This is a genomic window from Faecalibacterium sp. i25-0019-C1, from assembly GCF_042854225.1.
In the GTDB taxonomy this organism is placed as follows: Bacteria; Bacillota; Clostridia; order Oscillospirales; family Ruminococcaceae; genus Faecalibacterium; species Faecalibacterium taiwanense.
The window spans coordinates 282710-511383 of sequence record NZ_AP031428.1 but is presented as its reverse complement, the minus strand read 5'-3'; the positions used below and the strand labels follow the sequence as shown (position 1 = coordinate 511383).

The 228674-nt window shown below is 58.2% G+C and carries 201 protein-coding genes, 3 tRNA genes, 6 rRNA genes, 3 pseudogenes and 1 riboswitch (2 of these 214 running past the window's edge); of the genes and pseudogenes, 75 read left to right on the top strand and 138 right to left on the bottom strand.

Translation table 11 applies throughout. The features are described 5' to 3' along the window. The 12 genes from ilvA to ACGHUK_RS02380 all read right to left on the bottom strand — a co-directional run. Positions 1 to 1032, bottom strand: partial view of a threonine ammonia-lyase gene (gene ilvA, locus ACGHUK_RS02435; RefSeq protein ID WP_154260834.1) — the 5' portion only. 174 nt of this gene lie to the left of the window's left edge; only the first 1032 of its 1206 coding nucleotides appear in the window; its start codon is at positions 1030 to 1032; the stop codon falls past the left edge of the window. 200 nt (positions 1033 to 1232) lie between these two features. Next, the gene (locus tag ACGHUK_RS02430) at positions 1233 to 2282 is read right to left on the bottom strand and encodes a TPM domain-containing protein (RefSeq protein WP_390574839.1); all 1050 of its coding nucleotides are present in this window, start codon (positions 2280 to 2282) and stop codon (positions 1233 to 1235) included. Beyond that, positions 2279 to 3037 carry a LemA gene (locus ACGHUK_RS02425; protein WP_371290036.1) on the bottom strand — a complete coding sequence of 253 codons (759 nt, stop codon included), beginning with the start codon at positions 3035 to 3037 and terminating at the stop codon, positions 2279 to 2281. Before ACGHUK_RS02425 ends, ACGHUK_RS02430 begins: the two co-directional genes overlap by 4 nt. A gap of 1 nt (position 3038) precedes the next feature. Next, the gene (locus ACGHUK_RS02420; protein ID WP_154255897.1) at positions 3039 to 4196 is read right to left on the bottom strand and encodes a toxic anion resistance protein; all 1158 of its coding nucleotides are present in this window, start codon (positions 4194 to 4196) and stop codon (positions 3039 to 3041) included. 40 nt (positions 4197 to 4236) lie between these two features. Continuing rightward, positions 4237 to 4863 carry a 5-bromo-4-chloroindolyl phosphate hydrolysis family protein gene (locus ACGHUK_RS02415; protein ID WP_005941432.1) on the bottom strand — a complete coding sequence of 209 codons (627 nt, stop codon included), beginning with the start codon at positions 4861 to 4863 and terminating at the stop codon, positions 4237 to 4239. A 99-nt stretch (positions 4864 to 4962) separates the two neighbouring features. Beyond that, a complete protein-coding gene (locus ACGHUK_RS02410; RefSeq protein ID WP_390574836.1) occupies positions 4963 to 5451 on the bottom strand; it encodes a DNA-deoxyinosine glycosylase in 489 nt (162 codons plus the stop codon). Then, complete coding sequence (locus ACGHUK_RS02405) at positions 5448 to 6338, bottom strand: HAD hydrolase family protein (protein ID WP_165853705.1); 891 nt, start codon at positions 6336 to 6338, stop codon at positions 5448 to 5450. The genes ACGHUK_RS02410 and ACGHUK_RS02405 overlap by 4 nt, the downstream gene beginning before the upstream one ends. Positions 6339 to 6496: 158 nt before the next feature. Continuing rightward, positions 6497 to 7384: a putative manganese transporter gene (locus ACGHUK_RS02400; RefSeq protein WP_390574834.1), complete on the bottom strand. Its 888-nt coding sequence runs from the start codon at positions 7382 to 7384 to the stop codon at positions 6497 to 6499. Positions 7385 to 7904: 520 nt separating this feature from the next. Further along, positions 7905 to 8675: a ThiF family adenylyltransferase gene (locus tag ACGHUK_RS02395; protein WP_223388181.1), complete on the bottom strand. Its 771-nt coding sequence runs from the start codon at positions 8673 to 8675 to the stop codon at positions 7905 to 7907. Positions 8676 to 8688: 13 nt separating this feature from the next. After that, positions 8689 to 9792, bottom strand: a complete 1104-nt coding sequence (mnmA, locus tag ACGHUK_RS02390) for a tRNA 2-thiouridine(34) synthase MnmA (RefSeq protein ID WP_154260822.1) — start codon at positions 9790 to 9792, stop codon at positions 8689 to 8691. A gap of 68 nt (positions 9793 to 9860) precedes the next feature. Next, positions 9861 to 11294: a CCA tRNA nucleotidyltransferase gene (locus tag ACGHUK_RS02385; protein ID WP_390574829.1), complete on the bottom strand. Its 1434-nt coding sequence runs from the start codon at positions 11292 to 11294 to the stop codon at positions 9861 to 9863. Beyond that, complete coding sequence (locus ACGHUK_RS02380) at positions 11291 to 12229, bottom strand: ribonuclease Z (protein WP_097780953.1); 939 nt, start codon at positions 12227 to 12229, stop codon at positions 11291 to 11293. Before ACGHUK_RS02380 ends, ACGHUK_RS02385 begins: the two co-directional genes overlap by 4 nt. Before the next feature lie 121 nt (positions 12230 to 12350). On the opposite strand from ACGHUK_RS02380, the gene ACGHUK_RS02375 reads away from it, so the two are divergent. Then, a complete protein-coding gene (locus ACGHUK_RS02375; protein ID WP_154255902.1) occupies positions 12351 to 12524 on the top strand; it encodes a hypothetical protein in 174 nt (57 codons plus the stop codon). A gap of 45 nt (positions 12525 to 12569) precedes the next feature. On the opposite strand, the gene ACGHUK_RS02370 is transcribed toward ACGHUK_RS02375, so the two are convergent. The 4 genes from ACGHUK_RS02370 to rlmB all read right to left on the bottom strand — a co-directional run bounded on the left by ACGHUK_RS02370 (position 12570) and on the right by rlmB (position 18145). Continuing rightward, complete coding sequence (locus tag ACGHUK_RS02370) at positions 12570 to 13511, bottom strand: Ig domain-containing protein (RefSeq protein ID WP_390574826.1); 942 nt, start codon at positions 13509 to 13511, stop codon at positions 12570 to 12572. A 227-nt stretch (positions 13512 to 13738) separates the two neighbouring features. Beyond that, complete coding sequence (gene rbr, locus ACGHUK_RS02365; protein ID WP_005941401.1) at positions 13739 to 14278, bottom strand: rubrerythrin; 540 nt, start codon at positions 14276 to 14278, stop codon at positions 13739 to 13741. A 165-nt stretch (positions 14279 to 14443) separates the two neighbouring features. Then, positions 14444 to 17164: a cell envelope biogenesis protein OmpA gene (locus ACGHUK_RS02360; protein WP_390574824.1), complete on the bottom strand. Its 2721-nt coding sequence runs from the start codon at positions 17162 to 17164 to the stop codon at positions 14444 to 14446. 48 nt (positions 17165 to 17212) lie between these two features. Further along, positions 17213 to 18145, bottom strand: coding sequence for a 23S rRNA (guanosine(2251)-2'-O)-methyltransferase RlmB (gene rlmB, locus ACGHUK_RS02355; protein WP_120081351.1), 933 nt, complete (start codon positions 18143 to 18145; stop codon positions 17213 to 17215). 723 nt (positions 18146 to 18868) lie between these two features. Between rlmB and fba the strand changes: the two genes are divergently transcribed. Then, complete coding sequence (gene fba, locus ACGHUK_RS02350) at positions 18869 to 19732, top strand: class II fructose-1,6-bisphosphate aldolase (RefSeq protein WP_005941384.1); 864 nt, start codon at positions 18869 to 18871, stop codon at positions 19730 to 19732. 92 nt (positions 19733 to 19824) lie between these two features. Here the strand turns inward: fba and ACGHUK_RS02345 are convergent, their stop codons facing one another. From ACGHUK_RS02345 to ACGHUK_RS02265, 17 genes are all read right to left on the bottom strand, one after another. Further along, positions 19825 to 20493: a hypothetical protein gene (locus ACGHUK_RS02345; protein ID WP_291019458.1), complete on the bottom strand. Its 669-nt coding sequence runs from the start codon at positions 20491 to 20493 to the stop codon at positions 19825 to 19827. Beyond that, complete coding sequence (locus ACGHUK_RS02340; protein WP_120081349.1) at positions 20486 to 20818, bottom strand: PadR family transcriptional regulator; 333 nt, start codon at positions 20816 to 20818, stop codon at positions 20486 to 20488. The genes ACGHUK_RS02345 and ACGHUK_RS02340 overlap by 8 nt, the downstream gene beginning before the upstream one ends. 166 nt (positions 20819 to 20984) lie before the next feature. Continuing rightward, positions 20985 to 21101 (bottom strand): 5S ribosomal RNA (gene rrf / locus ACGHUK_RS02335). A gap of 128 nt (positions 21102 to 21229) precedes the next feature. After that, a 23S ribosomal RNA gene (locus tag ACGHUK_RS02330) occupies positions 21230 to 24064 on the bottom strand. Positions 24065 to 24331: 267 nt separating this feature from the next. Continuing rightward, positions 24332 to 25842: ribosomal RNA gene (locus tag ACGHUK_RS02325) — 16S ribosomal RNA — on the bottom strand. Together the 16S, 23S and 5S rRNA genes form the textbook arrangement of a ribosomal RNA operon. Before the next feature lie 543 nt (positions 25843 to 26385). Beyond that, a complete protein-coding gene (locus ACGHUK_RS02320; RefSeq protein ID WP_390574820.1) occupies positions 26386 to 27276 on the bottom strand; it encodes a CPBP family intramembrane glutamic endopeptidase in 891 nt (296 codons plus the stop codon). Beyond that, entirely contained in the window at positions 27273 to 27584 is a 312-nt protein-coding gene (locus ACGHUK_RS02315; protein ID WP_005944222.1) for a heavy metal-binding domain-containing protein, read from the bottom strand. The genes ACGHUK_RS02320 and ACGHUK_RS02315 overlap by 4 nt, the downstream gene beginning before the upstream one ends. Next, the gene (locus ACGHUK_RS02310) at positions 27565 to 28218 is read right to left on the bottom strand and encodes a MerR family transcriptional regulator (protein WP_390574818.1); all 654 of its coding nucleotides are present in this window, start codon (positions 28216 to 28218) and stop codon (positions 27565 to 27567) included. The genes ACGHUK_RS02315 and ACGHUK_RS02310 overlap by 20 nt, the downstream gene beginning before the upstream one ends. A gap of 216 nt (positions 28219 to 28434) precedes the next feature. Beyond that, the gene (locus tag ACGHUK_RS02305) at positions 28435 to 29622 is read right to left on the bottom strand and encodes a DEAD/DEAH box helicase (protein ID WP_005944218.1); all 1188 of its coding nucleotides are present in this window, start codon (positions 29620 to 29622) and stop codon (positions 28435 to 28437) included. 256 nt (positions 29623 to 29878) lie between these two features. Then, positions 29879 to 30184, bottom strand: coding sequence for an HU family DNA-binding protein (locus ACGHUK_RS02300; protein ID WP_005944215.1), 306 nt, complete (start codon positions 30182 to 30184; stop codon positions 29879 to 29881). A gap of 219 nt (positions 30185 to 30403) precedes the next feature. Beyond that, complete coding sequence (gene carB / locus ACGHUK_RS02295; protein WP_390574815.1) at positions 30404 to 33655, bottom strand: carbamoyl-phosphate synthase large subunit; 3252 nt, start codon at positions 33653 to 33655, stop codon at positions 30404 to 30406. A 1-nt stretch (position 33656) separates the two neighbouring features. Beyond that, on the bottom strand, positions 33657 to 34766 hold the full coding sequence (locus ACGHUK_RS02290) for a carbamoyl phosphate synthase small subunit (RefSeq protein WP_097781370.1): 1110 nt from the start codon (positions 34764 to 34766) through the stop codon (positions 33657 to 33659). Between the two features lie 21 nt (positions 34767 to 34787). Next, a complete protein-coding gene (pyrE, locus tag ACGHUK_RS02285; RefSeq protein WP_005944207.1) occupies positions 34788 to 35381 on the bottom strand; it encodes an orotate phosphoribosyltransferase in 594 nt (197 codons plus the stop codon). Positions 35382 to 35514: 133 nt separating this feature from the next. Then, entirely contained in the window at positions 35515 to 36441 is a 927-nt protein-coding gene (locus ACGHUK_RS02280; RefSeq protein ID WP_005944201.1) for a dihydroorotate dehydrogenase, read from the bottom strand. Further along, entirely contained in the window at positions 36441 to 37214 is a 774-nt protein-coding gene (locus ACGHUK_RS02275) for a dihydroorotate dehydrogenase electron transfer subunit (RefSeq protein WP_005944199.1), read from the bottom strand. Before ACGHUK_RS02275 ends, ACGHUK_RS02280 begins: the two co-directional genes overlap by 1 nt. Next, entirely contained in the window at positions 37195 to 38061 is an 867-nt protein-coding gene (pyrF, locus tag ACGHUK_RS02270; RefSeq protein WP_005944198.1) for an orotidine-5'-phosphate decarboxylase, read from the bottom strand. Before pyrF ends, ACGHUK_RS02275 begins: the two co-directional genes overlap by 20 nt. A 57-nt stretch (positions 38062 to 38118) precedes the next feature. Continuing rightward, entirely contained in the window at positions 38119 to 39309 is a 1191-nt protein-coding gene (locus ACGHUK_RS02265; protein WP_390574812.1) for a dihydroorotase family protein, read from the bottom strand. Positions 39310 to 39803: 494 nt separating this feature from the next. Between ACGHUK_RS02265 and epsC the strand changes: the two genes are divergently transcribed. Further along, positions 39804 to 40475, top strand: a complete 672-nt coding sequence (gene epsC, locus ACGHUK_RS02260) for a serine O-acetyltransferase EpsC (protein WP_005944190.1) — start codon at positions 39804 to 39806, stop codon at positions 40473 to 40475. Between the two features lie 307 nt (positions 40476 to 40782). Here the strand turns inward: epsC and ACGHUK_RS02255 are convergent, their stop codons facing one another. The 7 genes from ACGHUK_RS02255 to ACGHUK_RS02225 form a co-directional block, all read right to left on the bottom strand. Continuing rightward, entirely contained in the window at positions 40783 to 41217 is a 435-nt protein-coding gene (locus tag ACGHUK_RS02255) for a DUF3842 family protein (RefSeq protein ID WP_044954000.1), read from the bottom strand. An 8-nt stretch (positions 41218 to 41225) separates the two neighbouring features. Beyond that, entirely contained in the window at positions 41226 to 42614 is a 1389-nt protein-coding gene (locus ACGHUK_RS02250) for a Sapep family Mn(2+)-dependent dipeptidase (RefSeq protein WP_097781368.1), read from the bottom strand. A 128-nt stretch (positions 42615 to 42742) separates the two neighbouring features. Then, positions 42743 to 43228, bottom strand: a complete 486-nt coding sequence (locus tag ACGHUK_RS02245; RefSeq protein WP_005944184.1) for a small multi-drug export protein — start codon at positions 43226 to 43228, stop codon at positions 42743 to 42745. Between the two features lie 51 nt (positions 43229 to 43279). Beyond that, positions 43280 to 44032 (bottom strand): exodeoxyribonuclease III, encoded by a 753-nt coding sequence (locus ACGHUK_RS02240; RefSeq protein WP_097781367.1) that lies wholly within the window; start codon positions 44030 to 44032, stop codon positions 43280 to 43282. Between the two features lie 19 nt (positions 44033 to 44051). Then, positions 44052 to 45428, bottom strand: coding sequence for an MATE family efflux transporter (locus ACGHUK_RS02235; protein ID WP_223388192.1), 1377 nt, complete (start codon positions 45426 to 45428; stop codon positions 44052 to 44054). A 1257-nt stretch (positions 45429 to 46685) separates the two neighbouring features. Then, positions 46686 to 47960 carry a bifunctional folylpolyglutamate synthase/dihydrofolate synthase gene (locus ACGHUK_RS02230; RefSeq protein WP_390574809.1) on the bottom strand — a complete coding sequence of 425 codons (1275 nt, stop codon included), beginning with the start codon at positions 47958 to 47960 and terminating at the stop codon, positions 46686 to 46688. A gap of 14 nt (positions 47961 to 47974) precedes the next feature. Further along, positions 47975 to 48487: a folate family ECF transporter S component gene (locus ACGHUK_RS02225; protein ID WP_097781364.1), complete on the bottom strand. Its 513-nt coding sequence runs from the start codon at positions 48485 to 48487 to the stop codon at positions 47975 to 47977. Positions 48488 to 48642: 155 nt separating this feature from the next. Next, positions 48643 to 48738, bottom strand: a riboswitch (THF riboswitch). Positions 48739 to 48940: 202 nt separating this feature from the next. Between ACGHUK_RS02225 and ACGHUK_RS02220 the strand changes: the two genes are divergently transcribed. Next, entirely contained in the window at positions 48941 to 50632 is a 1692-nt protein-coding gene (locus ACGHUK_RS02220; RefSeq protein ID WP_390574806.1) for a M3 family oligoendopeptidase, read from the top strand. Positions 50633 to 50782: 150 nt separating this feature from the next. Beyond that, positions 50783 to 51457 carry a hypothetical protein gene (locus ACGHUK_RS02215; RefSeq protein ID WP_294648655.1) on the top strand — a complete coding sequence of 225 codons (675 nt, stop codon included), beginning with the start codon at positions 50783 to 50785 and terminating at the stop codon, positions 51455 to 51457. Between the two features lie 90 nt (positions 51458 to 51547). On the opposite strand, the gene uxaC is transcribed toward ACGHUK_RS02215, so the two are convergent. After that, positions 51548 to 52981, bottom strand: a complete 1434-nt coding sequence (gene uxaC / locus ACGHUK_RS02210; RefSeq protein WP_120080617.1) for a glucuronate isomerase — start codon at positions 52979 to 52981, stop codon at positions 51548 to 51550. A gap of 326 nt (positions 52982 to 53307) precedes the next feature. Between uxaC and ACGHUK_RS02205 the strand changes: the two genes are divergently transcribed. The 4 genes from ACGHUK_RS02205 (at position 53308) to ACGHUK_RS02190 (ending at position 57648) form a co-directional block, all read left to right on the top strand. After that, positions 53308 to 54822 carry a tagaturonate reductase gene (locus ACGHUK_RS02205; protein ID WP_390574802.1) on the top strand — a complete coding sequence of 505 codons (1515 nt, stop codon included), beginning with the start codon at positions 53308 to 53310 and terminating at the stop codon, positions 54820 to 54822. Between the two features lie 208 nt (positions 54823 to 55030). Continuing rightward, complete coding sequence (locus tag ACGHUK_RS02200) at positions 55031 to 56521, top strand: UxaA family hydrolase (protein ID WP_005944146.1); 1491 nt, start codon at positions 55031 to 55033, stop codon at positions 56519 to 56521. Between the two features lie 77 nt (positions 56522 to 56598). Beyond that, entirely contained in the window at positions 56599 to 56763 is a 165-nt protein-coding gene (locus tag ACGHUK_RS02195; protein ID WP_005944144.1) for a hypothetical protein, read from the top strand. A 3-nt stretch (positions 56764 to 56766) separates the two neighbouring features. Continuing rightward, positions 56767 to 57648 carry an aldose 1-epimerase gene (locus tag ACGHUK_RS02190; protein WP_005944142.1) on the top strand — a complete coding sequence of 294 codons (882 nt, stop codon included), beginning with the start codon at positions 56767 to 56769 and terminating at the stop codon, positions 57646 to 57648. A 58-nt stretch (positions 57649 to 57706) separates the two neighbouring features. On the opposite strand, the gene ACGHUK_RS02185 is transcribed toward ACGHUK_RS02190, so the two are convergent. The 6 genes and pseudogenes from ACGHUK_RS02185 to ACGHUK_RS02160 all read right to left on the bottom strand — a co-directional run. Continuing rightward, entirely contained in the window at positions 57707 to 58222 is a 516-nt protein-coding gene (locus tag ACGHUK_RS02185; RefSeq protein ID WP_371290052.1) for a hypothetical protein, read from the bottom strand. A gap of 160 nt (positions 58223 to 58382) precedes the next feature. Beyond that, positions 58383 to 60152, bottom strand: coding sequence for a recombinase family protein (locus ACGHUK_RS02180; RefSeq protein ID WP_349935845.1), 1770 nt, complete (start codon positions 60150 to 60152; stop codon positions 58383 to 58385). Positions 60153 to 60217: 65 nt separating this feature from the next. After that, entirely contained in the window at positions 60218 to 60454 is a 237-nt protein-coding gene (locus ACGHUK_RS02175; RefSeq protein ID WP_347562788.1) for an SHOCT domain-containing protein, read from the bottom strand. A gap of 363 nt (positions 60455 to 60817) precedes the next feature. Then, a complete protein-coding gene (locus ACGHUK_RS02170; RefSeq protein WP_003431293.1) occupies positions 60818 to 61060 on the bottom strand; it encodes a helix-turn-helix domain-containing protein in 243 nt (80 codons plus the stop codon). Further along, positions 61044 to 61112, bottom strand: a pseudogene (locus ACGHUK_RS02165) (sigma-70 family RNA polymerase sigma factor); the annotation flags it as partial. The gene ACGHUK_RS02170 and the pseudogene ACGHUK_RS02165, both read right to left, overlap by 17 nt. A gap of 547 nt (positions 61113 to 61659) precedes the next feature. Beyond that, positions 61660 to 62118, bottom strand: a pseudogene (locus ACGHUK_RS02160) (CHC2 zinc finger domain-containing protein); the annotation flags it as partial. 233 nt (positions 62119 to 62351) lie between these two features. Between ACGHUK_RS02160 and ACGHUK_RS02155 the strand changes: the two are divergent. Further along, positions 62352 to 63191, top strand: coding sequence for a helix-turn-helix transcriptional regulator (locus ACGHUK_RS02155; RefSeq protein WP_015534243.1), 840 nt, complete (start codon positions 62352 to 62354; stop codon positions 63189 to 63191). A gap of 106 nt (positions 63192 to 63297) precedes the next feature. After that, positions 63298 to 63534: a sigma factor gene (locus ACGHUK_RS02150; RefSeq protein WP_390574796.1), complete on the top strand. Its 237-nt coding sequence runs from the start codon at positions 63298 to 63300 to the stop codon at positions 63532 to 63534. Here the strand turns inward: ACGHUK_RS02150 and ACGHUK_RS02145 are convergent. Continuing rightward, entirely contained in the window at positions 63525 to 63947 is a 423-nt protein-coding gene (locus ACGHUK_RS02145; protein WP_097774344.1) for a BlaI/MecI/CopY family transcriptional regulator, read from the bottom strand. The genes ACGHUK_RS02150 and ACGHUK_RS02145 overlap by 10 nt on opposite strands. 331 nt (positions 63948 to 64278) lie before the next feature. Between ACGHUK_RS02145 and serC the strand changes: the two genes are divergently transcribed. The 4 genes from serC (at position 64279) to ACGHUK_RS02125 (ending at position 69664) form a co-directional block, all read left to right on the top strand. Beyond that, entirely contained in the window at positions 64279 to 65361 is a 1083-nt protein-coding gene (gene serC, locus ACGHUK_RS02140; RefSeq protein ID WP_390574794.1) for a 3-phosphoserine/phosphohydroxythreonine transaminase, read from the top strand. A gap of 165 nt (positions 65362 to 65526) precedes the next feature. Continuing rightward, entirely contained in the window at positions 65527 to 66687 is a 1161-nt protein-coding gene (locus ACGHUK_RS02135; RefSeq protein ID WP_390574791.1) for a phosphoglycerate dehydrogenase, read from the top strand. 448 nt (positions 66688 to 67135) lie between these two features. Then, positions 67136 to 67417 (top strand): DUF6110 family protein, encoded by a 282-nt coding sequence (locus ACGHUK_RS02130; RefSeq protein ID WP_005944105.1) that lies wholly within the window; start codon positions 67136 to 67138, stop codon positions 67415 to 67417. Between the two features lie 144 nt (positions 67418 to 67561). Continuing rightward, positions 67562 to 69664, top strand: a complete 2103-nt coding sequence (locus ACGHUK_RS02125; protein WP_390574790.1) for a heavy metal translocating P-type ATPase — start codon at positions 67562 to 67564, stop codon at positions 69662 to 69664. Positions 69665 to 69722: 58 nt separating this feature from the next. Here ACGHUK_RS02125 and ACGHUK_RS02120 read toward each other — a convergent pair whose 3' ends face one another. The 11 genes from ACGHUK_RS02120 to rsmD all read right to left on the bottom strand — a co-directional run bounded on the left by ACGHUK_RS02120 (position 69723) and on the right by rsmD (position 83414). Continuing rightward, positions 69723 to 71201 carry a UDP-N-acetylmuramoyl-L-alanyl-D-glutamate--2,6-diaminopimelate ligase gene (locus ACGHUK_RS02120; protein WP_390574787.1) on the bottom strand — a complete coding sequence of 493 codons (1479 nt, stop codon included), beginning with the start codon at positions 71199 to 71201 and terminating at the stop codon, positions 69723 to 69725. A 27-nt stretch (positions 71202 to 71228) separates the two neighbouring features. Continuing rightward, entirely contained in the window at positions 71229 to 72770 is a 1542-nt protein-coding gene (locus tag ACGHUK_RS02115) for an FtsQ-type POTRA domain-containing protein (RefSeq protein ID WP_390574784.1), read from the bottom strand. A gap of 33 nt (positions 72771 to 72803) precedes the next feature. Then, complete coding sequence (gene murG, locus ACGHUK_RS02110) at positions 72804 to 73928, bottom strand: undecaprenyldiphospho-muramoylpentapeptide beta-N-acetylglucosaminyltransferase (protein ID WP_097774340.1); 1125 nt, start codon at positions 73926 to 73928, stop codon at positions 72804 to 72806. Positions 73929 to 74008: 80 nt separating this feature from the next. After that, positions 74009 to 75337, bottom strand: coding sequence for an FtsW/RodA/SpoVE family cell cycle protein (locus ACGHUK_RS02105; RefSeq protein ID WP_390574781.1), 1329 nt, complete (start codon positions 75335 to 75337; stop codon positions 74009 to 74011). A 32-nt stretch (positions 75338 to 75369) separates the two neighbouring features. Beyond that, entirely contained in the window at positions 75370 to 76380 is a 1011-nt protein-coding gene (locus tag ACGHUK_RS02100; RefSeq protein ID WP_390574778.1) for a glycosyl transferase family 4, read from the bottom strand. 29 nt (positions 76381 to 76409) lie between these two features. Continuing rightward, on the bottom strand, positions 76410 to 77792 hold the full coding sequence (gene murF, locus ACGHUK_RS02095; RefSeq protein WP_390574776.1) for a UDP-N-acetylmuramoyl-tripeptide--D-alanyl-D-alanine ligase: 1383 nt from the start codon (positions 77790 to 77792) through the stop codon (positions 76410 to 76412). A 194-nt stretch (positions 77793 to 77986) separates the two neighbouring features. Further along, positions 77987 to 80470: a penicillin-binding transpeptidase domain-containing protein gene (locus tag ACGHUK_RS02090; RefSeq protein ID WP_390574774.1), complete on the bottom strand. Its 2484-nt coding sequence runs from the start codon at positions 80468 to 80470 to the stop codon at positions 77987 to 77989. A gap of 127 nt (positions 80471 to 80597) precedes the next feature. Next, entirely contained in the window at positions 80598 to 81077 is a 480-nt protein-coding gene (locus ACGHUK_RS02085) for a hypothetical protein (RefSeq protein WP_005944079.1), read from the bottom strand. Between the two features lie 36 nt (positions 81078 to 81113). Beyond that, positions 81114 to 82079, bottom strand: a complete 966-nt coding sequence (rsmH, locus tag ACGHUK_RS02080) for a 16S rRNA (cytosine(1402)-N(4))-methyltransferase RsmH (protein WP_390574771.1) — start codon at positions 82077 to 82079, stop codon at positions 81114 to 81116. A gap of 298 nt (positions 82080 to 82377) precedes the next feature. Continuing rightward, positions 82378 to 82839 carry an ATPase gene (locus ACGHUK_RS02075; protein WP_249237383.1) on the bottom strand — a complete coding sequence of 154 codons (462 nt, stop codon included), beginning with the start codon at positions 82837 to 82839 and terminating at the stop codon, positions 82378 to 82380. Further along, positions 82836 to 83414 carry a 16S rRNA (guanine(966)-N(2))-methyltransferase RsmD gene (gene rsmD / locus ACGHUK_RS02070; protein WP_249237384.1) on the bottom strand — a complete coding sequence of 193 codons (579 nt, stop codon included), beginning with the start codon at positions 83412 to 83414 and terminating at the stop codon, positions 82836 to 82838. Before rsmD ends, ACGHUK_RS02075 begins: the two co-directional genes overlap by 4 nt. 190 nt (positions 83415 to 83604) lie before the next feature. Here rsmD and ACGHUK_RS02065 point away from each other — a divergent pair, with 190 nt between their 5' ends. The 5 genes from ACGHUK_RS02065 to ACGHUK_RS02045 all read left to right on the top strand — a co-directional run bounded on the left by ACGHUK_RS02065 (position 83605) and on the right by ACGHUK_RS02045 (position 89023). Continuing rightward, positions 83605 to 84225: a flavodoxin family protein gene (locus ACGHUK_RS02065; RefSeq protein ID WP_390574768.1), complete on the top strand. Its 621-nt coding sequence runs from the start codon at positions 83605 to 83607 to the stop codon at positions 84223 to 84225. A gap of 197 nt (positions 84226 to 84422) precedes the next feature. After that, a complete protein-coding gene (locus ACGHUK_RS02060) occupies positions 84423 to 86810 on the top strand; it encodes a glycoside hydrolase family 2 TIM barrel-domain containing protein (protein WP_390574766.1) in 2388 nt (795 codons plus the stop codon). A gap of 126 nt (positions 86811 to 86936) precedes the next feature. After that, entirely contained in the window at positions 86937 to 87332 is a 396-nt protein-coding gene (locus ACGHUK_RS02055) for a hypothetical protein (RefSeq protein WP_005944061.1), read from the top strand. 6 nt (positions 87333 to 87338) lie between these two features. Continuing rightward, a complete protein-coding gene (locus ACGHUK_RS02050; RefSeq protein ID WP_097774335.1) occupies positions 87339 to 88178 on the top strand; it encodes a DUF5685 family protein in 840 nt (279 codons plus the stop codon). A 98-nt stretch (positions 88179 to 88276) separates the two neighbouring features. Further along, entirely contained in the window at positions 88277 to 89023 is a 747-nt protein-coding gene (locus ACGHUK_RS02045; RefSeq protein WP_154255515.1) for a J domain-containing protein, read from the top strand. Positions 89024 to 89095: 72 nt separating this feature from the next. Here ACGHUK_RS02045 and ACGHUK_RS02040 read toward each other — a convergent pair whose 3' ends face one another. The 3 genes from ACGHUK_RS02040 to ACGHUK_RS02030 all read right to left on the bottom strand — a co-directional run bounded on the left by ACGHUK_RS02040 (position 89096) and on the right by ACGHUK_RS02030 (position 91745). Further along, complete coding sequence (locus tag ACGHUK_RS02040) at positions 89096 to 90025, bottom strand: hypothetical protein (protein WP_120120856.1); 930 nt, start codon at positions 90023 to 90025, stop codon at positions 89096 to 89098. 210 nt (positions 90026 to 90235) lie between these two features. Then, positions 90236 to 90910 (bottom strand): GntR family transcriptional regulator, encoded by a 675-nt coding sequence (locus ACGHUK_RS02035; RefSeq protein ID WP_337679883.1) that lies wholly within the window; start codon positions 90908 to 90910, stop codon positions 90236 to 90238. Positions 90911 to 91109: 199 nt separating this feature from the next. Continuing rightward, a complete protein-coding gene (locus tag ACGHUK_RS02030) occupies positions 91110 to 91745 on the bottom strand; it encodes a phosphatase PAP2 family protein (protein WP_005944050.1) in 636 nt (211 codons plus the stop codon). Between the two features lie 147 nt (positions 91746 to 91892). Here ACGHUK_RS02030 and ACGHUK_RS02025 point away from each other — a divergent pair, with 147 nt between their 5' ends. From ACGHUK_RS02025 to mscL, 7 genes are all read left to right on the top strand, one after another. Beyond that, the gene (locus ACGHUK_RS02025; RefSeq protein WP_223388218.1) at positions 91893 to 92804 is read left to right on the top strand and encodes an HAD-IIB family hydrolase; all 912 of its coding nucleotides are present in this window, start codon (positions 91893 to 91895) and stop codon (positions 92802 to 92804) included. A 212-nt stretch (positions 92805 to 93016) separates the two neighbouring features. Next, positions 93017 to 93979: a bifunctional 4-hydroxy-2-oxoglutarate aldolase/2-dehydro-3-deoxy-phosphogluconate aldolase gene (gene eda, locus ACGHUK_RS02020; RefSeq protein ID WP_154260708.1), complete on the top strand. Its 963-nt coding sequence runs from the start codon at positions 93017 to 93019 to the stop codon at positions 93977 to 93979. A 93-nt stretch (positions 93980 to 94072) separates the two neighbouring features. Continuing rightward, complete coding sequence (locus ACGHUK_RS02015; RefSeq protein ID WP_154260710.1) at positions 94073 to 95098, top strand: sugar kinase; 1026 nt, start codon at positions 94073 to 94075, stop codon at positions 95096 to 95098. A 19-nt stretch (positions 95099 to 95117) separates the two neighbouring features. Further along, positions 95118 to 95966, top strand: coding sequence for a 5-dehydro-4-deoxy-D-glucuronate isomerase (gene kduI / locus ACGHUK_RS02010; RefSeq protein WP_005944042.1), 849 nt, complete (start codon positions 95118 to 95120; stop codon positions 95964 to 95966). Positions 95967 to 96047: 81 nt separating this feature from the next. Next, a complete protein-coding gene (locus tag ACGHUK_RS02005) occupies positions 96048 to 96848 on the top strand; it encodes a gluconate 5-dehydrogenase (RefSeq protein ID WP_097774328.1) in 801 nt (266 codons plus the stop codon). Positions 96849 to 97151: 303 nt separating this feature from the next. Next, a complete protein-coding gene (locus ACGHUK_RS02000; protein ID WP_291017241.1) occupies positions 97152 to 97628 on the top strand; it encodes a cytochrome C in 477 nt (158 codons plus the stop codon). 172 nt (positions 97629 to 97800) lie between these two features. Then, positions 97801 to 98253 (top strand): large conductance mechanosensitive channel protein MscL, encoded by a 453-nt coding sequence (mscL, locus tag ACGHUK_RS01995; protein WP_207698935.1) that lies wholly within the window; start codon positions 97801 to 97803, stop codon positions 98251 to 98253. 230 nt (positions 98254 to 98483) lie between these two features. Here mscL and ACGHUK_RS01990 read toward each other — a convergent pair whose 3' ends face one another. Together ACGHUK_RS01990 and ACGHUK_RS01985 are read right to left on the bottom strand one after the other, a co-directional pair. Then, entirely contained in the window at positions 98484 to 100031 is a 1548-nt protein-coding gene (locus ACGHUK_RS01990) for an alkaline phosphatase (RefSeq protein WP_390574761.1), read from the bottom strand. 78 nt (positions 100032 to 100109) lie between these two features. Continuing rightward, positions 100110 to 100247 (bottom strand): hypothetical protein, encoded by a 138-nt coding sequence (locus tag ACGHUK_RS01985; RefSeq protein WP_154255525.1) that lies wholly within the window; start codon positions 100245 to 100247, stop codon positions 100110 to 100112. A gap of 95 nt (positions 100248 to 100342) precedes the next feature. Between ACGHUK_RS01985 and ACGHUK_RS01980 the strand changes: the two genes are divergently transcribed. The 10 genes from ACGHUK_RS01980 (at position 100343) to ACGHUK_RS01935 (ending at position 113626) form a co-directional block, all read left to right on the top strand. Then, positions 100343 to 101155 (top strand): Cof-type HAD-IIB family hydrolase, encoded by an 813-nt coding sequence (locus tag ACGHUK_RS01980; protein ID WP_097781347.1) that lies wholly within the window; start codon positions 100343 to 100345, stop codon positions 101153 to 101155. Between the two features lie 154 nt (positions 101156 to 101309). Next, positions 101310 to 102299, top strand: coding sequence for a 3'-5' exonuclease (locus ACGHUK_RS01975; protein ID WP_005944022.1), 990 nt, complete (start codon positions 101310 to 101312; stop codon positions 102297 to 102299). A 156-nt stretch (positions 102300 to 102455) separates the two neighbouring features. Continuing rightward, complete coding sequence (locus ACGHUK_RS01970; protein WP_223388225.1) at positions 102456 to 103046, top strand: TVP38/TMEM64 family protein; 591 nt, start codon at positions 102456 to 102458, stop codon at positions 103044 to 103046. A 417-nt stretch (positions 103047 to 103463) separates the two neighbouring features. Then, on the top strand, positions 103464 to 103949 hold the full coding sequence (locus tag ACGHUK_RS01965) for a MarR family winged helix-turn-helix transcriptional regulator (RefSeq protein ID WP_242961831.1): 486 nt from the start codon (positions 103464 to 103466) through the stop codon (positions 103947 to 103949). Between the two features lie 299 nt (positions 103950 to 104248). Continuing rightward, positions 104249 to 106000, top strand: a complete 1752-nt coding sequence (locus tag ACGHUK_RS01960) for an ABC transporter ATP-binding protein (protein ID WP_332375892.1) — start codon at positions 104249 to 104251, stop codon at positions 105998 to 106000. After that, complete coding sequence (locus ACGHUK_RS01955) at positions 106000 to 107919, top strand: ABC transporter ATP-binding protein (RefSeq protein ID WP_298637456.1); 1920 nt, start codon at positions 106000 to 106002, stop codon at positions 107917 to 107919. Before ACGHUK_RS01960 ends, ACGHUK_RS01955 begins: the two co-directional genes overlap by 1 nt. Positions 107920 to 108385: 466 nt before the next feature. After that, positions 108386 to 109486, top strand: a complete 1101-nt coding sequence (locus ACGHUK_RS01950; protein WP_223388230.1) for a leucine-rich repeat protein — start codon at positions 108386 to 108388, stop codon at positions 109484 to 109486. A 172-nt stretch (positions 109487 to 109658) separates the two neighbouring features. Further along, positions 109659 to 111110, top strand: coding sequence for a VWA-like domain-containing protein (locus tag ACGHUK_RS01945; RefSeq protein WP_390574757.1), 1452 nt, complete (start codon positions 109659 to 109661; stop codon positions 111108 to 111110). Positions 111111 to 111121: 11 nt separating this feature from the next. Then, positions 111122 to 112660, top strand: a complete 1539-nt coding sequence (locus ACGHUK_RS01940) for an ATP-binding protein (RefSeq protein WP_390574754.1) — start codon at positions 111122 to 111124, stop codon at positions 112658 to 112660. 3 nt (positions 112661 to 112663) lie between these two features. Continuing rightward, the gene (locus ACGHUK_RS01935) at positions 112664 to 113626 is read left to right on the top strand and encodes an AEC family transporter (RefSeq protein ID WP_291014228.1); all 963 of its coding nucleotides are present in this window, start codon (positions 112664 to 112666) and stop codon (positions 113624 to 113626) included. A 108-nt stretch (positions 113627 to 113734) separates the two neighbouring features. Here the strand turns inward: ACGHUK_RS01935 and ACGHUK_RS01930 are convergent, their stop codons facing one another. After that, positions 113735 to 114709, bottom strand: a complete 975-nt coding sequence (locus tag ACGHUK_RS01930; protein WP_005943990.1) for a glycerophosphodiester phosphodiesterase family protein — start codon at positions 114707 to 114709, stop codon at positions 113735 to 113737. A 41-nt stretch (positions 114710 to 114750) separates the two neighbouring features. Beyond that, entirely contained in the window at positions 114751 to 116190 is a 1440-nt protein-coding gene (locus ACGHUK_RS01925) for a 6-phospho-beta-glucosidase (RefSeq protein ID WP_120020722.1), read from the bottom strand. Between the two features lie 288 nt (positions 116191 to 116478). On the opposite strand from ACGHUK_RS01925, the gene ACGHUK_RS01920 reads away from it, so the two are divergent. Continuing rightward, entirely contained in the window at positions 116479 to 117348 is an 870-nt protein-coding gene (locus ACGHUK_RS01920) for a phosphoribosylaminoimidazolesuccinocarboxamide synthase (RefSeq protein WP_044953963.1), read from the top strand. Positions 117349 to 117408: 60 nt separating this feature from the next. Here ACGHUK_RS01920 and ACGHUK_RS01915 read toward each other — a convergent pair whose 3' ends face one another. From ACGHUK_RS01915 to ACGHUK_RS01900, 4 genes are read right to left on the bottom strand one after another with little or no spacing between them, the layout of a single operon-like run. Further along, positions 117409 to 118257, bottom strand: a complete 849-nt coding sequence (locus ACGHUK_RS01915) for a hypothetical protein (protein ID WP_390574751.1) — start codon at positions 118255 to 118257, stop codon at positions 117409 to 117411. After that, positions 118238 to 118927, bottom strand: a complete 690-nt coding sequence (locus ACGHUK_RS01910) for a hypothetical protein (RefSeq protein WP_332375888.1) — start codon at positions 118925 to 118927, stop codon at positions 118238 to 118240. Before ACGHUK_RS01910 ends, ACGHUK_RS01915 begins: the two co-directional genes overlap by 20 nt. Before the next feature lie 11 nt (positions 118928 to 118938). Continuing rightward, positions 118939 to 119505: a hypothetical protein gene (locus tag ACGHUK_RS01905; protein WP_097781335.1), complete on the bottom strand. Its 567-nt coding sequence runs from the start codon at positions 119503 to 119505 to the stop codon at positions 118939 to 118941. Next, the gene (locus ACGHUK_RS01900) at positions 119492 to 120031 is read right to left on the bottom strand and encodes an RNA polymerase sigma factor (RefSeq protein WP_390574747.1); all 540 of its coding nucleotides are present in this window, start codon (positions 120029 to 120031) and stop codon (positions 119492 to 119494) included. The genes ACGHUK_RS01905 and ACGHUK_RS01900 overlap by 14 nt, the downstream gene beginning before the upstream one ends. Before the next feature lie 161 nt (positions 120032 to 120192). On the opposite strand from ACGHUK_RS01900, the gene ACGHUK_RS01895 reads away from it, so the two are divergent. Further along, a complete protein-coding gene (locus ACGHUK_RS01895; RefSeq protein ID WP_337679868.1) occupies positions 120193 to 121155 on the top strand; it encodes a biotin--[acetyl-CoA-carboxylase] ligase in 963 nt (320 codons plus the stop codon). A gap of 54 nt (positions 121156 to 121209) precedes the next feature. Here the strand turns inward: ACGHUK_RS01895 and ACGHUK_RS01890 are convergent, their stop codons facing one another. The 4 genes from ACGHUK_RS01890 to ACGHUK_RS01875 all read right to left on the bottom strand — a co-directional run bounded on the left by ACGHUK_RS01890 (position 121210) and on the right by ACGHUK_RS01875 (position 125799). Further along, positions 121210 to 122421 carry a hypothetical protein gene (locus ACGHUK_RS01890; protein ID WP_390574744.1) on the bottom strand — a complete coding sequence of 404 codons (1212 nt, stop codon included), beginning with the start codon at positions 122419 to 122421 and terminating at the stop codon, positions 121210 to 121212. 6 nt (positions 122422 to 122427) lie between these two features. After that, positions 122428 to 122670 (bottom strand): acyl carrier protein, encoded by a 243-nt coding sequence (locus ACGHUK_RS01885; protein ID WP_044953961.1) that lies wholly within the window; start codon positions 122668 to 122670, stop codon positions 122428 to 122430. Between the two features lie 187 nt (positions 122671 to 122857). After that, entirely contained in the window at positions 122858 to 124330 is a 1473-nt protein-coding gene (locus tag ACGHUK_RS01880; protein WP_371292236.1) for a class I adenylate-forming enzyme family protein, read from the bottom strand. 20 nt (positions 124331 to 124350) lie between these two features. After that, entirely contained in the window at positions 124351 to 125799 is a 1449-nt protein-coding gene (locus tag ACGHUK_RS01875) for a class I adenylate-forming enzyme family protein (protein ID WP_390574742.1), read from the bottom strand. 400 nt (positions 125800 to 126199) lie between these two features. Here ACGHUK_RS01875 and ACGHUK_RS01870 point away from each other — a divergent pair, with 400 nt between their 5' ends. The 9 genes from ACGHUK_RS01870 to ACGHUK_RS01830 all read left to right on the top strand — a co-directional run bounded on the left by ACGHUK_RS01870 (position 126200) and on the right by ACGHUK_RS01830 (position 137834). Further along, complete coding sequence (locus ACGHUK_RS01870) at positions 126200 to 127315, top strand: acyltransferase family protein (RefSeq protein ID WP_390574740.1); 1116 nt, start codon at positions 126200 to 126202, stop codon at positions 127313 to 127315. 57 nt (positions 127316 to 127372) lie between these two features. Further along, positions 127373 to 128164 (top strand): hypothetical protein, encoded by a 792-nt coding sequence (locus ACGHUK_RS01865; RefSeq protein WP_223388243.1) that lies wholly within the window; start codon positions 127373 to 127375, stop codon positions 128162 to 128164. 26 nt (positions 128165 to 128190) lie between these two features. Then, positions 128191 to 129786, top strand: coding sequence for a glycosyltransferase family 4 protein (locus tag ACGHUK_RS01860; RefSeq protein WP_154255531.1), 1596 nt, complete (start codon positions 128191 to 128193; stop codon positions 129784 to 129786). A 160-nt stretch (positions 129787 to 129946) separates the two neighbouring features. Beyond that, complete coding sequence (locus ACGHUK_RS01855; protein ID WP_390574737.1) at positions 129947 to 130990, top strand: YbhN family protein; 1044 nt, start codon at positions 129947 to 129949, stop codon at positions 130988 to 130990. A gap of 5 nt (positions 130991 to 130995) precedes the next feature. Further along, positions 130996 to 131454: a hypothetical protein gene (locus ACGHUK_RS01850; RefSeq protein WP_207698953.1), complete on the top strand. Its 459-nt coding sequence runs from the start codon at positions 130996 to 130998 to the stop codon at positions 131452 to 131454. Positions 131455 to 132301: 847 nt separating this feature from the next. Then, positions 132302 to 134554 (top strand): formate C-acetyltransferase, encoded by a 2253-nt coding sequence (gene pflB / locus ACGHUK_RS01845; protein WP_005943931.1) that lies wholly within the window; start codon positions 132302 to 132304, stop codon positions 134552 to 134554. Next, the gene (gene pflA / locus ACGHUK_RS01840) at positions 134541 to 135296 is read left to right on the top strand and encodes a pyruvate formate-lyase-activating protein (protein ID WP_005943928.1); all 756 of its coding nucleotides are present in this window, start codon (positions 134541 to 134543) and stop codon (positions 135294 to 135296) included. Before pflB ends, pflA begins: the two co-directional genes overlap by 14 nt. Before the next feature lie 119 nt (positions 135297 to 135415). Then, a complete protein-coding gene (gene cysS, locus ACGHUK_RS01835) occupies positions 135416 to 136813 on the top strand; it encodes a cysteine--tRNA ligase (RefSeq protein ID WP_390574734.1) in 1398 nt (465 codons plus the stop codon). Positions 136814 to 136913: 100 nt separating this feature from the next. Continuing rightward, positions 136914 to 137834: an ROK family protein gene (locus ACGHUK_RS01830; protein ID WP_390574732.1), complete on the top strand. Its 921-nt coding sequence runs from the start codon at positions 136914 to 136916 to the stop codon at positions 137832 to 137834. 135 nt (positions 137835 to 137969) lie between these two features. Here ACGHUK_RS01830 and ACGHUK_RS01825 read toward each other — a convergent pair whose 3' ends face one another. The 5 genes from ACGHUK_RS01825 to ACGHUK_RS01805 all read right to left on the bottom strand — a co-directional run bounded on the left by ACGHUK_RS01825 (position 137970) and on the right by ACGHUK_RS01805 (position 145143). Next, positions 137970 to 139274, bottom strand: coding sequence for an HlyC/CorC family transporter (locus tag ACGHUK_RS01825; protein ID WP_291017590.1), 1305 nt, complete (start codon positions 139272 to 139274; stop codon positions 137970 to 137972). 258 nt (positions 139275 to 139532) lie between these two features. Continuing rightward, entirely contained in the window at positions 139533 to 142145 is a 2613-nt protein-coding gene (gene clpB / locus ACGHUK_RS01820) for an ATP-dependent chaperone ClpB (RefSeq protein ID WP_390574730.1), read from the bottom strand. Positions 142146 to 142467: 322 nt separating this feature from the next. Next, positions 142468 to 143370 carry a DegV family protein gene (locus ACGHUK_RS01815; RefSeq protein ID WP_005943906.1) on the bottom strand — a complete coding sequence of 301 codons (903 nt, stop codon included), beginning with the start codon at positions 143368 to 143370 and terminating at the stop codon, positions 142468 to 142470. Positions 143371 to 143415: 45 nt separating this feature from the next. Continuing rightward, positions 143416 to 144708, bottom strand: coding sequence for an adenylosuccinate synthase (locus ACGHUK_RS01810; protein ID WP_044953951.1), 1293 nt, complete (start codon positions 144706 to 144708; stop codon positions 143416 to 143418). A gap of 210 nt (positions 144709 to 144918) precedes the next feature. Then, the gene (locus ACGHUK_RS01805) at positions 144919 to 145143 is read right to left on the bottom strand and encodes a DUF896 domain-containing protein (RefSeq protein WP_120080532.1); all 225 of its coding nucleotides are present in this window, start codon (positions 145141 to 145143) and stop codon (positions 144919 to 144921) included. A gap of 131 nt (positions 145144 to 145274) precedes the next feature. On the opposite strand from ACGHUK_RS01805, the gene ACGHUK_RS01800 reads away from it, so the two are divergent. Then, positions 145275 to 145904, top strand: a complete 630-nt coding sequence (locus ACGHUK_RS01800) for an epoxyqueuosine reductase QueH (protein WP_005943897.1) — start codon at positions 145275 to 145277, stop codon at positions 145902 to 145904. Between the two features lie 158 nt (positions 145905 to 146062). Here the strand turns inward: ACGHUK_RS01800 and ACGHUK_RS01795 are convergent, their stop codons facing one another. From ACGHUK_RS01795 to rsxC, 7 genes are all read right to left on the bottom strand, one after another. Continuing rightward, entirely contained in the window at positions 146063 to 147202 is a 1140-nt protein-coding gene (locus ACGHUK_RS01795) for an MFS transporter (RefSeq protein WP_390574728.1), read from the bottom strand. A gap of 513 nt (positions 147203 to 147715) precedes the next feature. Next, positions 147716 to 148615: an RnfABCDGE type electron transport complex subunit B gene (locus ACGHUK_RS01790; RefSeq protein WP_337679853.1), complete on the bottom strand. Its 900-nt coding sequence runs from the start codon at positions 148613 to 148615 to the stop codon at positions 147716 to 147718. A 15-nt stretch (positions 148616 to 148630) separates the two neighbouring features. Further along, positions 148631 to 149263 carry an electron transport complex protein RnfA gene (locus ACGHUK_RS01785; protein ID WP_005943888.1) on the bottom strand — a complete coding sequence of 211 codons (633 nt, stop codon included), beginning with the start codon at positions 149261 to 149263 and terminating at the stop codon, positions 148631 to 148633. A gap of 1 nt (position 149264) precedes the next feature. Continuing rightward, positions 149265 to 149930, bottom strand: coding sequence for an electron transport complex subunit RsxE (gene rsxE, locus ACGHUK_RS01780; RefSeq protein ID WP_005943886.1), 666 nt, complete (start codon positions 149928 to 149930; stop codon positions 149265 to 149267). Positions 149931 to 149946: 16 nt separating this feature from the next. Then, on the bottom strand, positions 149947 to 150495 hold the full coding sequence (locus tag ACGHUK_RS01775) for an FMN-binding protein (RefSeq protein ID WP_097777392.1): 549 nt from the start codon (positions 150493 to 150495) through the stop codon (positions 149947 to 149949). Further along, on the bottom strand, positions 150492 to 151451 hold the full coding sequence (locus tag ACGHUK_RS01770; protein WP_390574726.1) for an RnfABCDGE type electron transport complex subunit D: 960 nt from the start codon (positions 151449 to 151451) through the stop codon (positions 150492 to 150494). The genes ACGHUK_RS01775 and ACGHUK_RS01770 overlap by 4 nt, the downstream gene beginning before the upstream one ends. Beyond that, positions 151451 to 152767 carry an electron transport complex subunit RsxC gene (gene rsxC / locus ACGHUK_RS01765; RefSeq protein WP_242959231.1) on the bottom strand — a complete coding sequence of 439 codons (1317 nt, stop codon included), beginning with the start codon at positions 152765 to 152767 and terminating at the stop codon, positions 151451 to 151453. The genes ACGHUK_RS01770 and rsxC overlap by 1 nt, the downstream gene beginning before the upstream one ends. 312 nt (positions 152768 to 153079) lie before the next feature. On the opposite strand from rsxC, the gene ACGHUK_RS01760 reads away from it, so the two are divergent. Continuing rightward, entirely contained in the window at positions 153080 to 153205 is a 126-nt protein-coding gene (locus ACGHUK_RS01760; protein ID WP_005943878.1) for a hypothetical protein, read from the top strand. 133 nt (positions 153206 to 153338) lie between these two features. Here the strand turns inward: ACGHUK_RS01760 and ACGHUK_RS01755 are convergent, their stop codons facing one another. From ACGHUK_RS01755 to ACGHUK_RS01705, 11 genes are all read right to left on the bottom strand, one after another. Next, on the bottom strand, positions 153339 to 153875 hold the full coding sequence (locus ACGHUK_RS01755) for a DUF5662 family protein (RefSeq protein ID WP_120080524.1): 537 nt from the start codon (positions 153873 to 153875) through the stop codon (positions 153339 to 153341). A 177-nt stretch (positions 153876 to 154052) separates the two neighbouring features. Further along, the gene (locus tag ACGHUK_RS01750; protein ID WP_390574724.1) at positions 154053 to 155930 is read right to left on the bottom strand and encodes a glycosyltransferase; all 1878 of its coding nucleotides are present in this window, start codon (positions 155928 to 155930) and stop codon (positions 154053 to 154055) included. A gap of 1 nt (position 155931) precedes the next feature. Next, positions 155932 to 156675 carry an ABC transporter ATP-binding protein gene (locus ACGHUK_RS01745; RefSeq protein WP_005943870.1) on the bottom strand — a complete coding sequence of 248 codons (744 nt, stop codon included), beginning with the start codon at positions 156673 to 156675 and terminating at the stop codon, positions 155932 to 155934. A gap of 12 nt (positions 156676 to 156687) precedes the next feature. Next, positions 156688 to 157497 carry an ABC transporter permease gene (locus ACGHUK_RS01740; protein ID WP_223388262.1) on the bottom strand — a complete coding sequence of 270 codons (810 nt, stop codon included), beginning with the start codon at positions 157495 to 157497 and terminating at the stop codon, positions 156688 to 156690. A 6-nt stretch (positions 157498 to 157503) separates the two neighbouring features. Next, the gene (rfbC, locus tag ACGHUK_RS01735) at positions 157504 to 158070 is read right to left on the bottom strand and encodes a dTDP-4-dehydrorhamnose 3,5-epimerase (RefSeq protein ID WP_044953950.1); all 567 of its coding nucleotides are present in this window, start codon (positions 158068 to 158070) and stop codon (positions 157504 to 157506) included. A gap of 71 nt (positions 158071 to 158141) precedes the next feature. Next, positions 158142 to 159482 carry a D-alanyl-D-alanine carboxypeptidase family protein gene (locus tag ACGHUK_RS01730; protein ID WP_390574720.1) on the bottom strand — a complete coding sequence of 447 codons (1341 nt, stop codon included), beginning with the start codon at positions 159480 to 159482 and terminating at the stop codon, positions 158142 to 158144. A gap of 97 nt (positions 159483 to 159579) precedes the next feature. Further along, positions 159580 to 160170 (bottom strand): dipicolinate synthase subunit B, encoded by a 591-nt coding sequence (locus tag ACGHUK_RS01725; RefSeq protein WP_390574718.1) that lies wholly within the window; start codon positions 160168 to 160170, stop codon positions 159580 to 159582. Then, the gene (locus tag ACGHUK_RS01720; protein ID WP_390574715.1) at positions 160167 to 160961 is read right to left on the bottom strand and encodes an NAD(P)-dependent oxidoreductase; all 795 of its coding nucleotides are present in this window, start codon (positions 160959 to 160961) and stop codon (positions 160167 to 160169) included. Before ACGHUK_RS01720 ends, ACGHUK_RS01725 begins: the two co-directional genes overlap by 4 nt. Positions 160962 to 161099: 138 nt before the next feature. Continuing rightward, positions 161100 to 161693, bottom strand: a complete 594-nt coding sequence (locus tag ACGHUK_RS01715; protein WP_005943857.1) for an ECF transporter S component — start codon at positions 161691 to 161693, stop codon at positions 161100 to 161102. Positions 161694 to 161835: 142 nt separating this feature from the next. Further along, entirely contained in the window at positions 161836 to 162816 is a 981-nt protein-coding gene (locus ACGHUK_RS01710; RefSeq protein WP_390574713.1) for a Gfo/Idh/MocA family protein, read from the bottom strand. Positions 162817 to 162844: 28 nt separating this feature from the next. Beyond that, on the bottom strand, positions 162845 to 163741 hold the full coding sequence (locus tag ACGHUK_RS01705; protein WP_390574711.1) for a type III pantothenate kinase: 897 nt from the start codon (positions 163739 to 163741) through the stop codon (positions 162845 to 162847). 228 nt (positions 163742 to 163969) lie between these two features. Between ACGHUK_RS01705 and coaBC the strand changes: the two genes are divergently transcribed. Further along, a complete protein-coding gene (gene coaBC / locus ACGHUK_RS01700; protein ID WP_097774290.1) occupies positions 163970 to 165166 on the top strand; it encodes a bifunctional phosphopantothenoylcysteine decarboxylase/phosphopantothenate--cysteine ligase CoaBC in 1197 nt (398 codons plus the stop codon). A 36-nt stretch (positions 165167 to 165202) separates the two neighbouring features. Here the strand turns inward: coaBC and ACGHUK_RS01695 are convergent, their stop codons facing one another. Next, positions 165203 to 166051 carry a DegV family protein gene (locus tag ACGHUK_RS01695; protein WP_097781311.1) on the bottom strand — a complete coding sequence of 283 codons (849 nt, stop codon included), beginning with the start codon at positions 166049 to 166051 and terminating at the stop codon, positions 165203 to 165205. A 329-nt stretch (positions 166052 to 166380) separates the two neighbouring features. Between ACGHUK_RS01695 and murC the strand changes: the two genes are divergently transcribed. Beyond that, positions 166381 to 167763 (top strand): UDP-N-acetylmuramate--L-alanine ligase, encoded by a 1383-nt coding sequence (gene murC / locus ACGHUK_RS01690; protein ID WP_390574709.1) that lies wholly within the window; start codon positions 166381 to 166383, stop codon positions 167761 to 167763. Positions 167764 to 167825: 62 nt separating this feature from the next. Here murC and ACGHUK_RS01685 read toward each other — a convergent pair whose 3' ends face one another. From ACGHUK_RS01685 to ACGHUK_RS01645, 9 genes are all read right to left on the bottom strand, one after another. Further along, on the bottom strand, positions 167826 to 168299 hold the full coding sequence (locus ACGHUK_RS01685) for an LURP-one-related/scramblase family protein (protein WP_005943839.1): 474 nt from the start codon (positions 168297 to 168299) through the stop codon (positions 167826 to 167828). 147 nt (positions 168300 to 168446) lie between these two features. Next, the gene (locus ACGHUK_RS01680) at positions 168447 to 169418 is read right to left on the bottom strand and encodes a histidine kinase dimerization/phospho-acceptor domain-containing protein (RefSeq protein ID WP_207698963.1); all 972 of its coding nucleotides are present in this window, start codon (positions 169416 to 169418) and stop codon (positions 168447 to 168449) included. Then, positions 169400 to 170080, bottom strand: a complete 681-nt coding sequence (locus tag ACGHUK_RS01675) for a response regulator transcription factor (RefSeq protein WP_337679841.1) — start codon at positions 170078 to 170080, stop codon at positions 169400 to 169402. Before ACGHUK_RS01675 ends, ACGHUK_RS01680 begins: the two co-directional genes overlap by 19 nt. A 4-nt stretch (positions 170081 to 170084) precedes the next feature. After that, positions 170085 to 170948, bottom strand: a complete 864-nt coding sequence (locus ACGHUK_RS01670) for a TraX family protein (RefSeq protein WP_154260788.1) — start codon at positions 170946 to 170948, stop codon at positions 170085 to 170087. 140 nt (positions 170949 to 171088) lie between these two features. Then, positions 171089 to 171205, bottom strand: a 5S ribosomal RNA gene (rrf, locus tag ACGHUK_RS01665). Between the two features lie 127 nt (positions 171206 to 171332). Then, positions 171333 to 174167, bottom strand: a 23S ribosomal RNA gene (locus ACGHUK_RS01660). Positions 174168 to 174372: 205 nt separating this feature from the next. Beyond that, a tRNA-Ile gene (locus ACGHUK_RS01655) sits at positions 174373 to 174449 on the bottom strand. Between the two features lie 3 nt (positions 174450 to 174452). After that, positions 174453 to 174528, bottom strand: a tRNA-Ala gene (locus tag ACGHUK_RS01650). Positions 174529 to 174648: 120 nt separating this feature from the next. Beyond that, a 16S ribosomal RNA gene (locus ACGHUK_RS01645) occupies positions 174649 to 176159 on the bottom strand. 577 nt (positions 176160 to 176736) lie between these two features. On the opposite strand from ACGHUK_RS01645, the gene aroD reads away from it, so the two are divergent. Both aroD and ACGHUK_RS01635 read left to right on the top strand, forming a co-directional pair. Continuing rightward, the gene (aroD, locus tag ACGHUK_RS01640) at positions 176737 to 177492 is read left to right on the top strand and encodes a type I 3-dehydroquinate dehydratase (protein ID WP_390574706.1); all 756 of its coding nucleotides are present in this window, start codon (positions 176737 to 176739) and stop codon (positions 177490 to 177492) included. Between the two features lie 18 nt (positions 177493 to 177510). After that, positions 177511 to 177795 (top strand): hypothetical protein, encoded by a 285-nt coding sequence (locus ACGHUK_RS01635; RefSeq protein ID WP_005937604.1) that lies wholly within the window; start codon positions 177511 to 177513, stop codon positions 177793 to 177795. A gap of 68 nt (positions 177796 to 177863) precedes the next feature. Here the strand turns inward: ACGHUK_RS01635 and ACGHUK_RS01630 are convergent, their stop codons facing one another. The 8 genes from ACGHUK_RS01630 to ACGHUK_RS01595 form a co-directional block, all read right to left on the bottom strand. Then, the gene (locus ACGHUK_RS01630; protein ID WP_097776995.1) at positions 177864 to 179075 is read right to left on the bottom strand and encodes an NADP-dependent isocitrate dehydrogenase; all 1212 of its coding nucleotides are present in this window, start codon (positions 179073 to 179075) and stop codon (positions 177864 to 177866) included. A gap of 84 nt (positions 179076 to 179159) precedes the next feature. Further along, positions 179160 to 180347 carry a pyridoxal phosphate-dependent aminotransferase gene (locus tag ACGHUK_RS01625; protein ID WP_390574704.1) on the bottom strand — a complete coding sequence of 396 codons (1188 nt, stop codon included), beginning with the start codon at positions 180345 to 180347 and terminating at the stop codon, positions 179160 to 179162. Positions 180348 to 180366: 19 nt separating this feature from the next. Beyond that, entirely contained in the window at positions 180367 to 181548 is a 1182-nt protein-coding gene (locus ACGHUK_RS01620; protein ID WP_005937613.1) for a cation diffusion facilitator family transporter, read from the bottom strand. Between the two features lie 183 nt (positions 181549 to 181731). Next, positions 181732 to 183372, bottom strand: coding sequence for a phosphoenolpyruvate--protein phosphotransferase (gene ptsP / locus ACGHUK_RS01615; protein ID WP_120081487.1), 1641 nt, complete (start codon positions 183370 to 183372; stop codon positions 181732 to 181734). Between the two features lie 106 nt (positions 183373 to 183478). Further along, positions 183479 to 183742, bottom strand: a complete 264-nt coding sequence (locus ACGHUK_RS01610; protein WP_005937619.1) for an HPr family phosphocarrier protein — start codon at positions 183740 to 183742, stop codon at positions 183479 to 183481. Between the two features lie 293 nt (positions 183743 to 184035). After that, on the bottom strand, positions 184036 to 184758 hold the full coding sequence (locus ACGHUK_RS01605) for a DUF4830 domain-containing protein (protein WP_005937622.1): 723 nt from the start codon (positions 184756 to 184758) through the stop codon (positions 184036 to 184038). A gap of 364 nt (positions 184759 to 185122) precedes the next feature. Beyond that, the gene (locus ACGHUK_RS01600) at positions 185123 to 185980 is read right to left on the bottom strand and encodes a Cof-type HAD-IIB family hydrolase (RefSeq protein WP_390507388.1); all 858 of its coding nucleotides are present in this window, start codon (positions 185978 to 185980) and stop codon (positions 185123 to 185125) included. A gap of 14 nt (positions 185981 to 185994) precedes the next feature. Further along, positions 185995 to 187197, bottom strand: a complete 1203-nt coding sequence (locus tag ACGHUK_RS01595) for a GH25 family lysozyme (RefSeq protein WP_390507386.1) — start codon at positions 187195 to 187197, stop codon at positions 185995 to 185997. Positions 187198 to 187539: 342 nt separating this feature from the next. Here ACGHUK_RS01595 and ACGHUK_RS01590 point away from each other — a divergent pair, with 342 nt between their 5' ends. Further along, positions 187540 to 188598, top strand: coding sequence for a PTS transporter subunit IIC (locus tag ACGHUK_RS01590; RefSeq protein ID WP_005937634.1), 1059 nt, complete (start codon positions 187540 to 187542; stop codon positions 188596 to 188598). A gap of 173 nt (positions 188599 to 188771) precedes the next feature. Here ACGHUK_RS01590 and ACGHUK_RS01585 read toward each other — a convergent pair whose 3' ends face one another. Then, entirely contained in the window at positions 188772 to 189281 is a 510-nt protein-coding gene (locus ACGHUK_RS01585; RefSeq protein WP_044953245.1) for an 8-oxo-dGTP diphosphatase, read from the bottom strand. A gap of 162 nt (positions 189282 to 189443) precedes the next feature. Continuing rightward, positions 189444 to 190037: an RICIN domain-containing protein gene (locus ACGHUK_RS01580; RefSeq protein WP_097774277.1), complete on the bottom strand. Its 594-nt coding sequence runs from the start codon at positions 190035 to 190037 to the stop codon at positions 189444 to 189446. Between the two features lie 224 nt (positions 190038 to 190261). Between ACGHUK_RS01580 and ACGHUK_RS01575 the strand changes: the two genes are divergently transcribed. The 6 genes from ACGHUK_RS01575 to ACGHUK_RS01550 all read left to right on the top strand — a co-directional run bounded on the left by ACGHUK_RS01575 (position 190262) and on the right by ACGHUK_RS01550 (position 194399). After that, entirely contained in the window at positions 190262 to 190783 is a 522-nt protein-coding gene (locus ACGHUK_RS01575) for a nitroreductase (RefSeq protein WP_097774276.1), read from the top strand. An 8-nt stretch (positions 190784 to 190791) separates the two neighbouring features. Further along, on the top strand, positions 190792 to 191286 hold the full coding sequence (locus ACGHUK_RS01570; protein WP_097774275.1) for a GNAT family N-acetyltransferase: 495 nt from the start codon (positions 190792 to 190794) through the stop codon (positions 191284 to 191286). A 102-nt stretch (positions 191287 to 191388) separates the two neighbouring features. Then, positions 191389 to 191688 (top strand): YerC/YecD family TrpR-related protein, encoded by a 300-nt coding sequence (locus ACGHUK_RS01565; protein WP_005937644.1) that lies wholly within the window; start codon positions 191389 to 191391, stop codon positions 191686 to 191688. A 161-nt stretch (positions 191689 to 191849) separates the two neighbouring features. Next, positions 191850 to 192401, top strand: coding sequence for a DJ-1 family glyoxalase III (locus ACGHUK_RS01560; RefSeq protein ID WP_390574699.1), 552 nt, complete (start codon positions 191850 to 191852; stop codon positions 192399 to 192401). 14 nt (positions 192402 to 192415) lie between these two features. Then, positions 192416 to 193300 carry a fumarylacetoacetate hydrolase family protein gene (locus ACGHUK_RS01555; RefSeq protein WP_097774273.1) on the top strand — a complete coding sequence of 295 codons (885 nt, stop codon included), beginning with the start codon at positions 192416 to 192418 and terminating at the stop codon, positions 193298 to 193300. Between the two features lie 148 nt (positions 193301 to 193448). Beyond that, complete coding sequence (locus ACGHUK_RS01550; protein ID WP_390574696.1) at positions 193449 to 194399, top strand: ROK family glucokinase; 951 nt, start codon at positions 193449 to 193451, stop codon at positions 194397 to 194399. A gap of 80 nt (positions 194400 to 194479) precedes the next feature. Here the strand turns inward: ACGHUK_RS01550 and ACGHUK_RS01545 are convergent, their stop codons facing one another. The 4 genes from ACGHUK_RS01545 to ACGHUK_RS01530 form a co-directional block, all read right to left on the bottom strand. Next, complete coding sequence (locus ACGHUK_RS01545; protein ID WP_118527763.1) at positions 194480 to 196270, bottom strand: ABC transporter ATP-binding protein; 1791 nt, start codon at positions 196268 to 196270, stop codon at positions 194480 to 194482. A 151-nt stretch (positions 196271 to 196421) separates the two neighbouring features. Beyond that, complete coding sequence (locus tag ACGHUK_RS01540) at positions 196422 to 197141, bottom strand: YggS family pyridoxal phosphate-dependent enzyme (RefSeq protein ID WP_097776979.1); 720 nt, start codon at positions 197139 to 197141, stop codon at positions 196422 to 196424. A gap of 5 nt (positions 197142 to 197146) precedes the next feature. Next, positions 197147 to 197707, bottom strand: a complete 561-nt coding sequence (locus ACGHUK_RS01535) for a TIGR01440 family protein (protein WP_097774267.1) — start codon at positions 197705 to 197707, stop codon at positions 197147 to 197149. Between the two features lie 28 nt (positions 197708 to 197735). Beyond that, complete coding sequence (locus ACGHUK_RS01530) at positions 197736 to 199049, bottom strand: SMP-30/gluconolactonase/LRE family protein (RefSeq protein WP_330031760.1); 1314 nt, start codon at positions 199047 to 199049, stop codon at positions 197736 to 197738. Positions 199050 to 199293: 244 nt separating this feature from the next. Between ACGHUK_RS01530 and ACGHUK_RS01525 the strand changes: the two genes are divergently transcribed. The 9 genes from ACGHUK_RS01525 to ACGHUK_RS01485 all read left to right on the top strand — a co-directional run bounded on the left by ACGHUK_RS01525 (position 199294) and on the right by ACGHUK_RS01485 (position 206317). Continuing rightward, a complete protein-coding gene (locus tag ACGHUK_RS01525) occupies positions 199294 to 199521 on the top strand; it encodes a DUF1653 domain-containing protein (protein ID WP_154260621.1) in 228 nt (75 codons plus the stop codon). Between the two features lie 34 nt (positions 199522 to 199555). Beyond that, positions 199556 to 200071: a molybdopterin-guanine dinucleotide biosynthesis protein B gene (locus ACGHUK_RS01520; RefSeq protein WP_223388288.1), complete on the top strand. Its 516-nt coding sequence runs from the start codon at positions 199556 to 199558 to the stop codon at positions 200069 to 200071. A gap of 12 nt (positions 200072 to 200083) precedes the next feature. Further along, positions 200084 to 201103: a molybdopterin-binding protein gene (locus tag ACGHUK_RS01515; RefSeq protein WP_390574693.1), complete on the top strand. Its 1020-nt coding sequence runs from the start codon at positions 200084 to 200086 to the stop codon at positions 201101 to 201103. A gap of 71 nt (positions 201104 to 201174) precedes the next feature. After that, complete coding sequence (gene moaC, locus ACGHUK_RS01510) at positions 201175 to 201672, top strand: cyclic pyranopterin monophosphate synthase MoaC (RefSeq protein WP_097774263.1); 498 nt, start codon at positions 201175 to 201177, stop codon at positions 201670 to 201672. Further along, positions 201665 to 202633 (top strand): GTP 3',8-cyclase MoaA, encoded by a 969-nt coding sequence (moaA, locus tag ACGHUK_RS01505; protein ID WP_291015636.1) that lies wholly within the window; start codon positions 201665 to 201667, stop codon positions 202631 to 202633. The genes moaC and moaA overlap by 8 nt, the downstream gene beginning before the upstream one ends. Positions 202634 to 202642: 9 nt before the next feature. Further along, positions 202643 to 203575 (top strand): molybdopterin-binding protein, encoded by a 933-nt coding sequence (locus ACGHUK_RS01500; protein ID WP_390574691.1) that lies wholly within the window; start codon positions 202643 to 202645, stop codon positions 203573 to 203575. 79 nt (positions 203576 to 203654) lie between these two features. Then, positions 203655 to 204542, top strand: a complete 888-nt coding sequence (modA, locus tag ACGHUK_RS01495) for a molybdate ABC transporter substrate-binding protein (RefSeq protein ID WP_390574690.1) — start codon at positions 203655 to 203657, stop codon at positions 204540 to 204542. Between the two features lie 60 nt (positions 204543 to 204602). Beyond that, positions 204603 to 205274, top strand: a complete 672-nt coding sequence (gene modB, locus ACGHUK_RS01490; RefSeq protein WP_207698828.1) for a molybdate ABC transporter permease subunit — start codon at positions 204603 to 204605, stop codon at positions 205272 to 205274. Beyond that, entirely contained in the window at positions 205271 to 206317 is a 1047-nt protein-coding gene (locus tag ACGHUK_RS01485; protein ID WP_390574688.1) for a sulfate/molybdate ABC transporter ATP-binding protein, read from the top strand. The genes modB and ACGHUK_RS01485 overlap by 4 nt, the downstream gene beginning before the upstream one ends. Before the next feature lie 132 nt (positions 206318 to 206449). Here the strand turns inward: ACGHUK_RS01485 and ACGHUK_RS01480 are convergent. Beyond that, positions 206450 to 206620 (bottom strand): annotated as a pseudogene (locus ACGHUK_RS01480) (UDP-N-acetylglucosamine 2-epimerase); the annotation flags it as partial. 270 nt (positions 206621 to 206890) lie between these two features. Between ACGHUK_RS01480 and ACGHUK_RS01475 the strand changes: the two are divergent. Both ACGHUK_RS01475 and ACGHUK_RS01470 read left to right on the top strand, forming a co-directional pair. Continuing rightward, positions 206891 to 207577 carry a response regulator transcription factor gene (locus tag ACGHUK_RS01475; protein ID WP_044953253.1) on the top strand — a complete coding sequence of 229 codons (687 nt, stop codon included), beginning with the start codon at positions 206891 to 206893 and terminating at the stop codon, positions 207575 to 207577. A gap of 18 nt (positions 207578 to 207595) precedes the next feature. After that, on the top strand, positions 207596 to 209122 hold the full coding sequence (locus ACGHUK_RS01470; RefSeq protein WP_097774257.1) for a cell wall metabolism sensor histidine kinase WalK: 1527 nt from the start codon (positions 207596 to 207598) through the stop codon (positions 209120 to 209122). A 104-nt stretch (positions 209123 to 209226) separates the two neighbouring features. Here ACGHUK_RS01470 and ACGHUK_RS01465 read toward each other — a convergent pair whose 3' ends face one another. The 4 genes from ACGHUK_RS01465 to gltX form a co-directional block, all read right to left on the bottom strand. Beyond that, a complete protein-coding gene (locus tag ACGHUK_RS01465; RefSeq protein WP_005937708.1) occupies positions 209227 to 209388 on the bottom strand; it encodes a hypothetical protein in 162 nt (53 codons plus the stop codon). 48 nt (positions 209389 to 209436) lie between these two features. Beyond that, positions 209437 to 210384, bottom strand: a complete 948-nt coding sequence (locus tag ACGHUK_RS01460) for a pectinesterase family protein (protein ID WP_390574686.1) — start codon at positions 210382 to 210384, stop codon at positions 209437 to 209439. A gap of 81 nt (positions 210385 to 210465) precedes the next feature. Continuing rightward, positions 210466 to 212754, bottom strand: coding sequence for a SpoIIE family protein phosphatase (locus ACGHUK_RS01455; RefSeq protein WP_390574684.1), 2289 nt, complete (start codon positions 212752 to 212754; stop codon positions 210466 to 210468). A gap of 185 nt (positions 212755 to 212939) precedes the next feature. Continuing rightward, complete coding sequence (gene gltX / locus ACGHUK_RS01450; RefSeq protein ID WP_097774254.1) at positions 212940 to 214409, bottom strand: glutamate--tRNA ligase; 1470 nt, start codon at positions 214407 to 214409, stop codon at positions 212940 to 212942. Positions 214410 to 214593: 184 nt separating this feature from the next. Here gltX and ACGHUK_RS01445 point away from each other — a divergent pair, with 184 nt between their 5' ends. Next, a complete protein-coding gene (locus tag ACGHUK_RS01445; protein ID WP_207698823.1) occupies positions 214594 to 215001 on the top strand; it encodes a hypothetical protein in 408 nt (135 codons plus the stop codon). Positions 215002 to 215083: 82 nt separating this feature from the next. Here the strand turns inward: ACGHUK_RS01445 and ACGHUK_RS01440 are convergent, their stop codons facing one another. The 12 genes from ACGHUK_RS01440 to ruvC form a co-directional block, all read right to left on the bottom strand. Beyond that, a complete protein-coding gene (locus ACGHUK_RS01440; RefSeq protein ID WP_390574683.1) occupies positions 215084 to 217393 on the bottom strand; it encodes an AAA family ATPase in 2310 nt (769 codons plus the stop codon). A 24-nt stretch (positions 217394 to 217417) separates the two neighbouring features. Beyond that, positions 217418 to 218113: a hypothetical protein gene (locus ACGHUK_RS01435; RefSeq protein WP_097774251.1), complete on the bottom strand. Its 696-nt coding sequence runs from the start codon at positions 218111 to 218113 to the stop codon at positions 217418 to 217420. A 74-nt stretch (positions 218114 to 218187) separates the two neighbouring features. After that, entirely contained in the window at positions 218188 to 219420 is a 1233-nt protein-coding gene (locus ACGHUK_RS01430) for a DUF5711 family protein (protein ID WP_390574682.1), read from the bottom strand. Positions 219421 to 219432: 12 nt separating this feature from the next. Continuing rightward, positions 219433 to 220182, bottom strand: coding sequence for a tRNA pseudouridine(38-40) synthase TruA (gene truA / locus ACGHUK_RS01425; RefSeq protein ID WP_390574680.1), 750 nt, complete (start codon positions 220180 to 220182; stop codon positions 219433 to 219435). A gap of 103 nt (positions 220183 to 220285) precedes the next feature. Then, the gene (locus ACGHUK_RS01420; RefSeq protein WP_390574678.1) at positions 220286 to 221101 is read right to left on the bottom strand and encodes an energy-coupling factor transporter transmembrane component T family protein; all 816 of its coding nucleotides are present in this window, start codon (positions 221099 to 221101) and stop codon (positions 220286 to 220288) included. Next, the gene (locus ACGHUK_RS01415) at positions 221095 to 222015 is read right to left on the bottom strand and encodes an energy-coupling factor transporter ATPase (RefSeq protein ID WP_005943466.1); all 921 of its coding nucleotides are present in this window, start codon (positions 222013 to 222015) and stop codon (positions 221095 to 221097) included. Before ACGHUK_RS01415 ends, ACGHUK_RS01420 begins: the two co-directional genes overlap by 7 nt. A 15-nt stretch (positions 222016 to 222030) precedes the next feature. Further along, positions 222031 to 222870 carry an energy-coupling factor transporter ATPase gene (locus ACGHUK_RS01410; RefSeq protein WP_337678663.1) on the bottom strand — a complete coding sequence of 280 codons (840 nt, stop codon included), beginning with the start codon at positions 222868 to 222870 and terminating at the stop codon, positions 222031 to 222033. A gap of 199 nt (positions 222871 to 223069) precedes the next feature. Then, the gene (locus tag ACGHUK_RS01405) at positions 223070 to 223945 is read right to left on the bottom strand and encodes a class I SAM-dependent methyltransferase (RefSeq protein ID WP_097774246.1); all 876 of its coding nucleotides are present in this window, start codon (positions 223943 to 223945) and stop codon (positions 223070 to 223072) included. Positions 223946 to 223974: 29 nt separating this feature from the next. Beyond that, entirely contained in the window at positions 223975 to 225330 is a 1356-nt protein-coding gene (gene glmM, locus ACGHUK_RS01400; RefSeq protein ID WP_390574676.1) for a phosphoglucosamine mutase, read from the bottom strand. Positions 225331 to 225487: 157 nt separating this feature from the next. Then, positions 225488 to 226543, bottom strand: a complete 1056-nt coding sequence (gene ruvB, locus ACGHUK_RS01395) for a Holliday junction branch migration DNA helicase RuvB (RefSeq protein WP_390574674.1) — start codon at positions 226541 to 226543, stop codon at positions 225488 to 225490. 3 nt (positions 226544 to 226546) lie between these two features. Then, positions 226547 to 227158 (bottom strand): Holliday junction branch migration protein RuvA, encoded by a 612-nt coding sequence (ruvA, locus tag ACGHUK_RS01390; protein WP_097781213.1) that lies wholly within the window; start codon positions 227156 to 227158, stop codon positions 226547 to 226549. A 107-nt stretch (positions 227159 to 227265) separates the two neighbouring features. After that, the gene (ruvC, locus tag ACGHUK_RS01385; RefSeq protein WP_005943476.1) at positions 227266 to 227778 is read right to left on the bottom strand and encodes a crossover junction endodeoxyribonuclease RuvC; all 513 of its coding nucleotides are present in this window, start codon (positions 227776 to 227778) and stop codon (positions 227266 to 227268) included. 232 nt (positions 227779 to 228010) lie between these two features. Here ruvC and ACGHUK_RS01380 point away from each other — a divergent pair. Beyond that, positions 228011 to 228086 (top strand) — tRNA-Val (locus ACGHUK_RS01380). Positions 228087 to 228525: 439 nt separating this feature from the next. Further along, a protein-coding gene (locus tag ACGHUK_RS01375) for a ClbS/DfsB family four-helix bundle protein (RefSeq protein WP_110104029.1) crosses the window boundary here: on the top strand, positions 228526 to 228674 show its 5' end (the start). The gene runs 370 nt beyond the window's last position; 149 of the gene's 519 nt are visible here — the first part of the coding sequence; its start codon is at positions 228526 to 228528; the stop codon falls past the right edge of the window.

Below are 228674 nucleotides of genomic sequence, written 5' to 3'. Positions count from 1 at the left end.
CACGATCTCGGCCACCTTCTTGAGCTGGCCGGGCCTGTCCTCCAGCGCAATGGTCATGTTCGCCTTGCGGCCGCTCATGACCAGACCACGGGTGATCACGCGGTTGAGGATGTTCACATCGATGTTGCCGCCGGAGACGACGCAGGCCACCTTTTTGCCCTCGACCGGCAGCTTGTGGAACAGCACTGCAGCCACCGGCACGGCTCCGGCACCCTCGGCAACCAGCTTCTGGTTCTCCATCAGCGAGAGGATGGCGGCAGCGGTCTCATCTTCGCTCACGGTCACGATGTCGTCCACATACTGCTCACAGATCTGGTAGGTCAGCTCACCGGGAGTCTTGACCTGAATGCCGTCTGCAAAGGTAGAAACGGCTTTCAGGGTCTGGTACTTATGCTCGTGCAGGCTGCGGTACATGCTGGGTGCACCCTCGGCCTGTACGCCATAGACCTTCACCTCCGGGCGCAGACTCTTGATGGCAAAGGCCACGCCGGAGATCAGGCCGCCGCCGCCCACCGGCACAACGACCGCATCCACATCCGGTAGCTGATCCAGAATTTCCAGACCAATGGTTCCCTGCCCCGCGATGACCTGCTCATCGTCATAGGGGTGGATAAAGGTCATGCCGGTCTCTTCCTGCAGCTCCACAGCCTTGTCGTGGGCATCATCGTAGGTGCCGGGCACCAGACACACCTCTGCGCCCAGATTCTTGGTATTCTCCACCTTCATGATGGGGGCACCGTCCGGCATACAGACGATGCTCTTGATGCCGCGACGGGTAGCAGCCAGCGCCACGCCCTGTGCGTGGTTGCCGGCAGAGCAGGCGATCACGCCCTTGGCGCTCTCCTCCTCGGAAAGCTGGCTGATCTTATAGTAAGCACCGCGCACCTTAAAGCTGCCGGTGGCCTGCAGGTTTTCGGTTTTCAGGTACAGCTGGCAGTCCTTGGAGAGCTTGGGTGCCTCGATGAGGTCGGTCTTGCGGGCAACATCCTTGAGCACAAAGGCTGCATGGTAGATCTTATCCAGAGTCAGCATGGTTTTCTCCCTCTATTTTTATCGTTCCCTGCTCTGCGGCTTTTCCACCCTCAGAGCCTTTATTTCTGGCTTATTATGCATGTTTCTCAGTATAGGTTAACAAAGTTGATTTGTCAAATGAATTTCCTTCACACCTGAAACCGAAAAAGAGAACTGCCGCAGGCATACCGCCCACAGCAGTTCTCCGTGTTTTTGTGTTTTTAACGGCCGCGGCCACCGCCGCCGCCGTGGCTGCCGCCGCCGCCCATTCCACCGAAGGAGCCGCCGCCGAAGCTGCCGCCGCCGAACGAGCCGCCCCCAAAGGAGCCGCCTCCGCGGGAGCCACCGAAGGACCCGCCGCCAAAGCCGCCGCCCATGGGAGGACGGGGCGGACGCCGGTTGTTGTTCCGGGGCGGGCGGGGCCGGTCATTGCGGGGGCCGGGGCCATAGCCCGGGCCGTATCCGGGACCAAAGCCGGGGCCCGGAGGAGGCGGCGGGCCGGGACGATAATGCCGACGGGCCGAGCCTGCCATGTAGCCCCATGCGAAGGGGCCCCAGTTCCAGCCCACTGCATGGCCGATGGGTGCAATGAACACCCGGAACACGAACAGTACGATGATCAGCATCACCATCAGGGACATGAACAGGATCACGATACCCAGAACGATATCCCCAAAGGTGGTGGGGCCGTCGTCCGGCTCCGCGTAGCCGCCATCGTCATAGCTGCCATTGTTCAGATTTACCCCATAAACACTTGCAATGGTGTCGGCCACATTGTTGGCACAGGTGATTACTGCATCGCTGTAATCGCGGTTAACAAAATCACCTTCCATGGTCTGGGCGAGGGCGCTGGCCTGACTTTCCAGCGTGGTGTTGCGGAAGCCGTCGCCGTAGGTCACGTAGTAATCGCCGTCCTCGTAGATGGGCGATTCCATCACCAGCAGGATCAGCACACCGTTGTTCTCGGAAGCCGAGCCAATGCCCCAGGCGTTGAGGGCCTGTGTTGCATAATCCTCAGTGGAATAATTGCCCGTATAATCTACAGTCAGTACGCCGATCTGTGCTCCGTTGCAGCTGGACTGCAGCTGGTTGTTCAGATCAACGATGGTCTGGGTAGTGCTGTCGCTCAGGATGTTGGCATCATCCACCACACATTCGTCTTTGGGCAGGTCCGGCAGGCTGGCGGCGGCAAGGGCCGCCGGGCACAGGGCCGCTGCGCCCACCACAAGGGCCAGCACCAGAGCGCTCACACGTTTTGCAAAATTTTTCATGCGAAGGGTTCAACCTCCTTTACACCGGCAATGGCTCCCAGCACGCTGGCCGGGAAGCCGCCGGTCTCTTTTTGGTAGTCGTAAACGGCATCGTTGTATTTCAGGGTGCCGATGATGGTAGCCGCACTGTTGAACTGGCCGTACTGGCCCTGCACCGCGCCCATCTTCATGGGGTCTGCGGCCTGCTCCTGCAGCTTTGCGTAGAGCTGGTCGATCCGCGACCCCAGCACCTCGTTGGCCTGATACAGCGCATGCATCGTGCTGCCCTGATAATAGGGCAGCGAGGTGAGTGCCTGACTTTTGCCGCCGTTCTGCACGGCTTCCAGACAGGCGGTAAAATCGCTCAGCGCGCTCTGTGCGGCCTGTACCTCGGCACTGTCCGCTCCCAGCGTGCTGCCGGCGGTGGTGATGATGTTTGCCGCCGTGTTCATGCGGGTGGTCAGCTCCTCGTTGAGGTTATAGCCGTTGTCTGCCGCCACACCCACCGTGTACCATTTGCGGACTTCGTTGTACCGGCTGTGCAGCTTGGCGCTGCCAAAGCCCAAAAAGGCCGCCAGCATCACCACCACGCTCAGCGCCAGTGCAGCTGCGCGGGTGGAAAGGGCTGCGGGCAGCTTTGCTTCCAGCCCTGCCAGCTTCTGCTGCAGAGGTGTCAGCGGCACGGCCTGCTCCGGCTGCTTTTGTTCGCGGTAGCTGCCCGCGTCAAAACCGCCGGAAGTGCTGTTCTGTTTTTGCGAAAAATCTGCGTTTGCCATCTCAGCTCCGGATCTCCATCATTTTTGCTTTCAGTTCGTCCTCGATGCGGTTCAGCTCCTGCTCGGCGGCAGCGCGCTTTGCGCGGCCCTCGCTCTGGATCTTGTTCAGCTCGTCCAGCGTCTCGATCAGGCTCTTGTTGGTCTGCTGCAGGGTCTCGATGTCCACCACACCGCGCTGAGATTCCTTTGCGGTCTCGATGGTACCCATCTTCAGGGCCTCGGCGTTCTTCTTGAGCAGGTCGTTGGTCATGTCGGTCACGGCACGCTCGGCCTGCATGGCCTGCTGGCTGTGGGCCAGACCCAATGCCAGCACCATCTGGTTCTTCCACAGCGGGATGGTGTTGACGATGGTGGACTGGATCTTTTCTGCCATCATGGTATTGTTGTTCTGCAAAAGGCGGATCTGCGGCCCCATCTGCAGGCTGATGTTGCGGGTCAGCTCCAGATCATAGAGCTTCTTCTCAAAGCGTTCGCACTGGTCGGCCAGATCGCGGGCAGCCTGTGCATCCTCCGGCAGGCCGGAAACCTTGGCCTTATCCATGGCCTGCTGCAGCTCGTTTGCGCGCACATCGGCCAGCTTCTTTTTGCCGGCAAGGATATACATGCTCAGCTCCTTGAAGTAGGCCATGTTCAGATCATACATCTTATCCAGCATGGCGATGTCCTTGAGCAGCTGCACCTGATGGCCCTCCAGCATGGACTGGATCTTTTCCACGTTGGTCTCGGCCTTGTTGTACTTCATCTTCATGGCATCCAGCTGGTCGCCCTTCTTCTTGAAGAAGCCGAGGATGCCCTTTTTTTCCTCCTCACCGGCATCAAAGCTCTTCAGCTCACCGATCAGGCTGGTGATCATATCGCCCACTTCGCCCAGATCCTTGGTGGCCACCTTGGAAAGGGCGGCCTCGGAGAAATCGCCGATCTTCTTCTGACAGGCGGAGCCGTACTGCAGCACCTGCTGGCTGTTGGTAATGTCGATCTTTTCGGCAAACTGATCCACCATGGCCTGTTCTTCCGGGGTCAGGTTCACCTGCGGCTGCTCCGGTGCGGCAGCTTCCTGCTGGGCGGGTGCTGCCTTTTCCTCTTCTGCCGGGGTGGGGTCCAGCGTCAGGGTGGGTACTGCGGGTGCATCGAGGTCAAAGTTGAATGTATTATCAGCCATAAGAGATTCCTTCCTTTCCAAATACCATTTACCTTTTTTCTTAGCTCAGGCCCTGCCCTTTGAGCATGTTCTGCAGCACCGTGATATCTGCAGAAAGGTCCATGCTCTCGGCGGCGTACAGGGCATCCAGCTGGTTTTCAAACGCCGTGGCAATGGAAGCAGCATTGTGCTCCACCTCGGTACGGATGGCTGCGGCATTCTCGCCGCGCACGCCCTGCTTTGCCAGCTTTGCATACTGCTGCAGAACGTTCACCGCATCCGGCAGGTAATAGTTTGCGAACCTGCGCACCTGCTTTGCCTTTTCCGGGTTTGCTTCCACCGCTTCCACAATGGAGCGGCCCGCCTTTTCCATGCGGGTCATGGCGGCAGAGAGCTGCGGGTCCGGCAGCTGCTCGTTGAGGGTGTGCAGGGTATCCAGTTTCTGCTGAATGTCGGTCAGCATCGCGTCCACATCCTCCACACCGGTGTGGAAAGGCACTTCGTGCTCCACCACCCGGGGCGGGCAGACCTTCTGTGCCGCACCAAAGGCCACAAATGCACCGCCCAGCGCCGCCAGCAGCGCCCACAGCTTATACACCGGCAGTACCGCGCACAATACCAAAAAGACCAGTGCCATTGCATAAAATGGCAGAACGCTGGGCTTTCTGGTGCGGATGATCTTGCTCATGTTTCTTCTCCTTGTCCGGGGCATTGCCCCTTATGTTACCCATAATACCGCACCCCGCGAAAAACGCAAGTCTTTCACGGATAATTTACAACCTGGCCATCATTTGTTGATCCACGGCAAGAGAGCCGCGCCCCAGATTTCGCGCAGCTTTTCCGGGCGGCAGGCAGCGTTTGCCGGGCTGGTGCTGGGCAGCTTTACCGCTGCAATGCCGGACACCGGCTGCAGATACTTTGTATAGATCCGGTATGCGGTGGCTCCGTTGCAGAATACTGCTTCGATGGGTGCCTTTTCCAGCAGAGCGGCAATATCATTCGGCACTGCATCCTTGATGGAAGCATCCGCTGCGCCGGTGATGGTGCAGCGTTCCAGCGTGTCCCAGAGGGCCAGCCCATGGCGCAGGATGATCTGCTTTTTGGCTTCAATGTCCTCACGGGCAGGCACCGGCTCACCGGTCAGCGCGGCCATCATGGGCCAGAAGCGGTTCTGCGGGTGGCCGTAGTAAAAGGCCATCTCCCGGCTTTTGGGGCTGGGCCATGTGCCAAGGATCAGCGCCCGGCTGTGTTCGTTATACACCGGTTCAAAGCTCATTGTCCGCCTGCACTTTCAATTTTATCCCAAGGCGAGCCAAGGTCGCGGCCGGACGGCTCTGCTCTGGGGCCGTCGAACCACAGCTCATCGATCAGGTCGGCAAGGCCGTCCTCCCGCACATCGCCAATGATGCGGTCGGCGGCAGCCTTTGCGTCCGGCGTGCCGTTTGCCATGCAGCAGCCAAGGCCCGCTGCCTTCAGCATGGCCACATCGTTGGCAGAATCGCCTGCCGCCACGGCATCGGCCAGTGTCAGGCCCATCTTTTCGCACAGGTCGGCAAGGCCCACGCCCTTGTCCATTCCACCGCGCACGATGTCGTAGTAGCACAGGCCGTCGGCATTCTGCGCGCCCACCTGCATCCAGTGCAGGCCCAGATGGCCGTACTTTGCCGCAAAATCTGCCACGTGCTCCGGCGGCACTGCCGCAAAGGCCGCGTGGGGCATATCGATCAGGTGGCGGTCCTGATCTTCGCCATCCACGCAGTCCAGCCCGATGCTGTTCATCTGCTGATAGCCCCTGTGCAGATATTCATACTCGCAGTAGGCGTAGCAGGCATCCCTGAAATTGAACTGCAGCGGATAGTTATAATCCTCGCAGAAATCCACCAGTGCGTACATTTCCTCAGCGGTGAGCGGGTGCTCGGCCACGATGCGGCCCTCGCGGTCCACCACACAGGCACCGTTGCAGGTGATGGCATAATCGAACCGGATGCCGCCCAGCTGGCCTTTGAGGTTGACGCACGGATACGCACGTCCGGTGCTGAGCACAAATCTGCCGCCTGCGGCCTGCAGCTTTTTGATGGCTTTTACCACCTTCTGACGCGGCTTGCCCTCGCCAAAGGGCACCAGTGTGTTGTCGTAATCGCTTGCCAGAATCTTATATTGCATTCTATTCTCCCCTATGGAACTGAGTTTTGTACCAGTATACCATACTTTTTTAAAATTGGGGTGCATTTGGGCATAAAAATAAGGCTACTGCACAGAATTCCATGCAATAGCCTTATTTTGTTTCACGATGCCGTTTTCTTTGCAGCTTCTTCTCGGGATCACGCAAACACGGCCACGACCACCTGCATTGCCACGCCGAGGAATGCGCCTGCACCCCATGTCAGGCCGGTGATGAACAAGTTCTGCTTCCACGAAGGATTGGTGCGCCACAGCACCGCAAGGCCCACGCCTGCACCGGTGCAAAGGCCCGCTACCAGACTGGAAAAGCGCAGAGCACCCTCCACATACAGCTGGGTCAGCAGCACGCTGGCGGCGCAGTTGGGGATCAGGCCCACCAGTGCGGCCACTACCGGCTGGAAGAAGCCCATGCTGCCCAGAAGGTCTGCAAACACATCTTCGCCCACGCCTTCCACGATCAGGCCGAACACCAGACTGAACGCCAAAATGAACACAAAAATCTCCAGCGTGTGGCGCAGGGCCGCTTTCCAGATGGGGGCGGGCTTGCCCTCTTCGTCGTTGTGCTCCTCGTGACAGTCCACCTCGTCGGCATGGCCGGTGTAGCCGCCGCGCAGCGATTTGGGCAGCACGCCGCGCAGCACAAAATCCAGCACAAAGCCCACCACAATGGCGTATACCACCTTGATGACCATGAGCACAGCCAGCTTATTCCAGTAGGCCGGCATGGATACCAGCAGCGGGATGGCTTCGTCGCTGGTGGCAAGGTAGACGGCCATCAGGGTGCCCAGCGTGATGACGCGGGAGGAGTAGAAGTTGGACGCAATGGCCGAGAAGCCGCACTGCGGCACACAGCCCAGCACCGCGCCCGGAATCGCGCCCCAGCGCCCGCCGCCTGCCAGCAGTGCTTCAATGCGCTCACCGTGGCGGGTCTCGATATACTCGATCAGAAGATAAGCCAGAAACAGGAAGGGCAGCATCTTGGCGGTATCCACCAGAGATTCGCCCAGAACATCCAGAAACAGTTCCATATACGCTCCTAAAAACGACCGTTCGTCGCTTCATTTTAGTAAATTGCAAATTGGTTGCATTTTTGAACAGGGATGATTATACACGATATTCTCTCCAATTGCAATACCAAATTGCAAATTGATTGCAAATTTATATTATGGAACGCTGCAGCGCGTAAAAAGCGCGATCTTAAATGGTCTCCGCTGATGCTCTGACCATTTTCAGCGGAATTATTATTTTATTTCGCAATTCTGGAAAATCTGCGGATTTTCCAGAATTGCCTTTTCACGGGAGGAGTCATAACCGAAAGCGGAAGCTGCCGCGCTGGTTTTCTGCGGAAACATTCACGCGGCGGAATTAACGTTCTGCCCGCAAGCACAAGCCTTTCCTCCACGACCCCCGCCCATGAAAATGGGGTCCAGAAACACCCGCAGGCGTTTCTGGACCCCAAAATCAAAAATATAATTTCCTTAGCTTATGCGCAAAGCAACGCGGAGCGCATTCAAAATCGTCCCACACAGCAGGAGTCTGCCTTTTGTTTTACCCCTTCATTGGCACAAAGCCCACAAGGTCTTTTACCACCTCGCCGCCGATGATCAGGCCGGCCACCGAGGGCACAAAGGCATTGGAGCCCGGCACCGAACGGCGCTGGGTGCACTTGCGCTGGGTGCCCGGAGGGCAGATGCAGTGATACTTGCAGCTGATGTCGTCATCCTCGATGGGGGTCATGGCAGGCTCCTTGGAGTAGACCACCTTCAGGTGCTTGATTTTGCGCTTGCGGCACTCGGTGCGCATCACCTTGGCCAGCGGGCAGACCGAGGTCTTGTAGATATCGGTCACTTCAAAGCGGGTCGGGTCCATCTTGTTGCCTGCGCCCATGGAGCAGATGATGGGGGTGCCTGCCTCCTTGCACTTCATCACCAGCGCCAGCTTTCCGGTAACGGTGTCAATGGCATCCACCACATAGTCGTACTGGGTAAAGTCGAACTGGTCCTGTGTTTCCGGGCCAAAGAAGCACCGGTGGGTGGTCACCCTGATGTCCGGGTCAATGTCGTGGATGCGCTGCGCAGCCACATCTACCTTATATTGCCCTACCGTGCTGCGGGTGGCGATGATCTGGCGGTTGAGGTTGGTCAGGCAGACCTTATCATCATCGATCAGATCCAGTGCCCCCACGCCGCTGCGCGCCAGCGCTTCCACCGTGTAGCCGCCCACGCCGCCGATGCCGAACACCGCCACGCGGGAATTGTGCAGTTTTTCCATAGCTTCCGCGCCCAGCAGCAACTGCGTGCGGGAATACTGATTTTGCATTTTGTTCTCCTTGTTACTTTTCCACTCTCGTAATGGTGCCGCCGCCCAGCACGGTGTCGCCCTGATACAGCACCACGGCCTGACCGGGCGTAGGGGCGCGCTGGGGCTGGTCAAATTCCAGCCGGAAGCCGCACTCCGCCGGGTAGACGGTGGCGGCCTGCTCCACCTGGTGGTACCGGGTGCGGGCTGTGACCCGCAGCGGCCCGGTCAGCTCCGGAATGGCGATCCAGTTCACCTCGTCCGCATACACGATGCGGTCGAACAGCATCTCCTCCGGCCCTACCGTGACGGTGTTTGCCTGCATGTCCTTGCCGCAGACGTACACAGGTGCCCCCATGGCAAGGCCCAGCCCCTTGCGCTGGCCGATGGTGTACCGCACCGCGCCGTTGTGGGTGCCCACCACCCTGCCGCTCTCGTCCAGAAAATCACCTGCCGGGTAGTGTTTGCCGGTGAAGTCCTCCATAAAGCGGGCATAGTCGCCATCCGGCACGAAGCAGATGTCCTGACTGTCGTGCTTGCGGGCATTGACAAATTTGTGCTGCTCCGCGATCTCGCGCACCTCAGTCTTGTGCAGGCCGCCCAGCGGCAGACGGATATGCGCCAGCTGCTCCTGAGTGAGGTTGTAGAGCACGTAGCTCTGGTCCTTGCCCTCGTCCAGCCCCTTTTTGAGCAGGAAACGGCCGGTGGCCTCGTCCTGCTCCACCCGGGCATAGTGGCCCGTGACCACATACTCCATGCCGTGTGCCCGGGCCCAGTCCAGCAGATGGCGGAACTTCATATATTTATTGCAGTCGATGCAGGGGTTCGGCGTGCCGCCCGCCTCATACACGCGGACGAATTTTTCAATGATCTGTTCCCGGAAGTCAGCCGTGAAATCCAGCACCTCGTACGGGATATCCATGGCAAACGCCACCTCTGCCGCGTCCTCGATGTCCTTTTCCGAGCAGCAGGTGTGAAAGCCGGACTGTCCCAGCGTTTCGTTGCGGGTGAGCCGCATGGTGATGCCGGTGCAGTCATAGCCTGCCTGCTGCATGAGCCATGCCGCCACCGAACTGTCCACGCCGCCGCTCATGGCAATGAGGGCACGCGGCTTTGAATCAGGGGTCTGTGTGGTCATAAGTTCTCCTTTGGTGCATTCAACACACTAAAACAGTAGTATAATAGTAACTCTGAAAAAAGAGCTTGTCAAGACGCAGCGAGCTGCTGCACTGCGGCCAGCAGGGCTTGCCGCTCGTTGGGATATTCTTCCCGGATCACACCGTCCAGCAGCGCTTCCAGCACTTTGCGGATGCCCGGCCCCGCCGGGACGCCTGCCGCCATCAGGTCGCGGCCATTCACAGCCAGCTGGCTGACGCGGCAGCATACGCCGTCCGCGTCCAATTGTTCGGCCAATTCGGAAAGTGCAGCAAAATCAGCCGCCCGTTCCGGCTGCAGGGCTGTGCCCAGTGCAGCAATGCGCTGCACGGTACACAAGTTATATTTGCCCAGTAGTCGGCGGGCGTAGATAGTAAAGTCGGGTGTGACGGTAGTTTCTCTGAGGACCGTCCGCTGGGGTGGGACCCTGTTGCCGAAGGCAATAGGGCTGGCGATGGAATGGCCTGCAACAGCAACGACCGCCGCCAGTGGCGGAAACAGGAAGTTGCTGTTGGGACAGCGGCCAGCAGGATGCGAGTGCTGCTCAAAGCACGAAGCATCCGCTGGGTGCCGCAACCCGTACTCGTGTCCGAAGAGAAAGCTACCGTCACGCCTTCTGGCTTCCCGCACCAGCACCGCCGTTTCCTCAATACAGGCATTGGAGCAGCGCAGGCGCCTGAGGGTGCGGCGGGTGCCGTCCTCGCCAAGGCTCAGCAGCAGCGCCGCCAGACGGACGGGCAGAGCCTGCTCCCCCGCCGGGCAGGCATCCACCACCGGCTTTGCCGCCGCCAGTGCCTCCGATGAAAGCTCCGGCAGAATAACAAGCAGTATTTTTTTGTCAAGATATGCCGCAGGGGCGGGTGCGGCCAGCAGTTTAGCAAGCTCTTCCTCGATGCGCTCCACCGATACGCAGTCCAGATGGGCACACAGCTCCTGTGCCGCCTGCGCCGTGGGCGGGTCGATGGCAAAGCCAAACCGGGCTGCGAAGCGGTACAGCCGCAGGATGCGCAGCGCGTCCTCGGTGAACCGCTGGCGGGGCACACCCACCGCCCGTACGATGCCGCTTTGCAGGTCGGCCTGCCCGCCAAAGGGGTCCACAAGGCCCTCTTTTTCATTGTAGGCCATGGCGTTGATGGTAAGATCCCGCCGGGCCAGATCCTCCCGCACATCCGGCACAAAGTGCACCTCGTCCGGGTGGCGGCCATCTGTGTAGGTGCCTTCTGTACGGAAGGTGGTGATCTCGTAAAGGGCACCGCTCTGCTTCACCGTTATCGTGCCGTGCTGCAGGCCGGTGGGGATGCACCGCTGCGCGCCGAACAGCTCCATCACCTGCTGCGGCAGAGCACTGGTGCACAGGTCCCAGTCGTGCGGTGTAAGGCCCAGCAGACTGTCCCGCACGCAGCCGCCCACCACGTAGGCTGCATAGCCCGCCCTGTGCAGGGTGTCCAGCAGCTCTGCCGCACCCTCGTCCATCCGGATGGTCATGGCTGTGCCTCCTCGTACTGCAGGGTGATGCTTTTGCCGTCAAAGCCGCACTCCGCCGCCGGGAAGATGCTCTGTGCCTGCGCGGCATATTCCTCCGGGTCGGTGATCATGGGGGAATAATGGGTCAGCCAAAGGCGCTTTGCCCTCGCCTGCGCGGCAAGGGATGCGCTCTGCCCAAAGGTGCTGTGCCCCCACTGACGGGCCTGGTCTTCCTGCTCCGGAAGGGCATAGGTGGCATCGCATATCAGCAGGTCTGCGTCATGCGCCGCCTGCAAATAATACGGGCAGGGGGCCGTATCGCCGGAAAATACCACGCTCAACCCCTTGCGTGGGGCGCCCAGCACCTGCGCAGGCTGCACCGTTCTGCCCTCCACGGCAACGCTCTGCCCTTTCTGCAGCAGCTTCCATTGCTGCACCGGCACCCCCAGCGCCCGGGCCTGCTCCGGCGAGAATTTGCCTGCACGGGGCAGCTCCAGCCGGTAGCCAAGGCTTTTTACCCGGTGCTTTGTGGCAAACGGCACCAGCCGCGCACCGGCAGGCCATCCCTCGCTCAGCGCATCCAGCGCCAGCGGCTGGCCCGGCATAAGCACCTGCGGCTTCACCGGATAGGGCAGCGGGCCGGTCAGTGCCCGCACCGCCGCCCAGATATCCGGCAGGCCCTCCGGACCCAGCAGCGCAAGCGGCCTTGTGCGGCCCTGCGCCCCCAGAGTCTGCAAAAGGCCCGGCAGACCAAAGATGTGGTCGCCATGGTAGTGGGTCAGGCAGATGGCATCTGCCCGCATCAGGTTCACGCCTGCCCGGTGTGCCGCTGCCTGCGTACCCTCGCCGCAGTCCCACAGCAGGCCGTGACCGCCGCAGGCAGCAAACGCCGCCGAGAGTGCCCGGTCCGGCAGTGGCATGGTAGCCGCAGTGCCCAGCAGTGTAATGGTCAGCATAAAATCGTTCTCCCTGCACAATGTATCTCTTAAGGTTTTATTGTACCACAGCCGGGCCGGTTGCACAATCGGTGCCTGCGGCGCATAGGATGGCCCAGCACAGCAAAAAGGGGGCAGCTGGATGAGACGCAAAAAAGGGGATCCTTTTTCCGGCAGGCCGCACAGCGGCCTTGGATGGGTGCTGCTGCTCGCCGCACTGGCCCTGTTTCTGCTGGCCGGTGCGCCCGGCTGCATGGCCCAGCGGATGGCGTGGTCTGCCCGGGGAACGATGATCTTTCTGCCCAGCGGGTTTTGAAAAAATGGGAGCATCCTGCTGCACAGAACACTCCCATTTTTCTTTTTATTTTCCATCCGAATAGGGCAGCTGGCCGGTCAGGGTCAGCGTTTCGGCAAGCTCGTCCTCCGAGCGGAACCGCCACGCCGCCGCTCCCACGGCCACATAGCAGGCATCGGCACGACCCTCCGGTGTAACGGCAAGGATCATCGTTTCACCGTCGCCCACCGCCGTTACCATGCCATCCGCACTCACAGTTGCCACGCCCGGATTGCTGCTGATCCATGTCATCGTTCCGTTTTTGGCGCCTGCAGCCTGCGCGGTCAGCTTCTGACTGGCTCCCACTGCCTGCAGCAACATGGCATTTTTGCTCATCTGCACCCGTCCGATCTCCGATGTGACCGTTACCGTGCAGCGCAGCACCTGCCCGGCTGTGGTCAGTGCGCTGATGACGGCCTTGCCGGACCCCTGCGCCTTTACGGTACCGTTTGTGCTTACCGATGCCACCGCCGGGTTGCTGCTGACCCACTGCCGCACATAGGTAAACCCGCCTTTGTTCTGTTCCAGCTTCAGCTGTTTCGTCGGGGCAGGCTCCTGCTCTGTAATGGTAAGCGTCAGATCGCTGGTGTTCAGCACCAGGCGGCTGGCTGTGCTTTTGCGCACCGTGATGGTACAGGTGGTCTTTTCGCCGCGCTCATTGCGGGCCGTGACGGCCGCAGTGCCCTCGGCATGGCCGGTCACCTTGCCAGTGCCGTCCACCGATGCCACTGCCGGATCACTGGAAGTCCAGATCAGAAAGAAGTAGTCGTTGGGTGCCTGCACATTCAGGTAGGCCACCGGGGCCGGGTCTCCTTCGGTGATATCCAGCGTCAGTTCGGCAGTGTCCAATGTCATGCCGCTGTCCGGCAGCGGCTGCTCCTGCGCAGCATAGGCCGACAAGGCCCCGGCTGCAAACAGTTCTGCGCACAGCACCACTGCACAAACACACGCTTTGAACCCCTGCTTCATGGGCTTTGCCCTCCCCGCCTGCTTTGCTGCAAGATCCTTTAAATATTCCTGTCTCCGTATTATTTTACACGCAGTGCAAAACCGGGTCAAGTTTTTTGCCCATTCTGCCGGGCAGCTGAGCCTTATTTTGTGGAGAATAATAAAATCCGCTTTTCAATTTTGTACAAAACGCCGCCGCACCCGGCAAACCGGATGCGGCGGCGCTGTTCTGCTTTTGAATTTTCCGCTTAGTAGTTGATCTTTTTCAGCTCAAAGTAGCTCTGCGGATGTGCGCACACCGGGCACTTGAGCGGTGCGGACTTGCCGATATATGTGTAGCCGCAGTTCCGGCACTGCCATACCTGCTGCTCCTCGCGGGCAAAGACCTTGTTGTTTTTCAGGTTTTCGGCCAGCGCACGGTAGCGCTCCTCGTGCTCCTTCTCGATCTGTGCCACCATGGTGAACAGTGCTGCGATCTGAGGGAAGCCCTCTTCTTTGGCCTCCTTGGCCATGCGGGGGTACATCTCGGTCCACTCGTCGTGCTCACCGCCTGCTGCCATGTCCAGACAAGTCAGGGTATCGGGGATCGCGCCGCCGCACAGCAGCTTGAACCAGATCTTTGCGTGCTCCTTCTCATTGCCGGCGGTCTCCTCAAAGATCGCGGCCAGCTGCTCGTAGCCTTCTTTTTTTGCCATGCTGGCAAAGAAGGTGTACTTGTTGCGTGCCTGGCTCTCGCCTGCAAACGCTTCCATCAGATTTTTCTCGGTTTTGGTACCCTTCAGTTCCATGATGCTCTCCTTTCAAAAACGGATCTTCTGTCAGGATCGACCGATCCTGGCTCTATCATTCAGCCCGGCGGTAATTTTTTCGCCTGCGGCTCAGGTTCTGAACAGAGTATACCATATTTTTTGATGGAAATCAAGAATAATTCCTATTTATTATGAGAACATTTCTCAGTTATGCTGTTTCAGTGCACACACAGCAATGCTCAGGGCGCTCCACGCTGCCTGATACATCAGCACCGTTGCCACCGAAAGCTCCCAGATGCTGCCCGCACTGGTGAGCAGCGCTGCAATGATAATGGAGAACAGCACCGAGACCATCTGTACCGTGGTGGCGCTGCTCTCGGCGTTCTGGGCCTGATCCGCAGCCTGCAGGCCGCCGGTCAGGCTGGCAAACGCCTTGAGATGGATCATGCAGCAGGTGTCCTCCGGGTCTTCCGGTGCGGCCTTGATGGCGTTGCACTGCTCCTGATCCAGCACGGTGATCATGCCTTCCGGCAGGCGGTATGCTTCGGTAATGTGGTGTGCAGTCAGACTGGGGTCCTGGCATGTGACCAGCAGGCGGATGTTCTCCTTTTGCAGCACGGCAAGGCCGCGGGCCACATTGCGCCCGCCCACATATTTCAGCACGAACATAGCGTGCAGATTGCCGGACACAGCCAGATACAAAATTTGCAGCTCGCCGTTCTTCGAGTGCTGCATCTCGTATTCCTCGTCCGGCAGCGGCACGCCCTCCTGCTCCAGATAGCGGCGGGTACCAATGAGGATGCGGTTGTTATCGCACCAGGCGGAAAAGCCCAGCCCATGGTGCTGCTCCAGATCCTTGACCGGGAACAGGATGTCTGTGCGTTCCTCAACGATCTGGCGGAACAGCCCCTTCAGGGTGCCGTGGCTCTCGTTCAACACGCTGGCCGCGTACAGGATGGCGCGGTCGATGCGGCCGCCCTTGAAGATGCGGATATCCTCCAGCTGTGCGCTGTCGGCGGTGAACAGGTCGTCTGCATCGATCTGCAGCGTATCAATGCCGCCCAGCTGCTCAATGGCCTGCCAACCGGGCACGACTGCGCCCACAGCCGCAGCCGCACGCTGCAGCCGTAGCGAGGCAACGCCCGCGATCAGAGTAGAAGAAAGCGGTGCGCCCATGCACAGCACAGCGGCCATGGCAGCCGCCGCTTTGTTCCAGCCGGCACCTGCCAGCAGGAACAGCACACCGCTGAGCAGGGCAACGCCCAGCAGGATGTACGAAACTTTGCGTGCACGGCGCTCGCTTGCGCGTTCACTCAAGCTCTGCTCCACAAAGCCGTCAGCTTCCTTCATCGGGCGGCTCAGCAGCACCCAGGGGTCCTTCTGTTCCAGATCCCGTGCAAGGGCACGCAGCAGGTCTTTGTCCTTGGCGCGGTAGGCGCCCTCGAACTCCACACCATTGGTCACCAGCTCATAGCCGCCCTTGACAGCAGCCAGCATCACCCGGCTGCCCAGCAGCGCAAGGAACAGCCCCAGCGCGGCCATGCCGCTGAGCAGCGAGATGCCGGTGGTGCCGCGGTAAACATTTGCGTTCAGCATGGCTGTAACCGCCTGCACCAGCGCTGCTACTGCGGCCAGCGCCGGCATCGTCTCGGAAGAAGACCGTCCGCGCAGGCCGTTCAGGCCGTCGCGCAGCACCGGGAAGCCCACGCACAGGCTTGCTGCCAGCAGCAGCAGGTTTGCACCATAGAATGCCGCCGGGGCAGCATCCGGGTCCAGCGCCGCCATGGCGGGCAGCAGCCCATCCGACACCAAACCAAAATGCAGCAGCACCACAGCCAGAATGCCGCCCAGCACGCAGCGCAGCGTCAGCTCTGCACTCATACGGTGCAGCTTATCCACCGTAGCCTCCGGCTCGGGCAGCTCCGTTTCGGCATGTTCCTCCGGAGACACCGCGTCCTCCGCCTCAGCTTTCAGTTCCGGCTGTGGCGCAGCGGGTGCCTTCTCCGGTGCCTGCTGCGGCTCTTCACCGTCCAGCGGCAGCAGCGGCAGGCTCATAGTGTCCTCTTTTGCGGCAGGCTCCTCTGCCGGGGCCAAAGGTGCCTGCGGTGCGTCCTCGCTCTGCGCCTTGCCAAAGAAATCGGCCACCGGCTGCTCCGTTTTTTCCGGCTGCGGCACAGGTTCCGGCTGCAGCTCCGGTGCCGTCTCCTTTACCGCTGCAAACACAGCCGCGGGCAGCGGTGCACCGGACGGTTTCTTTTTGCTTTCAGCCGGTTCAGTTTCTGCTGCCGGGGCTGCTTCGGCCCTCGGTGCAGGCTTTTCCGGCTTCTGGTCGCTCAGGCCGTTGATCATCGCCTTGAGCTGTGCCATCTCCTGCTGCTCCTGCTCTTCCTGCGGCAGCAGCACCTCCGGCGCATTCTTGGGGTGCCGGAGAGGCTTTGCCGTGCTGTGCTGCTCTGCGGGTCTTGCCGCCGGGACAGCGCTCTGCCGGGGTGTTTCCGGCTTCACTGCCGCCGGGGGTTCCGCCGTTTGCGGTGCAGATTTTTCCTCCGGCTTTTTGGCGGGTGCTTCCGGCTGTGCATCCTCTGCTTCCTTCTCCAGAAAAGGCCACGGGGCCAGTTCCTGTTCCGGGTCTGCCTCCGGCTTCAGCATCAGTTCCAGATCCGCTTCCGGTTCCGGCTGCGCATCCTCACCCAGCCGCACCTCACCGGTGGGCATTTCCTGCGGCTGCTCTGCTGCAGCTTCGTCAGTCTCCTGCTTTTCCTTACCACGGCCAAACAGGCCAAACCGTTTCTGCGGCTTTTCCTCCGGCTGGTTTTCGTCTCTCCGGGTCATCTCCTCCGGGATATCCACCGCCGTGGTGCTGAAAAAGGAGCGGAACTTTTCATCCGGGGTCATTTCCCGGCCATTATTTTTATCTTTCGGCATTCTTGTCCCTCCTGTAATTCAAATTGAGGTTCCGGCCCGAATGCCGGATCATGCCTGCTGTGCTGCGCGCTGGGACTGGATCTCGTACAGAATAATGCCCGCAGCCACCGACACGTTGTAGCTGTCCACACCGGTGCCCGGTGCTGCCATATCCAGCCGCACCACACCGTCGCACAGCTTTTTCACCAGCTGCGAAACACCGCTGCCCTCGCTGCCCAGCACCAGTGCAATGGGGCCGGTCAGGTTGTTCCTGCGCAGAGACACGCCGTCCATATCGGCGCAGTAGACGAACACACCCTGCTCCTTCAGGCGGCGGATGGTCTCGCCGATGTTGGCCACACGAGCCACCGGCAGGCGTTCTGCGGCACCTGCGCTGGACTTGATGACGGTAGGCGTGACCGATGCGCCGCCGCGCTTTGGGATCACGATGCCATGCGCACCGCACAGCAGAGCACTGCGCATCACGGCACCCAGATTGTGCGGGTCTTCAATGCCATCGCTCAGCACCAGAAAAGGTGCCTCGCCCTTGTCCTTGGCTGCTGCCATCAGGTCGTCTACCGTCACGTATTCGATCTCGCTGGCAAATGCCGCCACACCCTGATGGCTCTCGGTGCCGGTCATCAGGCGCAGCTTGTTAGGGTGCACCCGCTTCACCGTGGCACCCGCTTCCTTTGCCAATGCGGTATAGTAAGCCGCCACGGCCGGAGCCATGCCCTCAGCAATGAGCACGGTGTCCACGCCGGAACCGCTTTTCAGCAGTTCGGTCACCGGATTTTTGCCATAAACAAGGCTCTCGTTCTTCTGCAGCGGCTCTTCCGGGCTGCGGCGCGGACGGCGCGGCTGGTTCTTTTCTTCCATGATGATTTTCTCCTTCCGTTGTATCACCGGAAGGTGCTGTGCACACCCTCCAAAAGGCGCGCCGCACTCTGGGCCGCGCACCGGTATGATCTGAAGATGATAACTCATCTTGAAGTATAGCATAAGCCGACCTTGTTTGCCAGCAAATTACCGTTTTTTATCCGCGTCCTGCAAAAGTTTTTCTGTTCGTGGTGCCGGAGACCGTTTCCTCTTTTTTGCAGAAATGTTCTGCCGCCCTGCATCAGCTTTACCCGGCTGCTGGGTAGATATCCCTCTGTTTTGCCGGAGAAAAAAGTTTTCCACAAAAACGCGGTATACAATCCGTAGAAGAGCGATTATTTTTCCACATGTTGAAAACCCTGTGGAGAAAGTTCAAAAGTCCAGCTTTAAAGCCTGTTTTGCCTGTGGAATTCCACACTTTCCACAAGGTTTTCCACTTTTTGGTTCGACCTTTTTTGATTTCCTGCGTACAATTTGTAGAATACAAGTCGGAAATATGACAATTTTTTGAACTGCATCCTGTCCGCTTTTGCCAAATTGCCCAATATCATTTTGACGAATGTGGATCTGTGTTGAAAATCCGTCCTTCATCAAGCTTTCTGTCTTTCGGCCGCTCGTTGCGCATTATATGGAAATTTGTTGCATTCTATCGAATATACGCGCTTCTGGCAGTAACCCCCTGCACCCTGCCAGAAACAGAATCCCCGCATTGTTACAGGAAAAACACCGGTTTGGATTGATTTTGGCCGCTGTTTGGGGTATACTAATTCTGTAGGTTCGTTAAACCGTGCACAAAGCGGATATGAAACGAGCAAGACCCCAATGATTTTGTGGAGGTAATGAATAATGTTGGTAAATGCAACCGAAATGCTGATCAAAGCACGTGATGGCCACTACGGTGTGCCTCAGTTCAACATCAACAATCTGGAGTGGACCAAGTCCGTTCTGACCGCCTGCGAGGAAATGAAGAGCCCTGTGATTCTTGGTGTTTCCGAGGGTGCCGGCAAGTACATGACCGGTTTCAAGACCGTCGCTGCCATGGTCAGCGCAATGGTCGATTCCATGGGCATCACCGTTCCTGTTGCCCTGCATCTGGATCACGGCACCTATGAGGGCTGCAAGGCCTGCATCGAGGCCGGCTTCTCTTCCATCATGTTCGATGGCAGCCACTACTCCATCGAGGAGAATGTGGAAAAGACCAAGGAGCTGGTTGCTCTGGCACACGCTAAGGGCCTGAGCATCGAGGCCGAGGTCGGTTCCATCGGCGGTGTCGAGGACGGCGTTGTGGGTGCCGGCGAGATCGCAGACCCCGAAGAGTGCGCAAAGATCACTGCTCTGGGCATTGACTTCCTGGCTGCCGGCATCGGCAACATCCATGGTGTCTACCCGGCAAACTGGAAGGGTCTGGACTTCGAGGCTCTGGACCGCATCCACAAGGCCACCAATAACATTCCTCTGGTCCTGCACGGCGGCACCGGCATCCCCGACGAGATGATCGCAAAGGCAATCAGCCTGGGCGTTTCCAAGATCAACATCAACACCGAGTGCCAGCTGGTGTTTGCTGAGGCCACCCGCAAGTACATCGAAGAGGGCAAGGATCAGCAGGGCAAGGGCTTCGACCCCCGCAAGCTGCTGGCTCCCGGCGCAAAGGCCATCGAGGCCAAGTGCAAGGAGAAGATTGAGCTGTTCGGCTGCGCAGGCAAGGGCTAAGCAGAAGCTCGTATCGTAACCGGTACACCACCCAATAAAGTATGCGCCCCCGCTGCACCGTTATGCACAGTGCAGCGGGGGCGCTTTTTACTTTATATGCGAGCACTCAGACGCGGGTCTTTTCCATATCTCCAAAAATGTATTGCATACAGTCCTGCACCCAGAAGCAGGCAAAAAATCGAATAGCTAAGGATCGGAAGCCGCAGCAGTACGATCTTACCCGCGATCTGGGTAAAGAACCAGCCCGTTCCATACAGAGTCACGATATAAAGCACCAGCCATGTAGCATATTTCAGCCAATGCTCTCGTGGCGGAAAGCCTACCTGCTCCATCATCCGGCGGAACAGTGCGCAAAAAACCGTCACTGCAACAACAAGCTGCATCAGATAGCCTACAGAAAGTTCAAAAACCCAATCACCAATTACCGGGTAAAGCAGCAGCCCTTCCACGCCCCACTCAAAGAAGAAATACAGCGGTGCAACAAACCAGAAGTAATCCGCAGCTCTCAGTGTTTTCAAACATGGCTTGACCTCCTCTACAAAGGTTTTTGCATCCGAAATCGAATCGAACAGTTCCTGATTTTCTGCATTGGCTTGGATGGAAATATCAAGCAGATCGCTGCACACAAGTTCAATGCCGCAGAAATCCCAGCTGACCCGGCGAAGATACCGGATCACATCTTTCAGCTGCTCCTGGCTTTTTTCGTTCAGCAGCTTTGTACGCATCCGATTTGCCTTTCGCAACGCAAAATACTTATTCATATGGCTCCTCCTTAAAAATTTTCTCCACCAGCTGGCAGAGCTGATACCAATCCTGCCGAAACTCAAGAAGTGCCTTTCGACCTTCTTCAGTTACAATATAATATTTCCGGCTCGGCCCCTTAGGGGAAGGTCTGCGTTCTACTGTAACCTTTCCTTGCTGCTCCAGCCGCAGCAGCAGCGGATAAAGCGTGCTTTCACTCAAGTCAGAAAACCCGACCTGTTTTAGATGCATCACGATCTCATAGCCATAGGTCGGCTCTCTGCTAATGAATTTCAGAACACAGAATTCCAAAACGCCCTTGAGCAATTGTGTGTTGTTTTCCACTGGATACCTCCTTTTGCCTATTATGTAATACATAGTAGCTTATCTATATTGTATTGCATAGTAGTATTTTTGTCAAGTCCTGTCCTGTTATCATTTCGACCAAAATCCGCTCCATATTTTTGTGCAACAAAAAAGCCCTGAGATTTCTCTCAGAGCTTTCTGTTCAAGTCGGCGACTACCTATTTTCACGCGCCGTTTCCAGCGAACTATCTTCGGCACAAGTGAGCTTAACTTCTGTGTTCGGAATGGGAACAGGTGGAACCTCACCGTCATCGACACCGACCGATCTGACTGAACCAGTATAACATGTTTGTCGTACTTTGTCCAGTATTTCTTAGAAGGACGTGCCTTCAAAACTGAATAATCACTGCTTACATTTTTTCGTTGACTCTTAAGAGTCTCAAGCGAATTGTGGTCAAGCCCTCGACCTATTAGTACACGCTTGCTGAATGGATCGCTCCACTTACACATCGTGCCTATCAACCTTGTAGTCTTCAAGGGGTCTTACTTGTTTAAAACAATGGGATATCTTATCTTTGGGTCGGCTTCACGCTTAGATGCTTTCAGCGTTTATCCGATCCGTACATAGTTGCCCAGCTATGCTCTTGGCAGAACAACTGGTGCGCCAGAGGTACGTCCGCTCCGGTCCTCTCGTACTAGGAACAGCTCCCATCAAATATCCTGCGCCCACGACAGATAGGGACCGAACTGTCTCACGACGTTCTGAACCCAGCTCGCGTACCGCTTTAATTGGCGAACAGCCAAACCCTTGGGACCGAATACAGCCCCAGGATGCGATGAGCCGACATCGAGGTGCCAAACCTCCCCGTCGATGTGGACTCTTGGGGGAGATCAGCCTGTTATCCCCAGGGTAACTTTTATCCGTTGAGCGATGGCATTTCCACTCACATACCACCGGATCACTAACTCCAACTTTCGTTACTGCTCGACCCGTCAGTCTCGCAGTTAGGCTCGCTTCTGCGTTTGCACTCTTTTGCTTGATTTCCGTTCAAGCTGAGCGAACCTTTGAACGCCTCCGTTACTCTTTAGGAGGCGACCGCCCCAGTCAAACTGCCCACCTAACAATGTCCCCCGCCTTGATTCAAAGGCGCAGGTTAGAATTCCAATATCGCAAGGATGGTATCCCAACGGCCACTCCACAAGCGCCAAAGCACCTGCTTCCCAGTGTCCCATCTATCCTGTGCATGCAACATCGAAACCCAATATTAGGCTACAGTAAAGCTCCATGGGGTCTTTCCGTCTTGTCGCGGGTAACCGGCATCTTCACCGGTACTACAATTTCGCCGGGCGGGCTGTTGAGACAGTGCCCAAATCATTACGCCTTTCATGCGGGTCAGAACTTACCTGACAAGGAATTTCGCTACCTTAGGACCGTTATAGTTACGGCCGCCGTTCACTGGGGCTTCGATTCAATGCTTGCACATCTCCTCTTAACCTTCCAGCACCGGGCAGGCGTCAGCTCGTATACGTCATCTTTCGATTTAGCACAAACCTGTGTTTTTGGTAAACAGTTGCTTGGGCCGATTCTCTGCGGCTGCATTGCTGCAGCACCCCTTCTCCCGAAGTTACGGGGTCAATTTGCCGAGTTCCTTAACAACCCTTCTCCCGTTGGCCTTAGAATCTTCTTCCTACCTACCTGTGTCGGTTTGCGGTACGGGCACCGCAGAAATTCACACAGCTTTTCTCGCCATCTTCCATCTCAGACTTCGGTACTAACTTCCCTCGATCGCTACCGGAACCAACACCCGGCTCCGAGACTTCATATGTGTCCCTGTGTTTAACTCTTTTGGTGGTGACGGAATCTCTACCGTCTGTGCATCGGCTACGCCGTTAGGCCTCACCTTAGCTCCCGACTAACCTGGAGCGGACGAACCTTCCTCCAGAAACCTGAGGCTTTCGGCCATGCAGATTCTCACTGCATTCGCGCTACTCATTCCGGCATTCTCACTTCTATACACTCCACAGCCGCTTGCGCTACTGTTTCACCGCGTATACAACGCTCCCCTACCCAGCATGTAAACATGCTGCCTAAGCTTCGGTGTCAGGTTTAGCCCCGTTAAATTCTCCGCGCAAAGACGCTCGACCAGTGAGCTATTACGCACTCTTTGAATGAGTGGCTGCTTCTGAGCCAACATCCTGGTTGTCTACGTATCTTCACATCGTTTTCCACTTAACCTGACTTTGGGACCTTAGCTGTAGATCTGGGCTGTTTCCCTTTTGACAATGACATTTATCTGACACTGTCTGACTCCCAAGCATCAATACTCTGGCATTCTGAGTTTGATAAGCTTCGCTAACCTCTCGGCCGCTAGGCTATTCAGTGCTTTACCTCCAGGTATCTAACTTGAGGCTAGTCCTAAAACTATTTCGGGGAGAACCAGCTATCTCCGGGTTCGATTGGAATTTCTCCGCTACCCACAGTTCATCCGCCGCCTTTTCAACGGAGGTCGGTTCGGTCCTCCATGGAATTTTACTTCCACTTCAACCTGACCATGGGTAGGTCACCCGGTTTCGGGCCCATTATATGCAACTTAACGCCCTTTTCAAACTCGCTTTCGCTTCGGCTCCAGACCTTAAGTCCTTAACCTTGCTGCATACAATCGCTCGCCGGACCGTTCTACAAAAAGTACCCTATCACGCTTTGACGCGCTCTAGGTGCTTGTAGGCACAGGGTTTCAGGTTCTTTTTCACTCCCCTCCCGGGGTGCTTTTCACCTTTCCTTCACAGTACTATACGCTATCGGTCACTGGGTAGTATTTAGGGTTGGAGGGTGGTCCCCCCGTATTCCGACCAGGTTTCACGTGTCTGGCCGTACTCTGGAATTCGCTCGGCTCTTGTCGTTTTCACCTACGTGGTTCTCACACTCTCTGACCGGCCTTCCCATGCCGTTCGGTTAACAACTTAAGTCCTAAATGCGCTCCGTACCCCGAAAGTATTTCTACTCTCGGTTTGCCCTCTTCCGCGTTCGCTCGCCACTACTTACGGAATCTCGTTTGATGTCTCTTCCTCGCCCTACTTAGATGTTTCAGTTCAGGCGGTTCCCTCGATATACCTATTTTAAAGTTCAGTATAACGTACCTGAGTATGAACCCAGGTGAGTTTCCTCATTCAGAAATCTCCGGATCAATGCTTATTTGCAGCTCCCCGAAGCTTATCGCAGCTTATCACGTCTTTCATCGGCTCCCAGTGCCAAGGCATTCGCCCTGCGCCCTTGTTCGCTTGACCTTTCAAACGTTCTCTTGGAACATTTGGTATCCTCTTGATTCTCTCTTGCCAACGAAGATTATTGTTACCCTTCCTTTTGAAATTGTAATATTTCTTAAAAAAGAACTTACTATAATCTTTGTTTCGCAGTTATTATTCAGTTTTCAAGGTACGTCTTTGAGTTCCCTTTTCAGGGCCCTCAAAATCGAACAATATCTACTCTGCTTGTTTGTTGCCTGTCCAAGGACTGTCCATCTTTTGATGTCCTGTCCTTGCCTGACTCCTTAGAAAGGAGGTGATCCAGCCGCAGGTTCTCCTACGGCTACCTTGTTACGACTTCACCCCAATCACCAGTTTTACCTTCGGCGGCGTCCTCCTTGCGGTTAGACTACCGACTTCGGGTCCCCCCGGCTCTCATGGTGTGACGGGCGGTGTGTACAAGGCCCGGGAACGTATTCACCGTGGCATGCTGATCCACGATTACTAGCAATTCCGACTTCGTGCAGGCGAGTTGCAGCCTGCAGTCCGAACTGGGACGTTGTTTCTGAGTTTTGCTCCACCTCGCGGTCTTGCTTCTCTTTGTTTAACGCCATTGTAGTACGTGTGTAGCCCAAGTCATAAAGGGCATGATGATTTGACGTCATCCCCACCTTCCTCCGTTTTGTCAACGGCAGTCTGGCCAGAGTCCTCTTGCGTAGTAACTGACCATAAGGGTTGCGCTCGTTGCGGGACTTAACCCAACATCTCACGACACGAGCTGACGACAACCATGCACCACCTGTCTCCTTGCTCCGAAGAGATTACATATTTCTATGTCTGTCAAGGGATGTCAAGACTTGGTAAGGTTCTTCGCGTTGCGTCGAATTAAACCACATACTCCACTGCTTGTGCGGGCCCCCGTCAATTCCTTTGAGTTTCAACCTTGCGGTCGTACTCCCCAGGTGGATTACTTATTGTGTTAACTGCGGCACTGAAGGGGTCAATCCTCCAACACCTAGTAATCATCGTTTACGGTGTGGACTACCAGGGTATCTAATCCTGTTTGCTACCCACACTTTCGAGCCTCAGCGTCAGTTGGTGCCCAGTAGGCCGCCTTCGCCACTGGTGTTCCTCCCGATATCTACGCATTCCACCGCTACACCGGGAATTCCGCCTACCTCTGCACTACTCAAGAAAAACAGTTTTGAAAGCAGTTTATGGGTTGAGCCCATAGATTTCACTTCCAACTTGTCTTCCCGCCTGCGCTCCCTTTACACCCAGTAATTCCGGACAACGCTTGTGACCTACGTTTTACCGCGGCTGCTGGCACGTAGTTAGCCGTCACTTCCTTGTTGGGTACCGTCATTATCTTCCCCAACAACAGGAGTTTACAATCCGAAGACCTTCTTCCTCCACGCGGCGTCGCTGCATCAGGGTTTCCCCCATTGTGCAATATTCCCCACTGCTGCCTCCCGTAGGAGTCTGGGCCGTGTCTCAGTCCCAATGTGGCCGTTCAACCTCTCAGTCCGGCTACCGATCGTCGCCTTGGTGGGCCGTTACCTCACCAACTAGCTAATCGGACGCGAGGCCATCTCAAAGCGGATTACTCCTTTTCCCTCTGTGCCATGCGGCACCGTGGGCTTATGCGGTATTAGCAGTCGTTTCCAACTGTTGTCCCCCTCTTTGAGGCAGATTCCTCACGCGTTACTCACCCGTTCGCCACTCGCTCGAGAAAGCAAGCTCTCTCTCGCTCGTTCGACTTGCATGTGTTAGGCGCGCCGCCAGCGTTCGTCCTGAGCCAGGATCAAACTCTTTATAAATGATATTTATCACTTAAAAGTGTTAAATCTTGTTCGCTCAGCACGCAATCGCTTGCGTCCTGTGTGAATTACTTTTGGAATTGTTTTTAGTGTTTTTCCAAACACTTAAAAGGTTCCTTACAAGTTTTTCGATATTGTTCAATTTTCAAGGTCCTGTGCGCCTCAGCCTTGCGGCTGACGACCTGTTTATTTTACCACCGAGGTGGTTTTTTGTCAAGCCTTATTTTTTAGAAGCTTTTGAACTTTCTGAACTTGGACATCTAAGAAGTTTCTCAGAACAAACTGGAACTTTTCAGCGTCTATTGGTTCTTTTCAAGGGCTTCCTGCTGAGGCTTCGGAAGTCATTCTTTTGCCTCAGCGCTTGGCGCTCAAGTATAATACCACACCCCCCGCCTCCTTGTCAACACTTTTTGACAGATTTTTTCCATTCTTTTTTGCGTGCACCCCAAAACAGCAGCAGGCCGCAGGAAAAACTGCGCCGCAGCTGCATTGCAGCTGCGGCGGCAAAAGCGGAAGAGTCCTCTCCCGGAAGTATTCAGGTTTTCAGGATCTTCGCAGGGTCAGCCAGACTGCAGCAGCCAGCATGGGCAGCATTCCGATCAGGCCAATGGGTGCCGGACCCAATACATTGTAATAGCTGTCTGCCGGGTTCGTCAAAACCACAAACAGCGCTGCCACCGCATTGAACGCGCCGTGCGCAATGGACGGCACCCAGATGCACCCAGTCTTTTCATAGAGCCAGTCCAACAGGGTATTGAGCGCAAAGCAGACTATGCACCACACGAAAAGGCCCAGCACTGGCGCGCCCAAGTAGTTGGTGCCGTATTCGTAGCCTACCAGCAGCATCAGCGGCCAGTGCCAGACACCCCAGATCACGCCGCCCAGCAGGCGGCCGTTGAGCAGGCCGAGCTGCTTCTTCAGGTGAGGCATCATATACCCGCGCCATCCGGCTTCCTCGCCCAAAGCTGCGAACATATTGATGACCGGAGCCAGCGTGACCGCAAACAGACCTGTTTCCAGCATGTAGCTGAGGTTGGATACGCCCAGCTCCCTGCGCAGGGTCTGAGCGTCCATCTCGCCGCCGTAGGCCGCTGTCAGCCAGCTGCCGGAGAGGTCCAATCGATGCGGGAACACCGCAAAATAGAGCACTGCGGCCAGCACCGTAAATACCGCCGGGCCGAACCACGCCGCCAGCCAGTAGCGGCGCTTGCCCTGCACCTTCCAGCCGATGCCGGTGGGCTGGCGCAGAAAGACCTTTTGTACCAGCAGCACCGCCAGCAGCGGGCAGAGCATGGTGGCGACCAGCGCCAACTGATACAGCACGGCATTCTGCTTTTGCAGCAGCACCATGCAGCCGCCGACCTGACACAGCCATGCCAGACCAAATGCTAACAGGAAATAAAGGCCGAAGCCCTGCTTTTCTTTTGTGGTCATACGAACTTCACCGCCGTTCCATAAGCAATGACCTCTGCCGCGCCCTGCATGACGCTGGCGGAAGCGTAGCGCATCCCTACAACTGCATCCGCTCCAAGGGCCTCTGCATCCTTGACCATGCGTCCTGTGGCGATCTGCCGGGCTTCGGTGAGCATATCCGCGTAGTCGGTCACTTCACCGCCCACCAGCGTGCGGAACCCCGCCATCAGATCGTGGCCCAGATTGCGGCTCTGCACCGTGCTGCCGCGCACCACGCCCAGCGCTTCCAGCTTTTTGCCGGGCACTTCGTTAATAGTTACGATAAGCATCTTCTTCTCCCTTTCCGATCTCTTCAATGCGTTCCAGCAACACCTTCAGCGTGCCCACGATGCACCCCACCGGGATGCCGAACAATACGATGAGCAGCGGCAGCGGCGGCGCTTCCTGCGGGTCGCTGTAAAAGGCCCACGCCATCGTTGCGATCACAAAAGCCATCAGCGCCACAAAAAGGGCAGCGCCGATGCAGGCACCGCGGATGCGCTCGCCTTTTCGGTCTGTGCGTTCAATGTTCACAAAGGTCACTCCCTGTTTCTCCCGTGCAGCAAGGCGCGCAAGCGTCTGCTCCACATCCAGTTCTTCAAGGTTTCCGGAAGCCTTTTCCAATACGGTACAGAAGCCGATGGCTTCGTCCAGATCCTTGCGGCGGGTGCTCAGACGTTCCAGCTGCTGGGCCATTCCCTCGGCCAGCGTCTTCTGCCCTTCCAGCATTTCCCGGATCTCGGCCAGCGGCACATCCAGCTTGCGCAGCAGCTTGATGCGGCGCAGGCGTTCCACGTCCGCCTGCGAGTAGCTGCGGTAGCCGTTGCCCGGCTCGCGGCTGGGGGTAATGAGCCCCTCCTCCTCGTAAAAGCGGATGTTCTTTTTGGTCACGCCCACAGCGGCTTCCACTTCGTTGATCTTCATGGTTCCGGTGCCTCCTTACGTGCCTATGTTACACCTTCCAGAAAGGGGAAGGTCAATAGATTTTAATAGAAAAGTGAGACTCCCCCAGTCTGCTTCGCAGACAGCCCCCTCGGAGATGGGGCCTTTGGCAAAACATAAAACTTTGCCGCACTGCCAAAGGCTCCCTCCTTGAGGGAGCTGGCGAGCGAATGCGAGACTGAAGGAGTTCTTATTTTATCAGAAGTAGCACTTGATCTGGAACCGGTCGGCGCTGTCCTGCTTTTTCTCCACCACAATGTGCTCATGGTTGAAGTCGAAGTGCACCGGGGTGCACAGGTCGGTATTGCGGGTCAAGCGCAGCAGTTCCTGCACCCGCTTTTTCTCCTCCGGCACATAGAACAGGTAGCTCACGCCCTCCTTTTTGGCACGGCCGGTGCGGCCGATGCGGTGGGTGTAATGTTCGTTCTCACTGGGCACATCGTAGTTGATCACGGCATCCACATCCGAAACATCGATGCCGCGGGCGGCAACGTCGGTGGCTACCAGAATGGCCAGCTTGCCGTCCCGGAAGTTCTGCATGATCTGGTTGCGCTCCTTCTGGGAGAGGTCGCCGTGGAGGCAGTCTACCGAGAAGCCCAGCCGTGCCAGCTGGTTGGCCAGAGTGGCAGTGTTGAACTTGGTATCGCAGAACACCATCACCCGCTTGTAATTCTCACCAATGATGATCTGTGCAAGGTCGGAAAGCTTGTTGCGGCCAGAGGTCTCCAGCATATACTGGGTGATCTTGGGCTGGCTTTCTTCCTTGGGCTGGACGGTGATCTCCTCGGCGTTGTGCTGGTACAGCCAGCCGATGTCCATTACCTCGCGGCTGATGGTGGCCGAGAACATGGAGAGGGACTTGCGGGCCTTCATCATTTCAATGATATGCCGCACATCCTTATAGAAGCCCATGTTCAGCATTTCGTCGGCCTCGTCCAGCACGATCTGGGTCACATGAGAGATATCAATGGAATGGTGCTTGTAGTGGTCCATCAGACGGCCCGGCGTTGCCACCACGATCTGGCAGCCCTCGGCAAGGCGCTTTGCCTGCTTTTCCATGTTGGCACCGCCGTACACGCAGGCCACCTGCACTTCGGGCATAAAATAGGTCAGCTCTTCCAGCTCCTGCGCGATCTGCTGGGCCAGCTCCCGGGTGGGGGCCATGATCACGGCCTGCGGGTACTTGTTTTCCGGTAAGATATGCTCCGCCACCGGGATGCCGAAGGCACAGGTCTTGCCGGTGCCGGTGGGGGCTTTTGCGATCACGTCATAGCCCGCCATCATGACGGGGATAGTCTTTTCCTGAATTTCGGTCATTTCGGCAAAGCCCATGCGCTCCACGGCCTTGTGGATGGCGTCGCTGCACTGCAACTCACTGTAAAGCATCTGATTCTCCGTTCCTTTGTCATTTTATATTCTGAACCCAGTATAGCATGAAATGCCGCACTTGTCAGCAGGTTCTTAACGAACTCCTTCCGTCATCGCTAATGCGATGCCACCTTCCTTCCAGAGGGAGACTTTTCCGCACGGCGAGGCTCCCTCTCCGAGGGAGCTGTTGAGCAAATGCGAAACTGAGGGAGTTCTAAACAAAAAGAGCTGCGCCCCGAGTGGAGGGCACAGCTCTTTGCATTTGATTTGAGGATCAGACAGCTTCCTCAGTCTTGGCAGCCTTGCCTGCTTCCAGCTTCTGCTTGAAGCGGCCGCTGGCCTTGAAGCCGGGGATGGAGGTGGACTCCAGACGGCTGGAAACCTTGGTCTTGGGGTTGGTGTAGGCCTTGGGCTTGCGGGGACGCATCTCAAAACGGCCAAAGCCTGCGATGGTCACCTTCTCGTCTGCGCGCAGGCAGTCGGCGATCTGGTCAAACATTGCATCCATCGTGGTCTCGACCTGTGCTTCGGTGAAGCCGGTCTTGCGTGCCACAGTCTCGATCATCTGGGAACGGGTCATGTATCTATATCCTCCTGGAGTGTCCAAAAGTAACGTCTTTTGGCAAATTTTGCGTTGTTGAGTATAACATAATTCACACACTGTTTGCGACAGATTGCGCACAAAACGTCATTTATTGCGCACGAACTTATGTAATCTCTATCCGTCCTTCACAAATACAGCGCCCGCTGTTTTGGCGGGCGCTGCAAAAAAGCATTTTACGGGTAATTCGTGAGGTAATTATTTGCGGTGATACAGGGTGGCAATATCCACCAGCGGGATATTTTCCAGACTGTGATCACTGCGCAGGCAGTTCACCAGAGCGTTGGCGGTATCCACTGCGGTGATGCAGGGGATGCTCAGCTCCACAGCCTTGCGGCGCAGGCGCACGGAGTCGCGCTTGGGGTCACGGCCCTTAGCGCTGGTAGAGAACACATAATCCACCAGACCGCTCTGCAGCAGGTCCACGATGTTGGGCGACTCGCCGGACATATTGCGCACCTCGTTGCAGGGCACCATGTGCTTGTTGAGCCATGCGCAGGTGCCGGAGGTACCGTACAGCTTGTAGCCCATGCTCTTGAGCTTCCATGCGATATCCACGAACTCCGGCTTGTCGCTGTCCTTCACGGTGAAGATGCAGCAGCTTGCAGGGCCGGGGGTCTTGAAGGTGTAGCCCGCGCCGATAAGGCCCTTGAGCAGGGCATCGTGGTAGTTGGGGGCAATGCCCAGCACTTCGCCGGTGGACTTCATCTCGGGGCCGAACTGGGTATCCACACCGTGCAGCTTTTCAAAGCTGAACACAGGCACCTTGACGGCCACATAAGGTGCGTTGGGGTGCAGGCCGGTGCCGTAGCCCATATCTGCCAGCTTTTCGCCCAGACAACAGCGCACTGCCAGATCCACCATGGGCACGCCGGTGACCTTGGAGATATACGGCACGGTACGGGAGGAACGGGGGTTCACCTCAATGACGTACACCTTGCCGTTGGAAACTGCGTACTGCACGTTCACCAGACCGTTGACATGCAGCTCGCGGGCAAAGCGGCCGGTGTAATCCACCATGGTGTCGATCTCGGCCTGAGTCAGGTGCTGTGCCGGGTAGACACAGATGGAGTCGCCGGAGTGCACACCGGTGCGCTCCACCTGCTCCATGATGCCGGGGATCAGGAAGTTTTCGCCGTCGCAGATGGCATCCACTTCGCACTCGGTGCCCAGAATATACTTATCCAGCAGCACAGGGTGATCCATGTCCACATGCTCGGTGATAACGCCCATGTACTCGATCACGTCCGCCTTGGTGTAGGCCACGATCATGTTCTGACCGCCCAGCACGTAGGAGGGACGCATCAGCACCGGCAGGCCGATCTCGTCGGCGGCAGCCAGAGCCTCGTCCAGATTAAAGACAGTGCGGCCCGGTGCGCGGGGGATTCTGCAGCGCTCCAGCAGCTCGTCGAAGCGCTCACGGTCCTCTGCTTCATCGATGGCATCTGCCGGGGTGCCCAGAATGGGCAGGCCGATCTCGTCCATGTGCTTTGCCAGCTTGATGGCGGTCTGGCCGCCGAACTGCACCACACAGGCATCCGGCTTCTCGGTGGCAATGATGTTGTCCACGCTCTCCGGGTTCAGCGGGTCAAAGTACAGACGGTCGCCGGTATCAAAGTCGGTGGAGACGGTCTCGGGGTTGTTGTTGACCAGAATGGCTTCGCAGCCGTGCTTCTTCAGGGTCCACACACAGTGCACCGAGCAGTAGTCGAACTCGATGCCCTGACCGATGCGGATAGGGCCGGAGCCAAAGACCAGCACCTTCTTTTTCCTGGGCTCGCCCTTGGCGGATGCTTCGGCTTCCTTCTCGGCAATGAACTCAGCAGCTTCGTTGTCGCCGTCGTAGGTGGAGTAGAAATAGGGGGTGTTGGCCGAGAACTCGGCAGCACAGGTATCCACCATCTTGAAGCCGGCGCGGTAGTTCTCCACAGGCAGGGTGTCCACCTGTGCCAGACGCTTGATGGTCTTATCCTGGAAGCCGTACTTCTTGGCAGTCTTGTACTGCTCTTCGGTCAGCACGCCGTTGCACTTAGCAAGACCCTTTTCCAGATCTGCCAGATGCTGCATCTTGTCCAAAAACCACCAGTCGATCTTGGTGATCTTGTAAATAGTCTCGTGGTCGATGCCGCGCTTGAGGGCCTCGTACACGCAGAACACGCGCTCCGCGTCCTGAACATGCATGTGGGCCACGATCTCGTCATCGGTCAGCTCCTCAAAGGGCTTGTGGGTCAGGGTATCCATGCCCAGCTCGATGGAGGAGACTGCCTTCATCATGGCAGCCTCGAAGCTGTTGCCAATGCTCATCACCTCGCCGGTGGCCATCATCTGGGTGCCCAGAGATTTGTCGGCGTAGACGAACTTATCAAAGGGCCACTTCGGGTACTTGACCACGATGTAGTCCAGCGCAGGCTCAAAGCAGGCGCAGGTCTTGCCAGTGACGTCGTTGGTGATCTCGTCCAGCGTGTAGCCAATGGCGATCTTGGTAGCCACCTTGGCAATGGGATAACCGGTGGCCTTGGAAGCCAGTGCGGAAGAGCGGGACACACGGGGGTTGACCTCGATGACCGCATAATCAAAACTGTCCGGTTTCAGGGCGAACTGGCAGTTGCAGCCGCCCTCGATGCCCAGTTCGGTGATGATGTCCAGCGCAGCGGTGCGCAGCATCTGGTACTCGTGGTCGGTCAGGGTCTGGGAGGGTGCCACGACCACCGAGTCACCGGTGTGGATGCCCACGGGGTCGAGGTTTTCCATGTTACACACGGTGATCACATTGCCCTTGTGGTCGCGCATGACCTCGTACTCGATCTCTTTCCAGCCGGCAATGCACTTTTCCACAAGGATCTGATGGATGGGGGAAAGGCGCAGGCCGTTGGTGCCGATCTCGATGAGCTTTGCCTTGTTCTCGCAGATGCCGCCGCCGGTGCCGCCCATGGTAAAGGCCGGACGCACGATGACCGGGTAGCCAATGCGGTCTGCACAGGCCAGAGCGTCCTGCAGCGTTTCCACCACCTCAGAGGGGATGATGGGCTGGTGCAGCTTTTCCATGGTCTCCTTGAACAGCTCGCGGTCCTCGGCCCGGTCGATGGTCTCGGGCTTGCAGGCCAGCAGACGGATGCCGGTGCGGTCCAGATAGCCGGAGCGGGCCAGCTCCATGGACAGATTCAGGCCCATCTGACCGCCGAGGTTCGGCAGCACGGAGTCCGGCTTTTCGATGTCCAGAATGCGCTCCACGACTTCCAGCGTCATGGGCTCGATGTAAACATGGTCGGCCACATCCGGGTCGGTCATGATGGTTGCGGGGTTGGAGTTCAGCAGAACGGTCTCGATGCCCTCTGCCTTCAGGGCGCGGCAGGCCTGCGTGCCGGAGTAGTCGAACTCCGCAGCCTGACCAATGATGATGGGGCCGGAGCCAATGACCAGCACCTTCTTGATTCTAGGGTCCTTCGGCATTTCAGCGTGCCTCCTTTTTTGCTGCTTTGACGTTGTTCAGGAAGCGGTCGAACAGAAACTCGGTATCCTTGGGGCCGCCGTTTGCTTCCGGGTGGAACTGCACGGTAAAGCAGTTCCACTTCTTGTACTTGATGCCCTCACAGGTGCCGTCGTTGGCGTTCACCTGTGCCACCTCGCCCATCTCGGCGGGCAGCTCGTCGCCCACCACAGCGTAGCCGTGGTTCTGGCTGGTGATGAAGGTGCGGCCGGACTCAAAGTCGGTCACGGGCTGGTTGGCACCGCGGTGGCCGTATTTGAGCTTCATGGTCTTGGCACCGGCTGCCAGAGCACTCAGCTGGTGGCCCAGACAGATGCCGAAGGTGGGGATGTTCAGCTCAAAGATGTGCTTGAGGTTCTCGATGACCTCCACGGGTTCCGCCGGGTCGCCGGGACCATTGGACAGCATGATGCCGTCCGGAGCAAGGGCCTTGATTTCCTCTGCCGTTGCAAAGGCGGGCATGACCGTCACCTTGCAGCCGCGCTTGACAAGGCAGCGCACGATGTTGCGCTTGCAGCCGTAGTGCATCAGCACGATATGGGTCTCGCCCTGCGGGTTGAACACCTCGGGGGCAGCGCAGGTCACGTTCTTCACCGCATCGGTGACGGCGTAGGCGCGGATCTGGGCCAGCAGAGCCTCGGTCTCGGCCTTGTTGGCCGGGTCGGCGGGGTCGAAGGTGGTCAGGATGGCACCGTTCATCACACCGCTCTCGCGGATGATGCGGGTCAGGTGGCGGGTGTCGATGCCCTCAATGCCGATGGTGTTGTTCTTTTTCAAAAAGCTGTCCAGCGTTTCCTCGCAGCGCCAGTTGGAGGGGGTGGTGCAGGCCTCGCGCACGATGTAGCCCTTTGCCCAGATGCGGTCGGACTCCATGTCGTCCTTATTCATGCCGTAGTTGCCGATAAGGGGGTAGGTCTGGGTGATGATCTGGCCATAGTAGCTGGGGTCGGTCAGGGTCTCCTGAAAGCCCACCATGCCGGTGGCAAAGACCACCTCGCCCACGGTGACGCCCTCGGCACCCACCGACTGGCCGGCAAAGACCATGCCATTTGCCAAAAGAAGATATGCGTTCATAGTTTTCCTCGTTTCAACACATTACAGGGTCTGCTTTGCTTCCTGCTTCATCTTGCGGCTGCCCAGATGCACCAGCGGCAGCTTGCCTTCCTTGCAGATGGGGCACTCTTCCGGTGCGTAGTTGGGCAGATCCAGCTTGAGGGCGCTTGCCACGATGGGAATGGGAGACGGAGCCTCGGGCTTGGTGCGGTCCACCACGCAGGTGATGCCCACGCAGATGCCGCCGTTCTCCTCAATGACCCGCTTGGTCTCCAGAGAGGAGATGCCGGTGGTGACCACGTCCTCAGCGATGAGGCACTTCTCACCCGGGTGGATGGCGAAGCGCTTCAGGGTCATCACATTGTCCACGCGCTCGGTAAAGATGGCGCGCTTGCCGGTCTGGCGGGCCAGCTCGTAGGCGTACACGATGCCGCCCATGGCCGGGCCGACGATCACATCCACGTCCATTTCCTTGACCTTATCTGCCACGGTCTTCATCACCTCGGCGCAGCGGTCGGGGTACTGCTGCAGGTAGGCCATCTGGCAGTATGCGCTGGAATGGCGGCCGGAGGACAGCAGGAAGTGGCCTTCCAGGAACGCGTCACAGCTCTTCAGGATCTCAAGTGCTTCACTCATTGTACTTCTCCCTCTCTTTTATAAAAATGTCTTTTGAACGGTATTGTACCACGCTTTTGCGTGATTTGCAAATTTATGCAGTGGCTTTGTTTTTATGCGTATAAATCAGCATTTTGCTGGTATATCAATTGGATTATTCAGCATTCCGGGCACATCCGCGGATCTCGTCCAGCGTTTTCACGCCGTTCTTGTCCATCCATGCGGCCATCTCGTCGGCAATGGTCTCCATGGCGCGGGGGTTGGCAAAGTTTGCGGCACCCACCTGCACCGCCGCAGCACCGGCCATAATGAACTCCAGTGCGTCACGGCCCGTGGCGATGCCGCCCAGACCCACCACCGGGATGTTCACAGCGCCCACGGCCTGCCACACCATGCGCAGGGCAATGGGCCGCACCGCCGGGCCGGACAGGCCCGCAAAGATGTTGTTGAACACCGGGCGGCGCTTTTCCAGATCGATGGCGCAGGCCTGGAAGGTGTTGGTCAGGCTGATGGCATCCGCACCGGCGGCTTCCACGGCCTTGCACATCTCAGGGATGTTCTCGGCCTGCGGGCTCAGCTTGACCATCAGGGGCTTTTTGCAGGCAGCGCGCACCATGCGCACCACCTCACCGGCAGCTTCGGCTTTCACGCCGTAGGCCATGCCGCCCACCTTGACGTTTGGGCAGGAGATGTTCAGCTCCACGATGTCCACTGCGCTGTCGCTCAGCATCGCGGCACCTTCCACATACTCTTCCTCACTGTGGCCGCCAAGATTAGCGATGGCCACCGTGCCGTACTTCTGCTTCAGTTCCAGCATCTCGGGCAGCTCCACGTCAATGAAGTGCTGCACGCCGGGGTTCTGCAGGCCGATGCTATTGATGAGGCCGGAGGGGGTCTCCCACAGGCGCTCGCCCTTGTTGCCGTACTGGCCGTGCAGGGTCAGGCCCTTGCCGGAGATGCCGCCGATCTTGGCAAAGTCTGCCAGCTCTTCGTACTCCACACCGTAGCCCACAGTGCCGGATGCGCCGATGACCGGGCTGTTCATCACAAAGCCCAGCAGGTTGGTTTTCAGGTCAGCCATCAGAAGAACACCTCCGTTGCATCAAATACCGGGCCGTTCTTGCACACGCTCTTGCCCTCGCCGCCCCTGGTCTCGCAGGTGCAGCCAAGGCAGGCACCAATGCCGCAGGCCATCTTCTTTTCCATGCTCACAAAGCAGGGGGTGCCCTTCTCGGCACACAGGCGGGCAGCGTTCTTCATCATGACCGTGGGGCCGCACACCAGCACCACATCGTAGTCGGCGGGGTCGTACAGCTGGGTGACAAAGCCGTGGAAGCCCACTGCGCCGGTGTCGGTGGACACCTTGACAAGGTTTGCGATCTCGCGGTACTCCTCCATGCAGTAGGGGGCATCCCGGAAGCCGAAGAACACATCCGGCTTCACACCTGCCGCTGCCAGTTCACGGGTGAGCTGGAACATGGGCGCGGTGCCGATGCCGCCGCCCACCACAGCGATCTTTTTGTACTTGCTCAGGATGTCCGGCACATCAAAGCCGTTGCCCATAGGGCCGGTGAGCTGGAAGGTATCCTTCATTTTGAGTTGCGCGATCTTTTCAGTGCCCTCGCCCACCACCTGATACAGAAACTCGATGGTGCTGCTGTCCGGGTTCCAGCGGTGCACGCTGATGGGCCGGGACAGGAAGGGGGCTTCGTCTGCGCCCCATGCACGCAGGGTAAAGAACTGGCCTGCGTGGGGTGCGTGATCGCGGTCCGGCCAGACCACCGTCAGCAGGCGGATGTCCGGGGCAATGACCTCATTGCGCAGAACAGTGGCTTCACAGCAGGCTGCACGCATGAGCAATGGCCTCCTTCATATTCACACATTCGTTGTAAGCGGCTTCGTCAAAGGCAGTGCCCGGCTGCTTCTTATAGGCCAGCAGGATGCCGCGGCTGGAGTTGACCACGCCGCCGTTGCCCTTGGTAAGGTACTGGGCAATGTCCTCGGCCTTGCCGCCTTGTGCGCCGTAGCCGGGGATCAGGAAGAAGCTGTCCTGATACTTTGCACGGATCTCGGTGGCCTCCTCGATGTGGGTGCCGCCGATAACCAGACCGATGGAGGAGTAGCCGTGCTCGCCCATGTAGTCCTTGCCCAGAGCGTTCAGCTTGTCGCCCACCAGATCGTAGACGTGGCGGCCGTCGGCCAGCTTCTCATACTCAAAGTCCTTGGCACCGCCGTTGGAGGTGCGGCAGAGCACGAACATGCCCTTGCCCTGCTTTTCGGCGTAGGGTAGGTAGGGGCTGATGGAGTCCAGACCCATATAGGGTGCCAGCGTGACGAAATCACTCTCGAAATCGCCGGTAAAGTGACCCATGGCGTACATCTCGGCGGTCTTGGCAATGTCGCCGCGCTTGATGTCGGCGATCACCGGCACACCGGCCTCGCGCACAGCCTTCAGGGTGTCGGCGTAGGCCTTCATGCCCTCAAGGCCCAGAGACTCGTAGTAAGCGATCTGCACCTTGTAGCAGCCTGCCACGGCCTTGGTGGCGTCGATGAGCTTCCTGTTGAAGCGCACGATGTTTTCGCCGCGGGACAGGGTGCTGTCCACGAAATCCTCGGGTAGGTAGCTGAAATCGGTATCCAGACCTACGCACACCGGGCCGCGGGCTTCCACAGCTTCGTACAGTTTGTCCATGTTGGTCATTGTGGGTTCCTCCTGTTTGCTCTCTTATTGATTCTTATCTTATATAGTATTGTTTTTTCAATCCTCTGCCTGATAGGTCAGCTTGCCACCCTTGATGGTGGCGCAGACCTTGCCAAACAGCTGGGCACCATCGAACGGGGTGTTGTGAGATTTGGAGTGCAGCTTGTCCTTGTCCACGGTGTAGGGGGTATCCAGATCTACCAGCACCATGTCGGCATCGTAGCCCGGCTCCAGCTGGCCCTTGGCAAGGCCCAGAATTTCTGCCGGGCGGGTGCTCATCAGGTGCACCAGCACTTCCAGCGGCAGGCCTTCCTGCTTGCAGAGCTTGGTGTAGCAGACACCGAAAGCGGTCTCACTGCCCACCATACCGGCCATGCCCTTGAGCTTGTCCTCTTCGGAGTGGGGCGCGTGGTCGGTTGCAATGGCATCCACGATGCCGGTGCGGATGCCGTCCACCAGCGCCTGCACATCGTCGGCGGTGCGGATGGGCGGGTTCACACGGTAATCGCAGGTATCATTGGTGAACCACAGGTGATGCGGGGTCACCTCGCAGGTGACGGGTGCCCCCCGCAGCTTTGCCATCTGGATGGCATCCAGCGCACCGCGGGTGGACACGTGGCACATGTGCAGCTTGGTCTGGTAGTATTCGCTCAGCCAGCAGTTGCGCACCGTCTCGATGTCCTCAGCCAGACGGTAGTCCCACGGGCTGATCTCCATATCCTCGGCATGGCTCATCACGGTGATATCCTTCTGGGTGCAGATGGCGAAAGCCTTTGCCATGGTGGCATTGTCCTGCACGCCGTGGCCGTCCTCGGTGATGAACTTCACACCGGCAGGCAGGGTCTTGAGGTGGTCGATGCTCACACCGTCAAAGTTCTCGGTGATGGAGACGGTCTGGTTCACATCGCACAGGCCTACTTCGGCAGCCTTCTGCTCCACCATGAACGCCTGTGCCGCAGAAGAGCACACCGGCTTTGTGTTGGGCATCAGGTTCACGAAGGTGTAACCGCCGGCGGCTGCGGCGCGGCTGCCGGTCTCGATGTCCTCCTTGTACTCAAAGCCCGGGGTGCGCCAGTGGCAGTGCAGGTCCACAAAGGCGGGCAGCACGGTCAGCCCGCCGGCATCAATGACCGTTTCGTTCTCCCCGGCCAGTGCCTCCAGCTCCTGACCTACAGCAGCGATCCTGCCGTCCTTTACAAAAATCTCAAGCGGTCTTCCTTCGGTGTTCACAGCATTTACAAGCAGCATCGCAGTTCCCTCCTGATTTGCGTTTGTCTGGTTCGGCTTTCCGGCTTACGGGCAAAAAAAACTTTTCCCCGCAAAGGGAAAAGCTCATTCCACAAAAAAAGGAAACAACGAACCCACGGCAAAACCGGATGCGAACTGCTTGTTCAGTTTGGTGCACATCGCGCTTTTCTGCATGGTGCTGTCTCCTTTTATAAGTCTGGAATCTTTTCATAATATTTTAGCATAGAAGCGCGAAATGTGTCAATGCTTCCGCATATATTTTGTTGCAAAAAGGTTTGCCGCTTCCCTCCCGGAATTTTAGCTACTCTACCCAAAAGCAGTTTTTCCCCGCCAGATTCAGGGTTAGTCATGTCAATTCCTAGCATATTGCTGTACATTCCCGTCCGGGTGTGCTATTATAATATGGTCAAAAGAGTCAGAGGCTGTTTTCATGGCAGAGGCGTGATTTTTATTCAGAGCAGCTTCATCGGAATCAGGAAAGAGAGGGTTTTCCCATGGGTTTGTTGGAGGACGCGCGGAACATCCAGCGCAAGGACCCCGCTGCACGCAACGTGCTGGAGGTCATTTTGCTGTATCCGGGCTTTCACATTCTGGTGTATCACCGCATTGCGCACTGGCTATACCAGCACAAGCGGTTCTTTCTGGCCCGGTGGGTCAGCCAGCATGGCCGCCGCCGCACCGGCATCGAGATCCACCCCGGTGCCACCATCGGCAGATGCCTGTTCATTGATCACGGCATGGGCATCGTGTTCGGCGAGACCTGCGAGATCGGGGACAACTGCACCATCTACCACGGTGTCACTCTGGGCGGCACCGGCAAGGACACCGGCAAGCGCCACCCCACTCTGGGCAACAACGTGCTGATCGGTGCAGGCACCAAGGTCCTTGGCCCGGTGTATATCGGGGACAACTCCCGCATCGGCGCAGGCAGCGTGGTGCTGCGCAATCTGCCTGCCAACTGCACCGCTGTGGGCGTGCCCGCCGAGGTGGTGCGCATCAACAACAAGGCCGTGAACCCGGCGGACGATCTGGACCAGCAGGATCTGCCGGATATCGTAGCCCAGCGCCTGACCGATCTGGACCGCCGTCTCGGCGCGCTGGAAAACGCTGCGCAGGGCGACACCCCGCCCACGGCAGCACAGATCGCCGCACGACAGAAGTCGTAACGATTCAGAATGCCCTCCGCTCTCGCTCTGGGCATTATTCAAGGAATTTATATTTTTTAGATGCAAGTCGGAAAATCCTGCGGGATTTTCCGACTTGCCTTTTCACTGGAGCGGGCACAATGAAGAAGTGGCCTGTTTCCCGGCTGTGCGGCTGTTTCCGCAGGAAACAAGCACAGACAGATCAAGTTTCCCTCTTGGACCCTTTCCGTGAAAATGCAACAGCGGACAGCCCGCAGGCTGTCCGCTGTTGCTCTATTATAAGATATTTTTCCGCTGAAGGTGCCCAGAGCGCAAGCGGAGGGCATTTTCAATAAACCCTTTTTCCGCAGCCTTCCCCGGCGCAGAGAGCTTTCACCTTCTGCACCGCAGCGGCCACCAGATCGCTGATGGGCTGCTCCGGCACACCCACGATATAGTTTTCGCAGTGGTTCACCGGGATGAGCACCCGCGTCGCATGGCTCTGGCACACGGCTGTGGCCATGGCGGGCGTGATCTCGCCCAGCAGTGCATCCGCAACGACGATGCCGATGGGCCCCACGATGATATCCGCGCTGCGGCAGTTCACCACCACGGCGTTCTCGCCGGTGGCGGCACGCGGGGCACCGGCCTTGCGCATGGCGTTTGCCGCCAGACTGTTGGTGCCCACCGCAGTGAGCCGGGCCTCCGGACACTGCGTGCTCAGGGCTGCCACCAGCTGTTTGCCAAGGCCCCCGCCCTGCCCGTCGATGACGAGCACATTCATCGGCTGCATCAGAAGTCGATCTCCTCAAGGCGCAGCAGCGCGATGATATAGATCTTCACGGCTTCCAGCAGCTTGTCAATGGGTGCAGCTTCGTTTGCACCGTGCATCGGGCCGCCGAACTCCGGCAGCGGCAGGTCCACATGCTCGGGGCCGAAGCTGACAGCATAGGGGAAGTGGCGGGCATAGGTGCCGCCGCCCATGGTGAAGGGCTTAGCGTTCTCGCCGGTCACTTCGTTGTAGGTGTTGATGCAGGCCAGAATGGCGGGGCTGTCGGCTTCAATATAGAAGGGCTCGGCAGCGGTCACATCGCGCAGCTCAGCGCCATCGCCCAGTGCGGCACGGATCTGCTCGGTCATCTTTTTGCCGTTGGTGCAGGTGGGGAAGCGGCTGTCCATGGTCTGGAAAATGCGGCCATCTTCCATGTAGATGCGGCCGCCGATCACGGTCAGCGGGCCAAAGGGGCCGTCGGCGCAGTTGATGCCCAGACCCTCACCGGCGGTGGAAGCGTGCAGCTTGCGCACGGCCTCCAGATAGGCGCGCTCGGTCTCATTGCACAGGTCATTGTCCAGCAGGTAGTTCACCACCAGACCAATGGCGTTCACGGTGCCCTGCGGCATGGCTGCGTGGCCGGACTTGCCCCAGCCGCGGATGCGCACGCCGTCGCCTTCCGGCTCCAGCGTGATGTTGGGGGCATTCTTCAGCTTAGAGATGTCGGTCCTGACCAGCGCGCTTGCACGGTCGGGCACGGCGTTGTTTGCCACGCCGCCCTCGATCTCCACGATGACGCCGTTGCACACCGGGCTGACGATCTTGGCACCGAACAGGCCCTTCTCGCCGTTGCACACCGGGAACTCGGCATCCGGGGTAAAGCAGAAAGCGGGAGCCGGGTAGTTTTTGAGGTAGTAGTCCACATCCTGCATGTGGGTCTCCTCGTTGGTGCCTGCCAGTGCGCGGATGGGGTAGCGCAGCTCATAGCCCTGCTCCTTGAGGAACTTCAGGGCATACAGGGTAGCCACCATGGGGCCTTTGTCGTCGGCAACGCCGCGGCCCAGCAGCCAGCCGTCCTGAATGCGCATGGTGAAGGGGTCGGCCGTCCAGCCGTTGCCCACGGGCACCACGTCCACATGGCAGATGGTCGCCAGATACTTTTCAGGGTCCTTGCCGGCCAGCTCTGCATAGCCGATGTAGTTTTCGCAGTTGCGGGTGGCAAAGCCCATGCCCGCAGCCAGCTCCAGCGTCTTGTCCAGCGCTGCACGGGGGCCTGCGCCGAAGGGTGCACCCTCTTCCGGGGTGCCCTCTACGCTGTTGACTGCCACCAGAGCGGCAATATCCTTCAGCAGCTGTTCCTTGTTTTGCGCAATATATGCGTCGATTTTCTGATTCAGTGCCTGATCCATGATCTTATCGTTCCTTTCCGTCCGGCAGCTTTTCGCCGCCGGTTCCAAAACACATTTTTATTTTAGCATACTCGGCGGCAAAATGCCATTGTCAATTGTTGTTCTTTGCCAGAACACAGTCTTTTTTCTCAGCCCACCGAGAACAGGGTGCTCAGCGCACCCAGCAGGCCCGCGCTGGCCAGACCCATGATGATGCCCGCCAGCAGCACGCCGCCCATGCAGGCCTTGACCACGTCCTTGAACTTCATATCCAGGATCGAACCCGCCAGCGTGCCGGTCCACGCGCCGGTGCCCGGCAGCGGGATACCCACGAACAGCAGCAGCGCCACCACAAGGCCGCGGCCCGCCTTGGCTTCCAGTGCGCGGCCGCCTTTCTCGCCTTTGACGATGCAGAACTTGCAGATGGGCCCGATAAGGGGCTTGTGGTAGCCCCAGATCAGGAATTTGCGTGCAAACAGATAGATGAACGGCACCGGGATCATGTTGCCCACCACGCACACCAGATAGGTGGGCAGGATGGGCAGGCCCATGCCAAGCCCGATGGGGATGGCTCCGCGCAGTTCAATGAGCGGCACCATGGAAACAAAAAATACCAGCAGATAGCTTTTGAGCATAGAGTCTCCTTTTTCCTGCTCTTTCCGGGAGAGCAGGCATTTTTTTACAGGTTACAGGTCAATGTCCAGCTCCACCGGGCAGTGGTCTGAGCCGAAGATCTCGTTGTGGATCTCCGCCGCGCGGATCTTATCGGCAATGCGGCGGGACACGATGAAGTAATCGATGCGCCAGCCCGCATTCTTCTCGCGGGCGTGGAAGCGGTAGCTCCACCAGCTGTACTTCACCTCGTCCGGGTGCAGCACGCGGAAGCTGTCGGCAAAGCCTGCGTCCAGCAGTTCGGTCATTTTACCGCGCTCCTGATCGGTAAAGCCTGCGCTCATGTGGTTGGTCTTGTCGTTCTTGATGTCGATCTCTCTATGGGCAACATTCAGATCGCCGCACAGGATCACCGGCTTTTTTGCGTCCAGTGCCAGCAGGTAGGCACGGAAGGCATCCTCCCACTCCATGCGGTAGTCCAGACGCTTCAGCCCATCCTGACTGTTGGGGGTATAGCAGTTCACCAGCCAGAACCCCGGGTATTCCAGCGTGAGCACACGGCCCTCGTGGTCGTGCTGCTCAATGCCAATGCCGGCGGTCACGGTCAGCGGCTGCTCACGGCACCAGCAGGCCGTGCCGGAGTAGCCCTTCTTCTCGGCAGAATAGGTATACTCGGTGTAGCCATCCGGCGCAAAATCCGCCTGACCGGGCTGCATCTTGGTCTCCTGCACCGAAAAGATATCGGCATCCAGAGCCGCAAAGCTCTCGGCAAAGCCATGGGTCAGGCAGGCGCGCAGGCCGTTGACGTTCCAGCTGATCAGTTTCATAAGTATACTCCTCTTTATGTTATGCCTGATATTTGGTTTTCCATACACCGCTGCGGAAGCGGAGCACAAAGCATGTCACGCGGCAAACCCAGTCAATGATCATTGCGATCCACACGCCCACAGCGCCCCAGCCCATGCGCACGCACAGCAGGTAGCTGAAGCCCAGCCGCCACACCGCCATGCTCAGGATGGACACGATCATGGTGAACTTCACATCGTTGGCTGCACGCAGGGCGTTGGGCAGCACGAAGGACAGGGTCCACAGCAGGATGGCAAAGCCTGCATGGATACGTACCAGCAGCTCAGAAAGCACCATCGTCTCACCGGACAGCGCGTAGATGCCGATGAGCTTGTGCAAAAACAGCAGGATGGCACCGTTGGAAAGACTCATTGCGATGTAAGACCACACCGTCAGCTTGCGGGTATAATAAACAGCCTGCTCGTCGTCCCGCGCACCGATGCAGCGGCCCACCACCGTGATCATGGCAAGGCTGAGGGCCTTGCCGGGGATCACGCCCATGCCGTCCAGATTGTTTGCCACGGCGTTTGCTGCGATCTGCACTGTGCCGAAGGTGGAGATCATGCTCACCACCAGAATGCGTCCAGCCTCGAACAGGCTGTTCTCAAAGGCGGACGGGATGCCGATGCCCAGAATGCGCTTTGTCATCTTTGCATCCAGCCGGGTGGTCTTGGGCACCGTGATGGCATTGCCCTTCTGGTAGCACTTGCGCAGGATAAGGGCCGCTGCCACCACACGAGACAGCACGCTGGGCCATGCAACGCCGTCTACACCCATTTTAAATCCGAAGATGCACACTGCGTTGCCCACAATGTTGATCACGTTCATCAAAAAGCTGATCTGCATGGAGATCTTGGAGTTGCCCATGCTGCGGAACAGTGCCGCACCGCCGTTATACAGTGCCAGAAACGGATAACTGATGGCGATGATACGCAGGTACAGCACGCTGGCATCCAGCACATCGGCATCGATGGCACCGTAGAACAGCCGGATCATCGGCCTTGCAAAAACAAAACAGAATGCCCCCACCAGCAAACCGAATACGCCGCTGAGCAAAAGCAGCTGGCCAGAGCTTGCATCGGCCTCCTTCTGCTCCCGCGCACCCAAAAACTGGCTTACCACCACTGCGCCGCCAGTGGCCAGCGCCGCAAACAGCACGATGATGAGGTTGTTGATCATGTCCACAAGGCTGACACCGGAAATGGCCGCTTCGCCGCAGCGGGACACCATCATGGTATCGGCCATACCCACGGTCACTTCCAGCAGCTGCTCCACCAGCAGCGGGCCGGTCAGCAGCAGCAGTTCCTTTTGTGTGAACAGCGGCTTCCGCCCTCCGAAGAGCGGCTTTTTTGTTCCGCTCACCGCCTGATTTTCCATTGATATGCTCCTTTCCCCGTGCCGGGCCATCCCGCTCGGACACATACGCCCACCCTTCGCAGGGCAGACTTCCCATTGAATGTATTCATCTTAGCACACGGGCCGGTTCTTGTAAAGAACTGTCGCATTCTGCGTCTTTTTTGCCGCCGTTCCGGGCCGCACCGGCTCATTTTTATGCTTGTTCGTCAGTTTGCCGGGAACTTTTCGTTGAATTTGTGCGTTTCTCCAAAAATGCGATTTTTCGCACGTTTATCGGTGAAAAATCGAAAAAAGGGCTTGTAATTCTTCCAAAAAAGTGGTATGTTGTATCCAACAAAGGCACTACGTTGGATACATGGACTTCTACGAGCGGTTCTTCGCTCAGCACAAAACCTTTGTTCTTAAAATTGCTATTTTCTTCATTTACCTTCTTATCATTTACCCTGCCTGCCCCGCAAGGGGCAAGAAAAGCGATGACTCAACCTGCACGAGTCACCGCTTTTTCTTTTTGTCTGTGCTATCGCAGGCCTAACCATTTAAATGCCCTCCGTTTCACTCTGGGCATTTTCAGCGGAAAAATATTTTTATATTTGCAAATCAGGAATGACTGCGGTCATTCCTGATTTGCTTTTTCACGGGAAGGGGCCGTGGCGAGTAGCTGCATCTGCTGGCGCTCGCTCCCCTGCGGGGAGCTGTCGCACAGCGACTGAGGGGCCTTGAAATCGGCGCAACACAAAAAATCCTTTAGCGGAGCGACTTGGATTTTTTGTATGGAGCCCAACAACTTTGGGGTTACTAGGGGCGTGCAGCCCCTAGTTTGCAACGGCGACGACCGCGGCCAGCGGCCGAAACAGGGAGGAGCTGTTGGGGCAGCGGCCTGCAGGATGCGAGTGCCATCCAAGGCACGAAGCAGACGCAGGGAGCCGCAACCCGCCGCCTCCCGCGCCTCGAAAGTAGCGGAGACCTTGCCGCGCTGAACACGCGGCATTTGCTGCGCAAACCGGTCTGCGGCTTAAAAGCCCCACTGGGGCTTTCATGCCCTGCGGGCACTGCCGTCCTTTCTGGTTCTCTTTTGGCACGCAAAAGAGAACATACCCGGCGGAGAAGAATTTTATAAAAGCCCTTAAGCCTGTCCCACGCGACCGCTCTCTGCACAAGAAGCAACTTTTTCCGTGAAAAAAGCAAATCAGGAAAATCCGCAGATTTTCCTGATTTGCAAATATTAAAAATATTTTTCCGCTGATGATGGCGCAGCGCACGCGGAGCCATTTTAAATCTTCAGCCCTTCACAAGTTCCGCAAACGCCTTCCGCACATCGCCAGAGAAATACAGCGTGCCCAGTGCGCACACCGGGCCTTCGCCGCCCAGCTCCACCGCCCGGGCCACGCCCGCTTCAATGGAAGCTGCCGCTTCCGCCCTGCAGCCATAGGCCCGGATGTGTTCTGCCAGGGTTTCGGCAGGCATGGCGCGCGGCGTGTGCGCCGCCACCGTGACGAACCGCACCGCCAGCGGTGCCAGCAGGCTGAGCATCTGGTCCACATCCTTGTCTGCCATGATGCTGACCAGAAAAACGAACTTCTGCCCGGGGAAGCGGTCTCTCAGGCTCTGCACCGTGGCACGCATTCCGTGGGCGTTGTGGCTGCCGTCCAGCAGAAACGCCGGTTCGCGCCGCAACAGTTCAAAGCGGCCCGGCCAGCTGACCGTTTCAAGACCAGTACGGATGGCGCTTTCCGGAATGTTCCAGCCATGGGCACGCATCACCCGCAGAGCCGTGATAGCCAGCGCCGCATTTCGCGGCTGGTAGCTGCCGATCAGGGGCAGGTGCACATCCGTCAGGCCGTCAAAGTCGAACTCCACCGCGTCAAGGCTGCCGCCCTCGTATTTCAGCCTGCTGAAATCCACCTCAGTCAGCTCGGCATGCTTTTCAGCACAGACGCGGCGGATAACAATATCTGCCTCTGGCACGCCGCCGTAGCTCACCACCGGGCAGCCTTCCTTGATGATCCCCGCCTTGGCGGCGGCAATGTCCGCAAGAGTGGGGCCAAGCTCCTTCACATGATCCATGCCCAGTGCCGTGATGACTGCGCACTCCGGGGCATCAATGACGTTGGTGGAATCCAGCGTGCCGCCAAGGCCCACCTCCAGCACCACGATCTCACATTTCTGCTGGGCAAAATAGAGCATCCCAAGCGCCGTGATGATTTCAAACTCGGTGGGCACATCTTCCATGGCATCGGCGGCGGGCTTTACCTGCTCCACCAGTTTCACCAGCTCTTCGTCCGGGATCTGCACGCCGTTGATCTGGATGCGCTCGTTGAAGCGGTTGATGAAGGGCGAGGTGTACAGGCCCACCCGATAGCCCGCGGCCTGCAGGCAGGACGCCATCATGGCGGCGGTGCTGCCCTTGCCGTTGGTGCCTGCAACATGCACGAATCTGAGCTGTTTGTGCGGGTCGCCCAGTGCGGCCAGCAGGGTGCGGGTGCGCGTCAGGCCGGGCTTGTGGCCGGCCCACTGGACCGCATGGATGTATTCCATTGCCTGTTCGTAATTCATTGTAATGCCTCTTTTTACTTTTTCACCATCTTCATCAGGGTACGGTTCTCCAGCAGGATGCGCAGCAGCACAGTGTTCACCGCAGCCAGGATCAGTGCATTGGGGATGCGCACTGCCAGCGTGGCCCACGGGTAGCCGTAGAAGATGCGCAGTGCCAGCGAGGTGATGACCATGGAACCCACAAAGTGTCCCAGCAGCACGCTGATCTGCAGCCGCAGGCCGGTGCGCAGCCCGGGCAGCTTCTGCCATGCAAGCCCCGCCACCAGACCAATGGCACCCGCGCCCAGCGTGATGAGCGGGTTGATGGCGTAGCCTGCCAGCACGCCGCCGATCATATCGGCCACAGCGCCCACGGCAAAGCCGGCACCGGGGCCGAACAGCAGCGCTGCCAGCAGCACCGGCAGGCTGCCCAGATTGAACCGCACAAAGCCGGTGGAGATGCTCAGCACCCGGCTGAACACGATGCTCATTGCCACCAGCAAGGCCAGCATGGTGAGCGTGCGGACGGAATTTTTCGAGTTGTTCATATCAACTGTCCTCCTTGCAAAAGGAATACCGGGTGGGCGGTCTGCACAAACAAAAACGCCCTCCCTGTGACAAACCGCACAAAGGAGGGCGTGAATCCAACAACTTTCACTTCCGGGCGGGACGCAAGCCGTCTCGCCTGCACCCAAGTCCATGCAGCAGCGGGATGCAGACCATGCACCGCGGGTACACCTTCGTCCACAGCACAACTCCCCGTTGATGCGGCACTTAACGCACATGGTCTTACTCTGTTGATGGTTTTATTATAGTCCTTTTGCCGCAGCCATGCAACCGCCTGCACAGACAACTTTGCCAAACCACCTCGTCAAATTTTAGCAGTTGTGCATAGCATCTGCCGGGTTTTGGCCTGTGTCCCCTTTTCATTTGCCGCATAACGTGGTAAGATGGGTTTAACCTTAAATATGGAGTCTTCTCCCGGAAAGGAATGTTTCCCGATGAAATTCAACGAAATGACTTATACCCGCCCGGACATCGATGCCCTGCTGGCCCGGTGCAGGGAGCTGGCCGCAAAGGCCGCTGCCGCACCGGACGGCGATGCCCTTGTCCGGCTATACTATGAGCAGAGCGAAGCCTTTGCAGAGTACAACACCGCTGCGAACCTTGCCAACATCCACTACACCTGCGACACCCGCGATGAATACTGGAAGGCTGAGCAGGACTTCTTTGATGCTAACGGCCCCGCCGTGACCAACGCCAGCGTGGAGATCAGCCGCGCTTTTCTTGCGAACCCGCATGTGGATGTTCTGACCGCGAAGTTCGGCACCACCTGTGTGGCCGGTATGAAGAATGCCGTTCTGGGCATGGATGACCGCACCGTGGAGCTGCAGCAGCAGTTCAATGCTCTGGTGAGCCGCTACCAGCAGATCTACGGCGGCGCACTGGTGGAGCTGGACGGCAAACAGCTCACCATCCCGCAGCTGGGCCCTTACAAGGAGGATCTGGACCCTGCCGTGCGCCGCGCCGCCTACGAGGCCGAGGCCGGTTATTTTGACGCCCACCGTGCCGAGCTGGACGAGCTGTACGGCGAGATCGTGAAGAACCTGAATGCACAGGCCCGGGTGATGGGCTATCACGATTACAGTGAGCTTTCCTATGTGCGCATGAACCGCATCGGCTACGGCCCGGAGGAGATCCGGAAATTCCGCGATCAGGTGGCAAACGATGTGGTGCCCCAGCTGCAAAAGGTGATGGCCCTGCGTGCAAAGCGCACCGGCATCGCCCGCCCCACCTTCACCGATCTGCCCATCATGTTCAAGGACGGCAATCCCAAGCCCATTCCCGGCTACAAAGCCCGTATGGATGCCGCCCGCACCATGTACCATGAGCTTAGCCCGGAAACCGCCGAGTTCATCGACTTTATGCAGGACAACGAGCTGTTCGATGTGGAGAGCCGCCCCGGCAAGATGTCCGGCGGCTATATGACCAGCCTGCCCAGCTACAAGGCCCCCTTCATTTTTGCCAACTGGAACAACACCTCCGGCGATGTGGACGTGCTGACCCACGAGTGCGGCCACGCCTTTGAGGGCTATGTGGCCGAGCGTGATCCCGAAGTGCCCGCCGATCTGGAATGCCCCGGCATGGAGAGCGCCGAGATTCACTCCATGGCCATGGAGTTCCTGACCGCACCGTGGCATCATCTGCTCTTCGGCCGGGATACCGACAAATACGCCCTGCTCCACGCTGAGGACAGTTTTGTGTTCCTTGCTTACGGATGCGAAGTGGACGAGTTCCAGCACATCATGTACCAGAACCCGGACCTGACCCCCGATGAACGCAATGCCGAGTGGCTCAAGCTGGAAAAGAAGTACCGCCCGTGGATCGATTTTGCCGGTCTTCCCTTCTATGGCCGCGGTGCAGGCTGGCAGCGTCAGCTGCACATTTATGAGTGCCCCTTCTACTATATCGACTACTGCCTGTCTACCATGGCCGCACTGCAGTTCTTCCTGCTGAGCCTGACCGACCACAAGGACGCATGGCAGCGCTATCTGCGCCTTGTGCGCCGTGCAGGCATGGCCAGCTACACCGAGCTGCTGGAGACCGCAGGGCTGAAAGTCCCCTTTGAGGAAGGCAGCATCAAGGGCATCGCCCAGCAGATGACCGACTGGCTGGAGACCCATCAGGTATAAGAAGCCGTTTTCATCCGCACCGCACCCCGTCTGAATGGTCGTTCTGATGCATCTGAGGGGCGATTCATGCCGTTTTGCTGTCAGGAGCTGTAAAATCTGGTATGCTCTGGACAGAGAAAAAGCGTTTCTGTGAAGCGAAAGGAGATCCTTATGAAACTGACCGGACTGTTCAAGCGCGGTGCCGCCTGCCTGTGCACCGCCGCCATCCTGATGGGCGGCGTCTCCGCCTTTGCCCTGAGCCCTGCTCTTCCGGACGAGCCTGCCCCGGCAGAGCTCTCTGTGACCAATGCGGTGTCGGAGGCGCAGCTGCGCTCTGCCCTGTCCAAGCTCACTGTCACCTATGACAGCGAGGCCGAGGGCTGGCAGATCGATTCTCCCTACGAGGAGGCCAGCATGGAAAAGGCCTCCTGCGGTCTGTACCCCTACCTGTTCGTTACCAACGATGATCCCACCGTGTATCTTAGTCTGGGCATGACCTACTTCGGCAATAAAAAGCTGGACATGAAATCTGTTCGGGTAGAGACCGAGGATAACTACTACGACTTCACCTGTGATGAAGAGTTCATCGGCGGCTACGACAACGACCTCAAGGCATGGTTCGACTATGAGCTGTTCGACATGGACGACAGCACCAGCTGGCTGAACGAGTGGCTTGCCGCCAAGAGCGTCACTGCCACCTTTACCGGCAAGGACGGCTCCACCAAGACCTACACCCTGACCAAGGACAACCTGCAGGCCATCCGCGACATCCTGAACGCCTACGACACCCTGCTTGGTTCCGACGTTTCCACTGCACGTGTCGTGCTGCGCAGCCTTGTAAAGTAAACATTATCTGCTTACAGCAAAAGCCCCCGGAACGTTTCACACCGTTCCGGGGGCTTTGTGTTATGCCTTATTCAGGTTCAGGCACTTCTCTTACAGGTTGAAGTAGCGCTTTGCGTTGTCGAAGCAGATGCCCTTGACGATCTTCTCCAGAGCCTTCTCGTCGTTGGGATACTCGCCATCCTCGACCCACTGGCCGATGATGTTGCACAGGATGCGGCGGAAGTAGTCGTGACGGGTGTAGCTCAGGAAGCTGCGGCTGTCGGTCAGCATGCCAACGAAGTTGCCCAGCAGGCCCAGGCTTGCCAGACGGGTCATCTGCTCTTCCATGCCGATCTTGTGGTCATTGAACCACCATGCGGAGCCGTGCTGGATCTTGCCCGGCACCTCGCTGTTCTGGAAGCAGCCCAGAATGGTGCCGATCTGTGCGTCGTCGGCGGGGTTCAGGCTGTAGATGATGGTCTTGGGGCACTCGTCGGTGTCGTTCAGGGCGCTCAGCAGGCTTGCGATCTCGCCGCCGCAGGTAGCGGTGTTGATCATATCATAGCCGGTGTCGGGTCCCAGCAGAGCGTTCATCTTGCGGTTCACGCCGCGCAGGCAGTTGTAGTGGATCTGCATGGCGATGCCCAGACGGTGATACTGCTTGCCCAGATGGATCAGGATGTAGGTCTGGTACTTCTCAGCCTCTTCCACGGTGCAGGTCTCGCCGGCCATCACCTTCTGGTAAATGGCGTTGACCTCTTCCTTGGTGGCCTCACGGTAGGGAATGTAATCCAGACCGTGGTCAGAAGCGCGGCAGCCCATCTCGGCAAAGAACTCGATGCGCTTGGTCAGAGCGTCGGTGACGCAGTCGATGCAGGCCAGCTTTTCCTTGCCCACAACAGCGGCCAGCTTGCCCATGTACTCGGCAAAGCCGGGCTTGTTGATGTTGATTGCCTTATCGGGGCGGAAGGAAGGAGCCACGGTGAACTTGATGGTGGGATCTTCCTTGATCTTCTTGTGCCAGTACAGATCATCGATGGGGTCATCGGTGGTGCCGATGAAGGCCACGTTGGACTGCTCGATCAGGCCGCGGACAGTCAGCTTGGGATCGTGCTGCAGCTTGTCGTTGCACAGGTTCCAGACTTCCTCAGCGGTATCGCCGTTCAGCACGCCGTCGTAGCCAAAGAACACATGCAGCTCGAGGTTGGTCCAGTGGTACATCGGGTTGCCGATGGCCATGGGCAGAGCCTCTGCAAACTTCTGGAAGCGCTCGCGGTCGGGCTTATCACCGGTGATGTACTCCTCGGGCACACCGTTGGAACGCATCACGCGCCACTTGTAGTGGTCGCCAAAGTAGCTGCCGTCCGGGTTGCGGCCGCCCAGCCATACCTGAGCGATGTTCTCAAAGCGGCGGTTCTCGTAGATCTCACGGGGAGGAATGTGGCAGTGGTAGTCGCAGATAGGCATATCCGCAGCGTAGTCGTGGTACAGATGCTGAGCAGTGGGAGACTGGAGCATGAATTCCTTATCCATAAATGCTTTCATGGGTCGATAACTCCTTTTCTCTGATGGTTTTTGTTAAAAATCCGTCAAACCTTGTGTACAACGGGACGCCCGCCTGCACGGGCAGGTTTGTCTTACCTTTAGTATAACGGAAAAAGCGCATGTATACAACTGAAAAAGTGACAAATTTTCTAGCACACAATTGTGCTTTTCGCTGGAAATGCCCCAAATCGTCACCTTAAGGCTAAAAATATTGCACAAAGCTCTTGACTTATTTGTATACAACAGCATAAAATAGGGTAAGGAGCAGAGGGCAGACAAAGAGGCTCTTTGATAAGCAAAGCAAGTTTATAAAGGAGATCAACAAGATGGAAACTTTGAACTACAAGGTTCTGGAAGGCACCGGCTATAACGGCTACATCCTGAAGGATGCACCCGTCAAGGTCATGCAGTTTGGCGAGGGCAACTTCCTGCGTGCTTTCGTGGATTACTTCTATGACATCGCAAACGAGAAGGCCGGCTACAACGGCAAGGTCAAGCTGGTGCAGCCCATCAGCAACTTCCCCCAGATGGCAGACTGGATCAACGAGCAGGAGGGCCTGTACACCCTGTACCTGCGCGGCAGCGAGAAGGGCCAGAAGGTCGATGCAAAGCGCGTGATCTCCTGCGTGTCCGACTGTGTGTGCCCCTACATCGACGGCAAGTGGGACGAAGTGCTGGAGCTGGCACGTTCTGCCGATCTGGAGACCATCGTTTCCAACACCACTGAGGCCGGCATCGCCTACACGCAGGGCGACAGCCAGTTCGATCAGGTTCCTCCCAACAGCTTCCCCGCAAAGCTGACCCGCGTGCTGTTCGAGCGCTACAAGGCATTCAACGGTGCTGCTGACAAGGGTCTGGCCATCCTGTCCTGCGAGCTGATCGACAACAACGGCAAGGAGCTGCAGAAGTGCTGCAACAACTACGCCAAGGACTGGAATCTGGAGCCTGCCTTCATCGACTGGATGAACAACGCAAACACCTTCTGCTCCACTCTGGTGGACCGCATCGTTCCGGGCCGCATCCGCGATCCCAAGGAACTGGCTGCCATGGAAGAGGCCAACGGCTACCACGACACCGTTCTGGATGTGGGCGAAGTGTTCGGCGTGTGGGTCATCGAAGGCCCCGCTGAGCTGGAGGACAAGCTGCCGTTCAAGAAGGCCGGCGTGAACGTCATGGTCGTGCCCGATGTTACCCCCTACAAGAAGCGCAAGGTCCGCATCCTGAACGGTGCACACACCGGCTTCGTTCTGGGCGCATATCTGGCCGGCTTCGACATTGTGCGTGACTGCATGCACAACGACACCATCCGCGGCTTCATGAACAAGATGCTGCACGAGGAGATCATCCCCACCCTGCCGCTGGACAAGAAGGATCTGGAAGAGTTTGCTTCCGCTGTTGAGGACCGCTTCAACAACCCCTTCGTCAACCACGAGCTGATGAGCATTTCCCTGAACTCCACCTCCAAGTGGAAGGCCCGCAACATGCCTTCCTTCCTGGCTTACATCGAGGAGCAGAAGCAGCTGCCCAAGTGTCTGACCATGTCTCTGGCAGCCTACATTGCCTTCTATTCGAGCGACATTCAGGAGCGCACCGCCGACGGCCTGATCTGCAAGCGTCCTGCCGGCAACACCTACAAGATCCAGGATGACGCATGGGCACTGGACTTCTACTATGCACACAAGGACGACACCGCTGCTCAGCTGGTGAACGCTGTGCTGACCAACACCCAGATGTGGGATCAGGATCTGACCAAGATCGAGGGTCTGGAGGCCGCTGTTCTGGCAGACCTCGAGAAGATCCGCACCGAGGGTGCTGAGGCTGCTTACAAGAGCTGCCTGTAAGCCTGATCGTTTAAAAGAAACATTGCTTTGAGGTGTGAACCCTCTCAGTCCGCTTCGCGTCCAGCTCCCCCGAGGGGGGAGCTTTTGCGGAAACGTGGAAACGTAAAGTTTTCATCGCAAAGACCTCGCCCTTCGGGAGAGGTGGCATCGCATGGCGATGACGGAGAGGGTTCATTCCCTTTTGTGCGATACGATAAGGAGAACTACTATGCCGCAGGCAATTCATATCAGCCCCATCGACAACGTGGTCGTTGCCCTGCACCCCATTGCCAAGGGCACGCTGGTGGAAGTGGACGGTCTTTCTGTGACTGCTCTGGAGGACATTCCGCAGGGCCACAAGATGGCCGTGAAGCCCATCAAGAACGGTGAGAACGTGATCAAGTACGGCTTTCCCATCGGCCACGCCACCGCAGATGCCGCTCCCGGCAGCTGGATGCACACCCACAACGTGCACACCAACCTGTCCGGTGAGGTAGAGTACAGCTACAACCCCGCCCCGGATCTGGCTCCCCTGCCCAAGGTCGAGCCGGAGACCTTTATGGGCTTCCGCCGCAAGGACGGCCGTGCCGCCATCCGCAATGAGATCTGGATCATCCCCACCGTGGGCTGCGTCAACGACATCGCCAAGAAGATCGTTGCCGACAATCAGGATCTGGTCACCGGCTCCATCGAGGGCCTGTACACCTTCACCCATCCCTTCGGCTGCAGCCAGACCGGCCACGACCATGCACAGACCCGCAAGCTGCTGGCTGCGCTGGTGCGCCACCCCAATGCTGCCGCCGTTCTGGTGCTGCATCTGGGCTGCGAGAACCTGCAGCACGATCAGTTCGTGGAAGAGCTGGGCGAGTACGACCACGACCGTGTGAAGTTCCTCACCTGTCAGGAGGTGGACGACGAGTTCACCGCTGCCCGCGATATCCTCAAGGAGCTGGCTGCCTATGCCGGGCAGTTCAAGCGTGAGCCTATCCCCGTGTCCGATCTGGTGGTGGGCATGAAGTGCGGCGGCTCGGACGGCCTGTCCGGCATCACCGCCAATCCCACCATCGGCCGCTTCTCCGACATGATGGGCCAGCGCGGCGGTTCCACCGTGCTGACCGAGGTGCCCGAGATGTTCGGTGCTGAGGGCTTCCTGATGGATCGCTGCATCAACCATGACGTCTTTGTCAAGGCTGAGCACATGATCAACGGCTTCAAGGATTACTTTATCAGCCACAACGAGGTGGTCTACGATAACCCCTCTCCGGGCAACAAGCAGGGCGGCATCACCACGCTGGAAGACAAGAGCTGCGGCTGCGTCCAGAAGGGCGGCACTGCCCCCATCATGGACGTGATCGGCTACGGTGATCCCGTTGTCACCAAGGGCCTGAACATGCTGTACGGCCCCGGCAACGATCTGGTTTCTGCCACGGCCATGACCGCCGCAGGCGCACACCTGATCCTGTTCTCCACCGGCCGCGGCACTCCGTTCTCGGCCCCGGCTCCCACCCTGAAGATCTCCACCAACACCCCGCTGGCCCAGAAGAAATCCGGCTGGATCGACTTCAACACCGGCGTGATCGCCGATGGCGAAAAGACCATCGACGAGGCTGCAAAGGATCTGCTGGATCTGGTCATCCGCGTTGCAAGCGGTGAGCAGACCAAGGCCGAGAAGCACGGCTTCCGCGAGATCTCCATCTTCAAGGACGGCGTCGTTCTGTAATCGTTTCGAGGCTGCTGTATGGCACTTTGGCTGTACGGCAGCCTCTTTGTGCATGAAAACGGAAGGGAAGTGTTTTTATGGCTATGACCACTCGCATGATGATCTATGCGTTTCTGCTTTACGGCGGCATTTTTGCCGCTATCGTGGCCGTTATTGCAAGGGTCATAAAATATCTCATTCGCTATGGCATTGATTATTATTTTGAAAAACTGGCACAGAACCAGAAACATAAGGAGGACTGAACTATGAATCAGATCACCACCCGTTATGTCACCGAAAACGGTGCCTGCTATGAGCAGTACGTTATCACCGATGCTGAGGCAAAGACCGAGCTGGTCATCACCCCGGAGCGCGGCGGCATGATCACCGGCTTCTCCCTGAACGGCGAGGAGTACATCTGGACCCGCCACCCCAATTTTTCCGAGTGCAACCGCCCCCGCTTCGGCGTGCCGGTGCTGTTCCCCAACTGCGGCCTGCCGGATAACGGCGTGCACATCTTTGACGGCAAGGCATACCCCATGGAGAACCACGGCTTTGCCGACCTGTGCGCATGGGATGTGGAGAGCGTCGGCCCGGACGGCGTGACCCTGATTTTGGAGTCCACCCCGCTGACCAAGTTCCTCTATCCCTTCGATTTCACCGTGCTGATGAACTATAACCTTGAGGGCAACACTGCCGCCATCAACATGACCGTGATCAACGAGGGCGACACCAACATGCCCTTCAGCTTCGGCTTCCACCCCTACTTCAAGGCTTCCAAGCTGGAGAATGTGGACTTCGATATCAAGTGCGCCACCTGTTCCGAGAGCGCCAAGGGCGAGCAGCCCGCTGCCCCGGAAAAGATCACCCTCACCCGCAAGGAAGGTGCGGACAACAGCGTGCGCCTGCTGACCGGCGTGCAGTTCCCCATGACCCTCACCGACAGCGGCAGCGGCCACAAGGTGACTGTGGATGCCGACGACAGCTTCGACCACGCCGTGCTGTGGCAGCAGGATGCCGAGAGCTTTGTGTGCATGGAGCCGTGGAACGGCTGGGCCAACAGCGTCAATGAGGAAGGCAAGCACGAAGTGCTGGAGCCGGACGAGGCCATGACCGCTGATTGGAGCATCACCATCGAGAAGGTCTAAGCTTCATATCGTATAACAAAAAGGACACACCGTTGTGGTGTGTCCTTTTTGTTATAATTCAGTTCTTTGCCGGAATCATAAAGCTCTTATTTTCCGCCGGGTCCCAGTAGAGCAGTTCCACCCTGCCGCCCTGTGCCAGCAGTTTTTCCTTTGGCTCCTGCTTTTGCCAGCAGCGTTCCAGCAGCTTTTCCATGTCGGCATCGGCAGACACCTTCTCCGGGCAGAGGGTACTGCCCTGCCATCTGCCGTCGGCATACAGGCTCAGCGCACCGGCATTGCCCGCCAGAATCGCGGCAACGTCCTTCTTCATGCGGTCGTAGTCATACTCCACGGCCTTGTACTGCCCATGCCACAGGCCGAAGAACACCGAGAACTCGCCGCCCAGTTCAATGAGCAAATTCTCATCATTGTGCGGGTTCTTGACCACAAAAGCCACATCCCCGTTTTCCATGTAGTCGAAGTCCGGCTCCTCATTCGTGTGCACGGTCACATGCTGGCTGCTCAGCGCCGCAAGCAGGTCCTCCTGCACGGCACTGGTATCCGGGATCTCATCATAATTGATATTTGCGTTCATGGGATGCTCCTTTTCTCTGTACTATTTGTGTTGTTATTTTTCACCAGACCGCACAGGTCTTCTTATTTTCCTTCATATTGCCGGATCATTTTTATACGCTGTGTAACAGAATCCATAAAACGGTTCACCCTACTTCACATTAGATCAATGCTTTTTGAATCTAACCATCGAACACACGACCTCGATATGTGTCGTCGCTAGAATCGAAACACATGGATTCAGCCTCGTTAGAAGCATGGGAACACAAAACAGCAGGGGAGTGGTTCTCCTTGCTATTCTTGCGAAGCGGCTTGAAATTCTTGCCGTCCACACTGTTTTTGAACCCGGTCTTGTAAACAAAGACAATCATGTAGGGGTCTTTGTTCCCATTACTATCATAACCGCCCACGATTACTTTTTCAACTATACTTTCAAAAATATGTCGGTCAAAGGTGTCCAGAACCTCGTTCTGTTCAAGGGTCTGCCGGAACGTGGCAACACGCTTGCGCATTGTAGATTCGGTTTCGGCTGCATCTTGCAGGCTTTCACACTCTTTCTGCAACTGCTCAATCTGGCTGGACAGGTCCAAATACCTTCGGTCGTAGGTCTCCTTGTCGATGGTATCTTCAAGACGCATATCAACCAGCTTGTTTTTCTTGACTTCCAGAGCGTGAATATCTCTTTCGGCTTTCGCAAGACGCTTGCCCGCGTTGCTTTCAGAAAGAGTTTCTTCTGTTCGTTTCATAAACTCGTCCAGAACATCCTTGTTATTCTGGCACAAGAGGCGATAAGATTCTACAAAAGCCCGCTCAATCGTTCTTTCGTCAACGCCCTTGCTCTCCGGGCAGAACTTTTTTCCTTTTTTGGTGGAAACAACACATTGCCAGATAGCTTTATTATACTGTGAACTGCTATGCCAACTCCTCCTTGTCAGGGTGCCACCACAGAAACCACATTCTATCATGCAGCTAAAAGCGTATTTCCGACTGAACTTTTCACGTTTGCCGTCCACGTTAAGGCTGCGGGGCTTTGCACGCCGCCGCAAAATTTCCTGTGCGGCTTCAAAGACTTCTTCCGAAATAATGGGCTCGTGGTGCTCACGAATATAAAATTGATCTTCCTCGCCGAAGTTGTACAGACGCCGTTTTGAAATAGGGTCAACGGTAAATGTCTTTCCTAACAAAATGTCGCCTTTGTATTTTTCGTTTTTGATAATGCCGATTACGGTACTGTCTGCCCATTTGGGACTGCCGCGTTTGGTTTTATAGCCTAAGTTTTCAAGTTCTTTGGCAATAACCGAACCACCGGCACCCTCCGTGTATCGCTGAAAAATGTAACGGACAACAGCCGCTTCTTCTTCGTTGATGGTGATGGTTTTGTCCGCTGGATTGTAGTCATAACCTAAACAGCCCTGAAACCCGACCAGCTCACCGCGCTGCATCTTCATCTTCAAGCCCTTTTTGACATTTGCAGAAATATTTTCGACTTCTTGCTGTGCAACAGAGCTTAAAATTACAAGGAGCAGTTCACCGTCCATAGTAAGGGTGTTGATGTTTTCTTCCTCAAAAAACACAGCCACGCCTTTATCTTTGAGCATCCGAACATATTTCAGAGTGTCAAGCGTATTTCGGGCAAAACGCGAAATGGATTTGGTAATCACCATATCCACGTCACCGTTCATACAGTCGTTGATTAAACGCTGGAAATCCTCGCGCTTTTTTACCTGCGTACCCGTGATAGCTTCATCAGCATAGATGCCGGCCAAAGACCATTCCGGCTTACTTTTTATAAGTTCGGTATAGTATTTGACCTGCGATTTGTAGCTGTTCAGCTGATCTTCGGTATCGGTGCTGACACGACAATAGGCGGCTACGCGCAGCCTTTTTTCAAAGTTCGTACGCGCTCGTGGAGAGAGCGTGTTGCGCGCTTTAATGACTTCAACGTCTTTCATGCTTGACCTCCTTGTTAAATGTGTTCCTTTCATTGCGTTAATCATAATGCCAATGCGACACAAAATCAAGAGGATAGTTCGGAAACCACACGATAATCTTTCATTAAGCGCTGTTTGATAAGGGAATACTCTCTATCGGTTATGAGCTTTCTTTCCAACAGCTGCTTCAAAAAAGCAAGCTGAATGCTATAACGTATCAAATTTTGTTCTTTCAAAAATATCCCCCTTTCACAAAATAAAAAATGAGCCAACGGATGGCTGCTGGCAGCAGCCCACGGGAATCTCGCCCCTGCATTCCTCATGCAACCCTACTCATTGCCTGCGACGCTCTGAACGCTCGGACTTTGACGGTAAGGGAGTATCAGCCTGTCAGTATGTCATGGCCCGCAAGCAGCTGCGCTTACATTGCGGCGGGGTGGAGATCGCTCCGCTTTTCAGAGAAAAGCATCGTGGCGCACCCGCCGTCCAGCTCGATACAGACAGCAACGTATCCGTTTGCCCTATGATGCACCGCCGTTATCTTGCGGGCTTTCTTTATCAAGGAACAATAAGGCTTTGTCAGCCTGTAAAAGCATACCGTTTCCGATATGCTTTTACGGAACGACAAACAGCCCATAACGGGAAGCGTGGAAAGGGGTACACGCTCCCCGCATGGGCTTAAAGAGTTAGCCTACATGAAACGCAAGAGTGCGGGTAATAAGGCGCACTTGCAGCCTGTTACGCATTTCTTCGTCCACATAGGAGTAAGTATTGCCCGCGTCGTCTTTCAGCGTTCGGGTACAAAGTTTCGCTATGTAACCCTCGTAATGCTTCAAGATCGCGCACATGGCGTTTGTGTCGCCGTTTGCCGCTGCGGAAATGACAGGGAACGGCAACAGATTTTCAGATTTCCTAACGGTGTTCATCATCTGCTTTTCCCTCCAAATACTGTTTGATCTTCGCAAGCGCGGATTTCCTATACGCGGCGAGAGATACCTGCACCAACTCCCAAAAAAAGTAGTGCTGCCGGGATTGCCCATATCGCATACAGCATACCGTTACTCATTTGTTCCACCGACAGGAGCGAGATAGCCAGTCCATGATAGATAGGAAGAAGTCCAACCAATCGGAACAACGGATTTGCTTCTGTGATCGGCAGCAAAACCGGGAACAGAAAAATTGCCATCGCTGCAACCAAAGCTACAATCTGATTTTTACTGATTGCAGATAGGAACAGCGTAATTCCAGTAACGCTAAGCGTACAGGTAAACGCCAACAGGATTTGATACTTGAGCAGCGTCCAACAAGTGATATTAAAAGGTATAAACGCTTCCACATAGTCACTGGGGGCAAATAGAATACTGCAATCCAACCCTTCTGTTCCATAAAAAACAAAAGCAAAAAGCAGGTTAAATGCTGCAACTAGTGTGGTAGTGAAAACGGCGGTGATGATACCTGCAATCACCTTTGCAGTAGCGCATTTGGTTTTGCCGTATTTGCTTGTCAGTATGATATTATCAACACCTTCATACTCGATCATATGACAGGCTTCCACAAAGCGGTCATCCAGTTCATCCTCCGGCGATTGCGGGGCATATTCGACCTTCCAGCGTTCCAGCAGATGCAGATAATCGCAGAGCACCCGCTGGCAGTGTATCTCATCGTTGCGGAAAGCCCGCGCCAGCGGATAGGGCTTTTTCAAAGCCATCGCTGCCGGGGGCTTGTCCGGGTCGATGCCAAAGTCATAGGCCAGCTTCTTTGCGGCCTCGTAGCTGCTCAGGCCGAACAGCCGCGCCACAAAATCGATCACATCCCCGGTAGCCCCGCAGCCAAAGCAATAGAAATAATCCCTGTTCAGCTTCATGCTGGGATGCCGGTCATCGTGGAAGGGGCAGCAGATCATATCGCCCCGGTTGACCTTACAGCCGTAGTATTCGGCGGCCTGCTTCACGGTGACAGCGGATTTTACAGTTTCAAATAAATTCATAGGCTTTGTCCTCCATTATTTATTGACGGTATCTGCCCGTCTGCCTGAATATACGGGGAAAAAGCCTATAAACCGAAAAATCCGCTAAAAGTGCAAGAAATGAAAAAACGCCGCCCTGAAATCTTGCAAAAATGCAAGACCTCAGAGCGGCGAAGCCAGCGGAAAGCATTTGCCCGCGCTGGTTTTATCAGGTATAATGGATAAAGAGAGTTTTCAGAAGAGAGGTGCGTCACATGGAGGGAGCCTATCTGCCCGGCAATATCCGGCAGCGGATGCAGGAGCTTATGAAGGAACATAAAATTACCCAGGCACAGCTGGCGACCCGCATCGGCAGCACCGAGAGCGCCATCAGCCGGTTTGTCAGCGGTAAGACTGATAAGATCAGCACAGAACATTTGCTCCGCATTGCGAAAGTGTTTGAAGTCTCCACAGATTTCCTGCTGGGGGAAGTCAACACGCCCGACCGGACAAATTTTGATATTGAAGAACTGGGCCTGTCGGTGCAGGCGGCGCGGAATCTGTACACCGGAAAAGCCAATGCAGAGATCGTCAACCGCCTTTTGGAAAGCCCTCGCTTTGCAGAAGTCACCTATATGATTGAGCAATATTTTGACGATACGCTGGCCGCCGGTTTCGCCGGACAGAACCAGATGCTTACTACTCTCAGCGCCATGCTGCGCCGAAACAATAAAACAGACGCTGCGGTGCAGGCGGCCAGAACTGTCAACCGGCAGAAAGTTCCCGTATATCAGGCAGACCTGACGATGATACAGAACACATTTATGGCGGCGCTGCGGGAAGTGAAGAAAGAGATCGGCAACGATTTCACAGCAGCGCAGTCCTTGACCAAGGGCATCACTCAGCAGATGTTTACCGAACTCACCAAAGGGGCGGATGTTCATACTCCGACCATCACGCCCGAAATGATTTCCGCCGCCGTCACCCAGAGCGCAGCGGGGATGGACGGTGTGCAAAAGGAAGCATTAGACAAGTTCGGTCAGGCGCTGACGGAATTTCTCCAATCCACCTTAGACCACGCGCAGGAGAAGCAAAATGCCGACCCGGAGCAATGAGCAGCTGTGCAGACTGGCACAGAAAGGGGATACGGCTGCCCGTGACATTCTGCTGGAAAAGAATCTGGGATTCATCCGAAAAATTGCGCTGGAGCAATACCGAAACATGGGGCTGGATGAAAATGATATTGGAATTGATTTGGATGATTTGATGCAGGAGGGAAGTATCGGCCTGCTGAACGCGATCCCTTTGTTTGATGCCGGACGGGGCATGAAATTTCTGACCTATGCAGCACCGGCGCTCCGCAACGCCATGACGGACTGCATGCCCAGCATCGGGCAGCCGCCGCAATTTTTGGCACGCAGTTTGCAATCCATCTTCCGCTCTCCTTTTTACCCATAAGGGTCATACAGATCATATTCTTCCGCTTCCAGATGCTTTTCCTCCAGCACCTTCATGGCCTGTTCCAGCTCGCTCTGGCCGCAGCCGCTCTCGCTCACCAGCGCGTGCACCGCCGCCGCAAGGTCGCCGCCAAAGAGGGTATCCAGCCGTTCCCGCATACTCCACACATTATAGGCGCGCTGGGTGATGGCCGGAGTGTAGGTGTTGCGGTTGCCATCCTTGCCGCTTTTCACCCAACCCTTTTCTTCCAGCCGGTAAAGAAAGTTGAGCACGGTCGCCGGTGCCCAGCCCTTTGCGCGCAGCTTTGCGTCGATGTCCCGCCGGGTGACGGGCGCACGGCAGGCCCACACCGCCAGCATCACCTGCTCCTCTGCCGCCGAAAGCGGCTTTACACTGTCCGGGATGCCATACATCCTGCTGTTCTCCCTCCTTTCCGCATCTTTTTTGCTTTTACGTTTGTCTTTGTTTTATTATTATACCAATTTCTGCGCCAAAGCGCAAGAGCCGGAAACGCCGATGAAATCAGGCTTTTTCAGCTATATTTTACATCTGTCTTTGTTTTTGTTTTTCTATCAAGGACATTTGTGTGCTTTGTGCCCGCACAGGGGCTTTTGCGCCGTATCTTTGTGCAAAGATGCTCTTGTTTTCATCCCTGCAAAACCGGTATACTACGGCTACAGCAATCAACAGAACGCACCGCAGAAAACCGCGGTGCTGTGCGATACAGGAAAGGGAGAGTTCATTATGGCACGAGTTTACAACTTCAGCGCAGGCCCCAGCATGCTGCCCGAGAAGGTGCTCAGGCAGGCACAGGCAGAGCTGCTCGAGTATGGCGACAGCGGTCAGAGCGTGATGGAGATGAGCCACCGCAGCAAGTGGTTCGATGCCATCATCAAGGACACCGAGGCCACCCTGCGCCGGGTAATGGACATTCCCGACAACTACAAGGTCGGTTTCTTTCAGGGCGGTGCCACCCAGCAATTTGCCATGGTCCCGCTGAATTTCATGACCACCGGCAAAGCAGATTACCTTGTCACCGGCAACTTCTCGAACCTTGCCGCCAAGGAAGCCGCCAAGTTCGGCGAGGTGAACATCGTTGCTTCCAGCAAGGACAAGAACTTCACCTACATCCCGGACGTGAACGCCATCAACTATGATAAGGATGCCAGCTATATCCACATCTGCCAGAACAACACCATCTTCGGCACCCAGTTCGTGGAGGTGCCGCAGGTGGAGGGTGTGCCTCTGGTAGCCGACATGAGCTCCATGATCCTCTCCAAGCCCGTGGATGTGACCAAGTACGGCTGCATCTACTTCGGCGTGCAGAAGAATGTAGCTCCCGCCGGCATGGCAATTGCCATCGTCCGCGACGACCTGCTGGGCCATGCTGCCGACAATGTGCCCACCATGATGAACTACACCACCCTGCTGGGCAAGGACAGCATGTATAACACGCCCCCCTGCTGGTGCATCTATATGACCGGTCTGGTGCTCAAGTATCTGGAAAACGACATCGGCGGTCTTGCCAACATGCAGAAGATCAACGAAGCCAAGGCCAAAGTGCTGTACGACTATCTGGACGGTCAGGGCTTCTTCACGAATCCTGTGGAGCACCGCTACCGCAGCACCATGAATGTCACCTTCACCAGCCCCAATGCAGATCTGGACAAGAAGTTCTGCGCCGAAGCTGCAGAAGCAGGCTTCGTGAACCTGAAGGGCCATCGTCTGGTAGGCGGTATGCGCGCTTCCATTTACAACGCAATGCCCGCCGAGGGTGTGGACAAGCTGGTGGACTTCATGGAGAAGTTCCGCAAGGAGAACGCATAAAACCCTCTCAGCCTCACTTCGTTCGGCAGCTCCCCCGAGGGGGGAGCTTTTTATCAGAGGGACAACTTGATCGAACCCGCTTTCTAAGCTCGCCCTTCGGGAGAGCTGGCACGGCGCAAGCCGTGACTGAGAGGGTTCCTGTATAATAGAAGGGAAATCTGGACTATGTACACCATCAAAACTTTGAACGCCATCAGCCCGGTGGGTCTGGCAAAGCTGAACAACAAGCAGTTTGACGTGGCTGTGGACACCGATACCCCGGACGGCATCCTCGTTCGCAGCGCCGACATGCTGAATACCGCCTTCAACGACAATCTTCTGGCCATCGCCCGCGCCGGTGCCGGCGTGAACAACATCCCGCTGGACCGCTGCAGTGAGCAGGGCATCGTGGTGTTCAACACCCCCGGTGCCAACGCCAACGCTGTGGCCGAGCTGGTGATCGGTATGCTGATTGCCGGCAGCCGCAATGTGGCTGTTGCTGCCCAGTGGTGTCAGGGCCTGACCGGCGACCCCGCCATGGCAAAGACCGTGGAAAAGGGTAAGAAGCAGTTCGTGGGCAACGAGATCAAGGGCAAGACGCTGGGTGTCATCGGTCTGGGTGCCATCGGCTCCCGCGTGGCCAACTGCGCCATTGAGCTGGGCATGGAGGTCTACGGCTACGACCCCTACATCTCCATTGACGCCGCATGGAACCTGAGCAGTCAGGTACACCACTGCGTGAACCTGAACGACATGCTGCCCCTGTGCGACTACATCACCATCCATGTGCCCTACCTGCCCACCACCAAGGACACCATCAACGTCCAGACCCTTGCCCTGTGCAAGGACGGCGTGAAGATCCTGAACTACGCCCGCGGCGAACTGGTCAACACCGAAGCCCTGCTGGAAGCCATGGAGACCGGCAAGGTGTCCGGCTACATGACCGACTTCCCGTCTGAGGCCATTCTGGGCAAGCCCGGCATCGTGTGCACCCCCCATCTGGGCGCTTCCACCCCGGAAGCCGAGGACAACTGCGCCGTGATGGCTGCAAAGGAGCTGAGCGACTACCTGAAGAACGGCAACATCATCCACTCGGTGAACATGCCGGAGGTCAACCAGCCCAGAGCCGGCGGCAAGCGCATCTGCATCATCCACAAAAACGAGCCCGGCATGATCAGCCAGATTACCGCCCTGACCACCGAAGCCGGCCTGAACATCGAGAACATGGTGAACAAGAGCAAAAAGAACATGGCCTACACCATGCTGGATGCTACCGGTGCTGTGGACAAGAAGCTGGCCGAAAAGCTGGCTGCCATCCCCGCCGTGATCCGGGTGCGCATCCTGTAAAGCAAAACGGTTTAAAATGCCCGCCGCGTCGCTCTTGGCATCTTCAGCGGAAAACGATTTTTATTTTAGCAACCCGGAAAAATCTGCGGATTTTTCCGGGTTGCTTTTTCACAGAGAAGGGCCGTGGCGGCAACCTGCATTTCCAAACCAGGATTTTTTACAAACTGGAAATTCTTTCTCGTCCCATCTGCCGGTTAGTTTCCATTTACAAACTGTAGTTTGTCTTAAAAAACGCGTTAGAGATAGCTTTTTCTAACTACACATCGTAAAAAGTTTACATGTATTAACATTCAAGAAAAAGCTTGAAAATGGTAAATTCTGTGCTACAATAGGCTCGACAGAAGGGAAATGTCCACCCTGTTCTCCGGCTTTTGGGCCGGTATATTCATCTTACAGGTCCTGCGGTGCAGGGCCTCTGACAGGAAATAGAAAAGGTAGGGAAGTTACTATGGATATCAAGAAGATCGCACTGTTCGCCGCCGGTACTCTGTTCGGCTCTGCCGGTTTCAAGCTGCTGTCCAGCAAGGATGCCAAGAAGGTCTACACCCAGACCACTGCTGCCGTGCTGCGCATGAAGGACTCCACCATGGAGACCGTCAGCAAGGTCCAGGAGCAGGCCGGTGACATTCTGGCCGATGCAAAGGCCATCAACGAGGCTCGTGCTGTTGAAGCCGAGGCTGCTGTGATCGAGGATGCCGCCGAGGAGACCACCGAAGAGACCGCTGAGTAATTTTCGGTTCGTAAAGCATTGAAAGCCCCAACGTGGCTTTCGAGCCGCCTTCGGGCGGCTCTTTTTTGTGAGAGTGGGGCCGCAGGCGTGCAGGGTATAGCAGCCTGACGCTGCGGCAAAAAGATAGAGAAGGATATTTGATATATGAAATGTACCATTCTGCATGAAGGCAAAGGCCGGATGCGCGTGCATGTGGAAAAAGTCCGCATGACTTTGCACCGTGCCGATGTGCTGGAAGCTTATCTGAACCACCATGATGCCATCGTCCATGCCGCCGTTTACGAGCGCACCGGCGATGTGGTCATTACCTATACCGGCAAGCGCACCGCCGCCATTGCCATTCTGGCAGGCTATAAGTTCGATGTGGCCGAGTATGACGCTCTGGTCACCTCCGCCGACAGCCGCAGGCTGAACCGGGAATATCAGGATAAAATGTTCGATTTGGTGGCAGGCCGCTGCCTGCGCAAGCTGTTCCTGCCCGCACCCCTTGACGCTGCCTACACGGCATTCCGCTCCATCCGCTTCCTCTGGAAGGGTGTGCGCTGCGTGCTGAGCCGCAGGCTGGAAGTGGAGGTGCTGGACGCTTTGTCCATCGGCGTCTCGCTGCTGCGCGGCGACTTTGGCACCGCCGGTTCTGTCATGTTCCTGCTGAATCTGGGCTCTCTGCTGGAAGAGTGGACCCGCAAGAAGAGTCTGGACGATCTGGCCCGCAGCATGGCCCTGAACGTGGACAAGGTGTGGGTGCGCAGCCAAGGCACCGAAGTGCTGGTGCCTCTGACCAAAGTACGCTCCGGCGATGAGGTGGTCGTGCGCAGCGGCAACATGATCCCGCTGGACGGCACCGTTCTGGAAGGCGAAGCCATGGTGAATCAGGCTGCTTTGACCGGCGAGTCCATGCCGGTGCGCAAGACAGAGGGGTCCACCCTCTATGCCGGCACCGTTGTGGAGGAGGGCGAGTGCGTCTTTATCGCCAAGGCCGAGGGCGGTTCCAACCGCTACGACAAGATCGTGGCCATGATCGAGGAATCCGAAAAGCTCAAGTCCAGCACCGAGAACCGTGCGCTGGTGCTGGCCGACAAGCTGGTGCCATGGTGTTTGGGCGCAACGGTGGTCACCTATCTGCTCACCCGCAACGCCACCCGCGCCATCTCCTGCCTGATGGTGGATTTCTCCTGCGCGCTCAAGCTCTCCATGCCGCTGGCCGTGCTTTCCGCCATGCGCGAGTGCGGCAGCTACCACATCACCGTCAAGGGCGGCAAGTATCTGGAAGCGCTGTCTCAGGCCGACACTATCGTGTTCGACAAGACCGGCACCCTCACCCGTGCCACCCCGCAGGTAGTGGAGGTCGTACCCTTCTCCGGCTGTAACGAGCGCGAAGTTCTGCAGCTGGCCGCATGTCTGGAAGAGCACTTCCCCCATTCCATGGCCAACGCCGTGGTGCGTGCCGCCAAGGAGCGCGGCATTTCCCATGAGGAGATGCACTCCGAGGTGGAATACATCGTAGCCCATGGCATTGCAAGCCGCGTGGGCGGTGAGCGCGTGGTCATTGGTAGCCACCACTTCGTCTTTGAGGATGAAAAGTGCACCATCCCCACAGCCGAGCAGGCAAAGTTTGATGCCCTCAAGCCCGCGTATTCGCACCTGTACATGGCAGCCAGCGGGCAGCTGGTGGGCGTCATCTGCATCTCCGACCCGCTGCGCCCGGAAGCCGCCGCTGTGCTGAACGGACTGCGTGCGCTGGGCATCCGGAACACCGTCATGATGACCGGCGACAGCGAGCGCACCGCTGCCGCCATTGCAAAGCAGGTGGGCGTGGACCGCTTCTTTGCCGAGGTGCTGCCCGAGGACAAGGCAAACTTCGTCCAGCAGGCCAAGGCCGAGGGCCACACCGTGGTGATGATCGGCGACGGCATCAACGACTCCCCCGCCCTGTCTGCTGCCGATATCGGCATTGCCATCAACTCCGGCGCTGCCATCGCCCGCGAGATCGCCGATGTGACCATCAAAGCCGACAGTCTGGAGGAGCTGGTGGCCCTCAAGGCCATCGCCAACTCTCTGCAAAAGCGCGTGCACGCAAACTACCGCTTCGTGCTCACCTTCAACTCGGCCCTCATCGCGCTGGGTGCTCTGGGCATCCTGCAGCCGGCCTCCTCTGCCATGCTGCATAATCTCTCCACCATCGGCATCAGCCTGAAGAGCATGACCAATCTCCTGCCGGAGAACAAGGCTCCGCAGCTGAAAGCATAATTACCGCAAAAAATAACGCCGTGTCCGAACATTCGACACGGCGTTATTTTTTTATCTGTTATTCCAGCCCGATCTGCTGTGCATACTCTTCCAACAGCTCCCGCTCCAGGAACGGGGTCTTGACACCCTCGCGGTCACGGTAGGTTTCGTGGCCCTTGCCGATGACGGCGATCAGGTCGCCCTCCTGCGCGTGATCCACGGCGTAGTGCAGGGCATCCAGACGGTCCGGGATCTCCACAAACTTTGCGTCCGGGTTGCCCTTGTTCATGCCCACGCGGATATCAGCAAGGATGTCCTCCACCTTTTCAAAGCGGTTGTTGTCCTCAGTGAGGATGGAGAAATCGGCCATTTTGGCGCAGATCTCGCCCATGCCATAGCGGCGCAGCTTGGAGCGGTTACCGCCGCAGCCGAACACCACCACCAGACGGTGGGGCTTGTAGGCCCGCAGAGTGGTGAGCAGGCTTTCGGTGGACACCTCGTTGTGAGCGTAGTCCAGCAGGATGGTGAACTTCTTGCTGATGGGCACCAGCTCCACGCGACCCTTGACCACGCACTTGCCAAGGCCGTCGTGGATCGCCTGATCCGGCAGGCCCAGCACCTTGCCCACGCTCAGCGCGGCCAGCGCGTTGTACACGCTGAACTCGCCGGGCATGTTCACCTTCACATCCATCTCGTCCTTGCCGGTCACATGGAACTTCACGCCCAGAAAATCGTGGGTGCGCAGCAGTTCAAAGCCGGTCTCGCGGTAGTCCGCCTGCTCAGCGCGGCCATAGGTGACAAGGCGGCAGGTGTGGCCTTCCAGCAGGGCTTCGGTGTTCTCATCGTCAATGTTCACCACGCCCACGTCGCAGCGCTTGAACAGCTGGCCCTTCCAGCTGCGGTACTCCTCAAAGGTCTTGTGCTCGCCGGGGCCGATGTGATCCGGCGAAAGGTTGGTGAACACGCCCACATTGTAGTGCACACCGGCCACGCGGTCCATCATCAGGCCCTGGCTGGAAACTTCCATCAGCGCGGTGTCGCAGCCTGCATCCAGAAATTCCCGGAAGGTCTTTTGCAGCTCGTAGCTTTCCGGGGTGGTGTTGGCAGTTTCCTTGTGGCGGCCCATATAATAAATGCCGTTGGTGCCGATCATGCCCACCTTGCGGCCTGCAGCTTCCAGCACGCTCTTGATCATGTGGGTGGTAGTGGTCTTGCCCTTGGTGCCGGTCACACCGATCATGGTCATCTGGCGGGACGGGTTGCCGAAGAGGTTCGCGCTCATCAGAGCCATGGCATAGCGGCTGCTTTCCACCTTGACCACGGTCACGCCCGGCATGGCAGAAAGGTCGATGTCGTGCTGGATGACCAGTGCGCTGACACCCTTTGCCGCACAGTCGGCGGCAAACTCATGGCTGTCACGCTGGGTGCCCACGATGCACACGAACAAAAGGCCCGGTGCCGCCTTGCGGCTGTCGTAGATGATATCTGAGATCTCGGTGTCCAGACTGCCCTGCGCAAGGGTAAAGGGCACGCCTTCCAATAACTGTTCCAGTTTCATACTGCACACGCTCCTCAAAACATTTTGTCACATGGGGTTTTCTTCGTTATTTGCGGTCATGCGGGCAGTGTCGGTCAGCGGTGTTTCTTCCGCAGCTGCCGCCGTATCGTCCGCAGGCTGGGCCGCAGCGGCATCCTCTGCACCGTCTGCCGCAGTATCCTCGGCAGCAGAGGTATCAGGCTCTTCCGGCACGGTCTTTTCCGGCACAACATAACCGGAGGGCAGGGTCGGCTGGCCCTGTGCAAAGTAAATTTTACGGGTGCTGCCCGCGCTGACATGGCTGAAATCCAGTCTGCCGGTGTCGGTAGGGGCACAGCCCTTGCCGTCGGCATTGGTCAGCACATAGCGTGCGCGGTCCAGCTTATAATCCAGATCGTTCCGTGTACCCAGAAGCACACTGACACGATCCTGATACAAAAATGCCATCTGGTCGGTGTCCGCAAATTCCATGCGGGTCACATCGTCCAGCATCCCATACTCTTCCAGCTTTGCCTGCAGCTCATTCAGCGCATCCAGACGGTCGTCCGTCTGCACCGCTGCCGAAGCTGCTGCCGAACCGGATGCATCCGATGCCGCTGGGTCTGCCTGCGTTGCAAAGGTCAGCTGGTCGCCGGGTGTCACCGACACCGGCTCGCCGCCGTATAGGGTCTTGAGTTCTTCCGGCTGGGCAGACTCGCAGGCCAGGATCTTGAACTGATCCGAGAGGGTCAGCCAGCCGCTCTTCGTCTGCATGGCATAGGTAGGCACCGCCTCGGTCACCTGCACCACCACCGTGTTGGGGTAATCCCGAACCACCCTGATGGATTCCAGCAGCGGGAACTGCTTTTCCAGTTCCGCTTCCTTGGCGGCGGGGTCAAAGCTGAAAATGTTCTCTTCGGTCTGCACACCCAGTGCCTGCAGGATCTGGCTGCTGGAATAGCCGCCCACCTCCTGCACTACGGTGCCGTCCGCCGTCTGCACTTGAATGGTGCCGATCTTAAACAGCATGGTCATGGTCAGGTAAACACCGGCGGCGATCACGGCCAGCAGGGTCACAAAGGCCATCAGCCGCCGCAGCATCCGCCGCCGCTTCAGTGCAGCGCGGGTCAGGCGGCGCTTCTTGCGTTTTTCCCGCTGTACCGGGTCGCGTGGCTGCTGTTGTGCCGGGCGCAGACGCTGGTTTTTGTAGCGCTGCTGCGCTGCCTGAGCCGCTGTCTTGCGCGGCTTCTGCCCCTGTGAACGGCGCTGCTGCGGCTTGCGGGCCGTGCCGGATGCACGCTGTTCCGGCTGGGCCGTGCGGCTTCGCTGCGCGGTACGGTTCCGGTTCTGGCCGCTGGTGCGCCGGGTTCCGCTCTGTTCGGTGCGGCGCGGCTGCGAAGGGAACTCGATGCTGTTATCGGTACGGGTGCGGCGCACCGTACCATTGGCGGTGCGGTCCGGCGCAAAGCTCAGCGGTTCCCCGTTGAAGCCATAGCGCCCGTCCGCACTGCCGGAAGATCCTTTTTGTTGTGAAGGCGGCGGAGTATGCTGCAGGTCTTTCCGCAGGTCGTAGATATTGCCGTTGTTTCTGTTATTGCGGTATTGCTGCATGGCGCACACCTCCTTTCCGGTTTAGGTTTTGTTTTACTTCTGCACCAGTTTCATCAAAGCGTCTGCAATACGGTCAAGGCTGTCATCCACCGACAGGCTGCGGGCATTTTTGCCCATCTCAGCCAGCTTGCCGGGCTGTGCCAGCATGTCGGACACCGTGCTCACCAGCTTTTCGCCGGTCAGATCTTTTTCCTCGATCACCACAGCGGCATCGGCCTTCTGCAGTTCCATGGCATTGAAGTACTGGTGGTTCTCAGCCACATTGGGGCTGGGGATGAGCACGGCTGCACGGCCAACAGCTTCCAGCTCGGCCAGCGTCAGCGCACCGGCGCGGCTGATGACAAGGTCTGCCGCAGCCAGCAGTTCCGGCATATTGTTGATGTATTCCTTCACCACAAGGCCGTCGCCTTCCGCGAAGTTCTTTTCCTTTTCCAGATCCTTGAACAGCTGCACACCGTACTGGCCGGTAGCGTGGAGATGCAGCACCGGCTTCTTCTCGTGCTGTTCCCATGCACACAGGTCGGCCACCACCTCGTTGACGCGGCGTGCGCCAAGGCTGCCGCCGAAGGAAAGGATCACCGTGCGGTCGCCCGCGCCCAGCTCAGCGCGGATGGCATCGCGGTCCTTTGCCTTGGTGAACACCTCCGGGCGCACCGGATTGCCCACCACGATGGTCTTATCAGGTGCGCCCAGCTTTTCCACAGCAGCAGGCACGGCGGCAAACACGAGATCCACATCCGGTGCCAGCAGCTTGTTGGTCACGCCGGGGAAGGCGTTCTGCTCATGAATGGCGGTGTGGATGCCCATTTTGGCGGCACAGCGCACCACCGGGCCGGACACATAGCCGCCGCAGCCGATCACAAGATCGGGTTTGACCTCCTTCATAATGGCCTTTGCCTTGGGGCCAGAGAGGGCCAGATTCCACAGCGTAACGATGTTGCGCTTGATGTTGTTCAGCGACAGCCTGCGCTGGAAACCGGTGATCTCGATATGGTGGAAGGGATAGCCCGCCTGTCCTACCAGGCGGTACTCCATGCCCTCCTTGCGGCCGGCAAAGTGGATCTCGGCAGAAGGGTCTGCCTTTTTGATAGCACCTGCAATGGCAAGTGCCGGGTTGATATGGCCGGCAGTGCCGCCGGCAGCGATCAGAACTCGCATGACGATTCCTCCTCTATTATTAGTGCATCTGGTCAGGCCATCGGGGAGCTCCCCACTGGCCTGCGCCCTCAAAACAGTCGTTACAGTTCATTGCGCGCACGGCGGGCATCGTCCAGATTGATGGTACGGTCCTTCAGCTCCGCATCACGCTGAGCCTTTGCAGCCTGCCGCTGTGCGTGGGCCGCTGCCCTCTGCTGCGCCGCCCGCTCTCCGTTGCGCCCAATGTTCACCATCACGCCCATTTCTGCCAGCAGCAAGATCAGACTGGTGCCGCCGGACGAGAAAAACGGCAGGCTGATGCCGGTATTCGGGATGGTGTTGGTGACCACAGCGATGTTGCAGAACACCTGCCAGGCGATCTGCGCCATAATGCCAATCCCCACCATGGTGCAGAACTGGTTCTCGGCCTTATAGGCGATCATCAGGCCCTGCGCTATGAGCAGCATGAACAGCACGATGATGAGCACCGCACCGATGAAGCCCAATTCTTCGCACACCACACTGAAGATGAAGTCGTTGGTGCTTTCCGGCAGCCAGAGCTGCTTTTCCACGCTGTTGCCAAGGCCAAGGCCCTTCAGTCCGCCGGAGCCGATGGCGTACAAGCTCTGCTTGGTCTGGTCGTTCAGCGCTTCCAGATCATCGGACCATGTGTTCAGGCGGTCCTGCAGATAGCCAATGGATTCCACCAGCGTCAGGGCCGGTTTCAGCAGCAGAGCCGCCGCTGCGGCCCCGCACCATGTCAATACACCGCCGCAGCCGGTCAGCATGAGGATGGTGCCCACGATGGCGGTGGTCAGCAGGATGCCGGACATGTGCGGCTCTAAAAACAGCAGCAACACCACCGGCACCAGCGGCAGCACCGGCACGATCAGCTGCCTTACGATGCGGATGAACAGCCAATCCTTTGGCTTGACTTTTTCTCTCAGCGACGGGCTGAACCGGCCGATCTGCGGCGCACTTGCCGCCAGATGGGACGAGAGCAGGATCATCTCAAACTTTGCCGCCTCAGAGGTCTGCAGAGTCAGGCCGCCCAGACGGATCCAGCGGCGGCAGCCGTTCAGCGGTGCAAAGGTCAGCGTGACGGCCAGCATGGCCAGCACCACCCAGTACAGCGGCTTGCTCGCCCAGCGCAGAAAGCGGTGATCCACATAGCTCATGACTACCATACAGCCAATGCCAATGGCCATGCAGATAGCCTGCTGCTTGATGTAGTGCAGGCTGTCGCCCATGCGCAGGTAGCCGGTGGTGTAGCTTGCGCTGTACAGCATTACAAGGCCGAACACCATGATAATGGCCAGCGTTGCCAGCCAGTTGAGCAGCAGCCGGTTCCATGGTCCCGGGTCCCGCTGCAGCGGCGGCGCCCATGCACTTTCTTTTTGGTTTTTATGTTGTCTGCGGGTGGCTGCCATTGCCACGCCCCCTTATTTTCAGAATCAGGCGCTCAGACCCAGCGTGCCAGACGCACGGCCAGCGCCAGCCCGCACACGCTCAGTGCGCACAGGCTGTAAAAAATATTCACTGCACTCATGCCGCGCTTTTCCAGCCAGCGGTGCAGCGGTGCCGCCGCAAACAGCGGCCTGCCCTTCCAGCGGCAGAACAGGACCTGCAGCACCACCATGCCGCCCTCCACCCAGAAGGGCAGTGCCAGCGGGATGCTCAGCTCTGCGTAGCCAATGCACAGCGGAATGCAGCCAATGGCTCCCGCTGCATACAAGCAGCCGCACCGGCCGGGGTGCAGCTTTGCCGGTGGAAAATCCCACAGCAGAAAGGCCATCAGTGCACCGGCCAGTGCCGCCGGGAATACTGCCAGCGGAAACCAGCCCAGCTGTGTTTCCAGCATCATCAGGCCCAGCATGGCCGCAAAGGCCGCGCCGCACACCGTGCCGTCGGCACCGTCGGCCACGCGGGCCGCCTCGGCCATCGCCACCAGCAGCACAGCCCACAGCAGCGGTGCCAGCGCACATTCCACATAGCCTGCTCCCGGCAGGATCAGCCCTGTGGGCAGGCACCCGTTCAGTGCCAGCAGGCCCAGCACCAGCGCTGCAGCGATGCATTCCAGTGCAAGGCGCTGTGTGCGGCGCAGGCCAAGGCCCAAACCGTTCGGGTAGCGGCCGCGGATGCGGGCCAGATCATCGGCCAGCCCCACTGCGCCAAAGGCCAGCGACCCCAGCAGTGCAATGAGCAGGCGGGAGGTCATCTGCCGGTCGCTGCCAAGCAGGGAAGGCTGTGCAGCACATGCGGCCAGCCAGCCCACGCCCACAGCGGCAAGGGTGCCCACCATCAGGCACAGCCCGCCCATGGTAGGCACCGGGCTGTCCGGGTCATCGCTGTCCGGCTGTGTACCGCGTGCCGCACGCTGCAGCTCCCGCAGCAGCGGCACCATCATATTGCCGAGCGCCGCAGTCAGCACAAAACCCAGCACCGACGCGACGACCAAGGCGAAACGAATCATTTTTCAATCTCCAAATTCATGCCAAAGGGTTATTCTTCGGCATCTTTCTGCTCTGCGTAGAAAATTTCCAGCACTTTTTCCAGCGCCATGCCGCGGCTTGCCTTCACCAGCAGGGCATCGCCCGGCTCTATCCGGTTCAGCAGAGCATCCGCTGCCTCGCGGTAGTTGTTGGCATGGAGGGTCTTGACCCCCTTGGCCGCAGCCACCACAGCCGTGCGCTTTGCGTTTTCGCCGTAGGTCACAAGGCAGTACAGATTACTCTCCGCAGCCAGACGGCCCAGCTCCTCGTGGGCTTCGCGGGACAGCTCGCCCAGCTCCAGCATATCGCCCAGCAGGGCAAAGCGGCGCTTGCAGGGGAATTCCTTAAACATGGCAAGCGCGGCCTTCATGCTGTCGGGGTTTGCATTGTAGCAATCCTCAATGACGGTAACACCCTTGCTGTGCACCACCTTCTGGCGGCGGCCGGTCTGCTCAAAATTGGAAAGCCCCTTGATGACACCGCGCGGGTCGCAGCCCAAGCGGGTGGCGGCGCAGTAGGCAGCCAGAGCGTTTGCCACATTGTGCTTGCCCATGGCCGGGATCTTGACCACAAAGGTGCCCTCTTCCTGATCTTCCAGCACAAAGCTCATGCCGTCCTCTTCCTGCCGGATGGACAGTGCACACACATCAGCGTTCTCATCTGCCAGACTGAACCATACCGGCTTCACGTGGGCGGGCAGCTTTGCGGCGCGCAGGAACTTATCATCATAGTTCAGCACCAGCGGTGCACCCTCCGGCAGACCGTTGCAGATCTCCAGCTTTGCCTTGCAGATGTTCTCCTGACTACCCAGATTGCCGATGTGGGACACACCGATGCAGGTAATGATGCCCACATCCGGGCGTGCGGCCCGGGCCAGACGGTCGATCTCGCCCGCATGGCTCATGCCCATCTCGATCACGGCATACTCAGTGCTGCTTTCCAGCCGCATCAGGGTGCGGGGCATGCCCAGTTCATTGTTCTGGTTGCCCTCAGTCTTGATGGTCTCGCCAAAGCCTGCAAGGGCGGCGTAGGTCATCTGCTTGGTGGTGGTCTTGCCCACGCTGCCGGTCACACCCACCATCTTGGGGTGATACTGGCTGCGGTAGTTCGCGCCCATCACCATCATGGCATGGTAGCTGTCCGGGCAGAGGATGGCCTTTTCCGCAGGCACGCCCTCCACCGGGTGGTTCACCACCACATAAACAGCACCGTTCTCCAGTGCTTTGGCCGCAAAATCGTGGCCGTCAAATTTTTCACCCGGGAACGCTACAAAAATGCAGCCGGGCCGCACCTCGCGGCTGTCGGTGGTCACCAGTTCCACCTGCACCTCTTCCCGGATGAAGTCTGCGGGCACCAGCCCTGCCAGAAGCTTGCTTGCAGAAATTTTTTCCATTGTTCATGTCCCCTCTCTTTTATCTTGTAAAACCCTCTCAGTCAATGCCTGCGGCATTGCCAGCTCCCCCGAAAGGGGAGCTCTTTTGCATCTTACGATAAAGTGCAGTTCTTCAGAAGATTCACTTTACCGTGCCCACTCATAAAGCTCGCCCTTCGGGAGAGCTGGCGCGCAAGCGCCTGAGAGGGTTCTTGTTACCCACAGGTAATGATCACGATGGTGCCGCGCTGCACACTGGAACCAGGGTCTGCACTCTGGGCCTGCACAGTGCCGTTCGCATTGCCCTCCACCACACAGTTCAATCCGGCGGCAGACAGCATCTGGCGGGCAAAGTCCGCGCTCTTGCCGGTCACATCCGGCACATCGGTATGGCTGCCCTCATAGGTATCGGTATACAGGTACACGGTGGTGCCGTAGGCCACCTTTGCACCCGCGTGCGGATACTGGTAGGTGACAGCTGCTGCCGCCTGACTGGTGGTGCTTTCGGCCAGCTGATGCCTGAGGCCCTTGATGTTCAGCTGCACCTGCGCACTGCTCCACTCGGTGCCCACCAGATTCGGCACAGTGACCACAGTCTGGCTGCGATCCTCGCCGTCGGCGGCAATGCCAAGGTAGGGTGCGATCTCGCTGATGATGTTGCCCACAACGGGCGCTGCCAGCAGGGACGAGTAGTCCGTTCTGGCGTTGTTGGGGTCATCCAGCATCACATAGACGATGATCTCCGGGTCGTCGGCGGGCAGGACAGCGGCAAAGGATGCCACCTTCTTGTAGTCGCCGTCGGCACGGCGGTCCATGTTCAACTGTTCGGAAGTGCCGGACTTGCCGCCGATACGGTAGCCGGACACATAGGCATACTTGCCGCCGCCGGTGCCGTTGCCCACCTCATATTCCATGATCTGGCGGATCACATTGCTGGTACTCTCGCTGATGACCTGACGGCGCACATTGGCACCGATCTCCTCGATCACGTTGCCATTTGCATCGGTGATCTTATCCACCACATGGGGCGTGACCAGATAGCCGCCGTTGACGGCTGCGGCCACAGCGGTGCACATCTGCAGCGGGGTGATGGCCATTGCCTGACCAAAGGCCGAGGAAGCCAGCTGCACTTCGCCCAGCTGGTTGGCCTTATAATACTGCATGAAGCCCGTCTCACTGGGCAGGTCCACGCCGGTGCGGCTGGTAAAGCCAAAGGCATCGAAGTAGTTATAGAAGGTCTGGGAGCCAACGCGCTGACCCAGCTGGATATAGTAGATATTGCAGCTCTGGCGCAGAGCTTCGGCCAGTGTGATGGTGCCGTGGGCTTTGTGGCCTGCGCAGTGGTAGGTCTCCTTTGCCACGCCGTAAGCACCGGCGCAGGTAAAGGTGGTGTTGATGTTTGCAAGGCCGGAGTCCACGCCCATGGCCGAGGTGATCACCTTGAACACACTGCCGGGGTAGTACAACTCGGTGATGGCCTTGTTTTTCCACTGGATATCGCGGAAGTAGCCGGAGTAATCGCCCTCCTCGTCCAGAATGCGGTTGCCGTTTGCATCCTTCAGCTCGTTGCCGTTCTCATCCTTTTTGTAGATGCCGTACAGCTCCGGCTCAGCGCGCACCAGCTCGTTGAGGTAATCCAGATTTGCGCTGTAGTCCAGCGGGTCGTTGGGGTCAAAATCCGGCTTGGAAGCCATGGCAAGGATGGCACCGGTCTTGACGTTCATCACGATGGCGCAGCCGCGGTTTTCCACCGTGTTGGCTGCAATGGCTTCGTTCAGATACCGTTCCACGATCTCCTGCACATTCACATCCAGCGAAAGCACCAGATTGGAGCCATCCTTGGCTGCAAAGGTGGTGGCATTCTCGTCCGCAATGGCGTTGCCGTAGGCATTGCGCTGGGTAATGGTGCGGCCATCCACACCGGCCAGCGTGGACTGATAGGATTTTTCCAGACCGTAAGTACCAATGCCGTCCGCATCGGTAAAGCCCAGCACTGCCGCTGCAAACGCTCCGTAGGGGTAATTGCGCTGGAAGCTCTTCTCGCTGCCGACCGAGATGTTGCCCTTGCGGGAGGTCTCAGTGGCACGCTTGTGTGCCTTGTTGAACTGGGAAACGTAGGATTCGATGGACAGCTTGACAGCGTTGTTCACCTTGGTGGCCAGCACCTGATACTTGGTGTCCATCTTGGAAAGTGCATCGTAAACCTTCTGGTACTGGGTCTGGTACGCTTCCGAGGAAGTGTCCACCGCGTCCAGACTTTCGCCGTCGCCGGAAAGCAGGCGCAGGGTCAGTTCCCGGCTGACCTCGGCGCACATGGCCGTGTCCAGCGTGCGCGCCGCCTCCCCATCCTTGCCGGTGGTGGTATATAAGATTTTGCTGTTGTCCGGGTCGGCCCAGATGGTCCACACCACGCTGGTGGAGGCCAGCGTGATGCCGGAGGTATCGTAGATCTCACCGCGGGTGGCCTTGATGGTGGTATCCAGCAGCTGCTGCTTTGCGGCCAGTTGGCGGTAGGTGTCGCCGTTTTTGATCTGGATATCATACAGGCTGTAGGTCACACGGGCCGCAGCAAGGCCCATGACCACAAGGGCCAGACCGCCGCAGATCAGACTGGTTCTGGGGTTCATGCGGGCACCGGTGCTGGTTTCCGGCCAGGGGCCTTTTATTTTTTTGATGAATTTTCGGAAGAATTTCCACATGGTATGCTCCTGCGGCAGCGGGCATTTGCTGCCTTCTGCCGCGCTTTTGTCAAATTTGGAACTGCCCTGCAAACAGGGTGTATAAACCGAAAAAGCGTGCGCTGCCGCACGCTTTCCCGTATTTGGTTCACTTTACAGTGCCAAGAATGTTCACGGCACCGTTGTAGATAAAGTCGGTCCACTGCCGCACAGCGGACTGGGTGCGCTCCAGCGTGTCGCTCTCGCCCAAACGGATGTAGGTGATCTGGCTCTGATCAATTTTCATCAGGCCCAGCCTGCCGGCCGTCTCTTCCACGCTGGTGATGTTGGTCTTGCTGTTCAGGGTGCTGTTATAGTAAGTATACTGGCTCTGCTCACTGACCAGCTGAGCCTTTGCGTCCTGAATCTGGTCGTTCAGCTCCACCAGCTTGGACTCGCTCCACAGCAGGCTGATGGCAAACCCCACCAGCAGTGCTGCTGCTACCAGATGCATGGCGTTGTGCACCGCTGCCTGCAGCGGCGAAAGCCGACGCTTGCCGCCCTTTGCTACCCGCAGATCTGCCTTGCGCTGTGTCTGCGGGGCTTTTCTGCGGCGTACCGCGTTATAATCATATGCTGCCTGACCCATGGTTTGCTCTCCTCCTCACACAACGGCTTCTGCCGTTCAGCATTTTTCCAAAACTCTCAGGTGGGCGGACCGGCTGCGCCGGTTCTCTTCCAATTCCTGACTGTTTGCTTCAATGGGTTTGCGGGTGATCAGCTTCGCTTTGGCTTTGCCGCCGCATACGCACACCGGAAACTCCGGCGGGCAGGTGCACGCGGTGGACCAGCGGCGAAATTTGTTCTTCACCAGCCGGTCCTCCAGCGAGTGGAAGGTGATCACGCACAGCCGGCCGCCCGGCGCAAGATGATCGAAAATGGTATCCAAGCCTTCTTCCAGCGCATCCAGTTCATGGTTCACTGCAATGCGCAGCGCCTGAAAGGTGCGGCGGGAAGGGTTCTTGTTTTTGCGGCGTTCCGCCGGGGGCATGGCGCTGGCCACGATGTCTGCCAGCTGCAGGGTCGTTTCGATGGGAGAATTCTCCCTTGCCTCCACGATCCTGCCCGCGATCTGCCATGCGAAAGGTTCTTCGCCGTAATCCCGCAGAATGCGTGCAAGCTCTTCGCGGCTCTCGGTGTTCACAAGGTCCGCTGCCGTTTCGCCCTGCTGGCTCATCCGCATGTCCAGCGGTGCATCCGCACGGTAGGAAAAGCCGCGGGCCGCATCGTCCAGCTGATGGCTGGAAACGCCCAGATCCAGCAGCGCGCCGTTGACCTTGTCGATGCCAAGGCTTTCCAGAGCTTGTCCCGCATAGCGGAAGTTGATCTGCACCACCGTAGCGGGCAGGCCCGCCAGACGGGAACGCGCGGTCTGCACAGCATCCGGGTCCTGATCCAGCGAGATCAGGCGTCCGCCCTTTGCCGCATCCAATCGCAGGGCGATCTGGCGGGAATGTCCCGCGCCGCCCGCCGTTCCGTCAAGGTAAGTGCCAGCCGGGTCAATGGCAAGACCCTCCAGACACTCGTTCAGCAGGACCGGGATATGCTCAAACGAGGCCGGGTCAAAGGCTGCTTGTGTTTCAAGTTCCATCGGTACGGCCTCCTTTCTTCGTTCATGGCTTTGTACATCAAAGGGCTGTGCGCGCAGTGCACGCTTTCACCCGATGACACAATTTTATTGTAGCAAATCAAGCCCTTGAATGCAAGGGTTTCCGTTTCCGTTTTTCCCGCAAAATGTAACAAAAAAAGCCCCTGTCAGCCGTCATTTTTGCCTGCAGGGACTTTGTTATTCCGGGGATGTGTAATTTGTGTGTGAGCTTGTGGGTGCAGAGCCTCTCTGCCCGACTGTCTGGCGCTTTTGCTGCGGTGTCACATCATGCAGCCGCAGTTTATCCGTTTTTCTTGGCATTCTGGCGCAGATTTGCCCGCACATTTTTCACCTGTGCCGCATTTTCCACCATGGTCTCCTCGGTGTTGCGGAGCATATTGTCGCAGTAGTCCGTCACGGTCTGGCGCAGGGTGCGCACCTCATTCTGGGCTGCGGTGGTGATCTCCGCGGCACGCTGCTGCGCCGCCTTCACGATCTCCGCCTCGCTGGTCAGGATGCGGGCTCTTTCCTCCGCCTTTTTCACGATGACCTGTGCCTGCGCGTTGGCCGTTTCCACGATCTGGGCGCGGTCGTTCACGATCTGCTGGGCCTGCCGCAGCTCACCGGGCAGGTTTGCGCGGATCTCGTCCAGCAGATCACGGATCTGCTCCACGTCCACGATCTTCTTGCCGCCGGACAGAGGGACATTTGCGCCTTCCTCCAGTGCATCCTCAATGGTATCCAAAAGTTCGTTCACGTTCATAGTGCTTCTCCCTTCTGCTCATCACCGGCCGGCTGCATGGGCTTTGTGTACTTCCACAGCAGCACTCTGCCGTACTTGTACTGCTTGCGCAGGGTCAGGCCGCCTGCCTCGGCCGGCAGCACGATGCCCGTCTCGCTCTCGCACAGCACGATGCCGCCGGGTGCGGTGCACTTGTCCACCGCCGGCAGGATCTTTTCCAGCGTACCATTGCGGAAGGGCGGGTCCAGCAGTACGATGTCGAACTGCTCCCGGCAGGCGGAAAGATACCGCGCAGCCTCGCCGATATTGACGCGGCTGCGGTCGAACACGCCGCAGGCCTTGCAGTTGCGCATGATGATATTCACTGCCTCGCGGTTCTCGTCCAGAAACACGCAGCGCGCCGCGCCGCGGCTCAGTGCTTCAATGCCAAGCTGGCCGCTGCCCGCATACAGGTCCAGCACCCGTGCGCCGGGCAGGTCGAACTGGACGATGCTGAACATCGCCTCTTTTACCTGCGAAAGGGTGGGCCGGGTCACATCTGTTCCCGGCAGGGCCTCCAGACTGCGGCCCCGGGCTTCTCCTGCGATCACGCGCATGTTCTCTCTCCTCCTCCTTGCAGCCGGAAGATGCGGCTGCAAACACGTTTTTGTATCACTTTATTATCACCCAACTGCATATTCTTGTCAAGGGCCGCGCGTTGCGCCGTCTGTCGGTTTGTGCTACAATAAAACCGGCAGCGCCGGGCTTTTGCGGCGCATTCTGGACACCAAAAAGGAGAGTATCTGCATGAAAGTTCTGCTCATCAACGGCAGCCCCCACGAAAAGGGCTGCACCTATACCGCCCTTTCCCTCATCGCAAAGGAACTGAACGACGCCGGTGTGGACACCGAGATCCTGCATGTCGGCGGCAAACCCGTGGGCGGCTGCATCGGCTGCGGCGGCTGTGCCGCAGGCAACGGCTGCGTGTTTGGCGGCGTGGTCAACGAGGCCATCGAGAAGGCCAAAACTGCCGATGGCTTCGTGTTCGGCAGCCCGGTGCACTATGCATCCGCATCCGGCAACATGACCAGCTTCATGGACCGCCTGTCCTACGCGGGCGGCAGATATCTGGCCTACAAGCCCGCCGCCATCTGCTGCTCGGCCCGCCGTGCAGGCACCACCACCACGCTGGACCAGCTGGTAAAGTACCCGCAGTTCTTCCACATGCCGCTGGTGAACGGCTCCTACTGGGCCATGGTGCACGGCTCCAATGCCGAGCAGGTGCTGCAGGATGCCGAGGGCTGCGCCGTAATGCAGGAGCTGGGCCGCAACATGGCATGGCTGCTGCACTGCATCGAAGCAGGCAGGGCCGCAGGCTTTGAACACCCGCAGAACCCCAAGCGCCCCATGACCAATTTTATCCGCTGATCGGAAAATCAATTTCTGATCCAAAGGCTCAGAACAGTCCGTAAGCTGCTCTGAGCCTCTTTTTCTTTGCAGTCCACGCCATTTCGTGCCAAAAACAGCAAAAAACCTTTTTCAAAGCGCCTTCCGCTTCTTTTTTCGTTCATAAGTTTGTGTTACTATAAGATGTAAAGTGATTTTAGCAGGATGGAGACCCTTGTATGGAACACTACGATTGGAACGAAGGCTGGCTGTTCACGCCCCGGTTCGACCCGGCACTGGTGCGGCCGGAGTGCGGACTGGAACTGGAACCGGTGCGCATCCCCCACACTGTGCGGGTGCTGCCCTACAATTACTGCAACGAAAATGAATACCAGTGCCTGTGCGGCTACCGGCGGGAGTTTTTTGCACCCAGAGAGTGGGCAGGCCGCACTGTTCTGCTCACCTTTGGTGCTGTTGCCCATGACGCGACCGTGTTCTGCAACGGGCGGCGGCTGTTCCACCACGCCTGCGGCTACACCGCCTTCACGGTAGATCTGACCAGCGCTTTGCATCTGGGTCAGAAAAACGTGGTGGCTGTGCGCTGCGACAGCCGTGAGGATCTGAACATTCCGCCCTTTGGTGGGCAAATCGATCACCTGACCTACGGCGGCATCTACCGTGCCGTCAGTCTGGACATCAAGGAGCCTGCTTACCTGCGGGATGTGTTCATCGAGGCAAAGGCCGAGGGCGATTTCCGCATCTATACCTCCACCGTGGGTGAGACGGTGGGCTGCACACTGCAGGCCGAGATCCGCAGTCCTTCCGGCAGCCGCGCCGCCTACAGTGGCGAGCTTTCCCTGCCCATCACCGGCGTGCTGAACGGTGTGCACCCGTGGAGCATCGAGCATCCCACCCTGTACACCCTCACCGTACAGCTGATCCGCCCCGGCTCTGCCGGTCTGCCGGACCGTGTGCTGGACGAAAAGACCATCCGCTTCGGCTTCCGCACCGTGCAGTTCGTGGCAGGCGGGCTGTACCTGAACGGTCAACGCGTGGAGCTGCGGGGCCTGAACCGCCACCAGAGCTACGCCTATCAGGGCTATGCCATGCCGGACAGCATCCAGCGGCTGGATGCTCAGATCCTGAAAAAAGACCTTGGCTGCAACGCGGTGCGCACCAGCCATTCCCCCCAGAGCCCTGCGTTTCTGGATGCCTGCGATGAGCTGGGCCTGCTGGTGTTCACCGAGATGCCCGGCTGGCGGTACATTGGCGACGAGAGCTGGAAGGCGCAGGCCTTGCAGAACTGCCGCGAGATGGTATGCCAGTGCCGCAACCACCCCAGCATCTTTTTGTGGGGTGCCCGTGTGAACGGCAGCGCCGACGACGAAACATTTTATAAGCGCACCAACGAGGCCATCCACCGGCTGGACCCCACCCGCCCCACGGCAGGCGCGCGGAACCACCGCAAGAGCCAGCTGTTGGAGGATGTTTACGCCTACAACGATTACTCTTACCGTGGGCGCGGTGCCGCCTGCGAAGCCCGCGCCGCGGTGACTTCCGATCCCCGCAAGGGCTACCTCATCAGCGAGTTCGGCGGGCAGCAGCTGCCCACCAAGCCCTTTGACGACGAGACCCACCGGCTGGTGCAGGCTCTGCGCTATGCCGCCGGGATCAACGATTCCATTGCGCAGCAGGGCGTGGCCGGCAGCTTTGGCTGGTGCATGGCCGATTACAACACCCACCGGGAATTTGGCAGCGGCGACCGCATCTGCTACCACGGTGTGATGGATATGTTCCGCAACCCGAAGCTTTCGGCGGCGGTATATGCAAGCCAGAAAACGCCGCGTTCCCCCTCGGACATCGTGCTGGAAGTCTCTTCCGGCATGGCACTGGGCGACCTGCCCGGCGGCGTTCCCACGGCCTGCTGGGTGTTCACCAACGCCGAAAGCGTACGGCTGTACCGCGGCAACGACTACATTGCCGAGTTCACGCCTGACCGGCACGGCCGTTTTGCCGCCATGACGCATCCGCCCATTGAGATCAACGATTTTGTAGGTTCTCTGTTGGAAAAGTACGAGGGCATGGACCCGGCCTCCGCCCAGATGACAGCCGCTATCCTGAACGAGATGCGCCGGGATGCCATGGAGCTTTCGCCGCTTTCCAAGGCGCGGATGCTTTCGCTGCGGCTGAGCTGGAACGAGGTAGCCCGCATGTATTACAAATACATCGGCGTGCTGGGCACACCGTGCGCAGCCTACCGTTTTGAAGCCGTGTGGCATGGCCGCACCGTGCGCACCGTGGTGCGGGAACCGGTGCAGAGCGTCCGGCTGGAATGCACCGTGCACAACCCCATCCTCACCGACGGCCCCACCTGGGACTGCGCCGCTGTCAGCCTGCGCGCCATCGACCAGAACGGCAGCCTGCTGCCCTACTGCGGCGAAGCCGTTCAGCTGAGCGTGGACGGCCCGCTGAAGATCATTGGTCCCAGCGTGGTGCCGCTGCGCGGCGGCATGGCGGGCACCTACCTTGCCACCACCGGCGAAGCGGGCCGCGCCGTGCTGCACTGCCGCATGGAAGGTGCGCTGGATACCGATGCCGTGGTGACCATCCGTTGCCGGGAAGCTTAATTTCCGTCCCTTCATGATAGATTTGCACTCTGTTCAAAATTTCATCATGGTTGACTGGTATCCTAAGAACTGTAAAATAACGGCGGGCGCGCCCGCTTTGATTCCAAAACAAAGGATGCAGGAGTTATGAGAGAAAAATTCCGTCAGTTTATGATCGGCCGCTACGGTACCGATGGCCTGAACCAGTTTTTGAGCATCGCGTCCATCGTGCTGCTGCTGATCTCGCTGCTCACCCGCTTCAGCCTGTTCACATGGCTGGGTCTGGTGCTGCTGGTGCTGTGCTACTACCGCTCGCTCAGCCGCAACATTTCCAAGCGCACGGAGGAGAACTACCAGTACTATGCTCTGAAGGACCGCGTAGACCGTAAGTTCCGCGGTCTGAAGGATCAGTGGGCCAACCGCAAGCTCTACCACTACTACCGCTGCCCCAAGTGCCGTCAGAAGCTGCGTGTGCCCCGTGGCCGCGGCCGCATCCAGATCTCCTGCCCGCGCTGCGGCACCCAGTTCATCAAAAAGAGCTGAGCGGCCATGTTTGGTTATGTTGTGCCCAATCAGGCTGCGCTTTCGGACGAAGCACAAAAGCGATACCGCACCGCCTACTGCGGGCTGTGCCGCCGCATCGACGCACTGCACGGCCTGCGGGGCCGCTTTACGCTGAGCTATGACCTCACCTTCCTGAACCTGCTGCTGTGCAGCCTGTACGAGGGCGAGACCGAAGCTTCTTCCGGCCACGACCGGTGCCCCATCCACCCCTTGGGCGGTGTGGAATGGCGGGCAGCCTCCCCCACCGATTACTGTGCAGATCTGAGCGTAGCCTTGCACTACTACAACGCCGAGGATAAGTGGAAGGACGACCGCAGCCTGCTGGGCCTTGGATATGAAAAGCTGCTTACCGGCTGTAAGCAGGCTGCCGAGAGCCGCTGGCCCCGTCAGTGCAGCGCCATCCGCACCTGTCTGGACAGGCTGGCAGAATATGAAGCTGCCGGGAGCGAAGATCTGGATGCCGTGTCCGGCTGCTTTGGCGAGCTGATGGCAGAGCTGTTCGACTACCGGCAGGATCACTGGTCGCCGGAGCTGCGCAGCATCGGCTTCCATCTGGGCAAGTTCATCTACCTGCTGGATGCCTATGACGATCTGGAGCATGACCAGCGCAAGGGGGCCTACAATCCGCTGAAAGTACTCAGTCAGCAGCCCGGCTATGAGGAAGAGATGAAAGAGATCTTTGAGCTGCTGCTGGCGCAGTGTGCCCAGAGCTTTGAACGCCTGCCCTGCGTGGAGGACGCAGACCTGCTGCGCAACATCCTTTACTCCGGCGTATGGCTCAAATACAACTGCAAAACAGCCAAGCAGGCCCGCAGCCGTGGCTGAATGGCGGCTTTGTCTTGATTTTTCCACGGCAATACGGTAGACTATAAACATTGCGCGGCACTGTGGCTGCGCGAAATGAGACGTGAGGAAGTATATCCATGAGAGACCCCTATGAGGTGCTGGGCGTTTCGCGCGGCGCAAGCGATGACGAGATCAAAAAAGCATACCGCGCCAAGTGCAAGCGCTGGCACCCGGACCTGAACCCCAACGATCCTACCGCCGAGGAGCACTTCAAGGAAGTGCAGGCGGCTTACGATGCCATTACCAAGGGCGAGACCGGCCCCCAGATGGGCGGAAATCCCTACGGCAGCTACCAACAACAGGGTTACGGCCAGCAGAACTACCAGCAGCAGGGTTATCAGAACGGTTACGGCGGTTTTGACGGATTCGATGGCTTTGACCCGTTCGGTTTCGGGTTTGGCTTTGGCGGCTACCAGCAGGGTTACGGCCAGCAGGGCGCAAGCTATTCCGGCTCCGACAGCCCGGAGATGCAGGCCGCCCGCAACTTTGTGGCCAATGGCCGCTATGCGGAGGCCCGCCGCGTGCTGGACGGCATGACCGGCCGCAATGCCCGGTGGTATTATCTGTCCTCCCTCGCAAATCAGGGCTTGGGCAACCGCATCGATGCGCTGCAGGATGCCCGCCGTGCCGTGCAGCTGGACCCGGGCAACACCGAGTACCAGATGCACCTGCGCCGGATGCAGAACCCCGGCCAGACCTACCGCACCACACAGGCCACCTACACCAGCCCCGGCGGCCTGATGCAGTGGTGCTGGAGCATGATCCTGCTGAACCTGCTTTGCAACTGCTGCTGCGGCGGCTGGGGCTTCCATTTCCGCATGTGATCCCGTTTTTCTCATAAGATACAGCAAGACCCCGCACCTTCTGGTGCGGGGTCTTGTTTTTGCTTTACGACATCACTTTACGGTGATGTTGCGGCTGATCTTGCTGCAGGAGTAATTGCCGCCGATCTCTGCCGTCTGCACATAGGTGCCCGGCTCTGTGGGCAGCTCGCTGGTGGCATCACAGCCCCAGCCGGACTTCTTGTAGCTGTAGCGGATCTTATCGGTGGGCACCACCTGACCATCCACTTCCAGCACAGCCGCTTCATTGAAGCTCTGCAGCTCTTCGGCGGTCATGGGCTTTTCGGCCTGCTGTGCCCAGTACATGCGCACGCCGTTTGTCTTGGGCTTGATCTTGAACATGGCAAAGCCTGCGGTGTTCATATCGCTGCTTTCCAGCGCCAGTGCACCGGCCACATAGTTGCCGGCATCCACCGGCTGCTCGTCCAGATAAATGCGGCTGAACGCGCCCTCCGGCAGATACTTGCGGATCAGGTTCAGCGCAAGGCGCAGGCCGTTGGACACCTGATCGATGGTAGGCACATAGAAGTGCAGTACATCCATCACCGAGACGGCCTCATCGGCCACCCGCAGCAGCACGCTGACATCGTTGCCGTCGATCAGCTGCTTGAGGTAGCTGTACACATTGAACTCCTCTGCCTGATCCGGTGTCTTGGACATCTTCTTGGGCAGCGGGATCATCTTGAGCAGCGTGCGGATCTTATCCGACAGCACCAGCGTCACATAGCCATTCGCTTCGCCGCCAACGCCCACCACAACACCGATATACTGGGTATCGGCAGGGTTGGTCTGCACCTCCAGCTTGTAGTTGGAGCCATAAACAAGGTCGCCCGTGGCTTTGAGCCGGATGGAAACCATATCATTCTGCTGCTCCAGCGCTGCATTTTCCTGCGGCAGAGCTGCTGCGGCAAACACCGGCGTTGCTGCCGCGCTGAGCATGAACACTGCTGCCAGTGCAAGAGCTATCAATCGTTTGGCCTTCATTGCTTAAGACCTCCTTATTCTGTAAAGGGATCGCACAGCCGCGCCCCACGGCACACTGCGTCGGGAACCGGCATGATACCATGCCTGTTGCACCTCGATTTTACCGCAAAACGCTGTTTTGGTCAATAACGTGATTCAAGTAATTCAATTTTTTTATATTTTATGCAAAAAAGAGGAACCTGCCCTCTTCCAGCGGTTTCTCCCTCAAGTTCATTCATCAATAAAATATTCCGGGTGGACGCTGCGGGCCTGCGCCACCGACTGCTTATACCGGCTCAGGTGGCTTTCCAGCGCTTCGCTCACGTCGTCCGCGCTGCCGTGCAGCAGTGCTTCCAGAATTGCCGTGTGCGAGGAGCAGACCGACTTGTTTTCCTCGGTCAGCAGGCTGAACTTGCGGATGCGCTCCACATGCTGCAGGCTGGCCAGCATGTGGTCGTAGTGAGCTTCCATGCCGCACAACTCAAAGGATTTGCGGTGGAATGCATTATCCAGCTCCAGCATACGGGCAGTGCGGTCCGGCTGGCTCATATCCGCTTCCAGCACACGGTATGTCTCAATGTTGCTGCGGTATTCTTCCTCCTGCCGGGGTGTCACACGGCCGCGCAGCCGGTTCAGGATCTCTTTTTCCAGTGTATAGCGGGCAAACTGCTCCATCTCCATCAACTTTAGGTTGATGGGTGCCACATGGGTGCCGCTCTGCGGTTTGATGTCCACCATGCGGGCCAGATTGAGCATCAGCAAAGCCTCCCGCATGGGCGTGCGGCTGATGCCCAGCTCTTCGGCCAGCTCCCGGTCATTCAGCGGATCACCGGGCTTCAGCTCCATCGTGATGATCCGGCTGCGGATCGTCTGGTATGCCGTTTCGCGCGCACTCAGTAATGGCATGTGGTCTCTCTCCCTTCAACCTCCGGTGTAAAGCAAAAATTGATATACTAGTATTGAAGTTATCAAGACCATATTACCCAACCACAGGGCGGCTGTCAAGTGTGGCTGCAACTAAAAATCGCCAACATTTTTCTCTGTTTTGTCAAGACAGGCCCCATGGCAGCACAAAAGCCCTCCGGGTGAAGGGCTTTTGCTGCGTTTACTTTTTAGCGGAACGGTACACCACCGGCACCCACACAAAGGCTACGGCCAGACCGCACACCACATCAATAATGGAGTGCTGCTTGGTGAACACGGTGGACGCACAGATCAGTGCAGCCCACACCCAGGCCAGAATTTTCAGGGCCGGGCGCTCCTTTGCCAGCTTGCTGTGGCTGAACGCCAGTGCCATGCAGGCCGAGCTTTGGCAATGGATGGACGGGCACACATTGACCGAGGCGTCCGCCCTCCAGATCAGCTGCATGATGCTCATTGCAATGTTGCTGCGGCCCACCGCATCCACTGTGGGGCGGATATCCAGACCGTTGGGCAGCAGCATGTACAGGATCAGGCAGAAGGTCATGCCGGAAAACATGGTCAGGCAGAGCTTATCGTAGCTTTGGGTGTCGCACCACCACAGCAGGGCCGTCACACCAGCCAGCAGCACAAACCAGCTGCAATACGGAAAGATGAACCACTCATTGAAGGGGATCCGGTCATCAAGCGGGGCGTGGATGATATATTTGGGATCTTTGATGGTCAGATCCAGCCAGAAGAACCAGATCAGATACACCACCCAGTACAGCTGGAACCACAGGTGCGGGCGGCGCCGGCTCCACAATTGTTTGGGATTCATGGTATTTCTCCTATATTTTCAATGTGATAAGATATGATTATACCACATCACGCCATCTTGCGCAAATCTTTCCGGTGCGATAAAATAAAAAGAGTGTTGTAAACTTGCGCTCTGTTTTTGAGCGTACCTATTATAAAAGGAGCCATTATGTTGCAAAGCTTTCCCCTTGTCCGCCTTGCCGCGCTGGATCTGGACGGCACCCTGCTGAACCGGAACAACGAGGTCACCCTTGCCACCCGTCAAGCCATTGCCCGCGCTGTAGAGCATGGCGTGGTGGTGGTGCCCGCCACAGGCCGCCCGCTGGCCAGCCTGCCGCCTGTTGTGGCAAAGCTGCCCGGCATCCGGTATGCCATCACCTCCAACGGTGCCGCCGTGTGGGACCTTGGCGATGACCCCATGGGTGCTGTGCACAGCCGCTATGCCAACGCTGCCCAGCGCCACACCAGCGAACCCGCCTGCCTGCTGCACCGCCTGATGCCGACAGAAGTGGCACGGGAAGCTTTTGACCTGTTCCAGCAGTACGATGGCGAGCTGAGCGTATTCAGCGACGGCCTTGCCATCAAGACTCCGGAGGGCATTGCAAAGCTCACCTCCCGCACCGCCCGCTTTCTCTCCTCCGAGGCGCGGCAGAACCTGACCGACGGCCGCTTTACCGTCATTCCCGGCATCGAGAGCTGGATGTCCCGCCATGCGCACGAGATCGAAAAACTGTGCATGTTCTTCGACAGCACCGAAAAGACCGCCGCTGCCCTGCCAAAGTTTCAGGCTATCCCGGGCGTGGCCGTGGTGCAGGGTTCGCCGGATAACATTGAAGTGACCGCTGCCGGTGTGGATAAGGGCAGTGCCCTGCTGGCTCTGGCCGACCTGCTGGGCATCCCCCACGAGAACACCCTTGCCGTGGGCGACAGCGAGAACGACCGCGCCATGCTGGAAAAGGCAGGGATCGCCGCTGTTATGGCCAACGGAATGCCCCAGATCAAGGCCATTGGCAGCATTGTGAGCGAAGCCGACTGCGATCACGACGGCGTTGCAGAGCTGTTCGGCAGGCTCGGCATCTGAGCAAACCGGGGCAAAACGGCCCTGCTTTTCAGGTCATTCGTCATTTTTGTGCAATGTATACAAGCTCTTATGCAAAACATTGTGCTTGTTGAGCATTACCAAACTTGTTTCCGTCGTTTATACTAATATTACAAGCGCACGATGGGTGTACCATGCCCAAACGGCAGCCCACGCGCACCAAGAGAGTTCAAACTAAAAGGAGAAATGCATTTATGAATCCCATCGTAGAAAAGGTCTATCAGATCGGCATTATCCCTGTTATCGCTTTTAACAGCGTTGATGAAGCCCTGCCCCTGTGCAAGGCTCTGGCTGACGGCGGTCTGCCCGCAGCTGAGGTCACCTTCCGTACCGCATGCGCTGAGGAGTGCATCCGCAAGATCCACGAGGAGATGCCCGAGATGCTGCTGGGCGCAGGCACTGTCCTGACCACCGAGCAGGCTGACCGTGCAATGGCAGCAGGCGCATCCTTCATCGTTGCTCCCGGCTTCGACCCCGAAGTCTGCAAGCACGTCATCGACAAGGGCGGCATCATGATGCCCGGCACCTGCTCTGCAGGCGAGATGCAGCAGGCTATGAACATGGGCTGCGAGGCCCTGAAGTTCTTCCCCGCTGAGGCAAACGGCGGTGTCGGCATGCTGAAGAACATCGGCGCTGCCCTGAAGAGCGCACGCTGGATGTGCACCGGCGGTGTCAACGCAAAGAACGTCAACGATTATCTGGGCTATGACCAGATCTTCGCTGTGGGCGGCACCTGGATGTGCAAGAGCGACGTGATCAAAGCCGGCGACTGGGCAAAGATCACTGCTCAGAGCAAGGAAGCTGTTGACACCATGCTGGGTCTGAAGCTGATGCACATTGGCATCAACACCGAGAACGAGGAAGAGGCCATGAAGTTGGCAAACCTCATCGGCAGCCTGCTGAACATGAAGGTCGCTCCCGGCAACTCCAGCATCTTCGTCGGCAACAAGGAGTTCGAGATCATGAAGAAGGTCGGCCGCGGCACCAATGGCCACATCGCCATCGGCTGCAACAACGTGGATCGTGCCATCTATCACCTGTCTCAGCGCGGTGCCAAGTTCGATCTGGACAGCAAGGTCGTGAAGAACGGCAAGACCATCGCCTGCTACTTTGCAGACGAGATCGGCGGCTTCGCATTCCACCTGGTTCAGGCCTGAGCTCCGGCTCCCCTATCCGTGAAAGCCCTGCTGCGCCGGGGATGCCCCGCAGCAGAAGGTCATAAACACCTGTAAATAAAAGGAGAATAACCAATGAAAGTCGTTACTTTTGGCGAACTGATGGTTCGTCTGCAGCCGTTCAACTACGAGCGTTTCGTTCAGGCTAACAGCCTGGAGTTCAGCTTCGGCGGCGGCGAGGCAAACGTTGCTGTTTCTCTGGCCAACTACGGTCTGGACGCAGCTTTCGTCACTAAGCTCCCCGCACACGCAATCGGTCAGGCCGCTGTCAACAGCCTGCGCCGTTACGGCGTTGACACCAGCATGATCACCCGCGGCGGCGATCGCGTTGGCATCTACTACAACGAGAAGGGTGCTTCTCAGCGTGGTTCCGTCTGCATCTACGACCGTGCCAACAGCGCCATCCAGCTGGCTCAGCCCTCCGACTTTGATTGGGATAAGATCTTCGAGGGCGTGGACTGGTTCCACTTCACCGGCATCACCCCGGCTCTGGGCGAGAATGTCGTCGAGATCTGCCGCGAGGCCTGCAAGGCTGCTAAGGCTCACGGCGTGAAGATCAGCTGCGACCTGAACTACCGCGGCAAGCTGTGGACCCGTGAGCAGGCCCGCGCTGCCATGACCGATCTGTGCCAGTATGTTGACGTGTGCATCTCCAACGAGGAGGACGCAAAGGACGTGTTCGGCATCGAGGCCGAGGCTACCGATATCTACGGCGGCAAGCTGAATGCCGAGGGCTACAAGAGCGTGGCAAAGCAGCTGGCTGACAAGTTCCACTTCGAGAAGGTCGCTATCACCCTGCGTGAGAGCCACAACGCTTCCGAGAACGGCTGGAGCGCAATGCTGTACGATGTTGCTTCCAATGAGTACTGCTTCTCCAAGAAGTACGAGCTGAAGATCATCGACCGCGTTGGCGGCGGTGACTCCTTCGGCGGCGGCCTGATCTACGCTCTGCTGAACGGCAAGAGCACTCAGGATGCTGTTGAGTTCGCTGTTGCTGCTTCTGCTCTGAAGCACACCATCGAGGGCGACTACAACATGATGACCGTGTCCGAGGTCGAGAAGCTGGCTGGCGGCGACGGTTCCGGCCGTATCCAGCGCTAATTGCAGGAAGGAGTCCAGAATGGATATCCGCTACTCCTGCAACCAGAAGGATTTCAAGCGCTATACCACTGAGGAAATGCGGGACGAAATGCTCATCACCGGCCTGTACAAGGCCGATGAGGTCGTTGCTGTGTACAGCCATGTGGACCGAATGGTCACGCTGGGCTGCATGCCGGTGCACGAGACCGTGTCCATCGACAAGGGCATCGATGTGTGGGCAAACTTCGGCACCCACTACTTTCTGGAGCGCCGCGAGATCGGCATGTTCAACATCGGCAAGGATTCCACCGGTATCGTGGTGGCCGACGGCGTGAAGTACGAGCTGGGCTACAAGGACTGCCTGTACATCACCAAGGGCACCAAGGAAGTCACCTTTGCTTCCGCCGACCCGGAGCATCCCGCCAAGTTCTACATGGTATCCGCTCCCGCACATTGCTCTTACGAGACCCGCTTGATCAAGATGGCCGATGCAAACCATCGTCCTCTGGGCAGCGTCGAGACCTGCAATAAGCGCACCATCAATCAGTTCATCCACCCGGATGTGCTGAAGACCTGCCAGCTGAGCATGGGTATGACCGAACTGGAATCCGGTTCCAACTGGAACACGATGCCCAGCCACACCCACGAGCGGCGCATGGAAATTTATACCTACTTTGAACTGCCCGAGGGGCAGGTGGTGTTCCACATGTGCGGCGAGCCTACCCAGACCCGCCACATCGTGATGCACAACGAGGATGCTGTCATCAGCCCTTCTTGGAGCATTCACAGCGGCGTAGGCACCTCGAACTATACGTTTATCTGGGCAATGGGCGGCGAGAACATGGAGTTTGACGACATGGACAACATCGCTACCACTGACCTGCGCTAAAAAGCACCATACACAAGCCCCGTACCGGGTCCACCGGTACGGGGCTTTTTGCTAAAAATTTAACTTGAGAAGGAGAAAATCATGGATCTTTCCGCTTTCAACCTGCAGGGCAAGGTGGCTCTGATCACCGGCGGTGCCCACGGCATCGGTTTTTCCATCGCCGAAGGCATGGCCAAGTGCGGTGCCGCCATCTGCTTCAACTGCTCTTCCGAAGCAAGCCTTGAAAAGGGCCTTGCAGCATACAAGGCAGCCGGCATCGACGCACACGGCTATGTGGCCGACGTGTCCGATGAGGATGCTGTGAACGCCATGGTTGCAAAGATCAAGGCCGAGGTCGGCCCTGTGGACATTCTGGTAAACAACGCCGGTCTGATGAAGCGGGTGCCCATGATCGAGATGAGCCACGCCGACTTTATGCGGGTCATCGATGTGCATGTAGGCGGTGCCTTCAACTGCTCCAAGGCCGTTCTGCCGGACATGATGGAAAAGCGCGAGGGCAAGATCATCAACATCTGCTCCATGATGAGCGAGCTGGGCCGCGAGACCGTCTCCGCCTACGCTGCCGCCAAGGGTGCACTGAAGATGCTCACCAAGAACATCGCTTCCGAGTACGGCGAGTACAACATCCAGTGCAACGGCATGGGCCCCGGCTACATTGCCACCGCCCAGACCGCACCTCTGCGGGAGGTGCAGCCGGACGGCAGCCGCCACCCCTTCGACCAGTTCATCACCGCCAAGACCCCCGCAGGCCGCTGGGGTGAGCCGGACGACATGGTTGGCCCCTGCGTGTTTCTTGCAAGCCACGCTTCCGACTTTGTGAACGGTCAGATCCTGTACGCCGACGGCGGCATTCTGGCTTACATCGGCCGCCAGCCCAAGTAAAGCCATTTGGGTGCTGCGCCTTCCTTAATCTTCCGACCAGACAGCTCTGTGCAGGCCAAAGTCTGCATGGAGCTGTTTTTTACGAAGCGGCAAGCAGCCTTTCCTACAAAACTTTGCTTCATGTGAACTCATGTTAAAATGTTCCAATTTCATGTCAAATTGGTAACAGTTCCTGTTTCATCGTTCAAACTGCACATAGACGTCTTGATTTTTTGTCGAAATTCCCGTATAATCGTCCTCATCATCCATCACACCCTGTTGGTTGATCTGAATACGAAGAAATTTCAAAGGAGTATATTTCACATGAAACTCAAGAACATTGCGATCGTTGCTGCCGCTGCAGCACTGGCTGTTGGCATGACCGCCTGCGGTTCTTCTGCATCCTCCACCGCCGCTTCCTCTTCTGTGGCTTCTTCTGCTGCCGCTTCTTCCGAGGCTGCTTCCAGCGAAGCAGCTGAGTCCACCACCGCTGAGTACACTGTGTACAACACCACCGGTTCTACCGTCACCGAGCTGTATCTGTACGATGCAGGCAGCGACGAGAAGGGCGACAATCGGGCCGGCGAGAACGGTCTGGCTGACGGTGAGAACATCGTCATCACCCGCGATGTGGAGGCCGACAAGCAGTCCAACGTGACCTACATTCTGGAGTTCACCACCGAGGACGGCCAGACCCAGAGCTTTGAGACCCTGCACTACGAGGTCGCTCCCATCTCCCTGCTGAGTGTGGATGCCGCTGCAGGTGCTACCCCCATCGCTTTTACTGCACCGGAAAAGTAAGAACTGTTTCATCCTTGCAAAATGGGAAAGTCTGCGGGCTTTCCCGTTTTATTTTTTTGCCAAAAGAGGGCTGAGGCTGTCATTTTCCCTTGCAATCACGCCAAAAATCCGCTATCATAGACGCAAATACGTTCCCTTGCGGCATAAAGGGAGTAAAGGAGTGGATTTTCTTATGGCAGAAAAAGAAGTGAAAGGCATCAAAAAGTTTTTTGAAGAGTTCAAGGCCTTTGCCATGCGCGGCAATGTGCTGGATATGGCAGTCGGCGTTGTCATCGGCGGTGCCTTTACCGCCATCGTCAACTCACTGGTGAACGACATCATCAACCCCTCCATCGGCCTGTTTTTCAACGCCGATTTCTCGGACGTCGGCATCCATGTGGGTGACGTGATGATCGGCATTGGTTCCTTTATCAATGCCATCATCAACTTCCTGATCGTGGCCTTTGTGCTGTTTGTGGTCATCAAGACCATCAATGCCCTGCACAAGAAGCCTGCTGAGCCGGAAGCTCCCGCAGAGCCCACCACCAAGGTGTGCCCCTACTGCCAGAGCGAGATCTCTATCAAGGCAGTGCGCTGCCCCCACTGCACCAGTAAGCTGGAGGGCTTCCCGGAGATCAACAATTAAATTTTGAATGGCCTCCGCTTTGCTCTGGCCATATTCAGCGGAATCATTTTCTAAATTACAAATCGGGAAAGTCTGCGGACTTTCCCGATTTGTTTTTTCACCCGCGGAGCCGCAAAGGCAAACAGCATAATCAACGCAAAACCTCCCTGCCCGGCCGCAGTCGCTGCGGTTCCAGAGCGGGGAGGTTTTACTTTATCCGGGAAAATGTGAAAAATCAGTCCGGTGAAGCTTTACTTGACCTTGGTCAGGTCGGCCAGCTTGTGGAAGATCTCGGTGTTGTCGAACACGCCGCCGAACTTCTCCGCACCCACGCCGTTGGCGTAGACGTTCACCATGGCACCGGTGTGGGCGTAGGTGGTATGATCCATGCCGGACTTGTGGTTGATGGTGTGGCAGATTGCCATGCTGAACGGGATATAGGTACCGTACAGCTCATAGTCCTGCTGAGACATGTCCTTCTGGCTGGCAGAGCCAACCTTCAGGGTGCGCTCGTAGGCGGTGCGCAGGTTCTGCACCTCGTAGTCGGTCAGCAGCAGCTTGCCGGCGTTGGCGGCATCCGGGTCGGTGGGCAGGGTCAGGCCGAAGTTTGCCTTCACATCCTGCATGGCAGCTTCAAAGGGGGTCTTGTTGGCGATGTAGTTCTGCACATAGGTGGAATCAAACTTTGCGTAGGACATCTTCTGGTGGGTCAGGTTCGTCAGGAAGGTGTCGTAGTTGGTGGTCTTGTAGCCGATGGCCATGCCGCCGGTCTCGTGGTCGGCGGTGACGAGGATCAGGGTATCATTGGGGTGCTTCTGCTGGAACTCCACGGCAGCCTGCACGGCGTTGCTCATCTCCAGCACATCGTGGATGGAAGCAGCGGCATCGTTTGCATGGCAGGCCCAGTCGATCTTTCCGGACTCGGTCATCAGGAAGAAACCCTTGGGGTTATCCAGCAGCTCGATGCCCTTTTTCACGTAGTCGGTCAGCTGCCACTCGCCTGCGGCGGCATCCATGGCGTAGTTCATGGCCTTGCCGTCGGCCAGATTTTCGGCAATGATCAGGGTCTTGCCTGCGCCTGCGGTCAGTGCAGCAGCACCCGCCTGCGTGGTGACGACATTGTAGCCTGCCTGAGCCGCTACTTCGTGGTTGTTGGGGCCGGCACCGTCGCCGTTCACCTTCTGGAACTCGCCGCCGGCAAAGTATTCAAAGCCGGAGTTTGCCAGCTCTACGCCGATCTGGTAGTAGTTCTTGCGGGTCTTCTGATGAGCGTAGAAGGCGGCGGGAGTGGCGTGGTCGATATTGACCGAGGAGATGATGCCCACCTTGTAGCCCTTCTGGGCGTGCAGCTTTTCGGCAATGGTCTCATAGGGCACATCGCGGGTCCACGGGCACATATTGATGACACCGCTCTCGGTCTTGTGGCCAGTGGCGATGGAGGTTGCGGTGGAAGCGGAGTCCGGGCAGAAAGAAGTGCTGTCGTAGGTGGTCACGCTGCCCACGGTGGGGAAGCTGGTGAAGCTCAGGTCGGCCTCGGTCACAGCGCCGTTGTTGTCCACGGTGCCCTTGTAGAAGCGGGCAGACTGGATCTGGGCAGTGCCCATGCCGTCACCGATGAACAGGAAGATGTACTTGGGTTTCTGGAACAGGCCCAGCAGGCAGTTCTCCTCGTCGGCTGCGGCATCCGCATCCGGCTGTGCTGCGTTTGCGGCAACGGGTGCAGCAGCCATCATGCCGGCGGCAGAAGCAGCTGCGCCAAACTTGAGAAAGCTGCGGCGGGAGATCTTATTTTCTTTCATGACGTGATCCTCTCTTTTCATTCAATCAAACATTGCGGGCCTGCCTCAGGCCCCGTTTTTCTTCTTGTGGGAACGCTTTTATTGTAGCGCACCGCCTTGCGGGGAAAAACCATGCCGCCGCAAAGCTTTGGTAAAACCGGTGCGGCTGCATCCGCGCCAACGTAAAAAGCCGGAAAGGGATGTAAAATCCTGCTCAAGTGCCACCACTTTTTCCACAAACGTCTCTGCAAGGGTTGAAAGATGATGGCATTTCATTGTACAATAAGAGAGTAAGTGCTTTTTTACCTTTATATAAATTGAGAGGATTTTATATGGCAGAGATCAAAGTTCTGGCACTGGATCTGGATGGCACCCTGACCAACAGTCAGAAGGAAGTTACCCCCCGCACCCGCGCCGCACTGGATGCCGCAATTGCAAAGGGTGTCACCATCGTGCTGGCATCCGGCCGTCCCACCGCGGGCGTGCTGCCGCTGGCAAAGGAACTGGGGCTGGATAAAAAGGGCGGCTGCATCCTTTCTTACAACGGCGGCAAGATCATCGACTGCCGCACCGGCGAGACTTTGTACCAGAAACAGCTGGATGCCCAGTACGTACCCGAGCTGTGCGCCTTTGCCGCCGCACAGAACGTGACCATTATCACCTATAATAAAGAGGGCGTTGTCACCGAGCACCCGGACGACAAATGGGCACTGCGCGAGTGCTTTACCTGCAAGCTGCCCATGACCGGCGTGGACGATCTGGCAAAGTATGTGGATTACCCCATCTGCAAAATGCTCATCACGCTGGACCCCGCCCGCCGGGACGAGGTGTGGGCCGCCGGCAAAAAGCAGTTTGACGGCCGCATCGACCTGTACCCCTCCAGCCCGTTCTTTATTGAAGCCGTGCCGCTGGGCGTTGCCAAGGACGGCAGCCTTGCCGCCCTTTTGGAGCACATGGGCCTTGGCCGCGAAAACCTGATGGCCTGCGGCGACGGCCTGAATGACCGATCCATGATCGCCTACGCCGGTGTGGGCGTGGCCATGCAGAACGCCGAAGAGCCGGTAAAGGCCGTAGCCGACTATGTGACTGCCGCCGACAACGACCACGACGGTGTGGCCGAGGCTGTGGAGAAGTTTATTTTATAACCCTCTCCGTCTTTGCTTCGCAAATCCACCTCTCCCGAAGGGCGAGGTTTTATCCATCTAATCGTAACGTATGATAAAAGCTCCCCCTTTGGGGGAGCTGGCACGGCGCAAGCCGTGACTGAGAGGGTTTGATTCAAAAGAGAGGACAAACAAAATGCCGCGCAATCTGGTTTTATTTGATCTGGAATGGAATATCGGCTACCAGCCGTATACCTTTAATTACCATGGCGTGCAGCAGACCTTCCGGGGCGAGATCGTGGAGATCGGTGCCGTGAAGATCGACGAGGATGCCAACGTGCTGGACACCTTTTCCATCCATCTGCGGCCCCGCATCTTCCGTAAGCTGCAGCATCACATTGCTAAAGTCACCGGCCTGACGCAGGCCGATCTGGACAAGGGTGAGCCCATCGTGCAGGGCCTGCGCCGCTTTATGCAGTGGTGCGGCCCGGATGCCGAATTTGCCGAGTGGGGCATGGATGACGTACCGGTGCTCAAGCAGAACCTGTACCTGTGCAACATCGACGAATCAAAGCCCACCATCTGGTACGACCTGCAGCAGGTGTTCCTGCGGGAGCATCCCCGCAAAGAGGGCGAGGGCATGACACTGGAAAGCGTCGTCACCCGCTTAGGGCTGCCCATGGAGCGGCAGTTCCACGATGCCCTTTCCGACACGCTGTACACCGCCGATGTCTGCCGGATGCTCGACCTGCGGGCCGGTCTTGCGGCCTACCCCACTGAGGAGGAATCCCTGCGGGCCAGCCTGTGCCCTGCCCCCGGCGACTACCGGGATTTTGAGGTCTTCCACGGCTATGTGGAGCAGTACACCTGGCGCACCGACCCCAAAATTTACATCATGAGCTGCCCGGAGTGCGGCGCACCGCTCAAGCCCGATGATGTATGGTTGAAAAAGGGCAGCAACAGCTGGTACACCCTGAGCCAGTGCCCCCACTGCGCCGGCAGCAGCAATGCCGCAGGCAAGGGTGTGTTCCAGCGCTACAAGCTGGCCCGCCGCGACGGCCTGCACTGGAGCTACGCCCGCTGCCTGCAGATCCCGGACGACGCTTCTCTTGCCCGGTGGGAAAAGCAGCGCACCGCCCAGCTGGAGCGTATGAAGGCCCGCGCAGAAAAGCAGGCTGCGGAGTAAAACAGCACCGGCAGCTTCGTAGTATCCCAAGGAAGCTGTGCACAGGGCAAAAAAAATGTCGCTTTGTGTTCATGCTTGTGTCATACAATATGGATATACTACGGATAGAGGAACCTGCGGATGGGAAAGCGCAGGCGGAAGGGATGGATGTGCACAATGAACTTTTGTCTGCGCCAGCTGGGAACGCTGGAGTTCTGGGAAACTCTGCTGGACAGTTTTGGCAACCTTGGCCCCATTGCCCCCATCATGCTGGCCATGGTGGAGTCGTTTTTTCCGCCGCTTCCGCTCATTGCCATTGTGGCGCTGAATGTAGCGGCTCACGGCGGCATTCTGGGTTTTCTGTACAGCTGGGCCGGTGTGGCGCTGGGCGGCAGCATCATGTTCCTGTTCTGGCGGCGGGTGGTCAAGTGCTTCTTCTGGAAGTTTGCCTCCCGCTCGCCCAAGCTGGAAAAGGCTCAGCAGTGGGTGAACCGCTTTGACACTTCGTCGCTGTTCATGCTCGCGCTGCTGCCCTTCGCGCCAAGCTCCTTTATGCATCTGGCCTTTGGCATCTCGGACTTTGACGAAAAGCGCTATCTCATTACCATGCTGCTGGGCAAGGGCGTGATGATTGCCATGATGGCAGTGTTTGGGCAGTCGCTGGTCAGTTCCATGAAGAACCCGTTGTATCTGGTGCTGGCCGTTCTGCTGTGGGGCGGGATGTACTGGGTGAGCAAACAGTTCTGCAAAAAACACAATCTGGAATAATAATTTAGAATGCCCTCCGCTTCGCTCTGGGCATATTTAGCGGAAAAATATTTTTATAATAGGGCAACAGCAGACAGCCTGCGGGCTGTCTGCTGTTGCATTTTCACAGGAATGGCCCAAAAGGTAAACTCCATCTGTTGCGCTTATTTCCTTCGGAAATGACCGCGCAACCGGAAAATATGCCGCTTGCAACTACGGCCCCTTCCGTGAAAAAGCAAACCAGCCAAGCCCGCAGGCTTGGCTGGTTTGCAATATAAAAAATAATATTTCATTATTTTATGCCCAGAGCAAAGCGGAGGGCATTTAAAATCGTTTCCTTCCCCTTGACATTCACTTTGACTGCTGTATAATATGTATGCTATCAAACAGTTTTATTTGAAACTGTTCAATGCCAAAACAACCATGAAGGACAAAACCATGATGTGTGACGAAACCAAAAACGAGTGCTGCAATCACGCCGATCCCCCTTGGGAAGGCCCACAGGTCATCCCGGCGCAGATCCGCCGGGTGGACAACCTGATCTTCCGCAAGATCAACCAGTTTGCCCGCGAAAATGACGTGGAGCAGGCCACCCCCATGCACGGGTGGATCATTGGGTATCTCTACCGCCACCGGGACACCCCCGTGTTCCAGCGGGACATTGAGCGGGAGTTCTCTATCACCCGCTCCACCGTGACCAACATCCTGCAGTTGATGGAGCGCAAGGGGTATATCGAGCGGCGCAGCGTGCCGCAGGACGCCCGGCTCAAGCAGCTGGTGCTCACCGAAGAGGGCATCTGCTTCCACGAAAAGACGATGCTCTGCTTCCACCAGACCGACGACTATGTGGCTGGGCTGCTGACAGCGGAGGAAAATACCGAGCTGCTGCGGCTGCTGAACAAGCTGCGGGAAGCACTGAAATGAACCCTCTCAAGCTCGCCTTGCTCGCCAGCTCCCCCGAAGGGGGAGCTATGTGCACCATAATACAAAGGGTGATGCGTCCAATTCAAAGCAGGTCGTATCGTTCAGAGCAAGAAAAGCTCCCCCCTTTGGGGGAGCTGGCAAAGCTGACAGGCTTTGACTGAGAGGGTTTGTCAACTTGCCTAAAATCGGCTTGCTAAATTAGTAATTATGAACATTTTTTGAAACGTCTTGACAATTAAAATGTTTTGTATAAAATTGTTCTGTACCAAACAAATAAAAAGTAACAGGAGGTAACTCAGATGATCAAAAAGTTAGTGTCACATCTGGGCGAGTATAAACGCGCCGCAGTCCTGACACCGCTCTTTGCCGCTCTGGAAGCCGTGATGGATGTGCTTTTGCCCACCATCATGGCCTTTATCATCGATCAGGGCATTGAAAAGGGCGATATGAACGCCATCCTCAAGTACGGCCTGCTCACCTTTCTGGTGGCTGTGGTCGCGCTGGCGCTGGGCGTTCTGGCCGGCAAATACGCCGCCGAGGCATCCACCGGCTTTGCCGGAAATCTGCGCGATGCCATGTATGAGAACATCCAGCATTATTCTTTTTCCAACATTGATAAATTCTCCACCGCAGGCCTTGTCACCCGTATGACCACCGACGTGACCAACGTGCAGAACGCCTTCCAGATGATCGAACGCATGTGCGTGCGCGCCCCGGTGCATCTGGTGTTCGCCCTGTTCATGGCCGTGATGATCGGCGGCCCTCTGTCACTGATCTTCGTGGTGGCTGTGGTCTTTCTGGTGGCGGTGCTGGCAGGCATCATGGTGCCCACCTTCCACATCTTTGACCGGGTGTTCAAAAACTACGATGCCCTGAACGCTTCCGTGCAGGAAAACGTCTCCGCCATCCGCGTAGTGAAGAGCTTCGTGCGCGAGGGCTTTGAGAACGAGAAGTACACCAAAGCCTGCCAGAGCCTGTACGACCAGTTTGTGAACGCTGAGAGCCGCCTGAGCTTCAATAACCCTGCCATGCTCACCGCCGTTTACGGCTGCAACATCGCCCTGAGCTGGCTGGGTGCCAAGTACGTTCTGCATGGTGCCATCACCACCGGCCAGCTGAACGCTCTGTTCGGCTACATCATGAACATCCTCATGGCCCTGATGATGCTGAGCATGGCCTTTGTCACGATCTCCATGTCTGCCGCTTCCGCAAAGCGTATTGTGGAAGTGCTGGACGAGACCACCGACCTACCCCCCGCAAAGCAGCCGGTGCAGCAGGTGAAGGACGGCGGCATCGAGTTCGAGCATGTCACCTTCAAGTATAAGCACGGCAGCGGCCAGCCGGTGCTGAATGATATCACCTTCAGCATCAAGCCCGGTGAGACCTTAGGTATCATCGGCGGCACCGGCAGTGCAAAATCCAGCCTTGTGCAGCTGATCCCCCGCCTGTATGATGCCGAGACCGGCACCGTGAAGGTGGGCGGCGTGGATGTGCGCGACTACAACCTCGACGTGCTGCGCCGCGAGGTGTCCATGGTGCTGCAGAAGAACGTGCTGTTCAGCGGCACCATTCTGGATAACCTGCGCTGGGGCGACGAGAACGCCAGCGAGGAAGAGTGCATCCGTGTGGCAAAGCTTGCCTGCGCCGATGAGTTCATCGAGCGCTTCCCGGACAAATACAATACATGGATCGAGCAGGGCGGCTCCAATGTGTCCGGCGGCCAGAAGCAGCGCCTGACCATCGCCCGCGCCCTGCTGCGTAAGCCCAAGGTTCTGATTTTGGACGACTCCACCAGCGCCGTGGATACCGCTACCGATGCCAAGATCCGCAAGGCATTCCGGGAGGAGATCCCCGGCACCACCAAGATCATCATTGCACAGCGCATTTCCTCGGTGCAGGACGCTGACCGCATCCTTGTGCTGGATAACGGTAAGATCGATGGTCTGGGCACCCACGAAGAGCTGCTCAAGACCAACGCCATCTATCAGGAAGTTTACAACAGCCAGACCCAGGGCGGCGGCGACTTTGACAAACAGGGAGGTGAACAGTAATGGCTCAGGCAAAAGAAGTTCGCGGCCCCGGCCCCCGCATGGGCGGCCCCCGGCCCAAAGTGGAAAACCCGGGCAAGCTGCTGAAGCGCATCATGGATGAGGTATTCCGGCACTATCTGCCCCATTGCATCCTTGTACTTGTCTGCATCGTGGTCAGCGCGCTGGCAAACGTTCAGGCCAGTCTGTTCTTAAAGACCCTGATGGACGATTACATCGTGCCCATGACCCAGCAGCAGGACCCCGATTTTGCCCCGCTGGCAGCAGCTCTGCTGCGGGTAGGCATCATCTACGTTATCGGCATTCTGGCCGCATGGCTCAACGCCCGCATCATGGTCAACGTGACGCAGGGCACCCTGCGCAACCTGCGCACCCAGCTGTTCACCCACATGGAGAGCCTGCCCATCAAGTATTTTGACCAGCATCCCCACGGCGACATCATGTCCGTGTACACCAACGATGTGGATACCCTGCGCCAGATGCTCAGCCAGAGCATCCCGCAGCTAGTGTCCAGCGCCATTACCATTGTTTCGGTGTTCTTCAGCATGTGCATGCTCAGCTGGCAGCTGACGATCGTTACCATGCTGATGGTGGCGCTGATGATGTTCTGCTCCAAAAAGATCACCCAGCAGTCCGGCAAATACTTCATCCAGCAGCAGCGGGATCTGGGCAAGTTGAACGGCTATATCGAAGAGATGATGGAGGGCCAGAAGGTCGTCAAGGTGTTCACCCACGAACAGAAGGCGCTGGCCGGCTTCCGCCAGCTGAACGACCAGCTGAAGGACAGCGCCAACAAAGCCAACAGCTTTGCCAACATCATGATGCCGGTCAACGCCCAGCTGGGCAACATCAGCTATGCCGTCTGTGCGCTGGCAGGCGCAGCCATGGCCGTGAGCGGCATGGGCGGCACGACCCTTGGCACGGTGGTGGCTTTCCTGAGCCTGAACAAGGGCTTCAACATGCCCATCAGTCAGGTGTCCATGCAGGCCAACAGCATCATCATGGCTCTGGCCGGTGCCGAGCGTATCTTCAAGATGATGGACGAAGAGAGCGAGACCGACGAGGGCTATGTGACCCTTGTCAACGCAAAGTACGACCGCAACGACCAGCTGGTGGAGACGGACGAGCGCACCGGCCTGTGGGCATGGAAGCACCCGCACCACGACGGCACTACCACCTACCACAAGCTGGAAGGCAGCATCACCTTTACCGATGTAGACTTTGGCTATGTGCCGGAAAAAACCGTCCTGCACGATATCAACCTGTATGGCCGTCCGGGCCAGAAGATCGCCTTTGTCGGCTCTACCGGTGCCGGTAAGACCACCATCACCAACCTCATCAACCGGTTCTACGACATTCAGGACGGCAAGATCCGCTACGACGGCATCAACATCCACAAGATCAAAAAGGCCGATCTGCGCCGTTCTCTGGGCATCGTGCTGCAAGACACCCATCTGTTCACCGGCACGGTGATGGAGAACATCCGCTACGGCCGGCTGGATGCCACCGATGAAGAGTGCATCGCCGCCGCCCGCCTTGCCAACGCGGATGGCTTCATCAAGCGCCTGCCGGAGGGCTACAACACCATGCTCACCGGCGATGGTGCCAACCTCTCGCAGGGCCAGCGCCAGCTGCTGGCCATCGCCCGCGCCGCCGTGGCAGATCCCCCGGTGCTGATCCTGGACGAGGCCACCTCCTCCATCGATACCCGCACCGAAGCGCTGGTGCAGCGCGGCATGGACGGCCTGATGTACGGCCGCACCAGCTTTGTCATTGCGCACCGCCTGTCCACCGTCCGCAATGCAGACTGCATCGTGGTGCTGGAGCAGGGCCGCATCATCGAGCGCGGCAGCCACGACGAGCTGATCGCTAAAAAAGGCAAGTATTACCAGCTGTACACCGGCAACCTTGCCGAAAACTAAGCGTTTTTCTACCTCCTCAATGAAAAAGCGACAGCGTGCATCAAATTGCGCGCTGCCGCTTTTTGTGTTATACTGGCTCTGCGGCCCTTCTCCAATCCCCCTGTCGCGGAAAGGAGGTGGTAAACATGCCTAGCTTTATCGCGTTTTTTCAGACTGTCGCAGCAGAGGTAGTAGCCTACTATTTATGCAAGTGGCTTGACAGCCTGTTCTTCAAGGGCAGCAAGCACTAATGAAAAGAAGCACCCCGGTACTGGTTCTACCGGGGTGCTTCGATTTTTTACGTGGTAAACACGTTCGGCCTTATCGCGTTGCCTACCCTTATTATACGCACTTTCATGCAAAAGTCAAGAGGTTTCTGATTCATTTTTCTACTATGTTACGTCAGAATTTTTTATACTTTACAAGGCTTTGCCGTTGGTTTATACTGAAAGCTGAATGATTCTATCAAATTGAGGAGTTTTGCATCGTGGTTTCGGAGAGCACACTCACCTTGGATATCCTGCCGCTTTCGGCAGACACAGCCCGGCTGGTGCGGGTGTACGGCACAGAGCCGTGTATCGCGCTGCCCGGCACCCTGCCAGCACCGGAGGGCGGCAGCTTTGCTGTTACCGAACTGGGCGACTACTGCTTTTCCGAAAAGCCGCGCAGCCTGCCTGCGGCAGACAAGACCTGCCGCTACGAGGCGGCCCCGGACGGCACGGCGCGGCTGACTCGGGCCTTTGGGCAGACGGTGGGCGGCACCTGCCGTCGGTATGACTTCGACTTTGACGCGCCCGCTGCCGGTTCGGATGCAGACGATCTGCACCCGGTGTGTGGGAACTTTCTCGAAGAGCTGACCCTGCCGGACAGCTTACAGGTCGTCGGCAGCTGCGCATTCTACAACTGCCGCAAGCTTCGTCTGCTCACCGTGGGCACGGGCAGCCTGACCATGGGCAGCGATGTGTTTTTGAACTGCTTCGCGCTGGAGACCATCCGGGTGCAGGCAGGCCCTGAAGAACCCACCGGCCTGTTTGCCCTTGTGAACAACATCACCGAAGCGGTACGGGCTGAGTTTTGCCCTGCCGGTACAGCAGCCCCGCTGGCAGCGCTTTGGTATCCCGCCTACTGGGAGGATATCGAGGAGACCCCCGCCCACATTCTTCTACACACCTTTTCCGGCCAAGGATATCATTACCGGCAGTGTTTTTTAGAGAACAAATTCCTCCCCGCAGAATACGACGCGATCTTCCCGCAGGGCCACGATGCCGACGATGCCAATGTGATGGCAATGCTCTGCTTTGACCGGCTGCGGTATCCGTGGCAGCTGACCGAAGCCGCTGCCGGGCACTACCGGGCATTTCTGGCAGCCAACACCGACCGGGTGCTGGCCCGCCTGCTGAAGGCGCAGGACAATGATGCCGTGCGTGCACTCATTGCGCTGGATGTGCTGGACAAAGACGGCTTTGCCGAAGCTTCAGCCCTTGCCGCCAAGGCCGGGAACGCCGCTGCCGCCGCTCTGCTGGCGGATGCGGAGCACAAAAAGTATGCTCCTCAGCCCAAAAAGCAGCGGTACGATTTTGATTTTTAAACAGCAGAAAACTCCTTCCGCCGCACTTCGTGCGCCAGCTCCCTCTAAGGGGGAGCCTTTGGCAGTAAGGGTAAGCTTCCGGTTTCGCCAGAGGCCCCATCCCTGAGGGGGCTGGCATCGCGCAGCGATGACTGGGGGAGTTTGCAGCAAGGCTGAGAGGGTTCCAAGTGAGGTGACACTTTTGCCCCAAACGATCCAAAAAGAAAAATTTTTTGACCCGCGCAAGCCGTTCCAGTCCCAGCGGCCGGAGACCCACGAGGAGTGGCAGGCACGCATGGGCGGCGAGGTGCTGGCGGTGGTGCGCAGCGGGCTGTATCTGGACTTCCGCTTTCTGGATATAGCGCTCAGTGCCTTGTCCCCCGCCCCGGACGAGCGCTGCCGGGTGCTGGCTACGGATGGTCAGGTCCTGTTTTATCAACCCAGCCACCTGCTGCGGCTCTATCAGGACAATCCAAAATATCTCAACCGGTTGTATCTGCACACCATATTCCACTGCGTATTCCGACATTTGTGGCTGAAAGGCCGCCGGGAGCCGCAACTGTGGAGCCTTGCCTGTGATATCGCAGTGGAAAACGTTATCGACAGCCTGAACCGCACCAGCGTCAAGCGCCCGCTGACCTATGTGCGCCAGAACGCCTACCAGCAGATCACCGCCGAGGAAACCGTGGTGGCAGCCGCGCCGGTGTATCGGTGGCTCACCCGGCAGACCCCCGGTGTGCTGCGCCAGCTGGAGCGGGAGTTCGTGACCGACGACCACCGTCTGTGGCCGAAGGATGCGCCTGACCAGCCCCAGCAGATGCCCACGCCGCTGCCCCAGAAAACGTGGCAGAAGATCGGGGAGCGGATGCAGACAGAGCTGGACCTGCGGGATAAGGAAGCCGGGGACGGTGCCGATGCCCTGAAGCAGCAGGTAAAAGCCGCCAACCGCAGCCGCCGCAGCTACCGGGATTTTCTGCGCCGGTTCTGCGTGCTGCGGGAGGAAGTAAAGCTGGACCCGGACGAGTTCGACCTGAACTTCTACACCTACGGCCTTTCGGTGTACGGAAACCTGCCCCTCATCGAGCCTCTGGAAAGCCGGGAGAGCAAAAAGATCGAGGAGCTGGCCCTTGTCATCGACACCAGCTACTCCACCTCCGGTGAACTGGTGCGGGCGTTCCTTGCGGAGACCTACACTCTGCTGAAAGGACAGGAGAACTTTTTCCACCGGATGAACCTGCACCTGATCCAGGCCGATAACGCCATCCGGCAGGATATCCTGATCCACAATGAGGACGAGCTGATCCACGCCATGAACCACTTTGAGCTGCGGGGCGGCGGCGGAACGGACTTCCGCCCGGCCTTTGAATACGTGAACCAGCTGTGCGCCGAGAAGAAGTTCTCGAACCTGCGGGGCCTTTTGTACTTCACCGACGGCATGGGCACCTACCCCGCCAAGCGCCCGGCCTACGACACCGCTTTTCTGTTTCTGGGGGAGCGGTTCGACGATGCCAATGTACCGCCGTGGGCCATGAAGGTGGTTCTGGATGAAGAGGAATTTACCGGTGCAGCAGCCCGCCCGCAAAGCACCCTTGCCGACGCGCTGGCCGAAGAGGACGACCTGTACCGTGACCTGAACAATTCGTGAGGGAATTTGTTATGAATATCAAACGAGCCAAAGAAGAAATTGAACACACCGTAAAAGCCTACCTTGCCAAGGATGCTCTGGGCGAATACGCCATCCCGGCCATCCGGCAGCGTCCCATTCTGCTCATGGGGCCTCCGGGCATTGGCAAGACGCAGGTGATGGAGCAGGTAGCCCGGGAGTGCGGCGTGGCGCTGGTGGCCTACACCATCACCCACCACACCCGCCAGAGCGCCGTGGGCCTGCCCTTCATCCGCCAGCGCAACTACGGCGGAAAAGATGTCTCAGTGACTGAATATACCATGAGCGAGATCATTGCCAGCATCTACGCCAAGATGGAGGCCACCGGCCTCTCCGAGGGCATTCTGTTCATCGACGAGATCAACTGTGTGTCGGAAACGCTGGCCCCCACCATGCTGCAATTTTTGCAATGCAAGACCTTTGGCAATCAGGCCGTGCCTGCGGGCTGGGTGATCGTGGCGGCAGGCAACCCACCGGAATATAACAAATCTGTGCGCGACTTTGATATCGTTACGCTGGACCGCGTGCGCCGCATGGACATTGAGCCGGACCTGCCCGTGTGGAAGGACTATGCCCGCGCTGCCCACATCCACAGCGCCATTTTGAGCTATCTGGAGCTGCACCCGCAGAACTTCTACCAGATCAACGCCGATGTGGACGGCACCCAGTTCGTGACCGCCCGCGGCTGGGAGGATCTTTCCAATCTGCTGGACACCTACGAAACACTGGGTCTGCAGGCTGATGAAGACCTGATCCGCGAGTACATCCAGCACCCGAAGATCGCAGAGGACTTCTCCGCCTACCTCGACCTTTACTATAAGTACCGCGACGACTACGGCGTAGAGGAGATCTTGGCCGGACAGGCAAAGCCCGCCGTGTTCGCACGGCTGCTGCAGGCCCCCTTCGACGAGCGGCTTTCGCTGGTCAGCCTGATCCTTGCAGGCCTCGGCACCCGGTTCACGGCCTCCCGTCAGGCAGATGCAGTGGCCGACAGCTGCTATGCCTTTCTGCGGGAGACCAAAAAAGCCCTTGCCACCGTTCCGGAGGATATCCCGGACGGCTCGGCAGAAATGTTCCACCAGCAGATCATGGATTACGACACCGAAACACAGCAAAAGCGTGCCGCCGGGCTGCTGAGCAAAGATGCTCTGACCACCCGCCTGCAAGTGCTGGCCGTGCTGCGCGGCTGGGAGGGCGAACTGCGCCGTGCCAACGCCGCCGGTACACAGGAAGCCTTCGACCTGCTGCGCGGGCAGTTCCAGTCCCTTGCCGATGAGCGCGAAAAGGCCCAGCAGACCGCCAGCGCCGCGCTGGAAGCCGCTTTCGACTTTATGGAACAGGCCTTTGCCGAAAGCCAGGAGATGGTGGTGTTCGTCACCGAGCTGACGGTGAACCCGGTGTCCCACGCCTTCCTCACCGAGAACGGCTGCGAACGCTACTTCAAGTACAACAAAGACCTGCTGCTGGACCACCGCAAAGCTGCCCTGCAGCAGGAGCTGGCGGCAGAGCAGCGCCGCCACGGCGGGGTGTGAGCCATGCTGGAAAATCTTCTGTTCAGCATGAACAGCACCATGCCGCTGTTCTTTATCATGCTGCTGGGCTATGTGCTGCACCGCACCGGTTTTCTGAGCGATGCGTTCGTGGCCGGGGCCAACAAGTTCGTGTTTTATGTGGCACTGCCGGTGCAGCTGTTCCGCGACCTTGGCAAAAACGATGTCCGCGCCACCTTCGATGGCCGGTATGTGCTGTTCTGCTTTGCGGTCACACTGGCGTGCATCCTTGTGATCTGGGCGCTGGCAAAGCTGTTTTTAAAGGGCACCGGCCTTGTGGGCGAGTTCGTTCAGGTGTGTTACCGCTCGTCGGCTGCCATCCTCGGCTCGGCTTTTCTGCAGAGCATCTACGGCGATGCCAGCATGTCCAGCCTGATGATCCTTGGCAGTGTGCCGCTGTATAACATCATGGCAGTGGTCATTTTGATGCTGGAAGCGCCCACTGCGCAGGCTCAGACCGGCAATATGGCTGAAAAGCTCAAAAAGAGTGTGAAAGGCATCCTGACGAACCCCATCCTTCTGGGCATTGCAGCGGGCTTTGCGTGGAGCATGCTGCACATTTCCATGCCTGCCATGCTGGATAAGGCCCTTTCCAATGTGGCCGGTCTGACCAGCCCTCTGGCCCTGCTTGCCATTGGTGCAGGCTTCAAGGGCAAAAAAGCTCTGGGATACCTCAAGCCTACTGCTGTGGCTACTGTGGTCAAGCTGATGGTGCTGCCTGCGCTGTTCCTGCCGCTGGCTGTGCGCTTTGGCTTTACCGATGAAAAGCTGGTGGCCCTGCTGGTGATGCTGGGCAGCATCACCACCCCGGCGTGCTACGTTATGGCAAAGCAGATGGGCCACGAAGGTGTGCTTACCGGCAGCGTGTGCGTTACCACCACCCTGTTCAGCGCATTCAGCCTGACCTTCTGGCTGTTCGTGCTGCGGAGCCTCGGATATATTTTATAACATCTTTTGCATAGCACAACAGCGGACGGCCTGCAGGCTGTCCGCTGTTTGCTTTTCAGATGTTGCTTGGGGAATCAGGCCGCACCGAAGGGATGCAGCTTCTGCCCTTTATTCTGTCATTTCCAGTTCAGAGATCCATTCCCGCACGCGGTCCGGGCGGTTTGTGACGATGGCATCCGGCTGCAGGGGCCAAAGGTCTTTCACGGCCTGTTCCCCGTCCACCGTCCAGTATGCCGCCTTGATGCCCAGATCATGCAGCTTCTGCACCATGCTGGGCTGCTGGTAAGCGGTGTGATATTCGCAGCTCACCCAGTCCGGCTTGAAGTCCAGCGTCTGCACATACTTTACCGGGTCCCGCTGTTCCAGCAGGCGCTGGGCTACCTCTACCAGACTCTTGCCCGGAAAGTTCGCCTGCAGCATACTGATCTGATTGCCCATCCAGCGCAGGGCCCAGCTGCAGTTTTCGTCATCCACATTTTCCACCGACAGCGGCGGCAGCTGTGGAAAATCATCCTCTTCCAGCCCGTTCTGCAGGCCAAGCATTTCCCATGTGCTAGTGGGCAGCGCCATGGTCTCCAACGCACCGTAGACCAGCACGCCCACCTTCAGCTCCGGCATCAGCTGCTTTGCCTGCCGCAGCAGGTCGTGGTTGAACGAGATCACCACCAGCCGGTCGGTAATGTTTGCTGCACGCACCTCCTCGATCACGCGGGGGACAAAATCCGGGTCGTCATCGATGGTAGCCTTCATTTCCAGCTGAACGATGGTACCTTCCATTTCCCTGCACAGAGCCAGTGCCTCCTGCAGGGTAGCGATCCTCTCGTTCCGATAGTTCACATCCTTCCAGCTGCCAAAGTCCAGCGCCTTCAGCTCGCCCTCGGTCATGTCGTAGATCTGGCCACGCATATCGGTGTGCCAGTCAATGACAAAATCGTGGTGGATCACCAGCTTTTTATCGCTGGTCTGCTGTACGTCCATTTCCACGCCGTCCGCGCCGATCTCCATCGCCTTGCGGAACGCAGAAAGGGTATTTTCCGGCGCAAGATAGGACGCGCCGCGGTGTGCAATAATCTCAGGTGTCATAAATTCCAATTCTTTCTCACAAATTTATTTTTTCGCAAATTTCAGGCAAGGTCGGTGCCGTTTGAAGCAATGACCTTTTTGTACCAGTAGAAGCTGTCCTTGCGGCTGCGGGCCAGTGTGCCGTTGCCGTCGTTGTCCTTATCCACATAGATAAAGCCGTAGCGCTTTTTCATCTCACCGGTGGATGCGCTCACAAGGTCGATAGGGCCCCATGTGGTGTAGCCCATCAGCGGCAGGCCGTCCTCGTTGACGGCCTTTTCCATCTGCTCGATGTGGGCGCGCAGATAATCGATGCGGTAGCTGTCGTGGATGGAGCCGTCCGCTTCCACGGTATCCACCGCGCCAAGGCCGTTCTCCACAATGAACATGGGCTTTTCGTACCGGTCGTAGATGGTGTTCAGGGTCACGCGCAGGCCCACCGGGTCGATGGCCCAGCCCCACTCGCTGGCCTTGAGGTACGGATTCTTCACGGCATCCAGCACCGCATTGCCGTCGGCCTTTTCTTCTGCCAGGATCTCCTGATCCGTGGTGATGCAGCGGCTGGAATAGTAGCTGAAGGAGACAAAATCCACGGTGCCTTCTTTCAGAACCTGCTCATCGCCCGGCTCGGTGTGTAGGGTGATGCCGGCCTTCTCCATCCGCTTTTTTGCCCACACCGGGTAGGCTCCCCGGGCCTGCACATCGGTAAAGAAGTAGTTGTCGCGGTCCGCTTCCTGCGCGGCACGGATATCCTCCGGTGCACAGGTGCGCGGGTAATACTGGCCTGCCGCCAGCATACAGCCCACCATGGCACCGGGCATCTTTTCATGGGCCAGCTTGACCGCCTTTGCGCTGGCCACCAGTTCATGATGTGCCGCCTGATACTCCACCTGCTGCACATTCTCTCCCGGATAGAACACTAGCCCCGCGCCGGTAAAGGGCAGATGCAGCAGCATGTTGATCTCGTTGAAGGTGAGCCAGTATTTCACCTTCCCCTTGTAGCGGTCAAACAGCACTTCACAGTAGTGCACATAGGCATCCACCATGCGGCGGTCTTTCCAGCCGCCATACTTTTTTATGAGGGCAATGGGGGTATCGAAGTGGCAGATGGTCACAAGCGGTTCAATGCCGTATTTGTGGCACTCATCAAACACATCCTCATAGAACTTCAAGCCCTCTTCATTGGGCTGGGCATCGTCGCCGTTCGGCAGGATGCGGGTCCATGCGATGGACAGCCGGAAGCACTTGAAACCCATCTCGGCAAAGAGGGCGATGTCCTCTTTATAATGGTGATACAGGTCAATGGCTTCATGGCTGGGATAATAGTGCTTGTCGTCACACTCCAGCATTTCCAGCCGACCCAGCGCCACCGGGAAGCGGTCCGGGCCAAACGGGGTCACATCCACGGTGGCAAGGCCCTTGCCGCCTGCCTGCCATGCGCCCTCGCACTGGTTGGCAGCGGTGGCACCGCCCCACAGAAAATCTTTGGGAAAACTGCCCATATGTAAACCCTCCCTATTCTAATTTGTTGATTATAAGATACCGCACAATCGCCGGAATGTCCATGCCTACATTTTACAAAAAGGTGCTTCATTGTTGTGAAAGTACGACTTTTATCGTCAAATCGCCGAATTTTGATTCTATTTTTCGTACATTTTTCACGAGAAAAATGCAAAAACGGCCTGATTTTCCTTTCATTCTGTTTCTTTCAAACTGTCCGCAGACATGGTACAATAATCAGGTAAGATACACCGCCGCTTTTTCGGCATTGGAAAATGGAGTGTTTGATTATGACTGAGTTCAAGCCCATTAAAGAAGGCAAGGTTCGTGAGATCTATGATAACGGTGACAGCCTCATCATGGTTGCTACCGACCGCATTTCCGCGTTTGATGTCATCCTGAAAAACAAGGTCACCAAAAAGGGCACCGTTCTGACCCAGATGAGCAAATTCTGGTTCGATTACACCCGCGATCTGCTGCCCAACCATATGCTGAGCGTGGACGTGAAGGATATGCCGGAGTTCTTCCAGCAGCCCCAGTTCGACGGCAACAGCATGATGTGCCGCAAGCTGACCATGCTGCCCATCGAGTGCATCGTGCGCGGCTACATCACCGGCAGCGGCTGGGCCAGCTACCAGAAGACCGGCAAGGTGTGCGGCATCCAGCTGCCCGAGGGCCTGAAGGAGTCCGACAAGCTGCCCGAGCCTATCTACACTCCCTCCACCAAGGCCGAGATCGGCGACCACGACGAGAACATCTCCTACGAAAAGAGCATCGAGGTGCTGGAAAAGCAGTTCCCCGGCCACGGCGAGGAGTATGCCACCAAGCTGCGCGACTACACCATTGCCCTGTATAAGAAGTGTGCTGAATATGCGCTCTCCCGCGGCATCATCATTGCCGACACCAAGTTTGAGTTTGGTCTGGATGAGAACGGCAACGTGGTGCTGGGCGACGAGATGCTCACCCCGGATTCCTCCCGCTTCTGGCCGCTGGAGGGCTATGAGCCGGGTCACAGCCAGCCCTCTTTTGATAAGCAGTTCGTTCGCGACTGGCTCAAGGCCAACCCCGACAGCAACTACGACCTGCCGCAGGACGTGATTGACAAGACCATTGCCAAGTATCTGGAAGCTTACGAGCTGCTCACCGGCAAAAAGCTGTAAGATCGACCGTATAAACGTATAAAAAATGCTTCCGTGCGCCGCACGGAAGCATTTTTTGTTTCACTCACTCAGCTCCGCGCTTTCCTCGGAAAAAGCTTCGGACTCTGCCGTTTCTTCGTTTTCTTCGTCCAGCAGATACTGCACCTCGGTCTGCTTTGCCATCTGCTCTGCTGTCCAGTCCAGCTGTGCGATGCCTTCCAGTTCCAGCGTGTACTGCTCCACATTCTGCAGGCTGCCGGAGGCAAGACTCTGGCCCGGGTCGTTCTCCGGCGACCATGTAATGCGCAGCTCATCCGGCTGTGCGCTGCACTGCTGCACGGCATCGGTCACGCTGCGGCAGTCCTGCGCAAAGGCCTGTACGCTGTCATAGCCGCCAAACAGCTCCACAGTCAGGCTCAGATAGCCGTTTCCGGCATTCACATCCCGCAGCGTTTTCGCCTCACTGCTGTACAGGTAGGCGTTTCCGCTGATATTCTTCACACGGATATCCGGGGCTGTTTGTTTGATCTTGTCATAGGCTTCTGTCGTATATTCCTGCCCCAGCTTCATGCTTGCCTGATTCCGCTCCGGGCCGAGTTCATCCCACACCACCGGCAGCAGCGAAAGGCCAAAGCACCCGGCCATGAGCACAAGGCAGATCAGCACCGACCAGAAATCGTATTTCCAGCGGCCCGGGCGGGCGGCAAAGAACAGCACCTCGCCGCCCAGCAGGATCAGCCCTGCCGCCGGGGCGATCTTGAGCATCAGCTTCCAGTCAACGCCCGGCACAAAATAGGCAAGCAGAAAGAAGATGCCCGCTGCGATCAGGCATACGCCCAGCGTAAAGCTGCCCACCCGGCGCAGCGGCTGCGGTTTTGCAGGCTGCGGTGCTTCACCGGTCAGCGGCGCATCATTTCTCGTCTCGTCCATCGTCAGCATCCTCCGTCTCATCGTCCGGGGTCACGGGCTTGCCCAGCAGAGCCGAGAGCTTGGGCATGGCAAAGCCCTTTGCTTTCGGCTCCGCCTGCGCATCCTGTGCAGTATACTCGGTAAAATCTTCATCTTCGGCATCGTTCTGCGGCTTCTGCTTTCTGCCCTTGGGGCCGCGCACCAGCCACGCACCGCAGATGATCAGGGCCACGCACACCACCACCTCCGGCAGCTGATCCATCATCAGGTAAAGTGCGCGGAAGAAGGGGCTGCTCTGGCCCCAGCGCCACACGATATCCCCCAGCGTGTTCATAAGGATGTTCTGGTAGGCCACCAGCGCGCCCAGCGCGATCAGGCCCCAACCCAGCAGCTTGTGGCTGTCCAGCATGAACTGTTCCATGCGCTGGTCGTGCCAGTTGATGTGCACCAGATAATCGTCCTGCGGGGCGGTGCCTGCGCCGATCTGCGCCCGGAGATTGAAGGTGTCAAAGAAGCTGTACATCCACACAATGGGCATGGCTACATACAAAACTTCCAGCAGAGTGCCCGCACCAAAGGCCACGCAGAACATCGTAATGAGCGAAAGGCCGCGCTTCATGTAGCCCTGATACATCTGGCCTGCGCCCGGGCAAAAGGCGAAGAGGAAGGTCAGGATTCCGTTTTTCATCATAATCGATCTCCTTATTTCGTTTGATCTGCAAGTGGCGAATTTTTGTATTTTTCTGCTGCAGGGCCGCCGGCTCCGAACAGCAGGTCATTGAGTGCTTTTGCCAGCGAAGCCTGCTGCTTCGGCTTGTCGTCGTCCATTGGCTTTCCCAGTATTTCCGGCTGGGCGGACGGTCGGCCATCTTCCACCGGCTTGCCCAGCTGCAAGGCTTCTTCGGTCTGGCTCTGGCTGGTCTCCGGTGTCCATGTGTGCAGCTCCTGCCGGAAATTCAGCAGCTGGTCTATGGTGCCGGAGCGCCACATGGTAAAGGCCAGCACCGCCGCCACACCGGCCACTGCGGCACGGCCCCATGTGTTCTGCATCAGCCGCACCCAGATAGCGGCCATCACCGCCTTGTGCGCGGAGTGGGGCGGCGTTTCCAGCGCATCTGCCGTCAGCAGAGCGGTGTAGCGGTCCATGCATTTATCGCAGTAGGATAAATGCTCGGCGGTTTCCAGCCGGCCCAGCTCATCCAGCCCGCCTGCCTGCAGGGCCTGCAGGCCTTCGTCGGTCAGGCAGCCGTTTTTGTCAAACAGTTCCATGTACGCACTCCTTTCCATCGTTTTCACGCTGTAGTATCTGCTGTGCCAGCATCTTTTTTGCCCGGTAGATCTGTGCTTCCACCGTCTTGGGCGGGCGGCCGCACAGCTGTGCCGCCTCGGCCATGGTGTGCTGTTCCAGCAGCACCAGACGGCAAGGCGTTCTGTAGGGCTCCCGCAGGTCCAGGATCATGGCGGTGAGCTCTTCCTCGCCCAGAGCATCCAGCACCTGCTGTTCCGGCTGGGTGCCGGGCGGCGCACCTTCCAGCGCCAGCACATCGTCGCCGGGAATGTTCACCCTGCGCACCCATGCGCTGCGCAGATAGTCCTTTGACTTGTTGGCAGCGATGCGTGCCAGCCACTGTTTTTCAAACCCGGACGGGCAGCGGTCAATGGCCCGCCATGCCGCCAGAAAGGTCTCCTGCGTCAGGTCCTGCGCATCGCCGGCATCCGGCACCAGCTGGTGGCAGACCGTATATACGAGCGACTGGTATTTCTGCACCATCGCGCTGAATTCCAAGGTTGTCAACGGCCTGCCCACCTCCTTTCAGTTTCGTCCCGGTCCGACGAAGTGCAGCCCCTGCGCTGCCCTTCTGCACATTCATACGAAACAGCCGTTCAAAATCCTGCAAAAACTTTTATTTTTATGATACAATAGAAGTAGTATAGCACAAAAGGAGGCATTCGGCCATGGCTGTCAGTACCCGTCAGGCACTTTTGCAGGCACTTTCCGCTGCCGGGGGCAGCTACGTTTCCGGCCAGCAGCTGGCCGAGACCCTCGGCGTGAGCCGCGCTGCCGTGCACAAGGCCGCTGCGGCCCTCACGGCCCAAGGGTACGCGCTGGAAGCTGCGCCCCGCCGGGGCTACCGGCTGGCAGGCGGCGACCCGTTCTGCACCGAAGCCATCGGGGACTACCCTGCACCCATCTATTTATATGACACGCTGGAGAGCTCCAACCGCACGGCAAAGCTGCTGGCGCTGGATGGTGCACCCCATGGCACGCTGGTGCTCACCGCCCACCAGAGCGCCGGACGCGGCAGGCTGGGCCGGAGATTTGAAAGCCCGGCAGGCAAGGGCGTTTACTGCTCGGTGCTGCTGCGCCCGGAAATGCCCGCCGCCAATGCCCAGACCGCTACCATCAGCGCCGCGGTGGCGGTCTGCCGTGCCGTGAAAAAACTCTGCGGGCTGGAGCTTGCCGTCAAGTGGGTCAACGACCTGTACTATCAGGGCAGAAAGGTCTGCGGCATCCTGACCGAAGCGGGGACCGACCTCGAGAGCGGACAGCTGGAATGGCTGGTGGTCGGCATCGGGCTGAACCTTACCTCCACCGCTGCCGACTGGCCGGAGGAGCTGGCCCGCAGAGCCGGGAGCCTGTACCCCGGCGGGCCTGCCCCGGTGAGCCGGGCCGCACTGGCCGGGGCCATTGCCCGGGAGCTGCTGGCCCTGTGCCCGGCGTTTGACTGTCTGGATGAGTACCGCGCCCGGTGCTTTGTGCCCGGCCACTGGGTGACAGTGTGCGCCGAGACCGAGACCTACGCCGCAAAGGCCCTTGCCATCGACGAGGAAGGGCGGCTGGTCATTCAGCGGGAGAACGGCCGACAGGAGGCTCTGCGCTGCGGCGAGGTGACCACACGGCCTGCACGGACCGAATAAGACGCAAAAAAGCACCCTTTCCTGCCCGGAAAGAGTGCTTTTTATGTTCTGCACTTATGTATCCAGATCCACGGCTTCCAGCACCGTGATGTCCTCTTTTTCAAAGGCGGTGCGGATCATCCCGGCAAGGCCGGGCATTTCGGCCTTGTTCTCGATGCACAGGGTGATGATGCCATTCAGGCTGGAGGCTTCCACACCCATGGAGCCGCCATCCGGCGGGACCCAGACGTTGAAGTCTTTGGTGTACTTCTGAAGCTCCTGCGTGGCCGGCAGCAGCGGATTGCCCAGATAGCTGAGCCAGAAATCCGCCGGGACACCGCTGATGTACTCACCCATCTGGAACACCCTCTGCTTGATGCGCAGGGGCGCTTTCTGCTGGTCTACCTTGTACACCCAGCTCATTTGCTGGATCATCTGGCGCAGCTTTGCCTCCGGCTGCAGGGTGCGGAGCACCTCGGCATCCATTTCCGGCACGATGTCCGCAAGGCGGGTGTCATCGTTCAGCTTCACGCCGCTCTGGAAGGAGCACACGCAGTTGTAAAGGGCATCCGGCACGCCCGCTTCCCTGCGGGTATCTGCCGAGTAGGAATACTGGATCTCGTCTTTGCCCAGATAGTTGCGCAGCGCAAGGCTCAGCAGACCGGCCAGCGCTGTAAAGGGCTTGACACCGTTCTCCACTGCCCGGTCCACAAGGCTCTGCTTGGTCAGCCGCACCCGGGTGCGGCGCATCCTGCCCTCCCATGTCTGCACCACATCCCTCTGCATCGTGCTCTCGGTGGCTGTGAGGGGTGGATATTTTTCCATCATGGCCTCGATGTCATAGGCCGGGCTGCACACGATGGGCGTGTTTGCAAACGCCGTGCCATAGCGCAGGTTGCAGTACTGTTCCAGAATGCGGGTGAGGAAGGGTGACACCCCGTGGCCGTCCATGAGGAAATGATACCAGTCAAAATAGACGGTGTCCCCCTCACAGCTCACGCTGAAAAGATAGCCGTTCGTTTCCTCCGGGATATCGCGCTGTGCACTGTCCTGATACACAAGGCAGGGGTTCGGGTTCGGCTCCAGAAAAAAGCTCCGCTTTTCCTGCACCAGCTGTACCCGATAGTACGGTGCGGCCGAAAGCGCCGCCTCCAGTGCGCGCTGCAAAAGAGCGGGTTCCACCGCATCCTGCAGCGCAAACTGGTACCGACACAGGATCTTCTCCCGACGGAAGAAGTACATCGTTCCCTGAAAGATGTACTCCGTCGAGCGCTGCGACTCATTCATGAACTGTTACCCCGCGTTTGCCGCCAGATAATCCACCAGATCCCCTATGGTCACAAAGTTGCGCAGCTCCTTTTCAGGGATGCGCAGGCCGAAGGTCTCCTCGAGGTCTGCCACAATGGTCAGGATCTCCATTGAGGACAGATCCAGATCGTCCATCAGGACGCTGTTCTCATTCACATCTTCGGGAGAGACCTCGGCAACATCCTCCAGGATGGCCAGGATCTGGGAAATGATCTCTGCTCGTTCCATAGAAATTTTCTTCCTTTCCGTGACGGATGATAGGCACAATCTCCTATGCCTTTCCATAATAATACCCTGATTCTCTCCTGTGCGCAAGGGTTCCGGCAACAAAGCTTTGTTTTTTGTCGGAACTCCTGTTTTCAGTCTGCCGGTCTGCCGGCCCATTTATGCATCCGGGCATTCGATCGCATCTGTATCACTGGCGCAGCAGCTTGCCTGCACCGTTGCGCGGCAGCGGCTCGGTGCTGAACTCCACTGCGCTCATGCGCTTGTACAGCGGCAGGGTGCGGTTTGCCTCGGTGATAAAATCCCGCACCTGCTGCTGTTTGTCCTCGTCACAATAGACCACCACGCCGATCTTCTTGCCCATTTCTTTTACTACACATTCCTTCACGGCTTCGCACTTGCCCACGATGCCTTCCAGCTCTTCGGGGCTGATGTTCTCGCCGCTGTCCAGAATGATGAGGTTCTTCTTGCGGCCGGTCAGGAAATAGTAGCCGTCCTCGTCCTTGCGGGCCAGATCGCCAGTGTGGAACCAGCCGTCCGCGTCAATGACCTCGGCGGTGGCCTCCGGGTCCTTGTAGTAGCCCAGCATGATGCTGTCGCCGCGCATGCACAGCTCGCCGTCCTCGGCGATCTTGTAGTCCAGATAATCGTTGCCCTGACCCACAGCGCCGATGTGCTTTGCGTCCTGTGCGTAGTTGATGATGCCGTCGCCGCAGGTCTCGGTGCTGCCGTAGGTCTGCACCACAAACATGCCGTGTTCCGCCATATCCAGCATCACCTGCGGGTCGAACATGGCAGAGGAGCAGATGGGCACCCACAGCTCACCCAGACGTTCCTTGCGGCCGCGCATCACATCGTGGTGGAGCGAGTTCATAATGACCGGCACCACCGCCATGGCCTGACTGGGCATCCGCTTTACCTCTTTATAGAAGTTGCGGATGTCGCTGCTGACGTTCAGCGCCCAGCCTGCATGGGCCCAGGAGAACAGGCAGATGAAAGCGCCCAGATGGAACATGGGCAGCACGGTGTACTGGCTCATGACGAGGTCCGGTTCGTGCTTATACGCCATCATGTGCTCACCGATCTGGGTGTGGGCACGCATCACCGAGAAGAAATTCTTCTCGCTCAGCATCACGCCCTTGCTGCGGCCCGTGGTACCGGAGGTGAACATCAGGACCATCAGGGCTTCGTGGTCGATGCAGCGGGTCAGCTGCGCAGGCTCATAGCTGCGGAAGCCATCCATGGGGCGGAGGATATCGCCGTAGGCAGCCTTGAGCTGGTCGTTGAAGCCGTAGTCGTCGCCGTCGGTCAGGATGGCGTCCGGCTCCACAAGGCCCAGCTCATAGCTCAGCTCGTCCCAGCTCTTGCGCTGGTTCAGCAGCACCAGCACCGCACCGGCCGCCACCACGCCAAAGGTGTTCACGGCATACTCGTAGCTGTTCTTGGTGAGCAGGCAGATCTTTTTGCCCTTGATCTCCGGGATTGTGGACTGGAAGTAATTCACCGCCTTGCGGATATCCTGCACATAATCCTTATAGAGGATGGTGGTCACGGCATCGTTTGCGGTGTCGTAGAAGCGGAAGGCCACATTATCCTTGAAGCGGTCTTCCATGTTGATGGTGATAAGGTCGTAGACATTATCCAGCACTCTGATCTTACGCATTGTTCTGTTTCCTCCTGTGTTCAGCGCAGCAGTTTTCCCATGGCGTTGCGGGGCAGCGGCTGTGCGCTGAACTCCGGCACCATGCGCTTGTACAGCGGCAGGCCGCGGTTGACCCCAGTGACGAACTCCTTCACAGTTTCCTGCTTTGCAGGGTCACAGTAGATGAGGGCACAGATCTTTTTGTCCTTTTCCTTCACGATGCACTCCTGAATGTCCGCACAGGGCACCAGCAGCTTTTCCAGCTCCTCGGGGCTCACGTTCTCGCCGCTGTCCAGAATGATCACGTTCTTCTTGCGGCCGGTCAGGTACATGTAGCCGTCCTCTTCCACCCGGGCAATGTCGCCAGTGTGGAACCAGCCGTCTGCATCGATGACTTCTGCAGTGCCTTCCGGGTCCTTGTAGTAGCCCAGCATGATGGGGTCGCCCCGCATACACAGCTCGCCGTCGTCCAGCTTGTATTCACAGCTGAGGTCCACATGGCCCACGCTGGTCAGGTACTTTGCCTCCTGCGAGGAGTTCCATGCACCGTCGCCGCAGGTCTCGGTCAGGCCGTACATCTGGGCCACAAAGAAGCCCTTCTCCATCATATCACTCAGAATCTTGGGGTCGAACATGGCAGCGCCGCAGGTCAGCACGCACAGGCCGTTCAGGCGGTCGCGGCGTCCCTTCATCACATCGCTGTAGATGCTCTTCAGCAGCACCGGCACCACCGCCATCACCTCGCTGTGCATGGCACCCAGATCACGGTAGAAATACTTCAGGTTGTTGCACAGGTTGATGGAGTGGCCGGTGATGCTCCACGAAACAAGGCTGGTCATGGCGGAGATGTGGAACATGGGCAGGGCGGACAGGGACGAGAACTCGTCGGTGTTCCAGCCCGTGTACTTCTTCACATCGTCAAAGGGGTCCAGAAAAGCCGGCATGGCGCTGAACAGGTTCTTCTGGCTCAGCATAACGCCCTTGCTGCGGCCGGTGGTGCCGGAGGTGAACATGATAAAGGCCAGAGCAGAGAGGTCCTCCACCTCGGTCACGTCCTCGGCAGGCTCATAGGCCGCAAAGACATCCATGGGCTTCAGGATGCTGCCGTAGGTCTCAGCGAGGGCAGGCTCCCGCTCCGCGAACTCGCCATCCTGCAGGATGCACACCGGCTCGGTGAGGCCCAGCTCATAGGAGATGGCATCCCAGTCCTTGCCAAGGTTCAGCGGCACAGCCACGGCTCCGGCAATGACCGTGCCGTACATGCAGATGACATACTGGTAGCTGTTGCGGGCCAGGATCGCCACACGCTTGCCGCGCACATCGCCATACTCTGCACGCAGGAACGCCACGAACCGGCGCAGATCCTGGGCATACTGTGCGTAGTGCACCTCGGCCACGCCCTGCTTTTTTTCATCATACCAGCGCAGAGCCACACGGTCTGCAATGTTGGTTTCCATATTGCAAAGTGACTGATACAGCGATGTAATCATTTTTTTCCTCCATTTTCATCATCCGATCCGGCGCTCCTGTGTAGGCCAACACAGATCCTTCCAATCATTTCCAACTGTGCCCAGTATACAATAAGGCCCGTGTCAATGCAAGAGTTTTGCAACATTTAATTCCAAACATTGACAATAAAATCTTGCATATCATGTCGTTTCCAGATGTAAATTCTGCCTTTCGTTGCGAAGCCGCCCTGCCTGTGCTATGCTTTTATTGCAGGCTGCAATGTGTCCCCGCCCGCCGGACCGCAATTCAAAATTGACAGTCTGTGCAAAAAGCATTATACTGGGTTCATATCCATACAAAATTTTATCTTTTTCATTCAAAATCTACGCATTGTGCGGCGTCCGGCTCTGATGGAATGTCCCGCGCAAGGAAGGAACCTCCATGGAAGGAACCAAGCCCCGCACCGCCAGCTCCATCGGCATGTTCGACATGCTCAAGGGTGCCGGTATGCTGACCATCGTTTTTGCGCATACCGCCGAGCTTTATCCCATGCAGGCGGTCAGCGGCCTGTCCCTGACCGCGTTTTTCCCGTTCATCTACCGCGAAGCGCTGATGTCCGCCTTTTTTATTGCCAGCGGCTACGGCTTCCGCAAGCGCTCTATCCATAAGTGCATCCACCAGCAGCTCAAAAGCCTTCTCAAACCCTATGCTTACACGGCGCTGTTCACCTGCGTGCTGCACTTTATCATTCATTATAAGACGTTCCAGTACCTGCCCGGCACCATCGGCGAGTCTATCAAGGTCACCGGCGGCTTTCTGCTGGGCCTGCCCCACACGGCCGAGTATTTCGGGCAGGAGTTCTTCTCCTGCGGGCCGATGTGGTATCTGCTGGCACTGATGGTAGGCTGGGTGCTGCTGGATGTGATCCTGAACATCTTCCCGGAGCGCTATGTTCCATGGGCTGTGGCAGGCTGCGTCCTGCTGGGCTGGGGCGCGAGCCTTGTGTGGGAGCTGCCCTTCTGCCTGATCCAGGGTGCCGTGGTAGTGCCCTACCTCTATATCGGCTTCCTTGCCAAAAAGAAGCATCTGCTGGACGAGCCCCTGCCGCCCAAGGTCTTTGCCGGGCTGCTGGCCGCCACAGCACTCATTGCCGTAGGCGCTCTTGCTACCCGCACCACCGACTGCATCTCGCTGGCCGAGTGGTCGCTGGGGCCGCTGAGCATCTTTCTGGACGGTGCTGCAGGCCTGCTTTTCATCCGGCTGTTCATGCGGCTCAGCCGCGGCCATGGCCCCATCGTGCACTTTCTGGAAGCGGTGGGTCGCCGTTCGCTGAACATTTTCTGCGTACATACCGTGGAGATCATCGCTATTCCGTGGTATCTGATGGTAGCAAAGTTCTCTGCGCAGCCGGTGCTGGGCATGTGGCTGCAATATGCCATCGCTCTGGGCTCTATCTGGCTGGTGTGTGAGCTGCTGCGTGTACGCCGCGCACTCATCATCCGATTTTTCCCTGCACAGCGCAGAACGCCCGCCGTGCACTATACCTCCCGGCACTGACATGTTTTTCCGGCTGCTGCGGTGCAGCCATCATAAAAGTAAGAGGAGAATCCGGTTATGAACAACGATGTCCCCGAGACCCTTGCTGCGGCCCGCAGCCGCGCTGCTGACTTGGAACAGCAGCTCAAGCTCTCTGACGAAGGTGTATCCCGGCTGGCACAGCGGTGTCTGGAGCTGGAACAACAGGTGCTGAACTATCAGGCCGCACTGGCAAGGCACGGCAGCGACAACGAACCTGCTGCCCTGACCCTGCCGCAGCTGTTCTACGATTCCGGCTCCGGCTATTCCCCGCGGGAATGCCTGACCGTTGCCGAGGATGCCTACGACGAACTGACCCACGAGGTCTCTGCGGTGTTCACCCTGCCCACGGATGCCCGTGCGTTGCGGCTGGACCCCGGTGAGCTGGCCTGCTGCGTGACTGACCTGAGCATCTCGGACGAGCGGCTGGAATGCCGCGCCATGAACGGCATCCGGCTGCAGGAAGACTGCCTGCTGTTTTTGGATGTGGACCCCAACCTGACCGTGTGCAGCACCGTGCCCTTTGCGGCCGGGATGAAGTTTGCCGTGACCTATCATTACTATCCGCTGGGCCGCTTCCAGCACGAGCAGCCCGGCAAGGCCCTGCTCAGCGCGTTGAATACCATCAAGCTGCAGGCTGAGGCCGAAAAGAACGATGTTCTGGAACAGCTGCAGGCTGCCCTTGCCGAGAACACCCGGCTGAACAATCAGCTGACGGAACTGCAGAACAGCCGTGCTGCCTATGAAGATTCGCTGGAAAACCTGTACGAGAGCAGCAGCTGGCGGCTTACCGCACCGCTGCGTGCTTTGCGCCGCCTGCTGCGCGGCTGAATCGGATCGCTAAAGGAGTTGTCAACATGTACAGCAGTTACAGCACCCTGCAGCGTAAGCAGCTGACGAAGCAGGTTTATACCGATACCCAGAGCACCTATCTGCTGGTGTATGCACCGGGCCGTCATCAGGCGCTGGAGCACGCACTGGAAAACCAGCTGCACCGCAAGTTCCGGCTGGTGACGGAGCTGGCCCCCGCCCTGACCGACTCGGTGGAGGGCGTGCTGCTGGTCAGCGAAGATCTGGAATGCACCTCCACCGCCCTGACCTATTTTGCCGCCGCCCTACGCACCGGTGCCGATTTTGTGGTGTGTGATGCCGCCTTTGGCTTCGATGGCTCCACCGCCCTTTATCTGAGCACCCAGCACATCCCGTGCAGCCGCTGCGCCATGGTATCGCGGAAGCTTCTGGACCGGGTGCGCGCCGCTGCGCGCGGCAGGGACAGCGTGACCGAGCTGCTGCGCCTTGCCACCGCCATGGCGGAAAACTGCCACCGCATCCCGCAGTCTTTGCTGCACTTCCGGCGGGAGCTGTGTGCCGACGATGTGTTCTCTGCAGACGGAAAGCGTGCTTTGATCCTGAGCCACGAGCTGACCATGACCGGTGCGCCCATCGTGCTGACAAGTGCCGTGCCGGTGCTGCGCAGCATGGGCTTTGAAGTGGTGGTGCTTGGCCCTGCGGACGACGGCTCGCTGCCGCTGTTTCTGGATGCCGGTGCCGCCGTAGTGACCCGCAGCGACTGCGTGATGAACTCGTCGCTGTGGGGCCTTGCCACCAGTGCCGATTTTGTGCTGGCCAACACCGTGGTAGAGGCTGCCGCCGTGAGCACCCTGAACGGCTCCTTCGTGCCGGTGCTGTGGTGGCTGCACGATGCCTTTGCAGGCTACCCATTCATTGCACACAAGATTCCCAAAACACTGGGCTCCAATGTGCATGTGTGCGCCGTAGGCTCCCACGCCACTGCCGCCATGCACTCGGTGCGGCCGGACTTCAGCATTGAACAGCTGATCTACGGTCTGCCGGACTATGCGCAGGAAAGCTTCCCGCCCTACGATATCAGCTATGCCGGCGGCAGGCCGCTGTTCGTGACCGTAGGTTCCTTTGAGCCGCGCAAGGGTCAGGATATTTTCTGCAACGCCATCCGCCTGCTAAAGCCCGAGGTGCGCCAGAAGGCTGCTTTCCTGTTCGTGGGCAAGGCGGCGGACAAGAGCCTGAAGAACGCCGTGGATGCACTGGTGGAGGACTACCCGGACACCGTTTTCTACCGCAAGCGTCTGGAACGGCCCGAGATTAAATCCCTGATGGATCAGTGCGCCTGCGTGGTATGCGCTTCCCGCGATGATCCCATGCCAACCTTCGTCACCGAGGGCCTGATCTTCGGCAAGCCCTCCATCGTGTCGGAGCACACCGGCACCGCCGGGCTGATCACCGAGGGCGTGGACGGCTTTGTGTACAAAGACGACGACCCGGATCAGCTGGCAAAGGTGCTGGAGCATGCTATCCTGCATCCGGAACAGCTGGCCGCCATGAAAGCTGACTGCCGGAAAATGTACGAGAAATATTATTCCAACGAAGCCTATGTTGCCACCCTGACACGGCTGGTGAACGAATCAACAGACTAAAAACAAGATAAAGGCAAGGGTCGATGCGTACATCTGCCCTTGCCTTTTTATCATTCCATCAAAATTGCACAAGAAAATTCCAGTTCCGTTCACAAAGACACAGGCCGCGTGTGTTATACTTTTATCAAATCATTCCGCCTGAAAGGAGCCTGTTCTCTCTATGAGCCAACCCGCCTCTGCCGCACCTTCCCGCAAAAAGACAGTGATCTCGCTGCTGGTGCTCGCCGCACTTACCGGCATCATCGTGCTGCTGTTCAAGGACAACTGGGCCGAGATCACCGAAGCGCTTTCGCAGCTGTCCGCATGGCAGGTGCTGGTGGTGCTGGCCATCGGCCTCAGCTATCCGCTGCTGGAGGGGTGCGTGGCGTGGGTCATCGTGCGCAGCCGCATCCCGGGCTTCAGGCTCTGGCAGGGCATCGATACCGCGTGGTGCGGCACCTTTGGCAATGTGGTCACGCTGGGCGCAGGTGCAGTGCCGGTGCAGACATGGTATCTGCACCGCTGCGGCCTGCCGGTTGGCCCGGGCGTGGGCCTGATGACCCTGCAGTACGTGTTCCACAAAACCACCGTGCTGCTGTATGCCACGGTGATGCTGCTGTTTCAGCACAGATGGCTTGCCGCCAACACCACCGGTGTGATGAATTATCTGCCCATGGCATACGCTGTAGTGGCGGCCATCATTGTGGTGCTGGTGCTGGTGTGCGTATCGCCGCTGGTGCAGAACCTTGCCCGCTGGCTGATGCGTCTGCTGCCCAAAACGGAAAAATGGCAGCAGCGCCGCGCCGACTGGCAGCAGCAGCTGGATGTTCTGGGCGAGGAGAGCCGCCGTCTGCTGGCGGATAAGCCCCGCTGCGCTGAAATTCTGGCATTGCAGGCGGTCAAGCTGTTCGGACTGTTCTGCCTGCCCTACCTGTGCATCCGGTTCATGGGGCTTTCCCCTCTGAGCTTTTTGCAGGTGCAGCTGCTCACCAGCCTGATGCTGTTTTTGTCCAACGCCCTGCCCAATGTGGCCGGCATGGGCTCCATCGAGACGGCATTCCTGCTGGTGTTCGGCAGCTTTCTGGAGCGCAGCGAGGTGATGAGCGTGATGATGCTCTACCGCATCGCCAGCTATTATGTGGTGTTCGCCGCCAGCGCCGTGGGCTTCTTCATCGCTCAGCGGCATCTGGGCCAAATGGGAGCGGAGCCGCCAAAGGAGGCATGACTCTTATGAAGGAAAAAGGCATTCTGTCCCGGTTCGGCATTGTCATTTTAGTGCTGCTTGCACTGGTGCTGATCTTTCCTTCCGCAAAGATCGATCTTGCATCCGGGATCAAGGCCAGCACACAGGCCAGTGTCCGGGTGGAGCACATTCAGAACTTTGCCCGCTCCGCAGAGATGGATGTTCAGCTGCTTTCTGCCGACGACCCTGCCTATCAGCAGATCGCAAACGTGCTTTCCGGCCTTACCTGTGTCAAGCGGTTCAACCAGCAGTATTCCTCCTACAGCCACGAATACCCGGTGGATTCCGTCACTGTGAGCTACTACGATGATGCCGAGAACAATAATCTCCTGTTCACCGTCTACTCCGATGGCACCGCCATCGTGAACAGCCAGTTCGTAAAGGTCAAAGCGCCCAAAGGCGGCGCGGAGGAAGTGTATCAAAAGCTGGCGGAGATCGTGAAGTAAAACTCCTTCCGTCTGCTCGCTGCACTCGCATCCACCTCCCTCAGTGAGGGAGGCTTTGGCAAAACTATAAAGTTTTCCGCACTGCCAAGGGCTCCCTCTTTGAGGGAGCTGGCATGGTGTCAGCCATGACTGAAGGAGTTAAAAACAAAAATCGGGGCACGCAGGTGGTCAAGCTGCATGTCCCGTTTTTGTTTCTTTTGCACACGGTGCGGTACCAATCACACCGAATGCCGCGCATCGAGCCGTGGGAGCAAACTAAAACCACAGCTCACTTGAAAAAGAGAATGGAATGGAGGAATTGGCGTTTGCGCAGCAATGAAAGCCCCAGTGGGGCTTTTAAGCCACGAAGCGGTCTTGCGTAAGCAAGATGGAGCGGCCCCGCCGCGACAAACTTGGGGTCTGTGTCCATTACACAGACCGGTTTTTCACAGACACTTTTGCAGAAGCATCTGCTTTTCTGGTGCAGCGTGGTTAGATTTGTCTAACCTCGTTGCGAGAACAGAATACCACAGCCGGTTAGTCTTGTCAACCCTTATTTTGCGATTTTTTTCGCAAAAGGGGTGCGCCGCCGGGATTTCGGCGCTTTTTCTACATTCTGCCCAAAGAAAGCCCCTTGCTTTGGCAGAAAACCCACTTGTTTTCTATTGCATTTTAAAGTGGTTCTTGCTATTATAATAACGCAAGATTTTGTGGGCAGGTTTTCATTTTTGTCTACACCTTGTAGTCGGGGCTGCCGCAGTCGGCAGTTCAAGACCGTTTTGCCCCCAGAAAGCCGCCATACAGAGCGGTTTTTCAAAGGCTCATTAGTTAGAAAACGCTAACTGCGTGATGGAGCAAGGAGGTTCCAATGATCAATTTTGAACAGTGGGAAGGCTTTGAGGGCCGCATCTGGAAAGAAGAAGTCAATGTGCGCGACTTCATCCAGAAGAACTACACCCCGTATGACGGCGACGAAAGCTTTCTGGCCGGCCCCACCGAGGCGACCGACAAGCTGTGGGGTGCCCTGCAGAAGCTGCAGAAGGCCGAGCGCGCCAAGGGCGGCGTGCTGGATATGGAGACCGAAGTGGTCAGCAGCCTGACCGCTTACGGCCCCGGCTATATCGACGAAAGCCTGAAGGATCTGGAGCAGATCGTGGGTCTGCAGACCGACAAGCCCCTCAAGCGCGCCTTCATGCCCTACGGCGGCATCAAGATGGCAGAGCAGGCCTGCACCACCTACGGCTACCAGCCCAGCGCCGAGCTGCACAAGATCTTTACCGATTATACCCGCACCCACAATCAGGCTGTGTTTGATGCCTACACTCCTGAGATGAAGGCGGCCCGCCACACCCACATCATCACCGGCCTGCCGGACACCTACGGCCGCGGCCGCATCGTGGGCGACTACCGCCGCGTGGCCCTGTACGGCATCGATGCACTGATCAAGTTCAAGCAGGAGGACTTTGCCAACTGCGGCGACGGCACCATGACCGACGACGTGATCCGCCTGCGCGAGGAGATCGCCCGCCAGATCAGCGCCCTGAAGGGCATGAAGAAGATGGCCGAGGCCTACGGCTATGATATCTCTCAGCCTGCAAAGAACGCCAAGGAGGCCTGCCAGTGGCTGTATTTCGGGTATCTGGCCGCCATCAAGACCCAGAACGGCGCTGCCATGAGCGTGGGCCGCATCTCCACCTTCCTGGATATCTATATCCAGCGCGATCTGGACAACGGCACCCTGACCGAGACCCAGGCTCAGGAGCTGATCGACCACATGGTCATGAAGTTCCGCATGGTCAAGTTTGCCCGCATCCCCAGCTACAACCAGCTGTTCTCCGGCGACCCCGTGTGGGCAACGCTGGAAGTGGGCGGCATCGGCATGGATGGCCGCAGCATGGTCACCAAGAACTGCTACCGCTTCCTGCACACGCTGGAAAACATGGGCCCCGCACCGGAGCCGAACCTGACCGTTCTGTACTCCTCCGCCCTGCCGGAGAGCTTCAAGAAATATGCCGCCAAGGTGTCCATCGATACCAGCTCTGTCCAGTACGAGAACGACGACGTGATGAAGCCCGTCTGGGGCGATGATTACTCCATCTGCTGCTGCGTGTCTGCCACCCAGACCGGCAAGGAGATGCAGTTCTTCGGTGCCCGCGCCAACCTTGCCAAGTGCCTGCTGTACGCCATCAACGGCGGTGTGGACGAGAAGAGCCACGAGCAGTGCGGCCCCAACTATGCCCCCATCACCAGCGAGTACCTGAACTACGACGAGGTGCTGCCCAAGTATGTCCAGATGCTGGACTGGCTGGCTGGCCTGTACGTCAATGTGCTGAACCTGATCCAGTATATGCACGACAAATACTACTATGAGGAAGCCGAGATGGCCCTTATCGACACCGACGTGCGCCGCACCTTTGCCACCGGCATTGCAGGCTTCTCCCACGTCATCGACTCCCTGAGCGCCATCAAGTACGCCAAGGTGAAGGTAGTGCGTGACGAGAGCGGCCTTGCCACCGGCTTTGAGACCGAGGGCGACTTCCCCAAGTACGGCAACGATGATGACCGCGCCGACGAGATCGGCGTGTGGCTGCTGCGCACCTTCCTGGAGATGATCAAGAAGCGCCACACCTACCGCAACTCTGAGGCTACCACCTCTATCCTGACCATCACCTCCAACGTGGTGTACGGCAAGTACACCGGCGCTCTGCCCGATGGCCGTGCCGCATTCACCCCGTTTGCTCCCGGTGCAAACCCCAGCTATGGCGCAGAGCAGAACGGCCTGCTGGCTTCCCTGAACTCGGTGGCAAAGCTGCCCTACCACTGGGCACTGGACGGCATCTCCAACACCCAGACCATCAACCCGGACGCTCTGGGCCACAGCGAAGGCGAGCGGGTGGAGAATCTGGTACAGGTCATGGACGGCTACTTCGATCAGGGCGCACACCACCTGAACGTGAACGTCTTTGGCAAGGAGAAGCTACTGGATGCCATGGAGCACCCCGAGAAGGAGGAGTACGCCAACTTCACCATCCGCGTCTCCGGCTACGCCGTCAAGTTCATCGACCTGACCCGCGAGCAGCAGATGGACGTTATCTCCCGCACCTGCCATGCAGCCCTGTAACCCCATCGGCTATGTCCACTCGCTGGAATCCTTCGGCTCTGTGGACGGCCCCGGTGTGCGCTTTGTGGTGTTTTTGCAGGGGTGTGCCCTGCGGTGCAAATACTGCCACAACCCGGAAACGTGGGCTGCGGAGGGCGGCGAGGAATGGACGGCAGAAAAGCTGTTCCAGCGGGTCTACCGCTACCGCAACTACTGGGGCAAAAAGGGCGGCATCACGGTCAGCGGCGGCGAGCCGCTGCGCCAGATGGAGTTCCTGACGGCATTCTTCGAGCTGGCCCGCTCCAAAGGCGTGCACACGGCTCTGGATACCGCCGGGCAGCCCTTCCGGCCCGATGACCCGGATTATCTGGCCGGTTTCGACCGGCTGATGAAGTCCACCAGTCTGGTCATTCTCGACCTGAAGGAGATCGACCCGGAACGCCACCGGCAGCTCACCGGCAAAGACAATGCCAACATCCTTGCGATGGCGCGGCATATTTCTGACCTCGGCATCCCGCTGTGGATCCGGCATGTGCTGGTGCCCGGCCTGACCGACGACGAGGAGGGCCTGCGCAGGACCGCAGACTTTATCCGCAGCCTGAAAACGGTGCAGCGGGTGGAGGTACTGCCCTACCACACGCTGGGCCTGTTCAAGTGGCAGAAGCTGGGCATCCCTTATCCACTGCCGGACGCCGTGCCGCCCACCGCGGAGCAGGTGAAGCGTGCAGAAGAACTGCTGGAAGTGAGCAGGTATCCCGGCTAAGCTCCTGATTTGAAAAACGACCGTTTCCGGTGTGCAGAATGCGCCGGGAGCGGTCGTTTTTTCTTGACTTCCCTTCTGTACACCGTTATAATGAAAAAAGTAAAAAAGGAGAAACAGCCATGCAGATTTTCAATACGCTGACCCGCCAGAAAGAAGAATTCGTGCCGCAGGTGCCCGGTGAATACCGCATCTATGTCTGCGGCCCTACCGTTTATAACTATATCCACATCGGCAACGCCCGCCCGCTGATCGTGTTCGATACCCTGCGCCGCTACCTTGAGTACCGCGGCAACAAGGTGTTCTATGTTTCCAACATCACCGATATCGACGACAAGCTCATTAAGAAGGGACAGGAAGAGGGCACCTCCATGAAGGAGGTCGCTCAGCGCTTTGAGGCCGAGTACCTCAAGGATGCCGCCGGCCTCAACTGCAAAAAGCCCACCGTCCAGCCCCGGGCTACCGAGCACATCCAGCAGATCCTGGATATCGTGAAGGATCTGATCGACTCCGGCCACGCTTATGTTGCCAAGAACGGCGATGTGTACTTCCGGGTGAAGAGCGACCCCGAGTACGGCAAGCTGAGCCACCTGAAGCTGGACGATCTGGAGAGCGGCAACCGTGAGCTGCGCAGCCAGATGGACGACGACCTGAAGGAGGACCCCGCAGACTTTGCCGTGTGGAAGGCCGCAAAGCCCGGTGAACCTGCATGGGAAAGCCCCTACGGCATGGGCCGTCCGGGCTGGCATATCGAGTGCAGCGCCATGAGCCGCACCCATCTGGGCAAGACCATCGACCTGCACTGCGGCGGTCAGGATCTGATCTTCCCTCACCACGAGAATGAGATCGCACAGAGCGAGTGCGCCAACGGCTGCACCTTTGCCCGCTACTGGATGCACAATGGCTTCATCAACGTGGACAATCAGAAGATGTCCAAGAGCCTGCACAACTTCTTCACCGTGCGGGACGTGGCGGATGTCTACGGCTACGAACCCATCCGCTATTTCATGCTGACCGCAGGCTACCGGATGCCCCTGAACTACACCGTGGACCTCATTGAAAGCTGCAAGAACAGCCTGGAGCGCCTGTACACCTGCCGCGAGAATCTGGATTTTGCCCTGACCAAGGACACCTTTGGCACCGACGAGCCCCTGAAGGAAAAGGCTGCCGAGGCCCGCACCAAGTTCTGCACCGCCATGGACGATGACCTGAACACCCCGGATGCACTGGCTGCCGTGTTCGATCTGGTCAAGGAGATCAACACGCTGTCGGCTGTTTCCTCCAAGGATGCCCTGCAGACCGCCGCCGCTGCGTTCGACGAGATCACCGGCGTACTGGGCCTGCTGTACAACCGCAAGAAGGACGAGGTGCCCGCCGAGGTGACTGAGCTGGTAGAGAAGCGTGCCGCCGCCAAGAAGGCCAAGGACTGGGCCACTGCCGATGCCATCCGTGCACAGCTGACCGAACTGGGCTGGGCGGTCAAGGATACCGCACAGGGCCCGCAGCTGAGCAAGCTCTAAATTAAAGTAAAGCTATTCGCGGCATGTTGCGGATGGCTTTACTTTTTTGCACGCATTTGCCATAATAAGGAAGAAGATCAGCTTTGCGGAGGGAACAGCAATGAAGGTCATGGTTTTTGACGTAGGAGGCACCGAGATCAAATATTCGGTCATGGACGAGCAGATGAACCGTTTCGATGCCGGTTCCGTGCCCACGCCGCAGGATACGCAGGAGCATTTTCTCGACACAATATACGCTCTGTATGCACCGCATAAGGATGAAGTGGCCGGTATCGCCATGGCGCTGCCCGGCTTTGTGGATGCCAACACCGGCTATGTCTCCAACGGCGGGGCACTTCTGTACAACACCGGCACGCAGGTGGGGCAGCTGGTGCGCGAAAGATGCGGCTGCCGTGTCACGCTGGAAAACGACGGCAAGGCTGCAGCCATTGCAGAGCTGCGGGCCGGTGCCTTGCAGGGCTGCTGCAATGCGGCAGTGTTTATCATCGGCACCGGCGTGGGCGGCGGCATCATTGCCAATGGCCAGCTGGTGCGCGGCGTGCACTTTACCGCCGGAGAGTACAGCTTTGTGAACACCAACGCCGACGAGTGGGAGAATGCCGAAAAAACCATGGCCTGCCAGTGCAGCACCAAATACCTGCTCAAGTGGTATCGCGCCCGCAAGGGCCTGCCTGCCGATGCCCCCATGAACGGTAAACTCTTTTTTGATGCCGCCAATGCCGCCGAGCCGGAAGCGCTGGAAGTGCTGGAACGGTTCTGCAAGATGGTGGCCGTGCAGATCTACAACCTGACCGTATTGCTGGATGTGGAAAAGGTAGCCATCGGCGGCGGCATCAGCAAGCAGCCGCTGCTGCTGGACAGTCTGCGCCGGGTATATGCCGGGCTGTTTGCTTCCCGTGGGGAATCACCTTACATGATCGGTCTGCCCCGCTGCGAGATCGTGCCCTGCCATTTCAGCAGCGAAGCCAATCAGGTGGGAGCATTGTATACCTATCTGCAGGCGGAAAGCAAAACCATTTAATGGCTTCCGCTTCGCTCTAGCCATATTCAGCGGAACAATTATTTTTATAGAGCAAACTCCGGCAGACTGCAGTCTGCCGGAGTTTGCTTTTTCACAGGATAGGGCCGTATTGGAAAACGGCATCCTCCCTTAGATTTACTTATTGGTCAGCCGGTTGAAGTGCGGCTTTTCGTCTTCTTCCTTCTTCGGTTCCGGCTTTTCCGCCGGGGTCAGGCGCACCTCGGTCACGCGGCGCTTGGCCGTGCGGGTAACGACACCGTCGTACTCGCCCAGCGTGAACCGGTCGCCCACCTTGGGCAGATGGCAGGTTTTTTCCTGCACCAGACCGTTCACCGTATTGGAATCGATATCCTCATCCTCCGGCAGGCCCAGCCTCTCATACAGGTCGTCCACACCGGCACTGCCCAGCACGATCCAGCTGCCATCCGACTGCCTACGGAAGTCCTCGGTCGCTTCGTCGTGCTCGTCCCAGATCTCGCCCACCAGCTCTTCCAGAATGTCTTCCAGCGTGATGATGCCCTCGGTACCGCCGTACTCGTCCACCACCACCGCCATGTGATGGTGCTGCTCACGCAGGGTGCGCAGCAGCTGGGAGATCTGGGTGGAGCCAGTGGTATAAAGGGTGGGCTTCACAAGGTCTTCCAGCGTGGTATCCTTGCGCAGACGGCCAAGGTAAAAGTCCTTTTCATGTACCACACCGATGATGTTATCAATGGTGCCGTGGTAAACGGGCAGACGGGAATATCCCGATTCCGCAAAGGTATCGGCCACCTCATCCAGCGAGAGATCGTCCTCCACCGCGATCACATCCACGCGGGGCGTGAGGATCTCCTCCACCTCCACATCGTCGAACTCAATGGCGCTGCGGATGAGCTGGCTTTCCCGGTCGGTCAGCTCGCCGTCGTTCTCGGCCTCGCTGACCATGGTCATCAGCTCACCCTCAGTGATGGTGTCCTCCTCGGTGCTGCGGATGAAATGCCCCAGCAGGCGCTTCCACTGGGTGAACAGCCAGGTCAGCGGGGTAAACAGGATCATGAGCAGGTTCAAAAAGGGCGAAACCGCCGTGGCAACCGTCTCCGGCATCTCCTTTGCAAGGCTCTTGGGGGTCACCTCGCCAAAGATCAGAACCACAATGGTCAGCACGAAGGTGGACACCGTCGCGCCCCGCTCCGGGTCCAGCAGGCGGGTGAACAGCACTGTGCCAATGGATGCTGCGGCAATGTTGACGATATTGTTGCCGATGAGGATGGTGGAGAGCAGCTTGTCGTACTTTTCCGACATAGCCAGCACGCGGGCTGCTGCCGAATCGCCGTCCTCGGCGCGGCTTTTCAGGCGGATCTGGTTCAGGGAAGAAAATGCGGTCTCAGAGGCGGAGAAAAAGGCGGAAAATGCCACCAGAATGATCAGTGCCGCCAAAAGCGTAATACTGCCATCGTCCATAAAAAGGGAAATCACACTCAACTTTCTGTTTTTATTAAAGAACAGACTCCCTCAGTCTGCTTCGCAACCAGCTCCCTCAAAGAGGGAGCCTTGCCGCGCGATGACGGAAGGAGTTCTTTCCGTATACAAAAATGTGCTCCCCATCGTTGCTGTTCCGCGATGAAAAGCACATCAATGTTATTTGTAATCATACCATATTCTGTACGGTGGTGCAAGCTTTCTTGCCGCAAAGTCCGTACAGAACAGGTAAAATTTACATTATCGCAGGGTCAAAGCGCCATTCTCGCAGTCTACCGTCAGGGTGTTGCCCTCGGTATAGCTGCCCTGAATGATGGCCTTGGCGATCAGGGTCTCCACGCGGCTCTGGATGAACCGCTTGATGGGACGTGCGCCATAGACGCTGTCGTAAGCAGAATCGATGATGAAGTCCTTGGCAGCGGTGGTGACCTCCAGCTTGAGGTGCTTGCCCTCCTCCATGCGCTTGCGCAGATCCTGCAGCTGCAGATCCACGATCTTGCGCATCTCGTCCTTGGTCAGGCTCTTGTAGTAGACGATCTCATCCAGACGGTTCAGGAATTCGGGGCGGAACTTGCTCTTCAGCAGCTGGTCGATCTGATGCTTTGCTTCCTCGCTCAGCTCGTTGGAGCCGTTGGCGCGGCGCTGCTCCAGATCGTTCAGGATGATGTCGCTGCCCAGATTGGAGGTGAGGATGATGACCGTGTTCTTGAAGTCCACGGTGCGGCCCTGACTGTCGGTGATGCGGCCATCGTCCAGCACCTGCAGCAGGATGTTGAACACATCGGGATGGGCTTTTTCCACCTCATCGAACAGCACCACACTGTAGGGCTTGCGGCGCACAGCCTCGGTCAGCTGGCCGCCCTCTTCGTAACCGACGTATCCCGGAGGCGCGCCGATCAGACGGCTGACGCTGAACTTCTCCATATACTCGGTCATATCGATTCGCACCATGTTGCGCTCATCGTCAAACAGGGCCTGTGCCAGTGCCTTGGCCAGCTCAGTCTTGCCAACGCCGGTGGGGCCGAGGAACAGGAAGCTGCCGATGGGGCGGTTGGGGTTGGCGATACCGGCGCGGCTGCGCAGGATGGCCTCGCTCACCTTGGTCACAGCCTCGTCCTGACCGATGACCCGCTGGTGCAGCACATCGTCCAGATGCAGCAGCTTCTCGCGCTCACCCTCCACCAGTTTCTCCACCGGGATGCCGGTCCAGCGGGCCACGATGCGGGCGATCTCCTCATCGGTCACGCGGTCACGCAGCAGGCTGTCCTCCTTCTTGGCGGCGGCGATCTTCTCTTCCTCTTCCAGCTGTTTCTGCAGCTGGGGCAGCTTGCCGTATTTCAGCTCAGCAGCCTTGTTCAGGTCGTACTCGCGCTGAGCCTTTTCAATGTCGGCATTGGTCTGCTCGATCTGCTCACGCAGGGATTGCACCTTGCCGATGGCGTTCTTCTCGTTCTCCCACTTTGCCTTCATGCTGCGGAACTTGTCCTGCAGCTCGGCCAGCTCCTTTTCCAGATCCTTCAGGCGGCTCTGGCTCAGGGCATCGGTCTCCTTTTTCAGGCTCACCTGCTCGATCTGCAGCTGGGTGATGCGGTGGGCCAGATCGTCCATCTCGCTGGGCATACTGTCCATCTCGGTCTTGATCATGGCGCAGGCTTCATCCACAAGGTCGATGGCCTTATCCGGCAGGAAACGATCCGTGATATAGCGGTCGGAAAGGGTGGCAGCGGCGATCAGGGCGCTGTCGTTGATCTTCACGCCGTGGAACACCTCGTAGCGTTCCTTCAGGCCGCGCAGGATGGAGATCGTGTCCTCCACGGTGGGCTCATCCACCTGTACCGGCTGGAAGCGGCGCTCCAGAGCGGGGTCTTTCTCGATATACTGGCGGTACTCGTCCAGCGTGGTGGCACCGATGCAGTGCAGCTCGCCCCGGGCCAGCATGGGCTTGAGCAGGTTGCCTGCGTCCATGGCACCATCGGTCTTGCCGGCACCCACGATGGTGTGCAGCTCATCGATGAAGAGGATGATCTTGCCCTCGCTCTTCTTCACCTCGTTCAGCACGCTCTTCAGGCGCTCCTCGAACTCGCCGCGGTACTTTGCACCGGCCACCAGAGCGCCCATGTCCAGACTGAACACGATGCGGTCCTTCAGGTTTTCGGGCACATCGCCGCGCACGATCCGCTGTGCAAGGCCCTCTGCAATGGCGGTTTTGCCAACGCCGGGCTCACCGATCAGGCAGGGGTTGTTCTTGGTCTTACGGGACAGGATGCGGATCACGTTGCGGATCTCCTGATCACGGCCGATGACGGGGTCCAGCTTCTGCTTGCGGGCAAGATCTACCAGATCCTGACCATACTTCTGCAGGGCGTTGTAGGTCTCCTCGGGATTGTCGTTGGTGACGCGCTGGTTGCCGCGCACTGCTGTGAGCTGCTGCAGGAACTTATCTTTCGTGATGCTGAACGCACGGAACAACTCGGTGGTGTTCTGGGTCTGCTCGTCCAGCAGACCAAGGAACACATGCTCCACGCTGATATAGTCGTCCTTCATGGCCTTGGCTTCTCGGGCGGCGGCGCTGAGCACCTTATCGGCAGCCTGCGAGATATAGACCTTGTCGGGGTCACGGCCGGAGCCGGAGACCCGGGGCAGAGCCGAAAGCTTTTCGGCCACGGCGGCAGCAAAACTACCGGGGTCAACATTCAGCTTCTGCAGCAGCTGCGGGATCAGGCCCTGCTCCTGCGAAGCGAGGGCGTGCAGCAGATGTTCAGGTTCCAATTGATTGTGCTGGTACTCCACAGCCAGCTGCTGCGCTGCCTGCAGAGCTTCCAGCGTTTTCTGTGTATATTGATTGGTATTCATAAAGTCAAGCCTCCATTCATACCGGAAGGTTTATTTTAGCGGACACGATATCCATCTGCTAAAAGCCCGGTGCAGAGATGCTGCCGAACGGGAAGCAGCGGCTATTCTTCAGTTGTTTCACGGTTTCAAGCACCTCCTGCCGAACTGGTTTTACTTGTTTTAGCACTCTATCTGTTTGACTGCTAAAACTATACTCCTGTTTTCCCACTTTGTCAATAGGGTTCATAAAAAGTTTGCAAATAGGAAAAAAGCGCCTGCGGGGGCTAAAAAAAGACCACCGCACAACGTTTGTGCGGTGGTCTTGCCTTTTTGTATAAAGATATCAGCCCTGCTTTTTCCAGCGGCGCATCACGCCCATGCCCAGCGCATAGGGGCCGGTGTGCACGGCAATGGTGCAGCCGATCTGCAGCAGGCCCACTTCGCACTGTGCGCCGGGGTACTTTGCACGCAGGGCCGCGCGGGTCTGCATCCACAGGCGCTTGCCTTCCTCTTCGTCGTAGCCGTAGCCTACGGTGATGCGGTAGTCGTCCGGGGTGCCGCCGTGGGCATCCAGATAGTTCATCAGCTGTTCCAGCGCTTTTTCAAAGCTCTTCTGTCGGCCGCGTGCCACACCGCCGGAGAAGATCTCGCCATCTTTGAACAGGATCATCGGCTTGATGCCCAGCATGTTGGCTGCACGGCCCGTCACCTTGCCGATGCGGCCGCCCTTAATGAGATAGTCCAGATTGCCTACCGTGAAGAAGATCTGGTTGGTAGCTTTCTCTGCTTCCAGCCATGTCACAGTCTCGTCCAGCGTGCAGCCTGCGTCCCGCATGGCCACGGCGTTTTCCACCATGGTGGACTCGGTAACGGTAGCCGCCGCGCTGTCAATGACCTCAATGCGGGCATCGGGGAAATCTTCCAGCACCAGATCCCGGGCATTGCGGGCGCTGCCCACACAGCCGCTCATCTTGCTGGTGAACACCAGACACAGCACATCCCGGCCAGCAGCAGCATGGGCACGGAATGCCTGCTCAAAGTCCTCAATGGAAGCAAGGCTGGTTTTGGGGTAGGCCGAAGGGTTGTCCACCATGAACTGGTAGAAGTCCCGCACGGCGATCTCCTTGCCTTCTTTGCGGTAGTGCTCGCCGTCCAGCGAGACATAGAAGGGCACGACCTCGATTTGGAGCTGTTTGGCAGTGTCCAGCGTCAGGTCGCATGCGCTGTCGGTAATGATATCAAACATCTGTGACGCTTCCTTTTCTGAATCATTCAGGAGCTTTGCAGGGGATCATACGTGGTGGATATAAGCCTCACGCTCGGCACCCACAGAGATGTAGGTGATCTTGCAGCCGACAGCCTTTTCCAGATATTCCACGTAATCGCGTGCTTCCTTGGGCAGGTCTTCCCACTTGCGGGCTGCAGTGATATCACAGTGCCAGCCGGGCAGGTACTCCACCACGGGCTGTGCGGTGTCCAGAGCTTCGCCCATGGGGAAGCGGGTGGTGGTGCTGCCATCGGTCAGCTTGTAGGCAGTGACCATGGGGATCTTTTCCATGTAGTCCAGCACGTCCAGCAGGGTCAGAGCAACTTCATCGCAGCCCTGGCAGAACACGCCGTAGCGGCTTGCCACCAGATCGATGGGGCCAACGCGGCGGGGACGGCCGGTGGCTGCACCGTACTCGTGGCCAGCCTCACGCAGGTCGTGCTTTTCCTCTTCGGTCATAGCCAGCTCGGCAGTGAAGGGGCCGTCACCCACGCAGGAGGAGTAAGCCTTCATGACGCCGATGGAGTTGTGCAGCTTGTGGCCCGGGATGCCTGCGCCGATGGGAGCGTAGGCACCGATGACGTTGGAAGAGGTGGTATAGGGGTAAATGCCGAAATCGATGTCGCGCAGAGCGCCCAGCTGAGCCTCGAACAGGACCTTCTTGCCTGCAGCGTCTGCATCGGCCAGATACTGGCCCACATCGCAGATGTAATCCTTGAAGATGGCGGCATACTTTTCGAGCCATGCCCACATCTCATCCACGCTGATGGGAGCTGCGTTGTAGCTGCCCTCCATGACCAGATTCTTGGAATCCACCATGGTGACCAGGCGCTTCTTCACAGCGTCGTCCAGATGCAGCAGGTCGCCCATGCGCAGGGTCTTCTTCATGTACTTGTCGCCGTAAGCGTAGGCAATGCCGCGCTTGGTGGAGCCGAACTGTGCGCCGGTCTTGGACAGACGTGCTTCTTCCAGACCGTCCTGCTCCACATGGTAGGGCATGGTGATGGTTGCACGGTCGGAGATCTTCAGGTTTGCCGGGCTGATCTCAACGCCCTGCTCCCGCAGCTTGTTGATCTCGCCGTCCAGATGATGCGGGTCGATGACCATGCCGTTGCCCATAACGCAGACCACGTTCGGACGCAGGATGCCGGAGGGCAGCAAATTCAGCACGAACTTGCCGCGCTCGTTCTTGACCGTGTGACCGGCGTTGTTGCCGCCCTGATAACGTGCAACGATGTCATACTCCTGGCTGATGAGGTCGACCATGCGGCCCTTGCCTTCATCGCCCCAGTTGATACCCGTAATTGCAGTAAGCATAATAAATGACCTCTTTATCATTTTTTCAAAAGACAGCCTTTTCCGTGCACCTTGCCCGGGATACGCCACCTTGGGAAAACACATCAGCAGGCATACACAAAACACATACCAATGCAAGTATAGTATAGCACAGATCGCCGTGCAAAAAAAGAGGAAAACACAGCTTTTGGCTGCGTTTTCCTCCAAAAAAGTGTGCGCAAAATTGTGCGTTCAGCTACGGGGGTTCTCAAGGTCGGCACGGCGGATCACCTTGTGGATAGTGCCGTCCGGCTCCTGAATGGAGGTGTTGGCCAGCTGTGCGCGCAGGCTGGCCTTCATGTCGTCGATGTATTCGCGGCGCAGGGCCTGCTGCTCTGCCTTTTCGGCCTCGGTCAGGCCGGTGGTCTTGCTCTTTTTTGCCAGCTCGTTGATGCGGGCGATCTTTTCCTGTGTCATGGTGCCTCCTGTATTTTCAAGCGGAATATGTTATAATAAGAAAGCAAACCCTCTCAGTCATTGCTGTGCAATGCCAGCTCCCCCGAAAGGGCGAGCTTTTTAAGGAATTTTCTCAATCAGTATAGCAAAGGATGATAAAAATGGCAACTCAATTGAATTTTGCACAGCAGATGGATGCCGTGCTCAAAACGCTGGACGGCACCCGGCCGCGCCTTTTGCTCCACGCCTGCTGCGGCCCCTGCTCCAGCGCAGTGCTGGAACAGCTGTGCCAGTATTTTGAGATCACAGTGCTTTACTATAACCCCAATACATGGCCTGCAGAGGAATACCACCGCCGCGGCGAAGAGCTGAAGAAGTTCGTGGCAGCAGCCCATCCTCTGGGCGTGACCGTGGTGGAGGATCACTACGACCCGCAGGAGTTCTACTCTGCTGTCACCGGCCTTGAAAACGAGCCGGAGCGGGGCAGCCGGTGCACGATCTGCTACCGGCTGCGGATGCGCCGGGCGGCGCAATACGCCAGTGAGAACGGCTTCGACTGGTTCACCACCACACTGTCCATCAGCCCGCATAAAGATGCCAAGCGCATCAATGCCATCGGGCAGGAGCTGGAAGCCGAGTTCGGCGTAAAGCATCTGCCCTCAGACTTCAAAAAGCACAACGGCTATCTGCGCAGCCTGCAGCTTTCGGAGGAATACGGCCTGTACCGGCAGGATTACTGCGGGTGCGAGTTCAGCGCGAAGGCCAGAGGCATTGAGAAATAACCCTCTCAGTCATTGCTTCGCAATGCCAGCTCCCCCGAGAGGGGAGCTTTTTCTACTTCCCAACGGTTATTTTCTTTACTGAAAAGAGAATACCAAACGGTTTTAGCACATAAAGCTCCCCCCTTCGGGGGAGCTGGCGCGATAGCGCCTGAGAGGGTTTATTCCTCCGGCAATCTAGCTACCAGCAGGGTGAAAATAATCAGCCCCACGCAGGGCACGATGTTGGAAGCCATACCAGCGGCAAGGCCAGCCTTTTCGGCTACGATGCCAATGATCCACGGCATGAGGATGGCACCGCTGGATGCCACCGGCAGCATGATGCCCATGCTGGTCACGCTGGTCATGCGGCCCGCGCTGGCCACAGCGGTGGGGTTCAGGCCCGCCATGGAGAACGCAAACGCAAACAGCAGCACGATGGCCATGCCCTGCGTGTGGGCCATGACCAGCAGCACATAAAAGATCGTACACAGCACGCTCATGCCCACCATGGCCTTGCGCGGGTTCTTGAACGGGAACACGAATGCGATCAGCAGACGGGCCACCAGCGTGGCACCCCACATGACCGTGACGGTGTAAGCCGCCAGTGTGCCCACAATGATGCCGCTGCCCTTGAAGTAAGTGACCATCCAGCCGTTGACGCTCTGCTCTGCAGCGTTCTGGAAGAACAAAAGGCCTGTCAGCATCCAGAACCGTGCCGAACGCAGAAAGCTCCAGTCAATGGCCTGCTTTTCCTTGGCATTCTTGGCCCTGCCGCCGCCCAGCGGGGTAAAGGCATATACCAGCCACAGCACAAGTCCCAGTGCCGCCAGCAGGAACACCGCCAGCTCAGTGCTCACCTTCGCCGCTGCCGCAATGAGGAAGGGGCACAGCAGCGCACCGCAGGCGTAGCAGCTGTGCATCAGGTTCATGCCGCGGGTGCGGTCGGCAGAGTGATCGCTGACCAGAATGGTGCAGGTGTTGATAACACTGCCCTTGGCAATGCCCACCACAAAGAAAGCCACTGCCAGCAGGATCTCTACACCGGTCAGGCCCATGATGCCGTAGCCCACCGCATAGCCGATGGTGAGCAGCAGCACACTGGGCTTCATGCCCAGTACACTGGGCAGCATACCGATGAGCAGGCCTGCCAGCAGATTACCCACACTCATAAGTGAGAGCAGGGTGCCGGTCGTGCCGTAGGCAAAGCCGTAGCGCTCCTGCAGCAGGCTGACCACCACGCCCGCACTGATGGCACAGATGCCACTGAAGAAGAAAGTAAGAAAGCCTGTATTCCGCAGGCGTGCAGACTGTTGTTCCATAATCGTCCTCTTTCTGTGAAAATATCCTCCTTCTATTTAACCATAATTCCGCATCATTGCAACCGGATTTTCTTACAAAAAGTTGCAAAAAGCCCGCCGGGTTCGGACGATTTAAAATGCCCTCCGCTTGCGCTCTGGGCATCTTCAGCGGAAAATTCATTTTTAATTTCGCGTTTGGAGCGACCGCATTTGCACAGCAATGAAAGCCCCAGTGGGGCTTTCAAGCGGCAGAGCGGTCTGCGTAAGCAGATGGAGGGGCGTTGCCCCGACAAGCTCTGCGGAGCGCTCCAAACGCTTTTTCACGAGAGGGGCTGTGACTGGAAAATGCATCTCATCTCTGCGACCTTTCTTGTGAAAATGGTAGAACGGAACGCCCGCAGGCGTTCCGTTCTACCGAAATCCAGAAGAATATTTCCTTGAATTATGCCCAGAGCAACGCAGAGGGCATTTCCAATCATTTTCTATGCAAAAAGCCCGCCGGGCATCGCTGCACGGCGGGCTTTGGTTTACAGTTTACTCTGCCTTGGTCTCGGGCTTTGCCTCAACCTTGGCTTCCGGCTTTGCTGCGGGAGCAGCAGCGGGAGCGGCGGGCTTCACCACGGGCTTCGGGGGATTGGGGTCATCCTTCAGCGGGAAGAGGATGATGTGCTTGGGGCACTTCTGGGCACACATGCCGCAGCCCTTGCACTTGTCATAGTCGATGCGGGCCACGCCGTCCACCACGTGGATAGCGTCGAACTTACAGGTGCGCTCGCACATACCGCAGGCAATGCAGGAGGTGGTGCAGGCCTTCATGGCCACAGGACCCTTGTCCTTGTTGGAGCACATGACCACCGGCTTGCGCGGGCCGCCCACGTCGATCATGATGACCTGCTTGGGGCAGATGTTTGCGCAGGCACCGCAGCCGGTGCACTTGTCCTTGTCCACCTTGGCAACACCGTCCACAATGTGGATGGCATCGAACTTACACACCTTGGTGCAGTCGCCCAGACCAACGCAGGCAAAGGAGCAGGTCTTGGGGCCGCCGTACAGTGCAGCAGCGGCTGCACAGGTCTGGATGCCCTTGTAATCATAAGCAGGCTTGCAGTGCTCGGAATTGCCCTGACACTGGACAACAGCCTTCTTTTCCACAGCGCTGGCCGTGCCGCCCATGATCTTGGCAATGGCAGCGGCAGCCTTAGGGCCGCCGGGTGCGCACTTGTCGCAGGGCACGCCGTCCATGACCACAGCCTTTGCGTAGTCCGCACAGCCTGCGTAGCCGCAGCCGCCGCAGTTTGCACCGGCAAGGCAGTTGGTAACTTCTTCAATGCGGGGGTCTTCCTCCACCGCCATGAACTTGGACGCTGCGACCAGAACGATCGCGCCGACTGCGCCCACGATGGTACACAGGATAACAGCAGATACAATATTCATAATCCTGTTCCTCCCTTACAGCGTGACATTGAACAGGTTTTCGACGATGCCGCCGAAGCCCATGAAGGACAGGCTGGTGATTGCTGCTGCGATCAGGGTGATGGGCAGGCCCTTGAAGGGTGCCGGGGGATCGCAGGCTTCCACGCGCTTGCGCACGCCGCTGAACATGACCATGGCCAGCATGAAGCCGCAGCCTGCGCCGATGGCACAGACCAGAGCCTCAATGTAAGCAACACCGAAGCCCATAGCAGCCACATCTGCGCCGTAGTCGCCCACGACCAGAATGGTGACAGCCAGAACACAGCAGTTGGTGGTGATCAGGGGCAGATAAACGCCCAGAGAGTTATACAGTGCAACCACGTACTTCTTGAGGAAGATCTCGATGAACTGCACCAGAACAGCAATGACCAGAATGAACACGATGGTCTGCAGGTAGCTCAGACCAGCCGGGTCCAGAATGAAGATCTGGATGGGGAAGGTAACGGCCGTTGCCATGAACATGACGAAGATGACGGCGCCGGACATACCAACCGCAGAATCCAGCTTTTTGGAAACGCCCAGGAACGGGCAGATACCGTAGAACTTCACCAGCACGTAGTTGTTGACCAGGATCATGCTGAAGAAGATCGCAGCGAGTTTTACTAACATCTTATTCTGCCTCCTTCTTCAGGTTATCAAGGTCGCAGCAGCTCTTGCGCTCGATGCGGGCATCCAGCTTGCCTTCCAGCCACACACAGCCGGCCATCAACAGGCCAAAGCAGAAGAATGCGCCGGGAGCCTGCGTCATGATGGAGACCTTGGCAACGCTTTCCGGGATCACCTGGAAGCCCAGCCATGTGCCGCTGCCCAGGATCTCACGGATGGATGCCATCAGGGTAGCGGTGAGGGTGTAGCCAACGCCCATGCCCACGCCGTCCAGTGCGGAGTCCACGATGCTGTTCTTGCAGGCGAACATCTCGGCACGGCCCAGAATGATACAGTTGACAACGATCAGGGGCAGGAACACGCCCAGAGCGTTGTACAGGCTTTCCATGTAAGCCTGCATGAACATCTGAACGATGGTCACGAAGCTTGCGATAATGACGATGTAGCAGGGCAGATGCACCTTGCCGGGGATCACCTTGCGCAGCAGGGAGATCATGATATTGGAGCACACCAGCACGAAGGTGAAGGCGGCACCCATGCCCAGAGCGCTGGAAACTGCAGTGGTAACTGCCAGAATGGAGCAGGTACCCAGAACCAGACGCAGAACGGGGTTTTCTTTGATAATGCCGTTGGTAAGGATGCTTACCTTGGACTTATTTTCTTGTGCCATTTCTTACCAACCTCCTTTACGCCAGCTCGTTGTAGCAGTTGACACAGTCATTGATGGCAGCAAACAGTGCGGTGGAGGAGATGGTTGCGCCGCTGTAGGCGTCGTAATCCTGATTCATCACAATGTTCTGGGTGCCGTCCATGCCGTCGAACTGCGCCAGGAAGTCGTCACTGCTCACGTTGGAGCCGATGCCCTTGGTCTGGGTGGAAGCGTCCACCCAGATGCCGGTCTCGGCACCATTGGCATCAAAGCCCATGATAACGGTCAGGATACCGCCGTCAAAGCCCTTTTCCTCAGCCTTGATGGCAGTGCTGCCGTCCGGAGCTTTGACCACGCCGGTGATGCCGGCGGTGGTGTAATCGGTCACTTCTTCCAGCTCGCTGGCATCCGAAACGGAGGGCAGCACGCCGACATAAGCGGCCAGAGTGGTGCGCTTGGTGTTCTCGGCAATGACCGGGGCGGTCATACCGTTCACCAGTGCCAGCAGCAGGCTGGCGATCAGGGAGATAACGCTCAGCACAACAATGGGCTTGATGGTGCTCTCCCAGTTGGAAGACTTACTCATTTGCCAGCACCCTCCTTTGCTTTCTTTGCAGGCTTGATGTAGCCATACGGGGTCTGACGGGTCAGATCGTTGATGTAGGGGACCCACAGGTTCATGAACAGCAGTGCGAAGGACACGCCCTCGGTGTAGCTGCCCCAGTAACGGATGGCAAAGGTGACGATGCCCAGTGCCACGCCGTACACCAGCTTGCCCTTCAGGGTGAAGGGGCTGGTAACGTAGTCGGTAGCCATGAACACGGCACCGAACAGCAGGCCGCCGCTCAGCACGGCAACCAGAGCCTCGTGCATACTGTGGGTAGCAATGAGGTAGAACACGAACATGCTGCCGACGTAAGAAGCCGGGATGGCGATGCTGATGGTCTTGGTGGCCACCAGATAAATCAGGCCCAGCACGATGGCCAGTGCGCAGGTCTCGCCCAGCACACCGCCGTGGATGCCCATGAACAGATCCAGCAGGCTCAGCTTGGACTTATCGGCCACAGCCAGCGGGGTAGCGCTGGACAGCTGATCCACCGCTGCATCCGGGAACACCCACTTGTTCATGGAACCGGCAAAGCTGATGAACAGCACGATACGGCCCACCAGAGCGGGGTTGGCAAAGTTCATGCCGATGCCGCCGAACAGCTGCTTGACGATGACGATGGCCACCAGATCACCGATGATGAGCTGGCCGATGGGCATGCCCACGGGCACGTTCATGGCCAGAATGATGCCGGTGACGACGGCGGACAGGTCGCTGATGGGGTTGGGCTTCTTGAGCAGCTTGCAGTACAGCCACTCAAAAACCACACAGGCCACCACGGACACGGCTGTTACCAGCAGTGCACGCATACCAAAAATGATGGCAGAGGCCACCACGCAGGGGCACAGGGCGACGATCACGTTGGCCATCAGGCTCTGGGTGGTCTCTTCGCTGCGCACATGCGGGGAAGCCGAAACAATAAGCTTCGTATCCATTACTTATTGCCTCCTTTTTTGATTTCACCAAGGTAGAACGCCTTTGCCAGACTCATCATCTGGGTAACAGGGCGCTTTGCCGGGCAGACGAAAGAGCAGCTGCCGCAGTTGAAGCAGTAGTCTGCATGCAGCTTGCCCAGCTCCTGCACATCGCGTGCAGCGTATGCCTGATTGACCTCCACAGGCTCCAGACCCATGGGGCAGTACTCCACGCAGCGGCCGCAGCGGATGCAGGGATTCACCGGTGCAGGCTCTGCAGCGGCCTTGCTCAGGAAGATCAGGCCGGAGGTGGTCTTGGTGGTGGGGTAGCTCAGGTTCTCCACAGCGGGGCCCATCATGGCACCGCCGGCAACCACTTTGCCCAGCTCGCCCTTGACACCCGCAAAATCAATGATGTCCTGATAGGCAGTGCCCACGGGGACAACGATGTTCTGGGGCTTTGCGCAGGCATCGCCGTCCACGGTGATGGTGCGCTCGACCACCGGCATACCGGTAGCCAGATACTTGCCAAGGGTGGAGACGCTGGTCACGTTCATGACGATGGCGCCGGCATCTGCGGGCAGACCGCCGTGGGGCACTTCGCGGCCCAGACACTTTTCAATGAGGATCAGCTCTGCGCCGGTGCCGTAGACACTGGGCAGGGGCTTGACCTCGATGGTGCTGTCGCCATTGGTCTTTTTGCACAGCAGGTCGATGCACTCGGGCTTGTTGTTCTCAATGCCGATGACGCACTTCGGGATGCCGGTGTACTGCAGCACGGCCTTGATGCCGCGGATGATATCATCGCTGCAGTTCAGCATCTCCTGCGTATCGCTGGTCAGCCACACTTCACACTCGGAAGCGTTGATCAGCAGGGTATCCACCTGCTGCTTGGGCTGCAGCTTTACGTCGGTCGGGAAGCCTGCGCCGCCCAGACCGACCAGGCCGCACTCACGCACAGCCTTGAGGAAGCTGGCCTTATCGGTCACTTCCGGTGCCTTGACAGCCGGGTCCACGGTCTGTTTGCCATCGGTCTTGATGACGACAGAGTCGCACATGCGGCCATTGGACAGACGGAAGGGCTCCACTGCGGCAACCGTGCCGGAGACACTGGAGTGGATGTTTGCAGAGACGAAGCCGCCAGCCTCGCCGATCTTTGTGCCAACGAACACCTCGTCGCCCTTTTTGACCAGAGCTTTGGCGGGAGCGCCGATATGCTGGCTCATGAGGATGCGTACCTGCGCGGGCAGAGGCATCGGGATCGGTTTGCTTGCAGCAGTTGCCTTGTCATGCGGCGTATGCGCGCCAAGCGCCGCACGTTTCAGCTTGTTCAACATGGAATTCAAATCCCCCATTCTGCTTGAATTGCCGCCCCCACGCCCATGCAGGCGCACTGGTACAGGGACAGCAGCTGCTTAACATGTTTATTGTATCATTTTGGCGTGGGAAGTCAACGACAATGGCACAAAAATGATGTATTTTCCTGAACTTTCTTTTCATTTTTTCGTGGTTATATATAACTAACCACCGTATTTTTCTTCCTGTATCCGGTGTTTGCCTTTGTATGCGGATTATGCTATACTAAGGGCAACCAAAAACTGCGGAACGTCCCCCGCTCCGCGCCAGACTTACCAAGGAGGCTTGAAACGATGAAGGTTCTCAAAGCACTGCTCGCCGTCCTCACTGCTCTGGCGGTGGCCCTGACCGCCGCGCTGCTGTTCATTCAGGATAAGAATGCACCCCGTTATATCCAGATCTACGAGAACGAGCAGTAACACCCGTCTTGCACAAAAAGCATCCCCCAGCCTGAACGGCAACGCCGCCCGGGCTGGGGGATGTGTTGTTTTATGGCATACAAAAAACACCGCCGGGTCTCCCTCAGCGGTGTTTTTAAGCAAAATATTCCTTTTAGTAATCTTTTTCGCAGCCCAGCAGGTATTTCATGTGCTCAAAGGTGCGGTCATGTCCAAGGTCGCGCACCATTTTCAGCAGCTCTTCCAGCAGGGCACGGGTCTCCGGGTGGAGCAGGTAGTGGGTCTTGCTGCGCTCGTAGTATTCCCACGGGGAAGCATCGGTGTACTTGTCGCCCAGATAGATCTGGCTTGCGGCCACGCGGTCGCACACCATTTCGCACACATAGCGCAGGGGCATCTTCATGCCGGCAAGGCCCACCTTCCGGGTGCTGTAGTCGATCCAGTATTCCAGATGGTGCTTGTTGCGGCCCTTGTGGTGCAGCCACGCGGAGGAATAGCCCCGCGCCAGACGTTCCGCTTCGTTGGGGCTGTGGTCACCCTGATAATAGATGCAGCCCGGAATGAACTCGGTAGGGCTGTACTTGCTCAGGTCGTGGGCAAGGCCCTGCTCATAGAGCCCGCAGGCAAAGCAGTATTTCATCACCAGCAGCTTATGCCGGGTGATGGTTTCAAAATGGCCCTTGATGTTCATTTGGTGCTCCTCCTAATAACCCTCTCAGCCATCGCTGCGCGATGTCAGCTCCCCCGAAGGGGGAGCTTTTTCCCTGCGAATCGGCAAGTTTTTCCTGCAAACAGAAGGTTTTCTTTTCCTCCACAGCGCATAAAGCTCCCCCTTCGGGGGAGCTGGCGCGATAGCGCCTGAGAGGGTTCATCCCCTCCACTGCACCGTGATACGTCCCTCTTTCAGCCCGCGCAGATCATTGCTTTCGGAAAAATCCTCCCGGTCCATGGTCAGGTTGGGGTTGTAGTAGGGGTCGTGCAGGATGTTCGCCTTGCCGTGCACGGCATACAGCCGCTGCTGCTCGGCGGCAAAGCGCCGGGCTTTCACCGGGTCTTTTTCGTCGCCGCCGCGGCTCTTGCTCTCGTAATGGGTCAGCTGAGCATAGGGTGTCCACGCAATGCGGTATCCTGCATCCCGCACTCGCAGGCAGAAATCCACATCGTTGAAGGCCACCGCAAAGGCTTCGTCCAGACCGCCCACTTCGTCCCACACGCTGGTCTTTACCAGCAGGCAGGCACCGGTGACGGCGGAAAAGTCCTGCACCGTTGCAGCGCGGAACATGTAGCCGCTGCCGCCCGCCTTGCGGTATTTGTGGCTGTGGCCCGCATAGCCGCCAAGGCCGGTCACAACGCCCGCATGCTGCAACGTCTCGTCCGGGTAAAAAAGCTCTGCGCCGCAGATGGCCGCGCCGCCGGGGTGAGCACACTGCCGCAAAAGCTCCGTGAGCCAATCCGCATTGCGCACCTCCACGTCGTTGTTCAGCAGCAGCAGGTAATCCCCGCTGGCGTACTGCCGGCCAAAGTTGTTGATGCCGGAAAAGTTGAAGCCCTTCTGCAGGTAGTTGACCACCTGCAGGCCGTCGTAGCGCTGCCGGGCTTCCTTATAATAGGTAAAGGTGGCCGGGTCGGTGGAGTTGTTCTCGATGACGATAACCTCAAAGTTCTCCCAGCTGGTTTTGGTCCAGATGCTGTGCAGGCACTTTTCCAGATCGTCGGTGTGGTCCTTGTTCGGGATGAGGATGCTTACCTTCGGGTCGCCCACAATATCCCACTTCACCCGGTAGGTACTGGGGAACAGGCCATCCTCCACGGTGCCGGTGCGCCCGGTGCGGGCCAGATGGTCGGCCAGCGCCTTTTTGGCTGCTGCCGCCACATAGGGCTTGGCATCGGTGCCGCCGGAGGTGGAGCCTGCGTGCACCCGCCAGTAGTACAGCACCTGCGGTACATGGGCCGCGCCGCCGGTCTTTTCCACAAGGCGCAGGAACAAATCGTGATCCTGACTGCCGTCGCACTCCGGCCGCTCCCCGCCGATCTCATCCCACAGCGCCTTTTGGAACACCGCCAAGTGGCAGATGTAGTTGCAGCACAGCAGGTAGTCCGGGGCGTAATCCGGCTTGAAGTGGGCCACCATGGGCCGCTGGATGCTCTTGGAAAAGAGTGCTTCATCGCTGTAGAGGAAGCCGTCCGGCTCGCCCTGCGCCCGCAGCTGCAGAATGGCTTTGCCCATGGTGTACATGGCGTGGGGCGCAAGGATATCATCGTGGTCGGCAAGGGCCAGATATTCCCCTGTGGCAAGCTCTGCCGCAGCATTGGTGTTGGCCGCAATGCCCTTGTTTTCGATCTTTTTGTATACGATGCGTTGATTCTTTGTCTGATATTCCTCCACGATGCGCTTCACATCGGCATGTTCTGCATCGGAAGCATCCGCAAGGCAGAGCTGACCGTTGGGGGCCGTCTGGTTCACAAAGGAATCCAGAAATTCCCGCAGGTATTTTTCCGGCGTATTATACAGCGGGGTCAGGATGCTGATGGTGGGCAGGCCGCAGTCTGCCGCCGTTTTGCCGGCCATTTCGGCCCGCTGGGCTTCCAGCACCTTTTTGGCGGGCAGATAGCGGGCACGCTTGCCAAAGCAGCGGCGCTTGACAAAGCCCGCGCCCCGTTTGAGCATGGTGGGCAGGCCCTCGTCCCTCGTCAGCTGCACCGCATAGCCTGCCAGTTCTCTGGCACGTTTCAGTCGTACATTCATATCAGGCCTCGCCGCGCTGCGTTGCCTTGTAGGCCGCGCAAACCGTTGCCGTATCGCCATTCATTTTCAGGTGGCCGTGGCTCAGCCATGCCACCTTGCTGCACATGCGCTCGATCTGCTCAATGGAGTGAGACACCAGAATGACCGTGGTGCCGCCCGCCATCAGCTCCTGCATCCGCTTTTCGCACTTCTGCTGGAACAGGAAATCGCCCACCGAAAGCACCTCGTCCGCAATGAGGATATCGGGCTTGGTGATGGTGGCAATGGCAAAGCCGATGCGGGCCACCATGCCGGAGGAGTAGTTCTTGAGCGGCACATCCAGAAAGTTCTGCAGCTCGCTGAACTCCACGATCTCATCAAACTTTTCGTCCAGATACTTGGGCGAGAAGCCCAGCACCGTGCCGTTCAGATAGATGTTCTCGCGGGCAGTCAGGTCCATATCAAAGCCCGCGCCCAGCTCGATGAGCGGGGCGATGGAGCCGCGGACCGTCACCTTGCCCTTGCTGGGCTTGTACACGCCCGCAATGGTCTTGAGCAGGGTGGACTTGCCCGAGCCGTTCAGACCCACAAGGCCGTAGAAATCACCGGGCATGATGTCCAGACTCACGTCCTTGAGGGCGTAAAATTCATCGTACTGCAGGCGGCCCTGCACCATGGCCAGAAAATACTCTTTCAGGCTCTCATGCTTTTCCTTGGAGAGGTTGAAGCACATGGAAACATTGTCCACTTTGATGATCGGTTCCATTGTTCTTCCTCCTTAAATATGCAGCACAAAGCGGTCCTGCGTTTTGCGGAACACCCACACGCCCACCAGCATGGAGAGCACGGCGCAGCAGCCGCACACCGCGAACATGTTGAAATCCAGCGGGATGCCCCACATCACGGTACGGCGGAAGCCTGTGATGTACCAGTACATGGGATTCAGCTTGATGATCTGCTGCATGTTGAACCCGCCGATGGAAAAGGTCATCTGGGTGGGGTCGTAGAAGATGGCGGAAAAATACAGCAATGCGGTGATGAACACGCTCCAGATGTGCATGATATCCCGGAAGAACACGGTAGCCGCTGCCAGAAGCAGGCCCACGCCCAGACTGAAGAAGAACAGCGTCACCAGCGGGTAGACTGCCTCAATGAGGGTCAGGTGGAAGGGTGCACCGGTAAAGATCATGACCAGCAGCAGCGCCACAAAGCTGAACACGCAGTTCACCATGGCAAAGCAGCACTTTTCCAGCGGGAAGATATACTTGGGGATATACACCTTTTTGAGCAGGGGCGCAGCGCCCAGCACACTGCTCATGCCGGTGGAGGTGGCCTCGTTGAAGAAGTTGAACAGCAGCTGGCCGCACATCAGGAACACGGCAAAGTTGTCGATGCCGCTGCCGCGCATGTCCATCAGACTGCTGAACACGGCCCAGTACACAAGGCACATGAGCAGCGGGTTCAGAACGCTCCACACCACGCCCAGCACGCTGCGGCGGTATTTGAGCTTGAAGTCACGGCTGACGAGGTTCCACAGCAGATAGCGGTAGCACCAGAAGCCGTTCCACATTGCTTTGAATTTTGCCACAGGCGATCACCACTTTTCAAAATATTCAAACTTCTGTGCAGCAAAGGGCTCGTGCAGCTTGTCCTTTGCGCTGGTCTTGTGCTCGCAGCCGCAGTCCGGCCACTGCACGTTCACGGTGGGGTCATCGTAAGGGATGCCGCCCTCGCTGGTGGGGTCGTACACATCGGTGCACTTGTAGCAGAACTCTGCCACATCGCTCAGCACCAGAAAACCGTGTGCAAAACCCTCCGGGATGTAGAACATCTTCTTGTTCTCCTCGGAAAGGGTCACGCCCACCCACTTACCGAAGGTGGCGCTGTGGGGGCGGCAGTCCACGGCCACATCAAACACCTCGCCCTTGGTCACGCGCACCAGCTTGCCCTGCGTGTGGTTCTTCTGGAAGTGCAGGCCGCGCAGCACGCCGCGGGTGGAGCGGCTCTGGTTGTCCTGCACGAATTCCTTATCGATGCCGGCTTCGGCAAACTGATCCTTCTGATAGGTCTCCATAAAATAGCCGCGGTCGTCGCCGAACACCTGCGGCTCAATGACCACAACACCGGGAATCTCGGTCTGAGTAAACGTAAACTTGCCCATATTTTGTACCTCTCTTTTGTGAAGCATGTTTGTTTTATCTGGAAAAGTCTGTTCGACGCAGGCTTTTGCACTTATTTGCCGCGGCGGGTCTGTCCCTGTTCCGTGCGCGTTCTGCGGCGTTTCTTCCGCCAAGTGATGAACCGCACCACCAGAAAGGTCACCAGCGCTGCCGCTGCGGTGGACCCCAGCGAGATGCCCAGCAGCCAGAATGCATGGCTTTGGGGCTTTACCGCCTTGGCCGCTTCCAACTCCTGACCGGTGCTGTTCTCCAGCAGTTCAGGCAGGCCGGAAATTTCCGCATCCACACGCACGCTGGTGCTCTCCTGCTTTTCGCCGCCGTGGACGGTGTACACAGCGTACACCTCCGGGTCGGAGCCAAGGACATAGCTTTCCGGCAGTTCCAGCGTCACCTCCACATCGTCGGCAGTCAGGCCGTTGGCCAGCAGCAGCCGCACGCCGGGGTCGGAGACGGTCACGGTGCCAAGGCTCCCGCCGCCGCCCACCACGCTCAGCGGTGCTGTGATGCCCCGGGCGGGCAGGTCGGTGTAGCCGGTAAAGGTGCTGAACGCATAATCCAGCAGAGTGCGGACATCGTTGTATTTATTGGTGCTCAGCTCGCTCTGCATGGTCACGCAGATGAGCCGGACGCCGTTCTGCTCCGCCAGACAGGCGTAGCTGTAGCGGGCCGTGTTGGTATAGCCGAGCTTGGAGCCCTTGACCGACGTGATATGGTACCGGCTGGAGCCGATGCGCATTTTGTCCTGCTGGGAAAAGTAGCGGGTCACGGGCTGGATGTTGGTGGGGTCCATGGTGTACATCTCATTGCGGGTGAACACCTGCTCAAAGCCCGGCTGCTCCAGTGCCCAGCGCAGGATCTGCGCCATATCGTAGCAGCTGGTGTAGTGGTCCTCGTCGCTGATGCCGTGGGGGTTTGCAAAGTGGGTGTGCGCAAGGCCCAGCTCTTCTACCCGCGCATTCATCTTTGCCACGCCGTCCGCGATGGTGCCCTCTCCCACATATTCGGCCAACAGGTTGGCGCCGTCGTTGGCGCTGGCCATCTGGGTGGCATACAGCGCATCCGTCAGGGGGACTTCTTCGCCCTCGCGCAGGGCAATGTGACTGGAATCGGTGCCTGCCAGCGAGTAAACATCCTCGTGGGTCACGGTGAGCTTTATATCATCCCAGTTCCCCTGCGCCTTTTCGCAGGCAAGGCCCAGCGTCATCACCTTGGTGATGGATGCCGGGTGCAGCTCTTCGTTCATATTCTGCTGTGCCAGCACAAGGCCGGTGTCTGCATCGATGATGCAGTAAGCGCGGGTGGCACCAAGGGCAGGGCCAGCCGCCGCTGCCCCCGGCACGAACACGCAGATCATAAGCAGCACAACGCACAGCGCCGCTGTCAGTTTTTTCATCTGGTTTTTCTCCATTGAGCGTTTTTCTGCCCGTCGTACTGCACCGGCAAAGCATCAGATAATAGTATACCACACTTTACCCCGGCTGAAAAGCCATTCAGACGTTGTTTTGCAGCAGAACGGGCTGCAGCTGCCGCCCGGTCAGCGCAGCGTCCAGTGCAGCGGGCAGACGGGCAAAGTCCGCTTTCAGGCTGTTGGGCTTGTGGGTGGGGTCATCCTGCCCGTAGGGCACAAAATAATAGTGCTTGCGCTGGTAGAGCCGGGCCATGTTCTCCCACGATGCGCCCAGGCCGTCGTTTGTGGAAACGCCCACCAGAACCGGGCACCCCACCCGCAGCAGGCTCTTTGCCGCCAGCGTCACCGGCGTATCGGAAAGCCCCGCCGCCAGCCTTGCCAGCGTGGCCCCGGTGCAGGGCGCGATCACCAGTGCACTGGCCAGCTTTTTAGGGCCAAGCGGCTCCACGGCCTGCAACGTGTCCAACACTGCATGGCCGGTAAGGGCTTCCAGCCGTTCCTGCCAGAACTGCCCGGTGCCAAAGCGGGTATCCTGCTTTGCGGCAAAGCTCATGATGGGCAGCAGCTCCCAGCCCTGTTCTGTCAGCTGCTGCGCTGCCGCAAGCGCCGCTTCCAGTGTGCAGAAGCTGCCGCACACCGCAAATGCAATGCGTCCTTTTTTCTGCGTGCTCATGTGTGTTCCTCCCGCTCCTGCAAAATGGTCAGCACGGTGCGCGCCACCGCTTCCCCAGCCGTGTCCGGCGCACAGGCGGCGGGCAGGCTGAGCGCATGGATGGCATTGCAGCCCAGCCGCTGCGCCGCAGCAAAGTCGGTGCCGCCGGGCTTTGATGCCAGATCCACGATCAGGCTGCCGGGCCGCAGAGCCGCCAGCACCGGCTCGGTCAGCACCGGGGCCGGGATAGTGTTCACCACCGTATCAAAGGCCGGAGCCAGCGCGGCCAGCCGGGCAAGCTCTGCACCCCGCAGACCAAGGCTCTCGGCCAGCGCACGCTGTTCGGCGCGCCGGGCACAGACAGTCACATTTGCCCCCAGTGCCGCCAGCCGCGCCCCCAGCGCCTGCCCCACCGGGCCAAAGCCCAGCAGCAGAAGGTTTGTGCCCCACAGGGTACGGGTGCGCTCGGCCAGCAGGATGCCAATGCAGCCCTCCGCCGTAGGGATGGCATTGTACACCGTCAGCTCCGGTCGGGCAAAGTAATCCACCAGCTCCACGCCCGCTTCCTGTGCGATGGTCTTTGCCTGAACTGAGAGCCTACCGCCCAGTGCCACCGCACCGGGCTTTGCGGCCCGCAGCAGCTCTGCCAGCGGGGTGCGGGCCGCATCCAGCGGCAGAGGCAGCAGGATATAATCTGCCAGTGCAACCTGTTCGGCTCCGCCCACCGCATAACCTGCCCGTTCCAGCACCCGGCCTGCCGCCGCCTGCCGGGCATCGGTGCCCACCACCACAAACAGCTTTTTCGCTTCCATGCCGCATCCCCCTTTGCCTGCTCGTGGGCCATCCTATGCAGGAGAAATATTTGTTGTGAAAAAACTCCTCCAGCTTTCGCCGGAGGAGTTTTTTATCACGATTATAGAATGCGCCGCCCTGACATCCCGGCACATCTTTTATTTTACGAACTTTGCCACAGCACGGGCTACGATGCCGCCCAGAATGCCGGAGACAAGGAACTCGGCCACGCCCTGCACGCCGACCAGCAGCACCACGAACATGAAGGGGTTCGCAGCACCCTTGACGGACACGAGGTTCTGCACGTAGTCACAGCCGTAGAAGGCCAGCACGATCCAGCCCATGAAGAACACCGTGTTCAGGAAGGGTGCGCTCATGGCGCTGAGGATGTAGCTCCAGGTGCCGGGCTTGTCAAAGCGCTTCAGGCCGCTGAAGATCAGGCCGCAGCACAGGCCCATCAACACGCGCATACCCACGCACAGGATAAAGGTGTTCACAGGGCTCACCTGAAACAGTGCGCCGGTCATGGCGGAAGCACCAGTGATAGCGTCATAGAAGCTCACTGCGCCGAACACACCGCCCAGCAATGCGCCCACAGCGGGGCCCATGGTGATGGCACCCACTGCAATGGGAAGGGTCAGGAAGCTCATGTACAGCGGGCCCACAGGCACACTGCCCAGACCCACCATCTTCATGACCAGCTCAATGGCAACCAGCAGCGCCACACGGGTAAGAGTTTTTGTATTTTTCATATTCAGTTTTCCTCCTGCTGCCGTTCCGCCCTATACGTCGGATACGGCGCAAACCTGCCCGCTCTATGCGGGTTTTAAAGTAAATATTCAAACAATTTGGAGCGCGTTTTTGTCAGGGCGTGTTCCAATGGGAAAGGCTTTTTCAGTGGTCGCACGGGAAGCGGATGCCCGCATTGCGGCGGGCCACCGTGAGCACACGGCTCACCGCGATGGTGGTATCCTGCATCCGGCCGCACAGCTCCTGATCTCCGCTCTCCAGCGCACGGGCAAAGGCTTCAAACTCTGCCGCCTGCCGGGGCCTGCCGCCATTCAGGTTATAGTGCTCTTCCTTGCACTCGTTGGGGTGGAAGGTGATGCCGCCGCAGCAGTTGGCGGTGGACTTCTGCATGATATAGCCCTTCGTGCCCTGAATAATGTACCGGGCCGGGGCCGCGCAGTCCTTGGCGGCGATGCTCACGGCCTTGAAGCCGCTGTAATCCATGGTCAGGATGCCGCTGGTGTCGATGCCGCGCTCCATGTTGGCGGTATATTTGGCCTGATTCGGCTCCCCGAACAGGCCCACGATGTAGCTTACATTATATACGCCAAGATCCATCAGGGCACCGCCGGCACAGGCCGGGTCAAAGGCAGGCTGTACATCGCCTGCACAGAAGGCATCGTACCGGCTGGAATACTGGCTGAAATTGCACTGTACCAGCTTCACGGTGCCAATGCGGGGCAGCAGCTCCCGGATCTTTGCGTAGTTTTCAAGGTACTGGGTGGTGATGGCTTCAAACAGGAACACCTTTTTGTGCCGTGCCAGATTTACCAGTTCTTCAGTCTGGGCCGCCGTGGGTGCCAGCGGCTTTTCCACAATAACATGTTTGCCTGCTTCCAGCGCCACGCGGGCATAGCGCACATGCTGCAGGTTCGGCACTGCAATGTACACCACATCCACCCACTGCAGCAGTTCCAGAAAATTGGTGGTGTGCTGCGGCACGCCGTACTGGCCGCAAAGGCTCTGAGCCAGCTCGGCGCTGCGCTCGGTGCTGCAGATGGCCTGCACCGTAAAAGGCGTGTGCTCTGCAAGCCATGGCAAAAATTCCCGCACGATCTTGCCCGTGCCAAGAATGCCTAATTTCATCTGATTTTTCTCCCCATCCTGTCGTTGGTCAGCCTACCAGCGCTTCCGGCTCGCGGCGGGTGCGCTTTTTGGGGTAGGTGCGCTGTTTTGCATGGCCGTGCTGGTTCTGTCGGCCATAGTGCCTGCCGCCGCCCACACTGTGGTGCTGCGGCTGGGACGCATTGAGCTGGTACAAAAGGGCAAGTCCCTTCATCAGCAGCTCCGGGTCGTAGGTCAGCGGGTGGCGGCACAGCGGTGTCACGTACTTTGCCAGCCCTCCTGTTACCACCAGAGTGGCCGGACGGCCAAGCTCTTCCTCAATGCGCTGCACCATGCCGTCAATGAGCACAGCCGTGCCCATCACGGAGCCGGACAGCATGCATTTCTCGGTGTTGGTGCCAATGGCGCTTTTGGGCGAGCCAAGATGCACCTGCGGCAGCTGGGCACAGCGGTCGCCCAGTGCCCGCAGCCCGGTGGAAAGCCCCGGGCAGATGACACCGCCCCGGAACACGCGGTTCTCGTCCACCACATTAAAGGTCGTGGCAGTGCCAAGATCCACCGTGACCACCGGCAGCGGAAAATTTGCCGCCGCATAAGCCGCATCCACAAGGCGATCCTTGCCCACGGCGTGGGGTTCATCCACGCCCATGGTCAGTCCGGTTCGAATCTCCGGCGAAACGATGACCGGCTTCCTGCCGGTGTAATGACGGGCGCACTCCGCCAGCGCCCCCGTGATCTGGGGCACCACGCTGGTGAGCACAGCGCCCTCAAAGCGCATGGGGCGCTCAGGATGGCGGCGGTGCGCAAAAATTTTATCCATTTCGACACGATATTCTGCAGCCGTGCGAGTGCGCACCGTGTCCATGCGCGCCACAAAGCATACACGTCCGTCCCGAATGCCCCCAAGGGCGACGGTGGTGTTGCCTATATCAATGGCTAAGATCATAATTCTGTTTTCCCTTTATAACGCGGCAGTATCCGGCAGGACGGCGGAGAAAGCTCCCCGATGGCCTGCCCCTCACCGCAGTCTGTCTATTCTTTGTCAAGCTGTATTTTACCGCATTTTGTCCCCAATTACAAGCCTGTACAAAGATTTTGTTGTGCTGGCGGAACTTTTGCATTATACTAAGGTAAGAAATGTGGAAACAGTACGTTTTTGCAGGAGGTTTTACCAATGGATCTGAACGGAAAATGCGTCCTTCTGGGCGTAAGCGGCGGCATTGCCGCCTATAAAATGGCCAACGTGGCCAGCGCACTGCGCAAGCTGGGAGCCGATGTGGAGGTCATCATGACCAAAAATGCGACCCAGTTCATCACCCCTGTTACATTTGAAACGCTTACCGGCCACAAGTGCATGGTGGATACCTTTGACCGGGATTTCAAGTTTGAAGTCACCCACATCTCGCTGGCAAAAAAAGCCGATGTGATCCTTGTCGCCCCGGCCACTGCCAATGTCATCGCCAAGATGGCCCACGGCATCGCCGATGATATGCTCACCACCACAGTGTTGGCTGCAAAGTGCCCCAAGCTCGTTTCTCCGGCCATGAATACCGGAATGCTGGAAAACCCCATCACGCAGGATAATATCGCCACGCTGGAACGCTACGGCTTCACGGTGATCCCCTCCGAGAGCGGCGTGCTGGCCTGCAAGGATGTTGGCAGCGGCCGTCTGCCTAAGGAAGATGTGCTGATCGAGTATATCCTGCATGCCATTGCCCGGCCCAAAGATCTTGCCGGTCTGCGCATTGCCGTCACCGCCGGCCCCACGCAGGAGCCGCTGGACCCGGTGCGCTACCTCACCAACCATTCCACCGGCAAGATGGGCTATGCCCTTGCCCGTGCCGCCGCCATGCGCGGCGCGGATGTCACCCTTATCCACGGCGAGACTGCCCTGCAGCCGGTCAAGTTTACCACCGATGTGCCCGTGACCACTGCTCAGCAGATGTACGAAGCCGTCACCAGCCGCTTTGATGCTACGGATGTGCTCATTATGGCCGCTGCCGTGGCCGACTACCGCCCCGCTGCCGTGGCAAACGACAAGATCAAAAAAAAGGACGGCGACATGTCCATCCCTCTGGAACGCACGCCGGATATTCTGGGCACCATCGGCCCCAAAAAGACCCACCAGTTCCTGTGCGGTTTTTCCATGGAGACCCGCGATCTTGTGGAAAACTCCTCTGCAAAGCTGACCAAAAAGAATCTGGACATGGTGGTTGCCAACAACCTGAAAGTGGCCGGTGCCGGTTTTGGTGTGGACACCAATGTAGTCACCCTCATTACCCCGGACGGCACCCGTGAGCTGCCGCTGATGAGCAAGGCCGATGTGGCCGATGCCATTCTGGATGAAATTTTAAAACGCCGCTCCCAGTGAGAAAAAGTGGCTGTCGCATGTGCAACAGCCACTTTTTTATTTTTCCTTCCGTGCAAACACGATGCCAATGGTACCCGGGCCGGAATAGCCGCCGATGGTGGTGCCGATGTCTGTCTCGTGGCATTCCTTGAAGCTGCCGTATTTCTTCAGCCCCGCCTTCACCGCGTCCATGCAGCCGGGCTTCGGCTGGCAGGAGGAGATGAACACAAGGCTGTCCTCGATGTCGTCGCGTTCCACCAGACGGTCGGTGATGTACTTGCCCACGCAGATGGGCAGGCTGCCGCGATATTTTTTGACTACCTTCAGTTCGCCGTCGATCACTTCCAGTGCGGGCTTGATGCCCAGCAGGTTTGCCCCGAAGGCCAGCACACCGGAGCAGCGGCCGCTCTTGGCCATAAAGTCCAGCCGGTCCAGTACAAAGCTCAGCTCCACCCGTTTGGCAAGGCTCTGCAGCCGCATCGTAATGTTGCGGGGGGTCAGGCCATCTGCAGCCCACTTGGCCGCTTTCAGCACCAGATAGCCCTGCCCGGTACAGATATTCTGGCTGTCCACCACATAGACATTCTCGAATTCGCCTGCCGCCAGCTTCGCATTCTGGAAGCAGGACGAAAGCTTGCTGCTGACCGAAATATGGATCACCGCATCGCACTCTTTGGCAAACGGCTCAAAAAATTCGGTATATTCCACCAGATTTGCGGCGGCGGATTTGGGCATTTTGCCGCCCGCATTCACATAGGCAAACACATCTGCCGGGTGGATCGTTACGCCGTCCAGATAGCTATCCTCGCCCATCAGAATGTGCATGGGCATCAGGGCAATGTCCCACTGTGCCAAAAGCTCTTCGGACAGGTCGCAGGTGCTGTCCGCTGTGATCTTGATTCTCACATTATTTCTCCTTTTATAAAACCGTTCTGCATCCTCTGTCGGCCGCACCGACGATCCCTTAAAAAATTGTCCTTTTCTATTTTACCACAGATGATTCAAAGTTGTTAAGTATTTTGTAAAGGCAAATGTAAATCTTTTATGAAGAAGTTCCCGGTTTCGGTTTTCTTGTACACTTATCACAAATTCCGAATTGGATTTATGGTTCTTTCCGAAAATTCGGGTTTACCTGTTTATTTTGTCCGCCAAAAATTATATAATAAGATGTATCCTAATAGAATGGATTGAATCGGTCTGCTCTGCGGCCGTTATTTATTTGGAGGTTGCCTTATATGTTCATGTACACCGATTACAACCAGCACCTGCTGGACAATGTAAAAAAGATCCACTTCATCGGCTGCGGCGGCAGCGGCATGTATCCGCTCATCCAGATCCTTGCTGCAAAAGGCTACGAGATCTCCGGCAGCGATGTGCTGGATGGCAGCATCATCCGCTACGAGCGTGAGATGGGTGTCAAGGTCAGCCTGGGTCACAGCGCCGATAATGTGATCGGCACCGACATGGTGGTCTACTCTGCCGCCATTTCCAAAGATAACGTGGAGCTGAATGCCGCTGCCTCCTACGGCATCCCCACCATCGAGCGCAGCGTTCTGCTGGGTTACGTGAGCCGCCTGTACAAACAGAGCATCTGCGTCTCCGGCACTCACGGAAAAACCACCACCACTTCCATGATCACCACTGCGCTGGAGTTGGCAGGCCGCGACCCGTCCGCTGTCATCGGCGGCAAGCTGCCCCTCATCAACGGCTACGGCAAGGCCGGCAAGGGCGACGATATCGTAATTGAGTCCTGTGAATTTGCCGAGACCTTCCTGAAACTGACCCCGTACCTGTCCGTTGTGCTGAACATCGACAACGACCATCTGGATTACTACGGCAGCATGGGCGAACTGAAGTTTGCCTTCAAGCGCTTTGCCCTGATGACCAAGTTCATGATCTTTGCCAATGCGGACGACAAGAACACCATGGATGTCATGTACACGCTGGACCGCCGCGTGCGCACCTTTGGCATCCAGAACGACGGCGATTATCAGGCATTGAACGTGAACGAATACAAACCCGGCTTCTTTGAGTTCGACCTGAAGGAGTGGAACAAGATCACCGGCCATATCCGTCTGGCTGTGCCCGGCTACCACAACATTTACAATGCGCTTGCCATGTGCGCCGTCTGCCGCTTCGTCGGTCTGACCGTGGAGCAGTGCGCCGATGCCGCCCTGAACTTCAAGGGTGCCGGCCGCCGCTTTGAGGTCTACGGCGAGTGTAACGGCGCTTTGGTCGTGGACGATTATGCACATCATCCCACCGAGCTGCGCGCTACCCTGAACACTGCCAAGGAGATGGGCTACAAGCGTCTGATCGCCGTCCACCAGCCGTTTACATACAGCCGCACCAAGATGCTGTTCAACGACTTTGTGGATGTGCTCAAGATCCCCGATATCACTGTGCTGACCCCGATCATGGGCAGCCGTGAGCCCAACGATCCCACCATTACCAGTGCAAAACTGGCCGCTCAGATCCCCGGCTCTGTTCTGGTGAACAGTCTGGAGGAGGCCGCCGAGTGGGTCAAGCAGAACGCCCGGGAGGGCGATCTGGTCATCACCCTCGGCTGCGGCGACATCTACAAGGCCAGCAAGATGATGGTGGCCGACAACCAGTAAAGAATCTGCTATACAAAAAGAGGAACGACAGCTGTCGTTCCTCTTTTTTTCGTTGATCCGGGTCAGTTCCGCGAGCACTTTTCCGCGTCGATGGCCAACACGAACATCAGCACATAAAGCGCATCCTTCGGGTCGGTGATGTCCAGAACGTAGGTGTCCGTCCAGTGGAACGGTTCCTTGGACACGGCAGCCACCGTGCCGCCGTCCGGGCCGGTGATGGTATAGTCCCACTCGAATACATCGCCCTCCACATGCCAGCCGTTGAAGTCGATGTTGTACTTCGGCTTGAAGAAGGTCAGCTCCTTTTTCAGGGTACCGATGCAGGTCTCGCCCTCGTACAGCTCAAACTTGGGCAGCCAGGTCAGGATCTCTTCCTTGACGGTGCCCAGCTCCTGCTGTTCTTCCGGGTCGTAGATCTTCAGGCAGTGCCCCCAGGACAGCTGCCCCTTGACCACATACACGGTGTTTTCGTTTTCGTCGTAGATGTCGTAGCTGTCAAACCAGCTGAATGCACGCTGTCTAAAAAGCAGTTTCATCTTCCTCACCTCACTCGGAATACGATTTGGGACGTCCTTTTCGTGCGGTTCTTCCGCTTTTTTCCATCATACCAGATTCTGCCTCATCGTGCAATCCCGAAGCAGCCCCGCCCGGAACATTCTCCGGGCGGGGCTGCCGTTTGCCGTTCAGTTTTCTACGATTCGGCATGTTTTGTCATTCTTTTTCGTTTTGTATTTCAGTGGTGTCTGCACTTCGGCGCGGATCTTGCCAAGATAGGCGCGGGTCTGCTCTGCGCCCTGCAGAATCGCTTCCACCTGCGCCCGCTGTTCCTCAGTCAGGTCATCCTCCGCCAGCAGCTCCGCGTTGCCCTTGATGATGGTCAGCGGCGTTTTCAGCTTGTGGGACAGCCGAATGATCTGCTCCCGCTGCCGCTGCTCCATGTCCCACTGCTTCTGCAGGCTACCGGTCAGTTCATCGCCCATGGTTTGCAGCGCCTGCAAAGTGCTCTCGTACTCCCGCACCTTCGCGCCGGAAAACACCGCGCTGTCCAGATCCTTCCGTGCCACCGCCTGTGCTGCGGCGGTCAGCTTTTCAGTCTCCCGGGTCAGGAAGCGCCCGGTCCTGTGGGTGCTCCACACCACCGCCCCCACCAGCAGCAGAATGCCCAGAATGCAGTGCACGGTCTGCATATCCGGCAGCACGCCCCGCAGCGCAGGGTTGGCATAGGGCACGGCATAGTCAAATTGCAGCAGACAGACCGTTCCGTCCTGCAATTTTGATGTCATATAATACTGCGTGTAGCCAAAATGCCAGCGGGTCTTCCCCTGTCGGTTCTCCATTGCCCGCTGCAAGTGCCCGGCATCCATGTTGGTGGCCAGCACCTCGCTGCTGTCCGGCGCGGCAAACAGGGCGTAACGGCACAAGGAGTCCAGCTGCGTCTCGTCAAAAGTAGCGGCGGTCATGCCTGGCAAAACGTCCTGTGCGGCTTTCTGACAGGCCTGTGCAGCTTGATTCGCGGGAAGAAACAGCCCGCCGTTCTGGATCCACAGCATCAGCACCAGCAGCCATCCCACCGCGACCAGCAGGCAGGCCAGCGCCGTGCGCACCAGATATTGCAGCAGCACGCTGCGCAGAGAGGTCAGTCTTCGCTTTTCCATCGGTACCCCACGCCCCATACGGTATTGAGCAGCTTTTCCGGCTCCGGCACGCCCGCCGCCCGCAGCTTTGCCCGGATATTTTTGATGTGCTGTGTCACGGCGGTGTCGTCCGCAGTGCCGTCAATGCCAAAAGCCGCTTCGTAAATTTGCTCCTTGGTAAAGGTCTGCCCTGCGTGCAGCGCCAGATACTCACAGATGGCATACTCCGAGCGGGTCAAGGGCAGCATCTTCCCCTCCACCGCCGCGCTCTGGGCGGTCAGGTCAAAGGCTACGCCGTTGCGCACCATCCGGTGCGCCGGGGTGCGGCTCTGCCGCCGCAGATGTGCCGCAACCCGCGCCCGCAGCTCAGCCACCCGGAAGGGCTTGGACAAAAAGTCGTCTGCCCCGATGCCCAGCCCCTCCAGCACAGCGGCCTCATCGGTGCGGGCGCTCAGAAACAGGATGGGCACTTCGGTCAGGCTGCGGATGCGCCGACAGACCGCAAAGCCATCCTCCCCGGGCATCATCACATCCAGCAGAATGCAGTCTGCCCAGCGGCAGAGCGCCTCGGTCAGCGCTCCGCCCGCCTGCCGCGTTTCTACCCGGTGGCCGTCCCGCTCCAAAGTGGTGCGGATCAGCTTGCAGAGCTCCAGATTGTCGTCCACGGCCAGAATATTCGCCACAAGATCACCTCAACACGTTATAAACAAGGCAGGATGCTCCATACAGCAGGTACACATGGGCGGGGTAGAACCAGTAGAACAGCCGCTTATGTCCGCTGCCACGCTGCCCATTGTACAGCAGCATCAGCAGCACCGCCGCTACGCCGAACCACTCGTAGTAGTCGGTGAACATCTGCGTCCACACAAAATCCGCCTGTCTGCAAAGCATCCCAAAGGTCGGCACAAAATCACATAGGAAAATGAGCACGGCCCATGCCGTCAGCTGTACGCGGCGATGCCCCCGCAGGGCATACAGCAGCACACCGCCCAGCAAAAAGCTCCAGCCGCCGTCCGTGATGGTTGTCCACATGGGCAGCGGGCTTGTAATGACAAAGGCCACGATCGTTGAAGCAATGGGCATCTCCTGTACCCCGGGGAAGAGCAGCAGAAATACTACCACCACATACGGCCAGCACAAAACGGCGGCAATGGCGCCAATGCCCTTTGCGAATTTTTTCTCCCGCAGCCAGTCAATGCCCTGCCAGACGATGCACAGCAGCACAAGATCCTGAAAAATAGCATTCTGCGGGTAGAAGCCATCCCCGCGCCGGAAGGCCTTGGCGTAAATCATAAAAAATTCCAGCGCCGCCATGGCTGCGCCGATAGCCCAGATGCGGATAAAATACCGCCTGCGGTCATGGGTATGGGCAAAGCCCTCTACCGTGCAGAACAGAAACAGCGGCGCACTGAGCCGCCCCAGCATACTGAACACCGTCGGGATGCAGCCGGTGAACTCGAAGAAATAATGAATGTGATCCAGTACCATCAGCACCAGTGCAATGGTCTTGAGCTGGGTACCGTCCAGCCCTTTTTTCGTCAATTTTTCCATACAGGCTCTCCTTTCCTTGTGCATTCAGTGTAACAGGAAAATCTGTAGAAAGTATAAGTTTCTGCCTTTATGATACTATTTTTTGCCCCAAAACGCAAACAAAAAAGCCCTAAGACTTTCATCTCAGAGCTTTCTGTTCAAGTCGGCGACTACCTATTTTCACGCGCCGTTTCCAGCGAACTATCTTCGGCACAAGTGAGCTTAACTTCTGTGTTCGGAATGGGAACAGGTGGAACCTCACCGTCATCGACACCGACCGATCTGACTGAACCAGTATAACATGTCTGTCGTACTTTGTCCAGTGTTTCTTAGAAGGACGTGCCTTCAAAACTGAATAATCACTGCTTACATTTTTTCGTTGACTCTCAGAGTCTCAAGCGAATTGTGGTCAAGCCCTCGACCTATTAGTACACGCTTGCTGAATGGATCGCTCCACTTACACATCGTGCCTATCAACCTTGTAGTCTTCAAGGGGTCTTACTTGTTTAAAACAATGGGATATCTTATCTTTGGGTCGGCTTCACGCTTAGATGCTTTCAGCGTTTATCCGATCCGTACATAGTTGCCCAGCTATGCTCTTGGCAGAACAACTGGTGCGCCAGAGGTACGTCCGCTCCGGTCCTCTCGTACTAGGAACAGCTCCCATCAAATATCCTGCGCCCACGACAGATAGGGACCGAACTGTCTCACGACGTTCTGAACCCAGCTCGCGTACCGCTTTAATTGGCGAACAGCCAAACCCTTGGGACCGAATACAGCCCCAGGATGCGATGAGCCGACATCGAGGTGCCAAACCTCCCCGTCGATGTGGACTCTTGGGGGAGATCAGCCTGTTATCCCCAGGGTAACTTTTATCCGTTGAGCGATGGCATTTCCACTCACATACCACCGGATCACTAACTCCAACTTTCGTTACTGCTCGACCCGTCAGTCTCGCAGTTAGGCTCGCTTCTGCGTTTGCACTCTTTTGCTTGATTTCCGTTCAAGCTGAGCGAACCTTTGAACGCCTCCGTTACTCTTTAGGAGGCGACCGCCCCAGTCAAACTGCCCACCTAACAATGTCCCCCGCCTTGATTCAAAGGCGCAGGTTAGAATTCCAATATCGCAAGGATGGTATCCCAACGGCCACTCCACAAGCGCCAAAGCACCTGCTTCCCAGTGTCCCATCTATCCTGTGCATGCAACATCGAAACCCAATATTAGGCTACAGTAAAGCTCCATGGGGTCTTTCCGTCTTGTCGCGGGTAACCGGCATCTTCACCGGTACTACAATTTCGCCGGGCGGGCTGTTGAGACAGTGCCCAAATCATTACGCCTTTCATGCGGGTCAGAACTTACCTGACAAGGAATTTCGCTACCTTAGGACCGTTATAGTTACGGCCGCCGTTCACTGGGGCTTCGATTCAATGCTTGCACATCTCCTCTTAACCTTCCAGCACCGGGCAGGCGTCAGCTCGTATACGTCATCTTTCGATTTAGCACAAACCTGTGTTTTTGGTAAACAGTTGCTTGGGCCGATTCTCTGCGGCTGCATTGCTGCAGCACCCCTTCTCCCGAAGTTACGGGGTCAATTTGCCGAGTTCCTTAACAACCCTTCTCCCGTTGGCCTTAGAATCTTCTTCCTACCTACCTGTGTCGGTTTGCGGTACGGGCACCGCAGAAATTCACACAGCTTTTCTCGCCATCTTCCATCTCAGACTTCGGTACTAACTTCCCTCGATCGCTACCGGAACCAACACCCGGCTCCGAGACTTCATATGTGTCCCTGTGTTTAACTCTTTTGGTGGTGACGGAATCTCTACCGTCTGTGCATCGGCTACGCCGTTAGGCCTCACCTTAGCTCCCGACTAACCTGGAGCGGACGAACCTTCCTCCAGAAACCTGAGGCTTTCGGCCATGCAGATTCTCACTGCATTCGCGCTACTCATTCCGGCATTCTCACTTCTATACACTCCACAGCCGCTTGCGCTACTGTTTCACCGCGTATACAACGCTCCCCTACCCAGCATGTAAACATGCTGCCTAAGCTTCGGTGTCAGGTTTAGCCCCGTTAAATTCTCCGCGCAAAGACGCTCGACCAGTGAGCTATTACGCACTCTTTGAATGAGTGGCTGCTTCTGAGCCAACATCCTGGTTGTCTACGTATCTTCACATCGTTTTCCACTTAACCTGACTTTGGGACCTTAGCTGTAGATCTGGGCTGTTTCCCTTTTGACAATGACATTTATCTGACACTGTCTGACTCCCAAGCATCAATACTCTGGCATTCTGAGTTTGATAAGCTTCGCTAACCTCTCGGCCGCTAGGCTATTCAGTGCTTTACCTCCAGGTATCTAACTTGAGGCTAGTCCTAAAACTATTTCGGGGAGAACCAGCTATCTCCGGGTTCGATTGGAATTTCTCCGCTACCCACAGTTCATCCGCCGCCTTTTCAACGGAGGTCGGTTCGGTCCTCCATGGAATTTTACTTCCACTTCAACCTGACCATGGGTAGGTCACCCGGTTTCGGGCCCATTATATGCAACTTAACGCCCTTTTCAAACTCGCTTTCGCTTCGGCTCCAGACCTTAAGTCCTTAACCTTGCTGCATACAATCGCTCGCCGGACCGTTCTACAAAAAGTACCCTATCACGCTTTGACGCGCTCTAGGTGCTTGTAGGCACAGGGTTTCAGGTTCTTTTTCACTCCCCTCCCGGGGTGCTTTTCACCTTTCCTTCACAGTACTATACGCTATCGGTCACTGGGTAGTATTTAGGGTTGGAGGGTGGTCCCCCCGTATTCCGACCAGGTTTCACGTGTCTGGCCGTACTCTGGAATTCGCTCGGCTCTTGTCGTTTTCACCTACGTGGTTCTCACACTCTCTGACCGGCCTTCCCATGCCGTTCGGTTAACAACTTAAGTCCTAAATGCGCTCCGTACCCCGAAAGTATTTCTACTCTCGGTTTGCCCTCTTCCGCGTTCGCTCGCCACTACTTACGGAATCTCGTTTGATGTCTCTTCCTCGCCCTACTTAGATGTTTCAGTTCAGGCGGTTCCCTCGATATACCTATTTTAAAGTTCAGTATAACGTACCTGAGTATGAACCCAGGTGAGTTTCCTCATTCAGAAATCTCCGGATCAATGCTTATTTGCAGCTCCCCGAAGCTTATCGCAGCTTATCACGTCTTTCATCGGCTCCCAGTGCCAAGGCATTCGCCCTGCGCCCTTGTTCGCTTGACCTTTCAAACGTTCTCTTGGAACATTTGGTATCCTCTTGATTCTCTCTTGCCAACGAAGATTATTGTTACCCTTCCTTTTGAAATTGCAATATTTCTTAAAAAGAACTTACTATAATCTTTGTTTCGCAGTTATTATTCAGTTTTCAAGGTACGTCTTGGTGATGTTTCTCAAAGCCCGGTCTCCCGGAACTTTGAAAAACATCACATGGTGGGCCAAAATGGACTCGAACCATCGACCTCACGATTATCAGTCGTGTGCTCTAGCCAGCTGAGCTATTGGCCCATGTGGTGGAGATTAAGGGAATCGAACCCTTGACCCCCTGCTTGCAAAGCAGGTGCTCTCCCAGCTGAGCTAAACCCCCACATTAGGAATTGAGTTCCCTTTTCAGGGCCCTCAAAATCGAACAATATCTACTCTACTCGTTTGTTACCTGTCCGAAAGATCTCCATCTTCGATGTCGCTCTTTCGCCTGACTCCTTAGAAAGGAGGTGATCCAGCCGCAGGTTCTCCTACGGCTACCTTGTTACGACTTCACCCCAATCACCAGTTTTACCTTCGGCGGCGTCCTCCTTACGGTTAGACTACCGACTTCGGGTCCCCCCGGCTCTCATGGTGTGACGGGCGGTGTGTACAAGGCCCGGGAACGTATTCACCGTGGCATGCTGATCCACGATTACTAGCAATTCCGACTTCGTGCAGGCGAGTTGCAGCCTGCAGTCCGAACTGGGACGTTGTTTCTGAGTTTTGCTCCACCTCGCGGTCTTGCTTCTCTTTGTTTAACGCCATTGTAGTACGTGTGTAGCCCAAGTCATAAAGGGCATGATGATTTGACGTCATCCCCACCTTCCTCCGTTTTGTCAACGGCAGTCTGGCCAGAGTCCTCTTGCGTAGTAACTGACCATAAGGGTTGCGCTCGTTGCGGGACTTAACCCAACATCTCACGACACGAGCTGACGACAACCATGCACCACCTGTCTCCTTGCTCCGAAGAGAAAACATATTTCTATGCCTGTCAAGGGATGTCAAGACTTGGTAAGGTTCTTCGCGTTGCGTCGAATTAAACCACATACTCCACTGCTTGTGCGGGCCCCCGTCAATTCCTTTGAGTTTCAACCTTGCGGTCGTACTCCCCAGGTGGATTACTTATTGTGTTAACTGCGGCACTGAAGGGGTCAATCCTCCAACACCTAGTAATCATCGTTTACGGTGTGGACTACCAGGGTATCTAATCCTGTTTGCTACCCACACTTTCGAGCCTCAGCGTCAGTTGGTGCCCAGTAGGCCGCCTTCGCCACTGGTGTTCCTCCCGATATCTACGCATTCCACCGCTACACCGGGAATTCCGCCTACCTCTGCACTACTCAAGAAAAACAGTTTTGAAAGCAGTTTATGGGTTGAGCCCATAGATTTCACTTCCAACTTGTCTTCCCGCCTGCGCTCCCTTTACACCCAGTAATTCCGGACAACGCTTGTGACCTACGTTTTACCGCGGCTGCTGGCACGTAGTTAGCCGTCACTTCCTTGTTGGGTACCGTCATTATCTTCCCCAACAACAGGAGTTTACAATCCGAAGACCTTCTTCCTCCACGCGGCGTCGCTGCATCAGGGTTTCCCCCATTGTGCAATATTCCCCACTGCTGCCTCCCGTAGGAGTCTGGGCCGTGTCTCAGTCCCAATGTGGCCGTTCAACCTCTCAGTCCGGCTACCGATCGTTGCCTTGGTGGGCCATTACCTCACCAACTAGCTAATCGGACGCGAGGCCATCTCAAAGCGGATTGCTCCTTTTCCCTCTGCTCGATGCCGAGCCGTGGGCTTATGCGGTATTAGCAGTCGTTTCCAACTGTTGTCCCCCTCTTTGAGGCAGGTTCCTCACGCGTTACTCACCCGTTCGCCACTCGCTCGAGAAAGCAAGCTCTCTCTCGCTCGTTCGACTTGCATGTGTTAGGCGCGCCGCCAGCGTTCGTCCTGAGCCAGGATCAAACTCTTTATAAATGATATTTATCACTTTTAAAGTGTTAAATCTTGTTCGCTCAGCACGCAATCGCTTGCGTCCTGTGTGAATTACTTTTGGAATTGTTTTTAGTGTTTTTCCAAACACTTAAAAGGTTCCTTACAAGTTTTTCGATATTGTTCAATTTTCAAGGTCCTGTAGCGCCTCAGCCTTGCGGCTGACGACCTGTTCATTTTACCACCGAAGTGGTTTTTTGTCAAGCCTTATTTTTTAGAAGCTTTTGAACTTTCTGAACTTGGATGTCTTGAAGTTTCTCGGAACAAACCGGTCTTTCTTGACGTCTATTGGTTCTTTTCAAGGGCTTCCTGCTGAGACTTCGGAAGTCATTCTTTTGCCTCAGCGCTTGGCGCTCAAGTATAATACCACACCCCCGCCTCCTTGTCAACACTTTTTGACAGATTTTTTCCAATTTCTTTGCAGAATAAAGAATTCCCCTGTTTTTCACCCGTTACAGGGCGCGCCTTTTTCTTGACAAGGCGGCGGGCAGAACGTATTATGGAGTCATCCCCCAGCATCCTGTATAAGGTAGCTATACTTATTACATAAAGGAGAAGCGCCATGTCCTGTGTCAACATCCGCGGCTGCTGCATCGGTGAGGGCCGCCCTAAAGTTATTATTCCTATTGTAGAGCCCACAGAAACCGCCGTTCTGGAAAAGGCTGCCGCGTTTTCCACATTGCGCGCCGATTGTGTGGAATGGCGTATCGATTGCTTTGAAGGTGCAAAAGACCTTCCGGCTATCGTGCACTGCGCTGCGAAGCTCCGTGTTGCCTTAAAGGATCAGCTGCTTCTTTTCACCTTCCGCACAAAGGCCGAGGGCGGCAAAGTCGCTCTGGCCCACGAAGAGTATCTTCATTTTATCCGCACCGTTCTTGCCACCGACTGCGCCGATCTGATCGACATTGAATTTTACACTGCGGGCGCAGAACTTCCCGCGCTGATCGAAGAAGCCCACACCGCCGGGGCTGCAGTGGTGTGTTCCAGCCACGACTTCCATAAAACGCCGCCGCGCGCCGAACTGGTGAGCCGCATGGTTGCCATGCAGCAGGCCGGGGCTGATCTGCCCAAACTGGCTGTGATGCCCCAGAGCCGTGCCGATGTGCTGGAGCTTCTGGCTGCCACCGCTGAAATGGCCGACCGGCATCCGGAGACTCCCATCATCACCATGAGCATGGGAGCTTTGGGCGTGGTGAGCCGCCTTTCCGGCGAAGCCCTTGGCTCCGCCATGACCTTTGCCAATCCCGGACAGGCCAGTGCACCGGGGCAGGTATCATTGGAGGTCGTAAACGAAGTATTGGATGCACTGCATTTATAAATCCAGAAAGGAGCTTTTATGAAAAAGAAGTATTCTGCTCTCCCAGAACTTCTTTTGCGAAGTATTTTTTACACGCTTATCAATTATGTGCTTCTCAGCATGGTGCTGTCTTTTCGGCTTCATTGGAGCTCCATTCTGTTTTCTGCTGCCATGCTGTGGTTTGCTTTGGATTATTCAAAGACCATCCAGCAGTTGACCGGCAAACGGCTTCTCGCAGACCTTTTGTGGCTTGGCTGCATTCTCATCAGCACATTTATTGCATTCTTTGTCGGGTACATTCAAGGCTCGTTCGCATCATTTTAACGAAAAAGACCGGAGCTGTAGGTCGCACTTACAGTTCCGGTCTTTCTTTTTATGTCACAAAGAGATGATTATGCCAGCTTGGCTTCCAGACGGGTGCGGATGGCCTTGATAAAGCCCTCGCTGTCCACAGCGGTGGGGGTGATGCCCTCAGCCAGACCACACAGGTCTTTCGTCATGATGCCGTCGTTCAGGGTCTGCAGGCTGGCGGCTTCCAGTGCCTCGCCAAACTTCACCAGCTCCGGCAGGCCGTCCAGTTCACCGCGCTTCTTGAACGCGCCAGACCACGCAAAGATGGTAGCCATGGGGTTAGTAGAGGTCTTTTCGCCCTTCAGGTACTTATAGTAATGGCGGGTGACGGTGCCGTGGGCGGCCTCGAACTCGTACTTGCCGTCCGGACTGACCAGCACGCTGGTCATCATAGCCAGAGAGCCAAAGGCAGTGGAGACCATATCGCTCATCACGTCACCGTCGTAGTTCTTGCAGGCCCAGACAAAGCCGCCCTCGCTGCGAATGACGCGGGCAACGATATCGTCAATGAGGCTGTAGAAGTAGGTGATGCCTGCGGCCTCGAACTTTGCCTTATACTCGGTGTCATACACCTCCTGGAAGATATCCTTGAAGGTGTGGTCGTACTTCTTGGAGATGGTATCCTTTGCGCCGAACCACAGATCCTGCTTCACATCCAGTGCGTAGTTGAAGCAGCTGCGGGCAAAGCTGCGGATGGAATCATCCTTGTTGTACTGGCCCTGCAGAACGCCAGCGCCCTCAAAGTCAAAGACGGTGGCGCGCTGCTCAGAGCCATCGGCACCGGTGAACACCAGTTCAGCCTTGCCTGCACCCGGGATGCGGAACTCGGTGCACTTGTACACATCGCCGTAGGCGTGGCGGGCAATGGTGATGGGCTTTTTCCAGTTTTTGACCACCGGCTTGATGCTGTCGATCATGATGGGTGCGCGGAACACGGTGCCGTCCAGCACCGCGCGGATGGTGCCGTTGGGGCTTTTCCACATCTCATGCAGCTTATACTCGTCCATGCGCTGGGCATTGGGGGTGATGGTGGCGCACTTGACCGAAACGCCGTACTTCTTGTTGGCAAGGGCGGCATCCATGGTCACCTTGTCGGCGGTAGCGTCGCGGTTGGGCAGGCCCAGATCGTAATATTCGGTCTTGAGGTCCACAAACGGAAGGATCAGTTCGTCCTTGATCATCTTCCACAGAATGCGGGTCATTTCGTCGCCGTCCATCTCGACGAGGGGCGTGGTCATTTTGATCTTTTCCATAGCAGGGTTCCCTTTCCTCTCTTTGGATCGTTTTTCCAGCCGCGCTGCACTGCCAGATGCCGCGCGGGCAGTTCGGCAGAATGTTTATTTGCGGTAAGCGGCTGCCAGCTTTTCAAGGGCCGGCAGGCTGCGCTTGACCTTTTCGGTATCGATGCAGTAGGCAAGGCGCACATAGCCCTTGACACCGAAGCTGTCGCTGGGCACCAGCAGCAGGTCAAACTCCCGGGCCTTCATGCAGAAAGCGTTGGCATCCTCTTCCAGAGCCTTGGGGAAGATGTAGAAGGTACCGCCGGGGCGCTCCACCTCAAAGCCCAGCGCGGTGAGCTTATCGTACAGCAGGTTCATGTTGGTCTCATACACACTCAGATCACTGGTCACATCCTGACAGCGGCTTACGGCCCGCTGGATGATGCTGGGCGGGCAGTTGTGGCCGGTGAAGCGGGAGATTTGGGCCATCATGTCCACCAGCACATCCTCGCCCTCACAGCCCGGACGCACCGCCACATAGCCAAGGCGCTCGCCGGGCAGGCTCAGGCTCTTGGAATAGGAGAAGCAGGTGAGAGTGTGGGGGTAGAACGCCGCCGGGTAGGGCACCTTTTTGCCGTCGAATGCGATATCCCGGTAGGGCTCATCGCTGACGAGGAAGATGTTGTGGCCAAAAGCCTTGCTCTTCTCGGTCAGGATCTCTGCCATGCGGGTGAGCGTCCCGGCAGAGTAGACCACGCCGGTGGGGTTGTTGGGGGTGTTGATGAGCACACAGGTGGTCTTTTCGCCGATCATCTGCTCGAATGCGTCCAGATTGGGCTGGAAGGTCGGTGCCTGCGGCGGCACCACCTTGAGGACTGCCCCGGTGCCCGCCACATAGGGGCCGTACTCCGGGAAGTAGGGCGCAAAGGCGAGCACCTCGTCGCCGGGCTGCGTGACCGCACGGATGGCATGGGCAATGGCACCCGCCGCACCGGTGGTGGGGAAGATGTGCTTCTGCTCATAGGGCAGGCCAAAGGTCTTTGTCAGGTGCGCTGCCACATCGGTGCGGAAGCCCGGGTCACCCTGACTGGGGCAGTAGCCGTGCAGATTTACCGGCTCTTCGTTGGCCAGCAGATCCTGCATAGCGGCAGTGAACTCCTGCGGGCAGGGCACGCTGGGGTTGCCCAGCGAGTAATCGAACACGTTCTCATATCCGATCTCGGCAGCACGCTGCTTGCCGTACATGAAGGTCTCGCGGATGACGCTCTTATTGCCGAGCATCGCGCGATAAGTCTCGTTCAGCATAATACTTCCCCCCGAGAGTTTATTTGTGGGCAGCCGTATAGCTCTGCTCCACCTTGATGATGCAGCTGTAGGCTGTATCCTGTTCCTTGATGAACTGTTCCAGCTGTTCCAGCAGCTCTACTTTATCCCCTGCATAGCCTGCCGGCAGCACCAGATCGAACAGCACGTTGGTGTGGGTCCTGCCCGGCACGATGCGCAGATCGTGCAGCGAAAGGGCCGGGTCGAGCTGGCGCAGCTTTTCGGTCAGGCGGGCGCGCAGCACGCCCACGGCAGCATCCGAGGTAACGATGGGGTCGTAGTGGATGGTAACCAAAAGCCGGTCATTCTTTAGAAAATCCCGTTCAATGTTGTCGATCAGGTCGTGTGCCTCCAGCGGGTCCTGCTCGGCAGGCAGTTCCACATGCAGGGAGGCGAACTGGTGTCCCGGGCCGTAGTCGTGCACCATCAAATCGTGCATTCCCAGCACGCCGGGATAGGAGAGCACCTTCTGCTCGATGTGGTCCACCAGATCCTCGCTGGGGCTTTCGCCCAGCAGCGGGCTGAGCGTATCCATCACAAGGCCCCAGCCGGAGATCAGGATGAACGCCGCCACGCCTACACCCATCAGGCCATCCAGCACGTCCCAGCCGGTCACGCGGCACAGCACCGCTGCAATGAGCACCGCGCTGGTGCTCAGCACATCGTTGCGGCTGTCCGCAGCAGTGGCAATGAGGGTTTCGGAGCCGATGATGCGCCCGATGGTGCGGTTGAAGCCGCTCATCCACAGCTTGACGAGGATGGATGCGATCAGCACGGCCACCGTCAGCCAGCTGAACATCACCGGGGTGGGGTGCAGCACCTTGACCACAGATTCCTTCAGCAGCGAAAAGCCGATGCCGAGAATGGTCACGCTGACTACCAGCCCCGCCAGATATTCATACCGGGCATGGCCGAAGGGATGCTCTGCGTCCGGGGCCTTGCCGGCCAGCTTGAAGCCCACCAGACTGACCACGTTGGACGAGGCATCCGACAGGTTGTTCAGGGCATCTGCCATGATGGCAATGGAGCCGAACAGAGTGCCCACGGTCAGCTTGCCCAGACACAGCAGCAGGTTGCATGCCACGCCCACCCAGCAGGCAAGGTTGCCGTAGGCGGCGCGCACCTTAGGGTCCTGCGCATGGTCGGGCTGGCGGATGAAAAGACGTATCAAAAACTGAGTCATAACGGTCCTCCATGGGCAGCGCTGGACACCTGCATACCCTGTTATAGCTTATAGTATAGCATTTCGCTTTATCGTTTTAAAGTATTTTCCGAAAACTTTTGCCCGGTATAGAAAGACCCCGGCAGAGCGGGATGCCCTGCCGGGGAGCTTTATGGGAACGGTAAACCGGGATTCTCGGATGAATTACTTCTCAGAAGGCTTGCTCAGGTCCACGCTGCGGATGATCTTGCGCACCGGCAGGATGCTCTTGGCATTCATGGACAGCTCGTCCACGCCCATGCGCAGGAAGGTCTCGGTCAGGGCGGTGTCGGCACCCAGCTCACCGCAGATGCCCACCCAGATGCCGTGGCGGTGGCCCGCCTCAATGGTCATCTTGATGGCGCGCAGCACAGCGGGATGGTGCGGGTTGAAGAACGGCTCCAGCTTTGCATTCTGGCGGTCCAGCGCACAGGTGTACTGGGTCAGGTCGTTGGTGCCGATGGAGAAGAAGTCGCACTCGGCAGCCAGCTCGTCCGCAATCAGCACAGCGGCGGGGGTCTCGATCATGGTGCCTACCTCGATGTTCTGGCCCATCTTCACGCCCTCGGCGGTCAGTTCTGCACGGCACTCTTCCAGAACAGCCTTGGCATCCTGCAGCTCCCGCAGGCTGGTGATCATGGGGAACATGATGCTCATGTTGCCGTAGGCAGAAGCACGCAGCAGAGCGCGCAGCTGGGTCTTGAAGAAGTCCCTGCGGGTCAGACAGATGCGGATGGCGCGGTAGCCCAGAGCGGGGTTCTCCTCGTGATCCAGCTTCATGTAATCGACGGTCTTATCGGCACCGATGTCACAGGTACGGACGACCACCTTGCGGGGAGCCAGACTCTCCACCACCTGCTTGTAGGCCTCGAACTGGTAGTCCTCGGTGGGGAAGTCCTTGCAGTTCAGGTAGACGAACTCAGTGCGGAACAGGCCTACGCCGCCGGCATCGTTCTGCTGCACAGCACCCACATCGCTCATGCCGCCGATGTTGGCAAAGACATTGATGGTCTTGCCGTCCAGCGTGGTGTTGGGCTTGCCCTTCAGCTCCTGCAGCAGGGCCTGCTTCTTCTGATCTTCCTGCTGGCGCTTCTTCAGGCTCTTGAGCAGGTCGGGGGTGGGTTCAACGTAAACGCAGGCATTGTAGCCATCGATGACCGCCATCTTGCCGTCCCAGTCGTCCTGAATATCCTTGCACTGGATCAGGGCAGGGATGTTCATGCTGCGGGCCAGAATGGCGGTGTGGCTGTTGGAGCTGCCCTCACGGGTGATAAAGCCCAGCAGCAGGCTCTTATCCATGCGGACGGTCTCAGACGGGGCCAGATCCTCCGCGACCAGAATGCTGGGCTCGGTGCCCTGCAGGCTGGCGTTGTCCACCCCCTGCAGGATGTCCAGAATGGCCTGTGCGATATCGATGACATCTGCACTGCGGGCCTGCAGATACGGGTCATCCATGGCGGCGAACACCGCAGCCTGATTGTTGCCTGCCGTCTTGACGGCGTACTCGGCACACTTTTTCTGGCTGTTGATGATCTCCTTGATGGCATCCACAAAGTCGTCGTCTTCCAACATCATGGCGTGGATGTTGAACACCTCGGCGATGTCCTCGCCAGCCTCTGCCAGTGCCTTTTCATACAGCGCAGTCTGCTGCTCAATGGCCTTCTGCTGCGCTTCTTCAAAACGCGCCACTTCCGCTGCGGTATCCGCTACCTCTGCGGCAGAAATGGCAGTATCCTTTTTCTTGTAGATCTTGAGCTTGCCGATGGCGATGCCATTCAGGACGCTCTTACCGGTGCCTACCTGCATTGCACACTACTCCTTCTTCATCTGTGCCGGGGCCGCACTGCTCCGACAGTCCAAAAAAAGCCCCCGCAGCTCACCCGCGAGGGCCTTCCTCATCTTAACTGCGGAATCAGACGTTCTCGGTCAGGAACTTCTGGATGGCTGCTGCAGCAGCTTCCTCGTCGTCGCCCTCGACCTTGACGGTAACGGTCTCACCCTGCTTTACACCCATGCCCATCAGAGCCATCAGCTTGCGCATATCGCAGCTCTTGCCGTCCTTTTCCAGGGTAGCGCTGCTGGCAAAGCCCTTGACGGTCTTGACGAGCAGGCCGGCGGGACGAGCGTGGATGCCGCATGCATCCTTAACGGTATACTGGAATTCCTTCATAATCATTTTCTCCTTACTTGATCCCGTGCGGCGCTTCTGCACTTGCACCAGACGCGGCCGAGCCGCGGCACGGTTGATACATCTATTATAAACCCTTGCCGGTAATTTTTCACCATTTCATATTGCTAATTTTTTATGCAAAATTTTGGTACAATTGAACATACAAATGTGACAAAAATGCACGCATTTCACTTTTTCTTCTGCTTGTGCGCAAATTTTAGGCAAATTGCGACCTGGTTTTGCATCAAAACCCGAAGCTGTTCCCGGTCGTTTCCGGCTTTGGCAGGTCGTTCCGGTGCTTATTCCACCGGATATCCCTCGGCATCCAGCGGCAGTTCCGTATAAGGCACAGCCTGCGGCACGGCATCCGGCTCACCGGAGGTCTGCTGGGCGGTCAATTCCTCGTCATGGCGTTCGCCCCAATCGCCGCTGTAGTCCTCGCCGGAGGTCTGCTGTGCCGGTTCGCTGCCGGTCAGTTCTTCGTCGTGGCGCTCACCCCAGTCTCCCTCGTAGTCCTCGCCGGAAGTCTGCTTTGCCTCAGCTTCCGCCATGGCGGCCTGCATGTCTTTCAGGCCCACCACAACGCCGGAGGGCCGTTCCAGCAGGTAAGCTCCCACGGCCTTTTTGCGGTACACCAACAGCACGCCGTAGCGGCTGGTTTCGCCGCTGCTTGCCGCCGGGATCAGCGCCGTCCATTTTTCCACGGTCTTTCCCTTGTAGCGTGCAAGGTCCATGCCGCTCTGCTGCACCACCCCGTTGAAGGCCGAAAAGCTGTCATCCCACTTGCGGGGGATCTTGACCTTGTCTGCCGTGATGGATGCGCCGTCCACATCCAGACCGTAGCCGGTGAACCATGTCTGGATGTCCTGTGCACTCTCAATTTTGTTCACCGCCGCCGAGACCGCAACGGTGCGGTTGCTGATGAACCGGCCCAGCAGAGCACTGCCCACCACCAGTGCGCAGCACATGGCACCCAGACCCAGTTTTTTCAGGCTCGTTTTGCTTAACGTGACTACAAACATATCCCCATGCCTCCCCAGCCTGTTTATTGCTCTGAGAACAATTTATTCAGAGTTCGGGCAGGTTATGACGATTTAAAATGCCCGCCGTTTCACTCTGGGCATATTCAGCGGAAATATTATTTTGTTTTCGCGTTTGGAGTGGCCTGCGGGCCGCTCCAAACGCATTTTTACAAAAAGAGTCGCTGCCGGAAAATGCATTTTTTCTGCTGCACGACGGCTGCAAACCGACAGCAGCAAAATACCGCTACCCGTTACGTCCCCTTCCCGTGAAAAAGCAAATCAGCCAGACCCGCAGGTCTGGCTGATTTGCAATACTAAAAATAATTATTTCCTCTATTATTGTTAGAGTGAAGCGGAGACAATTCTAAATCGTCACGTCTCCGTGCGCTTTCACAAAATCCTCCGGCGAGACTTCGCCGTTCTGGCGGAGCACCTGTTTCAGCACCTGCATCACGCCGTATTCCCGGTGGGACGGTGCCAGAAACGGCACCTGCGCCCGCAGCGGTCCGCTGCCGTTCTCCATCAAAAAGCCGTACTTCGCGGTGGTGAGCATCTCGGCATCGTTGTAGGTGTCGCCAAAGGCCATCATGCTGTCGGCCGGAATGCCCAGCAGTGCACCCACCTTTGCCAGTGCTGCACCCTTGTGCACACCTGGGTTCATCACGTCCACCCAGTTTCTGCCTGCCACTGCCACCGAGAATGCACCGCCATTTCCGGTGTGGAATGCGCCGTAGATCCGGTCGAAGGCTTTCTGTGAGTCGTCGTTGGCCAGGTAGACGGTAAACTTATCCGCCGCCGCTTCCACCGCAGTCAGGTCATCCACGTATTCCACCCGGGTATAAAAATTCTTGAAAACTTTATCGTATTTCTCGTCCTGCTTTTCCGCGTAGGCCGCCTGCAGTCCGCACAAAAGGCCCACGTCTCCGGCCTGCTTTGTGCTGCGGGCCAGCTGCCGCCAGCCCTCGGCAGGCATTTCGGACACAAACAGGTCTTTCCCCTTCCAGCGGGCAGCGCCGCCGTTGTCGCCAATGAGAATGATCTCCTCCAGCAGATCGGGGAACATCGTTTCCAGTGTGTACAGAGGCCGCCCGCTGGCGGCGGCAAACAAGATGCCCTGCCCGGCCAGTGCACAGATGGTCTCGGTAAACTTTGGCGGCAGCTGGCTGTACTCGTCCAGAAGGGTCGCGTCCATGTCCGATGCGATCAGGCGAATGCGGTCCATTGCAGTTTCCTCACTTATCCGATGTAGCTGATGTTCACGTCCATATCGCCCTTATAGCCGGGCAGGCGTGCCGTGCAGGTGCCCTGCCACAGGGCGCAGTCGATGGGGCTGCTGGCAACACCATAATGCGCGTTCCAGATGGTATATTTTTTCAGGCTGTTCAGATTGACACGCTTGCGGTACCACAGGGTAGAAGCATACACACCGGGTTTGTAGCCCTGTGCCTTGACCTCCTCACAGAAGGCGATGGCGCACTTGGTGCGGTCCTCCATACCCAGACCGTCGGCACGGCCGGAACCATTGGAAGCGCCGGATGCTTCGGTGTCAAAGAAGATGGGGTAATCCAGCTTGCGTCCGTTCAGTACGTAGGCGCAGGCAAAGGCTTCCTCCTTGGCTTCCTCCTCGGTGGTGGCCTGACTGAAGAAATACACACCCACCTTCAGGCCCGCATTCTTCACATTGGTGAAATGCTCCTCGAACATGGGGTCCAGCACCAGCGTGCCGGAAGCACCATAGCCGCGGTAGCCGATGCGGACGATCACAAAGCTCACGCCTGCCTTTTTGATCTGGTTCCAGTCGATGTTCTTCTGATACTTGGAAACATCCACACCAAAGGTCTTGCCATTTTCCAGCACACCGTCCGCATTGAAGTAATAGAGTTTATTGTCGATGCACTGGATGCCGGTCACCGGCTTGTTGGTGGTCTGGCTGTAGTAGTAGGTCTTGCCGCCGGAGGTGCGCCAGCCGGAGTAGGCTGGCTCCGGCTGGGACTCGTCTTTGCCCAGCCAGCCGAACAGGAAATTGAGCAGCCAGCTGAAAAAGCCGTTCTCATCGCTCAGGTCGATGCACTGGGCCTCGGCGGCATCCATGGCACCGGCATCCAGCGCGGCACGGATCTCTTCCGGTGTCAGCACCACGCTGTTTTCCGGCGTGTGCTGGTTCGTGCTGTTCTCCTCCGCTTCAGTGGCCTGTACAGGCGGTGCTTCCGGGTCCTGTGCAGCAAGCTCCGGGGTCTCCGTCTGCAGGGTGGGCATTGCCGTTTCCTGCTGTGCAGAAACAGTCTCGGTCACTGCCGCGGTACTTTCTTCCGGCTGTGCAGCCAGTGCCAGCGGTGCGCCCATTGAAAAGGTCATTGCCAATGCCAGAACTGCCGCTGCACACCGCGTTTTGCCGCGGGTGCCGCGGGCAGTCAGTTTATTCCAGAACGTTTTTTTCATGCTGTGCTCCAAACCTCATGCATTTTTATCGGGATGCCGCCCTTCGCAAAAAGGGCAGCGTTTCATCTTCTCAATACTCTTTCAGTATACACCCGCGGGCAAGCCCCCGTCAATTGCCGCACACTGCAAAGCGCAGCTCCGAAAAGCTGCCGCCCCGGTATCAGAAAATGCTCCAAAATAGATACGTCTCAGCCCGCAAAAACATTGCACAAAGCCAAAAATTGCAGATATTTCCAGCAAAAACAGCATTTTGTCTTGTTGTCTTGACATGTGTATGGTATTATACTTGACATGCAGTTTTTGCATTGAATCCACCATCTTGAAACAGAAAGGCAGTTTCTCATGTCAAATGTGAAAGATTTCTTAAAACGCAAGGATATCGTCATCACCCCGCAGCGCTATCTCATTGAAGCGCTGGGTGCCATGGCGCAGGGCCTGTTTGCCAGCCTGCTGATCGGCACCATCATCAAGACGCTGGGCCAGCAGACCGGCCTTGACGTGCTGGTAGACCTTGGCGGTTACGCCACGGCCATGAGCGGCCCGGCCATGGCCTGCGCCATTGGCTGGGCACTGCACTGCCCGCCGCTGGTTCTGTTCAGCCTGATCACCGTAGGCTACTCGGCCAATGCTCTGGGCGGCGCAGGCGGCCCGCTGGCCGTGCTCATCATTGCCATCGTGGCTTCCGAACTGGGCAAGGCCGTGAGCAAGGAGACCCGCGTGGACATCCTCGTGACCCCGCTGGTGACCATTTTTTCCGGCGTGGGCCTTTCCATGCTGATCGCCGCACCCATTGGCGCTGCCGCAAGTCAGGTGGGCACCCTGATCATGTGGGCCACCGAACAGGCTCCGCTGGTCATGGGCATTCTGGTATCCGTCATTGTGGGCGTGGCGCTGACCCTGCCCATTTCCTCTGCCGCCATCTGCGCCGCGCTGGGTCTGACCGGCCTTGCCGGCGGTGCCGCCGTGGCAGGCTGCTGCGCCCAGATGATCGGCTTTGCCGTGATGAGCTACAAGGAGAACGGCGTGGGCGGTCTGGTCAGTCAGGGCCTTGGCACCAGCATGCTGCAGATGGGCAACATCGTCAAGAACCCCCGTATCTGGATCGCGCCCACACTGGCCAGTGCCATCACCGGCCCGCTGGCCACCTGCGTGTTCCACTTTGAGATGAACGGTGCCGCTGTCTCTTCCGGCATGGGCACCTGCGGTCTGGTGGGCCAGATCGGCGTGTACACCGGCTGGGTCAGCGACATTGCCGCCGGTACCAAAGCCGCCATCACCCCGATGGACTGGGCTGCCATGGTGCTGCTGTGCTTTGTTCTGCCCGCCGTGCTGAGTGTGATCTTCTGCGAGATCGAGCGCAAGCTGGGCTGGATCAAAGAGGGCGATCTGAAGCTGAACTAACTTTTAGAATTGTCTCCGCTTCGCTCTGACAATATCAGCGGAAAAATATTTTTATATATAGCAACGCCGGAATGACTGCGGTCATTCCGGCGTTGCCTTTTCACGATAAGGAGCCGGGCGGTGAACAGCCTTTTGCTACCGTCAACCTGCAGCTGTCGCACAGCAGATGGAGCTCAAACGATTCGTTTCCCGTCCAGCACTGCCTGCGTGAGGGTGTCGCCTTCATACACCAGCTTGAGGGAGAAATAAGGCCGTTCCTCATTCAGCAGCCGGAAGAAGATTTTGTCGCCCTCCCAGATGGGCAGTTCAGCCGCCTTATCCTTCGGCACCCATTCCAGCACGCCTTCCCTGCAGGCATCGCCCTGCACCATCTCGCCCGTCCATTCATCAGCGGTGTACAGGTGGATGAACTCGGTCATGTTGCCCCAAATAAAGGTCAGCAGACCCCGGGCGCGGAAGCGCTTCAGCGTCAGGCCGGTCTCCTCCTTCACTTCCCGCAGCAGACAGTCCTCCGGGCTTTCAAACCGCTCAAACTTTCCGCCTACACCGATCCATTTGTCGTGGTTGTAGTCGTCCTGCTTTTTGATGCGGTGCAGCATCAGGTAGGCATCGTCCCGTTCCAGATAGCACAGCGTGGTGCTGAAAATGGGAAATTCGGGGTTCATGAAGGCTCCTAGATTCATTGCGTTCTCCTTCTGATCTTGTTTTTGTGGAAAATGCCGTTTTTCGCTGCGGCCCCTCCCGTGAAAAAACACCCCGGCAAAGCCCGCAGGCTTTGCCGGGGTGCAAACCAAAAATAACTTTTTCCTCTGAATATGCCAGAGCAACGCGGCGGCAATTTAAAATCATTGCCCCTTCCGGCTTGCTCTTCCCTTGCCCGCATTGTTCAGCTTGCGCACAAGGTCGTTCTGATGCTTGCGCTGGCTGGGCGTGGGCTGCGGGTCTTTGGCCTCCTCGGCGCGGCGGCCGCTCTGGGCGGTGTCCGGATCGATGCGTTCCAGCGTCCACTCCTGATTGCCGCCTGCTACAAAGTTCCAGATCTGGGCCTGTGCACCGTTGGCGGTGTTCATGCCCACAAGGTCAATGTATTTATCCGCCAGCACATTGCGGATGCGGGTGCGCCCGCTGCGGGTGGGCTCCAGCGCCCAGCACTGACTCAGCCCGCTGGTACGGTCCCACTGGTGCAGCCATGTGCCCTCCACCACACCGCCAAGGGCCAGATCCATCATCTTGCCGGTAAAGCGGTTGCAGATGCGCCAGCGGCCCTCGCCTGCATCCACGAACTGCCACTGCTGCCACGGATGGCCTGCATAGCTCCACAGCTGGATGGCCGCGCCGTTCTCGGTGTTGAAGTTCTTTACTTCCAGTACCTTTCCATTGGGGGCTTTGATGATATAAAATTCATTTTCCAGAATGACTGCCTGCGATGCCTTTGCCATAGAGCACGACTCCTTTCCAGTTTGGTAGCCCTATTATAGCGTATTTGTCCTTTGGCAGCAAGAATGCTTTTCCATAATCTTTTTACGTTTTATTGTGCATTTTGACATGATTCCCACAACGATAACGTTTACGCGCAACAAAACCGTCTCTGCAGGGAATTTCTTTACACTCCGGCCTGTCTTGTGATACAATAAAGGCACACGCTTTTAGGGAGGGATTTGGAATGACCAACGAAACCTTGGAAACCATTAAAAGCCGCCGCAGCTGCCGTGCCTATAAGCCGGAGCAGATCACCGACGAAGAGCTGAATGCCGTGCTGGAAGCCGGCACCTACGCTGCCAGCGCCATGGGCCGCCAGAGCGCAAAGATCGTGGTGGTGCAGGACGCTGCCACCCGCGCCCAGCTCACCCGCATGAACGCCGCTGTCATGGGCAAGGACACCGACCCTATGTACGGCGCTCCTACCATTCTGGTAGTGCTGGCCGATGCCGGTTCCAAAAATGCCGTGCAGGACGGCAGCCTTGTCATGGGCAATCTGATGCTGGCCGCGGCCTCGCTGGGGCTGGGCAGCTGCTGGATCAACCGCGCAAAGGAAGAGTTTGAATCCGACGAGGGCAAGGCCCTGCTCCGGCAGTGGGGCATCGAGGGCGATTGGGTCGGCGTCGGCCACTGCATTCTGGGCTATCCTGCTGCAGACCCCAAGCCCGCCGCCCCCCGCAAGCCGGATTATATCGTAAAAGTATAAGGAGAACTATGAAGCCTGATTACAAGCTGGTCGCCAAGGCCAAATACATCCACGCCACCGCCGACCTTGCCAGTGAGCTCTGGCACGAGGTGTACAAGCGCTACTATCCCGCAAAGCAGCTGGACACCCTTGTGGAAGAGCTGCAGAGCGCAGACGCCATCGAAGCAGACATCGACAACGATGTGAACTATTTTCTGGTCGTTCTGGGCGGCAAAACCATCGGCTACTTTGCGTGGAAGATGGAGAACACCGCCCTGCATCTGATGCACCTGTACCTCAGGCCCGAATACCGCGGCAAGGCACTGGGCCGGGACATCGTGCTCTCCTGCGAGCGGCTGGCCCGCGGCGAGGGCAAGGGCCGTGTGTGGTGCACCGTGCACGCCAAGGCCCTGCCGGTGCAGCAGTTCTTCAAGGCCCTGCGCTACCGCAATTTAAAGCCCGCCGAGCAGGAAAACGGCACCGTCCCCCGGGACGAAGTGGTATTTGAGCACACGCTGGGCTAAAAAGCCGCAAATGCTATTGAAATTTCTCCCCGTTTGTACTACACTGGTGTAGTGTAATAAAGTGTCTGCCTGTGGGCGGCATCTGCAAAAAAGGAGAACAACATGGCAAAAGATCATCCTACCGGCCAGTCCGGTCTGTATCAGGCATTTTTGCAGCTCAAGACCCCGGAACAGTGCTACCGTTTTTTACAGGATGTGTGCAGCTATTCCGAGCTGAGCGCAATGGAGCAGCGCTACAACATTGCCGAAATGCTGGTGGACAAGCGCATCTACACCGAGATCATGGATAAGACCGGTGCATCCAGCGCCATCATCAGCCGGGTAAGCCGGGTGCTGAGTGCCAACGACAGCGTGTTACGCGCCTTGCTGGAAGCGGAAAAAGCTGCCGACGATCAAAACTGAACTTCCACACAAACCATGCCGCGTGCCGCCCGTGCGGTATGCGGCTTTTATCATTCAACCGGGAAGGCAGAAGTCCCCACGCCAGCGGGGTACTTCTATCGTTTTTCCTCATGCGGCGCAGATGTGCCGTCTTCATCAGAGATCAGGGAGGTTTGATTTTCATGAGCAAAGCTGTTGTATTTTTTGCCGAGGGCACCGAGGAATGTGAAGCCCTGCTGGTGGTCGATCTGCTGCGCCGCGCCAAGGTGGAGGTGACCGTGGCCAGCGCATCCGGCAGCCGCGAGATCGTGAGCAGCCACAAGGTGCATATCACCGCCGACGCACTGGCCGAAGAGGTGGATTATTCGGATGTGGACATGGTGGTGCTGCCCGGCGGCATCCCCGGCACCCCGAACCTTGCCGCCAACAAGACCGTTACCGACACCTGCATTTCCTTTGCAAAGAGCGGCAAAAAGGTAGCTGCCATCTGCGCAGCACCCAGCGTGCTGGCATCTCTCGGCCTGCTGGAGGGCAGAAAAGCCACGGCGCACGCCGGTTTCCAAGACAAATTGGCCGGTGCCGAGGTGCTGGACACCGAAGTGGTAGTGGACGGCAATATCACCACCAGCTACGGTCTGGGCGGTGCCATCCCCTTTGCGCTGGAGCTGGTGCGCCAGCTGGCCGGGCAGGCTGAGGCCGACCGCATCCAGAACGCCATCGCCTACCGTCACTGAGGGAGGAAACTGAAATGCGTTTTGTCACCTGCCGCCTGCCGGACGGCGTAGAAGATCCGGCCATTCTTTCGCCGGACGGCACACAGATCTGGCCGCTGAGCTGGCTGGGCCTTTCCTATGAAACCTTGTCCGATGCCATCCCCTTTCTGACCCCGCAGGTGCGGGCAGGCCTGCAGCTTGCCATTGCGGGCATCCCGGCCCTGCCCGTGGATGCCGTGCAGCTGCAAAGCCCTATTCCCTGCCCGGCGCAGGATGTGGTGTGCCTTGGCATCAACTACATGGCCCACTCGGACGAAGCGGAGAAATACTCTGCCGATGCCTTTGCAACCAAACATCAGGATGCCATTTATTTTTCCAAGCGCGTTTCCCGCGCTGTGCCGGACGGCGGCTTTATTGAAGCTCACACTGACCTTGTGCAGAAGCTGGACTACGAATGCGAGCTGGCTGTGGTTCTGGGCAAAGATGCCAGGGATGTGCCCGCCGGGCAGACAAAAGACTATGTGTTCGGCTACACCATCCTGAACGACGTTTCCGCCCGCGATGTGCAGACCGCCCACAAGCAGTGGTATTTCGGCAAAAGTCTGGACGGCTTCACGCCCATCGGCCCCTGCATCGTTACCGCAGACGAATTCGACACCTACCCGCCCAAGCTCGGCATCCGCAGCTTTGTCAACGGCGAAAAGCGGCAGGACTCGAACACCGGCCTGCAAATTTTTGACATCGACCACGTGATCCACGAGCTGACGCAGGGCATGACCCTGAAGGCCGGCACCATCATTGCTACCGGCACCCCGGCAGGTGTGGGCATGGGCATGGACCCGCCGCAGTTTTTGAAGCCCGGCGACACGGTGCGCTGCGAGATCGACGGCATTGGCAGTCTGACCAACACCGTGCGGTGAACACTGGCATTTGTGCCAAACATCCACTGCGTTTTCCGTCTGTTTGCATGAAAATCCGCAGCGGCACTGCTCTTTTGCGGGTAGGTGTGGTATACTGGAACACGCGAAATACTGCGGCCGCTGGCCGTCAAAAAGAGGTAAATGAAACATGAAAGAATACGCATTCGGCATCGATCTGGGCGGCACCACCGCCAAGATCGGCCTGTTCAAGACCACCGGCGAACTGCTGGAAAAGTGGGAAGTTCCCACCGACACCTCCAACGCCGGTGAGCACATTCTGAAAAATCTGGCCGCTGCCGTGCAGGGCAAGATGCAGGAAAAAGGCCTTGCCGCTGAGCAGGTAGAGGGCGTGGGCGTGGGCGTGCCCGGCCCTGTGTTGGACAGCCGCATCGTGCCCATCATCTGTGCAAACCTCGGCGGCTGGGGCAAGCATAATGTGGCCGAAGAGCTTGGCGATATGCTGGGCGGCATCAAGGTTCTGGTGGGCAACGATGCCAACGTGGCCGCTCTGGGCGAGATCTGGATGGGTGCCGCCAAGGGCTGTCGCAGCGCGGTCATGGTCACGCTGGGCACCGGCGTGGGCGGTGGTGTCATCGTCAACGGCAAGGTCATTGATGGCACCCACGGTGCCGGCGGCGAGATCGGCCACATCACCGTGGACCGCCACGAGACCGCTGCCTGCGGCTGCGGCAAGCACGGATGTCTGGAGCAGTATTCCAGTGCCACCGGCGTTGTGCGCTGCATGAAGAAGCTGCTGGACGAGAACCCGGATACCCCCTGCACCCTGCGCGGCACCGAGTTTGCCGCCAAGGACGTGTTTGATGCCGCCCGCAATGGCGACGCCCTTGCCGCCCGTGAGGTGGACGAGATGACCGATACCCTCGGCATGGCGCTGGCAACCATTGCCGCCACCGTGGACCCGGAAATGTTCATGATCGGCGGCGGCGTGTCCCGCGCAGGCGAGGTGCTGTTTGCCCCGCTGCGGGAGCATTTCAAGGTCTATGCCTTCAAGTCCTGCCGTGAGACCCCCATCGTGCCCGCCATCCTCGGCAACGATGCCGGTATCTATGGTTCTGTGCGCCTGATCGTGGGCGAATAATTCAGCGGTATTTTCTCAGAAACTTAAAAACCCGGAAACGACGGTCGTTTCCGGGTTTTTCTTTGTACGTTCAATAAAATTTACAGCGTATCTTCCCCCGGCAGCTGATTCCACAGGCGGTAGTAGACGCCCTGCTTTGCCAGCAGCTGGTCGTGGGTGCCGGATTCTACGATGCCCTCTTCGCCCAGCACAAGGATTCGGTCGTAGTCCTTGATGGTGGTCAGGCGGTGGGCGATGGTCAGGGTGGTGCGGCCATGGGCCAGCTTTTCAAGGCTCTGGCCCACCAGGATCTCACTCTCATTGTCCAGTGCGCTGGTGGCCTCGTCCAGAATGAGGATGGGCGGGTTCTTCAGGAACACCCGCGCAATGGCGATGCGCTGCTTCTGCCCGCCGGAGAGCTTGACGCCGCGCTCACCCACATAGGTATCAAAGCCATCCTTCAGGGCCAGAATGAACCGCTCGGCCCCGGCCAGACGCGCCGCTTCCATGATCTCTTCGCGGGTGGCGCCGGGCTTGCCGTAGGCGATGTTTTGGGCCACCGTGCCGCTGAACAGATACACGTCCTGCTGCACGATGCCGATATCCTGCCGCAGGCTTTTCAGGGTGACATGGCGGATGTCCTGCCCATCGATCAGGATGCGGCCACTGGTCACCTCGTAGAAGCGGGGGATGAGGTTGCACAGGGTGGTCTTGCCGCCGCCCGAAGGGCCGACCAACGCCAGCCGTTCGCCCGGCCGGATATCCAGACTGACGTTGTGCAGCACCTTGTTGTGGTCATCCGGGTACTCAAAGCTGACGTTTTCAAACCGGATGTCACCGGGGCCGGGCTGCAGCGGTACCGCATCCGGGGCGTCGCCGATGGTCACAGGGGTGTCCATGATCTCGGCAAAGCGCTCGATGCCGGTCATGCCGCGCTGGAACTGCTCGGCAAACTCCACGATGCGGCGGATGGTGGCAATAAGGGTGGTGACGTACAGCATATAGGCCACCATGTCACCGGCGGTGATCCTGCCGTACACCAGCGAGAGGCCGCCTGCCAGAATGACCACCAGATACATCAGGCCGTCGAACAGGCGGGTGGAGGTGTTGAAGGCACCCATGGCGTAGTAGCCGAGGGTCTTGATCTGCTCAAAATCCCTGTTGCCCTTTGCAAACTTCTCGCGTTCCTCATCCTCGGCGGCAAAGGCCTTCACGACACCCTGCCCCAGCAGGCTGTCCTCGATGGTGGAGTTCAGCTCGCCGATCTGCACGCGCTGCTGGCGGAACCGCGCCCGCAGCCGTCCGTTCAGGTAAACGGACACCACGCCCATCAGCGGCACGCAGGCGAACACCGCCAGCGTCAGCGGCACACTGGCCCGGCACAGGATAATAAAGGACACCACGATCTTGATGGCCGCAATGAAAAATTCCTCCGGGCAGTGGTGGGCAAACTCGGTCACATCGAACAGGTCGTTGGTGATGCGGCCCATGATGGTGCCTACCTTGGTGTTGTTGTAGTAGGTGTGGTCCAGCTTGAGCAGGTGGTCAAAGGCATCGCGGCGCATATCCGTCTCGATGTGCACGCCCATGATATGACCGATGCTGGACATGTAATAGCTGGCTGCACCGTCGATGATGCGCAGCACAAAATAGAGTGCTGCCAGCCGCAGCACGATGCCCGCCGTCAGAGTGATGCCCACGCCCATGGCGGCGTTGGTGATGGTGCTCATGATCTTGGGCAGCACGATGTCACACAGGGTGGTCAGCGCCGCACAGAACAGGTCCAGAAACAGGGTCATTTTGTACTTTGCCAGATAGGGCAGAAAACGCCGGATCAGCGCACCGCTGCCTGCGTGGTGCGCCCCGGGGTCGTTGATTTTGGTTTTTGACATGGTTCCTCCTGTTGTAAAACCCTCTCAGGCTCACTTCGTTCGCCAGCTCCCCCGAGAGGGGGAGCCTTTGCATCTTTCGGGAAGCTGTACAAAACCTCCCCCTTTCGGGGGAGGTGGCATTGCGCAGCAATGACGGAGAGGGTTCGTTCTCTTACTTTTTACTGTAATCCCGCTCGCCGTAGATGGCGGTGCCGATGCGCACGAGGGTGGCGCCCTCCCGGATGGCGTTTTCAAAGTCGCCGCTCATGCCCATGGAGAGGGTCTCCATGGACACGTTGGAATAGCCGCGCTCTCCGGCCTGCACAAACAGCTTGTACACCTCGGCCAGATAGCGGCGGTTGCGGGCATCATCGTCGTTCACGGGCGGAATGGCCATCAGCCCCTTGACCCGGATGTGCTCCTGTGCGGCAGCAGCATCCAGCAGCGGCCAGAGCGCTTCCGGTGCCACGCCGGTCTTGCTCTCCTCGCCGCCGATGTTCACCTCCAGCAGCACGTTCTGCACGATGCCGGCCTTGGCTGCTTCCTTCTCGATGGCGTTCAGCAGATGCTCGCTGTCCACGCTTTGGATGAGGCTGGCACGGCCCAGCACTTTTTTAATTTTGTTCGTCTGCAGATGGCCGATAAAGTGGCTGGGCTTGCCGCAGTAAGCACCTGCGTCAAAGTTTGCGCACAGCTCCTGCACATGGTTCTCACCGAACACATCGATGGGCAGGGCTGCGCTTGCAGCCACGGTCTGTGCCGTGCGGGTCTTGCAGGCGGCGCACAGCTGCACCGCTGCCGGGTCGCGGCCTGCTTCACGGGCCGCGGCTGCCATCTTTTCCCGGATCTCTGCCACGGCCTCCTGCATCTGTTCCAGATTCTTTTCTGCCATGATGCTCAGTCCTCCTCGGTATACTTGGCGCGTTCGCCGCCGATGAGTTTCGGGCGGGTGCGGGCGCACAGGATGTTCGCTTCACCAATTTTGGAAAGGCTCAGCCGCACCGGCACTGCCACCCGCTTCAGGTGCATCCCGATCAGGGTGCCGCCGATATCAATGCCTGCATGGGCACGGATCTCTTCCACGGCCACCGGCTCCCGGAACTTCTTCCAGCAGGTAGTGGCCCAGCTGCCGCCTGCGTGGGGGCGCGGCACCACGCACACCTCTTCCCAGCCGTATTTTTCGGCGGCTTCGCGCTCGATGATAATAGCGCGGTTCAGATGCTCACAGCACTGCGCGGCCAGCCAGATGCCGTTTTCGGCCAGCACTGGGGCAATGCCCGCGTACACGGCCTGCGCGGCTTCCAGACTGGAATCCTTGCCAATGTGCCCGCCCACGATCTCGCTGGACGAGCAGCCCACCACGAACACATCGCCCTTTTTCAGCTTTGCTTCGGCCAGCAGTTCGGTCACTGCCTGCCGGGCCTGCATCTCGATTTGTTTTTTGAATTCTTCTGTCATAAAAAAACACCTCGGTTTTTATCAAAGATCAAAGATTTGCACTGCGCACCTTTTCGCTGCCTGCAAGGCCGAGATACAGCCTGCTCTCCACCGGGCACAGAGCTGTCACACCGCCTGCACCCTTGCTGGAGACCGTCCGCTTCCAGCTGCCGTCTGCCGTATCTACAGCTTCCGCGCAGGGCGCATCGGCAGGCAGGCTGAACAGCTTTTCCTGCAGATTCCGGCCTGCACGCAGGGCAATGCCCCGCAGCAGGGTGCTGTCGGCGTTCTTTTCCAGCCAGCTGCTGCGCGCCCACCGGTAGCCGATGTACAGGGTGCCGTCTGCATCCATAGCAAGCGCACCGGGATACCCCGGCAGGCCGGAAACAAAGCTCTGGCAGTTTTTACCGCCCGCCGTCAGGTCGCGGGCATCGGCGGCAGCGCTCCACACACAGCGGTTCCCAAGGTCAGCCACGAACAGCGTGCTGCCGTCCCGGCTCAGGGCCAGCCCGGAAGCACCGGCCACACCGCCCAGCACCTTCTGCACCGTGCGTGCTGCCGGGTCGTATACATACACGCAGCCCGTGCCGGTGTGGGCCAGCAGTTCGGTGCGCAGAGTGCTCTCCAGCCCGTCCGCGGCACTGGCACTGGCAGCAACAGCAAAGTAGATCCTGCCGTCCGGCGCGGCTTCCACCGCTGAGACAGCCCCCAGCGGTGCACCGTCGATCTGGGTCACTACCTGCTCCACCGCCGTGCCCCAGCTGTCGTGGGCGGCGCGGCACAGGCTGCCGCCGCCGGGCGTGAGGATGCTCAGCCACAGGTCCCCGCTGCCGTCAAAGGCAAAACCGGTCAGCTCACCGTCCACGGAAAGGATGGCCGCATCGTGTCCGCCGTCGGTGCGTACAAGGTCGCTCGTGCGCTTTTTTAAGGCTGCGCCGTCGTATGCTGCGGCATACACAAGGCCGTCCTGTGTGCGGATGCAGTCCACACCCTGATATTCGCCCAGATCCAGCGTTCCCTTATGATCGGCGGCAAGGGCCGTCTGTGCTGCACCGGTGTCCTGCCGGACATCCGGCGCGGTGTAGCCTTGTGGCGGCGTATCGATGGGCCGGAACACCAGTGCATACACCAGCGCCAGCAGAATGCACACGCCAAACACCGTGCTGGCCGTGCGGAACCGCTTGAGCAGCGCGTCCCGCTCCACCGCCATCTGGGCCGCATACTCGGCACGGCGGCGGGCGGCGCGGGCATTGGCGCGGTTTGCCCGGCGCATCCAGCGATCCACGAACAATGCCACCTGCGGCCCGATGGTGAGCGACGCAATGGCAAGGATGAGCAGAAATTCAATAAGTCCGATCCTCATAGGGCTTTTTCCTTTATCTTCAGAGCTTTTTCAGGGGGGGGATATCCCCTTATCGTTTCAGTATAGCATCTGTGGCGCGGCAGTTCAAGCACCCAACTCTGTCTCCCGGCTTTTGCCGCCGCCTGCCGCCTTTTTCTCCATCTTTCCTGCCAAAGACTTTTTTGCCGTGCTGAAATATGCTATACTGATTATAAATATGGCATTCTGCACCGGAATGCCGCGTGTCAGTGTAAAAGAGGATAACATGGAAGCATTCAAATATAATGTGCAGCCGGGCCGCTACCGGCATTTCAAGGGCAACGAATACGAAGTGCTGGGCATGGCCCGCCACAGCGAGACCGAAGAGGAAATGGTGGTGTACCGCGCCCTGTACGGGGAACGCGGGCTTTGGGTGCGTCCTGCCGCCATGTGGTGCGAGACCGTGGAGCGGGACGGCAAAGTGCAGCCGCGCTTTGTGCGCATTGAGGAGTGAACCGGCAGTTTTTGCCGATGGGATAAAACGGAGGGTGATACTTTTGTACAGTGAACAAAAACAGGCGCTTGCCGCCGAACTGAGCTTCAAGCATCCGGCAGTGCTGGCTGTCAGCGGTTCCGCAGGCAGCGGCAAGACCGCTCTGCTGGCCGCGCTGCTGCCGGTGCTCAAGAGCCGCGGGCTGAAGGTGGGCGTGATCCGCGAGGCTGACGATCTGCGCCTGCCCGCCGAGACCGACCGCCTGCATGAGGCCGGTGCCGAGGGTGTGGCCGTGTTTACTGCCGGGCGCTATCTGCTTACCGAGCAGTTCCGCCTGAACGAGCAGGACCTGCTGGCTTTGTTCGAGCGCCACGGCTACGACCTTGTACTGCTGGAAGGCTTTGGCGACAGCGGCTGGGCCAAGATCGAGGTGGTGCGCAGCTCGGTCAGCCCGGTGGGCACCGCGTTCCAGCCCATGGCCATCGTGGGCGATGTGCCGGGCGCTGATTTTGCACTGGACGATCCTGCTGCTCTGGCAGACTGGATCGAGAACCAGATGCCGTCCCTGTAACGGAGGTTCTGCATGAAACTCATCCGTACCGAAGACGCTGTCGGGCAGGTGCTCTGCCACGACATTACACAGATCATTCCCGGCCAGTTCAAGGGAGCACGCTTCCGCAAAGGGCACATCGTCCAGCCGGAGGATATCCCCGTGTTGCTCTCCATTGGCAAAGAGAATCTCTATGTCTGGGAGAAGCGCCCCGGCATCCTGCACGAGGACGAAGCCGCTGCCCTTTTGTACAAGGCAGCGGCGGGCCGCAACATCCACGGCACTGAGCCGAAGGAAGGCAAGATCGAACTGGTTGCCGACTGCGACGGTCTTTTGAAGATCGACCGCGCCGCCCTGCTGGCCGTGAACCGCACCCCCCAAATGATGATCGCTGCCATCCACGGCGACCTGCCCGTGAAAAAGGGCCAGAAGCTGGCCGGCACCCGCATCATCCCGCTGGTGATCGAGCAGGAGAAGATGGATGCCATGCAGGCTGCGGCAGGCAGCGAACCCATCCTGAACGTGCTGCCTTTCCACCCGAAAAAGTTTGCGGTCATCACCACCGGCAGCGAGGTATTCAAGGGACGCATCGAGGACAGATTCACCCCCATTCTGGTGGGCAAGCTGGCCGAATACGGCTGCGAGATGACCTATCACAAAACCTGCGACGATGACCCCGCCGGGATCACCGCCGCCATTCTGGAAGCAAAGGCCGCAGGCTGCGAGCTGATCTTTACCACCGGCGGCATGAGCGTAGACCCCGACGACCGCACGCCGCTTGCCATCAAGAACACCGGTGCCGAGATCATCACCTATGGCGCACCGGTGCTGCCGGGTGCCATGTTCCTTGTGAGCTATCTGGACGGTGTGCCGGTGTGCGGCCTGCCCGGCTGCGTGATGTACGCCAAGCGCACCATTTTTGACCTGCTGCTGCCGCGCCTGCTGGCCGACGACCCCATCACTGCCGAGGACATTGCCCGGCTGGGCGAGGGCGGGCTGTGCTTAGGCTGCGCCGAATGCCACTGGCCCAACTGCGGCTTCGGGCATTGCTGAAATCCTCTCAGTCAAAGCCTTACGGCTTTGCCAGCTCTCCCAAAGGGGAGAGCTTTATCAAGGTAAAAATTATGAGCGAAACAAAACTTTCTCATTTTGATGCGTCCGGCAGCGCCGTGATGGTGGATGTGAGCGAAAAGCCCGTCACTGCACGGCAGGCTGTGGCCCGCGGCATCATCACTATGAATGCGGCAGCCTTTGCCGCTGTTCGGGACGGCACCGCCCAGAAGGGCGACGTGCTTGGCGTGGCCCGCATTGCAGGCATCATGGCGGCCAAGCGCACCAGCGAGCTGATCCCCCTGTGCCATCCGCTGCCGCTGAGCAAGCTGACTGTGGATTTTCACCTTCTGCCCGAACAGCAGGCCGTAGAGGCCGTGTGCACCGCCAGGACCATCGGCGTGACCGGCGTGGAAATGGAAGCTCTTACCGGCGTTTCTGCCGCGCTGCTCACCATCTACGATATGTGCAAGGCCGTGGATAAGGGCATGGAGCTGGGCGAGATCCACTTGGTCGAGAAGACCGGCGGCAAGAGCGGGCACTATGTGCGGGCCGAGGGCGGCTATGTTTGATGCATACGGCCGCAATATCCACTATCTACGCCTTTCGGTCACCGACCTGTGCAACCTGCGCTGCCGCTACTGTATGCCGGACGGCGTGCCAAAGCTGGCCCACGAAGATATTCTGACCTATGAGGAATTTCTGCGGCTGGCTGCGCTGTTCGCCCAGTGCGGCATCGACACGGTGCGCATCACCGGCGGTGAACCGCTGGTGCGCCGGGGCGTGGAACAACTGACGGCGGGCCTGAAAGCCATTCCCGGCATCCGCCGCGTTGCCCTTACCACCAACGGCGTGCTGCTGGCCCAGAAGCTGCCCGCCCTGCTGGCGGCGGGCCTTGACAGCGTGAACATCAGCCTTGACACCTTGCACCCGGAGACCTTCCGGCGCATCACCGGTAAAGACGAGCTTGCCGCCGTGCAAAACGGCATCCGGGCGGCCCTTGCCAGCGGCATTCCGGTCAAGCTGAACTGTGTGCCGCAGCCCGGCGTGAACGAGGGCGAGCTGGAAAGCCTTGCTGCCCTCGCACAGGAGCATCCGCTGCAGGTGCGCTTTATTGAAATGATGCCCATTGGCTTTGGTGCCGGGCTGCCCGGCCTTTCCGGCCCGAAACTGCTGGAGCGCTTTTACCGCCGCTGGCCGCAGCTGCAGCCGGTGACCGGTGCGGCCTTTGGCGATGGGCCGGCGGTGTATTATTCTGCGCCCGGCTGGCGCGGCAGCATCGGGTTGATTGCTGCCGTGCACGGCAAATTCTGCGCTTCCTGCAACCGGGTGCGGCTGACAAGTCAGGGCTTTCTGCGTCCGTGCCTTGCCAGCGAATCCGGCACCGACCTGCGTGCTCTGCTGCGCAGCGGCGCGGACGACGCGGCCCTTTTACAGGCCATTCAAAACACGATTCTGGCAAAACCCCGGGAACATCACTTCGGCCAAGGCTCCATGCCCGCCACACGAGGGATGTACCGGATCGGAGGATAACACAAATTTATGGGTAAAATTCTGGCTATCTGCACAAGCCCCCGGCGCGGCACCTTGAAAACGCCGGTGCCGTCCGCTGTTCTCACCCCGGAGTGGGGTATTGTGGGCGATGCCCACGGCGGCAGCTGGCACCGGCAGGTCAGCCTGCTGAGCGCGGAAAAAATTGAATCTTTCCGTCAAAAGCTCTGGGTGGACTACGGTGCCTTTGGCGAAAATCTGGTGGTGGAAGGGTTCAATCTTGCCACCCTGCCGGTGCCCAGCTTTTTTGCCATTGGGGATGCCGTGCTGGAAATGACCCAGATCGGCAAGGAGTGCCACAGCGGCTGCGCCATCCGCCAGCAGACCGGCGACTGCATCATGCCGCGGGAGGGCGTGTTCGCACGGGTGGTAAAAGGCGGCACCATCCACACCGGCGACGAGATGAAGCTGCTGCCCACCCCGGCAGACCTGCCCCTGCGCGCGGCGGTGATCACCCTTTCCGATAAGGGCAGCCGCGGCGAACGGGAGGACAAAAGCGGCCCGCTCATTGTGGAAATGCTCACCGCCACAGGCTACAAGGTGGAGGAAGCGCTGCTTCTGCCGGACGATGCCGCCCAGCTCAAAACCCAGCTGCTGCGCCTTGCGGATGCCCGTCAGGTGAACCTGATCCTCACCACCGGCGGCACCGGCTTTGCACCCCGGGATATCACCCCGGAGGTGACTTTGAGCGTAGCCGAACGCAACGCGCCCGGCATTGCCGAGGCCATGCGGTACCATAGCCTTACCATCACACCGCGCGGGATGCTGAGCCGTGCCGCCAGCGTGCTGCGCGGCAAGACCCTGATCGTGAACCTGCCGGGCAGCCCTAAGGCCGTAAAAGAGAACCTCGAGTACATCCTGCCCGGCCTTGCGCACGGCATCCGCCTTGCCGCCGGGCTGGACGGCGAATGCGCCCGGAAGTAAAAAAGTATCCCGGTGGGCGGCACCGCATCCTGTACCGTATCAAATGCAAAGATTCATTTTAAAAACAGGAGCGCTTATCATGAACAACACTAAAATTTCCCGCCGCAGCTTTCTGGCTGCTGCCGGTATCGCCGGTGCCGCTGCGGCCCTGACCGCCTGCGGCTCCTCCGCTTCCAGCACTGCATCTTCCGTGGCAGGCTCTGCCGCTGCTTCTTCTGAAGCTACCGGTGGATCCATGGAGCTGATCGTGTTTGCCGCCGCATCCCTCACCGAGACCCTCACCGCCATCGGCGAGATCTACTCTGCCGAGAACCCCGGCGTGACCTTCAGCTTCAACTTCGACTCCTCCGGCACCCTCAAGACCCAGATCCAGGAAGGCGCGGACTGCGACCTGTTCATCTCCGCCGGTCAGAAGCAGATGAACCAGCTGGACAGCACCGCTTCCGCCGATGTGAACACCGAAAGACTGGACTTCGTGGACAGCGATTCCCGCGTGGACCTGCTTGAGAACAAGGTCGTTCTGTGCGTGCCCGAGAATGGCGATAAGGGCATCGACAGCTTCGATTCTCTGGCCGAGCACCTCAAGACCGGGGACATTCTGTTCTGCATGGGCAACAGCGATGTGCCCGTGGGCCAGTACACCCAGAAGATCCTTGCCTACTACGCTCTGGACGAGGAAGCACTGGCCGCAGCCGGTGTCATCACCTACGGCTCCAACGTCAAGGAGGTCACCACCCAGATCACCGAAGCCAGCGTGGATGCCGGTGTCGTGTACTGCACCGATGCCTACAGCGCAGGCCTGACCCCTGTGGATGAGGCCACCAAAGAGATGTGCGGTCAGGTCATCTATCCTGCCGCCGTGCTGAAGGCCGCCCCCAACGCCGAGGCTGCCAGGGAGTTTCTGGCCTATCTGCAGACCGACCGCGCCGCGACCGTGTTCGAGAGCGTGGGCTTCACCGCACTGTAAATCCGTTGTTTTTCAGAGCTTCCCCTCTGGGGGAAGCCTTTTTATTCGGAGGTATCATTTATGGACTGGTATCCCCTTTGGAACAGCCTGCGCATCGCCCTCGTCAGCTGCGCGGCGGTGTTCTTCCTTGGCATTTTTGCCGCCTACTATATTGCCAAGCTGCCGCGCACTGTCAAAGGCGCGCTGGACGTGGTGCTCACCCTGCCCATGGTGCTGCCGCCCACGGTGGTGGGCTATTTTCTGCTGCTTTTGTTCGGCGCAAAGCGGCCGCTGGGCATCTTTTTCATGGAGCATTTCGGCGTGAAGCTGGTCATGAACTGGTACAGTGCCATCTTTGCATCCATCGTGGTGGCCTTTCCGCTGATGTACCGCACGGCGCGCGGCGCGTTTGAAAGCTTTGACGAAACGCTGGCATGGTCGGCGCAAACGCTGGGCCAGTCGGACGTGTGGATCTTCTGGCGGGTGCGGATGCCCTGCTGCCGTCAGGGCATTCTGGCCGGCACGGTGCTGGCCTTTGCCCGCGCGCTGGGCGAGTACGGTGCCACCAGCATGATCGCAGGCTACACCCCCGGCAAGACCGCCACCATTGCCACCACCGTGTACCAGCTGTGGCGCACCAACGACGAAGCCGGTGCCATGCGCTGGGTGCTGGTGGATATCGTGATCTCGGCAGTGGTGCTGCTGGCCGTGAATCTGCTGGAGAAAAAACAGAAAGCAGGTGGCCGCGCATGAGTCTTGAAGTGAACATTACCAAAAAGCTGGATGGCTTTATCCTTCACGCCAACTTTGCCGCGCGCAGCACCGCCACAGCCATTCTGGGCGCATCCGGCTGCGGCAAAAGCATGACCCTGCGCTGCATTGCCGGTATCGTAAAGCCGGATGCGGGCCGCATCGTACTGGACGGCCGGGTGCTGTTTGACAGCGCCCAGCACATCGACCTGCCGCCGCAGCAGCGCGGCGTGGGCCTGCTGTTCCAGAACTACGCACTGTTCCCCAACATGACCGTGGAGCAGAACGTGCTCTGCGGCCTGAAAGCCGAAAAAGACAAGGCCGCCCGCAAGGCCCGCTGCGCCGAAATGCTGCAGGCCATGCGGCTGGAATCCCTTGCCAAGCGCTACCCGGCCCAGCTTTCCGGCGGACAGCAGCAGCGCACCGCGCTGGCACGCATCCTTGTGGGCAGGCCCAAAATTCTGATGCTGGACGAGCCGTTCAGTGCGCTGGACAGCTACCTGCGCGAGGAAGTGGAGGGCGAAGTGGGCAGCCTGCTGGCCGGGTTTGGCGGCACGGCGCTGCTGGTCACCCACAACCGTGACGAAGCCTACCGCCTGTGCCGGGATATGATCGTGATGGATAGCGGGCAGGTGCTGCGCACCGGCGGCACCAAAGAGGTGTTTGCAGACCCGCAGAGCACCACCGCTGCACGGCTGACCGGCTGCAAGAACATTCTGTCCTGCACCCGCGTGGATGCCCACACCGTGCGCCTGACTGGCTGGGATGCGCCCCTTCACCTTGCCGCCGAGGTGCCGGAAACCTGCACCGCCGTGGGCATCCGCGCCCACGACTTTGCCCCCTGCGCACCAGCTGCGCCGAACGCTCTGCCGGTGCAACTGAACTCCACCAGCGAGAATCCCTTTGACTGGAACCTGATCTTTACCGCGCCGGACGGCACTACCCGCCTGTGGTGGAAGGTGAGCAAGACGAACCTGACCGCTGCGTCGCCGGAGGCACCGGCGTTTCTGGGCACTGCACCGCAGAACATCATGCCGCTGGGGTGACGGACAGCACGCCGGGGATTTTCTTCAGCGCTTCCTGATCGGCCTTGTTCAGGTCCTTGACCGCGAACCGCAGTCGGATCATGCAGTGTGCCACGCTGGAAATGTTCTCGGTGCCGCCCACCAGCTGAACCACTTCCGCAGCAGGTTCTGTTTGGCCTGCTCGGTGGGCGCGAAGTTGTATTTTGCCAGCACGCCCACCGCCTGCCGGTTGAACTCCTCCGGATAGGGGGAATCCAGATCGTAGGTGCGCAGTCCGGCTTCCACATGGCCCACCGGGATGCGCAGGTAAAAGCAGGCCAGTGCTGCCGCACCTTATCCACAAGCTCACTATTATATGCGCCAAACTCGGAATTGTGCAGGTCGGAAAGCACCACCATCCGGCTGGGCCTGCGGTCTGCCCTGCAAACTCCGGCTGTGCAGGGCCGTTTTTCTGTGGTATACTGGTACTGGAAGCAGCCCGCCGCTGCGGGCACTTTTTTTGAAAAGCATTCACGCAAACTTCATAGCTTTTTTTTATTCTTGCTGTATGATATTCTGGTCAAGAAGTCTATTATTGAGGAAGGTGTCTGTATTATGGCTAAGATCCTGATCGTTGACGATGAGCCGCGCATCCGCGAGCTGATCCGTGAACATTTACAATATTCCGGTTATATCTGTGAAGAAGCCGCTGACGGCACAGCTGCGCTGACCCAGCTTTCCGGCGGAGCCTTCGATCTGGTCATTCTGGACCTGATGATGCCGTTCATGGACGGTATGACCTGCCTGCGGGAGATGCGCGCCCGCCACATCAACACGCCGGTCATCATCCTGACCGCCCGCGGCGAGGAATACGACAAGCTGGCCGGCCTGGAGAGCGGTGCCGACGACTACGTTGTCAAGCCCTTCTCTCCCCGTGAGCTGGTAGCCCGCGTCAAGGCCGTGCTGAACCGCACCATGCCCAAGCCCGCCGCTGCCTCCGACACCATGACCTTTGGTGAGCTGACCATCGACACGGCCAGCCACACGGTGCGCGTTTCCGGCGAGGAGGTGGCCCTGACCCCCAAGGAGTTCGACCTGCTGGTGTTCCTTGCTTCCAACAAGGGCATCGCCCTCAGCCGTGAAAAGATCCTGCAGAAAGTGTGGAACTACGACTACTTTGGCGAGGACCGCACCGTGGATACCCATGTCAAAATGCTGCGGGGCCATCTGGGCAAGTGCCGCAGCTACATTGCTACCGTGTGGGGCATCGGCTACAAATTCGACCCCGACGCAACGCGCTGATAAAGGAGCGGAGGATTCATGCGGCACCATCACTCCCCCGGCATCCGCGGCCAGCTGATGTGGTTTTTGTGTTGTATCTGTCTGTTCCTGCTGGCACTGGTGTGGTTTCTGTCCACCCAGCTGCTGGAACCGCTGTACACCAAGCACATTGAAAAACAGCTGACCACTCAGGCAGAAAGCATCACCGCCGAGCTGGACAAGGCTATTGCAAACGGCGAAGCCCTTTCGGCATGGTCTTTTGGCCATCTTACGGTCAACACCACGTTCTTTGACCGGCTTGCCACCCAGCTGTACGCCAGCGGTTCGCTGAACAGCTTCTGTGTGGATATTTCCGATACCACCATGCGCACGATCTATAAGATCGAGAACCAGTCCTACTGCAACCTGCACGAAACGCTGCTCTCGGATTCCGCCAACAATGATATGATCGTTTCCACCGCTGTGGCCATGCGCAAGAAATGCCGCACCACCGGCGGCTTTGTGCAGACCCTGAATCCGCCGCGGCTCTCCGGCTCGGCACAGCTGCTGGTAGGGCGCAACACCTCCGGCGGCGAGTACACCGTTCTGGTCACTACCAGCCTTGTGCATGTGGCCGAAGCCGGCAAGGTGCTGAGCACCGTGCTGCCCATGGCAGCGGCGCTGATCTTTGCCTTTGCCATGACGGCGGCATGGCTGTTCAGTGAGTGGTTCACAAAGCCGCTGCGCCAGCTTTCCAGCGCTGCCCGCCAGATGGCCATGGGCAACTATGCCGTGCAGGTGGATACCCGCCGCAGCGATGAGCTGGGCGATCTGGCCCGGGACTTCAACCACATGGCAAGCGAGGTGCAGCATTCTTCGCAGATGCAGCGCGATCTGCTGGCCAACGTCTCCCACGACCTGCGCACCCCGCTGACCCTTATCAAGGGCTATGCCGAGACGGTGCGCGACATTACCGGCGACGACAAGGCCCACCGCGATGAGCAGATGAACATTATCGTGGACGAGACCGACCGCCTGACCGCACTGGTCTCCAGCGTGATGGAGCTGAGCAAGGTGACCAGCGGTGCCGACAAATGCGAGCGCGTGCACTTTGATATGGGCCAGCTGTGCGACGAGGTGAGCGAACGGTACGATGCCATCTGCGCCCAGAACGGCTGGCAGCTCCAGCTGGAGCTGCCGGACGAGGAACTGCCCGTTTACGCAGACCCCAACATGATGCAGCGCGCACTGCATAACCTGCTGGGCAACGCCATGCACCACATCGGCAAAGACGGCATCTTCATCCTGCGGGCCCAGCGCTGCACCGAGGGCGTGCGGGTAGAGGTGGAGGACCACGGCCCCGGCATCTCTGCCGACGACCTGCCCTATATCTTTGATCGGTACTACCGCTCCCGTTCGGATGCCGGCAAGCAGGGCACCGGTCTGGGCCTTTCCATCACCAAGGCCATCTTCCAGCAGCACGGCTTCCGCTTTGGTGTGCAGAGTGCCATCGGCATGGGCACTACGTTCTGGTTCATCATGAACGACCTGCCCGCCAATGCAGCCGAGATGGCCGGGCAGGAATAATCAGGAATAATTTTAAAGCCGGGATGACCTTGTGGTCGTCCCGGCTTTTGCTTTTTCTATAGAGCATCGTTTCTGCCCGCAATGCTGCGGCCATTCCAAATGATTTACTGGCTGGAATCTGCTGTGTGATAAATTCCGAATGTATTATCCGGTGCGGGCATTTCCACCCGGGAGGCACGATCATTCACAGCCCACATCATCCAGCCCATTGCAGCCAGTGCCGCCAGAATGATGATCCATTTGACAAAATTCGGCAGTTTTTTCATAGAAGATCCTTCAAATCCGTTTTATACTTTATTTTATATTTTCCGCTTTTATTCCGGTCTGCAAAGCTTCCGTGCACATCTGAGCAGCTCTTCGGCCTGCTGGCTGTCCAGCTGCTTCACCCATGCACCGCGCGGCACAGCGCCTGCGCCGGTGCTGCCCGCTTCGGCAAAGCAGGCAAGGTCCGAGTCGGTGCGGCTCTGCCAGGGCGAAAAGCCCTCCGGCGCGATGTGTGCACCAAGGCGGCAGTCCAGCACAGCCGTTTTACCGGTGGGCCGCCACGGCCTGCCCAGAAACACCGTGCCTGTCGGGCAGTCGTCCGAAACAAAGTCGCAGTCCCAGAACACAAACCCGAGGCCATCGGCACGGCCCGAGGGAGCCGTGACGTAGCTTGCAGGCAGGTGGTTGTTCACGGTGCGGATGGTGCACTGCTCAAACAGAGCGTCCGCGCCGCCAAAAATAAAATCGATATCTCCCGCGATCTCGCAGTGCCGGTAATACTGGGCCGTCGGGCGGCGGGGCGCAAAGCGGCCCGGGCCAAGGAAGCCATCCTTCTCCCGCTCCTTCTCCGGCAGAGGGGCGCAGAACAGCGTATCCTGATTGCTCAGCAGCCGCACATTCTCAAAGAGGGTGTGAGAGCAGTCCACATAAGCCGCCACGGCCTGCCCCACCTTTGCCCCGGGGCCGGCATCGTTTTCAATGGTCAGATCCCGCACCCGCAGTTCTATCCCCCGGAAAAACGCGGTATAGCTGCGGAAGGTGTGGGTGGGCCTGCTGTCCGGGTGCGGCAGCTTGCCGCCGTCGCCCCACACGATGCGGGTGCTTTCCATGCCTGCGCCGATCAGGGTGATATCCTGTTTTTCGCACACCAGCTTTTCGCGGTAAACGCCCGGGCCAATGCGGATCTCTGCTGCGCAGGCATAAGGTACGGCCAGCACCGCTTCGGACACCGAAGCAAAATCGCCGCTGCCATCCTGCGCTACGGTTATGGTAAGCATGTTTCTGTCCTCCCGTTTTGTTTCTATGCTTCCATAGTATACCTTCTCCTCCGTCGAAAATCAACGAAGTTTGTATGAACATCAAACGCATTTTTCCAGCCGCAGCACCGCCGCCGTAATGTCGTCCGGCCTGCCGGTCTTCTGGGCGCGCACGCGGGCCGTTTCCACCAGCGTCTTTGCAACTTTTTCCGGCGCTTCTCCTGCCGCAGCGGAAAGCTCCAGCTGCTTTGCCACCCAGCCCGGGCCGTCCACCAGCAGCCCGTCCGAGACCAGCACCGCATAATCGCCCACCGTCAAATGCACCACCCGGCTCTGGCCGTTCACTCCGCCCAGAATGCCCACCGGCAGGCTGGTGTCGCCCACAGCACGCACCCGCCCGCCGTGCACAAGGAAGCCCGGTGCCGCACCGGCCTTGAACAGCCTTGCCGTGCCGGTGTAAAGATCCACGCTGATGAGGTCCAGCGTGGCACCGCTCTCATCCTCACTTTTCAGGGCAAGGGCCACGTTGACCAGCCTTGCCGCCAGCTCTGCGGTAAAGCCCGCCTTGAGCAGCCGGGCCGTCAGCTCGGCGGCAAGGTTGCCATCCACGGCTGCAGGCCTGCCGGTGCCCATGCCGTCGCACAGGATCATCTGCGCTGCCGCCGGGCTGCAGAACTGCTGCACCGCATCGCCGGAAATACTGCCCCGTGCCGCCGCGCCCGCCATGCCGAACACGGCCCGCAGCACAGGCTTTTCGCTGAACAGCAGGGTGGTCATTCCCTTGCAGGAAAGCACCTGCGGCACTTCCAGCGTGCGGCGGCAGATGCGGCCCACCTCCCCGGCCAGCGCGGCCAGCTCCTGCGCCGAGAAGCGGGTGCGCGGCAGCGTGACCGCCGCATGGGTGCGGCCCAGATCATCCAGCGTGACGGCACACTCCTGCGGCGGAGTGCCAAGCTGCGCAAAAAAGTCCGCCACCCGGCCGGATTTATAGGGTTCCGGGTCGCCCGGACGGCCCAGCTGTTCTCCCAACACGCCCAGCGCTTCGGCCACGGCGCTGTACTGCTCGGTCAGGGCAGTGCGCATGGCTTCGGCATGAAGGCGGGCCTCCTTGCGGCTGCGGTACAGCGCAAAGGAGCGGTTTGCCGCTGCGCACAGCGCTGCCGGGTGGATGCACCGGGATAATTGCCCGGGCAATTGAGCCGTTTCCAGCCCGCCGCTGCTTTCCAGCAGAGGGCGCAGTGCTTCCATGCCCTCCAGCGTGGCGGCATACTCCTGCTTCCAGCAGGTATCCCGCCGTCCGCAGTTAAAACAAAGGGTATCATGTGTGTTGTCAATTACCCAATGGAAATCCTCACGCCGGTGCGGCAGCGTTTCGTAGACATCGTTCACGGTCTCTGCCAGCGATGCAAGGCTCTGGGACACCTGTTCCAGCCGGGTGGCCGCTGCACTGTACTGCTGCGGCTGGGCCTGCCCTGCCTGCGGCTTTTCTTCCGGCTCCGGCACAAGCCATGCTGCGGGCATGGCCGCTACGGCCGTGATGCCGATGCAGACGTTCAGCAGATATTGGAACGCGCTCCCGGGCGGCTGCACACAGAGTGCACCGGTCACGCAGCCGCCCGCGTAGGCGGCTACCGTTTCCATGCGCCGTCCGGGTGCCAGCACTGCCGCTGCCACCGTGGCACAGGCAAGGCCGGATGCCGCAAAGCTGAGAGCCGGGTCTGCCGCGCATAGCGCAGCGCCCAGCACCGCGCAGGCCGCAAGCGCGGCTTTGGCCTGCCCTTTGCTGCATAAATACAGTTCCAGCGCCGCGCAGACGATCACGCCCGGCAGCAGCTGCCACAGCTGCACACTGCCCAGCGCCGCCGCTGCCGCCGCACCCACCAGAAGCATCCCGGCACCCGGCTTTTCGGGCGCGAACTGCCGCAGACAAAAGCCCATGGCTGCGGCCAGCAGGGCATCTGCCGCACTGTAAAACACCAGCTCTGCCCCGCCGCCGCCAAAGGCAAAGCACAGCGCCACGCCCACCAGCGTGCCGCAGCCCGCCAGTGCCGCCGGGGTCAGTGTTCTGGCACCCATCCACCGCGCTGCCACTGTAGCACCCAGTGCGCACAGCATACAGACACTGCGCAGCGAGAGCGCGCCAAACCCGTGCAGCAGCACACCCAGCGCCGCACCCGCCGCACAGGGGGCAAAGCAGTCCTCTGCAAAGCCCAGCACAAAGCCCAGACCAAAAGGCATCAGTGCACCGTACAGAACGGCCCAGCCGCCTGCAAATCCCACTGCCACAGCCGCCAGCCTGCGCGCTGCCGGGCGCAGCTCCGCCCGCCGTGCCAGTGCTGCCCGCTGTCTGTTCTGCCGCCCGGCCGCTGCCAGACCCATCCGCTCTGTCATAAAAACTCCCCGCTTTCCGGCGGGGCGTTGTGGTTCTGTTCCCCGCGCTTTCTGCATATACTGTAGCGCGGGCGCGCGGCGATTTTTGGCGCGGTGCAGTGTTCTGCCGCAAACCGGCCCAAAGACGCAAAAAAGCCCTGCAGCGTTCAAAAATGCTGCAGAGCTTTGTGGTTTTATGGCAAAAATCAGCCGTTCAGCTTTTCAATTGCCGCTTTTACGCGGGCAAGGGTGGTTTCGCGGCCCATCATGCAGGCAAGGTCGGTGCCGCCGCCGGGGGTGCGCTGCTTGCCAGAAAGGGCAATGCCCAGCGGGTACAGCAGCCAGCCGTTCTTCTTGCCCAGCTCCTCAGCCTTGGCCTTGCAGGCATCGAAGACGGCATCGCGATTGCCAAAATCCAGTGCTTCGTCGCTGAGCACAGGCAGCAGGGCTTCCAGTGCCTCCTTGGCGGTCTCCGGGGTGGTCTTCTGCTTCTTGTTGGCGTACATGCTCACATCGTACTCGGGCATCGCATCAAAGAAATCCAGCTGCTCCGGGATCTCGCCCAGCACTTCGCAGCGGGGCTGCAGGTTTGCGCACAGCAGCTTCTTGTCGATGGAGGTGTGCACGGCCTTGTCGATCCACGGCTCCGCCTTCTTCTGGAACTCTTCCGGGGACAGGCGGCGGATATATTCCGCGTTGATGGCCCGCAGCTTGAGGGGATCGAAGATGGCCGGAGACTTGGAGATGCCGTCCGGAGACCAGATTTTGACCAGCTCCGGCAGGGAGAAGATCTCCTGCTCGGCATACTCGCCCTTGGGGCTCCAGCCCAGCAGGCAGATGTAGTTCAGCACGGCCTCGGTCAGGTAGCCCTTTGCCACCAGATCCTGATAGCTGGCATCGCCGTTGCGCTTGGAAAGCTTATTCTGCGCATCCTTCATGACCGGCGGGCAGTGGATGTAGGTGGGGATCTCCCAGCCGAACGCCTGATACAGCAGGTTGTACTTGGGGGTAGAGGACAGATACTCGCTGCCGCGGATCACGTGGGTGATGCCCATGAGGTGGTCGTCCACCACGTTGGCAAAGTTGTAGGTGGGCATGCCGTCGGTCTTGATGAGGATCTGGTCGTCCATCTCGCTGTTGTTCACCTCGATGTGGCCGTACACCACATCGTCGAAGCCGGTCACGCCCTCGCGGGGGATCTTCTGGCGGATAACATAGGGTTCCCCGGCAGCAAGACGCTTTTCCACTTCGTCCTTGGGCAGGTCGCGGCAGCATCCGTCATAGTGGGTCATCTCACCGTTGGCGCGCTGCTCGGCGTGCAGGGCCTCCAGACGCTCCTCGGTGCAGAAGCAATAATATGCCTTGCCCTCAGCCACCAGCTGCTCGGCATACTGTTTGAACATGCCCATGCGCTCGCTCTGCACATAGGGGCCCACGGGGCCGCCGATGTCCGGGCCTTCGTCCCACAGCAGGCCGGTCTCCCGCAGGGTGTTGTAGATGACATCCACAGCGCCCTCCACATAGCGGCCCTGGTCGGTATCCTCGATGCGCAGGATGAAGGTGCCGTCCTCGTGCTTTGCCATCAGGTAGGTGTACAGGGCAGTGCGCAGGTTGCCAACGTGCATATAACCCGTGGGCGACGGCGCAAAACGGGTGCGGACTTTATTGCTCGGCATAGAAAAACGCTCCTTTATTCTCATGCAAAAAATTTGCGGACAGCTATGTTTTATTGTACTGATTCTGCGCTGTTTTGTCAATGCGGGATAACATCATGCATTCACATCTAACCCTTTTCCTTTTGTTCGCAACATGCTATACTTGATTCAACAAATCGAAAGTTGACAAAGGAGTTGAGCTGATATGAAAAAGAAAATCATCCTATTGCTGTCTGTTGTGATAATTCTTTTGATGGGCATTGTTGTATGGTTTAATATTCCACTCGACTTGATGGACTTAGACCCTAATGAGGTCATGGAAATAGTTGTTTTCAATGGCAATAGCGGAAACGCAACACATATTACCGACAAAGAGCAGATTCAGCATATTGTCGAAAATTTGAATGGCGTCGAATTAAAGCGGTCAAAGCCGTCTTTGGGATATATGGGATATAGTTTCAAAGTTACTATTTATTTGTCTGATGGCAACGAGGCAGGCGATTGGAATAATTTTATTATCAATTCAGATGATACAATTAGAAAAGATCCATTTTTCTATTCTGTTACAAAGGGAAATATTGATTACAGCTATATTGAAGGTATCGTAGAATAACAAAAATTCCAGTTTGCCGTACAGCGCCAAACAGAGGAAAAGCCCCTGCATTCCAAAAACGGATGCAGGGGCTTTCTCTTGTTTACTTCAAGATGATCTCGCCGTTTTCACCGGCATCCACCACAAGGGTGCCGCCGGATGCCAGCGTGCCATCGATCAGGCGCTCGGCGGCGGGGTCTTCCACAGCTTTGCGAATGACGCGGCGCAAATCGCGCGCACCAAACTTGCCGCCCTGACTCTTTTGCACCAGAGCCTTGAGGGCTGCCGGGGTGTAGCTGTAAGCGATGCCCTTGGCCTCCATGCCGGGCTTGTACTCGTCCAGCATCAGGGCCGCGATGCCCTGCAGGGTCTCCTCGGTCAGGGGCTTAAAGGCGATCACTTCATCCACGCGGCCAAGGAACTCCGGGCGCAGGAACTGGGCCAGCGCCTTGCGGGTCTTTTCCTCGCTGAGCTGTTCCTCGCTCTTATTGAAGCCAAGCCCACCGGTGCTCTGGTCGCTGCTGCCGGCGTTGGAGGTCATGCAGATGACCGTGTTGGAAAAATCCACCGTGCGGCCCTGCGCATCGTTGATCTTGCCCTCGTCCAAAATCTGCAACAGAATGTTCATGACATCCGGGTGAGCCTTTTCGATCTCATCGAACAGCACCACGCTGTAGGGACGGCGGCGCACCTTTTCGGTGAGCTGGCCGGCCTCCTCGTAGCCCACATAGCCCGGAGGCGAACCGATCATGCGGGACACCGCGTATTTTTCCATATACTCGCTCATGTCCAGACGGATGAGCGGATCGGGGCCGTCGAACAGCTGATTTGCCAGCTGCTTGACCAGCTCGGTCTTGCCCACGCCGGTGGGGCCCACAAAGATGAAGCTTGCGGGACGGCGGCGGCCGGAAAGGTCGGCGCGGCTGCGCTTGATGGCCTGCGCCACCAAATGCACGGCCTCGTCCTGCCCGATGATCTTCTTTTTCAGCTCGCCCTCAAGGTTTGCCAGCTTTGCGAACTCGGTCTCCCGAATTTTGACCGCCGGAATGCCGGTCCACAGCTCGATGACCTTGGCCACATCGTCCATGGTCACCTGGATCTCGCTGGCGGCAGCCTGCTTTGCGGGCAGGTCGGCTTCGAGCTTTGCAATGCGGGTCTTGCGCTCGGCCACGCGCTCGTAGTCGATTGGCTCGTTCACATCCGCATTCTCCATCTCGGCTTCTTCCTGCTTGAGGGCATCCAGCTCCTTCTGCATTCCAAGATACTCGGAAATGACCGGGTGGGCCAGATTGCAGCAGGCGCAGGCTTCGTCCAGCAGGTCGATGGCCTTATCGGGCAGATAACGGTCGGTGATATAGCGCTCACTCAGGGTGACAGTGGCAGAAAGCACATCGGCAGGCACCTGCACATGATGGTGCTGCTCGTAGTAGTGCTTGATGCCGTTCATCACAGCAAGGGTATCGGCCACGCTGGGTTCTTCCACCCGCACGGGCTGGAAACGGCGTTCCAGCGCCTGATCCTTCTCGATATACTTGCGGTACTCATTGAAGGTGGTGGCACCGATGACCTGAATTTCACCACGGGAGAGGGCGGGCTTCAGGATATTGCCCGCGTTCATGGCACCCTCGCTCTCACCGGCAGAGGTGATGGTGTGGATCTCATCGATGAACAGGATCACATTGCCTGCGGCCTTCACTTCGCTCAGCAGGCCCTTGACCCGCTGCTCGAACTGGCCGCGGAACTGGGTGCCTGCCACAAGGCTGGTGAGGTCCAGCAGATAGATCTCCTTATCCTTCAGGCCAATGGGCACATTCCCCTTGGCAATGCGCTCCGCAATGCCCTCGGCAATGGCGGTCTTGCCCACACCGGCTTCGCCGATCAGGCAGGGGTTGTTCTTCTGGCGGCGGCTCAAAATCTGGATGGTGCGGTAAATTTCGCGGTCGCGGCCAATGATATCGTCCAGTTTGCCTTCCCGGGCCTTGCGGGTCAGATTCTCGCAATAGGTATCCAAAAATTTGCGCTTAGGCGGCTTTTTGCCGTTTTTGCGGTCGGCCTTTTTGTCGCCATCTTTCTTCTCGCTGCTGGTAAAGCCCAGCGGGAAGGTGGCATTGCTGCCGGGGATCAGATCTTCGTCCATGCTGTCCGGGTCAGCATCCTCGCCGCCGTTCGCCATGTTCATCATCATGGAGAGCGGGTTTGCATCGCCCATCTCCTCCATCATGCTTTCCATGCGGTTCTCCATGTTATCAAGATCCTGATCCGACATGCCGAACTGCTTCATCAGATCGTCCACCGGCTTGATGTGCAGCTCACGGGCGCAGTGCAGGCAGTAGCCCTCCTGCTTCATCTGACCATTGTCCATCCGCTGGATGAAGATGATCGCCGGACGTTTCTGGCATCGAATACAGACCATAGTTCCTCCTTTATGCAAAACCCTTTACAGGAAAGGGTTGAAGAGATTGAAGATTTTGTAGTAAAGACTGCTGCTCATCACCGTATCGTTGAGCACATTCAGGTTGCCGCCTGTGATGACGATGATGCCCCACAGGATGCACAGCACCAAATAGATATCCAGCAGCGCTGTGGCACCGCCCACCAGCCAGCCAAGGCCGCGGTTTACCGTGCCAATGACCGGCAGCTTGTTCACAAGGCCCAGCACCGTGACCAGCATACTGACCAGCAGGCGCAAAAGCGCGTAGAACAAGAAGAACAGCACCAGCGTGATCACCGGTGTGAGCAGCGGCTGCAGCACGTTTTCCACAATGGAATCGGCCAGCACCACCGCGTTATCGGCCAGCACAGCGCCAATGGAGCGCTCGCAGGCTGCCACGATGGAAGCGCGGAAAGAAGCAGGCAGGAAGCCCGCATACTTTTCCGCAATGCCGGAAAGGTCTACCGCACCGCCCGCAGCAATGTTTGCTGCGATCTGGGTGCGGAAGCCGCCTGCCAGCATGTGTTCGAACACCCAGCCGGCGCAGGCAGCGGAAAGCTCCTTGGCCCCCAGCAGACTGAACAGGTTGCCCACCAGCTGCACAATGGACGAAAGAAAGCCCTTGCGCGCATAGCGCACCACCAGAATGATCCATGCTGCCGTGCATATGATATCAAAAAGAAATGACGGATTCTTGAACATACCTTGTTTTCCCTGTTATTTTTATCACTTTCCCCGCAAGAGTGCTATTTACGCATGATCTTCTCACCCAAAAATCACTGTCCGCTGGAAGCTGTCTGCTCCGGCGGTGTGACCACCTGCACCGTGTTGCCGGTGAACACCAAGATCTGCCTGCCCTCGATCAGTGCCCGGGGCCGGGCCGAAAGCGGCTGGCTCCACTGGAACTCGCCCACACTGTTGAAGCGCTCCACTGTGCTGTCGGTGAGCAGGTAGAAGCCGTCGTTCTTTGCCCGGATGATCTGGCTGGCCGAGAGCACGCTGCCGCTGTAACCCACGGTCAACTCCCCGTCCAGCAGCACGGCAGTACAGGTCTGGCCGCTGCTCAGCAGCAGGGCCGCACCGTTACTGGTGTTGGACACGCTGACGAGGGTGCCGCCGCCAAAATCGTAGCTGGCGCGTTCGCCTGCGCTGCCGCCGCTCGTGTTGTACAGCACGGCGCGGTTCTCATAAAGCACCAGCAAAAAGCCGTTGGACATCCAGCCCATCCACTGGGGCACACTGTTCTCGGAGCCAAGGCATACCGGGTCGCCCTGCGAGAGGGGCAGTACATAAAGGTTCGTGGTCAGCTGGCCGCCCACCGCCGATACAGCGGCCACGGCAAGGCGGCGGCTGTCCGGCGCAAAGGCCATGCGCAGCGGGGTGCCCTGCTCACTGGTCAGGTTCCACACCAGCTGCTGCTGCATACTGGAATTGTAAACGGTCAGCTTTGCCACGCTGTCGGTGCTGTCGGTCACAACAGCCACCTGTCCGGCATCTGCCACGGCGCACAGCGAGATGGTGCTGTCCATGGTTTTTGTATAAAGGTTCTGGGTGCGGCTTTCCACCCGCAGCTCATTGCCGGAGCGATTGTACAGCACAAAGCGGGTCTTGCCTGCAGCAATGGCCGGGCGGGCATAGCCGCTCTGGATGCTGTTCAGGCGGGTGCCGCCAAGACTGTATACCACGCAGCTGTCGCCGCCCATCTCCACAAAGCTGCCAGACATCTGCGCCACCGCATCCGGGTCGGTGATGCCGGTCTGCTGCGGCCAGCCTGTGGCTGGTGCCAGCGCGATGACGGCAGTATCCACAAGGTCTTTTGCGCGCGCAATGGAAGACCCCACTGCGCCGGTGGCAAACAGGACAAGGATGGTCAGCACCGCTACGATGATGACAGTGCGGCGGATGCGCCGTGTGCGCACCCGGACCCGGGCGGCTTCCAGATATTCGACGCGCCCGGCAGAAAGCGGCTCTCCTTCGGCGGAATGTCCGCCGCGGCGAATTTTGCTCATGAATGGTTCTCCTTACAGATCATACTCCACACACTTCAAAAACAGGCCCTTGGCGGGCAGGGTCGGCCCGGCGCGGCTGCGGTCACGGCTTTCCAGAATGGCGGGAATTTCCGCCGGGTCCAGCCGGCCTGCGCCCGCTTCGCACAAAGTGCCTGCCAGAATGCGCACCATGTTGTACAGGTAGCCGTCGGCGGTCACTTCAATGTCGATCTCGTCCCCCTTGCGGGTAACATGACAGTCCGTGATGGTGCGCACGGTATCGCCATGGGCTGCAGCGGAAGAGCCCGCCGCGCACAGGGCCAGAAAATCGTGCCTGCCCACGAACTGCTGCGCCGCCGCCTGCATTCTGGCTTCGTCCAGATGCCGGGGCACCCGGGTGTAATAAGCCGCGTCAAAAGGCGAGTCGATGGGGTGGTTGTGGATGCGGTAGAGGTAGGTTTTGGTATGGGCCGCGTACCGGGCATGGAAATCCTCCGGCACCATCTGCGCGTCCAGCACCCGGATGTCCGGCGGCAGATGCTGGTTGAGCGCCAGCGGGAGCTTTGCCGCCGGGATGCGGGTATCGGCGTGGAAGTTGAGCTTGAAGCCCAGCGCGTGCACCCCTGCATCGGTGCGGCTGCAGCCCTTGATATCGGGGCGGCTGCCCAGCACGGCCTGCAGCGCATCCTGAAAGGTTTGGGCCACGCTGCGGCCATTGGGCTGCACCTGAAAGCCGCAGTAGTTCGTGCCGTCGTAGGCAAGGGTAAGTAAAAAGTTCTGCATGGAACTCCTTCCGTCACGGCTTTGCCGTGCCACCTCCCTCAAAGAGGGAGGCTATAAGGCCCCCTCCTCGAGGGGGCTGTCGCCGAAGGCGACTGGGGGAGTTTTAAAAATTCGGGAACACCAGCCGGGAGGCAAGGATCACTGCAAAGCAGGCGATGCACACGGCAAGGTCGATATAATCCTGCTTTTCGCAGCGCAGCACCTTCAGGCGGGTGCGGCCGTCACCGCCCCGGTAGCAGCGGCATTCCATGGCCATGGCCAGCTCGTCCGCGCGGCGGAAGGCCGAAATGAACAGCGGGATGAGCACCGGCACCAAGGCTTTTACCCGGTCGGTCATCTTGCCGGTATCCAGCTGGGCACCGCGGGCTTTCTGGGCGTTCATAATTTTGTCCGTCTCCTCAATGAGGGTGGGGATGAAGCGCAGGGCAATGCTCATCATCATCGCCAGCTCGTGCACCGGGAAGTGCAGTTTGCCCAAGGGCTTCAGCAGCTGCTCGATGGCATCCGTGAGCACGATGGGGCTGGTGGTGTAGGTGAGCAGGCTGGTGCCCGCGATGAGCGCCATGACGCGCACCGCCATCAGCACCGCATAGCGCACGCCCTCGGCATAAATGGTCAAAAACCAGATATGCACCAGCGGTTCGCCCTCACCCGACACAAAGAACAGGTTGAGCACCGCCGTAAACACCACGATGGGCAGGATGGGCTTTAAGCTCTTGAGGATCATTTTACCGGGAATTTTTGCCACCTTGTACATCACTGCCAAAAACAGGATGGAAAGGGCAAGGCCCAGCGGATTGGAAGCTGCAAACAGCAGCACGATATAGGCGATGGTCAGCACCAGTTTCAGGCGCGGGTCGAACCGGTGCACCAGACTGTTGCCCGGGAAGTGCTGGCCAATGGTGATATCTCTCAGCATCCGGCAGCGCCTCCTTCCTTCTTTGCTTCCCGCGGGAGCACAAGGCTCTCGCCTGCCTCCCGGCGGCGCTTGGCCTCCAGGATCATCTTGACCGCATAGGGGATGGTGTACACATCAGCGGGCACATCCACACCCATCTCCCGCAGCTTGAGGAAGATCTTCGTCACCTGCGGCACGGAAAGCCCCAGCTCCAGCAGCTCCGGAGCGCGGGCAAAGACTTTTTCCACGGTGTCGTACATGGCAATTTTCTTATTGCTCATCACCAGAACACGGTTGGCGTACTTGGCAATGTCCTCCATGCTGTGGGACACCAGCAGCACGGTGGTTCCGGTCTTTTTGTGGTATTCCTTTACTTCGCTGAGGATGTCGTCCCGTCCCTCCGGGTCAAGGCCCGCAGCAGGCTCGTCCAGCACCAGAATGCGGGGCTTCATGGCCATAACGCCCGCCACGGCCACCCGGCGCTTCTGGCCGCCGGAAAGCTCAAAGGGACTGCGCTCCAGCAGGGCCGGGTCAAGGCCAACGAAATCGGCGGCTTCATGCACGCGGCGGTCGATCTCGGCTTCGTCCAGACCCATGTTCTTGGGGCCGAACGCGATATCTTTATAACAGGTCTCCTCGAACAGCTGGTACTCCGGGTACTGGAACACCAGACCGGTGAGGAAGCGGAAGTCTCGGATCTTCTCCGGATCTTCCCACAGGTCGCGGCCATCGATATAAATTTTGCCGCTGGTAGGCTTGTTCAGGCCGTTCATGTGGGTAATGAGGGTGCTTTTGCCGGAGCCGGTGGCCCCGATGATGCCCACAAAGTCGCCCTCTTCCACCGTAAAGCTCACATCGTCCAGCGCAGTGACCGCATTGGGCATGCCGGGGTTGTAGACGTAGCTCAGATGTTCTACTTTGATGATATCTGCCATTTGCGTCTGCCCCCCTTACTGCAAAAGCTCGTACAGAGCCTGTGCGCATTCGCCGGTGTCGATGATGCCCTCCGGCATCGGGATGCCGGCCTTCACCAGCTCGTCCCGCAGCTCTGCAGCCTGCGGCACATCCAGATGCAGGGAGCGCACCTTCTCGGTCTGGCTGAACACCTCTTTGGGGGTGCCCTCCATCACCACATGGCCCTTGCTCATCACCAGCACACGGTCTGCCTGCGCAGCTTCCTCCATGTAGTGGGTGATGGACACCACGGTGATGCCCATATTCCTGTTCAGGTAGTGGATGGTCTGCATCACCTGCTCACGGCCCCGGGGGTCCAGCATGGCGGTGGCTTCGTCTAATATCAGGCAGTCCGGCCGCATGGCAACAACGCCTGCAATGGCAACGCGCTGCTTCTGGCCGCCGGAAAGGTTGTGGGGTGCGCGCTCGCGGTACTCATAGATGCCGGCCATCTTCATGGAGTCGTCCACGCGGCGGCGCATCTCTTCGGGCGGCACACCGAGGTTTTCCAGTGCAAAGGCAACGTCTTCCTCCACCACGGTGGCAACGATCTGATTGTCCGGGTTCTGGAACACCATGCCCACGGTCTGGCGGATATCATAGATCTTGTCATCGTCTGCGGTGTCCATGCCCTCCACGTAGACCTTGCCGCTCTCCGGCAGCAGGATAGCGTTGAAGTGCTTTGCCAGCGTGGACTTGCCGCAGCCGTTGGCACCCAGCACGGCCACGAATTCGCCGCGCTTTACTTCCGTTGAGACACCGTCCAGTGCGTAAATCGGCTGGTCGCTGTCGTAGCGGAATTTCAGATTTTGTGCTGTTAAAATCGTCTCTTCCATTTGTGTTTCTCTTTCTGGTGGTGCGCCCCTCTGAAAGGGGCTGTACCCCATTCTTGAATCGTATAACCCTCTCAGTCACGGCTGACGCCGTGCCAGCTCCCCCGAAGGGGGGAGCTTTTAATCATCTTACCGTAAGCTCTTATAAAGCTCCCCCTTTCGGGGGAGCTGTCGCCGCAAGGCGACTGAGAGGGTTCTTTCCTTATTCTTCCCAGATGGCGGTTGCGCCGCAGGGCACCACGCCGCCGGTGGCAGAGACCGGCAGGCCGATCTCATCGCAGGAGGTCTCGCCGCCAAAGCGGGGCACCAGCGTGGTCTTGAGCATATATTCCATGACCGCCGGGGACAGGCCGGTGGTGTAGCTGTTCACTGCAAAAAACAGCGGTGTATCGCTCAGCACCTCTTCGCACTGGCTGATGAGGTCGTAGATGCAGTCCTCCAGCTTCCAGATCTCACCGCCGGGGCCGCGCCCGTAGCTGGGCGGGTCCATGATGATGCCGTCGTAGGTGTTGCCGCGGCGCTTTTCGCGGGCAACGAACTTGGCACAGTCGTCCACCAGCCAGCGGATGGGCCGGTCGGCAAGGCCGCTTGCCGCAGCATTGTCCTTGCCCCACGCCACGATGCCCTTGGAGGCATCCACATGGCAGACGGTGGCACCTGCCGCCGCACAGGCCAGCGTGGCACCGCCGGTGTAGCCGAACAGGTTCAGCACCTTTACCGGGCGGCCTGCGGCACGGATTTTTTTGGCGTACCATGCCCAGTTGACAGCCTGCTCCGGGAACACGCCGGTGTGCTTGAAGCCGGTGGGGCTGACGATGAGGGTGAGCTTATCCTCGCCCTCGCCGCAGCTGATCTTCCACTTTTCGGGCAGACGGCGCTTGTACTCCCACTCGCCGCCGCCCTGATTGGAGCGGTGATAAACAGCATCTGCCTTTGCCCATAGCGGGCTTTGCTTGGGCGTTTTCCACACCACCTGCGGGTCCGGGCGGATGAGGATGGTCTCACCCCAGCGCTCCAGACGGTTGCCGTCGGTGGCATCCAGCAGTTCATAGTCTTTCCAGGTATCTGCAGGGCGCATAGCGTCCTCCCTTCTCTTTTATCCGTTTCTTACTGGCCCAGAATGCGCTTGTTGATCTTATCCACGATGCGGTCGGCGCAGCGGTGGATGGCGTCCAGATCCTGGCCCTCCACCATCACGCGGATCTTCGGCTCAGTGCCGGACACCCGCACCAGCACGCGGCCCATGCCCATAAGCTTCTGCTGCTCGTTCTCAATGAAACCAGCCAGAACTTCGTCCTCTTTGTAGGCTTTTTTCTGGGCGGCGTTGGCGGTCACATTCACCAGCACCTGCGGATACTGGGCGTAGATGCCGTTCAGTTCGCTCATCTTCTTGCCGCTCTCAGCCAGCAGCTTGAGCAGCTTGCCGGCGGTCAGCTCACCGTCGCCGGTGGTGGCATGGTGCAGCAGGATGACATGGCCGCTCTGCTCGCCGCCGATGGCAAACCCGTTCTCGCGCATGTTTTCCAGCACGTAGCGGTCGCCCACGGCGGTCTTTTCGGTGTTGATGCCCTGACTCTCCATATATTTGATGAAGCCCAGATTGGACATGACCGTAACCACGGCGGTGTCGCCGTCCAGACGGCCTTTTTCCTTCATGGTCATGGCCAGCAGGGCAATGATCTTGTCGCCGTCCATCTCCTGACCCTTTTCGTCGCAGCCAAGGCAGCGGTCGGCATCGCCGTCAAAGGCAATGCCGCAGTCAAAACCGCCTTCCACCACAGCCTTTTCCAGATTTTCCAGATGGGTACTGCCCACACCCTTGTTGATGTTCTGGCCGTCAGGCTCAATGCCGATAAAGGTGCACTTTGCGCCCAGACGGGGGAACAGCTTCTGCGCCACAGCAGCCGAAGCGCCGTTTGCACAGTCGATGCAGATGTTCAGGCCGGTCAGGTCGCCGTGGATGGACTCATACAGGTGATCCACATAGTCCTGCAGGCCGTCATCGCGGCGGTACACACGGCCCACCTCGGCACCGGTCTTCAGCTCAATGCCCGCGCAATCGTTGTCGATGTAGGCTTCGATCTGGTTCTCCACCTCGTCCGGCAGCTTATAGCCGGTACCGGCAAAGATCTTGATGCCGTTGAACTCCATCGGATTGTGGGAGGCAGAGATCACGATGCCGGCATCGGCATTGTACTTGCCCACCAGATAGGCCACAGCGGGCGTTGGCAGAACGTCAAGGCTCTCCACATCCGCACCCACGCTGCACAGACCGGCGGTCAGGGCTGCTTCCAGCATATCACCGGACTGGCGGGTGTCCTTGCCGATCAGGATGCGCGGACGGTGGCCGGTGCTGCCGGTCAGCACCGCAGCAGCGCCGCGGCCGATCTTCATTGCCAGCTCACAGGTCAGGTCTGCGCCTGCAACACCGCGCACACCATCGGTTCCAAAATATTTTCCCATAATACTACCCCACTTTCTATAGAAAGAAGAACCCTCTCAGTCAATGCCTTGCGGCATTGCCAGCTCCCCCAAAAGGGGGAGCTTTTTGGCATCTTTTGGTTTTTCGCTCATGAAGCTCTCCCTTCGGGAGAGCTGGACGCGAAGCGGCCTGAGAGGGTCAGAACAAACTCTGCTGCCCGTTGTCCTCGGGCGCAGCGGCCTCCAGCGCTTTCAGGCCCAGATGTTCGTAGGCCAGCCGCGTTGCGCAGCGGCCCCGGGGCGTCCGGGTCAGAAAGCCCATCTGCATCAGATACGGCTCACACAGGTCTTCCAGCGTGACGGATTCCTCGCCGAGGGCCGCCGCCAGCGTTTCCAGACCCACCGGGCCGCCGTTGTACATTTCAATGATCGCACGCAGCATACTGCGGTCCAGTTCGTCCAGACCCAGTGCGTCCACGTCCATCCGCTTGAGGCCCATCAGGGCCACATCCCGGTCAATGATGCCGTCGCCCAGCACGGTGGCAAAGTCGCGGATGCGCTTCAAAAAGCGGTTTGCCACGCGGGGCGTGCCGCGGCTGCGCTTGGCCAGCTCGTAAGCACCTTCCGGCGTGATGGGCTGGTCGAGGATGCCTGCCGAGCGCTGGATGATCTTGCTCAGTTCATCCGGGCTGTACAGCTCCAGCTTGAGCAGCACGCCAAAGCGGTCGCGCAGAGGGCCGGTGATCTGGCCTGCACGGGTGGTGGCACCCACCAGCGTGAACCGCGGCAGGTTGATGCGGATGCTCTGGGCGCTGGGGCCTTTGCCGATCATGATATCCAGCGCATAGTCTTCCAGTGCCGGATACAGCACCTCTTCCACCTGACGGGACAGGCGGTGGATCTCGTCGATGAACAGTACATCGCCCTCCTGCAGATTGGTGAGCAGGGCAGCAAGGTCGCCGGGCTTTTCAATGGCCGGGCCGCTGGTAATACGGATCTGTACGCCCATTTCGTTGGCAATGATGCCTGCCAGTGTGGTCTTGCCAAGGCCCGGCGGGCCGTAGAGCAGGATGTGGTCCATCGGTTCGCCGCGCCGCTTGGCAGCTTCCAAGTAAATTTTCAGGTTCTGCTTGACCTTTTCCTGCCCGATATAGTCTTCCAGATGCTGCGGGCGGAGGTTGTTTTCCTCGCTGTCCGCCGCCGTCATGCCGGGCTGCATCATTTTTGCGCCGTACAGCGCAGTTTCGTCCTGCATTCTTTACCTCCTGCCTGCCATGCTGCGCAAGGCCAGTTTGATGATCTCTTCCACGGGCAATGCCGCGTCGATCTTGGAAACGGCAAGCGCTGCTTCGCTCTGGCTGTACCCCAGCGACACCAGCGCCGCAATGGCCTGACTGCTGCCCTGAGAAGCCTGTGTGTCGGCGGAAGCACCTGCCACATCCTCCAGCGAGATGCCGTCCACAAAGCCCTTGGCGACCTTGTCCTTCAGCTCCAGCACGATGCGCTGTGCAAGCTTCGGCCCCACGCCGGAAGCCGCCTTGAACGCCTTGTGGTCCCCCGCCGAGATTGCCAGTGCCACGCGGTCCGGCTCCATCACACTCAGGATGGCAAGGCCAACCTTAGGCCCCACGCCAGACACGGCGGTCAACATCTCAAAGCAGGCCTGCTGCTGCTCGGTGGCAAAGCCGTAAAGGCTCACGTCGTTCTCGGTGATGCTCATCACGGTATAAATGGTGGCTTCCTTGCCCACGCCGGGCAAGGCCCCGGCCACGCTGGCCGGGCACTGGGCATAGTAGCCTACACCGCCGCAGCTGAGCACCACGGCATTCATGCTTTTTTTGACGATTTTTCCTGTCAGACAGTAGATCATTTAAAGCCCTCTCAGTTTCTGTGTCGGCCAATTTTCCTCTGTTCAGCTCGCCCTTCGGGAGAACTCCGGTGCCGCGCCGCTGCAGGCGGACGGAACCGGTGAGAGGGTCAGATCGGCCCGGCCACACGGCGGACAAAGCGGTTGAGCTGGTTGCCGTTGGTGTGGCAGAAGGTGATGGCCATTGCCAGCGCATCGGCGGTATCGTCCGGCTTTGGCACGGCGGGCAGATGCAGCAGCACGCGGGTCATCTCCTGCACCTGCTTTTTCACGGCCTTGCCGTAACCGGTAACAGCCTGCTTGACCTGCATGGGGGTGTACTCGTAGATGGGCAGGCCTGCCTGCGCTGCCGCCAGCAAGATCACGCCGCGGGCTTCTGCCACGCCGATGACCGTGGTCTGATTGTGCTGGTAGAACAGCTTTTCGATGGCAAGCACCTCGGGCCGGGTGCGCTCGATCACCTCTTTGATGCCTGCATACACCTCGTCCAGACGGCGCTCGAACGGCACACCCGCGTCGGTGCACACCGCACCGAAATCCACCGGCGCAAACCGGTTGCCTGCGTAATCCACCACGCCCCAGCCCACGATGGCGTAGCCGGGGTCGATGCCCAAAACTCTCATGCTGCAAATACCTTCCGATACTATTCCTATTATAACTTTATTATTATATCACAACAAAACAGTGTGAGCAACAGAAAACCTTTCGCATGCCGCCGCCAAATGTGCGCTGGCGCGTAAAAAGGGCAGTCAGCGCCCCTGCCTTTAAAAAAGTTTTACAATTTTTGAAAAAGCACTTGCTTTTTGGCAGAAGGTATGGTAATATAATCAAGCTGATTTCGGCAAAACAGAATATGGACGGTTAGCTCAGCTGGTAGAGCATCTGCTTGACGTGCAGGAGGTCACAGGTTCGAGTCCTGTACCGTCCACCAAACAGTTCGTACTCGAACCCGATTCTTTACGAGAAAGGGTTCGGGTACGTTTTTTGTTTATCGGAGGTTCTGCGGAAGGACTACTCGGAACGGTAAACGAGCAAAGGCAGGGTATCATCGTGGTGATGGTATCCTGCCTTTTGTTTTGCGGGATCAAGGTCGCTTTGTGCGAACTTGATCGTCCCCCTATATGGCGCGTTTGGGGGTAATCGCTGCGTACGTGCGTACCGGGAGCCTGTACACCTCTGACAATATGTAACACACTAGACTTTGTTCCAAAGTCCGTGTGCTAAGGGGCAGGCCCCTTAGAATTCCTGTGGAGTGTGTACGCACGTACGCAGGAAAACGGCAAAATTTCACTATATCGGGGTGTTCTTTCATTGGAGAGTATGATATACTCGGCTTAGTTCAACAAATCGAAATTTGAGGAGATAGACTAGTGAGAACATACGAGAATAAAGATGAACTTAAGAACGAGATAAATAAAAGTTTTGCAAAGTACATTTCAGAATTTGATATTATTCCGGAATCATTAAAAGATAAGAGAGTTGAGGAAGTTGACAGAACTCCAGCAGAAAATCTTGCTTA

What these genes read in the sequence shown, in the direction of transcription:
- ACGHUK_RS02430 (WP_390574839.1), bottom strand. Translation starts at nt 2,282, where the DNA reads ATGAAAAATTTTGCAAAACGTGTGAGCGCTCTGGTGCTGGCCCTTGTG.
- ACGHUK_RS02425 (WP_371290036.1), bottom strand. Translation starts at nt 3,037, where the DNA reads ATGGCAAACGCAGATTTTTCGCAAAAACAGAACAGCACTTCCGGCGGT.
- ACGHUK_RS02420 (WP_154255897.1), bottom strand. Translation starts at nt 4,196, where the DNA reads ATGGCTGATAATACATTCAACTTTGACCTCGATGCACCCGCAGTACCC.
- ACGHUK_RS02415 (WP_005941432.1), bottom strand. Translation starts at nt 4,863, where the DNA reads ATGAGCAAGATCATCCGCACCAGAAAGCCCAGCGTTCTGCCATTTTAT.
- ACGHUK_RS02410 (WP_390574836.1), bottom strand. Translation starts at nt 5,451, where the DNA reads ATGAGCTTTGAACCGGTGTATAACGAACACAGCCGGGCGCTGATCCTT.
- ACGHUK_RS02405 (WP_165853705.1), bottom strand. Translation starts at nt 6,338, where the DNA reads ATGCAATATAAGATTCTGGCAAGCGATTACGACAACACACTGGTGCCC.
- ACGHUK_RS02400 (WP_390574834.1), bottom strand. Translation starts at nt 7,384, where the DNA reads ATGGAACTGTTTCTGGATGTTCTGGGCGAATCTCTGGTGGATACCGCC.
- ACGHUK_RS02395 (WP_223388181.1), bottom strand. Translation starts at nt 8,675, where the DNA reads ATGCAAAATCAGTATTCCCGCACGCAGTTGCTGCTGGGCGCGGAAGCT.
- mnmA (WP_154260822.1), bottom strand. Translation starts at nt 9,792, where the DNA reads ATGACCACACAGACCCCTGATTCAAAGCCGCGTGCCCTCATTGCCATG.
- ACGHUK_RS02385 (WP_390574829.1), bottom strand. Translation starts at nt 11,294, where the DNA reads ATGACCATCCGGATGGACGAGGGTGCGGCAGAGCTGCTGGACACCCTG.
- ACGHUK_RS02380 (WP_097780953.1), bottom strand. Translation starts at nt 12,229, where the DNA reads ATGCTGACCATTACACTGCTGGGCACTGCGGCTACCATGCCACTGCCG.
- ACGHUK_RS02375 (WP_154255902.1), top strand. Translation starts at nt 12,351, where the DNA reads ATGAGACGCAAAAAAGGGGATCCTTTTTCCGGCAGGCCGCACAGCGGC.
- ACGHUK_RS02370 (WP_390574826.1), bottom strand. Translation starts at nt 13,511, where the DNA reads ATGAAGCAGGGGTTCAAAGCGTGTGTTTGTGCAGTGGTGCTGTGCGCA.
- rbr (WP_005941401.1), bottom strand. Translation starts at nt 14,278, where the DNA reads ATGGAACTGAAGGGTACCAAAACCGAGAAAAATCTGATGGAAGCGTTT.
- ACGHUK_RS02360 (WP_390574824.1), bottom strand. Translation starts at nt 17,164, where the DNA reads ATGCCGAAAGATAAAAATAATGGCCGGGAAATGACCCCGGATGAAAAG.
- rlmB (WP_120081351.1), bottom strand. Translation starts at nt 18,145, where the DNA reads ATGCTATACTTCAAGATGAGTTATCATCTTCAGATCATACCGGTGCGC.
- fba (WP_005941384.1), top strand. Translation starts at nt 18,869, where the DNA reads ATGTTGGTAAATGCAACCGAAATGCTGATCAAAGCACGTGATGGCCAC.
- ACGHUK_RS02345 (WP_291019458.1), bottom strand. Translation starts at nt 20,493, where the DNA reads ATGAATAAGTATTTTGCGTTGCGAAAGGCAAATCGGATGCGTACAAAG.
- ACGHUK_RS02320 (WP_390574820.1), bottom strand. Translation starts at nt 27,276, where the DNA reads ATGACCACAAAAGAAAAGCAGGGCTTCGGCCTTTATTTCCTGTTAGCA.
- ACGHUK_RS02315 (WP_005944222.1), bottom strand. Translation starts at nt 27,584, where the DNA reads ATGCTTATCGTAACTATTAACGAAGTGCCCGGCAAAAAGCTGGAAGCG.
- ACGHUK_RS02310 (WP_390574818.1), bottom strand. Translation starts at nt 28,218, where the DNA reads ATGAAGATCAACGAAGTGGAAGCCGCTGTGGGCGTGACCAAAAAGAAC.
- ACGHUK_RS02305 (WP_005944218.1), bottom strand. Translation starts at nt 29,622, where the DNA reads ATGCTTTACAGTGAGTTGCAGTGCAGCGACGCCATCCACAAGGCCGTG.
- ACGHUK_RS02300 (WP_005944215.1), bottom strand. Translation starts at nt 30,184, where the DNA reads ATGACCCGTTCCCAGATGATCGAGACTGTGGCACGCAAGACCGGCTTC.
- carB (WP_390574815.1), bottom strand. Translation starts at nt 33,655, where the DNA reads ATGCCGAAGGACCCTAGAATCAAGAAGGTGCTGGTCATTGGCTCCGGC.
- ACGHUK_RS02290 (WP_097781370.1), bottom strand. Translation starts at nt 34,766, where the DNA reads ATGAACGCATATCTTCTTTTGGCAAATGGCATGGTCTTTGCCGGCCAG.
- pyrE (WP_005944207.1), bottom strand. Translation starts at nt 35,381, where the DNA reads ATGAGTGAAGCACTTGAGATCCTGAAGAGCTGTGACGCGTTCCTGGAA.
- ACGHUK_RS02280 (WP_005944201.1), bottom strand. Translation starts at nt 36,441, where the DNA reads ATGGCTGACCTGAAAACCAACCTGCTGGGCTTTGTGATGAACAGCCCG.
- ACGHUK_RS02275 (WP_005944199.1), bottom strand. Translation starts at nt 37,214, where the DNA reads ATGCGTGCAGCCTGCTGTGAAGCCACTGTTCTGCGCAATGAGGTCATT.
- pyrF (WP_005944198.1), bottom strand. Translation starts at nt 38,061, where the DNA reads ATGACCAACATGGACAAACTGTACGAAGCTGTGGAAGCCCGCGGCCCG.
- ACGHUK_RS02265 (WP_390574812.1), bottom strand. Translation starts at nt 39,309, where the DNA reads ATGCTGCTTGTAAATGCTGTGAACACCGAAGGAAGACCGCTTGAGATT.
- epsC (WP_005944190.1), top strand. Translation starts at nt 39,804, where the DNA reads ATGGGTTTGTTGGAGGACGCGCGGAACATCCAGCGCAAGGACCCCGCT.
- ACGHUK_RS02255 (WP_044954000.1), bottom strand. Translation starts at nt 41,217, where the DNA reads ATGAATGTGCTCGTCATCGACGGGCAGGGCGGGGGCCTTGGCAAACAG.
- ACGHUK_RS02250 (WP_097781368.1), bottom strand. Translation starts at nt 42,614, where the DNA reads ATGGATCAGGCACTGAATCAGAAAATCGACGCATATATTGCGCAAAAC.
- ACGHUK_RS02245 (WP_005944184.1), bottom strand. Translation starts at nt 43,228, where the DNA reads ATGCTCAAAAGCTATCTGCTGGTATTTTTTGTTTCCATGGTGCCGCTC.
- ACGHUK_RS02240 (WP_097781367.1), bottom strand. Translation starts at nt 44,032, where the DNA reads ATGAAACTGATCAGCTGGAACGTCAACGGCCTGCGCGCCTGCCTGACC.
- ACGHUK_RS02235 (WP_223388192.1), bottom strand. Translation starts at nt 45,428, where the DNA reads ATGGAAAATCAGGCGGTGAGCGGAACAAAAAAGCCGCTCTTCGGAGGG.
- ACGHUK_RS02230 (WP_390574809.1), bottom strand. Translation starts at nt 47,960, where the DNA reads ATGAATTACGAACAGGCAATGGAATACATCCATGCGGTCCAGTGGGCC.
- ACGHUK_RS02225 (WP_097781364.1), bottom strand. Translation starts at nt 48,487, where the DNA reads ATGAACAACTCGAAAAATTCCGTCCGCACGCTCACCATGCTGGCCTTG.
- ACGHUK_RS02220 (WP_390574806.1), top strand. Translation starts at nt 48,941, where the DNA reads ATGAAATTCAACGAAATGACTTATACCCGCCCGGACATCGATGCCCTG.
- ACGHUK_RS02215 (WP_294648655.1), top strand. Translation starts at nt 50,783, where the DNA reads ATGAAACTGACCGGACTGTTCAAGCGCGGTGCCGCCTGCCTGTGCACC.
- uxaC (WP_120080617.1), bottom strand. Translation starts at nt 52,981, where the DNA reads ATGAAAGCATTTATGGATAAGGAATTCATGCTCCAGTCTCCCACTGCT.
- ACGHUK_RS02205 (WP_390574802.1), top strand. Translation starts at nt 53,308, where the DNA reads ATGGAAACTTTGAACTACAAGGTTCTGGAAGGCACCGGCTATAACGGC.
- ACGHUK_RS02200 (WP_005944146.1), top strand. Translation starts at nt 55,031, where the DNA reads ATGCCGCAGGCAATTCATATCAGCCCCATCGACAACGTGGTCGTTGCC.
- ACGHUK_RS02195 (WP_005944144.1), top strand. Translation starts at nt 56,599, where the DNA reads ATGGCTATGACCACTCGCATGATGATCTATGCGTTTCTGCTTTACGGC.
- ACGHUK_RS02190 (WP_005944142.1), top strand. Translation starts at nt 56,767, where the DNA reads ATGAATCAGATCACCACCCGTTATGTCACCGAAAACGGTGCCTGCTAT.
- ACGHUK_RS02185 (WP_371290052.1), bottom strand. Translation starts at nt 58,222, where the DNA reads ATGAACGCAAATATCAATTATGATGAGATCCCGGATACCAGTGCCGTG.
- ACGHUK_RS02180 (WP_349935845.1), bottom strand. Translation starts at nt 60,152, where the DNA reads ATGAAAGACGTTGAAGTCATTAAAGCGCGCAACACGCTCTCTCCACGA.
- ACGHUK_RS02175 (WP_347562788.1), bottom strand. Translation starts at nt 60,454, where the DNA reads ATGAGGAATGCAGGGGCGAGATTCCCGTGGGCTGCTGCCAGCAGCCAT.
- ACGHUK_RS02170 (WP_003431293.1), bottom strand. Translation starts at nt 61,060, where the DNA reads ATGATGAACACCGTTAGGAAATCTGAAAATCTGTTGCCGTTCCCTGTC.
- ACGHUK_RS02155 (WP_015534243.1), top strand. Translation starts at nt 62,352, where the DNA reads ATGGAGGGAGCCTATCTGCCCGGCAATATCCGGCAGCGGATGCAGGAG.
- ACGHUK_RS02150 (WP_390574796.1), top strand. Translation starts at nt 63,298, where the DNA reads ATGGGGCTGGATGAAAATGATATTGGAATTGATTTGGATGATTTGATG.
- ACGHUK_RS02145 (WP_097774344.1), bottom strand. Translation starts at nt 63,947, where the DNA reads ATGTATGGCATCCCGGACAGTGTAAAGCCGCTTTCGGCGGCAGAGGAG.
- serC (WP_390574794.1), top strand. Translation starts at nt 64,279, where the DNA reads ATGGCACGAGTTTACAACTTCAGCGCAGGCCCCAGCATGCTGCCCGAG.
- ACGHUK_RS02135 (WP_390574791.1), top strand. Translation starts at nt 65,527, where the DNA reads ATGTACACCATCAAAACTTTGAACGCCATCAGCCCGGTGGGTCTGGCA.
- ACGHUK_RS02130 (WP_005944105.1), top strand. Translation starts at nt 67,136, where the DNA reads ATGGATATCAAGAAGATCGCACTGTTCGCCGCCGGTACTCTGTTCGGC.
- ACGHUK_RS02125 (WP_390574790.1), top strand. Translation starts at nt 67,562, where the DNA reads ATGAAATGTACCATTCTGCATGAAGGCAAAGGCCGGATGCGCGTGCAT.
- ACGHUK_RS02120 (WP_390574787.1), bottom strand. Translation starts at nt 71,201, where the DNA reads ATGAAACTGGAACAGTTATTGGAAGGCGTGCCCTTTACCCTTGCGCAG.
- ACGHUK_RS02115 (WP_390574784.1), bottom strand. Translation starts at nt 72,770, where the DNA reads ATGCAGCAATACCGCAATAACAGAAACAACGGCAATATCTACGACCTG.
- murG (WP_097774340.1), bottom strand. Translation starts at nt 73,928, where the DNA reads ATGCGAGTTCTGATCGCTGCCGGCGGCACTGCCGGCCATATCAACCCG.
- ACGHUK_RS02105 (WP_390574781.1), bottom strand. Translation starts at nt 75,337, where the DNA reads ATGGCAGCCACCCGCAGACAACATAAAAACCAAAAAGAAAGTGCATGG.
- ACGHUK_RS02100 (WP_390574778.1), bottom strand. Translation starts at nt 76,380, where the DNA reads ATGATTCGTTTCGCCTTGGTCGTCGCGTCGGTGCTGGGTTTTGTGCTG.
- murF (WP_390574776.1), bottom strand. Translation starts at nt 77,792, where the DNA reads ATGGAAAAAATTTCTGCAAGCAAGCTTCTGGCAGGGCTGGTGCCCGCA.
- ACGHUK_RS02090 (WP_390574774.1), bottom strand. Translation starts at nt 80,470, where the DNA reads ATGTGGAAATTCTTCCGAAAATTCATCAAAAAAATAAAAGGCCCCTGG.
- ACGHUK_RS02085 (WP_005944079.1), bottom strand. Translation starts at nt 81,077, where the DNA reads ATGGGTCAGGCAGCATATGATTATAACGCGGTACGCCGCAGAAAAGCC.
- rsmH (WP_390574771.1), bottom strand. Translation starts at nt 82,079, where the DNA reads ATGGAACTTGAAACACAAGCAGCCTTTGACCCGGCCTCGTTTGAGCAT.
- ACGHUK_RS02075 (WP_249237383.1), bottom strand. Translation starts at nt 82,839, where the DNA reads ATGAACGTGAACGAACTTTTGGATACCATTGAGGATGCACTGGAGGAA.
- rsmD (WP_249237384.1), bottom strand. Translation starts at nt 83,414, where the DNA reads ATGCGCGTGATCGCAGGAGAAGCCCGGGGCCGCAGTCTGGAGGCCCTG.
- ACGHUK_RS02065 (WP_390574768.1), top strand. Translation starts at nt 83,605, where the DNA reads ATGAAAGTTCTGCTCATCAACGGCAGCCCCCACGAAAAGGGCTGCACC.
- ACGHUK_RS02060 (WP_390574766.1), top strand. Translation starts at nt 84,423, where the DNA reads ATGGAACACTACGATTGGAACGAAGGCTGGCTGTTCACGCCCCGGTTC.
- ACGHUK_RS02055 (WP_005944061.1), top strand. Translation starts at nt 86,937, where the DNA reads ATGAGAGAAAAATTCCGTCAGTTTATGATCGGCCGCTACGGTACCGAT.
- ACGHUK_RS02050 (WP_097774335.1), top strand. Translation starts at nt 87,339, where the DNA reads ATGTTTGGTTATGTTGTGCCCAATCAGGCTGCGCTTTCGGACGAAGCA.
- ACGHUK_RS02045 (WP_154255515.1), top strand. Translation starts at nt 88,277, where the DNA reads ATGAGAGACCCCTATGAGGTGCTGGGCGTTTCGCGCGGCGCAAGCGAT.
- ACGHUK_RS02040 (WP_120120856.1), bottom strand. Translation starts at nt 90,025, where the DNA reads ATGAAGGCCAAACGATTGATAGCTCTTGCACTGGCAGCAGTGTTCATG.
- ACGHUK_RS02035 (WP_337679883.1), bottom strand. Translation starts at nt 90,910, where the DNA reads ATGCCATTACTGAGTGCGCGCGAAACGGCATACCAGACGATCCGCAGC.
- ACGHUK_RS02030 (WP_005944050.1), bottom strand. Translation starts at nt 91,745, where the DNA reads ATGAATCCCAAACAATTGTGGAGCCGGCGCCGCCCGCACCTGTGGTTC.
- ACGHUK_RS02025 (WP_223388218.1), top strand. Translation starts at nt 91,893, where the DNA reads ATGTTGCAAAGCTTTCCCCTTGTCCGCCTTGCCGCGCTGGATCTGGAC.
- eda (WP_154260708.1), top strand. Translation starts at nt 93,017, where the DNA reads ATGAATCCCATCGTAGAAAAGGTCTATCAGATCGGCATTATCCCTGTT.
- ACGHUK_RS02015 (WP_154260710.1), top strand. Translation starts at nt 94,073, where the DNA reads ATGAAAGTCGTTACTTTTGGCGAACTGATGGTTCGTCTGCAGCCGTTC.
- kduI (WP_005944042.1), top strand. Translation starts at nt 95,118, where the DNA reads ATGGATATCCGCTACTCCTGCAACCAGAAGGATTTCAAGCGCTATACC.
- ACGHUK_RS02005 (WP_097774328.1), top strand. Translation starts at nt 96,048, where the DNA reads ATGGATCTTTCCGCTTTCAACCTGCAGGGCAAGGTGGCTCTGATCACC.
- ACGHUK_RS02000 (WP_291017241.1), top strand. Translation starts at nt 97,152, where the DNA reads ATGAAACTCAAGAACATTGCGATCGTTGCTGCCGCTGCAGCACTGGCT.
- mscL (WP_207698935.1), top strand. Translation starts at nt 97,801, where the DNA reads ATGGCAGAAAAAGAAGTGAAAGGCATCAAAAAGTTTTTTGAAGAGTTC.
- ACGHUK_RS01990 (WP_390574761.1), bottom strand. Translation starts at nt 100,031, where the DNA reads ATGAAAGAAAATAAGATCTCCCGCCGCAGCTTTCTCAAGTTTGGCGCA.
- ACGHUK_RS01980 (WP_097781347.1), top strand. Translation starts at nt 100,343, where the DNA reads ATGGCAGAGATCAAAGTTCTGGCACTGGATCTGGATGGCACCCTGACC.
- ACGHUK_RS01975 (WP_005944022.1), top strand. Translation starts at nt 101,310, where the DNA reads ATGCCGCGCAATCTGGTTTTATTTGATCTGGAATGGAATATCGGCTAC.
- ACGHUK_RS01970 (WP_223388225.1), top strand. Translation starts at nt 102,456, where the DNA reads ATGAACTTTTGTCTGCGCCAGCTGGGAACGCTGGAGTTCTGGGAAACT.
- ACGHUK_RS01965 (WP_242961831.1), top strand. Translation starts at nt 103,464, where the DNA reads ATGATGTGTGACGAAACCAAAAACGAGTGCTGCAATCACGCCGATCCC.
- ACGHUK_RS01960 (WP_332375892.1), top strand. Translation starts at nt 104,249, where the DNA reads ATGATCAAAAAGTTAGTGTCACATCTGGGCGAGTATAAACGCGCCGCA.
- ACGHUK_RS01955 (WP_298637456.1), top strand. Translation starts at nt 106,000, where the DNA reads ATGGCTCAGGCAAAAGAAGTTCGCGGCCCCGGCCCCCGCATGGGCGGC.
- ACGHUK_RS01940 (WP_390574754.1), top strand. Translation starts at nt 111,122, where the DNA reads ATGAATATCAAACGAGCCAAAGAAGAAATTGAACACACCGTAAAAGCC.
- ACGHUK_RS01935 (WP_291014228.1), top strand. Translation starts at nt 112,664, where the DNA reads ATGCTGGAAAATCTTCTGTTCAGCATGAACAGCACCATGCCGCTGTTC.
- ACGHUK_RS01930 (WP_005943990.1), bottom strand. Translation starts at nt 114,709, where the DNA reads ATGACACCTGAGATTATTGCACACCGCGGCGCGTCCTATCTTGCGCCG.
- ACGHUK_RS01925 (WP_120020722.1), bottom strand. Translation starts at nt 116,190, where the DNA reads ATGGGCAGTTTTCCCAAAGATTTTCTGTGGGGCGGTGCCACCGCTGCC.
- ACGHUK_RS01920 (WP_044953963.1), top strand. Translation starts at nt 116,479, where the DNA reads ATGACTGAGTTCAAGCCCATTAAAGAAGGCAAGGTTCGTGAGATCTAT.
- ACGHUK_RS01915 (WP_390574751.1), bottom strand. Translation starts at nt 118,257, where the DNA reads ATGGACGAGACGAGAAATGATGCGCCGCTGACCGGTGAAGCACCGCAG.
- ACGHUK_RS01910 (WP_332375888.1), bottom strand. Translation starts at nt 118,927, where the DNA reads ATGATGAAAAACGGAATCCTGACCTTCCTCTTCGCCTTTTGCCCGGGC.
- ACGHUK_RS01905 (WP_097781335.1), bottom strand. Translation starts at nt 119,505, where the DNA reads ATGGAACTGTTTGACAAAAACGGCTGCCTGACCGACGAAGGCCTGCAG.
- ACGHUK_RS01895 (WP_337679868.1), top strand. Translation starts at nt 120,193, where the DNA reads ATGGCTGTCAGTACCCGTCAGGCACTTTTGCAGGCACTTTCCGCTGCC.
- ACGHUK_RS01890 (WP_390574744.1), bottom strand. Translation starts at nt 122,421, where the DNA reads ATGAATGAGTCGCAGCGCTCGACGGAGTACATCTTTCAGGGAACGATG.
- ACGHUK_RS01885 (WP_044953961.1), bottom strand. Translation starts at nt 122,670, where the DNA reads ATGGAACGAGCAGAGATCATTTCCCAGATCCTGGCCATCCTGGAGGAT.
- ACGHUK_RS01880 (WP_371292236.1), bottom strand. Translation starts at nt 124,330, where the DNA reads ATGCGTAAGATCAGAGTGCTGGATAATGTCTACGACCTTATCACCATC.
- ACGHUK_RS01875 (WP_390574742.1), bottom strand. Translation starts at nt 125,799, where the DNA reads ATGATTACATCGCTGTATCAGTCACTTTGCAATATGGAAACCAACATT.
- ACGHUK_RS01870 (WP_390574740.1), top strand. Translation starts at nt 126,200, where the DNA reads ATGGAAGGAACCAAGCCCCGCACCGCCAGCTCCATCGGCATGTTCGAC.
- ACGHUK_RS01865 (WP_223388243.1), top strand. Translation starts at nt 127,373, where the DNA reads ATGAACAACGATGTCCCCGAGACCCTTGCTGCGGCCCGCAGCCGCGCT.
- ACGHUK_RS01860 (WP_154255531.1), top strand. Translation starts at nt 128,191, where the DNA reads ATGTACAGCAGTTACAGCACCCTGCAGCGTAAGCAGCTGACGAAGCAG.
- ACGHUK_RS01855 (WP_390574737.1), top strand. Translation starts at nt 129,947, where the DNA reads ATGAGCCAACCCGCCTCTGCCGCACCTTCCCGCAAAAAGACAGTGATC.
- ACGHUK_RS01850 (WP_207698953.1), top strand. Translation starts at nt 130,996, where the DNA reads ATGAAGGAAAAAGGCATTCTGTCCCGGTTCGGCATTGTCATTTTAGTG.
- pflB (WP_005943931.1), top strand. Translation starts at nt 132,302, where the DNA reads ATGATCAATTTTGAACAGTGGGAAGGCTTTGAGGGCCGCATCTGGAAA.
- pflA (WP_005943928.1), top strand. Translation starts at nt 134,541, where the DNA reads ATGCAGCCCTGTAACCCCATCGGCTATGTCCACTCGCTGGAATCCTTC.
- cysS (WP_390574734.1), top strand. Translation starts at nt 135,416, where the DNA reads ATGCAGATTTTCAATACGCTGACCCGCCAGAAAGAAGAATTCGTGCCG.
- ACGHUK_RS01830 (WP_390574732.1), top strand. Translation starts at nt 136,914, where the DNA reads ATGAAGGTCATGGTTTTTGACGTAGGAGGCACCGAGATCAAATATTCG.
- ACGHUK_RS01825 (WP_291017590.1), bottom strand. Translation starts at nt 139,274, where the DNA reads ATGGACGATGGCAGTATTACGCTTTTGGCGGCACTGATCATTCTGGTG.
- clpB (WP_390574730.1), bottom strand. Translation starts at nt 142,145, where the DNA reads ATGAATACCAATCAATATACACAGAAAACGCTGGAAGCTCTGCAGGCA.
- ACGHUK_RS01815 (WP_005943906.1), bottom strand. Translation starts at nt 143,370, where the DNA reads ATGTTTGATATCATTACCGACAGCGCATGCGACCTGACGCTGGACACT.
- ACGHUK_RS01810 (WP_044953951.1), bottom strand. Translation starts at nt 144,708, where the DNA reads ATGCTTACTGCAATTACGGGTATCAACTGGGGCGATGAAGGCAAGGGC.
- ACGHUK_RS01805 (WP_120080532.1), bottom strand. Translation starts at nt 145,143, where the DNA reads ATGACACAGGAAAAGATCGCCCGCATCAACGAGCTGGCAAAAAAGAGC.
- ACGHUK_RS01800 (WP_005943897.1), top strand. Translation starts at nt 145,275, where the DNA reads ATGATAAAAATGGCAACTCAATTGAATTTTGCACAGCAGATGGATGCC.
- ACGHUK_RS01795 (WP_390574728.1), bottom strand. Translation starts at nt 147,202, where the DNA reads ATGGAACAACAGTCTGCACGCCTGCGGAATACAGGCTTTCTTACTTTC.
- ACGHUK_RS01790 (WP_337679853.1), bottom strand. Translation starts at nt 148,615, where the DNA reads ATGAATATTGTATCTGCTGTTATCCTGTGTACCATCGTGGGCGCAGTC.
- ACGHUK_RS01785 (WP_005943888.1), bottom strand. Translation starts at nt 149,263, where the DNA reads ATGTTAGTAAAACTCGCTGCGATCTTCTTCAGCATGATCCTGGTCAAC.
- rsxE (WP_005943886.1), bottom strand. Translation starts at nt 149,930, where the DNA reads ATGGCACAAGAAAATAAGTCCAAGGTAAGCATCCTTACCAACGGCATT.
- ACGHUK_RS01775 (WP_097777392.1), bottom strand. Translation starts at nt 150,495, where the DNA reads ATGAGTAAGTCTTCCAACTGGGAGAGCACCATCAAGCCCATTGTTGTG.
- ACGHUK_RS01770 (WP_390574726.1), bottom strand. Translation starts at nt 151,451, where the DNA reads ATGGATACGAAGCTTATTGTTTCGGCTTCCCCGCATGTGCGCAGCGAA.
- rsxC (WP_242959231.1), bottom strand. Translation starts at nt 152,767, where the DNA reads ATGTTGAACAAGCTGAAACGTGCGGCGCTTGGCGCGCATACGCCGCAT.
- ACGHUK_RS01760 (WP_005943878.1), top strand. Translation starts at nt 153,080, where the DNA reads ATGAAGGTTCTCAAAGCACTGCTCGCCGTCCTCACTGCTCTGGCGGTG.
- ACGHUK_RS01755 (WP_120080524.1), bottom strand. Translation starts at nt 153,875, where the DNA reads ATGAACATCAAGGGCCATTTTGAAACCATCACCCGGCATAAGCTGCTG.
- ACGHUK_RS01750 (WP_390574724.1), bottom strand. Translation starts at nt 155,930, where the DNA reads ATGAATGTACGACTGAAACGTGCCAGAGAACTGGCAGGCTATGCGGTG.
- ACGHUK_RS01745 (WP_005943870.1), bottom strand. Translation starts at nt 156,675, where the DNA reads ATGGAACCGATCATCAAAGTGGACAATGTTTCCATGTGCTTCAACCTC.
- rfbC (WP_044953950.1), bottom strand. Translation starts at nt 158,070, where the DNA reads ATGGGCAAGTTTACGTTTACTCAGACCGAGATTCCCGGTGTTGTGGTC.
- ACGHUK_RS01730 (WP_390574720.1), bottom strand. Translation starts at nt 159,482, where the DNA reads ATGAAAAAACTGACAGCGGCGCTGTGCGTTGTGCTGCTTATGATCTGC.
- ACGHUK_RS01725 (WP_390574718.1), bottom strand. Translation starts at nt 160,170, where the DNA reads ATGAGCACGCAGAAAAAAGGACGCATTGCATTTGCGGTGTGCGGCAGC.
- ACGHUK_RS01720 (WP_390574715.1), bottom strand. Translation starts at nt 160,961, where the DNA reads ATGGAAGCGAAAAAGCTGTTTGTGGTGGTGGGCACCGATGCCCGGCAG.
- ACGHUK_RS01715 (WP_005943857.1), bottom strand. Translation starts at nt 161,693, where the DNA reads ATGAAAAATACAAAAACTCTTACCCGTGTGGCGCTGCTGGTTGCCATT.
- ACGHUK_RS01710 (WP_390574713.1), bottom strand. Translation starts at nt 162,816, where the DNA reads ATGAAATTAGGCATTCTTGGCACGGGCAAGATCGTGCGGGAATTTTTG.
- ACGHUK_RS01705 (WP_390574711.1), bottom strand. Translation starts at nt 163,741, where the DNA reads ATGATCTTAGCCATTGATATAGGCAACACCACCGTCGCCCTTGGGGGC.
- coaBC (WP_097774290.1), top strand. Translation starts at nt 163,970, where the DNA reads ATGGATCTGAACGGAAAATGCGTCCTTCTGGGCGTAAGCGGCGGCATT.
- murC (WP_390574709.1), top strand. Translation starts at nt 166,381, where the DNA reads ATGTTCATGTACACCGATTACAACCAGCACCTGCTGGACAATGTAAAA.
- ACGHUK_RS01685 (WP_005943839.1), bottom strand. Translation starts at nt 168,299, where the DNA reads ATGAAACTGCTTTTTAGACAGCGTGCATTCAGCTGGTTTGACAGCTAC.
- ACGHUK_RS01680 (WP_207698963.1), bottom strand. Translation starts at nt 169,418, where the DNA reads ATGGAAAAGCGAAGACTGACCTCTCTGCGCAGCGTGCTGCTGCAATAT.
- ACGHUK_RS01670 (WP_154260788.1), bottom strand. Translation starts at nt 170,948, where the DNA reads ATGGAAAAATTGACGAAAAAAGGGCTGGACGGTACCCAGCTCAAGACC.
- aroD (WP_390574706.1), top strand. Translation starts at nt 176,737, where the DNA reads ATGTCCTGTGTCAACATCCGCGGCTGCTGCATCGGTGAGGGCCGCCCT.
- ACGHUK_RS01635 (WP_005937604.1), top strand. Translation starts at nt 177,511, where the DNA reads ATGAAAAAGAAGTATTCTGCTCTCCCAGAACTTCTTTTGCGAAGTATT.
- ACGHUK_RS01630 (WP_097776995.1), bottom strand. Translation starts at nt 179,075, where the DNA reads ATGGAAAAGATCAAAATGACCACGCCCCTCGTCGAGATGGACGGCGAC.
- ACGHUK_RS01625 (WP_390574704.1), bottom strand. Translation starts at nt 180,347, where the DNA reads ATGCTGAACGAGACTTATCGCGCGATGCTCGGCAATAAGAGCGTCATC.
- ACGHUK_RS01620 (WP_005937613.1), bottom strand. Translation starts at nt 181,548, where the DNA reads ATGACTCAGTTTTTGATACGTCTTTTCATCCGCCAGCCCGACCATGCG.
- ptsP (WP_120081487.1), bottom strand. Translation starts at nt 183,372, where the DNA reads ATGCAGGTAGGCACCGGTAAGAGCGTCCTGAATGGCATCGCCATCGGC.
- ACGHUK_RS01610 (WP_005937619.1), bottom strand. Translation starts at nt 183,742, where the DNA reads ATGATTATGAAGGAATTCCAGTATACCGTTAAGGATGCATGCGGCATC.
- ACGHUK_RS01605 (WP_005937622.1), bottom strand. Translation starts at nt 184,758, where the DNA reads ATGTTTGTAGTCACGTTAAGCAAAACGAGCCTGAAAAAACTGGGTCTG.
- ACGHUK_RS01600 (WP_390507388.1), bottom strand. Translation starts at nt 185,980, where the DNA reads ATGGACCGCATTCGCCTGATCGCATCGGACATGGACGCGACCCTTCTG.
- ACGHUK_RS01595 (WP_390507386.1), bottom strand. Translation starts at nt 187,197, where the DNA reads ATGAAAAAAACGTTCTGGAATAAACTGACTGCCCGCGGCACCCGCGGC.
- ACGHUK_RS01590 (WP_005937634.1), top strand. Translation starts at nt 187,540, where the DNA reads ATGTCAAATGTGAAAGATTTCTTAAAACGCAAGGATATCGTCATCACC.
- ACGHUK_RS01585 (WP_044953245.1), bottom strand. Translation starts at nt 189,281, where the DNA reads ATGAATCTAGGAGCCTTCATGAACCCCGAATTTCCCATTTTCAGCACC.
- ACGHUK_RS01580 (WP_097774277.1), bottom strand. Translation starts at nt 190,037, where the DNA reads ATGGCAAAGGCATCGCAGGCAGTCATTCTGGAAAATGAATTTTATATC.
- ACGHUK_RS01575 (WP_097774276.1), top strand. Translation starts at nt 190,262, where the DNA reads ATGACCAACGAAACCTTGGAAACCATTAAAAGCCGCCGCAGCTGCCGT.
- ACGHUK_RS01570 (WP_097774275.1), top strand. Translation starts at nt 190,792, where the DNA reads ATGAAGCCTGATTACAAGCTGGTCGCCAAGGCCAAATACATCCACGCC.
- ACGHUK_RS01565 (WP_005937644.1), top strand. Translation starts at nt 191,389, where the DNA reads ATGGCAAAAGATCATCCTACCGGCCAGTCCGGTCTGTATCAGGCATTT.
- ACGHUK_RS01560 (WP_390574699.1), top strand. Translation starts at nt 191,850, where the DNA reads ATGAGCAAAGCTGTTGTATTTTTTGCCGAGGGCACCGAGGAATGTGAA.
- ACGHUK_RS01555 (WP_097774273.1), top strand. Translation starts at nt 192,416, where the DNA reads ATGCGTTTTGTCACCTGCCGCCTGCCGGACGGCGTAGAAGATCCGGCC.
- ACGHUK_RS01550 (WP_390574696.1), top strand. Translation starts at nt 193,449, where the DNA reads ATGAAAGAATACGCATTCGGCATCGATCTGGGCGGCACCACCGCCAAG.
- ACGHUK_RS01545 (WP_118527763.1), bottom strand. Translation starts at nt 196,270, where the DNA reads ATGTCAAAAACCAAAATCAACGACCCCGGGGCGCACCACGCAGGCAGC.
- ACGHUK_RS01540 (WP_097776979.1), bottom strand. Translation starts at nt 197,141, where the DNA reads ATGGCAGAAAAGAATCTGGAACAGATGCAGGAGGCCGTGGCAGAGATC.
- ACGHUK_RS01535 (WP_097774267.1), bottom strand. Translation starts at nt 197,707, where the DNA reads ATGACAGAAGAATTCAAAAAACAAATCGAGATGCAGGCCCGGCAGGCA.
- ACGHUK_RS01530 (WP_330031760.1), bottom strand. Translation starts at nt 199,049, where the DNA reads ATGAGGATCGGACTTATTGAATTTCTGCTCATCCTTGCCATTGCGTCG.
- ACGHUK_RS01525 (WP_154260621.1), top strand. Translation starts at nt 199,294, where the DNA reads ATGGAAGCATTCAAATATAATGTGCAGCCGGGCCGCTACCGGCATTTC.
- ACGHUK_RS01515 (WP_390574693.1), top strand. Translation starts at nt 200,084, where the DNA reads ATGAAACTCATCCGTACCGAAGACGCTGTCGGGCAGGTGCTCTGCCAC.
- moaC (WP_097774263.1), top strand. Translation starts at nt 201,175, where the DNA reads ATGAGCGAAACAAAACTTTCTCATTTTGATGCGTCCGGCAGCGCCGTG.
- moaA (WP_291015636.1), top strand. Translation starts at nt 201,665, where the DNA reads ATGTTTGATGCATACGGCCGCAATATCCACTATCTACGCCTTTCGGTC.
- ACGHUK_RS01500 (WP_390574691.1), top strand. Translation starts at nt 202,643, where the DNA reads ATGGGTAAAATTCTGGCTATCTGCACAAGCCCCCGGCGCGGCACCTTG.
- modA (WP_390574690.1), top strand. Translation starts at nt 203,655, where the DNA reads ATGAACAACACTAAAATTTCCCGCCGCAGCTTTCTGGCTGCTGCCGGT.
- modB (WP_207698828.1), top strand. Translation starts at nt 204,603, where the DNA reads ATGGACTGGTATCCCCTTTGGAACAGCCTGCGCATCGCCCTCGTCAGC.
- ACGHUK_RS01485 (WP_390574688.1), top strand. Translation starts at nt 205,271, where the DNA reads ATGAGTCTTGAAGTGAACATTACCAAAAAGCTGGATGGCTTTATCCTT.
- ACGHUK_RS01475 (WP_044953253.1), top strand. Translation starts at nt 206,891, where the DNA reads ATGGCTAAGATCCTGATCGTTGACGATGAGCCGCGCATCCGCGAGCTG.
- ACGHUK_RS01470 (WP_097774257.1), top strand. Translation starts at nt 207,596, where the DNA reads ATGCGGCACCATCACTCCCCCGGCATCCGCGGCCAGCTGATGTGGTTT.
- ACGHUK_RS01465 (WP_005937708.1), bottom strand. Translation starts at nt 209,388, where the DNA reads ATGAAAAAACTGCCGAATTTTGTCAAATGGATCATCATTCTGGCGGCA.
- ACGHUK_RS01460 (WP_390574686.1), bottom strand. Translation starts at nt 210,384, where the DNA reads ATGCTTACCATAACCGTAGCGCAGGATGGCAGCGGCGATTTTGCTTCG.
- ACGHUK_RS01455 (WP_390574684.1), bottom strand. Translation starts at nt 212,754, where the DNA reads ATGACAGAGCGGATGGGTCTGGCAGCGGCCGGGCGGCAGAACAGACAG.
- gltX (WP_097774254.1), bottom strand. Translation starts at nt 214,409, where the DNA reads ATGCCGAGCAATAAAGTCCGCACCCGTTTTGCGCCGTCGCCCACGGGT.
- ACGHUK_RS01445 (WP_207698823.1), top strand. Translation starts at nt 214,594, where the DNA reads ATGAAAAAGAAAATCATCCTATTGCTGTCTGTTGTGATAATTCTTTTG.
- ACGHUK_RS01440 (WP_390574683.1), bottom strand. Translation starts at nt 217,393, where the DNA reads ATGGTCTGTATTCGATGCCAGAAACGTCCGGCGATCATCTTCATCCAG.
- ACGHUK_RS01435 (WP_097774251.1), bottom strand. Translation starts at nt 218,113, where the DNA reads ATGTTCAAGAATCCGTCATTTCTTTTTGATATCATATGCACGGCAGCA.
- ACGHUK_RS01430 (WP_390574682.1), bottom strand. Translation starts at nt 219,420, where the DNA reads ATGAGCAAAATTCGCCGCGGCGGACATTCCGCCGAAGGAGAGCCGCTT.
- truA (WP_390574680.1), bottom strand. Translation starts at nt 220,182, where the DNA reads ATGCAGAACTTTTTACTTACCCTTGCCTACGACGGCACGAACTACTGC.
- ACGHUK_RS01420 (WP_390574678.1), bottom strand. Translation starts at nt 221,101, where the DNA reads ATGCTGAGAGATATCACCATTGGCCAGCACTTCCCGGGCAACAGTCTG.
- ACGHUK_RS01415 (WP_005943466.1), bottom strand. Translation starts at nt 222,015, where the DNA reads ATGGCAGATATCATCAAAGTAGAACATCTGAGCTACGTCTACAACCCC.
- ACGHUK_RS01410 (WP_337678663.1), bottom strand. Translation starts at nt 222,870, where the DNA reads ATGGAAGAGACGATTTTAACAGCACAAAATCTGAAATTCCGCTACGAC.
- ACGHUK_RS01405 (WP_097774246.1), bottom strand. Translation starts at nt 223,945, where the DNA reads ATGCGCCCTGCAGATACCTGGAAAGACTATGAACTGCTGGATGCCACC.
- glmM (WP_390574676.1), bottom strand. Translation starts at nt 225,330, where the DNA reads ATGGGAAAATATTTTGGAACCGATGGTGTGCGCGGTGTTGCAGGCGCA.
- ruvB (WP_390574674.1), bottom strand. Translation starts at nt 226,543, where the DNA reads ATGCAGGACGAAACTGCGCTGTACGGCGCAAAAATGATGCAGCCCGGC.
- ruvA (WP_097781213.1), bottom strand. Translation starts at nt 227,158, where the DNA reads ATGATCTACTGTCTGACAGGAAAAATCGTCAAAAAAAGCATGAATGCC.
- ruvC (WP_005943476.1), bottom strand. Translation starts at nt 227,778, where the DNA reads ATGAGAGTTTTGGGCATCGACCCCGGCTACGCCATCGTGGGCTGGGGC.